At 39.2% G+C, this 230,686-nt stretch carries 210 protein-coding genes, 5 tRNA genes and 1 pseudogene (1 of these 216 cut by a window edge); 127 read left to right on the forward strand and 89 right to left on the reverse strand.

Translation table 11 applies throughout. From position 1 onward, the window contains the following. Window positions 1-440 precede the first annotated feature (440 nt). The 3 genes and pseudogenes from GQR54_RS01615 to uvrD all read right to left on the reverse strand — a co-directional run bounded on the left by GQR54_RS01615 (window position 441) and on the right by uvrD (window position 5,589). Window positions 441-1,273: pseudogene (locus tag GQR54_RS01615) on the reverse strand (chemotaxis protein). Between the two features lie 100 nt (window positions 1,274-1,373). Beyond that, window positions 1,374-3,446 carry a GNAT family N-acetyltransferase gene (locus tag GQR54_RS01620; protein WP_166376353.1) on the reverse strand — a complete coding sequence of 691 codons (2,073 nt, stop codon included), beginning with the start codon at window positions 3,444-3,446 and terminating at the stop codon, window positions 1,374-1,376. Further along, the gene (gene uvrD, locus GQR54_RS01625) at window positions 3,424-5,589 is read right to left on the reverse strand and encodes a DNA helicase II (RefSeq protein WP_007586555.1); all 2,166 of its coding nucleotides are present in this window, start codon (window positions 5,587-5,589) and stop codon (window positions 3,424-3,426) included. The genes GQR54_RS01620 and uvrD overlap by 23 nt, the downstream gene beginning before the upstream one ends. A gap of 303 nt (window positions 5,590-5,892) precedes the next feature. Here uvrD and GQR54_RS01630 point away from each other — a divergent pair, with 303 nt between their 5' ends. The 3 genes from GQR54_RS01630 (at window position 5,893) to GQR54_RS01640 (ending at window position 7,331) form a co-directional block, all read left to right on the forward strand. After that, entirely contained in the window at window positions 5,893-6,117 is a 225-nt protein-coding gene (locus GQR54_RS01630) for a hypothetical protein (RefSeq protein WP_002963009.1), read from the forward strand. Window positions 6,118-6,233: 116 nt separating this feature from the next. After that, window positions 6,234-6,602: a YacL family protein gene (locus GQR54_RS01635; protein ID WP_024592461.1), complete on the forward strand. Its 369-nt coding sequence runs from the start codon at window positions 6,234-6,236 to the stop codon at window positions 6,600-6,602. 105 nt (window positions 6,603-6,707) lie between these two features. Continuing rightward, window positions 6,708-7,331, forward strand: a complete 624-nt coding sequence (locus GQR54_RS01640) for a dUTP diphosphatase (protein WP_007586550.1) — start codon at window positions 6,708-6,710, stop codon at window positions 7,329-7,331. A gap of 15 nt (window positions 7,332-7,346) precedes the next feature. Here the strand turns inward: GQR54_RS01640 and yrfG are convergent, their stop codons facing one another. After that, the gene (gene yrfG, locus GQR54_RS01645; RefSeq protein WP_166376354.1) at window positions 7,347-7,994 is read right to left on the reverse strand and encodes a GMP/IMP nucleotidase; all 648 of its coding nucleotides are present in this window, start codon (window positions 7,992-7,994) and stop codon (window positions 7,347-7,349) included. Between the two features lie 61 nt (window positions 7,995-8,055). Between yrfG and nudE the strand changes: the two genes are divergently transcribed. From nudE to GQR54_RS01680, 7 genes are all read left to right on the forward strand, one after another. Continuing rightward, entirely contained in the window at window positions 8,056-8,628 is a 573-nt protein-coding gene (gene nudE / locus GQR54_RS01650; RefSeq protein WP_007586548.1) for an ADP compounds hydrolase NudE, read from the forward strand. After that, window positions 8,621-9,424 (forward strand): 3'(2'),5'-bisphosphate nucleotidase CysQ, encoded by an 804-nt coding sequence (cysQ, locus tag GQR54_RS01655; protein WP_166376355.1) that lies wholly within the window; start codon window positions 8,621-8,623, stop codon window positions 9,422-9,424. Before nudE ends, cysQ begins: the two co-directional genes overlap by 8 nt. Before the next feature lie 136 nt (window positions 9,425-9,560). Beyond that, a tRNA-Met gene (locus tag GQR54_RS01660) sits at window positions 9,561-9,637 on the forward strand. A gap of 77 nt (window positions 9,638-9,714) precedes the next feature. Further along, window positions 9,715-9,791: transfer RNA gene (locus GQR54_RS01665), tRNA-Met, on the forward strand. Between the two features lie 62 nt (window positions 9,792-9,853). Next, window positions 9,854-9,930, forward strand: a tRNA-Met gene (locus GQR54_RS01670). Window positions 9,931-10,310: 380 nt separating this feature from the next. Next, on the forward strand, window positions 10,311-10,925 hold the full coding sequence (locus tag GQR54_RS01675) for a trimeric intracellular cation channel family protein (RefSeq protein ID WP_166115073.1): 615 nt from the start codon (window positions 10,311-10,313) through the stop codon (window positions 10,923-10,925). Window positions 10,926-10,959: 34 nt separating this feature from the next. Continuing rightward, window positions 10,960-12,471 (forward strand): YifB family Mg chelatase-like AAA ATPase, encoded by a 1,512-nt coding sequence (locus tag GQR54_RS01680; protein WP_166376356.1) that lies wholly within the window; start codon window positions 10,960-10,962, stop codon window positions 12,469-12,471. Here the strand turns inward: GQR54_RS01680 and GQR54_RS01685 are convergent. Continuing rightward, window positions 12,468-13,172, reverse strand: a complete 705-nt coding sequence (locus tag GQR54_RS01685; RefSeq protein ID WP_166376357.1) for a response regulator transcription factor — start codon at window positions 13,170-13,172, stop codon at window positions 12,468-12,470. The two genes, GQR54_RS01680 and GQR54_RS01685, sit on opposite strands and share 4 nt — an antisense overlap. A gap of 216 nt (window positions 13,173-13,388) precedes the next feature. Then, window positions 13,389-15,884, reverse strand: coding sequence for a prolyl oligopeptidase family serine peptidase (locus GQR54_RS01690; protein ID WP_166376358.1), 2,496 nt, complete (start codon window positions 15,882-15,884; stop codon window positions 13,389-13,391). Window positions 15,885-15,968: 84 nt separating this feature from the next. Between GQR54_RS01690 and GQR54_RS01695 the strand changes: the two genes are divergently transcribed. Next, window positions 15,969-17,045 carry a hemolysin family protein gene (locus GQR54_RS01695; RefSeq protein WP_166376359.1) on the forward strand — a complete coding sequence of 359 codons (1,077 nt, stop codon included), beginning with the start codon at window positions 15,969-15,971 and terminating at the stop codon, window positions 17,043-17,045. Window positions 17,046-17,077: 32 nt separating this feature from the next. Here GQR54_RS01695 and GQR54_RS01700 read toward each other — a convergent pair whose 3' ends face one another. Beyond that, the gene (locus GQR54_RS01700; protein ID WP_166376360.1) at window positions 17,078-18,289 is read right to left on the reverse strand and encodes an EAL domain-containing response regulator; all 1,212 of its coding nucleotides are present in this window, start codon (window positions 18,287-18,289) and stop codon (window positions 17,078-17,080) included. Window positions 18,290-18,455: 166 nt separating this feature from the next. Between GQR54_RS01700 and GQR54_RS01705 the strand changes: the two genes are divergently transcribed. Next, complete coding sequence (locus tag GQR54_RS01705) at window positions 18,456-19,472, forward strand: site-2 protease family protein (RefSeq protein ID WP_166376361.1); 1,017 nt, start codon at window positions 18,456-18,458, stop codon at window positions 19,470-19,472. A gap of 55 nt (window positions 19,473-19,527) precedes the next feature. Here the strand turns inward: GQR54_RS01705 and GQR54_RS01710 are convergent, their stop codons facing one another. Beyond that, a complete protein-coding gene (locus GQR54_RS01710; RefSeq protein ID WP_166376362.1) occupies window positions 19,528-20,838 on the reverse strand; it encodes a TIGR00366 family protein in 1,311 nt (436 codons plus the stop codon). A gap of 169 nt (window positions 20,839-21,007) precedes the next feature. On the opposite strand from GQR54_RS01710, the gene GQR54_RS01715 reads away from it, so the two are divergent. Continuing rightward, window positions 21,008-22,075: a potassium channel family protein gene (locus GQR54_RS01715; RefSeq protein ID WP_166376363.1), complete on the forward strand. Its 1,068-nt coding sequence runs from the start codon at window positions 21,008-21,010 to the stop codon at window positions 22,073-22,075. Beyond that, window positions 22,075-22,272, forward strand: coding sequence for a PLDc N-terminal domain-containing protein (locus GQR54_RS01720; RefSeq protein ID WP_166376364.1), 198 nt, complete (start codon window positions 22,075-22,077; stop codon window positions 22,270-22,272). Before GQR54_RS01715 ends, GQR54_RS01720 begins: the two co-directional genes overlap by 1 nt. Window positions 22,273-22,308: 36 nt before the next feature. Here the strand turns inward: GQR54_RS01720 and GQR54_RS01725 are convergent, their stop codons facing one another. Together GQR54_RS01725 and GQR54_RS01730 are read right to left on the reverse strand one after the other, a co-directional pair. After that, window positions 22,309-23,343 carry a cytosolic protein gene (locus tag GQR54_RS01725; protein ID WP_165736102.1) on the reverse strand — a complete coding sequence of 345 codons (1,035 nt, stop codon included), beginning with the start codon at window positions 23,341-23,343 and terminating at the stop codon, window positions 22,309-22,311. Window positions 23,344-23,412: 69 nt separating this feature from the next. Beyond that, the gene (locus GQR54_RS01730; RefSeq protein ID WP_166376365.1) at window positions 23,413-23,871 is read right to left on the reverse strand and encodes an EVE domain-containing protein; all 459 of its coding nucleotides are present in this window, start codon (window positions 23,869-23,871) and stop codon (window positions 23,413-23,415) included. Window positions 23,872-23,948: 77 nt separating this feature from the next. Here GQR54_RS01730 and tesB point away from each other — a divergent pair, with 77 nt between their 5' ends. Continuing rightward, the gene (gene tesB / locus GQR54_RS01735; RefSeq protein ID WP_002957902.1) at window positions 23,949-24,806 is read left to right on the forward strand and encodes an acyl-CoA thioesterase II; all 858 of its coding nucleotides are present in this window, start codon (window positions 23,949-23,951) and stop codon (window positions 24,804-24,806) included. A gap of 21 nt (window positions 24,807-24,827) precedes the next feature. Here tesB and plsB read toward each other — a convergent pair whose 3' ends face one another. Next, window positions 24,828-27,266 (reverse strand): glycerol-3-phosphate 1-O-acyltransferase PlsB, encoded by a 2,439-nt coding sequence (plsB, locus tag GQR54_RS01740; protein ID WP_166376366.1) that lies wholly within the window; start codon window positions 27,264-27,266, stop codon window positions 24,828-24,830. Between the two features lie 422 nt (window positions 27,267-27,688). Here plsB and rpsJ point away from each other — a divergent pair, with 422 nt between their 5' ends. From rpsJ to GQR54_RS01845, 21 genes are all read left to right on the forward strand, one after another. Continuing rightward, window positions 27,689-28,000 (forward strand): 30S ribosomal protein S10, encoded by a 312-nt coding sequence (gene rpsJ / locus GQR54_RS01745; protein WP_002957900.1) that lies wholly within the window; start codon window positions 27,689-27,691, stop codon window positions 27,998-28,000. A 27-nt stretch (window positions 28,001-28,027) separates the two neighbouring features. After that, entirely contained in the window at window positions 28,028-28,663 is a 636-nt protein-coding gene (rplC, locus tag GQR54_RS01750) for a 50S ribosomal protein L3 (RefSeq protein ID WP_002957898.1), read from the forward strand. Window positions 28,664-28,680: 17 nt separating this feature from the next. Next, entirely contained in the window at window positions 28,681-29,286 is a 606-nt protein-coding gene (gene rplD / locus GQR54_RS01755) for a 50S ribosomal protein L4 (RefSeq protein WP_002957897.1), read from the forward strand. Continuing rightward, the gene (gene rplW / locus GQR54_RS01760) at window positions 29,283-29,585 is read left to right on the forward strand and encodes a 50S ribosomal protein L23 (RefSeq protein ID WP_002957896.1); all 303 of its coding nucleotides are present in this window, start codon (window positions 29,283-29,285) and stop codon (window positions 29,583-29,585) included. Before rplD ends, rplW begins: the two co-directional genes overlap by 4 nt. A 15-nt stretch (window positions 29,586-29,600) precedes the next feature. Next, on the forward strand, window positions 29,601-30,425 hold the full coding sequence (gene rplB, locus GQR54_RS01765) for a 50S ribosomal protein L2 (RefSeq protein WP_002957895.1): 825 nt from the start codon (window positions 29,601-29,603) through the stop codon (window positions 30,423-30,425). A 15-nt stretch (window positions 30,426-30,440) separates the two neighbouring features. Continuing rightward, entirely contained in the window at window positions 30,441-30,719 is a 279-nt protein-coding gene (gene rpsS / locus GQR54_RS01770; protein WP_004588689.1) for a 30S ribosomal protein S19, read from the forward strand. Between the two features lie 13 nt (window positions 30,720-30,732). Next, on the forward strand, window positions 30,733-31,065 hold the full coding sequence (gene rplV / locus GQR54_RS01775) for a 50S ribosomal protein L22 (protein WP_002957892.1): 333 nt from the start codon (window positions 30,733-30,735) through the stop codon (window positions 31,063-31,065). An 11-nt stretch (window positions 31,066-31,076) separates the two neighbouring features. Further along, window positions 31,077-31,778, forward strand: coding sequence for a 30S ribosomal protein S3 (rpsC, locus tag GQR54_RS01780; RefSeq protein ID WP_002957891.1), 702 nt, complete (start codon window positions 31,077-31,079; stop codon window positions 31,776-31,778). Window positions 31,779-31,790: 12 nt separating this feature from the next. Beyond that, window positions 31,791-32,204: a 50S ribosomal protein L16 gene (rplP, locus tag GQR54_RS01785; RefSeq protein ID WP_002957890.1), complete on the forward strand. Its 414-nt coding sequence runs from the start codon at window positions 31,791-31,793 to the stop codon at window positions 32,202-32,204. Then, window positions 32,204-32,395, forward strand: coding sequence for a 50S ribosomal protein L29 (rpmC, locus tag GQR54_RS01790; RefSeq protein ID WP_002957889.1), 192 nt, complete (start codon window positions 32,204-32,206; stop codon window positions 32,393-32,395). The genes rplP and rpmC overlap by 1 nt, the downstream gene beginning before the upstream one ends. Continuing rightward, window positions 32,395-32,652, forward strand: a complete 258-nt coding sequence (gene rpsQ, locus GQR54_RS01795; RefSeq protein WP_002957888.1) for a 30S ribosomal protein S17 — start codon at window positions 32,395-32,397, stop codon at window positions 32,650-32,652. The genes rpmC and rpsQ overlap by 1 nt, the downstream gene beginning before the upstream one ends. Before the next feature lie 512 nt (window positions 32,653-33,164). Further along, the gene (tsaE, locus tag GQR54_RS01800) at window positions 33,165-33,632 is read left to right on the forward strand and encodes a tRNA (adenosine(37)-N6)-threonylcarbamoyltransferase complex ATPase subunit type 1 TsaE (protein WP_007586392.1); all 468 of its coding nucleotides are present in this window, start codon (window positions 33,165-33,167) and stop codon (window positions 33,630-33,632) included. 27 nt (window positions 33,633-33,659) lie between these two features. Further along, window positions 33,660-35,003: an N-acetylmuramoyl-L-alanine amidase gene (locus tag GQR54_RS01805; protein ID WP_166376367.1), complete on the forward strand. Its 1,344-nt coding sequence runs from the start codon at window positions 33,660-33,662 to the stop codon at window positions 35,001-35,003. 36 nt (window positions 35,004-35,039) lie between these two features. Further along, a complete protein-coding gene (gene mutL / locus GQR54_RS01810) occupies window positions 35,040-36,887 on the forward strand; it encodes a DNA mismatch repair endonuclease MutL (RefSeq protein ID WP_166376368.1) in 1,848 nt (615 codons plus the stop codon). Window positions 36,888-36,897: 10 nt separating this feature from the next. Further along, entirely contained in the window at window positions 36,898-37,815 is a 918-nt protein-coding gene (gene miaA / locus GQR54_RS01815; protein ID WP_007586400.1) for a tRNA (adenosine(37)-N6)-dimethylallyltransferase MiaA, read from the forward strand. A 78-nt stretch (window positions 37,816-37,893) separates the two neighbouring features. After that, complete coding sequence (gene hfq, locus GQR54_RS01820) at window positions 37,894-38,157, forward strand: RNA chaperone Hfq (protein ID WP_007586402.1); 264 nt, start codon at window positions 37,894-37,896, stop codon at window positions 38,155-38,157. 15 nt (window positions 38,158-38,172) lie between these two features. Then, window positions 38,173-39,462 carry a ribosome rescue GTPase HflX gene (gene hflX, locus GQR54_RS01825; protein WP_007586404.1) on the forward strand — a complete coding sequence of 430 codons (1,290 nt, stop codon included), beginning with the start codon at window positions 38,173-38,175 and terminating at the stop codon, window positions 39,460-39,462. 100 nt (window positions 39,463-39,562) lie between these two features. Beyond that, entirely contained in the window at window positions 39,563-40,732 is a 1,170-nt protein-coding gene (gene hflK / locus GQR54_RS01830) for an FtsH protease activity modulator HflK (RefSeq protein ID WP_010554352.1), read from the forward strand. A gap of 5 nt (window positions 40,733-40,737) precedes the next feature. Further along, window positions 40,738-41,616 carry a protease modulator HflC gene (gene hflC, locus GQR54_RS01835; protein WP_010554353.1) on the forward strand — a complete coding sequence of 293 codons (879 nt, stop codon included), beginning with the start codon at window positions 40,738-40,740 and terminating at the stop codon, window positions 41,614-41,616. A gap of 214 nt (window positions 41,617-41,830) precedes the next feature. Beyond that, on the forward strand, window positions 41,831-43,144 hold the full coding sequence (locus GQR54_RS01840; protein WP_166376369.1) for an adenylosuccinate synthase: 1,314 nt from the start codon (window positions 41,831-41,833) through the stop codon (window positions 43,142-43,144). A 111-nt stretch (window positions 43,145-43,255) separates the two neighbouring features. Next, a complete protein-coding gene (locus GQR54_RS01845; RefSeq protein WP_007586412.1) occupies window positions 43,256-43,894 on the forward strand; it encodes an SEL1-like repeat protein in 639 nt (212 codons plus the stop codon). A 70-nt stretch (window positions 43,895-43,964) separates the two neighbouring features. Here GQR54_RS01845 and GQR54_RS01850 read toward each other — a convergent pair whose 3' ends face one another. Next, window positions 43,965-45,812, reverse strand: coding sequence for a sodium:proton antiporter (locus tag GQR54_RS01850; protein WP_007586413.1), 1,848 nt, complete (start codon window positions 45,810-45,812; stop codon window positions 43,965-43,967). An 871-nt stretch (window positions 45,813-46,683) separates the two neighbouring features. Here GQR54_RS01850 and proB point away from each other — a divergent pair. Together proB and GQR54_RS01860 are read left to right on the forward strand one after the other, a co-directional pair. After that, complete coding sequence (proB, locus tag GQR54_RS01855) at window positions 46,684-47,790, forward strand: glutamate 5-kinase (RefSeq protein ID WP_024610440.1); 1,107 nt, start codon at window positions 46,684-46,686, stop codon at window positions 47,788-47,790. Then, on the forward strand, window positions 47,787-49,034 hold the full coding sequence (locus GQR54_RS01860) for a glutamate-5-semialdehyde dehydrogenase (protein ID WP_166376370.1): 1,248 nt from the start codon (window positions 47,787-47,789) through the stop codon (window positions 49,032-49,034). The genes proB and GQR54_RS01860 overlap by 4 nt, the downstream gene beginning before the upstream one ends. Window positions 49,035-49,105: 71 nt before the next feature. Here the strand turns inward: GQR54_RS01860 and GQR54_RS01865 are convergent, their stop codons facing one another. The 4 genes from GQR54_RS01865 to GQR54_RS01880 all read right to left on the reverse strand — a co-directional run bounded on the left by GQR54_RS01865 (window position 49,106) and on the right by GQR54_RS01880 (window position 56,107). Beyond that, window positions 49,106-51,313, reverse strand: a complete 2,208-nt coding sequence (locus GQR54_RS01865) for an EAL domain-containing protein (protein ID WP_166376371.1) — start codon at window positions 51,311-51,313, stop codon at window positions 49,106-49,108. A 59-nt stretch (window positions 51,314-51,372) separates the two neighbouring features. Next, window positions 51,373-54,591 (reverse strand): ATP-binding protein, encoded by a 3,219-nt coding sequence (locus GQR54_RS01870; RefSeq protein WP_166376372.1) that lies wholly within the window; start codon window positions 54,589-54,591, stop codon window positions 51,373-51,375. Beyond that, the gene (locus tag GQR54_RS01875; RefSeq protein ID WP_166376373.1) at window positions 54,591-55,853 is read right to left on the reverse strand and encodes an extracellular solute-binding protein; all 1,263 of its coding nucleotides are present in this window, start codon (window positions 55,851-55,853) and stop codon (window positions 54,591-54,593) included. Before GQR54_RS01875 ends, GQR54_RS01870 begins: the two co-directional genes overlap by 1 nt. A gap of 178 nt (window positions 55,854-56,031) precedes the next feature. Continuing rightward, window positions 56,032-56,107, reverse strand: a tRNA-Ala gene (locus GQR54_RS01880). Window positions 56,108-56,273: 166 nt separating this feature from the next. Here GQR54_RS01880 and GQR54_RS01885 point away from each other — a divergent pair. Then, entirely contained in the window at window positions 56,274-56,669 is a 396-nt protein-coding gene (locus GQR54_RS01885) for a hypothetical protein (RefSeq protein WP_024592478.1), read from the forward strand. Between the two features lies 1 nt (window position 56,670). Beyond that, window positions 56,671-57,171 (forward strand): prolyl-tRNA synthetase associated domain-containing protein, encoded by a 501-nt coding sequence (locus tag GQR54_RS01890; protein ID WP_166376374.1) that lies wholly within the window; start codon window positions 56,671-56,673, stop codon window positions 57,169-57,171. Here the strand turns inward: GQR54_RS01890 and GQR54_RS01895 are convergent. After that, on the reverse strand, window positions 57,138-58,286 hold the full coding sequence (locus tag GQR54_RS01895; RefSeq protein WP_166376375.1) for an MFS transporter: 1,149 nt from the start codon (window positions 58,284-58,286) through the stop codon (window positions 57,138-57,140). The genes GQR54_RS01890 and GQR54_RS01895 overlap by 34 nt on opposite strands. Window positions 58,287-58,484: 198 nt before the next feature. Between GQR54_RS01895 and GQR54_RS01900 the strand changes: the two genes are divergently transcribed. The 4 genes from GQR54_RS01900 to GQR54_RS01915 all read left to right on the forward strand — a co-directional run bounded on the left by GQR54_RS01900 (window position 58,485) and on the right by GQR54_RS01915 (window position 61,666). After that, entirely contained in the window at window positions 58,485-59,024 is a 540-nt protein-coding gene (locus GQR54_RS01900; protein WP_002957867.1) for a DUF2058 domain-containing protein, read from the forward strand. Between the two features lie 183 nt (window positions 59,025-59,207). Then, window positions 59,208-59,531, forward strand: a complete 324-nt coding sequence (locus tag GQR54_RS01905; RefSeq protein ID WP_002957866.1) for a c-type cytochrome — start codon at window positions 59,208-59,210, stop codon at window positions 59,529-59,531. 165 nt (window positions 59,532-59,696) lie between these two features. Continuing rightward, window positions 59,697-60,464: a class II aldolase/adducin family protein gene (locus GQR54_RS01910; protein ID WP_166376376.1), complete on the forward strand. Its 768-nt coding sequence runs from the start codon at window positions 59,697-59,699 to the stop codon at window positions 60,462-60,464. 26 nt (window positions 60,465-60,490) lie between these two features. After that, window positions 60,491-61,666 (forward strand): mandelate racemase/muconate lactonizing enzyme family protein, encoded by a 1,176-nt coding sequence (locus GQR54_RS01915; RefSeq protein ID WP_166376377.1) that lies wholly within the window; start codon window positions 60,491-60,493, stop codon window positions 61,664-61,666. Between the two features lie 95 nt (window positions 61,667-61,761). Here the strand turns inward: GQR54_RS01915 and GQR54_RS01920 are convergent, their stop codons facing one another. From GQR54_RS01920 to zapB, 8 genes are all read right to left on the reverse strand, one after another. After that, complete coding sequence (locus GQR54_RS01920) at window positions 61,762-62,133, reverse strand: hypothetical protein (protein WP_166376378.1); 372 nt, start codon at window positions 62,131-62,133, stop codon at window positions 61,762-61,764. Window positions 62,134-62,182: 49 nt separating this feature from the next. Then, on the reverse strand, window positions 62,183-63,022 hold the full coding sequence (locus GQR54_RS01925) for an amidohydrolase family protein (protein ID WP_166376379.1): 840 nt from the start codon (window positions 63,020-63,022) through the stop codon (window positions 62,183-62,185). A 10-nt stretch (window positions 63,023-63,032) separates the two neighbouring features. Continuing rightward, the gene (locus tag GQR54_RS01930; RefSeq protein WP_166376380.1) at window positions 63,033-63,761 is read right to left on the reverse strand and encodes an SDR family oxidoreductase; all 729 of its coding nucleotides are present in this window, start codon (window positions 63,759-63,761) and stop codon (window positions 63,033-63,035) included. 21 nt (window positions 63,762-63,782) lie between these two features. Further along, window positions 63,783-64,271: a peptidylprolyl isomerase gene (locus GQR54_RS01935; RefSeq protein ID WP_166376381.1), complete on the reverse strand. Its 489-nt coding sequence runs from the start codon at window positions 64,269-64,271 to the stop codon at window positions 63,783-63,785. A 66-nt stretch (window positions 64,272-64,337) separates the two neighbouring features. Further along, window positions 64,338-65,807, reverse strand: a complete 1,470-nt coding sequence (locus GQR54_RS01940) for a LysM peptidoglycan-binding domain-containing protein (protein ID WP_166376382.1) — start codon at window positions 65,805-65,807, stop codon at window positions 64,338-64,340. Between the two features lie 55 nt (window positions 65,808-65,862). Then, on the reverse strand, window positions 65,863-66,885 hold the full coding sequence (locus GQR54_RS01945) for an MBL fold metallo-hydrolase (RefSeq protein WP_166376383.1): 1,023 nt from the start codon (window positions 66,883-66,885) through the stop codon (window positions 65,863-65,865). 63 nt (window positions 66,886-66,948) lie between these two features. After that, window positions 66,949-67,254, reverse strand: coding sequence for a cell division protein ZapA (locus GQR54_RS01950; protein ID WP_166376384.1), 306 nt, complete (start codon window positions 67,252-67,254; stop codon window positions 66,949-66,951). Continuing rightward, window positions 67,254-67,484, reverse strand: coding sequence for a cell division protein ZapB (gene zapB / locus GQR54_RS01955; protein ID WP_166376385.1), 231 nt, complete (start codon window positions 67,482-67,484; stop codon window positions 67,254-67,256). Before zapB ends, GQR54_RS01950 begins: the two co-directional genes overlap by 1 nt. Window positions 67,485-67,722: 238 nt before the next feature. Between zapB and rlmJ the strand changes: the two genes are divergently transcribed. Beyond that, window positions 67,723-68,562 (forward strand): 23S rRNA (adenine(2030)-N(6))-methyltransferase RlmJ, encoded by an 840-nt coding sequence (rlmJ, locus tag GQR54_RS01960; protein ID WP_166376386.1) that lies wholly within the window; start codon window positions 67,723-67,725, stop codon window positions 68,560-68,562. Between the two features lie 105 nt (window positions 68,563-68,667). Here rlmJ and GQR54_RS01965 read toward each other — a convergent pair whose 3' ends face one another. Together GQR54_RS01965 and GQR54_RS01970 are read right to left on the reverse strand one after the other, a co-directional pair. Further along, window positions 68,668-69,486: an META domain-containing protein gene (locus GQR54_RS01965; protein WP_101164326.1), complete on the reverse strand. Its 819-nt coding sequence runs from the start codon at window positions 69,484-69,486 to the stop codon at window positions 68,668-68,670. Window positions 69,487-69,607: 121 nt separating this feature from the next. Next, complete coding sequence (locus GQR54_RS01970) at window positions 69,608-70,174, reverse strand: alkylphosphonate utilization protein (RefSeq protein WP_166376387.1); 567 nt, start codon at window positions 70,172-70,174, stop codon at window positions 69,608-69,610. A 191-nt stretch (window positions 70,175-70,365) separates the two neighbouring features. Between GQR54_RS01970 and GQR54_RS01975 the strand changes: the two genes are divergently transcribed. The 7 genes from GQR54_RS01975 to GQR54_RS02005 all read left to right on the forward strand — a co-directional run bounded on the left by GQR54_RS01975 (window position 70,366) and on the right by GQR54_RS02005 (window position 79,502). After that, the gene (locus GQR54_RS01975; RefSeq protein ID WP_166376525.1) at window positions 70,366-71,631 is read left to right on the forward strand and encodes an HDOD domain-containing protein; all 1,266 of its coding nucleotides are present in this window, start codon (window positions 70,366-70,368) and stop codon (window positions 71,629-71,631) included. 2 nt (window positions 71,632-71,633) lie between these two features. Next, the gene (locus GQR54_RS01980; RefSeq protein ID WP_166376388.1) at window positions 71,634-72,248 is read left to right on the forward strand and encodes a paraquat-inducible protein A; all 615 of its coding nucleotides are present in this window, start codon (window positions 71,634-71,636) and stop codon (window positions 72,246-72,248) included. Window positions 72,249-72,342: 94 nt separating this feature from the next. Further along, entirely contained in the window at window positions 72,343-72,705 is a 363-nt protein-coding gene (locus GQR54_RS01985) for a hypothetical protein (protein WP_308304262.1), read from the forward strand. A gap of 114 nt (window positions 72,706-72,819) precedes the next feature. Beyond that, entirely contained in the window at window positions 72,820-74,187 is a 1,368-nt protein-coding gene (locus GQR54_RS01990; protein WP_166376389.1) for a TolC family protein, read from the forward strand. Further along, the gene (locus GQR54_RS01995; RefSeq protein WP_166376390.1) at window positions 74,177-75,718 is read left to right on the forward strand and encodes an efflux RND transporter periplasmic adaptor subunit; all 1,542 of its coding nucleotides are present in this window, start codon (window positions 74,177-74,179) and stop codon (window positions 75,716-75,718) included. The genes GQR54_RS01990 and GQR54_RS01995 overlap by 11 nt, the downstream gene beginning before the upstream one ends. 8 nt (window positions 75,719-75,726) lie before the next feature. Further along, window positions 75,727-78,846, forward strand: coding sequence for an efflux RND transporter permease subunit (locus GQR54_RS02000; RefSeq protein WP_166376391.1), 3,120 nt, complete (start codon window positions 75,727-75,729; stop codon window positions 78,844-78,846). A 200-nt stretch (window positions 78,847-79,046) separates the two neighbouring features. Beyond that, a complete protein-coding gene (locus GQR54_RS02005; RefSeq protein WP_166376392.1) occupies window positions 79,047-79,502 on the forward strand; it encodes a hypothetical protein in 456 nt (151 codons plus the stop codon). A 176-nt stretch (window positions 79,503-79,678) separates the two neighbouring features. On the opposite strand, the gene GQR54_RS02010 is transcribed toward GQR54_RS02005, so the two are convergent. After that, complete coding sequence (locus GQR54_RS02010) at window positions 79,679-80,185, reverse strand: ACT domain-containing protein (protein ID WP_007586460.1); 507 nt, start codon at window positions 80,183-80,185, stop codon at window positions 79,679-79,681. Between the two features lie 380 nt (window positions 80,186-80,565). Between GQR54_RS02010 and GQR54_RS02015 the strand changes: the two genes are divergently transcribed. The 7 genes from GQR54_RS02015 (at window position 80,566) to GQR54_RS02045 (ending at window position 89,207) form a co-directional block, all read left to right on the forward strand. Continuing rightward, window positions 80,566-82,800, forward strand: a complete 2,235-nt coding sequence (locus tag GQR54_RS02015; protein WP_166376393.1) for an ABC transporter permease subunit — start codon at window positions 80,566-80,568, stop codon at window positions 82,798-82,800. A gap of 15 nt (window positions 82,801-82,815) precedes the next feature. Beyond that, a complete protein-coding gene (gene pstA / locus GQR54_RS02020) occupies window positions 82,816-84,465 on the forward strand; it encodes a phosphate ABC transporter permease PstA (RefSeq protein ID WP_166376394.1) in 1,650 nt (549 codons plus the stop codon). Between the two features lie 27 nt (window positions 84,466-84,492). Continuing rightward, window positions 84,493-85,320 (forward strand): phosphate ABC transporter ATP-binding protein PstB, encoded by an 828-nt coding sequence (gene pstB, locus GQR54_RS02025; RefSeq protein WP_007586464.1) that lies wholly within the window; start codon window positions 84,493-84,495, stop codon window positions 85,318-85,320. 46 nt (window positions 85,321-85,366) lie between these two features. Further along, window positions 85,367-86,068 (forward strand): phosphate signaling complex protein PhoU, encoded by a 702-nt coding sequence (gene phoU, locus GQR54_RS02030; protein ID WP_007586465.1) that lies wholly within the window; start codon window positions 85,367-85,369, stop codon window positions 86,066-86,068. Between the two features lie 150 nt (window positions 86,069-86,218). After that, window positions 86,219-86,896 (forward strand): TIGR00153 family protein, encoded by a 678-nt coding sequence (locus GQR54_RS02035; protein WP_166376395.1) that lies wholly within the window; start codon window positions 86,219-86,221, stop codon window positions 86,894-86,896. Window positions 86,897-86,935: 39 nt separating this feature from the next. Continuing rightward, a complete protein-coding gene (locus GQR54_RS02040; RefSeq protein ID WP_166376396.1) occupies window positions 86,936-88,204 on the forward strand; it encodes an inorganic phosphate transporter in 1,269 nt (422 codons plus the stop codon). Between the two features lie 82 nt (window positions 88,205-88,286). Continuing rightward, a complete protein-coding gene (locus tag GQR54_RS02045) occupies window positions 88,287-89,207 on the forward strand; it encodes a hydrogen peroxide-inducible genes activator (protein ID WP_166376397.1) in 921 nt (306 codons plus the stop codon). Window positions 89,208-89,231: 24 nt separating this feature from the next. On the opposite strand, the gene GQR54_RS02050 is transcribed toward GQR54_RS02045, so the two are convergent. Both GQR54_RS02050 and GQR54_RS02055 read right to left on the reverse strand, forming a co-directional pair. Next, window positions 89,232-89,444 carry a hypothetical protein gene (locus GQR54_RS02050; RefSeq protein ID WP_002957835.1) on the reverse strand — a complete coding sequence of 71 codons (213 nt, stop codon included), beginning with the start codon at window positions 89,442-89,444 and terminating at the stop codon, window positions 89,232-89,234. Between the two features lie 181 nt (window positions 89,445-89,625). After that, entirely contained in the window at window positions 89,626-92,157 is a 2,532-nt protein-coding gene (locus tag GQR54_RS02055; RefSeq protein ID WP_166376398.1) for a GGDEF domain-containing protein, read from the reverse strand. Between the two features lie 187 nt (window positions 92,158-92,344). On the opposite strand from GQR54_RS02055, the gene queA reads away from it, so the two are divergent. The 6 genes from queA to GQR54_RS02085 all read left to right on the forward strand — a co-directional run bounded on the left by queA (window position 92,345) and on the right by GQR54_RS02085 (window position 99,015). Then, the gene (gene queA / locus GQR54_RS02060) at window positions 92,345-93,376 is read left to right on the forward strand and encodes a tRNA preQ1(34) S-adenosylmethionine ribosyltransferase-isomerase QueA (protein ID WP_166376399.1); all 1,032 of its coding nucleotides are present in this window, start codon (window positions 92,345-92,347) and stop codon (window positions 93,374-93,376) included. A 182-nt stretch (window positions 93,377-93,558) separates the two neighbouring features. Further along, on the forward strand, window positions 93,559-94,686 hold the full coding sequence (tgt, locus tag GQR54_RS02065; protein WP_007586471.1) for a tRNA guanosine(34) transglycosylase Tgt: 1,128 nt from the start codon (window positions 93,559-93,561) through the stop codon (window positions 94,684-94,686). A 25-nt stretch (window positions 94,687-94,711) separates the two neighbouring features. After that, entirely contained in the window at window positions 94,712-95,047 is a 336-nt protein-coding gene (gene yajC, locus GQR54_RS02070; protein WP_007586472.1) for a preprotein translocase subunit YajC, read from the forward strand. A gap of 19 nt (window positions 95,048-95,066) precedes the next feature. After that, window positions 95,067-96,926 carry a protein translocase subunit SecD gene (gene secD, locus GQR54_RS02075; protein ID WP_165739576.1) on the forward strand — a complete coding sequence of 620 codons (1,860 nt, stop codon included), beginning with the start codon at window positions 95,067-95,069 and terminating at the stop codon, window positions 96,924-96,926. A gap of 9 nt (window positions 96,927-96,935) precedes the next feature. Beyond that, a complete protein-coding gene (secF, locus tag GQR54_RS02080) occupies window positions 96,936-97,883 on the forward strand; it encodes a protein translocase subunit SecF (RefSeq protein WP_007586474.1) in 948 nt (315 codons plus the stop codon). A gap of 322 nt (window positions 97,884-98,205) precedes the next feature. Beyond that, window positions 98,206-99,015, forward strand: coding sequence for a transporter substrate-binding domain-containing protein (locus tag GQR54_RS02085; RefSeq protein WP_166376400.1), 810 nt, complete (start codon window positions 98,206-98,208; stop codon window positions 99,013-99,015). 53 nt (window positions 99,016-99,068) lie between these two features. On the opposite strand, the gene suhB is transcribed toward GQR54_RS02085, so the two are convergent. Then, window positions 99,069-99,872: an inositol-1-monophosphatase gene (suhB, locus tag GQR54_RS02090; protein ID WP_002957826.1), complete on the reverse strand. Its 804-nt coding sequence runs from the start codon at window positions 99,870-99,872 to the stop codon at window positions 99,069-99,071. Between the two features lie 256 nt (window positions 99,873-100,128). On the opposite strand from suhB, the gene GQR54_RS02095 reads away from it, so the two are divergent. After that, a complete protein-coding gene (locus tag GQR54_RS02095) occupies window positions 100,129-100,545 on the forward strand; it encodes a VOC family protein (protein WP_166376401.1) in 417 nt (138 codons plus the stop codon). A gap of 38 nt (window positions 100,546-100,583) precedes the next feature. Here GQR54_RS02095 and GQR54_RS02100 read toward each other — a convergent pair whose 3' ends face one another. Next, window positions 100,584-101,252: a LiaF domain-containing protein gene (locus tag GQR54_RS02100; protein ID WP_007586484.1), complete on the reverse strand. Its 669-nt coding sequence runs from the start codon at window positions 101,250-101,252 to the stop codon at window positions 100,584-100,586. Between the two features lie 328 nt (window positions 101,253-101,580). On the opposite strand from GQR54_RS02100, the gene GQR54_RS02105 reads away from it, so the two are divergent. The 4 genes from GQR54_RS02105 (at window position 101,581) to GQR54_RS02120 (ending at window position 103,583) form a co-directional block, all read left to right on the forward strand. Further along, on the forward strand, window positions 101,581-102,147 hold the full coding sequence (locus GQR54_RS02105; protein ID WP_007586486.1) for a BON domain-containing protein: 567 nt from the start codon (window positions 101,581-101,583) through the stop codon (window positions 102,145-102,147). A gap of 72 nt (window positions 102,148-102,219) precedes the next feature. Continuing rightward, window positions 102,220-102,378: a YqaE/Pmp3 family membrane protein gene (locus GQR54_RS02110; protein WP_002957822.1), complete on the forward strand. Its 159-nt coding sequence runs from the start codon at window positions 102,220-102,222 to the stop codon at window positions 102,376-102,378. A 376-nt stretch (window positions 102,379-102,754) separates the two neighbouring features. Next, on the forward strand, window positions 102,755-103,252 hold the full coding sequence (locus GQR54_RS02115) for a hypothetical protein (RefSeq protein WP_081473447.1): 498 nt from the start codon (window positions 102,755-102,757) through the stop codon (window positions 103,250-103,252). A gap of 254 nt (window positions 103,253-103,506) precedes the next feature. Continuing rightward, window positions 103,507-103,583: transfer RNA gene (locus GQR54_RS02120), tRNA-Ile, on the forward strand. A 310-nt stretch (window positions 103,584-103,893) separates the two neighbouring features. Here the strand turns inward: GQR54_RS02120 and GQR54_RS02125 are convergent. Continuing rightward, window positions 103,894-104,223, reverse strand: a complete 330-nt coding sequence (locus GQR54_RS02125; protein ID WP_002957818.1) for a 5-carboxymethyl-2-hydroxymuconate Delta-isomerase — start codon at window positions 104,221-104,223, stop codon at window positions 103,894-103,896. Window positions 104,224-104,430: 207 nt separating this feature from the next. Between GQR54_RS02125 and GQR54_RS02130 the strand changes: the two genes are divergently transcribed. The 6 genes from GQR54_RS02130 to GQR54_RS02155 all read left to right on the forward strand — a co-directional run bounded on the left by GQR54_RS02130 (window position 104,431) and on the right by GQR54_RS02155 (window position 109,475). Further along, window positions 104,431-104,916, forward strand: a complete 486-nt coding sequence (locus tag GQR54_RS02130) for a CreA family protein (RefSeq protein WP_165740633.1) — start codon at window positions 104,431-104,433, stop codon at window positions 104,914-104,916. Between the two features lie 29 nt (window positions 104,917-104,945). Further along, window positions 104,946-105,719, forward strand: coding sequence for a hypothetical protein (locus GQR54_RS02135; protein ID WP_007586497.1), 774 nt, complete (start codon window positions 104,946-104,948; stop codon window positions 105,717-105,719). An 11-nt stretch (window positions 105,720-105,730) separates the two neighbouring features. Then, window positions 105,731-106,369: a LysE family transporter gene (locus GQR54_RS02140; RefSeq protein WP_007586498.1), complete on the forward strand. Its 639-nt coding sequence runs from the start codon at window positions 105,731-105,733 to the stop codon at window positions 106,367-106,369. 26 nt (window positions 106,370-106,395) lie between these two features. Continuing rightward, window positions 106,396-106,878, forward strand: coding sequence for a gamma-glutamylcyclotransferase family protein (locus GQR54_RS02145; RefSeq protein ID WP_166376402.1), 483 nt, complete (start codon window positions 106,396-106,398; stop codon window positions 106,876-106,878). 15 nt (window positions 106,879-106,893) lie between these two features. After that, the gene (locus GQR54_RS02150; RefSeq protein WP_165740632.1) at window positions 106,894-108,435 is read left to right on the forward strand and encodes a serine hydrolase; all 1,542 of its coding nucleotides are present in this window, start codon (window positions 106,894-106,896) and stop codon (window positions 108,433-108,435) included. A 122-nt stretch (window positions 108,436-108,557) separates the two neighbouring features. Then, window positions 108,558-109,475 (forward strand): histone deacetylase family protein, encoded by a 918-nt coding sequence (locus GQR54_RS02155; protein WP_166376403.1) that lies wholly within the window; start codon window positions 108,558-108,560, stop codon window positions 109,473-109,475. A 13-nt stretch (window positions 109,476-109,488) separates the two neighbouring features. Here GQR54_RS02155 and GQR54_RS02160 read toward each other — a convergent pair whose 3' ends face one another. The 14 genes from GQR54_RS02160 to rsmD all read right to left on the reverse strand — a co-directional run bounded on the left by GQR54_RS02160 (window position 109,489) and on the right by rsmD (window position 125,191). Further along, window positions 109,489-109,782 (reverse strand): hypothetical protein, encoded by a 294-nt coding sequence (locus GQR54_RS02160; RefSeq protein ID WP_165727127.1) that lies wholly within the window; start codon window positions 109,780-109,782, stop codon window positions 109,489-109,491. A gap of 6 nt (window positions 109,783-109,788) precedes the next feature. Continuing rightward, window positions 109,789-110,598 (reverse strand): DUF2797 domain-containing protein, encoded by an 810-nt coding sequence (locus GQR54_RS02165; RefSeq protein WP_010553372.1) that lies wholly within the window; start codon window positions 110,596-110,598, stop codon window positions 109,789-109,791. A 22-nt stretch (window positions 110,599-110,620) separates the two neighbouring features. Continuing rightward, window positions 110,621-113,161 (reverse strand): EAL domain-containing protein, encoded by a 2,541-nt coding sequence (locus tag GQR54_RS02170; RefSeq protein WP_166376404.1) that lies wholly within the window; start codon window positions 113,159-113,161, stop codon window positions 110,621-110,623. 112 nt (window positions 113,162-113,273) lie between these two features. Further along, window positions 113,274-114,557 carry a phosphoribosylamine--glycine ligase gene (purD, locus tag GQR54_RS02175; protein ID WP_024590607.1) on the reverse strand — a complete coding sequence of 428 codons (1,284 nt, stop codon included), beginning with the start codon at window positions 114,555-114,557 and terminating at the stop codon, window positions 113,274-113,276. A gap of 15 nt (window positions 114,558-114,572) precedes the next feature. Beyond that, window positions 114,573-115,394 (reverse strand): class I SAM-dependent methyltransferase, encoded by an 822-nt coding sequence (locus tag GQR54_RS02180; RefSeq protein WP_166376405.1) that lies wholly within the window; start codon window positions 115,392-115,394, stop codon window positions 114,573-114,575. 106 nt (window positions 115,395-115,500) lie between these two features. Beyond that, a complete protein-coding gene (gene purH, locus GQR54_RS02185; protein WP_166376406.1) occupies window positions 115,501-117,087 on the reverse strand; it encodes a bifunctional phosphoribosylaminoimidazolecarboxamide formyltransferase/IMP cyclohydrolase in 1,587 nt (528 codons plus the stop codon). Between the two features lie 191 nt (window positions 117,088-117,278). Continuing rightward, window positions 117,279-117,569 carry a DNA-binding transcriptional regulator Fis gene (gene fis / locus GQR54_RS02190; protein WP_002957804.1) on the reverse strand — a complete coding sequence of 97 codons (291 nt, stop codon included), beginning with the start codon at window positions 117,567-117,569 and terminating at the stop codon, window positions 117,279-117,281. A 19-nt stretch (window positions 117,570-117,588) separates the two neighbouring features. Beyond that, on the reverse strand, window positions 117,589-118,560 hold the full coding sequence (gene dusB / locus GQR54_RS02195; protein WP_346766069.1) for a tRNA dihydrouridine synthase DusB: 972 nt from the start codon (window positions 118,558-118,560) through the stop codon (window positions 117,589-117,591). Between the two features lie 281 nt (window positions 118,561-118,841). Further along, window positions 118,842-119,723 (reverse strand): 50S ribosomal protein L11 methyltransferase, encoded by an 882-nt coding sequence (gene prmA / locus GQR54_RS02200; protein ID WP_010553367.1) that lies wholly within the window; start codon window positions 119,721-119,723, stop codon window positions 118,842-118,844. Window positions 119,724-119,790: 67 nt separating this feature from the next. Then, entirely contained in the window at window positions 119,791-121,638 is a 1,848-nt protein-coding gene (gene rpoD, locus GQR54_RS02205) for an RNA polymerase sigma factor RpoD (RefSeq protein ID WP_007586533.1), read from the reverse strand. 124 nt (window positions 121,639-121,762) lie between these two features. Continuing rightward, window positions 121,763-123,514 carry a DNA primase gene (gene dnaG, locus GQR54_RS02210; RefSeq protein WP_166376408.1) on the reverse strand — a complete coding sequence of 584 codons (1,752 nt, stop codon included), beginning with the start codon at window positions 123,512-123,514 and terminating at the stop codon, window positions 121,763-121,765. A 244-nt stretch (window positions 123,515-123,758) separates the two neighbouring features. After that, window positions 123,759-124,205 (reverse strand): GatB/YqeY domain-containing protein, encoded by a 447-nt coding sequence (locus GQR54_RS02215; RefSeq protein ID WP_024590610.1) that lies wholly within the window; start codon window positions 124,203-124,205, stop codon window positions 123,759-123,761. 19 nt (window positions 124,206-124,224) lie between these two features. Then, the gene (gene rpsU / locus GQR54_RS02220; RefSeq protein WP_002957797.1) at window positions 124,225-124,440 is read right to left on the reverse strand and encodes a 30S ribosomal protein S21; all 216 of its coding nucleotides are present in this window, start codon (window positions 124,438-124,440) and stop codon (window positions 124,225-124,227) included. A 145-nt stretch (window positions 124,441-124,585) separates the two neighbouring features. After that, entirely contained in the window at window positions 124,586-125,191 is a 606-nt protein-coding gene (gene rsmD, locus GQR54_RS02225) for a 16S rRNA (guanine(966)-N(2))-methyltransferase RsmD (protein WP_166376409.1), read from the reverse strand. A 228-nt stretch (window positions 125,192-125,419) separates the two neighbouring features. Here rsmD and ftsY point away from each other — a divergent pair, with 228 nt between their 5' ends. From ftsY to rpoH, 4 genes are all read left to right on the forward strand, one after another. Next, window positions 125,420-127,621, forward strand: a complete 2,202-nt coding sequence (gene ftsY, locus GQR54_RS02230) for a signal recognition particle-docking protein FtsY (RefSeq protein ID WP_346766067.1) — start codon at window positions 125,420-125,422, stop codon at window positions 127,619-127,621. Window positions 127,622-127,708: 87 nt separating this feature from the next. Then, window positions 127,709-128,386 (forward strand): cell division ATP-binding protein FtsE, encoded by a 678-nt coding sequence (gene ftsE, locus GQR54_RS02235; protein ID WP_007582842.1) that lies wholly within the window; start codon window positions 127,709-127,711, stop codon window positions 128,384-128,386. Further along, a complete protein-coding gene (ftsX, locus tag GQR54_RS02240) occupies window positions 128,383-129,369 on the forward strand; it encodes a permease-like cell division protein FtsX (protein ID WP_165727133.1) in 987 nt (328 codons plus the stop codon). The genes ftsE and ftsX overlap by 4 nt, the downstream gene beginning before the upstream one ends. 314 nt (window positions 129,370-129,683) lie before the next feature. Then, complete coding sequence (rpoH, locus tag GQR54_RS02245; RefSeq protein ID WP_166376410.1) at window positions 129,684-130,547, forward strand: RNA polymerase sigma factor RpoH; 864 nt, start codon at window positions 129,684-129,686, stop codon at window positions 130,545-130,547. Window positions 130,548-130,863: 316 nt separating this feature from the next. Here the strand turns inward: rpoH and GQR54_RS02250 are convergent, their stop codons facing one another. The 5 genes from GQR54_RS02250 to gpmM form a co-directional block, all read right to left on the reverse strand. Further along, window positions 130,864-131,910: a hypothetical protein gene (locus GQR54_RS02250; RefSeq protein ID WP_166376411.1), complete on the reverse strand. Its 1,047-nt coding sequence runs from the start codon at window positions 131,908-131,910 to the stop codon at window positions 130,864-130,866. Window positions 131,911-132,333: 423 nt separating this feature from the next. Beyond that, window positions 132,334-133,095, reverse strand: a complete 762-nt coding sequence (locus GQR54_RS02255; protein WP_166376412.1) for a divergent polysaccharide deacetylase family protein — start codon at window positions 133,093-133,095, stop codon at window positions 132,334-132,336. A gap of 49 nt (window positions 133,096-133,144) precedes the next feature. Further along, window positions 133,145-134,410, reverse strand: a complete 1,266-nt coding sequence (locus GQR54_RS02260) for a S41 family peptidase (protein WP_166376413.1) — start codon at window positions 134,408-134,410, stop codon at window positions 133,145-133,147. 34 nt (window positions 134,411-134,444) lie between these two features. Beyond that, window positions 134,445-135,584 (reverse strand): peptidoglycan DD-metalloendopeptidase family protein, encoded by a 1,140-nt coding sequence (locus tag GQR54_RS02265; RefSeq protein ID WP_024606965.1) that lies wholly within the window; start codon window positions 135,582-135,584, stop codon window positions 134,445-134,447. Between the two features lie 3 nt (window positions 135,585-135,587). Next, a complete protein-coding gene (gpmM, locus tag GQR54_RS02270; protein WP_166376414.1) occupies window positions 135,588-137,132 on the reverse strand; it encodes a 2,3-bisphosphoglycerate-independent phosphoglycerate mutase in 1,545 nt (514 codons plus the stop codon). Window positions 137,133-137,412: 280 nt separating this feature from the next. Between gpmM and GQR54_RS02275 the strand changes: the two genes are divergently transcribed. The 4 genes from GQR54_RS02275 to gpsA are packed head-to-tail and all read left to right on the forward strand — an operon-like array spanning window position 137,413 to window position 139,664. After that, entirely contained in the window at window positions 137,413-137,844 is a 432-nt protein-coding gene (locus tag GQR54_RS02275; protein WP_007376037.1) for a rhodanese-like domain-containing protein, read from the forward strand. A gap of 31 nt (window positions 137,845-137,875) precedes the next feature. Further along, a complete protein-coding gene (gene grxC / locus GQR54_RS02280; RefSeq protein WP_165740928.1) occupies window positions 137,876-138,133 on the forward strand; it encodes a glutaredoxin 3 in 258 nt (85 codons plus the stop codon). A gap of 34 nt (window positions 138,134-138,167) precedes the next feature. Then, window positions 138,168-138,653, forward strand: a complete 486-nt coding sequence (gene secB / locus GQR54_RS02285; protein ID WP_010553360.1) for a protein-export chaperone SecB — start codon at window positions 138,168-138,170, stop codon at window positions 138,651-138,653. Between the two features lie 3 nt (window positions 138,654-138,656). Further along, a complete protein-coding gene (gpsA, locus tag GQR54_RS02290) occupies window positions 138,657-139,664 on the forward strand; it encodes an NAD(P)H-dependent glycerol-3-phosphate dehydrogenase (protein WP_007582822.1) in 1,008 nt (335 codons plus the stop codon). Between the two features lie 69 nt (window positions 139,665-139,733). On the opposite strand, the gene trmL is transcribed toward gpsA, so the two are convergent. After that, the gene (gene trmL, locus GQR54_RS02295; protein ID WP_007582820.1) at window positions 139,734-140,198 is read right to left on the reverse strand and encodes a tRNA (uridine(34)/cytosine(34)/5-carboxymethylaminomethyluridine(34)-2'-O)-methyltransferase TrmL; all 465 of its coding nucleotides are present in this window, start codon (window positions 140,196-140,198) and stop codon (window positions 139,734-139,736) included. A 160-nt stretch (window positions 140,199-140,358) separates the two neighbouring features. Between trmL and GQR54_RS02300 the strand changes: the two genes are divergently transcribed. Beyond that, window positions 140,359-141,225, forward strand: a complete 867-nt coding sequence (locus GQR54_RS02300; protein ID WP_166376526.1) for a cation diffusion facilitator family transporter — start codon at window positions 140,359-140,361, stop codon at window positions 141,223-141,225. Here GQR54_RS02300 and GQR54_RS02305 read toward each other — a convergent pair. From GQR54_RS02305 to GQR54_RS02315, 3 genes are read right to left on the reverse strand one after another with little or no spacing between them, the layout of a single operon-like run. Next, window positions 141,185-142,132: an alpha/beta fold hydrolase gene (locus GQR54_RS02305; RefSeq protein WP_166376415.1), complete on the reverse strand. Its 948-nt coding sequence runs from the start codon at window positions 142,130-142,132 to the stop codon at window positions 141,185-141,187. The genes GQR54_RS02300 and GQR54_RS02305 overlap by 41 nt on opposite strands. Before the next feature lie 3 nt (window positions 142,133-142,135). Continuing rightward, window positions 142,136-143,551 carry an ATP-binding protein gene (locus GQR54_RS02310; RefSeq protein WP_024590618.1) on the reverse strand — a complete coding sequence of 472 codons (1,416 nt, stop codon included), beginning with the start codon at window positions 143,549-143,551 and terminating at the stop codon, window positions 142,136-142,138. Next, entirely contained in the window at window positions 143,529-144,218 is a 690-nt protein-coding gene (locus GQR54_RS02315; RefSeq protein ID WP_007586150.1) for a response regulator, read from the reverse strand. The genes GQR54_RS02310 and GQR54_RS02315 overlap by 23 nt, the downstream gene beginning before the upstream one ends. Before the next feature lie 165 nt (window positions 144,219-144,383). Between GQR54_RS02315 and GQR54_RS02320 the strand changes: the two genes are divergently transcribed. Further along, window positions 144,384-144,872 carry a Spy/CpxP family protein refolding chaperone gene (locus GQR54_RS02320; RefSeq protein ID WP_166376416.1) on the forward strand — a complete coding sequence of 163 codons (489 nt, stop codon included), beginning with the start codon at window positions 144,384-144,386 and terminating at the stop codon, window positions 144,870-144,872. A gap of 72 nt (window positions 144,873-144,944) precedes the next feature. Here GQR54_RS02320 and yacG read toward each other — a convergent pair whose 3' ends face one another. The 8 genes from yacG to nadC form a co-directional block, all read right to left on the reverse strand. Then, window positions 144,945-145,175 carry a DNA gyrase inhibitor YacG gene (gene yacG, locus GQR54_RS02325; protein WP_007586146.1) on the reverse strand — a complete coding sequence of 77 codons (231 nt, stop codon included), beginning with the start codon at window positions 145,173-145,175 and terminating at the stop codon, window positions 144,945-144,947. A gap of 59 nt (window positions 145,176-145,234) precedes the next feature. Further along, a complete protein-coding gene (gene pilB, locus GQR54_RS02330) occupies window positions 145,235-146,911 on the reverse strand; it encodes a type IV-A pilus assembly ATPase PilB (protein ID WP_166376417.1) in 1,677 nt (558 codons plus the stop codon). Window positions 146,912-147,037: 126 nt separating this feature from the next. Then, window positions 147,038-147,679, reverse strand: coding sequence for a dephospho-CoA kinase (gene coaE / locus GQR54_RS02335; protein WP_166376418.1), 642 nt, complete (start codon window positions 147,677-147,679; stop codon window positions 147,038-147,040). A 1-nt stretch (window position 147,680) separates the two neighbouring features. Continuing rightward, on the reverse strand, window positions 147,681-148,616 hold the full coding sequence (locus tag GQR54_RS02340) for an A24 family peptidase (protein ID WP_166376419.1): 936 nt from the start codon (window positions 148,614-148,616) through the stop codon (window positions 147,681-147,683). 137 nt (window positions 148,617-148,753) lie between these two features. After that, window positions 148,754-149,983, reverse strand: coding sequence for a type II secretion system F family protein (locus GQR54_RS02345; RefSeq protein ID WP_166376420.1), 1,230 nt, complete (start codon window positions 149,981-149,983; stop codon window positions 148,754-148,756). An 86-nt stretch (window positions 149,984-150,069) separates the two neighbouring features. Next, entirely contained in the window at window positions 150,070-151,266 is a 1,197-nt protein-coding gene (locus GQR54_RS02350) for an O-antigen ligase family protein (RefSeq protein ID WP_240918855.1), read from the reverse strand. Between the two features lie 201 nt (window positions 151,267-151,467). After that, complete coding sequence (locus tag GQR54_RS02355) at window positions 151,468-151,890, reverse strand: pilin (RefSeq protein WP_166376422.1); 423 nt, start codon at window positions 151,888-151,890, stop codon at window positions 151,468-151,470. Between the two features lie 493 nt (window positions 151,891-152,383). Beyond that, window positions 152,384-153,235 (reverse strand): carboxylating nicotinate-nucleotide diphosphorylase, encoded by an 852-nt coding sequence (nadC, locus tag GQR54_RS02360; RefSeq protein WP_166376423.1) that lies wholly within the window; start codon window positions 153,233-153,235, stop codon window positions 152,384-152,386. A 326-nt stretch (window positions 153,236-153,561) separates the two neighbouring features. Between nadC and ampD the strand changes: the two genes are divergently transcribed. Together ampD and ampE are read left to right on the forward strand one after the other, a co-directional pair. Then, on the forward strand, window positions 153,562-154,116 hold the full coding sequence (gene ampD / locus GQR54_RS02365; RefSeq protein WP_166376424.1) for a 1,6-anhydro-N-acetylmuramyl-L-alanine amidase AmpD: 555 nt from the start codon (window positions 153,562-153,564) through the stop codon (window positions 154,114-154,116). Window positions 154,117-154,129: 13 nt separating this feature from the next. Further along, a complete protein-coding gene (gene ampE / locus GQR54_RS02370; protein ID WP_166376425.1) occupies window positions 154,130-154,981 on the forward strand; it encodes a beta-lactamase regulator AmpE in 852 nt (283 codons plus the stop codon). A gap of 164 nt (window positions 154,982-155,145) precedes the next feature. Here ampE and GQR54_RS02375 read toward each other — a convergent pair whose 3' ends face one another. Further along, the gene (locus GQR54_RS02375; protein ID WP_166376426.1) at window positions 155,146-155,598 is read right to left on the reverse strand and encodes a transposase; all 453 of its coding nucleotides are present in this window, start codon (window positions 155,596-155,598) and stop codon (window positions 155,146-155,148) included. Between the two features lie 726 nt (window positions 155,599-156,324). Between GQR54_RS02375 and pdhR the strand changes: the two genes are divergently transcribed. The 5 genes from pdhR (at window position 156,325) to GQR54_RS02400 (ending at window position 164,374) form a co-directional block, all read left to right on the forward strand. Beyond that, complete coding sequence (gene pdhR, locus GQR54_RS02380; RefSeq protein WP_007586129.1) at window positions 156,325-157,074, forward strand: pyruvate dehydrogenase complex transcriptional repressor PdhR; 750 nt, start codon at window positions 156,325-156,327, stop codon at window positions 157,072-157,074. A gap of 90 nt (window positions 157,075-157,164) precedes the next feature. Next, on the forward strand, window positions 157,165-159,831 hold the full coding sequence (gene aceE, locus GQR54_RS02385) for a pyruvate dehydrogenase (acetyl-transferring), homodimeric type (protein WP_166376427.1): 2,667 nt from the start codon (window positions 157,165-157,167) through the stop codon (window positions 159,829-159,831). Window positions 159,832-159,841: 10 nt separating this feature from the next. Further along, window positions 159,842-161,761 (forward strand): pyruvate dehydrogenase complex dihydrolipoyllysine-residue acetyltransferase, encoded by a 1,920-nt coding sequence (gene aceF, locus GQR54_RS02390; protein WP_166376428.1) that lies wholly within the window; start codon window positions 159,842-159,844, stop codon window positions 161,759-161,761. Between the two features lie 184 nt (window positions 161,762-161,945). Further along, the gene (gene lpdA, locus GQR54_RS02395) at window positions 161,946-163,370 is read left to right on the forward strand and encodes a dihydrolipoyl dehydrogenase (protein ID WP_007586124.1); all 1,425 of its coding nucleotides are present in this window, start codon (window positions 161,946-161,948) and stop codon (window positions 163,368-163,370) included. Between the two features lie 323 nt (window positions 163,371-163,693). Beyond that, the gene (locus GQR54_RS02400) at window positions 163,694-164,374 is read left to right on the forward strand and encodes a tRNA-uridine aminocarboxypropyltransferase (protein WP_024590630.1); all 681 of its coding nucleotides are present in this window, start codon (window positions 163,694-163,696) and stop codon (window positions 164,372-164,374) included. A 10-nt stretch (window positions 164,375-164,384) separates the two neighbouring features. On the opposite strand, the gene GQR54_RS02405 is transcribed toward GQR54_RS02400, so the two are convergent. After that, window positions 164,385-164,900: a hypothetical protein gene (locus GQR54_RS02405; protein WP_166376429.1), complete on the reverse strand. Its 516-nt coding sequence runs from the start codon at window positions 164,898-164,900 to the stop codon at window positions 164,385-164,387. Window positions 164,901-165,837: 937 nt separating this feature from the next. Between GQR54_RS02405 and GQR54_RS02410 the strand changes: the two genes are divergently transcribed. Genes GQR54_RS02410 through GQR54_RS02425 form a run of 4 tightly spaced genes read left to right on the forward strand, consistent with a single transcriptional unit; the run spans window position 165,838 to window position 170,471 of the window. Then, window positions 165,838-166,842 (forward strand): Fe(3+) ABC transporter substrate-binding protein, encoded by a 1,005-nt coding sequence (locus GQR54_RS02410; protein WP_024608318.1) that lies wholly within the window; start codon window positions 165,838-165,840, stop codon window positions 166,840-166,842. Further along, a complete protein-coding gene (locus GQR54_RS02415; RefSeq protein ID WP_165727150.1) occupies window positions 166,842-168,473 on the forward strand; it encodes an iron ABC transporter permease in 1,632 nt (543 codons plus the stop codon). Before GQR54_RS02410 ends, GQR54_RS02415 begins: the two co-directional genes overlap by 1 nt. Then, on the forward strand, window positions 168,474-169,523 hold the full coding sequence (locus GQR54_RS02420) for an ABC transporter ATP-binding protein (protein ID WP_166376430.1): 1,050 nt from the start codon (window positions 168,474-168,476) through the stop codon (window positions 169,521-169,523). A gap of 48 nt (window positions 169,524-169,571) precedes the next feature. Beyond that, entirely contained in the window at window positions 169,572-170,471 is a 900-nt protein-coding gene (locus tag GQR54_RS02425) for a Dyp-type peroxidase (protein ID WP_166376431.1), read from the forward strand. Between the two features lie 16 nt (window positions 170,472-170,487). Here the strand turns inward: GQR54_RS02425 and argR are convergent, their stop codons facing one another. Beyond that, window positions 170,488-170,955, reverse strand: coding sequence for a transcriptional regulator ArgR (argR, locus tag GQR54_RS02430; protein ID WP_002957753.1), 468 nt, complete (start codon window positions 170,953-170,955; stop codon window positions 170,488-170,490). Between the two features lie 225 nt (window positions 170,956-171,180). Here argR and mdh point away from each other — a divergent pair, with 225 nt between their 5' ends. Next, complete coding sequence (gene mdh / locus GQR54_RS02435) at window positions 171,181-172,113, forward strand: malate dehydrogenase (RefSeq protein ID WP_007586102.1); 933 nt, start codon at window positions 171,181-171,183, stop codon at window positions 172,111-172,113. An 86-nt stretch (window positions 172,114-172,199) separates the two neighbouring features. Here mdh and ispB read toward each other — a convergent pair whose 3' ends face one another. Next, window positions 172,200-173,171: an octaprenyl diphosphate synthase gene (gene ispB / locus GQR54_RS02440; RefSeq protein WP_166376432.1), complete on the reverse strand. Its 972-nt coding sequence runs from the start codon at window positions 173,169-173,171 to the stop codon at window positions 172,200-172,202. A 422-nt stretch (window positions 173,172-173,593) separates the two neighbouring features. Between ispB and rplU the strand changes: the two genes are divergently transcribed. The 7 genes from rplU to GQR54_RS02475 all read left to right on the forward strand — a co-directional run bounded on the left by rplU (window position 173,594) and on the right by GQR54_RS02475 (window position 178,315). After that, on the forward strand, window positions 173,594-173,905 hold the full coding sequence (gene rplU, locus GQR54_RS02445) for a 50S ribosomal protein L21 (protein WP_002957748.1): 312 nt from the start codon (window positions 173,594-173,596) through the stop codon (window positions 173,903-173,905). A gap of 16 nt (window positions 173,906-173,921) precedes the next feature. Continuing rightward, window positions 173,922-174,179, forward strand: coding sequence for a 50S ribosomal protein L27 (gene rpmA / locus GQR54_RS02450; protein ID WP_002957747.1), 258 nt, complete (start codon window positions 173,922-173,924; stop codon window positions 174,177-174,179). A 140-nt stretch (window positions 174,180-174,319) separates the two neighbouring features. After that, window positions 174,320-175,477 (forward strand): Obg family GTPase CgtA, encoded by a 1,158-nt coding sequence (gene cgtA / locus GQR54_RS02455; protein ID WP_007586086.1) that lies wholly within the window; start codon window positions 174,320-174,322, stop codon window positions 175,475-175,477. 73 nt (window positions 175,478-175,550) lie between these two features. Continuing rightward, the gene (gene folA / locus GQR54_RS02460; RefSeq protein WP_166376433.1) at window positions 175,551-176,042 is read left to right on the forward strand and encodes a type 3 dihydrofolate reductase; all 492 of its coding nucleotides are present in this window, start codon (window positions 175,551-175,553) and stop codon (window positions 176,040-176,042) included. A 78-nt stretch (window positions 176,043-176,120) separates the two neighbouring features. Further along, the gene (locus tag GQR54_RS02465) at window positions 176,121-176,498 is read left to right on the forward strand and encodes a DUF3718 domain-containing protein (protein WP_166376434.1); all 378 of its coding nucleotides are present in this window, start codon (window positions 176,121-176,123) and stop codon (window positions 176,496-176,498) included. A gap of 308 nt (window positions 176,499-176,806) precedes the next feature. Continuing rightward, on the forward strand, window positions 176,807-177,691 hold the full coding sequence (gene galU / locus GQR54_RS02470) for a UTP--glucose-1-phosphate uridylyltransferase GalU (protein WP_166376435.1): 885 nt from the start codon (window positions 176,807-176,809) through the stop codon (window positions 177,689-177,691). Between the two features lie 150 nt (window positions 177,692-177,841). Continuing rightward, on the forward strand, window positions 177,842-178,315 hold the full coding sequence (locus GQR54_RS02475; protein ID WP_166376436.1) for a peroxiredoxin: 474 nt from the start codon (window positions 177,842-177,844) through the stop codon (window positions 178,313-178,315). Window positions 178,316-178,419: 104 nt separating this feature from the next. Here the strand turns inward: GQR54_RS02475 and GQR54_RS02480 are convergent, their stop codons facing one another. After that, a complete protein-coding gene (locus tag GQR54_RS02480; protein WP_166376437.1) occupies window positions 178,420-180,546 on the reverse strand; it encodes a S8 family peptidase in 2,127 nt (708 codons plus the stop codon). Between the two features lie 327 nt (window positions 180,547-180,873). Here GQR54_RS02480 and GQR54_RS02485 point away from each other — a divergent pair, with 327 nt between their 5' ends. Then, window positions 180,874-182,058 (forward strand): NAD(P)/FAD-dependent oxidoreductase, encoded by a 1,185-nt coding sequence (locus GQR54_RS02485; RefSeq protein WP_166376438.1) that lies wholly within the window; start codon window positions 180,874-180,876, stop codon window positions 182,056-182,058. A 290-nt stretch (window positions 182,059-182,348) separates the two neighbouring features. On the opposite strand, the gene GQR54_RS02490 is transcribed toward GQR54_RS02485, so the two are convergent. From GQR54_RS02490 to coaBC, 4 genes are all read right to left on the reverse strand, one after another. Beyond that, complete coding sequence (locus GQR54_RS02490) at window positions 182,349-183,365, reverse strand: Fic family protein (RefSeq protein ID WP_166376439.1); 1,017 nt, start codon at window positions 183,363-183,365, stop codon at window positions 182,349-182,351. Between the two features lie 187 nt (window positions 183,366-183,552). Next, window positions 183,553-186,321: a prolyl oligopeptidase family serine peptidase gene (locus GQR54_RS02495; RefSeq protein ID WP_166376440.1), complete on the reverse strand. Its 2,769-nt coding sequence runs from the start codon at window positions 186,319-186,321 to the stop codon at window positions 183,553-183,555. A gap of 140 nt (window positions 186,322-186,461) precedes the next feature. After that, the gene (gene slmA / locus GQR54_RS02500) at window positions 186,462-187,049 is read right to left on the reverse strand and encodes a nucleoid occlusion factor SlmA (protein ID WP_007581932.1); all 588 of its coding nucleotides are present in this window, start codon (window positions 187,047-187,049) and stop codon (window positions 186,462-186,464) included. Window positions 187,050-187,160: 111 nt separating this feature from the next. Then, entirely contained in the window at window positions 187,161-188,354 is a 1,194-nt protein-coding gene (gene coaBC, locus GQR54_RS02505) for a bifunctional phosphopantothenoylcysteine decarboxylase/phosphopantothenate--cysteine ligase CoaBC (RefSeq protein ID WP_165725159.1), read from the reverse strand. 144 nt (window positions 188,355-188,498) lie between these two features. On the opposite strand from coaBC, the gene radC reads away from it, so the two are divergent. The 3 genes from radC to rpmG all read left to right on the forward strand — a co-directional run bounded on the left by radC (window position 188,499) and on the right by rpmG (window position 189,851). Continuing rightward, a complete protein-coding gene (radC, locus tag GQR54_RS02510) occupies window positions 188,499-189,173 on the forward strand; it encodes a DNA repair protein RadC (protein WP_007581936.1) in 675 nt (224 codons plus the stop codon). Window positions 189,174-189,447: 274 nt separating this feature from the next. After that, entirely contained in the window at window positions 189,448-189,684 is a 237-nt protein-coding gene (rpmB, locus tag GQR54_RS02515; protein ID WP_004335549.1) for a 50S ribosomal protein L28, read from the forward strand. Between the two features lie 11 nt (window positions 189,685-189,695). Continuing rightward, complete coding sequence (gene rpmG, locus GQR54_RS02520) at window positions 189,696-189,851, forward strand: 50S ribosomal protein L33 (RefSeq protein ID WP_004335545.1); 156 nt, start codon at window positions 189,696-189,698, stop codon at window positions 189,849-189,851. Between the two features lie 201 nt (window positions 189,852-190,052). Here rpmG and GQR54_RS02525 read toward each other — a convergent pair whose 3' ends face one another. Then, the gene (locus tag GQR54_RS02525; RefSeq protein WP_166376441.1) at window positions 190,053-190,979 is read right to left on the reverse strand and encodes a manganese-dependent inorganic pyrophosphatase; all 927 of its coding nucleotides are present in this window, start codon (window positions 190,977-190,979) and stop codon (window positions 190,053-190,055) included. A 118-nt stretch (window positions 190,980-191,097) separates the two neighbouring features. On the opposite strand from GQR54_RS02525, the gene GQR54_RS02530 reads away from it, so the two are divergent. Continuing rightward, window positions 191,098-191,613 carry a hypothetical protein gene (locus GQR54_RS02530; RefSeq protein WP_166376442.1) on the forward strand — a complete coding sequence of 172 codons (516 nt, stop codon included), beginning with the start codon at window positions 191,098-191,100 and terminating at the stop codon, window positions 191,611-191,613. Beyond that, window positions 191,613-192,422 (forward strand): bifunctional DNA-formamidopyrimidine glycosylase/DNA-(apurinic or apyrimidinic site) lyase, encoded by an 810-nt coding sequence (gene mutM, locus GQR54_RS02535; RefSeq protein ID WP_007581941.1) that lies wholly within the window; start codon window positions 191,613-191,615, stop codon window positions 192,420-192,422. The genes GQR54_RS02530 and mutM overlap by 1 nt, the downstream gene beginning before the upstream one ends. Before the next feature lie 359 nt (window positions 192,423-192,781). Here mutM and GQR54_RS02540 read toward each other — a convergent pair whose 3' ends face one another. Genes GQR54_RS02540 through GQR54_RS02555 form a run of 4 tightly spaced genes read right to left on the reverse strand, consistent with a single transcriptional unit; the run spans window position 192,782 to window position 196,346 of the window. Further along, window positions 192,782-193,282, reverse strand: coding sequence for a DUF3299 domain-containing protein (locus GQR54_RS02540; protein WP_007581943.1), 501 nt, complete (start codon window positions 193,280-193,282; stop codon window positions 192,782-192,784). Between the two features lie 14 nt (window positions 193,283-193,296). Further along, window positions 193,297-194,568 carry an ABC transporter permease gene (locus tag GQR54_RS02545; RefSeq protein WP_166376443.1) on the reverse strand — a complete coding sequence of 424 codons (1,272 nt, stop codon included), beginning with the start codon at window positions 194,566-194,568 and terminating at the stop codon, window positions 193,297-193,299. Beyond that, window positions 194,565-195,263, reverse strand: coding sequence for an ABC transporter ATP-binding protein (locus GQR54_RS02550; protein ID WP_166376444.1), 699 nt, complete (start codon window positions 195,261-195,263; stop codon window positions 194,565-194,567). The genes GQR54_RS02545 and GQR54_RS02550 overlap by 4 nt, the downstream gene beginning before the upstream one ends. A gap of 9 nt (window positions 195,264-195,272) precedes the next feature. After that, a complete protein-coding gene (locus GQR54_RS02555; RefSeq protein WP_197192423.1) occupies window positions 195,273-196,346 on the reverse strand; it encodes a CDP-glycerol glycerophosphotransferase family protein in 1,074 nt (357 codons plus the stop codon). A gap of 178 nt (window positions 196,347-196,524) precedes the next feature. Between GQR54_RS02555 and GQR54_RS02560 the strand changes: the two genes are divergently transcribed. The 5 genes from GQR54_RS02560 to GQR54_RS02580 all read left to right on the forward strand — a co-directional run bounded on the left by GQR54_RS02560 (window position 196,525) and on the right by GQR54_RS02580 (window position 201,960). Continuing rightward, window positions 196,525-197,628 carry a phosphoribosylaminoimidazolesuccinocarboxamide synthase gene (locus GQR54_RS02560; RefSeq protein ID WP_166376445.1) on the forward strand — a complete coding sequence of 368 codons (1,104 nt, stop codon included), beginning with the start codon at window positions 196,525-196,527 and terminating at the stop codon, window positions 197,626-197,628. Between the two features lie 122 nt (window positions 197,629-197,750). Next, the gene (locus GQR54_RS02565; protein WP_166376446.1) at window positions 197,751-198,413 is read left to right on the forward strand and encodes a methylamine utilization protein; all 663 of its coding nucleotides are present in this window, start codon (window positions 197,751-197,753) and stop codon (window positions 198,411-198,413) included. Further along, the gene (locus tag GQR54_RS02570; RefSeq protein WP_166376447.1) at window positions 198,406-200,721 is read left to right on the forward strand and encodes an EAL domain-containing protein; all 2,316 of its coding nucleotides are present in this window, start codon (window positions 198,406-198,408) and stop codon (window positions 200,719-200,721) included. The genes GQR54_RS02565 and GQR54_RS02570 overlap by 8 nt, the downstream gene beginning before the upstream one ends. After that, window positions 200,708-201,541, forward strand: coding sequence for a DUF3034 family protein (locus GQR54_RS02575; RefSeq protein WP_166376448.1), 834 nt, complete (start codon window positions 200,708-200,710; stop codon window positions 201,539-201,541). The genes GQR54_RS02570 and GQR54_RS02575 overlap by 14 nt, the downstream gene beginning before the upstream one ends. Then, window positions 201,541-201,960 (forward strand): group 1 truncated hemoglobin, encoded by a 420-nt coding sequence (locus tag GQR54_RS02580; protein WP_166376449.1) that lies wholly within the window; start codon window positions 201,541-201,543, stop codon window positions 201,958-201,960. Before GQR54_RS02575 ends, GQR54_RS02580 begins: the two co-directional genes overlap by 1 nt. Here the strand turns inward: GQR54_RS02580 and GQR54_RS02585 are convergent. Together GQR54_RS02585 and GQR54_RS02595 are read right to left on the reverse strand one after the other, a co-directional pair. After that, window positions 201,947-202,384 carry a glycosyltransferase family 9 protein gene (locus tag GQR54_RS02585; protein WP_166376528.1) on the reverse strand — a complete coding sequence of 146 codons (438 nt, stop codon included), beginning with the start codon at window positions 202,382-202,384 and terminating at the stop codon, window positions 201,947-201,949. The two genes, GQR54_RS02580 and GQR54_RS02585, sit on opposite strands and share 14 nt — an antisense overlap. A 295-nt stretch (window positions 202,385-202,679) precedes the next feature. Continuing rightward, window positions 202,680-202,919, reverse strand: a complete 240-nt coding sequence (locus GQR54_RS02595) for a glycosyltransferase family 9 protein (RefSeq protein WP_166376451.1) — start codon at window positions 202,917-202,919, stop codon at window positions 202,680-202,682. 70 nt (window positions 202,920-202,989) lie between these two features. Here GQR54_RS02595 and GQR54_RS02600 point away from each other — a divergent pair, with 70 nt between their 5' ends. Next, window positions 202,990-203,823, forward strand: coding sequence for a sulfurtransferase (locus tag GQR54_RS02600; RefSeq protein ID WP_166376452.1), 834 nt, complete (start codon window positions 202,990-202,992; stop codon window positions 203,821-203,823). 161 nt (window positions 203,824-203,984) lie between these two features. On the opposite strand, the gene GQR54_RS02605 is transcribed toward GQR54_RS02600, so the two are convergent. After that, a complete protein-coding gene (locus GQR54_RS02605) occupies window positions 203,985-204,344 on the reverse strand; it encodes a DUF5522 domain-containing protein (RefSeq protein ID WP_166376453.1) in 360 nt (119 codons plus the stop codon). A gap of 43 nt (window positions 204,345-204,387) precedes the next feature. Here GQR54_RS02605 and GQR54_RS02610 point away from each other — a divergent pair, with 43 nt between their 5' ends. Next, complete coding sequence (locus GQR54_RS02610; RefSeq protein WP_007581969.1) at window positions 204,388-204,714, forward strand: hypothetical protein; 327 nt, start codon at window positions 204,388-204,390, stop codon at window positions 204,712-204,714. Between the two features lie 95 nt (window positions 204,715-204,809). On the opposite strand, the gene GQR54_RS02615 is transcribed toward GQR54_RS02610, so the two are convergent. Continuing rightward, on the reverse strand, window positions 204,810-205,778 hold the full coding sequence (locus GQR54_RS02615; protein WP_166376454.1) for a class 1 fructose-bisphosphatase: 969 nt from the start codon (window positions 205,776-205,778) through the stop codon (window positions 204,810-204,812). A gap of 154 nt (window positions 205,779-205,932) precedes the next feature. Here GQR54_RS02615 and GQR54_RS02620 point away from each other — a divergent pair, with 154 nt between their 5' ends. Further along, window positions 205,933-208,362, forward strand: coding sequence for a zinc-dependent metalloprotease (locus tag GQR54_RS02620; protein ID WP_166376455.1), 2,430 nt, complete (start codon window positions 205,933-205,935; stop codon window positions 208,360-208,362). Window positions 208,363-208,460: 98 nt separating this feature from the next. Here GQR54_RS02620 and GQR54_RS02625 read toward each other — a convergent pair whose 3' ends face one another. Both GQR54_RS02625 and rapA read right to left on the reverse strand, forming a co-directional pair. Beyond that, the gene (locus tag GQR54_RS02625; protein WP_166376456.1) at window positions 208,461-209,234 is read right to left on the reverse strand and encodes a YggN family protein; all 774 of its coding nucleotides are present in this window, start codon (window positions 209,232-209,234) and stop codon (window positions 208,461-208,463) included. A 302-nt stretch (window positions 209,235-209,536) separates the two neighbouring features. Continuing rightward, entirely contained in the window at window positions 209,537-212,431 is a 2,895-nt protein-coding gene (rapA, locus tag GQR54_RS02630; RefSeq protein WP_166376457.1) for an RNA polymerase-associated protein RapA, read from the reverse strand. 305 nt (window positions 212,432-212,736) lie between these two features. On the opposite strand from rapA, the gene GQR54_RS02635 reads away from it, so the two are divergent. From GQR54_RS02635 to GQR54_RS02645, 3 genes are read left to right on the forward strand one after another with little or no spacing between them, the layout of a single operon-like run. Beyond that, window positions 212,737-214,134, forward strand: coding sequence for a PhoH family protein (locus GQR54_RS02635; RefSeq protein ID WP_166376458.1), 1,398 nt, complete (start codon window positions 212,737-212,739; stop codon window positions 214,132-214,134). A 51-nt stretch (window positions 214,135-214,185) separates the two neighbouring features. Then, complete coding sequence (locus GQR54_RS02640; protein ID WP_197192421.1) at window positions 214,186-217,995, forward strand: ATP-binding protein; 3,810 nt, start codon at window positions 214,186-214,188, stop codon at window positions 217,993-217,995. Beyond that, a complete protein-coding gene (locus GQR54_RS02645) occupies window positions 217,979-218,878 on the forward strand; it encodes a diguanylate cyclase (protein WP_166376460.1) in 900 nt (299 codons plus the stop codon). The genes GQR54_RS02640 and GQR54_RS02645 overlap by 17 nt, the downstream gene beginning before the upstream one ends. Window positions 218,879-218,943: 65 nt before the next feature. Here GQR54_RS02645 and GQR54_RS02650 read toward each other — a convergent pair whose 3' ends face one another. Next, on the reverse strand, window positions 218,944-219,324 hold the full coding sequence (locus GQR54_RS02650; RefSeq protein WP_024596200.1) for a DUF3192 domain-containing protein: 381 nt from the start codon (window positions 219,322-219,324) through the stop codon (window positions 218,944-218,946). Between the two features lie 185 nt (window positions 219,325-219,509). Further along, the gene (locus tag GQR54_RS02655; protein ID WP_166376461.1) at window positions 219,510-220,454 is read right to left on the reverse strand and encodes a D-2-hydroxyacid dehydrogenase; all 945 of its coding nucleotides are present in this window, start codon (window positions 220,452-220,454) and stop codon (window positions 219,510-219,512) included. 386 nt (window positions 220,455-220,840) lie between these two features. Between GQR54_RS02655 and GQR54_RS02660 the strand changes: the two genes are divergently transcribed. After that, window positions 220,841-221,974, forward strand: coding sequence for a 1-acyl-sn-glycerol-3-phosphate acyltransferase (locus GQR54_RS02660; protein WP_024590668.1), 1,134 nt, complete (start codon window positions 220,841-220,843; stop codon window positions 221,972-221,974). A gap of 105 nt (window positions 221,975-222,079) precedes the next feature. Next, the gene (locus GQR54_RS02665) at window positions 222,080-222,325 is read left to right on the forward strand and encodes a DUF1289 domain-containing protein (RefSeq protein ID WP_166376462.1); all 246 of its coding nucleotides are present in this window, start codon (window positions 222,080-222,082) and stop codon (window positions 222,323-222,325) included. Here the strand turns inward: GQR54_RS02665 and GQR54_RS02670 are convergent. After that, window positions 222,322-223,020 (reverse strand): transporter substrate-binding domain-containing protein, encoded by a 699-nt coding sequence (locus tag GQR54_RS02670; protein WP_007586939.1) that lies wholly within the window; start codon window positions 223,018-223,020, stop codon window positions 222,322-222,324. The two genes, GQR54_RS02665 and GQR54_RS02670, sit on opposite strands and share 4 nt — an antisense overlap. Before the next feature lie 118 nt (window positions 223,021-223,138). Here GQR54_RS02670 and GQR54_RS02675 point away from each other — a divergent pair, with 118 nt between their 5' ends. Genes GQR54_RS02675 through GQR54_RS02685 form a run of 3 tightly spaced genes read left to right on the forward strand, consistent with a single transcriptional unit; the run spans window position 223,139 to window position 228,286 of the window. Then, window positions 223,139-223,342 carry a DUF3283 family protein gene (locus GQR54_RS02675; RefSeq protein ID WP_002962585.1) on the forward strand — a complete coding sequence of 68 codons (204 nt, stop codon included), beginning with the start codon at window positions 223,139-223,141 and terminating at the stop codon, window positions 223,340-223,342. 14 nt (window positions 223,343-223,356) lie between these two features. After that, window positions 223,357-223,758: a GNAT family N-acetyltransferase gene (locus GQR54_RS02680; RefSeq protein WP_010553303.1), complete on the forward strand. Its 402-nt coding sequence runs from the start codon at window positions 223,357-223,359 to the stop codon at window positions 223,756-223,758. 25 nt (window positions 223,759-223,783) lie between these two features. Further along, window positions 223,784-228,286 (forward strand): EAL domain-containing protein, encoded by a 4,503-nt coding sequence (locus tag GQR54_RS02685; RefSeq protein ID WP_166376463.1) that lies wholly within the window; start codon window positions 223,784-223,786, stop codon window positions 228,284-228,286. A gap of 16 nt (window positions 228,287-228,302) precedes the next feature. Here the strand turns inward: GQR54_RS02685 and GQR54_RS02690 are convergent, their stop codons facing one another. Both GQR54_RS02690 and GQR54_RS02695 read right to left on the reverse strand, forming a co-directional pair. Continuing rightward, a complete protein-coding gene (locus GQR54_RS02690) occupies window positions 228,303-229,256 on the reverse strand; it encodes an ion transporter (RefSeq protein ID WP_166376464.1) in 954 nt (317 codons plus the stop codon). Further along, window positions 229,256-230,686 carry the 3' portion of a bifunctional acetate--CoA ligase family protein/GNAT family N-acetyltransferase gene (locus GQR54_RS02695; protein WP_165725176.1) on the reverse strand. Its footprint extends 1,239 nt past the window's final position, so 1,431 of the gene's 2,670 nt are visible here — the last part of the coding sequence; its start codon lies off the right edge, out of view; its stop codon occupies window positions 229,256-229,258. Before GQR54_RS02695 ends, GQR54_RS02690 begins: the two co-directional genes overlap by 1 nt.

Consider the following 230,686-nt stretch of genomic DNA (forward strand, 5'->3'; position numbering starts at 1 on the left):
CCTGACTCCATGCCGAACTCAGTAGTGAAACGAAACAGCGCCGATGATAGTGTAGCATTTGCTATGTGAAAGTAGGACATTACCAGGCTCCAAATTAAAGAAACCCGTTACAGCAATGTGACGGGTTTTTTGCTGTTTAAAATTTAATAAATAGCCAAGAGCCCAAGCCGAACTCAGTAGTGAAACAAAACAGCTCGAAGGCGAGCCCCGGCCGATGATAGTATCCCATTTGCACTGTGGCTCTCCATCGCTGTGGGCACTACGACATTACACAGGCTTCAAATTGTAGAGAGTCCGAATCTAACGATTCGGGCTTTTTTACGTCTGCAGAAAAGTGAATTTGGACTCAGGACGCTAACTCTGTTCAATTACGATCTACCCAAAACGATCAATAGTTACCCTACTTTAGCATTTAAATTATAGAACTAAGTTTAAAGGTTTTAAAATAGCCCGTAGGCTTCAGTTTTTTCGCTTGCGTGCTTTTCTAATTGAGCAGGTTTAAATATTACGCTTGGATCAATTAATACACTGTGTTTTTCGGCGAGTTTGATTAGCCCACGCATCATATTTTTAGTTTGTGGATCTATATCAAAACCAATTTCAGTAAGCTTATCTAGTGGTTTTATGTCTTCTTTTTTATAGTCGATATTATCTTCGACCTTATCTACTAATAATCCAACATGCGGGTTTAAACCGTCCTTAGTGGTAAAAAGTCTAGGGTTATCTGTTCTTTGGCTGACTCAAACAAGCGCTCGAGCTGAATGAGGCTATTACGCTTAATTTTTTCGAGCAGAGCTGATACTTGTTTATAATCGCTTTGATTATGAGCTGATATAGCTTCTTTTACCGTTTCTAGCAATGATTGGAAAGGTTCGTTAAGTCGAGACATTGTTAGTTTTAAGTCTTCATTATCGGTGTTGAACTCTTTGTAAAACAGAACAAAATCTTGTAGTTCTGCATCATTGCTTGAAATAGAAGCCGAGCTATTTGATAAGTTACTTTGAAGGGTATTGAACCAGTTTAATAGTTTTTCTTGCCATGTTCTTAGTTGTTTTAGTACATGCGCATTACTTTGTTCGGTTGAGATATTATTTAAAATAATACCTAAATCAAACACAGGCGTTGGTATATCCATATAATCTTTAACACCAATAAAGCTTTTATTATTGTTGGGTAAAGTTGTTAGATTATTGTCAAAGCGCTCTGTTAATAAAATATCGAGTATTTTAAGTGAAATTGTTTTGCAGCCCACTTTAAAGTTTATTAATTCCATGCCTTTATCTTAATTTACCTGTTAATGCTTTAAGGATAGAACAAATTAAATAAATAGCTTAAAGATGGATAAGATTTAATAGAGATAAGGTGACTAGGGGTTATTTTAAGGCACTAGTGAAGTTTTTTACGACACGTTTAAATTGATTTTCAAGCTCCTTTTTTCCTAATAAATCTAACTGTTGAATCACTTTTTCATCGCTTTCGTTTTGAAGCACTAACTTTATTAGAAGTTGTTTATCAGGCCCTGTTAATAGAGATATACAAGAAGGAGACTGGTTTACTACCTGCCAAAGAGTCGCAGAGATACTAAATTGAGTGAAGTTACTGTTTACGAGCAAGGCTATTCGTTCGCGAGTCTCGGGGCTTACTAACTCATCGCTAAATCCTTCAATTAAAATACTTACAAGTTGCCAATCTAGTGTTTTAAAGTGTGTTAAAAGAGCATAAAAAAAGTCGTTTTTAAACTGCTTTTTCAAAGGTCTAATAATTGCACTTTTGTTGCTTAAGCATTTAACCACAAGCGCTGAATGTTCAGCTGTGCTTTTATCGCGTTGATAACCCAGTTTTACGGTATCAAACCCTTGTTTTTGCCAAAAGTTAAGTAGCTGCGCTGTTGCGCCAAAGCTTGCACCAAACCAACTACATTGGCTTTTTACTTGCGACTCGCAATAGCTAAGTAGCTTTTTACCAAAACCCATAGTGTGAGAACTCGGATCAATCGCTATTCGTACAACGCGAGCGCTCAACTGTGTTAAGTAGTCATTATTAAAACTAAGTTGTGAGAGGGTTTGAGCCATTAAATGACCCTGTGGGCGGCGCTCTCCGCTTATAACCTGTAGAGCAAGTTCTTCACTTAAACCACCTTCTATTGCGATTAAACATACACCAACTAATTGATTGTTAATTTTACTGATGAATATTCGTTGCGATGGTGCGTCTAGTAGTTGGCGTAAATCGTTTACACTACTTTGATAGTGAGCCAATGCAAGCAGGGCAATAACTTGTTGCAGTAAAGGCTCATTGTTTACAAGGGATTGCTGAGTTATTTCGCTATGAACTGGCTGCTCTAATTGCTCACTACTTAACTCTTTATATTGTGCACCGAGTGCAAGCAAGGTGCGAATGTGCTTCTCGAGGGGATCGTGTTTAGCAAAACGCAGTGGCTCATCAAGCGTTACAACTTTAGAGGCTTTATAGTGCGCTTTTATATAGTTACTAAAGCGAATGGTATAACCCCTACCATTGCCCTCATACCCAACCAGTGTACTTGCAAAGACTATACGAGGGTAATGAGCTAGCATTTTTAGCAGTAACGGTACAGGGATCGCGGCAGCTTCATCAATGAGTAATAAATCGCACTCAGGTAATGCATTTAATAACGCGTCAGGTGCAACGTAGTGCAAGTTGGCAAGCTGTTTATGTTCAGCGTTGTATTGAAGGCTCAGCTCGTTGGCTAAATGTTTAAAGCTACTATGGGTCGCTTTAAACTGAGTGCTGCAAATAATTACTTTTTTATCAGCTAATTTTGCGGCTGCTAAGCCAAGTGCTGCCGACTTGCCTCTACCTCTATCAGCATTAATGAGTAAAGGCCTGTTGGCGCGACCATTAGCTATTTTTACTATTTGTTCAACGCAGTTTTGCTGTGGTACATAATCAATTTTATTATGCGTAACAGAGCTGACGAGATTACTAATACAGCCATTTTTTTCACTAAAATGAAAAGCGGGTAATTGCTTAATAATAGCCGCGAAACGTTGATTAAATAAACTGTAGTCAATACTCTGACCGTGTGATTGCACTGTACTTAATGAGGGGTCTTGCCAAGAGGCTAAATCATTTAATTCGGGCAGTAATAAAAACAGTATACCGCCTGCTTTAACGGTGCCGGTAAGTGCTGCAAGTTTATCAGGGTGTAAACCACTAAAACCATCGTAAACAGCATGAGCAAATTCTTGCCCTAAAATTTGGTGAGTGCGAGTAGGCCAGTACGAATTTTTAATCGCGCACTGCTTTGATACAACAAGTGTATTGTTTTCATCTATTAATGAGTTAAGTAATTCATAACACCAAGCAGGGCTGCCCGTAATCAACACTAGCTGACGATGATACGCGCCAGCTAGTTGTTGTTCTAACTCATTTAGGTGAGCTTTATACAGCTTGTAATCGTGCATAGGCCGTTACTAACCATTTACTGCCAAGGTCGTCAAAGTTAACTTGTACGCGAGATTGCGCGCCACTGCCTTCGTAATTAAGTACGGTACCAACACCAAACTTAGCATGCAAAACTCGTTGCCCTAAGTTAAAGCCACTGTCTTCAAATGCGGCATGGCTAACTGATGCGCTAAAACGCCCGGCGGCAGGCGGGCGAGAAACCTGTGTTTTAATACGAATTTCTTCAACGCAGTCCTCAGGTATTTCGCGTAAAAAGCGTGATGGGCTATGGTATTTTTCTTGCCCGTATAAACGGCGACTCTCAGCATGGCTAATGTATAACTTATCCATTGCTCGTGTCATGCCTACATAACAAAGGCGGCGCTCTTCTTCCAAACGACCAGACTCTTCGTTACTTTGCTGAGAAGGGAACATGCCTTCTTCTACGCCCACCATAAACACTAACGGAAACTCTAAGCCTTTAGCTGAGTGAAGTGTCATCATTTGAACGGCATCTTCGTGCTCTTCTGCTTGTCCTTCACCTGACTCAAGTGATGTATGTGCTAAAAAGCCTTGTAAAGGCGAGCTGTATTCTTCGTCTTCAGGAAGTTCGTACTGGTCACATGCGCTAATTAGCTCTTCTAAGTTTTCTACGCGAGCACGGCCTTTTTCACCTTTTTCAGCTTGGTACATTGCCATCAAACCTGATGTTTGAATTGTGTACTTGGCTTGCTCATGCAAAGTTAGATCGCTAATTTTATCTTCTATTTGTTCAACAAGTTCTACAAACTTACTTACTGCACCAGAGGCACGACCAGATAAGTGCTGTTGTTCTACAATTGCTTTTGCGGCATACCAAAGCGGTAACGATTCTGCTCGTGCACAATCTCGTATATGGCTCAATGTTTTATCACCAATACCGCGTGCTGGCGTATTAATTACACGCTCAAACGCGGCATCGTCTTGACGATTACCTACTAGGCGTAAATACGAAAGCGCATCTTTAATTTCTTGTCGTTCGAAGAATCGCATACCACCATAAATACGGTATTTTAAGCCTTCTTGCAGCATGGCCTCCTCAAGTACACGAGATTGCGCGTTACTACGGTATAAAATTGCGGCATCTTGTAGGGCATTACCTGCATTTAACCAGCTTCGTAGTTTGCTACTTACAAAGCGTGCTTCGTCTAACTCATTAAATGCTGCATAAATAGAGATTGGCTCGCCGTCGTTACCGTCGGTCCACAAGCTTTTACCCATACGTTCTGAGTTATTTTGAATTAATGCGTTAGACGCTTTCAAAATAGTCGCTGTTGAGCGGTAGTTTTGTTCAAGGCGAATGGTTTCTGCACTGAAGTCAGTTAAAAAACGTTTAATGTTTTCGATTTTAGCACCACGCCAACCATAAATGCTTTGGTCATCGTCGCCTACAATCATAATGCTGTTAGTATCGCCAGCAAGTAACTTTAACCAAGCATATTGAATGGTATTTGTATCTTGGAACTCGTCTACGAGCATATGTGCAAAGCGTTGCTGATAATGACGTAGTAACGTAGGGTTATTTTTTAACACTTCGTAGCTGCGTAGTAATATTTCAGCAAAATCAACTAGGCCCGCTCTATCACAGGCCTCTTGATAGGCGGCATAAACACGCAGCATCATTTGCTCATTAATATCGTAGGCTTGAATATCTTTAGGGCGAAGTGCTTCATCTTTTTTGGCGCTTATGTACCAGCCAAATTGTTTAGCAGGCCATTTTTTATCATCAATATTCATCGATTTTAATAAGCGCTTGATCATCCGAAGCTGATCGTCAGAGTCTAAAATTTGAAAGGCTTCTGGTAAATTAGCTTCACGGTGATGAGCACGTAAAATACGATGCGATAAACCATGGAAAGTACCAATCCACATACCACCTACAGGCGCTTTTAGTGTTTCTTCAACGCGGCCACGCATTTCTTTAGCGGCTTTATTAGTAAAAGTAACTGCAAAAATACTGTAAGCGGAGGCTTGCTCAACTTGCATAAGCCACGCAATACGATGAACTAACACTCGTGTTTTACCAGACCCAGCACCTGCTAATACCAGCATGTTTTGTAGTGGGGCTGCAACGGCATCGCGTTGTTTGTCATTTAAGCCATCGAGTAATTGTGAAACGTCCATCGTTACGCCTTTTTAATCAATATTGTGGCCAGTATAACAGGTGTTTTTGTTAGGCTAAATAAAATACTGTTTTTATAAACAGCTATTTATAAAATAGTGTTCAAAACGAGTAACTTGCTAATTAATTGAGCGAATAGAAAAGTGCAAACACATAACAAAAATTGCTAATTTGACCTAAAGTTAGCAAAATTTACTAACTCTCTAAATCTAGACTAATTTAACTATTTGATTTGTAAGCTTTAATAAATTGGCATAGAGTGTGTAAGTAAATAATTATAAAATCAAATAAATACAGAGGTTAGTATGGCAGATCAAGGTTCTGGCGGTAACGTAATCGCAGCATTATGTAATATATTTTTTCCTGGTTTAGGGCAGTTAGTGCAAGGGCGTATTTTAGCGGCTATATTTTTTGCACTCGCTATTATAATAAGTTACGCACTAATTTATGTGCTTGTAGGCTTTGTACTTGTGCCTATTATTTACTTATGGTCGATTATTGACGCAGCGCGTTATAGATCGCGAAGTTAACGGTTTTCAAGTTGAGTAAAATAGCGCCCATGTGGCGCTATTTTACTTTATATGTCCTGTGGTTTACGGGCGTTTACGTATATAATTACCCAATTAAAGATTTACAGGCAAACCCTATGGAATATCAATTTATTCGCGACCCTATTAGTGGGCTACGTATTAAAATAAGCAGTGAACACGCTATTATTGGTCGCTGGCTAAACGAAGAAATAGGCAAAGACAAAGTAGCCATGGTGCAAGCGCTTATTGCATCGGTGAGTTCAAGCTATGAGCCGCTAACGCTAAAAGGCCAAGAAATAGATTTAATATTAACGAAAGACGAAGCATTATTTGAAGCCCATGCGCTTCATCAAGACAGCGAAGACCTAATAGCGTATCAAGATGACGATTTAGCGCTTGAAGAAAATGGTTTAAGTAGTGGTTGTGGCTTTGAAGATTTCATTGATTTAATTGATTCATGGCATGAGTTTACGACGTCACGATAAACATAACTAGCACACTAATAAAAATATACAGCAATGCACAATCAGCATTTTATCTGTATTATTACACCAACGAACATTACGCCAATCAAAACGACAGGAACTGATATGTCTGCCAATTTAAACAAGCTAGTAGTGATGCTAGAAATGCAAAACGCCATGAATACTAAAGTACATGAGCAATGGTTTACTCAAGGGTTTGAATGGTACCGCGCTATTTGGGTTGAGTGTGCTGAAATGTTGGATCATCATGGTTGGAAATGGTGGAAAAAACAAACACCAGATACTGAACAAGTTATTTTAGAGTTGGTTGATATTTTTCATTTTGGTCTATCGCTTAGAATTGACGGTGAAACTAGCTACGAAGACTTAGCAAAGCAACTTGAAACTGAGCTTAGCAATGCTCAACAAGCTGATGACTTTAAACAAACACTAGAGATATTGGCGGCGTCTGCTGTTGCTGATAAAACGTTTAATGCAGGTGCCTTTGCCGGCTGTATGGCGCAAATGGGTATGGATATTGATGATTTATATCGCGGCTACGTAGGTAAAAACACGTTAAACTTTTTCCGCCAAGATCACGGTTACAAAGATGGTAGCTATATTAAAGAATGGAATGGGCAAGAAGATAACGAGCATTTAGTTGAAGTAGTTAAAAGCCTTGATACAGAACATGCAGATTTTGCAAAGTTAGTATATCAAGGGCTAGAAGCGCGTTACCCAAAAATTTAAGTCACGTAAGTTGAGTTAGATAATCTTACGATAGTCGGTAACACTCAGGTAATCGGCTATTTCGTTATGCGGTTGTTGGCTATCAGGGTTAGCAACTGCAAGTAAGTGCTCAATGCCGTATTCTCGTGCGGCATTCAAAACCGGCACACTGTCATCTACAAACAAAGTGCGCTGCTTATTAAACCCTAAGTCTTTTTGTACTTGGTGCCACAAACTTTGTTGCTCTTTACTTACTCCATATTCATGAGTCGACACTACGCCATCTAGGTAGTTATCAATCGCTGTATGCTCAAATTTAAGCATGATACTCTCAGGGTGGGCGTTGGTAAGTAAAATTAACTCTTTGCCTGCTTTTTTAAGCTCAGTTAAAAAATGAGGTACGTCTTCGCGCATTTTAATTAAATGCTGAGATTCTCGTTTAAGCTCCATTATAGGCAAGCTTAATTGCTGCTCCCAATAATCTAAACAATACCACTGTATTTGACCGCTCACAGCTTGATAGCGTTTTAAAATATCTGCTTTAGCTGCATCTAGGCTAATGCCCCTTGCTAATGCGTGTTGTGCAGGAATAACGTTAAGCCAAAAATGACTGTCGTAATGTAAATCGAGTAATGTTCCATCCATGTCGAGCAAAACGGTATCGATTTTTGACCAATTTAACATAGGAATTTCAACTTATAAGGTTTATTATTGAACTAACTGCCATGATAGCAAATTAACGCCAATGACACAGAAAAAGCACCCAACACCACCACAAATCCTCAGTAACAATGTTGTCGCTAAAAGCCGCCTGTTTACTGTGGAGTCTTTAGAGCTAAAGTTTTCTAATAACGAAGAGCGCCAGTATGAGCGAATTCGCGGCGGTGGCCGGGGAGCAGTGATGATTGTTCCGTTAAGTGCAGACAACGAATTACTACTTGTACGTGAATACTGTGCGGGCACAAACGATTACCAGTTAGGTTTTCCTAAAGGATTAATCGATCCGGGCGAAACGCCAGAGCAAGCTGCTAACAGAGAGCTTAAAGAAGAAATTGGCTTTGGTGCTGAGTATTTTAAACCATTAAGAACAGTAACAATGGCGCCGAGTTACTTTAATGCCACTATGCATATTTTATTTGCTAAGCAATTATACCCACAAACCCTTATTGGCGACGAACCAGAGCCGCTTGTTGTTGTTAAGTGGCCATTAACTCAGTGGCAGTCATTATTAGACCAAGAAGATTTTACCGAAGCACGCAGTGTTGCAGCTTTGCTATTATTAGATAAGTATTTAGCATCTGGAGCTGCCGATGAATAAATTAATCGAACCGTGTATTGAATTAGCTGAGCGTGCTGGCGATGCAATTATGGCCATTTATAAAAAAGGCGATATTGGCCAACAAGAGAAATCAGATAACACGCCTGTTACCAAAGCTGATTTAGCAGCAAATGACGTACTGGTTGCTGGATTAAAAGTCTTAGCGCCCGATATCCCAATTATGTCGGAAGAAACACCTATACCTGCACTTGCCGACAGACAAGATTGGCAGCGTTATTGGTTGCTCGATCCGATGGATGGTACAGGCGAGTTTATTTTAGAAAGTGGCGACTTTGCAGTAAATATTGCATTGATTGAAAATAACCACCCAGTGCTTGGTGTTATTCATTGGCCTGCAAAAGGTGTGACCTATTTTGCTACAGCTAAAAATGGTGCCTTTAAACGTGAAAACTCAATTGATAAGCAAATATCTGTAGCGCCGCCAGAGAGCTTGACGCTTGCAGTGAGCCGCCGCCAAAAAATAGAAGCGGTGAGTCAGTATTTAAATAGTCAGTTTACAACGATTGCTATTGGTTCGTGTTCTTTAAAAGCTTGTACTGTTGCAGAAGGCAAAGCAGATTGTTTTTTAAGAATTGGTCCAACGGGAGAGTGGGATACAGGTGCTTCACAAGTTATTGTTGAAGAAGCAGGTGGTTGTATTACCGATGCAGAATTCAATCCGCTAACGTACAACCAACGCGAGAGTACTGAGAATCCTGACTTTATAGTAATGGGACATCCAGACTGGGAATGGCAAAAAATGATTAATCCGCATCAAAGATTGAGCGCAGAATAGTAATTTGATTGCTTTTTGTTCGGTTGAACAACTTTAATTAGTTTAGGCCTTGCATTAAATGTTTATTCCTATATAGTAGCGCTCTCTTCAAGGCAGGCTCGTAAATATTACGAAAATGTTTTAAAGAAATTACAGGCGCGGGATGGAGCAGTCTGGTAGCTCGTCGGGCTCATAACCCGAAGGTCGTCGGTTCAAATCCGGCTCCCGCAACCAATTTTCTAATGTTGGTTACTGTAATAACTCTAGCTTAAGAGATAAAAAAAGTAGTCGATAGACTTAAAATATACAGGCGCGGGATGGAGCAGTCTGGTAGCTCGTCGGGCTCATAACCCGAAGGTCGTCGGTTCAAATCCGGCTCCCGCAACCAATTCTTTAATTGGAAGCCAAGTTGTAATGTAAGCAACTTTAAACAAGTCTACAAATTTCAGGCGCGGGATGGAGCAGTCTGGTAGCTCGTCGGGCTCATAACCCGAAGGTCGTCGGTTCAAATCCGGCTCCCGCAACCACTGAAATTAAATATCTAAAAATTCAAAACAAAATCGCACTCTTTATTGAGTGATTTTTTGCGTCTGCAGTTTAATGAATTCCTATAATTATAAAACTCACCGTTACTACGCAAAACACTTTGCACAAGTAAGCGAAGGTCGTCGGTTCGCTTTTTACAAACTCAAGCTCCCGCAACCACTGAAATTAAATATCTAAAAATTCAAAACAAAATAGCACTCTTTATCGAGTGATTTTTTGCGTCTGGAATTTGGTAAAATACCTTATATTCTGCTTTATTTAATGACTTCCCTCTAATACCTATGACGTTTTACAAATAACTTATTTTTTAAAAAGAGTGTTTTATGTTAAAACGGTTAAAATATTTTAAGTAATAATACACATGACAGAACTTTATCACTGGTTTGATTTAATAGGCATTGCGGTGTTTGCTGTGTCGGGCACTTTGTTAGCGTACGAGAAAAAAATGGATGGCTTTGGTGTCGTCGTTTTAGCGACGGTAACTGCCATTGGTGGTGGTACAGTACGCGATCTTATTTTAGATGTTCCTGTTTTTTGGTTGCACGACCAAAGTTACTTTTTTGCAATACTTGCTTCTGTATTTGTCACCGTACGTCTTATAAATAAGCAAAAACCAATACCTCATTATATTTTACAAACAGCCGATGCATTTGGTTTGGCTTTTTTTGCCGTAATGGGTGCACAAAAAGCGCAACTTGCTGGTATGCCGGATATGACAGCTGTAATTATGGCTGTAATTACAGGCTGCTTTGGTGGATTAATTCGAGACGTACTTGCCCGCGAAATTCCTATGCTATTAAAAGGCGAGCTTTACGCTATTACCTGTATTGCTGGTGGTACTGTTTACACGCTAAGTATAGGCTTTTCGTTAGTAACTGAAATGGCAATGGTATTAGGCATGCTAATGACCTTGTTGCTTCGTTTAGCTGCGATAAAATGGCAGATCACATTACACATTTTTAAATATCCTGACTAGACTGGTGTAATCACACCATTTACTAGGATAAGGAATGTCGTTAGCTCGTATATTTTCTCGTGCTCAGGTGGGAATAAACGCCCCCGAAGTTATTGTAGAAGTTCACCTAGGAAATGGTTTACCTGCTTTTCATATTGTAGGCCTCCCTGAAGCGTCCGTTAAAGAATCAAAAGACAGAGTGCGTAGCGCACTTGAAAACTCTCAATTTGGCTTCCCTGATCAGCGAATAACAGTAAATTTAGCCCCTGCCGATTTACCAAAAGATGGTGGACGTTTTGATCTTGCTATTGCTGTAGGTATTTTAGTCGCTTCAGGACAAATTGTGTGCCCTGACATTCATAAGTATGAATTTTACGGAGAACTTGCTCTTAATGGTGAGGTGCGTGGTGTAAACGCTATTTTACCTTCGGTACTTGCTGCAAAAGAGCAAGATCGTTGCTGCTTTTTACCTCTTGCAAACGACAGCCTAGCAAGCCTAGTTAATGGCGTTAAACGCAAAGCCGTAAGCTCTATTCAAGAAGTGTGGGGAGACTTACTTAATCAACAACCCTTGCCATTAAATATAGAGTACCCCGACTGCACGCAAGCCCCTGACTTTTTGCTCGATTTAAGCGATGTTAAAGGTCAGCCCGGTGCAAAGCGAGTACTCGAAATTGCTGCAGCTGGCGGACATAATTTACTTTTTTTAGGCCCTCCAGGTACTGGTAAATCGATGCTGGCCCAGCGAATGGCAACTATAATGCCTACTATGTCGGACGATGAAGCTATTTCGACAGCTGCGCTTTACTCTATTATTGGACAATCCATAGATTTAACTAATTGGCGACAGCGGCCATTTCGTAATCCACATCATACGTGCTCAGCTGTTGCTTTGGTGGGGGGCTCTTCAAATCCCAAGCCTGGTGAAATTTCACTGGCACACAATGGCGTACTTTTTTTGGATGAATTGCCTGAGTTCGAACGCAAGGTACTTGATTCACTGCGTGAGCCAATGGAAACCGGCACGGTTACTATTTCACGTGCAGCTAGGCAAATGGAGTTTCCGGCGCAGTTTCAGCTTATTACAGCATTAAATCCAAGCCCAACAGGGAGTCATACAGATAAGCGGGCAACTCCCGATCAAGTTATGCGTTATTTATCGCGCGTGTCGGGGCCTTTTATTGACCGTATTGATTTGCAAATAGAACTACCTCGTTTAACGAGTGTTGAACTACAAAGTACTCAGCCGGAGGAAAGTAGTGCTGAGGTTAGAGCAAGAGTTGAAGCGGCTTATTACCTACAACTAAAACGCCAAGGTAAGGTTAATGCGAGGCTTAATAATAAAGAAATGAGTGTGCACTGTGTACTGGCGCCAGCAGAGTTACAGTTTTTAGCCAGAGCAAGCGAGAAGTTGTCTTTATCGCCACGTTCTTATCATAGAGTGATTAAAGTGGCGCGTACTATTAGTGATTTAAAAGGGACTGAAAATATTAGTTTAAATGAGCTTAAAGAGGCACTTAATTACCGCGCATTTGAGCGCCTTATTGCGCAATTAACTAAGTATTAAATAGAAAGCATATACCCTTTACCACGAACGGTAACAATGCGTTTTTGATCTTTTTCGTCATTTAATTTTTTACGTAAACGACCAATAAGTACATCAACAGTACGATCGTTTGGACTCCAATCGGGCTGGCCTATTTCTTCTGATATTTTTTCACGGCATGTGGCTTTACCTGCATTACTAATTAAGCAAATAAGCACTTTATGTTCGGCTTCAGTTAAGCGTGATTCAACGCCTGCAGCGGTGATTAGTGTGCGGTTATCGGGATGAAGTTTAAAGTCAGCATATTCTATAAACTCTTCACTTTCGTCGTCTTCTTGATTAACGGCAACACGCTTATATAGCGCGCGCATACGTAGTTCTAACTCAAGTAAATCGACGGGCTTACAAATATAGTCATCAGCACCTTGTGCAAGGCCTGCAATACGGTCGGCTTGGGAGTCACGGCTCGATAATACAATAACGCCAATATTGGTAAGTGTGTTTAATTCTTTTGCGAGCTGAAGTCCATCGCGCTTTGGTAAAACAATGTCGATTATGGCCAATGATATAACACCGCCCAAGTTTACTCGCTGTCTTACAATGCTAAGTGCATCCGCGCCAGTTGGGTCAACTTCTATTGTAAATTCGGTATTTGCAAAGTGATTATGGATGCGTTTAACGAGTAATTCATCGTCTTCAACCAATAAAACATTAATAGCCATAGTACTTTATTTTGAATGCTTATAGCTTTGTATGGTAGCACCATTAGGTAAATGCTGAGAAGGGTGTTTGTTAGTTTTAGGTAACTTAATATTTCAAAGACATAAAGGACCTTATAGAAGGATGAGGTTAGCACCTTTAAACTAATTAAAAGGTGCTAAGTAATTAATACTACAATTAATAAATCTGTATTAAGTTGTTATTTGGAAGGGGTAGACTTAGTCATTTTTATACATTGAGTCCCACCATTGAGGTTCATCTTTTAGCTTTTTATCAAAGTATGCGAGCATGGTGTTCCACCAATCAAATCGTTTATCGCGTGCAATAATTTGGTGGTCAGCGCCTTTGTATTCGATTAACTCTACGTCTTTATTAAGTAGTTTAAGCGCAGTGTACATGGTTAAGCTTTCGCCAACAGGTACATTGGTATCGCTATCACCATGAAGAAGTAGCATAGGTGTTGTTACTTTGTCGGCATGAAATACAGGACTATGTTGGCTGTACAGCTCAGGGTTATTCCACGGGAAACTATTTTTTGATGCTTCACCAGAATATAAGTAACCCCACCAACCTTCACCCCAATACGAAGTAATATTAGAAATACCCGCGTGAGATATTGAAGCACTAAACATATCGGTTTTAGTTGCCAATAACATGGTCATGAAGCCACCGTATGATGCCCCTAAATTTCCTACCTTTTTACTATCAACATAGTTGTATTTCTTTAAAAAGGCTTGCGTGCCTTCGATAATATCGTCTGCAGTGTAGTCGCCCCAGGCATTAACATGCTGCGCTGAAAACTCTTGTCCAAACCCTGTTGCGCCAGTAGGTTGTACTACATAAACAACGTAGCCATTTTCTGCCCATAAGTTAAACGGGTAACGACCTGTAAAACCACGCGTAACTGGTGAAGTGCCGCCGTAGTAATACACGAGCGCCGGGTGCTTTTTAGTTTTATCTAAATTGCTAGGAATATAAACGCGGCCAGTTATTTCAACCCCATGTTTATTTTTAAAATTAAACTCTTCTAATGTAGGGAGTCGTGTATTTGCATAGCTACTTGGTTTTGAATCCCATATTAAATCTATTTTATTTTTACTTACGTTAAGGCGCTTTAGTTGTTGTGGCGCTAAAGCGTTAGTGCCACTTAATAAAATTTCGGTATTACGGTCGTGTGAGTAACTAAATTGTTCAACAATATCCAATCCTGTATTTAACTTTTTAAAGCGCTGTTTACTTAAATCAAATAGGTAAAGTGGTTGAGTGTCTTGCTCTGTTACTTTAATGAGCGCATCGCCGTTTTCTAAAACGTGCAGTTGGCCAATAGCAGAATCGAATTGTTTACTAAGTGCTTTTACGTTTTTACCGCCTTCAGTAAGTAGGTAAAGTTGCCCGTCGTAGTTATTAGCAAGCATTGCTTTTGGTAGATCTCTACCTGCGCCATTTTTAAAGTCAGGGCCTGCAACTACATAAATATCTTTATTTGCGTATTTGGCTAAATTAAACGTTTTGAATTTACCAAGCGATGAAAGCTTGTTTGATTTTAAATCGAGTTCGGCTAACTCTGTTTCAGGGTGGGTTGATGCTTGCATTGCCATTACTGGGCGGCTCATTAATATTTTGCCACGGTTACTATTTGAATCTTCAAGGCTGTAAGAAAGAGGACCTTGGCTAAGTGCTTTTGTTAAACCACTTTTAGTATCAAGCATATAAATTTGGCTGGTGGTACGTGCATACGACCAGCGATCTTGTAGACCTTTATAGTGCTTGGTTAAGCTGTTAGTGCTCTCAGGTGATTTAGACCAGCTAAACAAAAGACTGGTGTCGTTATAAAAGGTAAAGCCATTGGCTCCTTCTAAATCGTTTGCTAATGTTTTTATTGAGAAGTTTTTACGGCTAAGTTGTTTAAGCTCACCATTTAACAAATACACTAAATATTGGTTATCTGGACTCCAAATAATGTTACTTGGTTGGCCTGCTTCGAAGCGATAAAGCGTTTGATTATCTGAATCTTTAAGTACAGTAACTGTATTTGCTTGGTTTTGTGTTTTATCGCTATAAGTGCGAGTAGTAGTAACGTACTGCTTAGCATTAGGTGCGAGTGATAATTGGCTGATTGTAGGGGCATCAAACAATTGCTTTGCAGATAAGCGTTTTGTTTGTGAGGCGCTAAGCGTAATTTTATCAACGTCGCTTTTAGGTGCAAAATCAAGCATTACGTCGTGCCAATTAGCTACTTGTTGGGCTACTATTAAAATAGAGTGAGTACTGTTATTTAAAGCTAACTTATAGCTATTTTTATCGCCTGTTTGTAGTTCGCCATTAATAAATAACTGACCTTGCTCAATCCCTTTTAAGGTAAGCGTACCTTGTGTAAAGCGGGTTGTTTCAATATTAAATTTTAGTGCCTGTAACCCACCTAAAGTGAGCGCATTGATTTTATTAAACGGCTGCCAGTTTTGTTTTTTCCCAAATACAGAAAAACTATCTGAGTCTGCTTGTAGTTGCGGCAATAGGTTATTAATAATGGCATTGCCATGAGGTGTTTGAAAAGGCTTTAACTGCATGTCTTCGGCAAGTGGGCCGATAAACTGAATTTTTGATTTATCCAATGGTGCAGCTATTGCAGCAAAGCTTAAGCTGCTAAGCGTTAAAAGAGTCGCTGCATGCTTAAATAGCTTATTTTGATGACACCATGGTGCGCTAAATTTCATTATTATGCCTATTATTATTGGAAGTTTGGCCAAATATAGCATGTATTGATACCATGCTCACATATCCAATATAGAGGAGAGAAAGTGACTTTACTGATAGTTTATATGGTAGTGGCGATTGTTATTTCGTTTTTATGTTCTGTGATGGAGGCTGTGTTATTAAGTATTTCGCCCAGCTATGTTGCATCACTTAGGAAAGAGCACCCTGAGCTGGCTAAACAGCTCGAAAAGCTTAAAAACAATATAGATCAGCCTTTAGCTGCTATTTTAACTTTAAATACGGTTGCCCATACTGCGGGTGCTGCTGGGGTAGGCGCACAGGCAGCTGTCGTGTTTTCCGATGCGGCTGTAGGTATTGCATCAGCCATTATGACATTCCTCGTATTAATCCTTTCTGAAATTATCCCTAAAACCTTGGGGGCTAATTACTGGCGAGCTCTAACGCCAAGTGTTACTTACGCTTTGCGGTTTTTAGTTATATCGCTAAAGCCTTTTGTATGGTTTGCACAAAAGCTAACAAATTTAATGGGTCCAACGCACGATGAGGCTTACTATATTCGTCAAGAGATAGAGGCAATGGCTGATATAGGTACGGAGTCGGGTGCATTACATCAGGATGAGTCCGAAATAATTCGTAATTTATTGCATTTTAGGCATGCAAAATTATGCGATTTAATGACGCCTCGAACTGTAATTTTTAAAATCCACAAAGACTTAACAGTGAATCAGTATTTAAACGATCACGGCTCGTCGTCATTTTCTCGTATATTGGTATTTGATAAAGACAGCGACGATATTGTTGGGTTTGTGCATAAAAACGATATTATGCTGGCATTTCATCGTTTAGGTACCGATTACAAAATTAGCAAATTGATTAAGCCTATTTATACGGTGCCGAGTTCTCAAAATGTATCGTCGTTACTGCAAACTCTTTTAACAAAGCGCACGCATATATGCCTAGTTGTAGATGAGTACGGTGACGTGCAAGGTATTGTAACGCTAGAGGATATGATTGAAGCTTTAATGGGGCTAGAGATTGTAGATGAGCGTGACCAATCTACTAATATGCGCGCAGTAGCAAGGCAGCGTTGGCACAAACGTTTAGCAAGTAGTGCGCATATAGTCAGTGAAGAAGATAAACACACTCGGGGTGATAATTAGTTAACCAGCCCCGATTAAATATTAATACCGCTTTAAGCGGGGCTGCCATCAGTTTTCAGCCAATCTTTAGCCCAAGATATAAATTCGTCTTGTGGTTTAGGACGACTAAATAAAAAACCTTGTATGGCTAAGTTTCTTCTATAATGCCTCAAATAAACGAGCTCTTCTGGTCGTTCAACACCTTCTGCCACTAAATCTAAATTATCTTTACTTGTAATATTAAATAACGAACTTACAACTACTTGAGAAAATAAATCTGTTTCTATATGGCTAATGAGTGAACGGTCTATTTTAATTTCAGTAAAAGGAAGGTTTCGAAGCTGATTCATATTAGTAAAACCAACACCAAAGTCGTCTAGCGATATACCAAAGCCATGCATTCTTAATCTGTTTAGTGTTTCTAATTGCATGAGACTTGAGAGTGCATGTTGTTCTGTTATTTCTATAATTATATTACTAGGCGTGAGTTGGTTTAGTTCTAAAATGAGTAGTAATTTATTAGGACAGTTTAGATCGTCGAGCTGAGTTGGCGATAAGTTAAATGCCATCTTAAAATCATGACCTAATTGTGATTTCATATTTTTGAATTCGCTGGTGGCCTTTTCAAAAAGAGAAAATGTAATTTGATTAATTAAGTTGTGTTTTTCGGCTGTGTTTATAAAACGGTTAGGTAAAATAATATTGCCGTCTTTACTTGATAAAATACGCGCTAAGACTTCAACACTTTCAATTTTATTGTTATCGGCGTTTATTTTTGGTTGATAAAAAGGCGTTATTTCATCGTTTTTTAATGCATTAATAAGCTCATCTTTTGAAATGGCTGACTCTTTTAATAAAGTGTGACTGTTTAATTGCGCCACTTTAGTAAGTAACCTACTTACCTGAGACAGTTGCACTGGCTTTGAAATATTACCAATGAGGTGAGCGTTATGTTGTTTCGCGAGATTGGCAGCTAAACTAATAACTTTATGATCCATTTCAGAAACAATAATTATCCCGCCTTGATAATGTAACTCTCCTAAATGACGGATTAATTCCATGCCGTCCATTTCGGGCATATTGAGATCAGTAAAAATAGCATCAAAATAGTTAATATCCTCTCTTACTTTTTCAAGAGCTTCTTTTGCACTCAAGCACGTAGTTATAGTGTTAGACATACCCAATTCGTTGAGTATGGCTTCCATAACGATCAAAATTGCTTTTGAGTCGTCAACAACTAAAATGTTAGGCACTATTTTGTTCACTGTTATCCCTTTCAATGTATAGTTTATGATTACTATAAAAGTAGTAGTGTTTTTTTACTTTGTCAGTATCAAACGCTTTTATTTTGAAAATAGTTACCGAGCACCTTTACTCGTGTTTTTAAGTTGATTAGGTATACTAGCGCCATTGTTTTAAACGGTCTTAATTATGATAAGAATAGATCTTACTTTAGCCGAGCAGCCATTTTCGCTTATGGTGTCTGGGCAAAAAATTGTGCAGGTATTTCATGCGCAACAAGCCATTACCTTTGATAATCCTCGTGAAAATTACTATCAGTTTACTTACGACAACAAAGTAATCGGTATTGATACAGCGGCAGTGGAAGATCAAAGTATTGCGCTATTTGTCGATGAGCAATTTGCGACACAACTGGCGCTACCAGCGCCGGTAAACGCGACACCTAAAAAAGGCTTTTTAGGTTTGGCTGCATTAGGTTTTAAGCTTTTTAAAAGTGCTAAGATAATTAAAGTAGTGCTTGCCGGGGCTTCTGTTGCAGGCTATGCGTGGTTATTTAGTATTGAATTTGCACTAATGCTGATTGGGTGTTTAGTTGTACATGAGTACGGCCATGTGCGAGCAATGAAATATTTTGGTATAAAAACCAAAGGTATTTATTTAATCCCGTTTGTTGGTGGGCTAGCTGTAAGTGACGATAAAATAACGACTCGCTGGCAAGATGTAGTTATATCGCTAATGGGGCCCGCGTTTGGTTTAATAACCTCGGTGTTGGGTGTGGTTTTGTATTACGCCACCGAGATGGAGATATTTGCAGGTGTTGCGGTTCTTAGTGCGTTATTAAATTTATTTAATTTATTACCTATTTTACCGCTTGATGGCGGGCATGTATTAAAAAGTATCAGTTTTTCAATGCGCTCATGGATTGGTTTAAGCGTATGTTTACTCGGTGTATTTTTTGGCTTATGGCTGAGCTACACATTTGGCTTAATGTTATTGGTATTCTTTTTGTTTGTAGGTGCGCTGGAAATTGTATTTGAATGGCGAGGCCGTCATTATTCACATTTAATGCCACTAGATAAATATGGCCAAGGCTTTTCAGCGGTTATGTATGCAGTTGTAGTAGCTGGACATGTAGCTGTAATGATGCACTTTGCCGATTCAGAAAATCCAATATTGAGTCTGCCGATGACTATTTTATCGAGCTAGTATTTATCATTCTAGGTAAAAGCGGGCTGTAATATTTGTTACAGCCCGTTTAAAATTAATAAAAGCTCAATACCAGCGATATAAAAACCCCAGTTACAAACAACTGCACAACACAAAACCCCATAATATCTTTTGCTTTTAAGCCTGCTATTGCCAATACGGGTAATGCCCAAAAAGGTTGAATTAAATTAGTCCACGCATCACCCCATGCAACGGCCATTGCAACGCGAGATATATCGGCACCTAGCTCTTGCGCTGCGGGTATTACAATGGGTGCTTGTACAGCCCATTGGCCACCGCCAGAGGGAACAAACATATTAACGAGCCCTGCACTTATAAAACTAAAAAATGGCAAGCTATCAGCATCTGCAACGGCAATAAAGCCACGTGATATCTGTTGTGCTAATCCGCTATCAACCATTACCGCCATGATGCCGGCATAAAAAGGAAATTGAATAACAATGCCAGCCCCGCTTGGAATTGCTTGTTGCAGACTGTTAAGTAAATTATGGGGTGTTTGATGCAGCGTAATAGCTAAAAACAAAAATACGGCAATAACGCTATTAAGGTTTAAGTTTCCGCCAGCAATAAAAAAGTAATAACCTAAATATGCCAAGCCTAATAAGCCAATTGCCATACCGAGTAGTTTACTTTGTTCCAAATGTTGGGCGGGTCTGGTTATTGTTGTGGGCTTAGGTGTTGTCTCTTGTAAAAGAGCTGGGTCGATATATACGCTTTCTTGCTCGCTTGGCAGCATATAGCGATTAACGAGCGGCATAATAATGAATAAACCAACTAATATGGTTATATTAAAGCCCGCAAATAAAGTGTGCTCTGTACTAATAATACCAATGCAGGCCTCTGAAAAGTGACCATCGGTTGCGATAGTTAAAGGAATCGAACCCGCTAATCCGCCATGCCATACAACAAAACCTGAGTAAGCGCTGGCTACTAATAATCGATAATCAACACGAGTATGTTTAGCAATTGCTTTGGCAAAAAGGGCACCAATAACTAAGCCAAATCCCCAATTTAACCAACTCGCTAAGAGCGAAATAAGCGTTACTAATATAATTGCTTTAGGTGCGGTGCTTGCAAATGTTGCTAGTTTTTCTAATAACTTACTTATAGGTGGCGTACTTGCCAACATGTAGCCTGTAACTAACACCAGTAGCATTTGCATAGCAAAGCTTAATAAGTTCCAAAACCCACCTCCCCACGCTTGTAATACTTCAATGTTGGTTGCGGTTGTAAATAAGCTCGCACTAATAAGGGTGATAACTGTCAGTAAAATTACAAATATAAAAGGGTCGGGAAGATAACGCTCTACAATTTTAGTAAAAGGGCGGGCTATTTTATTAAGCATAAGCACAACTGTTTTGGTTATTATTTTAACGCTAATTAATCATGAAAAATCACCATTGGCAAACAGCATTTAGTCTTATATTAGCGGTTAAAAGCTTAAACATTGCTTAAAAGTATCGCTTACAGTAACGTACTGTTTATAGATAATTTACTAACGAAGACTTTGTATTATGCCGGTGATATTTAAAAGGCTAGCGTTACTTTTTCGCGCTCATATAGATCAGTTGAGCTGGCAAGCAGTGGCATTAGCTATTTTGACTCATATGCTATTAACATGGAGTTTACTATTTATAGCGAATGAGAAAGCATTAACCTCGCTTACTACCTTTTTTTACTATTACACAGTAACAACATCAACAGTGGGATATGGTGACTTTAGTCCAACTACTGATCTTGGTCGTTGGGTGGTTGCATTAATACAAATTCCATTTGGTTTAGCTTTATTTGGTGTTTTGCTAGGAAAAGCAGGACAAACTGTTACTTACTTAATTAGGCGCGCTATGACTGGTGATAAAAACTTTGCCCACAGTAACCACCATATTATCATTTTTGGTTGGCACGACACTCGTACAAAAAAGATGATTGATTACATTTTGGCAGATACGAAGCGAACTGACCGTCGTATTTTACTCGCGGTAACAGAGCAAATGGATCATCCTTTTTTAGCTAACGAAAGCGTTGATTTTGCACGTTTAACGAGTTTTACAAATTTAGCTGAACTAGAGCGTGTAGCTATTCGTAGTGCTGATAAGGTGATTATTGATGGTCAAGATGACGACCAGACATTTACGACAGCCCTGCGCATAAGTCGCTTAGTAAAAGATGATTGTCATATAAGTGCTCACTTTTTAGATGAAACCAAAGTTGAGATGATGTTAGAGCATTGCCAAAATGTAGAATGTAGTAGTGCAAAATCAGCTGAGATATTAGTACGCTCAATGCAAGATCCAGGTTCGAGCCGTGTGCAAGAGGAGCTGCTATCTACTTTGCACGGCGATACACAATTTAGCTTGAAAGTATCAAGTGGCTGTAAAGATATGGAGTTTGGTACTTTGTTTCATCACTTTAAGCTTGAGCATGATGCAATACTGTTAGGTGTTGCTCATAATCTAAGTGCGCAAAATATGGATTTAAACCCACCATTAGATTACAAAGTAAATGAAGGCGATATTTTGCACTATATATCGGTAGAACGAGTATTAAGTAGTGAAGTAGACTGGTCGAGCCTAGAGAAATAATGAATGAAGTTGTATTTTTAATTGTTGTTTTAAGTGCTTACATGTTGCCTGTCGTTATTGTACTCAACAGTAAGCGTACACAGGGCCATGAAAAGAATGGCTGGCTAATGGGAATCATTGTATTTTCTTGGTTAGGTTTAATGATGTACTTTACCATTGTGCCCAAGCATAGGCACAAAAAGAAAAAGGCTAAATAGAGTAGTTAGCCTTTATAGCCAGCTTTTGCTGGAATACTACTCTTCTAGCTGTTTAAGTTTATGCTCAATTAGAGGGTCGTCAGGTAGAAGTTGCTGGGCGACTTCTAATAGCTGAATAGCATCATTAGGGTGCTGATCTTGGTGCTTAAGTGCCACATCTATTAATGGCTGAATATCAATTTTTGCTTGATGCTCTTGTACATACACTTCTTTTTCATCAGCTAAAATTTTATGCGCTGTACTCAATAATGCTAAACGATGGGGGGAGTCTGCATTAGCCGTATTGAGACTTTGATAATAATCTTCTTTTAAGCGTAAGGTTTTGGTTTGCAGGCGAAACTGTGCAATATCGATTTGCTGATGTTGAATGAAATCAACGGCTACTTGCTTATAAAACCCAAACTTATTCAAATATGTAGCGTGTGTGCCATGTCCCATACCAAATACTCGCAAGTGAGTTAACTGCTTATAGCGCTTGGCGTGCATTCGGTCTATACGATTAGTAGGATCGTAAATAATATAGCCTTGGGCATCTCCTAAATCTAGATCGTGATAATCTTGTTGCCAGTCAAACTGCTGAGCTATATCGGTACTAGAGCGGTCATCCCACGGTACTAATTCTTTATTTTTAGTACTTACCGGGTGAAAGAACAGTACTTGGTTTAGCTTTAATAGTTTAGCAAAAGCGCCAACAGCAAATCCGCCACGGCTTAAGCCATAGCCTAATCGACAATTAAACGGCGTAAGTAATGTTGATAATTGCTCGAGAAAAAAGATTAAATTACGATTACGAAACCAATTACTTTTACCTAAATGCTGAAAAGCGATTACGTTTACGTTTTGTTTTTGAGCTAAGTGATAACCCCATGGTGCAAAATCAGGGTGAAGATCTTGCTCTTGCACGTTAGTGCCTGCGGGTGAAAAGGTAAAAAGCAGGGGCTTATTAACGTCAACAAAATCATACTTAACAAATACATCGCCGAGTAAATCACTACCCGTCATGGGTAATCGAGTTTGTTGCTCATTGCGCGGGAGAGTTAACCATTCATCTAACCAATACAGTAATTTCATTAATCCTCCAGCTATAAGTCAGCGTAGATCATATCAAACTCAATGAAATTAGGTCAAACCGAGAGGGTGTTACTGCGCCATTTTGATTATTTCATCCCAGTCATTTTTAGTAACAGGCATTATCGATAGTCGTCCGCCCTTTTTAAGTGCGATATCAGTAATATTATTATTGGCTTTAATATCTTTAAGGCTAATTAATTTTTTTAAATGGCTTTGGTAAGTAACTTCAACAACAACCCAGCGTGGTTTGTCGCTGGTGGCTTTTGCATCGTAATAGTCGCTACTTAAATCAAATTGAGTGGGGTCTGGGTAGGCATCGTGTGTCACTTCGGCAATACCCGCTACACCTACGTGTTTACAGCTTGAATGGTAAATCATCACTGAATCACCGACCTTAACGCCATCACGCATGAAGTTTCGCGCTTGGTAATTACGCACGCCTTCCCAAAGAGTCGTTTGTTTTGGTGCGTTTTTTAAATCATCTAATGAAAACGCATCGGGTTCAGTTTTAAATAGCCAGTAAGCCATAACAGTATTCCTAACAAATATTTACTTCCCACTATTGTATAGTATCATTTGGATACTAGGGTAATGAGGAAGAAGTAATGAGCCAAGTATTAGATGATTTATTGTCGTTGTTAACACTTGAAGAAATTGAGCAAGGTTTATATCGAGGACAAAGCCAAGATTTAGGCTTTGGTGCTGTGTTTGGCGGTCAAGTTATGGGGCAGGCGCTTTCTGCCGCTAAAGAAACTCTACCTGAGGGGCGTATAGTCCATTCATTACATTCTTACTTTTTACGCCCAGGCGATCCGGCTAAACCGATTGTTTATGATGTAGAAACTATTCGAGATGGTAAAAGCTTTAGTACTCGTCGTGTAAAAGCAATTCAGTACGGTAAGCCTATTTTTTATATGACCGCATCATTTCAGGGTGAAGAAAATGGTTTGTCACATCAAGCTACAATGCCTGATGTACCCGCACCTGAAGAATTACGTTCATCACTTGAATTTTACCAAGATAACGCTTCGCATATCCCTGAAGTCATCCGTAATAAGTTTACGCGTGAAATGCCAATTGAAATGCGACCAGTTACTTTTCATAACCCGTTTAAACCAGAGGTTATGGAGCCGGTAAAGCATATTTGGTTTAAAGCTAATGGTGAAATGCCAGACGATCAGCGCATCCACAATTACTTATTAGCATACGCCTCTGACTTTGAGTTTTTACCAACAGCATTGCAGCCTCATGGTGTATCGTTTATGCAGCCAAATATGCAAGTAGCTACTATTGATCATGCAATGTGGTTTCATCGCCCATTTAGAATGGATGATTGGATTTTGTATTCAATTGATAGTCCAAGTGCGAGTAATGGGTGTGGTTTGGTACGCGGGCAGTTTTTTGATCGCCAAGGCAACTTAGTTGCCTCAACAATGCAAGAAGGGGTTATGCGTCAGCGCTAACCCCCTTTTATAGATATAGTACTAGTTACACTGATCTTGTACTATATCGCTGATTGACTGCCAGACGCGTGCTGGCAGTAATGTTTTAAGGTGTGCGTAGGTTTCGCAAAGTTGTGTACTGCCTACTAAGCCTTTATCACCCTCTGTTATTAACGACTCGCCACGTAAGTTTTCGATAAAACTAACAAGTACTTTTTTATCAAAAAACTCAGGTGTTTTAATGCCATGCAGTGTGCCTAAACGTTGCGCTAAAACTTGGCTTTCTCGCTCTAGCTCAGCTTTTTCAATGCCATCACTTGTTTGAATAAAACCAATCACAATAGCGTATCGTTGCAGAGTAAAGCTAAGTGCTCGCCCAAGCATTTCAAGCTTAGCTAAGCAGTCATTACCGTTTGTTATATGAATGTTATCGCCATCAAACTCAATTAAGTTTTGATCTGCAAAGTTCGCTAAAATACGTGTAATGTAGTTTTCATCAAGAGGCTGTAAATACCACTCTTTGGCAAACAACGGATAAAACGTTTTTACAAGTTGCTGGCATTGCTCAATAGTTGTGCTGTGTTGTTTAAATAGATGTAGTGCAATTAAGCTTGGTACTGCAAACAAGTGCAAAATATTGTTTCGGTAGTAATTAAACAGTACTTTTTCTTTATCGCTAATAGTAATAATTTCGCCAAATTCATCACTGATAACTTCAAACTTATTCAGCTTTAATGCATGCGTTAGTAATTGCTCTGGTGTTTCGTCTGGCGCGGTTACTTTATCGCTATAGCTGGCATCACGCTGTAAACGCAGATAAAAATCAAGTTGTGCTAATAGCTTTGGTTTACTCAATGCTTGTTTATCGTTAACCAGCAATATCATCGCTAGTAAGTTAACCGCATTAAGCGCCGCTGCATTATTAATTTTAACCATTACTTGGTCGGCAAGTTTAGTTACTTGTGGCGCTAACCATTGCGGCTTTTGCACATCGGTAGGGTGTATTGAATCACGCCAATCAGGTTGGTTATCGTTTAAGTATTGGTTAATCGAGATTGGATCACCAAAGTTTAAATTACCACGACCGTAGTTTTTGAGGTTTTTGATTGCCTTAAAAATACCAAATATAGATTCGCCTTTTTTATCTTTTCCATCCAGCTCTTTAAGATAGGTGTTAATTTCCATTACATGCTCGTAGCCAATGTACACAGGAACGATAGATATTGGTCTGTCTATTCCGCGTAGCATTGCTTGTAATGTCATAGATAGCATACCTGTTTTAGGTGGAAGTAAGCGCCCAGTTCGGCTTCGACCGCCTTCCGTGTAAAACTTAACAGAGTAACCTTTAATAAACAGTTGGCTTAAATACTCTTTGAATATGGCAGAATAAAGTTTATTGCCTGCAAACGAGCGACGAATAAAGAATGCCCCAGAGCGTCTAAATATGCCACCGGCAGGGAAAAAGTTAAGATTTATACCTGCAGCTATATGTGGTGGAACTAAGCCTAAGTGGTAAATAGAGTAGGTAAGCAGTAAGTAATCCATATGGCTGCGATGACAAGGCATATAAATAATTTCATGGCCTTTATCTGTTAGTTCATGAATTTGTTCTGCGTGTTTAATATCAATACCGTTATAGAGCTTATTCCATAACCAAGTTAAAAATCGTTCAGCCACACGTATCATTGCTTCAGAGTAATTAGCCGCTATCTCATCAAGTAGCTTAAGTGCATTTTGGCGGGCTTCGGTTTGGCTAATATTTTTAGCTTTAGCTTCATCTTGAATTGCTTTTTTTATTGTAGGTGACGCTAATAATGAATTAAATAATTGCTCACGGGATGGCATTTTAGGGCCTGTAGCTGCTAGTTTTTGGCGCTTAAAATGAACTAGCGCTACACGCAGTAATTTATGTGGTAACTCACTTACGTCGGCTTTTTCATTGACTAAAAGCGATAAGTCGAGTGGTTGGCTAAAGCGAATAAAATTGTCGCGTCCTGAAAACAACACCACAAAAAGCTTTCTAAACCAGCTAGGAGTTAGAGAGTGCGTAATTAAAGTGCGTAGTCCCGGCTTTTCTTTTCCGGGGTCGCGACCCCATAAAATAGTAACAGGAACCACTTGTACGTTTTGCTGACCGCTTTTTATTAAGTACTCAATAATTTGTTTACTCTGGGCTAAAGCATTTGTTGGCTTAGCTTCATCACCAAACAATGGTGGTGGATTTTTAATACCAATAAAACGGTCTAAATCTTGGGTACCTAATACTTGTTCTTCAGTTGGGCTAGGTAGGCCATTTTTTTTACACGCATGTGCGAGAGCCGCTAAATCAAATCGTGAATTTAAACGCACTATATAAAATGTAGGGTACTCAGGGTTTAGATCATACTGTTTAATCGGATTTTCTGGCAGCACCTTGCTTTTTACAAATAAGCGGCTAAATCCAGCAGACATAACATTTAAACAATAATTTAAAATACGCATCGACTCACCATATTGAGAGTATTAAGGGCAAAATTAGCGCAGTAGGATACCATAATATCTAAAAATCCCTTAGTTCGCGTAATTAAATTAAGGTGTTAACTTGTTTATTGACTAACAGTAGAGTTATTAGTTCAAGTACAGCTAGCAAGCATGTATGGGTGCTTATTTAATCAAATTTATAGACATTGTATTGTTTCTAAATAGTTGTTGCATTTATCACCAATACCTCTATAATACGCAGGCTTTCAAAATTCCTCTGGGAACTAGAAAGGATAAATTAAGCTTGGATTTCAAGCTAATAAACAGGAGTTCCGATTTGGAACTCAACGTAGATATAATCAAACAGCCGACATCTTAAGTTTTAAGATTGTTTCGGTCGTTTCTTTATGCTCTTTTATATGCTCTTTATATTGAGGTTAAGAATGTCAAATCAACGCATTCGTATTCGCCTAAAAGCTTTTGACCACCGTTTGATTGACCAATCAACGGCAGAAATCGTGGAAACTGCGAAACGCACTGGCGCACAAGTACGTGGTCCAATCCCACTACCTACACGCTTTGAACGTTTTACTGTACTAACTTCACCGCACGTTAATAAAGATGCGCGTGATCAGTACGAGATCCGCACCCATAAACGTCTGATAGACATCGTAGAACCAACTGACAAGACTGTAGACGCGCTTATGCGTTTAGATCTTGCTGCTGGTGTTGATGTTCAAATCAGCCTGGGTTAATCGAAAGATTAGAGAGGTTTTAGGAAAATGGCATTAGGTCTAGTCGGTCGTAAAGTGGGTATGACACGAATCTTCACTGAAGATGGTGTATCTATCCCTGTGACAGTTATTGAAGCGACACCTAACCGCATTGCTCAGATCAAATCTGACGCAACAGACGGTTATAACGCGCTTCAAGTAACCGCAGGCACTAAAAAAGCAAGTCGTGTAAACAAAGCTAAAGCGGGTCATTTCGCTAAAGCTGGTGTTGAAGCGGGTCGCGGTCTGTGGGAATTCCGCCTTAACGGTGGTGAAGGCGATTTTGAAGTAGGCGCTGAGCTTACTGTTGAATTATTCAACGAAATCAACAAGGTTGACGTAACCGGTACTTCTAAAGGTAAAGGTTTCCAAGGTGGTGTTAAGCGCTGGAATTTCAGCATGCAAGACGCTACACATGGTAACTCTCTATCTCACCGTGCTCCTGGTTCAATCGGTCAAAACCAATCACCTGGTAAGGTGTTTAAAGGTAAGAAAATGGCCGGTCATATGGGTGCTGAGCGTGTAACGACTCAAAACTTAGAACTAGTTCGCGTTGACGCTGAGCGTAATTTGCTTTTAGTTAAGGGTGCAGTACCTGGAGCTATTGGCGGTGACGTTATCGTTAAACCAGCTGTTAAAGCATAAGTCCTGGAGATTTAGTGATGGAATTAGCAATTAAAGACGCTTCTGGCGGTCTTGAAGTTTCTGAAGCTACTTTTGGACGTGAGTTTAACGAAGCATTAGTACATCAAGTAGTTGTTGCATACGCAGCAGGTGCTCGTCAAGGTACTCGTGCTCAGAAGACACGTTCTGAAGTAAGCGGTGGTGGTAAAAAACCATGGGCTCAAAAAGGTACTGGCCGTGCACGTGCCGGTACAATCCGTAGCCCAATTTGGCGTTCAGGTGGCGTTAGCTTTGCAGCTAAACCACAAGACCACAGCCAAAAAGTAAACCGTAAAATGTACCGTGGTGCGATTAAAAGCATCTTATCTGAATTAGTTCGTCAAGAGCGTTTAATCGTTGTTGAAAGTTTTGCTCTAGCAGCACCAAAAACTAAAGAACTAGTTGCTAAGCTTAAAGAACTTGAGCTTAAAGATGTTCTTATCGTGACTGAAGAAGTAGATGAAAATCTTTTCTTATCGGCACGTAACCTTTATAAGGTTGACACACGTGATGTAGCTGGTATCGATCCTGTAAGCTTAATTGCTTTCGATAAGGTACTTATTACAGCCGCTGCTGTTAAGCAACTTGAGGAGGCGCTAGCATGATTCGCGAAGAACGTCTTTTAAAAGTGATCCTTGCTCCACATATCTCTGAAAAAAGCACAATTGCTGCTGAAGAAAACAATACTATTGTTTTTAAAGTAGTAAATGACGCAACTAAAGCTGAAATTAAAGTAGCAGTTGAGAAGCTTTTTGAAGTAGAAGTAACTGGTGTTCGCACACTTAACGTTAAGGGTAAAACAAAACGTACTGGCGCACGTTTCGGTCGTCGTAGCGACTGGAAGAAAGCTTACGTTACTCTTAAAGAAGGCAGCGAGCTAGACTTTGTCGGCGGCGCCGAGTAATAAGGGGATAGAATTATGGCACTTCAAAAGTGTAAGCCTACTTCTGCGGGCCGTCGTCACCTAGTTAAAGTGGTTAACTCTGATCTACATAAGGGTAAGCCATACGCACCACTTTTAGAGAAAAACTCTAAATCAGGTGGTCGTAATAACAATGGTCGTATTACGGTTCGTCATATCGGTGGTGGTCATAAACAACACTACCGTTTAATCGATTTTAAACGTACTAAAGATGGCATTCCAGCTACTGTTGAACGTTTAGAATACGATCCAAATCGTAGCGCAAACATCGCTCTTGTATTATATGCAGACGGTGAGCGTCGTTACATTATCGCACCTAAAGGCTTAAAAGCTGGCGATGCAATCCAGTCTGGTGTTGATGCACCAATCAAGCCTGGTAATGCATTACCAATGCGTAATATGCCTGTAGGTTCGACTGTTCACAACGTAGAATTAAAACCAGGTAAAGGTGCTCAAATCGCACGTTCTGCTGGTGCATACGTTCAAATCCTTGCTCGTGATGGTCAGTATGTAACATTACGTCTTCGTTCAGGCGAAGTTCGTAAAGTTGAATCTGATTGTCGTGCGACTCTAGGTGAAGTAGGCAATGCTGAGCATATGCTTCGTTCACTTGGTAAAGCAGGTGCAAATCGCTGGCGTGGTATTCGTCCGACAGTTCGTGGTGTTGCCATGAACCCGGTAGATCACCCACACGGTGGTGGTGAAGGTCGTACATCTGGTGGTCGTCATCCTGTGTCTCCATGGGGTAAACCGACTAAAGGTGCGAAGACGCGTAAGAACAAGCGTACGGATAAATTTATAGTACGTCGTCGTACTAAGTAATATTGAGGAATAGCCATGCCACGCTCTCTCAAGAAGGGTCCTTTTATAGACCTACACTTGCTGAAGAAGGTAGAGAAAGCTTTGGAAAGCGGTGAGAAAAAGCCAATTAAAACTTGGAGCCGTCGTTCAATGATCATACCTAACATGATCGGATTGACCATTGCTGTCCATAATGGTCGCCAGCACGTACCAGTTTTCGTTTCTGACGAAATGATCGGTCACAAACTAGGTGAATTTGCACCAACTCGCACTTACCGTGGCCATGCTGCGGATAAGAAAGCGAAGAAACGATAAGAGGGGAAGATAAATGCAAGCATTAGCTAAACATAAATTCGCCTCTGGTTCGGCGCAAAAAGCACGTCTAGTTGCAGATCAGATCCGCGGGTTACCTGTAGATCGCGCACTAGAAATCCTGGCGTACAGCCCTAAGAAAGCGGCTGTATTAGTTAAGAAAGTACTTGAGTCTGCTATTGCTAACGCAGAGCATAACGAAGGTGCTGACATTGATGAGCTTCGTATAACAACGATCTTTGTGGACGATGGTCCTACAATGAAACGTATTATGCCTCGTGCTAAAGGACGCGCAGACCGCATCCTTAAGCGTACAAGCCATATCACTGTTATGGTTTCAGATAGCTAGGAGTATAAGTAATGGGACAAAAAGTTCATCCTACTGGTATTCGCCTAGGTATATCTAAACCTTGGGTTTCTACCTGGTACGCGAGTTCAAAAGATTTCTCTGCACAGCTTTTTGGCGATCACAAAGTTCGTACATTCCTTACTAAGGAATTGAAAACGGCTTCTGTGTCTAAAATCGTTATTGAGCGTCCAGCAAAATCAATCCGTGTAACAATTCATACGGCTCGTCCGGGTGTTGTTATCGGTAAAAAAGGCGAAGACGTAGAAAAATTACGTCAAGCGGTAACTAAAATCGCTGGTGTACCTGCTCAGATTAATATCTCTGAAGTACGTAAACCAGAACTAGATGCACAACTAGTAGCAGACGGCATTGCCTCTCAACTAGAACGTCGTGTTATGTTCCGTCGCGCTATGAAGCGTTCGGTACAAAATGCAATGCGCATCGGTTCTAAAGGGATTAAAGTTGAAGTTAGCGGTCGTCTTGGCGGCGCTGAAATCGCACGTTCAGAATGGTATCGTGAAGGTCGTGTACCTCTACATACTCTTCGTGCTGATATCGATTACGCAACTTCTGAAGCCTTAACCACTTATGGTATCATTGGTGTTAAAGTTTGGATCTTCAAAGGCGAAGTTATTGGTGGTTTACCACTAGTACAAGAGCAAGAGAAGCCAGCTAAACGCGCACCAAAGAAAGCCAAGAAAAGTGCTAAGTAGAGGTAGCGACTAATGTTACAGCCAAAACGTACAAAATTCCGTAAAATGCACAAAGGCCGCAACCGCGGTTTAGCGCAAAACGGTAACAAAGTAAGCTTCGGTACTTTCGGATTGAAAGCAACTGGCCGTGGCCGTATGACTGCTCGTCAAATCGAAGCAGCTCGTCGTGCTATGACGCGTCACGTGAAACGTCAAGGTAAAATCTGGATCCGTGTCTTCCCTGACAAACCGATTACAGAAAAACCTCTTGAAGTTCGTATGGGTAAAGGTAAAGGTTCTGTTGAATATTGGGTTGCTGAAATTCAGCCTGGTAAAGTACTTTACGAAATGGAAGGTGTTTCAGAAGAGCTTGCTCGTGAAGCGTTTGACCTTGCTGCTCGTAAATTGCCATTCAAAACAACTTTCGTAACTCGGACGGTAATGTGATGAAAGCTAGCGAACTAAAAGACAAAAGCGTAGAAGAGCTTAATGCTGAACTTCTAGGACTACTTCGTGAGCAATTTAATATGCGCATGCAAGCTAGCACTGGTCAGTTAGCTCAGACACACACGCTAAGAACAGTACGCCGCGATATCGCGCGTGTAAAAACAGTTATTAACCAGAAGGCAGGTCAATAATGAGCGATAAAATTCGTACTCTTCAAGGCCGTGTAATCAGCGACAAGATGGAAAAATCTTTCACTATCGCTATCGCACGTTATGTGAAGCACCCAATTTATGGGAAATTCATTAAACGTACGACTAAGTTACACGTACATGACGAAAATAACACAGCAAAAGCGGGTGACGTAGTTACTATCCGTGAATGCGCACCAATTTCTAAGAATAAATCTTGGACTTTAGTAGACGTTATTTCTAGTCCAAAACAAGCTTAATTTTTTAATTAAGTTAGTTTTGTAAAAAAAGCCCTGGCAATTAGCCGGGGCTTTTTGTTTTCTGGAACTGTCTTGTCCTGAAACGTGTTTACACATTTAGGGCTTATTTTATGAAAACTATTAAAACTAAAGACGTTAAGCGAGTTGGTATTATCTTTTTATCAGAAATACAAAAGCATGCAGAGTAGTTATTTGGGCTTGTGTCATCAACTACGTTGTTGCCATATACTTTTTAGTATCAGAGCTAGTGGCTGAATCATAAAAGCTAGATCATAAGCTTACATATCTCAGTAACTTTTATGCTTGCTATAGGCATCTAAGCCGTTGTGTTACTTTTCTCTTACTTTATTTCAATGTTACAGTTTTAAGGTATCGAAAATAGACATCCATACACAACTTTCATCATCAGCTTATCTGGTTTTTTTATGTCTAAAACCTCAATTTATCGCCTTAAACTAATATTCTGGTATGATTGGTAAATATGCGCTTTTGAATGAATTTTTGAGGTAGTAATGACGCGTAGTTTTGAATTTCATTTGACTGATGAAGTAGCCACGGTCGCAATGGGTAATTGCGTTGCTGATATTATAGAGCAAGGTGCGGTTATTTATTTACATGGTGACTTAGGCGCTGGTAAAACAACGTTTACTCGAGGTGTAGTGCAAGGCTTTGGACATACAGGCAAAGTTAAAAGCCCAACGTATACACTTGTTGAACCTTATGAACTCGAGCGCGCAAATGTTTATCATTTTGATTTATACCGCTTAGGTGACCCTGAAGAACTAGAATACATGGGAATACGCGATTATTTTTCACCAGATGCAATTTGCGTTGTTGAGTGGCCAGAAAAAGGTGGTGAATTTATTCCTGTGCCTGATTTAGATATTACTCTCAGCTATATGGGTAACGAACGTAAAATTGTTATTAATAGCGCCAGTGAGCGTGGTGTAGCAATTGTCGAAAAACTAAATAACAAATAATAATATAGTTAAGGCAGTAATTATCAAATGAGCCGAGGTGTAGTTAAACTCTTTATTTACCTTATGGTTATTACCATAAGCTTGCCGCTGTGGGCCAAAAATACAATTAATAGTGTACGCGTATGGCCGTCCCCTGATAGTACGCGTGTGGTATTTGATTTAAATGATAAGCCTGACTTTAGCTATTTCATGCTTAAAAACCCAAGCCGCTTAGTAATTGATTTAGAAAACACTAGCGAGTTAAAAATACTACCAGGTGTACCACCAAAACATCAAATAGTGAGCAAGCTACGCTACTCAAAACCTAAAAATAAGCACAGTGTTCGGTTAGTGTTTGAATTAAACGCACCAGTAAAGCCAGTTGTATTTGCTTTAGCGCCTACAGGCCCTTATAAAAATAGGCTCGTTGTTGATTTATACAATAAAAGCCAAGCTGCCACAGTTGTTTCTCCTGCTCAAACAGCAGCTAAAAACCGCCAGTTAAGCCAAGAGCGCGATATTGTGATTGCAATTGATCCGGGTCATGGCGGCGAAGATCCAGGTTCAATTGGTCCCTCTGGCACGTACGAAAAAACAGTAACACTGCAAATTGCAAAACGTTTAGAGCGTATGATTGATGGCGAACGTGGGATGATTTCGCGCATGGTACGAAGCGGTGACTACTTTGTAAAACTTAATACGCGTACCAATCGTGCTCGTGAAAAAAAGGCCGACTTTTTTGTCTCTATTCACGCTGATGCATTTACGAGCCCGGGACCAAATGGTGCCTCGGTTTGGGTGTTGTCGTTAAGGCGTGCTAATTCAGAGATAGGTAAATGGATAGAAGATAAAGAAAAGCACTCTGAGCTTTTAGGTGGCGCTGCGGATGTAATGAAAGATGCCGCTAACGAAAAATACTTAGCGCAAGCATTACTTGATATGTCGATGGATCACTCTATGAAAACCGGCTTAAACGTAGCTGACGAAGTGATTAAAGAGCTACGTAAAGTTGCTAAGCTGCATAAAAAAGATCCCCAACATGCGAGTCTTGCTGTACTTAAATCACCAGATATCCCATCAATTTTAGTAGAAACAGGGTTTATATCTAACCCACGAGAAGAAAAGCTGCTTAAAAGTGCTAACCATCAAGAGCGTTTGGCTAAAGCTATATTTACTTCAATTAAAAATTACTATTTAAAAAATCCACCTGATGACTCTTTATTTGCTAAATTAAAGTCGCAATATCCAACAAAGCACAAGGTACGCCCGGGTGAATCTTTAAGTATGTTGGCGAGTCGCTATGGCGTTACAGTCAACAAATTAAAACAAGTTAATAAGCTTAGCTCTAATACTTTGTTTATTGGGCAAGAGCTCGATATACCACAAAGTTAGTCATTATTATTAGCGCAATGCTTGCTAGGAAATCTCATGAATATTGAAATATTACCCGCGCGTTTAGCTAACCAAATTGCCGCAGGCGAAGTGGTTGAGCGCCCAGCGTCGGTAGTAAAAGAGCTAGTCGAAAACAGTTTAGATGCTGGCGCTACACGTATTCAGATAGATATAGAGCGTGGCGGTCATAAGCTTATTCGTATACGTGATAACGGTTCAGGGATAAGTAAAGATGAGCTAACGCTCGCGCTTTCTCGTCACGCTACGAGTAAATTAAAATCTCTAGATGACCTTGAAAATATTTGTTCACTTGGTTTTAGGGGGGAAGCGCTTGCGTCAATTAGCTCTGTATCGCGTTTAACGCTGAGCTCAAAACCAAAAGATCAAGAAGCTGCTTGGCAAGCATTTGCAGAAGGTCGCGATATGGCCGTGCAAGTAAAGCCAGTAGCGCACCCTGATGGCACAACCATTGAAGTAAAAGATTTATTTTTTAACACCCCAGCTCGTCGTAAATTCTTGCGTACCGAAAAAACTGAATTTAGCCATATTGATGAGTTGATAAAGCGCATTGCGCTTAGTCGCTTTGATGTCTCTATTACACTAACTCACAACGAAAAAGTAGTAAGGCAGTATCGTGCAAAGACAGATCCCTCTCAGGCTATTACACGTGTCGCCCAAGTTGCAGGTAAGGCTTTTGCTGAGCAAGGTTTGCATATTCAATCAGGAGAGGGTGGCTTACAGTTGCATGGTTGGGTGCTACCTGTAGGTTCAGCTAATACGACTCAGTATACTTATGTTAATAATCGTATGATGCGCGATAAACTTATTCTGCATGCTATACGCCAGGCATTTGAAGAAGTGAGTGGAACACAAGAATTACCCGGTTTTGTCATTTATATTGATATAGACCCTCGGCAGGTTGATGTAAATGTTCATCCAGCTAAGCATGAAGTGCGTTTTCATCAAGGGCGCTTAATTCATGACTTTATATTACAGGCTATTAAGCAAGTGGTAGTGCCGCTGCAAGGTGAGTTTACGAATGAACCGCTTAGCTCTGAGGTGGAATCTGCGCCTGTGTTTATGGGTTCAGCGCATAGTAGTTCTAATGATACAAAAGCGGATGGAGTATTTGATTACCCTAAATCGCAATTACAATCCTCTTACTCTGGAAGTGCTTGTAGTTCCTCATCAGGTACTAGAAGTGTTGGCGGTGGCGGGGCATACCGTGCTACACCAAGTACGAGCCATCATGATGTAAACGCGTTTTATCAAGGTGTGAGTGAGCAACACGCTGCGCATTTTGATAATGTAGCAAACATACCCGTAGCACAACACCAGTTAGAGTCTGCGCATAATGTTTTAAAGACAGTTTCAATCATCAGTGTTAATGAAGGTGCGTGTGTATTTAGTGTTGAGCAGCAATTGTATTGCTCACATTTCAAATATGCATTGGTAGATGATTGGCATAATCAAATTAAAGAGTCCGGAAGTTTAGAAGGGAAAGCTCTTTTGCTGCCCGTAAGAGTAAACTTATCAAAAGAAGATTGCTTACTTATAGAAGCTCAGCAATCGTGGTTTACTTTACTTGGTTTTGAACTCGTAATAGAAAAACAGTTTGTAATGGTTAAAAAATTGCCAGCGTGCTTATATTTACTTGATGTAAGTACAGCGATAGGTGAGCTACTTGATGGGTGTAAAGCAGGGCTTGAAAATATAGAGAATTGGTTAGAGTGGCAGATAAAATGTGTACCTCCCCGGTTTTATTTAAGCAATGTGTTTTTAGCGCAACAAATGCGCTTACAAAATAATCCGCAAACTATTGAACGCTTACGCGAAAAAGCAGTTAAAATAGAGCTAAATCACTATTTAATGCAATTAGATTAAGGTATCAGTGTTGAGTAATTTACCAGTCATATTTTTAATGGGTCCAACTGCTGCTGGTAAAACAGCATTGGCAATCTCACTGTGCGAGCATTTAAATACAGAAATAATCAGCGTTGATTCAGCGTTAGTGTATAAAGATATGAACATTGGTACTGCAAAACCCGATGCAGAAGAACTTGCTAAAGCTCCGCATCATCTGATCGACTTACTTGACCCGAGTGAAACATATTCAGTTGCTGATTTTAGGCGCGATGCAGTACAAAAAATTGACGAATTTCATAGACAAGGTAAAGTACCTGTATTGGTTGGAGGTACAATGTTGTACTTTAAATCTTTAATTGATGGTTTATCGCCTTTGCCTGAAGCAGATACAGTAATAAGATCAGAGCTAGAAGCACAAGCTAAAGAATTTGGCTGGCCTCATTTATATAAAGAATTAGTTAAAGTTGACCCAAAAGCAGCCGAAAAAATAAGTGAGAATGACTCACAAAGAATTAATCGAGCTTTAGAGGTTTACAGGTTAACTGGTAAGACCATGACTGAGTTGCAAAAGCAAAAACAGCCGGCTTTACCTTATACTTTTCATCAATTTGCGATTGCACCGCAAGAACGTAGCGAATTACATCGCCGAATTGAAGAAAGGTTTAAAATAATGATTGATCAGGGGTTTGAAAATGAAGTTTCGACCCTATATCTACGTAAGGATTTACACCCCAATATGCCTTCTATTCGTTGTGTTGGTTATAGACAAATGTGGGATTACCTTGCGGGTGAAACAAGCCATGATGAAATGGTTTTTCGTGGCATCGCAGCAACACGTCAATTGGCAAAACGTCAGTTAACGTGGCTTCGTAGCTGGCCTGATGTTACTTGGTTAACAACGGGTGACGAAGAAAACTTGCATCGTGTAGTAAGTTCGCTAAGCTAGTAGTAGTTGAATATTGTTTTTTATCAAATAAGTTCAGCCACTTAATTATAATAACACCTAGAACGAAGGAACAATAACATGGCAAAAGGCCAATCGTTACAAGACCCATTTTTGAATGCACTACGACGTGAGCGCATTCCAGTATCAATCTTTTTGGTAAATGGCATAAAATTACAAGGCAAAATTCAGTCATTTGACCAATTTGTTATTTTACTAGAGAACACCGTAAATCAAATGGTTTATAAGCATGCAATTTCAACAGTTGTCCCTGCTCGCGCAGTTAACTTCCAAGCAGTTCAAGGGAGTGAAGACACTGAAGAACCAGAAGCTGGTAACTTTTAATTAGGAGCATAATGTTTGTTTGACCGCTATGAATCCGGCGAACAGGCAATTTTAGTTCATATCGACTTACCTAAAGAAGGGGATCGTGAAGATCTTCATGAATTAGAAATGTTGGTATCTTCTGCTGGTGTTAGTAGTTTGGCGGTTGTGCAAGGCAGCCGTCAAGCACCACATCCGAAACTATTCGTCGGTACCGGTAAAGCAGAAGAAATAGCTGAGATTGTCAAAATCCACAATGCAGATGTCGTAATTTTCAATCATCAACTCAGGCCGTCACAAGAGCGTAATTTAGAGCGTGTTTGTCAGTGTCGTGTGCTTGATAGAACGACGCTAATTCTTGATATTTTTGCCCAACGTGCACGTACCCATGAGGGTAAGCTGCAGGTTGAATTGGCACAACTTCGCCATATGTCGACTCGATTAATTCGGGGCTGGACCCATCTTGAACGCCAAAAAGGCGGGATTGGTTTACGTGGACCTGGTGAAACCCAACTTGAAACAGATAGACGATTACTTCGTGCCCGAATTCAAAATATCCGTGCGCGTTTAGCTAAAGTAGCAGTGCAACGCGAACAAGGTAGGCGAGCTCGTACTCGTAACGAAATACCTACGGTATCGTTAGTTGGCTATACCAATGCGGGTAAATCTACATTATTTAATCGAATTACGAATTCAGATGTATATGCGGCCGATCAGTTGTTTGCAACGCTTGACCCGACTCTACGTAAGCTTGAATTAGGTGATGTTGGTCCTGTTATCTTAGCTGATACAGTGGGCTTTATTCGTCATTTACCGCACGACTTAGTTGCTGCTTTTAAAGCAACGCTAACTGAAACTCGTGAAGCTGATTTACAGTTACATGTAATTGACGCAGCAGACTCTCGTCTTCAAGAAAATATTGAACAAGTACAATCGGTGCTTAAAGAAATTGAAGCCGATGAAGTACCACAGCTATTAATTTATAATAAAATTGATGCGCTGGATAACGTAAGCCCACGTATTGATCGAGATGACGAAGGCCAACCTATAAGAGTATGGCTTAGCGCTCAGACTGGTGAAGGGTGTGAATTACTTAGTGAGGCTATTAGTGAACTGCTTGCTAAGAAGATGTTTAACGAAACATTATTTCTTACGCCATTGTATGGTCGCCTAAGGGCTGCATTGTTTAGTTTAAATGCAGTACATGAAGAACGCTTTGATGAGCAAGGTAATTGGCTGTTAGATGTTAGAATGCCAATGGTTGAGTGGAATCGTTTAATTAAAGAATTTGGTCCTGAAATTGCTGGTTTTATCAACCGTAATTAAAAATTGACGTTTTAATGTCGGTTTTTGTATGAGAAACGCGGTAGATTTGTTAGATTTAACACAATTTCCTAATTTATTTAGATAACAATGGAGTATAGCTATGGCCTGGAATGAACCGGGTAATAATGGCAATGACAAAGATCCGTGGAATAATAAAGGCGGACGTGATCAAGGCCCACCTGATTTAGACGAGGTGTTCCGCAAGTTTAGTAACAAGTTCGGCGGCTTATTTGGCGGGAAAAAATCCGGCAATGGTAGCGGCGGTGGACTTGGCGGAGCCGGTATTTCATTCATACTTATTATCGCCGTTATTGTATGGGCGTTAAGTGGTATTTATACGGTTAAAGAAGCCGAGCGTGGTGTGGTTCTTCAATTTGGTAAATATGACCGAATTGCTGATCCTGGTCTGCGTTGGAAAATGACGTTTATTGAAACGGTAATCCCAGTAGATATTGAAGCAGTTCGTTCATTATCGGCTTCTGGTTTTATGCTTACTGAAGACGAAAACGTAGTGAGCGTTGAGTTTCAGGTGCAATACCGTGTTATTGACCCATACCTTTATGAATTTAGCGTAACTAACGCTGATAGTAGCTTAGAAGAAGCACTAGATAGTGCACTACGTTACGTTGTGGGCCATGCAAAAATGGACCAAGTATTAACTAATGGCCGTGAGGTTGTTCGTCAAAATACATGGGATGAGCTTAATAAGATTATCGAACCATATAACTTAGGTTTAATTGTTACTGACGTGAACTTTAAAGACTCTCGTCCGCCAACTGAAGTTAAAGATGCATTTGATGATGCGATTGCTGCACAAGAAGATGAAGAACGTTTCATTCGTGAAGCAGAAGCATATGCTCGTGAAATTGAACCGCGTGCTCGTGGTCAAGTAACGCGTATGACTCAAGAAGCGGAAGGTTACCAAGAGCGTATTACATTAGAAGCACAAGGTGAAGTAGCTCGTTTTGAAAAGCTATTACCTGAATATCAAGCAGCTAAAGAAGTTACTCGTGAGCGCTTATACATTGATGCAATGGAAGAAGTGTTAGGGAGTAGTTCTAAAATATTGGTTGATGTTAAAGGCGGTAATAACATGCTTTATTTACCACTTGATAAGATCATGGATAAGCAAGGGACAGCAACACGTGTTGCACTTCCAAGCTCTAGTGATATTCAAGATTTACGTAATAAAGTAAATACGTCGCGCAATAGCTCTGTTAATAGTGGCAATGACCGCTTTAACAACGACCGCTTCAATGATGGGAGATAATCATAATGAAAAACTTTAGTTTAGTAATACTATTAGCTGCCATTGTTATGTCTTTCTCATCGGTATTTGTTGTACCTGAAGGGCAAAAAGCAATTGTAATGTTATTTAGTAAAGTACAAAAAGACAGCGACGATCAAGCGATTGTATATGGCCCAGGCCTACAATTTAAGGTGCCATTTTTTAGCCAAGTACGTCGCATTGATGCACGTATTCAAACGCTAGATGGTGCGCCGGATCGCTTTGTTACTAGTGAGAAAAAAGACTTAATTGTTGATTCGTTTGTAAAATGGCGTGTTAATGACTTTAGCGCTTTTTACTTACGTGCCCGTGGCGATAAGCAATATGCTGAAACGCTACTTAAACAAAAAGTAAATAATGGTCTTCGTACAAACTTTGGTACACGTACAATTCGCGAAATTGTATCGGGTGAGCGTAGCGAGTTGATGGAAGAAGCGTTAGTACAAGCTTCTGAAAGTGCACGTGAGCTTGGTATTGAGGTGCTAGACGTACGTGTTAAGCAAATTAACCTACCACAAGAAGTGAGTAGCTCTATTTACCAACGTATGCGCGCTGAGCGTACTGCTGTTGCAAAAGAGCATCGTTCTGAAGGTCAGGAAAAAGCCGAGACTATTCGTGCGGGTGTTGACCGTCGTGTAACAGTAATGCTTGCCGATGCAGAGCGTAATGCGCGTTCTGTACGTGGTCAAGGCGATGCTGATGCCGCAGGCATCTATGCAAGCGCGTATAACAAAGACCCTGAGTTCTTTAGTTTTGTGCGTTCGCTTGAGGCTTACAAAAAGACTTTTAAAAATAAGCAAGACGTTATGGTGCTTTCACCAGATAGCGACTTCTTCCAATATATGAAAGGCGCTAAAGCTCAATAGGCTTTACGTTAATTATTTAGAAGTTAAAAAGCCTCGCATTTGCGGGGCTTTTTGTTAAACACAGTCTAGTGCTTTAAATCACTGTTATTTATGTGGTTATTAGCTAATATTTGGATATAACAAATGCGCGCAGAAAAAATAAGCTGAACAGGGGTGATCTTTACTTTAGTTTTCTGGTAAAATCTCGTCCTAATTTTCTCTAAGTGAATTTACGATGGGTAAAAACGTTGTTGTATTAGGCACCCAATGGGGTGACGAAGGAAAGGGTAAGGTAGTTGATCTCCTTACAGACAAAGCATCTTTAGTAGTTCGTTATCAAGGTGGCCACAATGCGGGTCATACTTTAGTTATCGAAGGTGAAAAGACGGTTCTACACCTTATTCCATCGGGTGTATTACGTGACAATGTTAAATGTGTGATTGGTAATGGTGTAGTTTTATCACCAGAAGCGCTAATGAGAGAAATTGGCATGCTTGAAGAACGCGGCGTACCAGTACGTGAGCGTCTTTTAATAAGTGAAGCATGTCCGCTAATCTTGCCTTTCCATGTTGCATTAGATGTAGCCCGCGAAACTGCTCGTGGCGATAAGCCAATTGGTACAACTGGCCGTGGTATCGGTCCTGCGTACGAAGATAAAGTGGCTCGCCGTGGTTTACGCGTAGGCGATTTATTTAATCCTGAATTATTTGCAGCTAAATTAAAAGAAGTTCTTGAATACCATAACTTCACTTTAGTTAACTACTACAAAGTAGACGCTGTAGATTTCCAAAAAACGTTTGATGATGCAATGGCTGTTGCTGATATCTTAAAAGCAATGGTTGTAGATGTAACTGAGCTTTTAGATCAAACGCGTTTAGCAGGCGAAAACATTTTATTTGAAGGTGCACAAGGTACGTTACTTGATATCGATCACGGTACTTACCCTTATGTAACATCTTCAAATACTACAGCTGGTGGCGTTGCGACTGGTGCAGGTTTTGGTCCATTAAACCTTGATTACGTTTTAGGTATTATTAAAGCGTACACTACACGTGTTGGTTCAGGTCCTTTCCCTACAGAGCTTTACGACGGTCTTGGGAAACAAGATCCAGTTGGTAAGCACTTAGGTGATAAAGGCCATGAGTTTGGCGCTACAACAGGTCGACTTCGTCGTACTGGTTGGTTAGATGCAGTGGCTATGCGCCGTGCGGTTCAAATCAACAGTATTTCAGGTTTTTGTTTAACTAAGCTTGATGTTTTAGACGGCTTAGAAACGCTTAAAATCTGTATTGGTTACAAGCTTGAAGATGGCACAGTTACTAACGTAACACCATTAGCAGCTGAAGGTTACGATAAAGTAACGCCAGTATACGAAGAAATGCCAGGTTGGTCAGAAAACACTGTTGGTGTAACGAGTCTTGACGGTTTACCAAAAGCTGCGATTGACTACATCAAGCGTATTGAAGAAATTACGGGTGTTCCAATTGATATTATTTCTACAGGTCCAGACCGCGTAGAAACTATGGTACTTCGCAACCCGTTTGCGTAATTACCATTAGATTAAAAAAAGCTGCCTAGTGCAGCTTTTTTTGTATCTAAAATTCACCTTGGAACGATCTTTGTATATATTTTAATAAGTTTATTTTTATAAGTGGTGAGCATGCGTTTATTTTACCGTAATTGCGTATTAAGGCTTTCGTTAATTCCGCTGTCTTTATTTATAGCAACCAACAGCTTAGCTACAGAAAGCCCTGCTGCTGTACCGCTGTATACAGAATCTGAGCTAATTGCGTTAATAAATAAAAATACGCATTTAGCGCGGGTAAAGGCAGATGATTGCCAGTTAGTGCAAGATATAGAAGCACGAGCCAATAAAATGGCATTGCCGTCTTATCAATTTTTATACGGCGATATGCTGGCTTATAACGTGTGCGTGGATCGTAATGTAGAGTTAGGTGTGTATTACATGCGAAAAGCGGCTGAACAAGGCTTAGCGGCAGCGCTAGAGCAGTTAGGGCGTTACTACGACACCGGGCGTTTAGTTCAGCAAGATAAAGCAATGGCAATTACGTATTTGCGTGAAGCGTCGTCGCAAGGCAATTTAAAAGCACAACTACGTTTGGTTAAATTATTTAATGATGGCTATGGCAGCCCGCGTGATTTTGAAGATGCATACCGTTGGCTATTTAATTCTATGGTCGCAGATAAAGCGACTCATAAAAAAATTGAGCGAGCGCTGACTAAGTTAGCGCAAAAAATGCCAGATAGTGTGGTTGCGCGAGCTCGCCTTCCTATTTAATGGCTCTTAAAAAACAAAACCCTAACTTTTTAAGTTAGGGTTTTTCAGTTTTTACAGGTAATAAAAGTGTTTAACTTTCTTCTTTAGCCTTTGTTTGCGGGTCTTTTAAGACCGACATTTTAGGCGGCTGTAATGCAACAACACGCTCGCCTTCTTGCGGCGGTTTTTCCATGTTGATTGTAAACGGTCTTAGCTTAATTGGCGTATCGTCGTCGCTGTCTTTATCACCTTTAAGAATAAACAAAGGGATAGCCTCAGGGTTCATTTCTAGGTATTGCTCCCAGCTAAACTCATCCGAGATACGTGTTGAACTAACCTTACCGCCTTTAGCTATGATACTGCTCAAACGTGCGTATGAGCCTTCGTCGCCAAACAATATTTGTCTAGATAAAAACGTTGCACTGTCTTTATTTGCTTTAGCATGCGACGTTGATGAGCGAAGCGAAAATACATTTTTTTCATTAAGTAAATGCGAAAAGTATTGAACGCCTAGCGCATTATGATGACGGTTTGGCGATAGCGCTAAGACACTGCGAATAGTTGTTAGAGGTAAGTAGCGTTCAGCATGCTCTGATTGCGGGTTACCATAATAACAAGCTAAGCCATCCATACGTGCCATTCTGCAGTTTTCCCATGCAGGATCTGAAAGGTGAACCGGAATATTCTGCTCTTGTAAGCCACGTCCAATTGCACGCGATACATGGTTTGCACCAATAATTAATATTGTGTTTGGCGATGGTTGGCGTACACCTAATAGCTTGGCAACAGGGATGGCTGTTAAGCTTTGCAGCACAACCGTAATGATGATCACCGTAAATATAAGTGGCACCATCTTTTCAGCATCAGCAACGCCAGCTTCCATCATACTTAGTGCAAATACCGACCCAACGGCTGCGGCAACTATACCGCGTGGAGCAATCCAGGCAAGTACCAAGCGAGACTTCATTGGTAAGTCAGTACCAAAGGTCGAAATAGCAATACACAGTGGGCGTGCAACAAAAAGCACAATAGCTAAAAATATAAATACATCGCTGTCGAGCATCATCAAATCAGAAAGCTGTAAACGTGCTGCAAGTAAAATAAACAGCGTTGATATTAATATCATCGACAAGTCTTCTTTAAACTCAAGTACAGAATCTATTTCTAAATCGTCTTGGTTCGCAAGCCAAATACCAAATACAGTTACTGCTAATAAGCCTGATTCATGGCTTAAATAGTTTGATACAGAAAAACTAATAAGGACTAGTGCTAAAATTCCAAACTTATGTAATTCAAATGGCAGCCACTCGCGACGCATTAATAGGGTTGTTAGCCAACCTGCAGCAACACCAATACTTAAACCAACACCCAGGGTTTTAACTAAAGCAATAATAGTATGACTAAATACTTCGCCTTGGCCTACAAGCATTACAGCTTCAAATACCAATACAGCAAATAATGCGCCAATTGGGTCTATTACAATACCTTCCCAGCGAAGTATGCGGTCTATGTCTTGTGTTGGACGCATTGAGTTTAATAGCGGTGCTATAACGGTAGGGCCAGTAACAACGAGTACTGCGCCTAGTACCGCAGCAACACGCCAATTGAGCTCAAGCAACCAGTAGGCGCTTAAGCTAATAATAATGCAGGTAGTAAGCATACCGATTGAGCAGAGATTCCTTACAACTTTTCCTATCCCTTTTAATTCTCTGAAATGCAGAGTTAAGGAACCTTCAAATAAAATGATGGCAACGCTTAGTGATACTACCGGAAACAGTAAATCACCTAAAAGTGCATCAGGGTCTAAAACACCACTAAATGGTCCAAGTAAAAGACCAGTAAGCAATAAAAAAAGAATAGCGGGTACTCTAAAAGCCCACGCGACCCATTGGGCAAGCACAGAGCAAAGTGCGATACCGGCTATGTAAATTGCTGACATAGATTAAGAATTCCTTATTTATGACGATATGTTTAGAAAGTATAACTTTTGTTAATTATTAATACAGGGGTATACACCGGAAACTGAAATATTACTAATCAATTTTAGCTGCTTATAAAAGATTAGTAGGCTTAAATTATTTAGCGAGAACTTAGCCAGCTTATTTTAAAGTGTATTAATTGTTTAATTTATTGAATTTTAATAACAATATAAAGGGTATGAGTGTTTCGTATTAACTTAGTTCGAATTCTAACCTTGATTTTAAAGGGGTATTTGGTGTATTATACTTCGTGTTCTAATAATTAGTCATCTAACCAAGTTTATTGAAGATAAAACAGGCTTGTTAATCTTAACGTCATTTTTAATCTTTATAATCATGAGTTAGTAATGTTTCTAGTATTTGAGCATTACAAAATATCATTTGCCGAATTCTTGGTATGGTTTTGCCGAACAAGTTTATTTAATTATTTAAGTAAATAAAGGTTTGAGTTGAACTATTACTTTCAATATTTAGCCCCTCATCGTGGCGGTTAAATCTCGGTCCTTTGGTCTTCACCCTATCTGTTGGTGTATCAGACTTTAGAGGCTCTATGTATGTTGTTAATAAAAAAGCCACACACAGCTTTTTACAGCGATGCATAAACAACACTTTTAAATTTTTTGATTAGTGCTGCTCAATATTATTGGGTTGTTGCTACTTTATACTTAACCTCAAATCTAAACTTCTTGTTTTAGATATGGCTTTTGCGTGTGTGTAAAAAAGTGTTGCCTAAATGACAAGACAAATTCGAAGCTATGTTTTATACCTAGCTACCTAGTTTTAGCTTATCGAGTAAAGATGAGCGCAGATAAAATGGAAAGTTGAGCTCTTATGCAAAAGTTAAATTGGCGACGTATCGTACTTAAAGTAGGTAGTGCTTTAATTGCACCAGATCAAGATGGCTGTCGTTCACGCTACTTACTAACTATCGCACAGTTTATTGTTCGTTGTCGTGCCCGTGGTATTGAAGTTATTTTAGTTTCATCGGGTTCTGTAGCAGCAGGCGCACACTTATTCCCATCGGATAAGCCACGAACTGTTGTTATGAAAAAAGCAATGGCGGCAGCAGGTCAAACTGAAATGATGGCAATGTGGGATCGATTTTTTGATTTCCCTTCAGCGCAATTATTACTAACACATGGTGATTTACGTGACCATGACCGCTATCAGAGTATTCGCGAAACTGTATTTACCTTACTAGAGCACGGTGTATTACCTATTATTAATGAAAATGATGCTGTAACGACCGATGATCTAAAAGTAGGTGACAACGATAATTTATCAGCGATGGTAGCAGCTGCGGCAGATGCAGATGCATTATTAATATTTTCAGATGTTGATGGCTTATACGATAAAAATCCAAATTTACATGATGATGCAGTTCTATTGCCTGAAATAAAATCAATTGATGAATCTATTTATGCTATGGCAGGATGTGCTACAAGTTCAGTAGGCACGGGCGGTATGAAAACCAAAATAGAAGCGGCAGAAAAAGCGACTTCACATGGTATCGCAACGTATATTATAAATGGTTTTAAAGAAGAAACATTTACACAGCTATTAGCAGGTGAGAACCCTGGTAGCATATTTTTACCTTACGAAAAACCAATGCAAGATTCTGTTCATTGGATGACACACACAGCAAACGAGCAAGGCGAAGTTGTTGTTGATGGATCATTCGATGAATCATTAGAAGGTGAAACTGGCTGTATTCGCGGCGATGAAATAATGGAAGTGCACGGCGAGTTTGCCGTTGGTGATACTATTTTAGTTCGTAGTGAAGATGGCACTCGGTTAGCGAAAGCGACCGCAAATTATAGTAGTTGTTTGTTGAACTTTATTGCAGACAACGAACAAAGTGAATTCAGTGAGAAAATGCAGGATTCAATTGGACCTGTAATATCTGAGAAATATATCGCATTATTGGAGAAGTCATGAGCTTAATTACAGACATTTCACGTCAGGCAGCTAAAGCTGCATTAACACTTGCTTTACTCGATACCGAGACAAAAGATCAAGTATTAACAGAGATTGCAGCAGCACTTAGAGCTCAAAAAGCATTTATAATCAAAGAAAACGAAAGTGACCTAAGCGCAGCGCGCGATAATAATTTAGCAGCCTCAATGATCGACCGCTTAACGCTAAACGATGAACGTATTGAAGCTATGGCAGAAGGCATTGAAGTAATCGTAAGCCTAGATGATCCTGTTGGTCAGCTACGTGATATCACAGAGCGTCCAAATGGCATTAAAATTCGTAAAATGCGCGTACCTCTTGGCGTTGTATGTATGATTTACGAAGCACGCCCAAATGTAACAGCAGACGCTGGCGCATTATGTTTTAAATCAGGTAATGGCGTAATTTTACGTGGCGGTAAAGAAGCACTTAAAAGTTCGCAAGCTATCGCAAGTGTAATGCACAGCGTACTTGAAAAGCATAACTTACCAGTATCACTTATTTCAGTAATTCCAGATCCAGATCGTGCACTATTAATGGAATTAATGCAGCAACGTGAAAGCATTGACTTAATAATTCCACGTGGCGGTGAAGGCTTAATTAACTTTGTAACTGAAAACAGTACGATCCCAGTAATTCAGCATTACAAAGGTGTTTGTCATCTATATGTAGATAAAGATGCAGATCTAGAAATTGCGCTTAACTTACTACTTAACGGAAAAACACAACGTACGGGTGTTTGTAATGCACTAGAGGGCTTAGTAGTTCATCAAGATGTTGCAGATGAGTTTTTAAATCTGTGCGCAGTTGTATTACGCCAAGAAGGTGTAAAAATAAATGCCGACAGCCTTGCAGCTAAATACTTCGATAATGCAACTGTTTTAGCCGATAACGAATTTGGTGAAGAATATCTAGACCTAGAAATCGCTATTCGCGTTGTTCCAAGCTTTACAGCAGCGGTTGAACACATTGCGCAGTTTGGATCAAACCACACTGAAGTAATTTGCACTAAAAATGAAGCCGCTGCAGAGTTATTCCAGCGTAGTGTAGATGCTTCTGTAGTGATGGTTAATACATCATCTCGTTTCTCTGATGGCTCACAACTGGGTTTAGGTGCAGAAATTGGTATAGCAACCTCTAAGCTTCATGCGTACGGTCCAATGGGGCTTGAGTCACTGACTACTGAAAAGTATTTAGTTAATGGAGTAGGCCAAGTTCGCGAGTAACCGCAAACTTAGGTTCATAAAAAGCCGAGCATATTCATGCTCGGCTTTTTAGTTTATAAATTACGCTAGGGCTACGTCAGCTTTTTAAGCCAATCGCTTGCAGGTTCAGGTCTATGTAAATAATAGCCTTGAAGAATAACTTCTGGATATTCCTGCAATAAATCAAAGTGGGACTGGTTCTCTACGCCTTCAGCTACAACCTCTAATTCGAATAAGCGACCTAAGCTTACAATCATATCAATAATTAATTTATCGTTATTATCAGTCGGTGCTTCTAAAACAAAAGAACGGTCAATTTTTAGTTCTTGTATTGGTAATTGTTTTAGATAAGTTAAGCTCGAATATCCAGTACCGAAGTCATCAATTGATACTCTTACACCTAACTTTTTAAGAAGGTGAACAGCACTAATTGCTGCTTCCATATGATTAAGTAAAGTACCTTCAATAATCTCAATAGTCAGCTGTTGAGGATTAATGCTATGCAGTTCTATTTGTTGGCTGATGAAGTTTAAAAACCGAGGTTCATGAAAATGTCTGCCACTTATATTAATTGATAGGTTTAACTCAGGGTGAGTTTTACTAAGTTGCGTTAATATTTCAAGTGCATTTGAAGTTACCCAGCAATCTAAGTCATAAATAATATCAGACTCTTCTGCAATCGGTATAAACTCTCCAGGACTAATAAAGCCTTTTTGAGGATGTTCCCACCTTAATAAAACCTCTGCACCTTTAAGCGTTTGATTTCTGTCAAATTGAGATTGCAAATAAAGGGAAAGTTCATTTTGAGTAATTGCTTTACGCAAATCTTGCTCTATTTCAAAACGGCGTTTTGCTTGCTCGCCAAATGAAGTATCAAAAAAGGTAATTCTGTTACCGCCTTTCTCTTTTGCTTTATAGCAAGCAGCCTCACAGTTTCGGATGGTTTCTATAGCGCTTTCCCATTGATCTTCTCGAGGGAAAATATACGTACCAATACTTACAGTTAAACTTACTTCTTGTTCATCAACGAAGAAAGGCTGATTTACGGCAATCAATAACTCTTGAGCTTTTCGCTCTGCAATAGCTTGAGCCCTAACTCGGCCAATACCTTTATCAAGTGTGCACAACGCTGTAAATTCATCACTGCCTAGGCGTGCAATGACATCTTTTTTATCAAGATGAGAATGAATACGTTTGGTAAGCTTTTTAAGTATTTTATCTCCGGCAAGTAAACCCAATCCATCATTAATTGAGCGAAAGCTATCAATATCAATAATATAAATATAAGCGTAACTTTTTTCTGCCGTGCAGATCTGAAGCCGTTGCTCTAATTGTTTTAAAAATCCGTTACGATTAGGTAGGCCGGTAAGTTCATCATGCCATGTTAGGTAATCTATTCGCTCTTGAGTAACCTTTAAACTAGATATATCGCTAAATACACCAATGTAATGAACGTTTGTATCTTGTTCGCTTTTAACCATACTCAGTGTTAGTAACTCGGGATAAAGCTCGCCATTTTTACGTCTAGTGACTAGCTCTCCACTCCAGTAGCCTGCTTTATTTGCATGATTCCATACTTGATCAAAACTAATGCTTGGGTGGTTATTTTGCTTTATATCATGTAATTGCATCTGCAGAGAATCAGCCTCACAATAACCAGTAATACGGCAGAATGAGGGGTTTACAGCAATTATTTTACCATTACTGTCTGTAATAACCACGCCATCTGCTGTACCAGTTAAAGCTTGATAAAATAACTTTTGCTTTGATGAAAGCTGCTTTAACTCTTCTTCACGTTGACTTAATTCTAGTGCTAGAGATTCAATTTCGAGGAGCTTATCGTGCAGGTCAAAGTTTTTTTCTATTAATCTATCAAGCATTCCTTGCGCCGTTATGTGGGTGCGAATACGAGCTCTAACTAATGCCAATTTATAAGGCTTGTGTATGTAATCAATTGCGCCCATAGCAAAGCCTTTTTCTTCCGACTCTTCCTCGGTAAGCGCAGTAACAAATATGACGGGGATCCCTTTAGTATTTTGTTTCGCTTTAAGTATATTGCATACTTCGTAGCCGTCCATGCCGGGCATCATTATGTCTAATAAAATCAAGTCAGGCCGAGTTGACTCAATAAAGATCAAAGCCTGCTCACCACTAGTAGAAATACGTACATCGTAATCAGTTAAAAGTCCTTCTACTAATACGTGTAAATTACTAGGTTCGTCATCAACAATAAGAATTAAAGGTTTATGTTTTTGAGCTGTTATTAATCCTGTATTGTTAGCGAGATAATTTGAATGCACTATGTATCCTTTTTTGCGTTCTTTACAATATTAAATCTAGTTCAGGTTAGTGGTTATGCCTAATTTTTATTATCGTTTCTATACTTATCAATAAGCTCAATTACTAACGCGTAGTTAAAATGTTCAATTGCTTTTTTGAGCTTAAATAGAGAGTGGTCTCTATCATATTGATTCATTTCTAGCTGTCTAACCAAATTGCTAGGTACGGGGCGAGCCGTTAATGCTAATGAGTATATATTATCAATAACCGAGTCTTCGTTTTCTAGTTCATGTAGCTGTATATGTTCTTTTTTAAAGCTGTCAGCTATCAAAAATTGTTTTACAGCAAAAAGTGTAAGTATTAATTGTTCATTAAAATGAGATAAGTTAATACTCTGCTCATCTATTAAGCTTTTCTCAACACTTTGCGTGCTTTGTTGCAGTAGCTCCAAGCCTAATGTGCCGGCCAACCCTTTGAGTGTATGTACTAGTCGAATTAAGCTTTCTAACTCTCCATTTTTGATTAATATATCAGCTTCAATCGAAAAGTCATTGTAATCGTTGACAAACTGAGTAAATAATTTAGCTAGCAATTCGTCATTGTTTTCTAGGTTTTCTTTTGCTAAAGGCAGGTTTATAGTGCTCAGAGATTCGCGACTTTGCAGATACTTTTCTATACTTTCGTAAAGCGCATCAAAAATAATCGGTTTTCCTAAAAAGTCATCCATACCCGCTCTAAACGCTGCTTTTTTATCATTAGGATCTGCGGCTGCCGTAATTGCAATTATGGGAGTTTTGTAGCCTCGCTCTCTTAATATGCTTGTTGCTTCTAGTCCGTCCATAACTGGCATTTGAACGTCCATAAAAATAATATCGATGTCATGTTCATCTACTTTTTGTAATGCATCATGCCCATTGTTAGCAATGATCACGGTCATATCTAATCTTGCTAAAAGGGCGGAGGCTATTTCTTGGTTAATTTTATTATCGTCCACAACTAATGCATTAAAACCCGAGAATTTAGGATGAGGCTTTAATTGCTTTTCTTTAAAATTATTTGGTGAAAGTTTTCTTAAAATTTCTACTTCACTATTTTTATTACCAATAATTATAATGTCTATATTTTCATTTTTTTCAATTGGCTCAGGAGACTCTTCATCGGTAATTAATAAAATAAGTGTCAATTTTTCACTAGCGTTTTTATTTTGAGCGTACAGTTGTTGTAAAATAAAGTTATCGTTGAGCTCTTTTTGCTCTATCGACATTATTACAATACTAAATGGGCCACTAGGCTGAGACATTTTTGCAATGGCTCTTAATGGTTCTTGTGTTGTTTCTGTCGTTATATTTATATCACTTAGCAAGTCCATTAATCTTTTAATTTGCTCATTATCGGGGCTAATTAATAAGGCGTGTTTTTTAAGCTTTTGTTGCTCAGATAAAGTAAAGGGTAGAGTAAAGAAAAACTCGCTACCTTGATTAATCGTGCTCCTTACTTGTATATCTCCGCCCAGCAATTTAGTTAATTGTTTGCTTATAGTGAGTCCTAACCCGGTCCCACCATACTTTCTTGTTGTGCTTGAATCACCTTGCGAGAAAGACTGAAATATAATTTTTGATTGCTCTTCAGTCATCCCAATACCCGTGTCTTTTATACTAAAGCGAAGGTTTATTGTTTTTTCGTGTTGAGATGTCGCTTCTATAATTAATGATATTTCACCATGCTCAGTAAACTTAATTGCGTTACCTACACAGTTATTTATTATTTGGCTTAAGTGCATTGGGTCGCCAATAAGTTCAAGTCCTGCATCAACGTGTAAAGTAAAGTTTAATAACAAGCCTTTTTGCTTGGCGTTTGTTGAGAATAAATTTTGAACGTTAGAAACTATAGTATGTAAGGTAAAAGGGATTTGCTCTAACTGGACTTTTTCTGATTCTAGTTTAGAAAAATCCAGAATGTTATTTAAAATCTGTAATAAATTTTGAGCACTTGAAAGAGCTTTATCTGCGTAGTGTTTTTGCCTTGAGGGAAGCTCGCTGCTTTGTAAAAGTTGCAACATACCTAATATGCCATTCATTGGGGTGCGAAGTTCATGACTCATATTGGCTACAAAATCTATTTTTGTTTTATTGGCTTTATCAGTTTGCTCTATAGCACTTGTCAGGTCGGCATTCATTGCCTCCATTTGGGAATTTAATACGCGGGTTTCGTTGAGTAGCTCTTTGGTTTGCTTATTTTTTAAATATAAAGCATTAGCTGCTTTTATTACCGACGCTATTTCAGTTTGATTTTGGCTGTTATTTGAAATAGTTACTGGCTTTTCGCTATTCATATCTTTAAGTAATAAAGTGAGCTGAGTAATTGGTTTTATAACCGATCTAAAAATAAAATAGCTTAAAAATAAAATGATTAACATAATTAAAACGGCAAATATATTTGCCTGTTCTGTATTTTTTGTTAAGTGGTTACTTAGTAGTTTTTCTGTTTTGGTTAGTTTATTTTTTTCTATATTTTTAATTTCATTAGTTAAATACAGCAATTCGTTTTCTATGCCTGTAAGCACTACATTTACAGAAAAAGTGTAGCTACGGGTGAGTAATACAAGTTGGTTATAAGCCTGTTTTAAGCGTGTTGTTTTATTGGAGAGGGATTCATTTATTACAGAGGTGCTCGTTAGTTTTTTATGTAAGTGATTTAGGTTTAGTTTTACATTTTGTGCTTCATCAAAATTAGGTTTATAGAGGTAGCTTATAATTGCGTGTTTTAAATTACTTATTGTGAGTAAAGCATCGTTTAAAATAACTTTATTACTATCGCTTGAAGACCCTTCTAAATTACTAATTGTTACTTGTAAGTCATCTATAGGCTTTTTGAACTGAGTAGTGTAAAGGAGTTCGCGTTTTTGTCTGTTTACGACAACTTGGCCAAATGCAGCTTGGTAATTATTTAAATACTCGCCAAGACGTACTAATGAGTTATTGTACTGTGCTGTGTGGTTTAAATCGTTTTCTTTTAGTTGATTAAGGTTTAGATTTGCCTTATTTAAATAAAAATTAAATTTGGTAATGGTATTTTCATTTGCATGGTCAATAAATGAAATTGCATGCCATTGCAAAGAGATAATATCGTTTTCTAAGAGGTTCACAACTTCACTTTGAATAAGCGCGTTATGCTGCGACTTTTGTAAGTTAAGTAAGAACTTTTGCGAATAGTTAAACAAATAGCTTTGCAAAAGAAGTAATCCAATCAGCGGACACAAAGCTAAAATTATTTTTGATTTTATTGAACGTATTATCATTATCGGCTAATCAACTCATACCATTTTTGCAGACTGTAGTCATAGGTTGGCATAACTGTGTTCCATACTGCTACATTGCTAAAGCGTTTATGGTAACTACCGCCGTTACGTTGCTCACCTGCTTTTACTGCTACGTCACCATTTGTATTTAATAAATCTATGCTTGTTGCTTTTCCACCGTACCAGTAATCCCACTCAGCTGGAGATAGGAGGAGTTTAGATCGTTGTGGGTTACTAATGTAATAACCTTGGCGAGCAATAAATGCACCAGGCCAGCCTGAAAGCCACCAATTCATATAATCGTAAGCTGCATCTTTTACGCTACTTTGTGTTTGTGACGATAAACACATAACACCATGCCAGCCTCGGTAGCCTTCTTTTGGCGCAGCAAAACGAACATTAATATTTTGGCTGTTTAACGCAGAGACGGCAGGCGAAAACATACTTTCTATATGGGCTCGCTTACTTTTCATAAATTCAATCGACTCAGGAACCGAGTTCCAATAGCCACTAAAGTGACCTTGGCGTTTAAAGTCGAGTAATATACTAAACAATCTATCAAGTTCTGGGCGAGTCATCGCACCTATATTTTTAAATTTTATAAGCCCTTTACTTTGCGCTGCTAGGGCTAGGTCAAATAGTCCAATGGTAGGCGCATTTACGATAGCTACTTTACCTCTGTTCTCGTCATCAAGCAGCCAACTCCAGCTTTCGGTTTCGTATGCTATACCGGGCTTAATAAAATCGGTGTTGTAACCAAAAGAGTCAACATTATGCACATAAGGTAAAAAGCTAATATGATCGCTTTCTTGTGCGCTTAATGTGCCATCGGGTTGAACATTTAATAATTTATAGGGAGCATCACCTGCACCAATACTTGCAGTTTCGGTTAATTTTCCCGTTTTAGTAAGTGGATTTATCTCGTTAAAGTAGGTGAGTCGTTTTTTTTCTATTGGCTGTATAGAACCTGCATCCCAAAGCACATTAATGCTGTTTGACCATTGTTCGTATAAATCAAAGGAGCTAGGGTCCATTGATGCCTTTTGCAAAACGGCAGCGCTGCCTGCGGGAGTAAATTCTATATTAATACCCAAGTCACTCATCGCTTGTTTGCGGATAGCCTCTTGGAGTGTTACATGCGTACCAAGCACTCTTAATGTGACTTTTTTTCGGGCAAAAACATAAGGCGCATGTGTTATTGCACCAGCTGTTAAACCTATAGCAGCTAGCTTTTTTAGCGTTGAACGCTTAGGGTTGTCCATGTTAAGCCTAAAGTACTAATGTGTGACATTATGTATAGCTAAGAACTTGTAAAGACACAAGTTGAATGGATAAATTTAAAATTATATAGAATGAGAAATTAAAATAGTAGGGTATCAAAAAATAATAAAACAATGGAAAAATAGAAAAGTAGAGCGAATTTGAAAAGGAGTAGGAAAGTGGTGGAGCTAAGCAGGATCGAACTGCTGACCTCCTGCGTGCAAGGCAGGCGCTCTCCCAGCTGAGCTATAGCCCCACATTCCTAAGTTACATATAATGTAACTGCTTGACTGCTGAGTTCCAAGCGGGACGAACTTTAAGTTTTTTTATAAAATTGGTCAAGTATTTTTTCGTAAATTTTCACTGTTTACGTCAATTTTTGTTAGACTCGGCTTAATTCAAAACTAAAACGATAAAAAACAATGAAAAAATGTGTTCTAGCGCTTATGGTTTTACTCGCTGGCTGTGCCTCAAATGATGAGCCGCCTTTTGAAATAAATAATAAACAGTTTCACGAAAAGCAAGATGAGCAAGGCAATAAGCTTTTTGCTTATGTTGTTTCGGTAAAAGCTAAGCATCGTGAAAACTTTAACCTAGACCGTGGTCCTAACAATAGACCAAGCCGTGGTGAGGTTAAGCAGTATATAGAGAAAGAGCATTTTGAAGAGTCGAGCATTCTAAAGTTACAGCTAGAAGACCAAGCAGTTGAATTATTAAATCAAGAGCTAAAAGAGCGTAAATACTGCGATAACAAACATGAAGTTAATGATGTTTTATGGCGAGATTTGAGTGTACAGCTAAGAGGGCGTTGTTTGTAATATGTTGCCTGATAAAACTAAGTTAGCAGAGCTTTTAGCGGACCTAAATATTACTTACGATGCAATAGAACATCCGCCGCTACATACTAGCTTAGCGGCTGATGAGTTTATGATTGAGCGCCCAGGTACTCGTCTTAAAAACCTATTTTTACGCGATAACGAAGGCAAGCGACACTTTTTAGTTATTACAGCGCACAATAAGCAACTCGACTTAAAGGCACTATCAAAGCAACAAGGGCTTTCACGCTTAGGGTTTGCATCGAGTGAGCGGCTAGCTAAATATTTAAAAGTGGCTCCTGGGTGTGTATCTATGTTGGCTCTTTTAAATGATAAGCAAAACGAAGTGAGCTTATGGGTTGACCAAGATATTTGGCACGGTGATTTGTTTCATTGTCATCCGTTTGAAAACACCCAAACATGGTTGCTTAGTAAAGCTGATTTAGAAACATTTTTTAATTACACAAAGCATCAACCGCGCGTTGTATTTTTACCCTCAAAATAAGCCCACATAATTAACGATAAACCACATAAGCAAACTGCAAGCAGCGTAAACATAAACGCTGTTTGCCCATGATGTTGGTATACCACACCGGGTAATAACGACCCCAATGCACCGCCACTGTAATAAAACGATACATATCCGCCATTAGTTACACTTGGCGGGGCTTTACTTATTTTATTAACGAGCGGTGCGGCAGTTGAATGAATCACAAACATAGCACCACAAAACAAAGTAAATGCGATTAAAAATAAGCTAAGCTGGTGGCTCATTAATAAAATAATACTCACACTATAAAAACTAAATACCGCAGTTAATAAATGCCAAGGCGAAGGGACTTTTTTAAGCAACCAAGGTGCAGCAATAGAGGCGAGGGCACCAACTAAATAACCACTGTAAACTAAACCTATGTCACGAGTATTGGTAATTAAAAACGTGTTTTGTAATATAAACGGTAAGTAATTAAGTAATGCAGCAAAACAAAAAAACATACAAAAAACGGCACCGTACACTTTAAGGATAGCGCCTTCTTTAAGTTGTTTAATGTAATCCAGAGGGGAGAGCTGCGACGGTGTAGCTGGGTTTGTAAAGCGAGAATGCTTAATTGTCAAAGCTAAGCAAATAAGCATAAAAGCAATTACGTAATAAAAGCTCTGCCAATTCCATAAGTCGCTAAACAAAGCTGCGAGCACACGTCCAAAGTAACCACCAACTATACTGCTACCAATATATAGGGTCATATTTTTTTGAAGTGTATCAGCGCTATAGCTCATACCTATATAGCTAGTCATTGCTGTTAAAGCTGCAGGGAGCGTTAAACCTTGTAAAAATCTGACTAATAATAAAAGCTCAAAGCTAGGTACATAAATAAAAAGTAAGCAGCTAAGGCCTAAAAGCACCATTGCAATACGTAATATAAGTAGTGGATTTATTGTTGCTAAAAATAAACCATAAACGAGCGGAGCAATGGCTAAGGGCAGCATAGTTGCAGTCATTAAGCTGCCAGCTACCGCAGGTGCTACATTAAATTCGCTCGCAAAAAGGCTAAGTAGGGGTTGCGGTGCATAAAGCACAAAAAATATAAATACCGAGCAAACGAGTAGATGAGGTAAACGCATTATATGGCTTGTGCATTTGCTGATTGGTTGCGTGGTATTGTATTAAAAATTGCTTTTAATTCATAATTAAAACCATAGTCATTGCGCTATATCATGGTTTGTTTTAACTAGTTTGCTAGATTAATGTCGATAGCGCTGTTATTTGAACTCGTTGGTGATTAAAATAGCGATAATATTAGTTTTTAGTGGAACAAAGCCATGGGTTCATTACAAGACCAATTGCTTCAAGCAGGATTAACAACATCGCATAATGCTAAAGTTGCTAAATCAGAAAAGCGTAAGCAACAAAAAAAGCAAAAGAAAGGGGCTACTAGCAACCCAAGTGATCTGCAAAAGCATATTCAACAAACCAAGCTAGAACAGCAAAAAAAAGCTGAAGAGCTTAACCAAACACGCCAAGTGAGCTTAAAGCAGCGTGAACAAGAAGCGCGTGTTAAACAAATTTTAGAGCACCACAACCAAGACGCTATTCGTGGTGAGCGCACATTTAATTTTACTTATCAAAACAAAGTAAAAAATATCGACGTGAACGAGAAAACGCAAAAAGCGTTATCGGGCGGTCGTTTAGCTATTTGTGTACTAGAAGGGCAATTTTACGTATTAGACGACGAACCAGCACGCAAAGTGGCTGAAGTTGACGAAAAGTATATTGTTTTTCATGTAGAGCCAGAAAACAAACCAAAAGATGAAGATGACCCGTACGCAGACTTTGAAGTACCAGATGATATAGTGTGGTAATAGTCTATTAAGGGTAAGCTCATTTTTATTTGCTAAAGTATATAAAAGTGAGACAGAAACGAGTTAGCGGTTTTTGGTTAAGTTGATCGTCTAGCGTCGTTTCGTACGTATGCTTTTTATTTGATTGTTTACTACAATCAATAGAACAGTTTTTCTAACCGTCAAAAAAGAAGAGTAAATACAATGAGCAAGATGAAAACACTACTATTAGGCGCGGGTATTACTTTAGCCGCAAGCTTCTCGTTTAATGCAGCAGCTGCCGATGGCGCTGCACTTTATACCGCTAAAAATTGTCAAACTTGTCATGGCGCTGAAGGTAAAGCACCAATTATGGGTATGTACCCTAAACTAAACGGTCAAAACAAAGACTATTTAGTAGCGCAAATGAAAGATATTAAGTCAGGTGCACGTAATAACGGTATGACCATGGCTATGAAAGCAATGGTTGCAACGGTAACTGATGAAGAGTTTGAAGCAATTGCAGATTACCTAGCTAACGTAAAATAATTTACGCAGTTATACCATTTTAATGCAATTGGTATTTTAGTTTTATAAACAGCCACACAATAGTGTGGCTGTTTTGTTTGGTGTTTGCTATAAAATAGAGACTGCTTTAGACTTCTAAACATCTGTTCGTACAGGTTAATAATGTACGTTTTTAAAAGGCTTATTATGTTTGATTTACCCCAACTCGATTTAAAAAATAAAGTATCGGCACAAGAGTGGCAACTGCGTATTGATTTAGCCGCGTGTTATAGACTGGTAGAGCACTTTCGTTGGGGGGATTTAATCTATACGCATTTATCAGCACGTTTGCCTGGCACCGATCATTACTTAGTGAATGCCTTTGGTTTAACCTTTGATGAAGTAACTGCGTCTAATTTAGTAAAGGTCGACTTAGACGGTAACATTATTGACGATACGCCATTTAGTATTAATCCTGCTGGCTTTACTATTCACAGTGCGATTCATGAGGTACGCGAAGACGCTCATTGTGTTATTCACCTTCATACCAAAGAAACAATCGCTGTCGCTACACAAAAAAATGGTTTATTACCGCTTAGCCAGTATTCAATGTTTTCACTGCCATCGCTTTCTTATCATGGCTACGAAGGGCTTGCAGTAAACGACGACGAGCGAAAAGTGCTGCAAGATGATTTAGGCAACACTAACCATATGTTACTGGTAAACCATGGGGGCTTAACAGTAGGCCCAACGGTAGGTGATGCGTTTATGCGCTTTTATGATTTACAGCGAGCGTGTGAAATTCAATTAGCGCTACAATCAAGCTCGCAAGAGGTGATTGAAGTACCGCAACCTATAATCGACAATATTTATAATCAAGCAAACGTAGTACACAGTGGTAGCACTGGCGGGCAACTTGCGTGGCCTGCTATGTTACGTAAAGCGTATCGACTTGACCCTAGTTTTGCAAAATAACCCATAGCGGTTAATAAGGAATTTTAATGAAAGTAAATCGCGTTGAAGTATTTGATATTCACTGTCCTGATAGACCTTCGTGGACACCTGTGTTTGTACGTATTCATACTGACGAAGGTATTAGTGGTGTTGGTGAAGCGGGCCTTGCATACGATTTAGGTCACAGTGCTGCAGCGGCTATGATTAAGGAAATGGCCGACGCCTTTTTAATCGGCCACGACCCGTTTCAAACAGAAAAACTATGGTCTCGTATGTTACGTGAGAGCTTTTGGGGCTTAGGTGGCGGACCTGTTGTATATGCTGCAATGAGCGCAATTGATACCGCGCTTTGGGATATTAAAGGTAAAGCGCTTGGTTTACCTGTATATCAATTATTAGGTGGTAAAGTTAACGACAAACTACGTACATACGCATCGCAATTACAGTTTGATTGGGATAGCGAATTTAAAGCGCTGGTACAGCCGCAAGAATACGCAGAAGCTGCTTTAAAAGCGATAGCTGAAGGTTACGATGCAGTAAAAGTAGATCCAATTCAGTACGATAAAGACGGTAATACTTATTACGACCGTACAAAAATAATTTCACGCACTGAAATGAAGCTATACCGTGCACGCATGCAAGCTATTCGCGAAGCGGTAGGCGACGAAGTAGATATTATTTTTGAATGCCACAGCTTACCGGGTGTTACAACAGCCATTCAGCTAGGTGAAATTGCAAAAGAGTTTGACTGTATGTATTTTGAAGAGCCAGTTAACTATTTAAACCATTCATTACACGCAAAAGTAGCTGATAAAGTGTCAGTGCCTATTGCTGGTGGTGAACGTTTGTATAATCGCTGGGGTGTACGTCCGTATTTAGAAGATCAAAGTATTGATGTACTACAGCCAGATATTGGTTTGTGTGGTGGTTTTACCGAAACCAAAAAAGTATGTGATTACGCTGATATTTTTGATGTGCGTATTCAAGCTCACGTATGTGGCGGGCCTGTTGCAACAGCAGCATCACTGCACTTAGAAACGGCTATCCCTAACTTTTTGATTCATGAGCACCATACTTATGCGATTAAAAAGTGGAACCGCGAGTTATGTTTACAAGACCCACAACCTAAAAATGGTTTCTTTGAAGTGTCAGAAGAGCCTGGGTTGGGTATTGAATTAAACGATGAGATTGTTATGCGCTCTCAACGCGTAGAAATAAAATAATGGCCTTTTAACCTAACTTTAGGTCATACATTAAAAAGCCGGTAAGTGATTAGTCACTTACCGGCTTTTACTTGTTTTGGCGGAGGTAAAGCTTGTTATAACTCGTTGATTTTACATTCCACGTCTTTAAGTTCAATAGTTGCTTTACTATCAAGGTGGCGTATATAGCACTGATTACCTTTAATCATCAATTCAAATTGATCGGGTGTATTGCGACTTTGCGTGTCGATAATATTATTACCATCCACATTGCTAAGGGTTACTGTACTGCTGGTTGTAAATACATAATCAGCTAATTGAGTCTCTTGCATATGTACAAGTGTTTTAATCGCTTTGCTAACAGCTGCTTTATTTGGCTTTGCTAGTAGAGCATGTTGCAGCTTAGGTGTCGGGTCTGGATTTTGAGATATGCAGCCATTGAGAAGAAGCGCTGAAAATACAACGATTAGTAAAAGGTACATTTTCATAAATTGGCCGTATTATCATAAAAAGAGAGTTTAATATAACTAGTTTTACTTACACTTGGTAGTAGTGCTTAGCGTTTGCATAGCTAAGGTCATGCCATGTCTTATCGTTTGAGCATAACGCCTTATGGCAGTGCCATAAGTTGTTGTAGCTTGTATTTATTTGGCACACAGGGAAGTTGCTAGCAAACATAATACGTTGCTGGCCAAAGTGATTAAAAAGAAAATTAAAACACGCTGCTTGTTGCTCGCTGGTGAGTTGTAGTAATTCAAAACCAGAGAATTTAATTGCTATGTTGTTATGTTGAGCAAGTAACTCAACACCTTGTCGCCAATCATTTAAATTACTCGGCAACCCTGCATGATTAATTATAATTTGAAGTTGCGGTAGCTGCTTAGCGTAGTAAGCTATTTGTTTGGTTATTTCGCTATTTTCAATATCAAACTGAGCTTCAAAATGCAGTCGGGTATCTGATAACGTTGTTAGGTTTTTAAAGCTATTAGCATCTAATAAACGCTTTGCGTCAGTACCTTCGGTTATATCTCTAATGCCACACAAACTCAGATGAGCTAAAGCTTCTAACGAGTTTATAAACTCATCAGCCGATGAGTCAATTTGGTTGTAGCTAATGGCTTTAAATGGAATACCTTTTAAATGCGAGTCTAGCCAGTTTAGCTCGTTAATAGGGGAGGTGTTATCGAATCCGGCTTCTATATGAACAAGCCCTACTAGCTCAAAGTCAGTACTTTTAACAAGTTGCTGTGCACTTACTGGCTGTTTAATTTTTTCTAAATTTGGCCATGCTGGTGGATAAGCGCCTTGTAGCCATGAGTATTGACCCTCTACTAAATTAAAAAAGTGTACGTGTGGGTCAATAATTTTTAGGCTCATTGCAGATTACTCATTGGGCAGTGTAGCCACCGTCAATGCTTTGCAGGCTGCCAGTAATAAAGCTGGCATCGTCGCTTGCTAAAAAGCTCACAAGAGCCGCAACTTCGTCGGCTTGACCTAATCGGTTAAGCGGTTGCAGACTTGCTTCCTCGGCAACTATTTCAGCTTTGTTTGCGCCACTTTTTGCACAGTACGCATCTATTGCGTTATGAAAAAGCGGGGTTTCTATTGTGCCAGGGCATACCGCATTTGCTCTAATATTAAAACTCGCGTAATCAAGCGCTGTTGTTTTAGCCATTGAGGCAAGGGCATGTTTTGTTAGGTTATACGCAAAAGAGTTTTGCTTCCCTATAATTGCCTGATCGGAAGCGATTAATATAATAGCGCCGCCATTTTGCGCTTTCATGCTTGGCAATACGCTTTGTATTGCGGCATAAGCGCCTTTAACATTAAGCGCAAAAAGTGCATCGAGAGTTTGCTCGTCGGTGCTTTCTATATTTGCGCTTAAGTGTTTTCCAGCATTAGAAACAAGTACATCAATACGTTTGCTTTGTTCACAGATAGTGTTGATACAGCTTTGTACCGCCGATACATCACTTACATCACACTGATGAAATATACCTATTTCGCTCAGCTCTATATCAAGGTTATGTACTTCATAGCCATTGTTTAGCAAACGCTTTACTACGGCTAAGCCAATACCTTTTGTACCACCTGTAACAACTGCAACTTTAGACATACTTACTTCCTTTATTGCTAACTAGTGAGAGTGACCACAGCCGCCTTCAGCGTGCACGTGTCCGTGAGAAACTTCTTCACTTGTTGCTTCACGTACCGATATAACTTCAACGTCAAACGCTAGCGTTTTACCAGCAAATGGGTGGTTTAAATCACAATCTGCGTTAAAACGACCAACTTTAACAATAGTAACCTGATGACGACCTTGGTTAGAGCTAACCATTGCTGTCATACCAGGTTTCCATACTTTAACGTCGCCTTGTAGGTGCTTTAACGGAATACGCTGAATTAAGTCATCAACACGCTCGCCGTATGATTCACTTGGCTCTAGAGTTACACTAAATTTTTCGCCAGCTTCTTTGCCTTCAAGTGCTTTTTCTAAACCAGGAAGCATGCCTTCGCTGCCATGAATGTAAGTAAGTGGCGCTTCGTTTTTGCTACTTTCAATTTGCTCGCCCGCTTCGCTAAGGGTGTAATGAAATTCAACTGCTGAATTTTTGCTAATTTGCATGCTTGTCTCTTCAAATAATAACTATGTTAGGGCGCAATTTTACGCGAAATATACTTGTTTATAAACTTAACGTGGCTGATTTAGTGTTTTTTGTAAATTTAGCAGAAAATCTTTTTTTGTTGGGGCTGCTTTTTGCTTCTCAGCCTGTGGTATAAACAGCACTAATTGAGTGCCTGGCTTTAAAATACTTGATGCAGAGAGTTTGTTCCATTTTGCCAAGTCGCTATGAGGTACATCGTAAAGCTGACTTATACTCCAAAGGCTATCGCCCGACTTAACTTCGTAATCTATTTCAATGGTGGGAATCGCAATCTCTTGGTGTTCTAAATAAGGGCTAATTTTGTAATCAACTGTTAATGTGCTTGGCAGGGTTTTAGGTTGTCCAACTAATAACTTTTCTCCAACGCCTATTAAATTATTATTTTTGTTATTAAGTTGTTTTAAAGCTTTTACCGACATACTAAAACGTCTAGCAATACCGTAAAGCGTGTCGTTTTGTTTAACGATGTACTCTCCAGCAAAGTTTGATTTAAAAAACTGACTTTTTAATAAGGCCTCTTGCCCTATAGGCAGCAGTAAAGTATGCGGCCCGTTAGGTGAGCTTTGATTTTTTAAATATCCCTGATTAATCGCGTGTAACTGCTTTGAACCTATACCAGAGAGCTTAGCTATAACCGAAAAGTCGAACTGCTGGCCTATATTCATCTGTGTTGTAAATGGCTTATATGCAAGCTTTGGGCGTTTAATGCCCTTTTGTGGATGCTTAACTAAATAGCTTAAAGCGAGTAACTTGGGTACGTAGTCGGCGGTTTCTTTTGGCAGGCTAAGCGACCAGTAATCGGTGCTTTTACCGCGTTTTTTGTTTTTTTCGATTGCGCGTTTAACGCGGCCCTCACCGCTGTTATAAGCGGCCAAAGCATGTAGCCAATTACCATCAAAGCGTTTATGTAAGTAGCTTAAGTAATCAAGTGCTGCATCGGTTGAAGCAAGTACGTCTTGGCGACCGTCGTACCATTGGTCTGACTTAACTCCAAAGTGATGCGCTGTTGCGCCAACTAACTGCCAAACACCAACAGCTTGCTGTGATGAGGCTATCGTTGGTCTAAAATCGCTTTCTACAAATGGTAGTAATGCGAGCTCCATAGGTAATTGCTTTTGCTCAATTTTTTTTACGATGTGATACAGGTAAGGCGCTGCGCGCTTACTCACAGTTTGTAAGTAGTTAGGTTGCTTTGCATACCAGCTGATACGCTTTTTTAAAGCGCGATTTTGATAAACCGTAAAGTATAGATTGTTGGCTATATGCACCCACAGATCGGTGGTTTTTGGTGGGCGCTTTTTTACGATTGTTTTTTTGAATTGAAGTGGCGTAACGTGCTCATTAACTTGGGGCGTTTGAGCTACTTCATCATCAATATCATAAGTATAGTCAGGCTCAAAATGAGTAAATATTTGTGGAGCTTCTTGTGGTTCTTGCTCCGTTGATTGACAACCAAATAACAAAATACCCAAACAACATAAAACCAAACTGCGCATAGTGATCACTTTTGTAAATTCCTTTTATTATTTTAACACAATCCGTTGTGTTGAGTTATTCTGCGTTTTTTGCGCGATTTAGACCAGCTTGTAAAAAGAAGTTGCTCGATTTTATATTAAGCGCTTCCTGTTTATAAGGCTCAATAACTGATTCAGGAAACGCCAGCATTAACTGCTCAATACTTTGATTTTTATTGTTTTTAACGTGCTCTGTTATGGCTGTTAAAAATGATAGTGGCTGTTTCAGCTGCTCTTTTGTTAATGTGCCGCCGTGCCCAGGTAAAATAATAGTGAGCTTTTCGTCGTTAATATATTGCTTAAGCAACGTTTGCCAACTTTTAAGTTCACCGTGTCCAGGGTAAGGAAGCCAGTCAACGATATCGCCACCAATAAGCACACTGCCATTATTAGCGGTAATAGTTAAATCGCCGTTAGTGTGGGCTTGATGCGGCTCAATGGTTACCTCAAAACCACCAAGGTCGATGGTTTTATGATTATCGATTATTATTTCGGGTTTGCTAAGCTGATACTCCTGCCAGCGAAAAAGTCGTTTTTTTGCAAGCTCTAACTTATTTCGCCATTTAGCTTGCTCTTCTTTGGGCACATTCGCTAATCGTTGGTAGCTCAGCTCAATGCTCTTTTCATAGGTGTCTAGTTTGTCGGTATATGCTGTTTGATAAAGGTTAAAATTTTTATTTACCTGCTGGTGAACAATGAGCTTGGCATCAGGATAAAAATTTTGCATAACCGCCATACCTAGCAAGTGATCGTCATGGTGGTGGGTAGCCATTAAATAGCATAAAGGTGTTTTAAGGCGTTTCTTTAAATCTTCAGCAAGTTGTTCAACTGCGGCAAAATTGGCGCTCGTATCAACAAGTAGGGCACATTTTTCGCCTTCAATTAATACTTGGTTAGAGTCGTAAAAGCGAAGCTTGTCTTGTTGCTTCAAAAACTGAATATGAGGGTTTATTGTATTCCAAGTGACGGCAGCATAGGTGCTAGGTACTATTGATAATAAAGTGCATACTAATAGTAAGTACTTACATGAAGTGGCTATGTTTGAAAGTTTTAACTTCATTTATTATCTCTACGCTAATATTAAATTACTTTAATAATAAATAAAAAGCGCAGAATGCGCTTTTTATTTTTGGTGTTTGGGGTCATTTGTCAAATGCAGACTGAGTTTATCAATCATTTGGTCTTGATGCTGTTGTTCAACAGTAGCCTGTGTTTTTGCTTCTAGCAATTCATGGCTCAAGTTTAATGCTGCCATTAATAGGGCTTTCTGATCGCTTCTAACAGTTGAGCGCTGTTTCATTTTCTCAACTAAGTCATTTAGATTTTTAGCTGCTGCTATTAATGCATCTTCCTGCCCTTCGGGGCAAGCAAATTGCTGCTCTTTACCTAGCAACTCAACAGTGACCCGCTGGTTTTGCAGCTCAGACATTAGCTAGCCTGTTGTGCGCTTTGTAACTTATCAAGAAGACCAGATAAAGTAGTGCTGGTATCTTTCTGTTTTTCTTCATTTTCTAGTGCTTCAAGCTGAAGTAATTCGTTGTCGTCGCTTAGTTTGGTATTCTGTTCTTTTAAAGTAACAACATCTGTTTGTAATTGGTTATTACGTTCGATTAAAGAATCGATCAGTTGTTCGAGTTGTTGAAGAGTAGTGTTATTCATAAAGACGCTCATATAACTGTAATTAATGTCATGCAAATGTAAAGCAAAGTGTGTTGATTTGCCAGCATTTACGGTGGTTTTAGCTGATTTTTCTTTTGCGTTAAGGGATAATTCAGCAGATGTGCTTTTTTGTTCAGAAATGGTTCACTTAAACACTCTCTTATCTTGGTGTAAGTTGCCAAAGCCTAGTGCTTATGGTTCACTTACGATATTAAATTGCGTATGGCGAAAATAAATAATGCTTAGTTACAGACACTCATTTCATGCGGGTAATCCTGCCGATGTACTTAAACACTTAGTACTGGCACAAGTGCTAAATTATCAAACAATTAAAGATAAACCGCTTGATTATATAGACACACATTCAGGTGCTGGCTTTTTTGAACTTGCAGCTGCCGATGCGCAAAAAACGCAAGAGTATCAAGATGGTATTGAAAAACTTTGGCATCATAAAAGTGAGCATGCTGAGCTTAATGAATACATTGAATTAATTAAGTCATTTAACGACACTGACGAACTTGCGTTTTATCCAGGTTCACCAAAAATTGCAGAGCACTACTTACGCCGCCAAGATAAGGGTTGGTTTTTTGAACTGCACCCGCGCGATTTATTATTACTTGAAGAAAACATGCAAGGTAAGCGATCTATTCGTGTACGTGGAGAGGATGGTTTTGCAGGTTTAGTTGGTTTATTACCACCAGCATCTCGCAGAGCGTGTGTGTTAATTGATCCTCCATACGAAATTAAAGATGACTACGAAACGGTTGTAAAAACCTTAGTTAAAGCTCATCAGCGTTTTGCTACAGGTACTTACATGATTTGGTATCCGGTTGTAGATAGAGAACGCATTGATAATATGGAGCAGGGCTTAATTAATTCAGGAATGCGCAACATTCAGTTATTTGAATTAGGCACTGAAGCGGATACTGACGTACACGGTATGACAGCATCGGGCATGATTGTAATTAATCCTCCATGGAAGCTAAAGCAAACAATGGATGCGATAATGCCTGAACTTGTTAGTTTGTTAAGTGAGCCAAGTGGTTTTTACCGAAGTGAACAACTCGTTGATGAGTAACTTTAAATAGCGCTTATAACGAATAATAAAATGCCCAGCTTTGCTGGGCATTTTATTTAAAATTAATACGAATGTGTTAGGTAATATATATAAGGGAGCTAAATATTAATTAAAATAAACCGCACTAAAAGTAGCAAGCGTATTACCGCGACTGTTTTTAAGTTTTAGTGATTCACCTGTTATTTCCCACTTTGAAGTTTTGCTAAGTACGTCAGACATAGCCGCTTCTTGGCTCATATTATCCGAGCACATCTTTTTTGTACTTGCTAGCTGACTAAGTGTAATTGTTTGCTGCTCGGTACTATAGCTTCCGCTAAAATTATTACAGCCTAAAAAGCCATTAACGCGGTGGTCTTTATTGAACTGAATGAATGGTTCTTTAGTTGTAACATTCACAGTTTGAGCATTTATTGTTATTGCTTTCCAGTAAGTATTTGTGAGTGTTACATCGGGTTTTTGAGTCGACACTTTTGAAAGCTCAATTTTATAGGGGGTAGTTAACTGTGATTCTGCAAACGGGTCATGATTTGTTGTACTTGTGTAAAGCACTTTGTCTTTATTTATAATTCTGGCGCTTAGGCTATAGCGATGTTTATCGCTAATTTTGCTGGCATCATAAATTAGCTCAACGGTAAATGGCGGGGCTTGGGTTACATCAATCACTTCTTGTGTGATTATATCGGCTTTTACATCCATTTTAGATACATTGGAAAGCGTAACTATTAATTGCGAGCCAGGGCGAAGCATACTGCGATCTTTGTAGCTAGCTTGGATAGTTAGGCTGGTTATTGCTTCTGCAATTTCTGTGTTTTCAGTCGATTTAGTTTGCTCACCGCAGCCAGTTACTGCAAAAGCGCTAAGCGCCAATAAGCCAATCCCTGCAACTGCCTTTTTACGCGAAGATACTGCTTGATGCTTTTCCATGTTGGTTATCCTTACTCAATATTATGTCCTTAGTGTATTACCTAGTTACTTAATCATTCCTTAACTTATTTTAAACATAAAAAAAGGCGCATTAGCGCCTTTAATAATTAAAAACAAACGATTATTTTTTAACAAACTTAGTTAAAATAACAATGCGCTGGCCGTCAACTCGCCCTTCAATATGTTCAGGGTTGCTGGTTAGGCCAATATTACGAACAGCTGTTCCACGTTTAGCGGTAAGGCTACTGCCTTTAACGTCTAAGTCTTTAATTAGGGTAACAGTATCGCCTGCTTGAAGTACTACACCGTTGCTATCTACATGCTTTAAATCGTCATCTTCAGCAAGTGATTTTTTAGCCCAGGTTAGCGTGTCTTCTTCAAGGTAAATCATGTCTAGCGCATCTTGTGCCCAGCCATTATCAGGCGCTAAACGCGAAAGCATTCTGTAAGCTACAACTTGTACTGCAGGAGTTTGGCTCCACATGCTATCGTTTAAACAGTGCCAATGTGTAGGCGTTATTTCGCTGTTATTCTCGATTTGATCTTTACATGTTTGACACGTGTAAATACATTTATCTGAGTGGGTTTCAGTTACCGGTGGTACTTCATAAACAGATAAGTTCTCGGTGGCTGCACACAATTCACATTGATTATTACTACGTTCGATTAAGGCTTTTTCAATACTCATGGGGCTCTTTCTGGTTCTGGTCGAGTTAACATTTGCTGCTATTATACTCCAAAACACGAGCTCTGTGCCATTAGTCCCTTAATTTTGTGTGGGTATATGCATAATTTAAATATTTCAATTTTGTCTATACGTAGATCTACTACTATAGTTATCGACTAGGTTTGGTTAATGTATTTAAAGAGGTTGTATCATTGAAACCATCGAGTAAAGTTCACGAAGACAAGTTACTAAAGCATCATGTTGCCAGACAGCCTATTCTTAATATTAAAAAAGAGCTTTTTGCATATGAATTGCTTTACAGAGATTCTGAAGAAAATGTATATCCTATAAATATTTCAGATGAGCAGGCAACTAGTCGACTTTTTTTCAATACCTTAATGCTTGTGGATTTTGAGAAGCTAACTGCTAAGCAGCGCGCTTTTATTAATTTATCTACGGATGCTTTGCTAAATGACTTTCCTAAGTTACTCAACCCGGCCGATACGGTGATAGAAATAGTTGAAAGGGCAAGTAATATTAGTTTGATTGCCCAAAGAGTGAAAGACTTAAAAAAGGATGGCTATGTATTTGCTTTAGATGATTATGATGGCGACGTTAAATGGCTTCCTTTACTAAAGCTTGTTACTTATGTAAAACTTGAAATTGATGCTCCTATCGAAAAAACAAATGTACGTATTAAAGAGTTAAAGTGCGAGTTCCCAGACATAAAAATCATTGTTGAACGAATAGAAACTTATGAACAATTTAAGGTGCTTGAAGGTTCAGGATGTGATTACTTCCAAGGATATTTTTTTGCTCGACCAGAAATGGTCGTTTACAGTGGTATTGAACCATCTAAAGTTACTGTATTTGAGCTTTTACGTTGTACTGCGAAAGAGCACCTTTGCTTTGAAGAGGTACATCAGCGCGTAGCTAAGGATGTAGCAATTACTGCTAGAATTTTAAAGCTGGCTAATTTTCGTATTGGTAATGCTAATTTACATATTACTTCTATCCCTCAAGCTGTGGTTTATTTAGGTGAGGATACAATTAGGCAATTTGTTCGAGTATTAGCGCTCAGTGAGCTTGGGCTCGAGAAACCGTCGGAATTAACAAAGTTAGCTTTGATGCGCGCGCAATCAATGTTGCTAATATTAAAGAAAGTAGATAAGAATTTAAGTCAGCAAGGTTACTTAGTCGGACTATTTTCAGTACTAGACGCTATTTTAGATGCCGAGTTAAGTATAATAATTAAAGAGTTTACCTTCGATTCAATTATTACAGACGCTCTTCTTTTTTCAAAAGGCAGCTTAGGTGAGTGCCTAAAGTTAGTTAGGCTTATTGAGAAAAAAGAATATAGCCAATTAAAGCCCATAGTATTAAAAATGAACTCTGATTTAACAGTAGAAGATGTTTATAGTTTCACTTTAGATGCAATGCTTTATAGTGATGAAGTTTTAGAGGCTATTGCAGAATAAATATGCGTAATTGGTTGTCGGTTATAAGTGTAGTGGTTGCTCTTTGTTTATTGTTTCCTGGTATTACAAAACCAGTATTAACAATAGAGGGCAACATAGATAAATCAAAACTAGCGCAAGCGGGTATTGAAATGCTGGCTGAAGAGGGCGATGGTCGAACTCGCAGTATGCTAATGATGTTCTCGAACATGCTAGGGCTTGATAAGTTAGAAGGCGAGATTAGCGCCTATAACAAAACACAAAGTATTTTAGGCACAGTTAAAGAGCTTGCTAGCAATAATAATTTATTTGTAGCCGCTTTAGTGGGTTTGTTTTCTATTGTTATTCCAAGCTTGAAGCTGCTATTACAATTGCTTTATTGTTGCCTACCTTTGAATGGGTTTAAGCAAAAGCTCGGTCTGGTTATTTGTGCATTAAGTAAGTGGAGCATGGTTGATGTATTTGTTATTGCATTAATAGTGACTTACTTAGCAGGTAACGCCCATGGTAAAAGTGGTGAGCTACTTGTTATGAATGCACGATTTGGTGAAGGGTTTTGGTATTTTAGCGCATATTGTATATTTGCAATTATCGCGAGTAACTTAATTAAAACACCTGCTAAACCGCAGTCTACATAATTAAAGTATTTGTGGTTGCCGTTAGGTTACCTTACAATCATTTTAAAGTTTATTAAAAGGCATAATGTTGCAACGTTTTTACTCTAGTTTACTCATGATAACTTTACTGCTCACTTTTGTGGGTCAGGCAGTTGCGTCTGTAGCTATGGTATGCGAAATGCCACATATGCCAACTAAAACAGCAACGCATGCCCAAATGCCAATGATACAAAGTAGTGATGCAACAGCTGTCGTTAGCATGTCTGAAAATATGATGCAGATGGATTGTTGCGACGACGAAAGTACGCCACAAAATGACTGTAAATGCCCTATGAGTGGCTGCGCTGCTAACTCAATGCTTAATGTTGATACTTTATTTAGCGTTACTTTACTTGAATCTGAAAAAGTAAATGTACGTGTATTTACTACACAAATTAATATACCTCGTTCACTCTACCGCCCTCCTATGTCTGCTTAATAGCAGGATAGGTGTATGTAAAAATTGCGGTAACCCCGCTTATTGGTAACTCCTAAAACACCTTTTTTGCTTCCTAATTTAAGATTTTCTTTTATTTTTTAGATGGAGCCGGTGATGAACCACGCTGTAAGTATTAAAGTCGTATTATGTAGTGTTGTGTTATTTAGCACCGCTGTTAATGCGCAAAATAACCTAAATACCGAAATACTAAAGCAAACTAGTAATGAGCAAACGCTTAGCTTAACGCAAGCGCTTAATTATGCGCTAACGTATGAGCCATGGCTAAAAGCGAGTGGCTACCAAGAAGATGCAGCAATAGCGCAAAGCATTGCCGCTGGCACCTTACCCGATCCTGTTTTAACGGTTGGCTTACTCAACTTACCTACTAACGGTTATGCGTTTGATCAAGAAGGGATGACGCAGCTTAAAGTTGATTTGAGCCAAAAGTTTAGCCGAGGGAATAGTTTAGCGCTTAGACAAAAAGCATTAGCACAGTCTGCTCAACAATACCCTTGGCAGCGCGCCGATCGCTTAGCACAAGTAAAAGCAATTGTGATTGAGTCGTGGTTAAACGCGTATCGTGCTCAGCGAAGTATTGCTTTAATTGAGCAAGATAAAGGGCTATTTACTCAACTTATTGACATTACCGAAGCAAGCTACGCAAGCACCTTAGGTAAAACACGTCAGCAAGATATTATTCGTGCGCAATTAGAACTCACCCGTCTTGAAGATAAGCTGGTTATGCTTGAGCAGCAATTTGAAAGTGCTAAAAACCGTTTAGCACAGTGGTTACCTATAAATATGCTTATGCAGCCTTTAAATACTGAGTTTACTAAAACCGCAGGGCTGGTTGATTTTGCGAGCCTTGAATTTAATGAGCTAATACAGTTGCTTATGGCGCATCCCGCAATTATTGCGATAGATAAAACCGTAACGGCAAAGCAAACCGAAGTTGCACTCGCTAAGCAAAGCTACAAACCTCAGATGGGCGTTAATGTGGGTTATGGTTACCGAGATGATACCCCGATGGGTGAGTCGCGAGCTGATTTACTCTCTGTAGGATTTAGCATTGATTTGCCATTGTTTACTGATAACAGACAAGATCAACAAGTTAAATCGGCTATTGCGAGTGCAGAAGCTATTAAAACACAAAAGCTGGTGGCGCTTCAAAAACTCAAAGGCATGTACTTTAAGGAGTTTAGCCAACTCGCTCGTTTGCAAAAACGCGATGCGCTTTATCAAAATACGTTATTACCGCAAATGTCAGAGCAATCTCAGGCAACACTAAATGCTTATACACGCGACGACGGGGATTTTTCTGACGTGATGCGCGCGCGTATTAGTGAACTTAACGCCAAAATTGATGCACTGAATATTCAAGTAGATCAACATATTATTACCGCCCGCCTAAATTATTATGCAAGTAGCTTAGACCCCCAAGTAATGAGCGAGCAAACTGGAGAATTACACAATGAATACTAATTTAAAGTTACTTGTTGCCGCCTTAGTTGGCGCAGGCGCCTTTGGGTTAATAGGCGGCTTAGTAATGCAGTTTTCACCTAGCAACTCGGCAATGAATGAACAACAAAGCGCTGACAAACAGCCCTTATATTGGGTAGCCCCTATGGATAGTAATTACAGGCGTGACGCGCCAGGGCTTTCGCCAATGGGAATGGATTTAGTACCTGTGTATGAAAACGCTAGCAACGCTCAGGATGGACCAGGTGCTGTAACTATTTCGCCTGCAGTCGTTAATAACTTTGGTGTAAGAACTGCCAAAGTAGAGCTTAAAACACTTCACAGCGATATAAATACTGTGGGTTATGTGCAGTATAACCAAGACCAACTTATTCACATTCATCCGCGTGTAGAAGGCTGGATTGAAAGTTTATATGTTAAAGCACAAGGCGCAGAAGTTAAAGCCGGTGAGCCTTTATATACATTGTATTCACCACAATTGGTGAACGCACAGGAAGAGCTTTTATTGGCAGTTAATCGTAATAATACCGTGTTAATTCGCGCTGCAAAGGCGCGTTTAGAGTCGTTAAATGTGTCTGATGGATTTATCGAGCGCTTACAAAAAAATAAAAAGATAATGCAAAATATAACTTTTTACGCAAAGCAAAGTGGTGTGGTAGATGAGCTAACAGTACGAGAAGGCTTTTATGTTAAACCAGGTACATCAATGATGAGCATTGCCCAGCTAGATGAAATATGGGTAGAGGCGGAAGTGTTCGAGCGCCAATCAGAACAAGTGAGCGTTGGTTTACCTGTAACGATGACGCTTGATTACTTAAAAGGTCAAAAGTGGGAAGGTAAGGTTGATTACATTTACCCCGCGCTTGATGCTAAAAACCGGACTCTGCGTGTAAGGCTCAGGTTTGAAAATGCAGATCATCGGTTAAAACCAAATATGTTTGCACAAGTGAGCATTCACGTTAAAGCGAGTAAGGCGCAATTTACAGTCCCTAAAGAAGCGGTAATTCGCACGCAGCATCAAAATCGTGTGGTTATTGCATTAGGTGAGGGTCGTTTTAAATCGGTAGAAGTTGAAGTTGGGCAAATTAATAGTAATGAAGCGGTCATTTTGTCAGGCGTAATGACAGGTGACACGGTAGTGACCTCAGCACAATTTTTAATAGACTCTGAGTCGAGTAAAAGCTCTGACTTTAAACGAATGGAAATACCTAGTTCTGGTATCAGCTCGGATTCTGGTTCAGACTCAAATATGAACATGGATATGCAGCCACAAAGCGCCACGGTTAACGGCACTATTAACGCCATAGACATACAAAATCGCATTATTAATATTAGCCGAGAAGCCATTGAAAAATGGAATCGAGAACCCGCCACAATGGACTTTGTATTAGCGCCAGATATTGATATTAGTCAGTTTGAAAATGCCCAGTATATTAATTTTACTTTTAGCATTATTAACGATGAATTTGTAATTACTAAAGCGCAAAACGCAGAGCCGATTGATCATTCTACTATGCAACATAGTTCTCACTAGGAGCCATTATGATAACAGCCATTATTCGCTGGTCTGTTAGCAATCGCTTTTTTGTGTTGTTGCTTACATTAATTTTATTGGGTGGAGGATTGTTTGCGGTAAAAAATACTCCCGTGGATGCCTTGCCTGACTTATCTGATGTTCAGGTCATTATAAAAACCACTTACCCGGGGCAAGCGCCGCAAGTAGTGCAAGACCAAGTTACATTTCCGCTCACCACAGCAATGCTTTCTGTGCCGGGTGCACAAACTGTAAGGGGTTTTTCGTTTTTTGGAGACTCGTACGTTTACGTTATTTTTGACGAAAAAACCGATTTGTATTGGGCGCGTAGCCGAGTACAAGAATACCTAAGCCAAGTAGCAAGTAGATTACCCGATAGCGCTACGCCAGAGCTTGGCCCTGATGCAACAGGCGTAGGTTGGATTTACTTATACGCACTAATTGATAAAACAAATAAACACGATATTAGTCAGCTACGAAGCTTACAAGATTGGTTTTTAAAGTTTGAGCTACAAACTGTGCCCGGTGTATCTGAAGTGGCTGCTGTTGGTGGCATGGTTAAGCAATACCAAGTCAATGTAGAGCCCGATAAATTACGCGCATATGGTATTCCGCTTAGCCTCATTCAAACCGCTATTCAACAAGGCAACCAAGAGATGGGCGCCTCAGTAGTTGAAATGGCTGAAGCAGAATACATGGTAACAAGCACAGGCTACATTAAGAGTGTTGCCGACTTGGAAGCTATTCCGCTTGGTATAAACGCTAACGGTACTGCGCTGCAATTACGTGATGTAGCCGATATTAGAGTCGGACCGCAAATGCGCCGTGGTATTGCAGAACTGAATGGTGAAGGCGAGGTAACCGGCGGCATTGTTATTATGCGCTATGGCGAAAATGCACAAAAAACCATTGAGCTTGTAAAAGCAAAATTAGAATCGCTTAAAAAGGGATTGCCAGAAGGCGTTGAAATAGTCCCTGTGTACGATCGCTCCAACTTAATAAATAACGCGGTAGATAATTTAACAAGTAAGCTAATTGAAGAGCTTATTGTAGTTGCCTTAGTGTGTGTGGTGTTTTTGTTTCATGTGCGCTCATCGCTGGTGGCGATTATTACGTTACCGCTTGGAATTTTAACGGCATTTATAATTATGTATTGGCAGGGGATTAACGCCAACATTATGTCTTTAGGAGGAATTGCAATAGCGATAGGCGCAATGACCGATGGCGCTATCGTCATGATTGAAAATATGCATAAACATATGGAAAAAACGCCCCTTACCAACGAAAACCGCTGGGAAGTTGTGGCTAAATCGGCGAGTGAAGTGGGTCCTGCATTATTTTTTAGTTTATTAATTATTACCGTCAGTTTTATGCCGGTATTTATTTTAGAAGCGCAAGAAGGGCGTATGTTTGCGCCACTGGCTTACACTAAAACCTATGCTATGGCAGCGTCTGCTGGGCTTGCGATTACCTTAGTGCCGGTATTAATGGGTTACTTTATTAGAGGTAAAGTCATTTCGGAGCAAAAAAATCCAGTTAACCGATTACTCGTCGCAGCGTATCGTCCACTACTTAACTGGGTGCTTAAATTTCCAAAAATGACATTGGTACTCGCGGTGGTTGTTTCTGTTATTGGCTTTTACCCGGTAAACAAAATAGGCAGTGAATTTATTCCGCCACTCGATGAGGGCGATTTAATGTATATGCCCACAACGTATCCAGGTTTATCGGTAGGTAAAGCGCGCGAAATCCTACAGCAAACCGACAAGTTAATTGCCACAGTACCCGAGGTTAAAACGGTATTTGGTAAAGTTGGGCGAGCAGAAACTGCAACAGATCCTGCGCCGCTTACAATGATAGAGACGTTCATTCAGTTAAAACCAAAAGACGAATGGCGCGAGGGTATGACTCTTGAAAAACTTAAAAAAGAACTCGACGGTTTGGTTAAGTTTCCGGGGCTAACTAATGCGTGGGTAATGCCAATTAAAACACGTATTGATATGCTCGCAACCGGTATTAAAACTCCCGTGGGCATTAAAGTTGCGGGACCAAAGTTGAGTGAAATTCAAAAAATTGGTCAGCAAATAGAAGTGCTTTTAAAAGATGTGCAAGGCACCGCATCGGTTTACTCAGAGCGAGTAGCCGGTGGACGTTATATAAAAGTAGATATAAATCGTGAAAAAGCCGCGCGTTATAGCTTAAACATTAGCGACGTACAGCAAGTTGTATCTACTGCAATAGGTGGTACAAACGTAACACAAACGGTAGAAGGGCAAGAGCGTTACCCTGTTAATTTACGTTATCCGCAAGCATACAGAGACTCGCCAGAAGAGTTAATGTTGTTACCTATTGTAACGCCTACAGGGCAGCGTATAGCACTTGGTGATGTAGCCGATGTATTTATTGAAGATGGACCGCCTGGTATAAAAAGCGAAAATGCACGTTTAAACGGTTGGAGTTTTATTGATATAGATGGCGTTGATATTGGTACTTACGTTGATCACGCTCAGCAAGTACTCGATAAAGACCTAATACTACCTGCTGGCTACTCAATTACGTGGGCTGGGCAGTATGAATACATGCAGCGCGCTAAAGACAAACTGATTTATGTATTACCACTTACATTAGCGATTATTATTGTATTGCTTTACCTTAATTTTAGAAGCTTTGCTGAGGTCACTATTATTATGGCTACGTTGCCACTGGCAATGATTGGTGGCGTATGGCTAATGTATTTAGAGGGCTTTAACTTTTCAGTTGCAGTAGGTGTAGGCTTTATTGCCTTAGCTGGGGTAGCGGTAGAAATTGGGGTCATTATGTTGGTGTATTTAAACCAAGCCTATCAAGAAAAGTGCCTCGAAGCAGAGCAAGCCGGAAAACCGCTTAGCTTAGTGCAATTACAGCAAGCTATCATTGAAGGAGCAGGGCTTCGAGTACGCCCGGTTATGATGACTGTCGCGACCATTATTATAGGTTTATTACCTGTACTTTATGGCACGGGCACCGGAAGCGAAGTAATGAGCCGAATAGCAGCGCCTATGGTTGGCGGTATGGGCAGTGCAATTGTACTCACCTTACTTGTTATTCCTGCGGTTTACTTGCTGTGGCGCAAACAAGGACTTAAATAATATAAAACAACAAGACTATAGAGCAATGCCGTTACTACCCACGCATTGCTCTATAAAAATTACCTATAATTTGTAAGTTGTTCTGTTAAAGAGCTAGTTATTATTAATATTTAAATTAACTAACTGTTTTTAAATAGCTTTTTAATTGGCACGCTTTACGCAGTGTATTACCTATACAGTCAACTAAGTAAGGAATGCACATGCAAGTTAAAACAATTAAAGAGGTATACGATTGGACCGTTTTGTTTCATACGCAAATGGCGGCTAATTTTTATAGCGTAAAGGACTTACTCGATGAACATAATGCAATGCTGGTGGACTACTACCTAGATTACGAAAAAAAACTCGCCGAAGATTTAGTCGGGTTTAAAGCGATAACTGAAATAAATACGCTCGATACGTACAGTTATGAATACTTTGCTAAAAATCCTGAGCTAATTACTTTTGAAGACATTAGTAAAGATCAGCAATTCGATGAAGAAGTCATTCAAGGCTATTTAGCACAGCAACATCAAAAAGTGATTGAGTTATATGAATACTTACTTGAACGCGCCGAAACCGAAAGTGGGCAAGAAAAGCTTCAACAAATACTAGAGCTTGAAAAGCAAGGTATAAAGCAAATGATGCAAAGTACTAATCGTCATATGGATATGTAGCTTTATAAAAGAGCGGGATTACTGAGTTTATCTCGCTCTTATTAGCTTTAAGGTGATTATTTAAAATAGCTGATGCTTGCATCGGCTTATTTTATGTCTGTGTTAAATAATCTGCAGAGCATTTTGATGGACTAAAGTGGTATGCGTGTCAGTTGTATGGCACGCATAAATGGAGGTTAAACTTCTTCCGTATCTACAATTAAATCACTTGTAATTGATTCCAATGCTTCAATAACTTCGTCTTTATCCATACCATTTGGCAAAGTAACGGTAGCAACAGCGCTAAAAATAGGCACTCCCCAATTAGGTGCACTTTGTTGTCTTGAATTTAAGTGAGTAATATTAGCGCCTTTATGACGTATTACACTTGCCAGTTCTTGAACAATACCAGGACGGTCGTTACCTGTTATAACTAGATTAATTTGCTCTAGTGTTGATGGTTCAATCTCTGTGTTTCCAGTTTCAATACGTACGTCTAACTTAGGTAACTTATTTAAAGCACTTTGTAATGATTGAAAATGCTCCTCAGCAACTTCAAGTTGAATAATACCTGCAAAATGACCTAATAAATGGCTTAAGTTACTACTAAGCCAGTTGCCATGATTTTGTAATACGACTGATGAGATGCTCTCTACTAAACCAGGGCGATCTTTCCCTAAAATAGTTATAACCAACTGCTTCATAAATAATTCTCTTTTTAAGCCCAAAGAAAGTAAATGCATAGGCATTAAGTATGCTGTCTAATTTAAATTGTGTGTTGTTGCACTTTTTATAAATCTTTGATTATAAATTAAAAAAATGAATATAGTTGTGTTGACTATACGCAGTATTAATAGTCATTATTATTTACTAAGTACTCTTTTAGTATTGACCTCGATAAATACTTTGTCCAATTATTTTATAATTTAGTTCACTTATAAATCACCTATTTGAAGCTAATTTAGACTTTTCCCTCGTTAGTTTTATTTAAAGCTGTTTTAGAGTGCTTATTATTACTGCTGTAACATTACTGTCATCTTGATGAAATATAATTTATGCAACGTTAAGATTTAAGGGTGTTTTGATGACTTCAAATCCGAATAAGCCGACTTTTAATACGGATCGAAGCCGTCTATTTAAAGATCGGTTTGCTAAATTTGGGATAACCGCAGGTGGGATAATGGTATTGGTAGCGCTGCTATTAATATTCTTTTACCTTCTTTATGTAGTACAGCCAATTTTTGAATCAGCAAAAGTAGAAAAGCGCGATAGCTTTCATGTTGCTAATTCACAGCAAATAGTAGGTTTAGGCGTAGAAGAGCAAACTGAAGTAGCTTATTTACTAAGTCAGCAGGGTCAGGTTGATTTTTACAGTGTTGAGTCAGGTAGTTTTGGTAAAAAACTCAAAACACTTAATGCAGATTTACCAAGTGATGCAACAAGCTTTGCAACAAGCGCGCCTTTTCAAGGGCATTATGCGTTTGGTTTAGAAGATGGCACCGTAATGGTTGTTGCACCTAAATTTTTAGTTACCTTTCCAAATAACGAGCGTAAATTAACACCTCGCTTAGGTTTTCCTCTAGGGGAAATGGCTTTAGAAGTAGATGAACAAGGTGCAGCTATTAAACGCTTTGCATTTAGTCACTATGAAGACAAAACAGCGGTTGTAGCTCTTACAGAAGATAAGCGTGTATTATTTAGCAGCTTTATTGCTGAAGAGAATATGTTTACCGGTGAAGTAGAGTGGGTTGTTGAGCGTACAGAACTTGATGTTAATGGACGTGTAGACGAGTTATTAATGTCGCCAGATACAACACGTACTTTTGTACGTTCTGCTAATCAAGTGTATGTATACGATACACGTGACCCAAGTGATGTAGAGCAAATTCAGTTGCTTTCGGCTAACGAAGAAAATGCAAATATTGTATCTGCACAACTGCTAGCGGGCGCAAATTCACTCATGCTTGCTAATGATAACGGTGAGGTTTCGCAGTGGTTTGAAGTAAACACTGACACAGGCCGTGAATATCAAAAAATTCGCTCATTTGAAACAACTAAGCAAAGTAAATTAAATGTATTTACTGAGTTTTACCGTCGTACTTTTTTTACTACCGGCAATAATGGTGAGCTAGGCGTGTACTACACAACCAGCGAAGCAAAACTTTGGCAGGGGAAAGTAAGTGAAGGCGCAATAGAAAACTTTGCAATTGCACCACGTTCAAATGCTGCGTTAATTTTAGCGGATAATAAGCTAACAGTATTAGACATTCATAACGAGCACCCAGAAGTTACTTGGTCAGCACTTTGGCAAGAAGTGTGGTACGAAGGTTACCCAGAGCCAGGTTATATTTGGCAGTCAACATCAGCCAGTGATGACTTTGAATCTAAGTTTTCACTTGTGCCAATTTCGTTCGGTACATTAAAAGCAGCACTTTATGCGATGTTGTTTGCCGTACCAATCGCGCTTTCGGCGGCTATTTACACGGCATACTTTATGTCGAGCAAATTACGTAAAGTGGTTAAGCCTACCGTTGAAATAATGGAAGCATTACCAACCGTTATTTTAGGTTTTTTAGCGGGTCTTTGGTTAGCCCCATTAATAGAAGAGCACTTACCTGCCATTGTTGGGTTACTCATATTATTACCTTTAGGTATGTTAGCGACAGGTTTAGCCTGGACTAAATTACCAACAAAAATACGCCATAGAATTCCTGATGGTTCGCATTCAATCATCCTTATTCCGGTCGTTTTACTTATTGGTTGGTTTTCGTTTGCTATGAGCGAATTTGTTGAACTTTGGATGTTTGACGGCAATGTACGTCAGTACTTAACAAATGAGCTAGGTATGACATTCGATCAACGTAACTCGCTTGTTGTAGGTATTGCGATGGGCTTTGCGGTTATTCCTACTATATTCTCAATTGCAGAAGACGCGGTATTTAGTGTTCCAAAGCATTTATCAAATGGCTCATTAGCATTAGGTGCAACGCAGTGGCAAACACTAATACGTGTTGTATTACTAACAGCAAGCCCAGGTATTTTCTCTGCGGTAATGATGGGACTTGGCCGAGCAGTTGGTGAAACCATGATTGTACTTATGGCAACCGGTAATACACCGATTATGGATTGGAGCATTTTCCAAGGTATGCGTACGCTTGCAGCAAATATTGCAGTTGAAATGCCAGAGTCAGAAGTAGGTAGTTCGCACTATAGAATATTATTCTTAGCGGCCTTTGTATTATTCATATTCACATTCATTTTTAACACAGTCGCTGAGTTTGTTCGCCAGCAACTGCGTGAAAAATACAGCTCAATGTAAGCGGAGAGACACGACATGGTAAAGCAGTGGTTTAAGTCTGGTTCTCCTTGGATTTGGATGACCGGTGGTGCAGTGAGCATCAGTTTGATTTCAGTTTTAGGCTTATTAGCAATGATAGCCTGGAAAGGGTTAAGCTTTTTCTGGCCTTCAGAAGTTGTACAGTTTGAACTTGAAGGGTCGATTGCAAAGCAAACTGTTATTGGCGAAGTTTACGACCGTGAATTAGTACCAAAAACGCGTTTAGCCGCCACAGGTATTGATGTTAGCGGATTTGAAAAAGAAGAAATAGAGCGCTTACTTATTAAAACAGGTAACCGCGAATATGTAGATTTAGATTTTCGTTGGATATTAGAAACCGACATAACAAATAAAACAGCACCAGCGGCGCTTGCAGTATTTGAGCGTAGTAAAAACGGTAACTTTTATGGTTATGTGCAAAACGTTATTAAAGACGGTCAACCGGTTAATGGCGATAAAATAGAAGCGCTACATGAGCTTGTAGAGCGTGCGGTTGATTTAAATGACGAAGCACTTGATTTGCAAAATGGTGACATTGGGCATATTAACTACGCACTTGAACGCTTACGTTTAAAAGAAAAAGGCTACTTACTTGATAACGCTCTCACTGATGAGCGTGTTGCTGAGCTTGCTCAAGCACGTGCTGAATTACGTGCAGAGTATGGTGTACTTGAAAAAGATTTATTTTCACTACGCAAACAAGCTAAACGTGACCACGTAACTGTAAAAGATATGCGCGGTGAAGTTGTTACAATTCCTATGTATCAAGTACTTGATGTTTGGTTTCCAAACGATATGGGCTTTTTTGCAAAGCTAGGCCACTACTTTGTGCAACTAGGTAAGTTTGTATCCGATGATCCACGTGAAGCAAATACAGAAGGCGGTGTTTTCCCTGCTATATTTGGTACTGTATTTATGGTTATGCTGATGGCTGTAATTGTGACGCCGTTTGGCGTTGTTGCTGCAATTTACTTACACGAGTACGCCGCCAAAAATGCAATCACTAAAATGATTCGTATCGCAGTGATTAACTTGGCCGGTGTTCCTTCAATTGTATACGGTGTATTTGGCCTCGGCTTTTTTGTATACATGTTAGGTGGTAGCTTAGACCAATTATTTTATCCAGAATCGTCGCCAACGCCAGTATTTGGTACGCCAGGTGTAATGTGGTCGGCATTAACGCTCGCTATACTAACGCTGCCAGTTGTTATTGTATCGACTGAAGAAGGTTTATCTCGTATTCCAAGTACCGTACGTGATGGTTCACTAGCGCTTGGCGCAACAAAAGTTGAAACGTTATGGCGCATAATTATTCCAATGGCAAGCCCTGCAATTATGACAGGTTTAATACTGGCAGTTGCGCGTGCTGCAGGTGAAGTTGCACCGTTAATGCTAGTAGGCGTTGTAAAAATGGCCCCTACATTACCACTTGATGGCAACTTCCCGTATTTTCACTTAGATAGAAAGTTCATGCATTTAGGCTTTCATATATACGATGTTGGCTTCCAAAGCCCTAATGTTGAAGCGGCACGCCCGCTGGTATACGCAACGGCCTTTTTATTGGTGTCGGTGATTATTACCCTAAACATAACGGCCATTGGTATACGTAACCATTTACGTGAAAAGTACAGATCGCTTGAACACTAATTAGTAAAGATTTTATAGGTAACAAAAATGATTACAGTCGCTCCAAAAGTAAACCAAGCTAATATAGGCCAGAAGTTAGACTTAGAAAATTTAACGGATGACCAAAAAGCGCTAGAGATTAAAGATCTCGATCTTTACTACGGTGATAAGCAAGCGCTTAATAAAGTAAATATGAACATTCCAAAAGGCCAAGTAACTGCGTTTATTGGACCATCGGGCTGTGGTAAATCAACTCTATTACGTTGTATTAACCGCATGAACGATTTGGTTGATATTTGTCGTATTGAAGGTGAAATATTACTTCACGGTCAAAATATTTACGATAAGAGCGTAGATGTAGCAGCACTTCGTCGTAATGTAGGTATGGTGTTTCAGCGTCCTAACCCATTTCCTAAATCAATTTATGAAAATGTGGTTTATGGCCTACGCTTACAAGGCATTAAAGAGAAGCGTAAGTTAGATGAAGTGGTAGAGCAATCACTTCGTGGTGCTGCTTTATGGGATGAAGTAAAAGATAGATTACACGATAGCGCGTTTGGCTTATCGGGTGGTCAGCAACAGCGTTTAGTTATTGCTCGCTCAATTGCAATTGAGCCAGAAGTTCTTTTATTAGATGAACCTACATCAGCACTTGACCCTATTTCTACTTTGGTAATAGAAGAGCTAATAAACGATTTAAAAAACCAATTTACCGTTGTTATTGTTACACATAACATGCAACAAGCAGCACGTGTATCTGATCAAACAGCCTTTATGTATATGGGTGAATTGATTGAGTACTCAGACACAAATACCTTATTTACTACACCAACGAAGAAAAAGACCGAAGATTATATTACCGGTCGTTACGGTTAATTAGCCCGTTGTAGCGTGTTGTGCAAGATTAAGAGAGAAGGTAACTATGGAACATAATATTAATAAACATATTTCTGGGCGTTTTAACCAAGAACTAGAAAATGTACGTAATCATGTATTAAGTATGGGTGGCTTAGTTGAGCAGCAGTTAAATAGTGCGCTTGATGCGGTGAGTCGTAACGATGCAGAGCTTGCTCAAAAGGTACGTCAGAACGATTATAAAGTGAATGCAATGGAAGTAAGCATTGATGAAGAGTGTACGCGTATTATTGCTCGTCGTCAGCCTGCAGCAAGTGACCTGCGTTTAGTGATTGCAATTGCTAAAACAATTGCTGATTTAGAGCGTATTGGCGATGAAGCTGAGCGAATTGCTAAAGTTGCATTAGACTCATTTACCAAAGATCAGCAAGATTTATTAGTAAATATTGAAAATATGGGCCGCCAGGTTTTAAAAATGCTACACGACGTACTAGATGCATTTGCCCGTATGGATGTGCAACGTGCATTTCAAGTACATAAAGAAGATGCAAAGGTTGACCGCGAATATGAAGCCATCACACGTCAAATAATGACTTACATGATGGAAGATCCACGCTCAATACCTAAAATCATGGACTTAGTCTGGTCTGTTCGCTCATTAGAGCGTATTGGTGATCGCTGTCAGAACATTGCTGAATACATTATTTATTTTGTTAATGGCAAAGATATTCGCCATACATCTCAAGAAGATATAGAAAAGTCACTATGATTTTTTATCTATCATTCTTTTTCATTAAAGCGGCTTAGTGCCGCTTTGTGTATTGCAAGCTTGAGTGAAGTAATAAAAAGCGTTCACAATCTTGGTTAATACTGTAAAATTCATGCTGCAAAGCATATCAATTTGATTAAAGGGTCAGTTATGCCTACAAACGCGTTTTTAGGGGTATTTGCAAAATCTCCTATCAAACCAATGGAAGAACACATCAAGAAGGTTCATCAAGCAAGTAAATCTTTGATACCTTTTTTTAATCACGTATTTAAAGAAGAGTGGGTACAAGCAGAAGAGCTTCGCATCACGATTCGCAATTTAGAGCGTGAAGCTGATGACATGAAAAGAGATATACGTTTACAATTACCACGTGGTTTATTCATGCCGGTAGAGCGTACAGATCTTCTCGAATTAGTAACCCAACAAGATAAGATTGCTAATAAAGCGAAAGACATTGCAGGGCGAGTGATTGGTCGTGAAATGACCATACCAAAAGTTATGCAAACTGATTTCTTAGCTTACTTAACTCGTTGTGTAGATGCGACTAAACAAGCATCTAAAGCAATTAACGAATTAGAAGAATTGCTAGAAACGGGTTTTAAAGGTAGAGAAGTCACCTTAGTAGAAAAAATGTTAGTTGAATTGGATGCCATAGAACAAGACACGGATGAAATGCAGATAAAAGTACGCCGCCAGCTACGTGATGTAGAGGGTGAGTTAAATCCAATTGATGTGATGTTTTTATACAAAATCATTGAATGGGTTGGCGAGCTTGCAGATATTGCAGAGCGCGTAGGATCACGTCTTGAGCTGATGTTGGCTCGTTAATTTAAAATCAGTTCAAACACGAAAGATTAAGGTTTTACAATGGATATCATTGCATCTTACGGCACGGTATTAATTTTAATTGCCGCAGCAGTCGGCTTTTTTATGGCTTATGGTATTGGCGCGAACGACGTAGCGAACGCCATGGGTACATCTGTAGGTTCAAAAGCGCTAACAATCAAACAAGCTATTTTTATAGCGATGATTTTTGAATTTGCAGGCGCTTACTTAGCTGGTGGCGAGGTTACCTCAACAATTCGTAAAGGGATTATTGACGCAGCACCATTTGCTGATCTCCCTGACCTAATGGTTTTGGGTATGATTTCGTCTTTATTTGCAGCGGGTGCTTGGTTATTAATGGCCTCGTTCTTAGGTTGGCCAGTATCAACGACTCACTCAATCATTGGTGCAATCATTGGTTTTGCGTTAGTTGCTGTGGGTACCGAAGCGATTCAGTGGGATAAAGTAGGTGGTATTGTAGGTAGTTGGATTATAACGCCCGCCATATCAGGCTTTATTGCATACTTAATATTTATGAGTGCGCAAAAACTTATTTTCAATACAGATGCACCACTTAAAAATGCCAAACGTTATGTCCCCCTTTATATGGGCTTAGCTGGTTTTATTATGGCATTGGTTACAATTAAAAAGGGCTTAAAGCATGTTGGTATAGACCTCGGCGCAGCCGAAGGCTATGCACTTGCAGTAGGTGTTGCAATAATTGTTGCTGTAATTGGTAAAATTGCCATATCTCGCTTAAATATTGATCCAAAAGCAGATAAACAAATGCAGTTCAACAATGTTGAAAAAGTGTTTGCTGTATTAATGGTATTAACAGCATGTTGTATGGCTTTTGCACATGGCTCTAATGACGTTGCAAATGCAATTGGTCCACTAGCTGCCGTTGTAAACATTGTTGAAAACAATGGTGAAATTGCTAAAAAAGCGGCTATTGCTTGGTGGATTCTACCTTTAGGTGGTTTTGGTATTGTTGCGGGTCTTGCCATTTTGGGCAAAAAAGTAATTAAAACAATTGGTGAAGGTATTACGCATTTAACACCTAGCCGTGGTTTTGCTGCTGAACTAGCTGCTGCTTCTACCGTTGTTATTGCATCAGGTACTGGTATGCCAATCTCTACTACTCAAACCTTAGTGGGTGCGGTATTAGGTGTAGGTATGGCACGTGGAATCGGTGCACTTAACATGGGTGTTATCAGAAACATCGTAGTTTCTTGGGTAATTACATTGCCAGTTGGCGCTGCCCTTGCTATTGTTATTTTCTACGTACTAAGAACCGCATTTGGGGTTTAACAAAAAAGTACTCAAAGACTTTTAGCTTGAAAAGATCTCAATGCCCTAGGTGTTGGGGTCTTTTTATTTGTGGAAAGAAAAAATGACTAATCTTCCAAGTATCAAACAGCTACAGTATTTATTAGCTGTTCATCAACATCAGCACTTTGGCAGAGCTGCCAGTGCCTGTTTTATTGGACAATCTACTTTAAGCAGTGCTATTCAAAATCTTGAAGAAACTTTGGGTTGCCAGCTTATTGAACGCGAAAATCGCAGCCTTATGTTTACCAGTATTGGTGAAGAAGTTGTTGAGCGCTCTCGTAAAATAATTAACGATACAATTAGTTTAAAAGAGCTCACTAAAAGCTTTTTAACACCACTGAGTGGTAAATTAACAGTGGGTGTTATACCTACAATTGCTAGCTTTATAGCGGCTCCCCTGTATCACTTTTGTAAAGAAACCTTCTGTGATTTAGAGCTGGTTTTAATAGAAGATACGAGTGATAAGCTACTGGATAAGCTTGAGCATGGGCATATTGATTTAGCGCTACTTGCACTGCCATACGAAACCGATAAATTTCATACACAAGTATTAGCAAAAGATCAGTTTAGTTTAGTGCACCATAAGGATTACAGCGCTGCAAAGGGCGTAGTCGACTTTAATCTATTACCAGAGGCTAGCGTATTCTTACTCGAGCGTGAGCACTGTATGACAGGCCATGCGCTTAGTGCATGTCATTTAAACCGTGCTAGTTGTATTAACCCATTTGAAGCAGCAAGCTTGCATACATTATTGAGTATGGTTGAGCATCAGCTCGGGGTGACTTTTTTACCACAAATGGCGATTAACGCCGGAATTTTAGATAATAAAAATATGGTGGCAACACCATCACAAAGTGATGCATATAGAGATATTGGCATATTGTGGCGTAAAACTACGGGGCGGATCCGCGACTTTAAATTATTTAGTCAACAGCTTGAGGTATTTTTAAAGCGCCAATGCAGTTTAGATTTTTCTAAATAAGAATAGGAAATGAATGAAAGCAGCCTATAAAGGCTGCTTTTGATTTTGAAGATGGCTTTCAAAAGGCTCAAGTTCGGGTAAAAATAGTAAATAAATCCATACCACCAAGTTAAAGTAAGGCACGCAGCCTAATACAGTAAAAACCTTAACTGGGTAGCCTTTAATATTTGCGTAACGATAACACTGATACGCGATTGCAAAATGTATAATCAGTAATAACATAACTAGCTGTGTCATACCTTTCTCCTTAAAAGCTTAAATAGCTTTGAAACCCACTATAAATATCAGTACTACGCCGCCAAAAGGTAATGTCATGTTTTTAAAGTGAAATGCATTAAAACGCGCGACATTTTTTATTTGATACTGAAAGTATAGGCAAGAAAGGTAATATTGGTAGTAACAAATTGTTTAATTTTGTTTATTTTGGGCTAGCTTGTTGTTGGTAAAACGTTTTATTTTTTGAAATTTTTTCAAGTTCACTTTTTACTTTTTCAACAGGTACTGGGCGTGCAATAAAGTAGCCTTGTCCATAATCAACACCTATCTCTTTTAGTGCAAAAAATATCTTTTCGTTTTCAACGTACTCAGCTACAGAAAGCTTACCGAGAGACCGACTAATATCATTTATTGCTTTTACTAACGCTAAGTCTATAGGGTCATTAAGCATGTCGCTTACAAATGAGCCATCAATTTTTACATGCTGTGCCGGAAGCTGCTTTAAATAGTTAAATGTACTAAAGCCAGTTCCAAAATCATCAATAGAAAAATGACAGCCTAAGCTATTAAGCTTCTCAATCATTTTACGAGTGGCTTTTAAGTTATTAATACTCGCAGATTCAGTTATTTCAAAAATTATCCGCGAAGGGGGCACGTTATACTTTTCAAGGTTTGATTCAATTAATGGCAATAAGCGTTCATCTAAAAATGATTGTGCTGACAAATTAATAGCAACTTGGTTTAACTCAGGGTGCTTAGATACACAAGCAACGGCATTACGTATAACGCATTGATCCATCAAAAATGTGTCGTTAAGCATTTCTAAAGAGGGAATAAACTGATTTGGATATACGAGTTCACCTTTGAGTTTTAAGCGTAAGAGCGCTTCAAAGTAAGCAACTTTACACTCTTTAAAATCCCAAATAGGTTGGTAATGCAGCTCAATGTTATCTTGCTGCAATGCTTGTCGAATTTCGTGACCCCATTCAAGCCCTGTTTGAAGCGTATTGTTTTGAGCATCTTCTTTCGAGTAGCAGTGTACTAAATTACGCCCTAGGTTTTTAGCAATATACAAAGCAATATCGGCTTGTTTTAAGCACTCATTAGGGTCATTGTTTTGTGTTGTAATTTGAGTTAAACCAATAGAGCAGCTAATTGTGTATATTTGATCTTCTGATTTAAAAGCATGTTTTTCTATCGCACTACACACACCTTCAGCAATGAGGTGGGCATCCAATAAATTCATATCAGTAAGTATGACTGCAAACTCATCACCGCCTATTCTGCACACTAGGTGATCGTCGCCAATATTTGCTTTAAATAATTGCGCCACTTCTTTTAATACTATGTCACCTTGGTGGTGACCTTTGCTGTCGTTTATTATTTTAAAATGATCGAGGTCAATATAAATAACAGCATGCTCTATGCCATCATACGTGTATTTATCTTGGCATATTTTATTAAGCTGTTGATCAAAGTAATAACGGTTATGTAAACCAGTTAATGGGTCATGGTGTGCTAAATGACGTAGTTGGATCTCTGCTTGCTTTCGTTCGTGTATATTGTCGATAGTGGCGGTTATGGTCGCGTTATTACGACTATTTTTGATTAGCTGTAATCTGCATTCGACCCAAATTAAGTTGCCATTTTTATGGGTGAGCTTTACTTCTATTTGTTGCTGTTGCTCGCCACCATGTAAAATGTCATTAATAGTATAATTTAGTCTTCCTTTATCTTCGTTATTACAATAAGCGCTTAATGGGGTTTGTAGTGATGATTTAACACCAAAACCGCTTAATGTCTCCCATGCAGGGTTAATAAAACGAATATGCCCTTGTTGATCAAGCTCTAAAACAACCGTATTTAAATGCAATAAAATACGCTGATGAGCCGAAAATAACTCTTTGTAACGCACTTCGCTCACGCTTAGCTGCTCTACTTTGTAAGCAAACTCAGCATAACTCACCATAAAATCTTCACGTCGTGCGGCGTGGTCACACACTTTGTTTAAAAATGAAGGGTCATATGGGGCTCTAATAAAATCGGTAACACCAGACAGCAAAAGCTGCTCAGCGTAATCAGCATCATCACTTTCTATAATCGTAACAATAGCTTGTTTAGAATTGTGCTGTAGTATTTCTTCAACGAGTACACTCGAGCTCCCTGCACTTGATGTAGTGGCATCGAGTAGCACAATTGAAAACTGCTGTTGGTTGTAAGCGTTTAGTGCTGCTTTAGCTGAGGTAACGTGAGTAATAGCAAAGTTTAACTTTAACTGTTCACTAATTTTGTCGGCCGTATTTTGAAGTGGCTCTAATAGCAATAAATTTAGTCGGCTACTTTTTTCTAGGTGCGTAGATAAAACATTCGCAAGCACTTGAGGAAGCATATCTTTATGTTCAAACGGCAGTACAGCATCTATCCCGTAGCTTCTGGCTGTTGTTTCGGCAATACGCTCACAGTAAATTGGCGGAATAAGTAAAATTGGGGTGTTTTTTGGTGTTTTTAATAATCCTGAGCGGATCATCCTCGAAAAGCGCCAGCCGTCAATTTTTCCAACATTAATGCCCGTTATTATAATATCAACAGGGTGTTGTTTTAAAAGCTTTAAAGCTTGTTGGCTATCTTGCGCATCAATAAAGGTAAATACATTTAAGCTATCTAAAGTGCCTTTAATCGCGCGACGTTCAGCACTACTTGCGTTTAATATTAGCAATTTAAGCTGGTTTGGCACGTGTTGAACACCCCTAATGTAACTTATAATAATTCAGCCGAACAAGAATAGTGACATTTAACCATAAGAACAAGAAAATTAAATGACAAACACGCAAACAAGACATTATAAGTTTGGCTGATTTCTTGAGCTTAATATCCGATACATATACACTTGGCGCGATTTTAAATGATGTGGATTACTAATTATGCGCGTGGCTGACTTTAGCTTTGACTTACCTGATGAATTAATAGCTCGTTTTCCTAAAGCGGACAGAACTAGCAGCCGTTTACTTACTTTAGATGGCCCAAGCGGAACTCTAGAACATAAAGTGTTTAGCGACATACTTGATTTAGTAAACGAAGGCGATTTGTTAGTCTTTAACAATACACGCGTAATTCCAGCACGTATGTTTGGTCAAAAAGCCTCTGGTGGCAAAGTTGAAGTGCTTGTAGAGCGAGTGCTAGATGAACATAGAGTATTAGCACATGTTCGCGCGAGTAAATCACTCAAGGTTGGTAACGAAGTTATTCTTGAAGGCAAAGCCAAGGCAATAATGGTTGCGCGCCACGATACCCTATTTGAGCTTGAATTTGATCATAGCCAAAACGTGCTAGATATACTTAATGATATTGGCCATATGCCACTGCCTCCTTATATTGACCGACCTGATACCGAAGCTGATCGCGAACGTTACCAAACTGTTTATGGAGAAAAGCCAGGTGCAGTTGCTGCGCCAACAGCGGGCTTACATTTTGACGATAAGCTAATGAATGCACTGAAAGAGAAAGGTGTAAACATGGCTTTTGTTACGTTGCACGTAGGTGCAGGTACTTTTCAGCCAGTACGAGTAGATAGTGTTGATGAGCATGTAATGCATTCAGAGTACATTGAGGTGCCTGATGACGTAGTGCAAGCCGTTGCACAAACCAAAGCAAATGGCGGGCGAGTAATTGCGGTTGGTACAACTTCAGTACGTTCATTAGAGTCGGCAGCTAAAGTTCACGGCGGCAAATTAGATACGTATTTCGGTGATACTGATATATTTATTTTTCCGGGCTATCAGTTTAATGTTGTGGATGCCATGGTCACTAACTTTCACTTACCAGAATCAACTCTAATAATGTTAGTCAGCGCTTTTAGCGGACAAGACAATATTATGGGTGCATATAATACGGCAATTGAACAAAAGTACCGCTTTTTTAGTTACGGTGATGCGATGTTTTTAACACGCAAGTAACAGCTTATTATTTATTACTCAGTAAATAATACTGAAAATCCCAGCGACAAAGCTGGGATTTTTGTTTACGTAATAAGTAAAACTGAATTTATCGCAGCTAATAGTATTAATGAGGTAAAAAGGGTAGAATCGAGCGGTTAAATTATAGCTTGTTGGACTGTTTTTCTGACATTGAGGATGATATGAAATTTGAATTAGATTGTACTGACGGAAAAGCGCGCCGCGGCCGCTTAATTTTTGACCGTGGTGTAATAGAAACACCTGCATTTATGCCTGTTGGTACTTACGGTACTGTAAAAGGTATGACGCCAGATGAAGTAAAAGCCACTGGTGCGCAAATATGTTTAGGTAATACCTTTCATTTAATGCTTCGTCCAGGTACTGAAATCATTAAGCAACATGGTGATTTACACGACTTTATGAATTGGGATTTCCCAATTTTAACTGACTCAGGCGGTTTTCAAGTATTTAGCTTAGGCGCAATGCGTAAAATCACTGAAGAAGGCGTGTTATTTCAATCTCCAGTAAATGGTGATGAAATTATGATGTCGCCTGAAAAGTCGATGGAAGTACAGCGCGACTTAGGCTCAGACATCGTTATGATTTTTGACGAGTGTACGCCATATCCAGCAACTGAAAAAGAAGCTAAAGATTCTATGGAGTTATCTCTTCGTTGGGCTAAGCGCTCAAAAGAAGGGCATGGCGACAATCCATCTGCTTTGTTTGGTATTATTCAAGGTGGTATGTACCCAGAATTACGTGCACAATCGCAAGCAGGCTTAGAAGAAATTGGCTTTGATGGCTATGCATTAGGTGGTCTATCAGTAGGCGAGCCTAAAAACGAAATGATGAATATTCTTGATCATTGTGCGTTTAAAATGCCAGAAGACAAACCACGCTACCTTATGGGTGTAGGCAAGCCAGAGGATTTAGTTGAGTCTGTTCGCCGTGGTATTGATATGTTTGACTGTGTTATGCCAACACGTAATGCGCGTAACGGCCATTTATTCATTACCACGGGTGTAGTAAAAATACGTAACGCAGTACATAAAACAGACACAGGGCCACTTGACCCTGAGTGTGATTGTCATACGTGTGGAAACTATTCACGAGCTTATTTGCATCACCTTGATAAATGTAACGAAATTTTAGGTGCGCGACTAAACACAATTCATAACTTACGTTACTATCAACGTGTTATGGAAGGTTTACGTAATGCAATTAGCGAAGGTAAATTAGAAGAATTTGTACAAGATTTTTATGCTCGCCGAGGCCAAGACGTGCCAGAGCTAGTAGATATAAAAAATTAAACTTTAAAATTAAAGAGGAAGTATCATGAGTTTATTTATTTCAAATGCACACGCAGCAGCTGGTCAACCTGCGGCAAGCGGTGGTTGGGAAATGCTAATAATGTTAGCTATTTTCGGTTTGGTTTTTTACTTTTTAATCTACCGCCCGCAAGCTAAGCGCGTTAAAGAGCACAAAAGCTTAATGAGTATGATGGCTAAAGGCGATGAAGTACTTACCCAAGGCGGTTTAGTGGGTAAAATTGTGAAGATTTCTGAAGAGAAAGATTTCATCGTTATCTCTTTAAACGAGCAGGCAGAAGTAACAGTACAAAAATCTGCAGTATCTGCAGTATTGCCAAAAGGCACAATGAAGTCGCTATAAAAATAATAAGGACGACCCCGTGTTAAACAAGTTTCCAGTTTGGAAGTATTTACTTGTTTTAGCTGTGGTAGCCATTGGCCTTTTATATGCCTCTCCAAACTTGTATGGTCGCGATCCGGCTATACAAGTTTCAGGTGCTAAAGGCGCTGATGTCGATCTCAGTGTTGTAGACAAAGTAAACGCAATCCTTGAAAAAAATAATGTAACCGCTAAATCGACAATACTTGAAGATGGACAAATTTTAGTTCGTTTAAAAAATGTTGAAGAACAGCTTAAAGCGCATGACTTACTGCGTGATTCGCTTAACGACGATTATATTTCTGCCATTAATATGGCACCAGCTCAACCAGCTTGGTTAAAAGCGGTTGGTGGCAACCCTATGAAGCTAGGTCTTGATTTAAGTGGTGGCGTACATTTCACCATGGAAATCGACATGGCAACAGCGGTTGATAACCAGCTTGAGCAAATGGAACAAGATTTTCGTAGCGACCTGCGCGAAGAAAAACTACGTTACCGTAGTGTTCGCCGCGTAGCAGGCTCCGATCGTATGCGTGTAGAAATGCGTACTGAAGAAGACAAAAATGCAGCAGAGAGCTTCTTAGAAACTCGCTACCCGCTAAATGTCTACATTGATGACAGCAGTAACGATAAAGCATTTTTTGCGACAATGAGTGAACAAAAACTCAAAGAAATTCGTGACTACGCTATCAAGCAAAATGAAACGATTATTCGTAACCGTATCAACCAAATTGGTGTTGCAGAACCTAACGTACAACGCCAAGGCGCTGAGCGTATTATTGTTCAACTACCTGGTATTCAAGACACAGCACGCGCTAAAGAAATTTTAGGCGCAACAGCAACACTTGAATTTCGTGAAGTAGACGAAAACGCTGATATTAGCGCTGCTGCTCAAGGTCGTATCCCTGCGGGTACTGAAATGATCATGAGCCGCGACGGTTACCCTGTTGTACTTAAAAAGCGTATTATTCTAGAAGGCAGCCATATAACTGGCGCGCAATCTGGCGCTGATGAATACCAACGCCCGCAAGTGAGTATTACGCTAGATAGCAAAGGTGGGGCAAAAATGAATGCCTTTACCAAACGTGCTATTGGTAAGCGTATGGCAACGGTATTTATTGAGTACAAGCCATCAGGTAAAAAAGATGCAGACGGTAAAGCGCTTCCGCCTATTAAGGTTGAAGAAGTTATTAACGTAGCAACAATTCAAGCACGTCTTGATCGCTCGTTCCGTATTACAGGTATCGATAACCCAGCTGAAGCACATAACTTAAGTTTGCTACTTCGTGCAGGTGCGCTTGTAGCACCAATTCAAATTGTTGAAGAGCGCACTGTAGGTCCAAGCTTAGGCCAAGAAAATATTGAAGCGGGTATGACTGCGGTTGCACTTGGTTTTGCGTTTGTACTTGTGTTTATGCTTGTGTACTACAAAGGCTTTGGTATGGTTGCAAACCTTGCGCTTGCGGCTAACTTAGTACTGATTGTTGGTGTTATGTCTTTAATTCCAGGCGCGACACTTACGCTACCTGGTATTGCAGGTATTGTATTAACCGTAGGTATGGCAGTTGATGCTAACGTACTTATTTTTGAACGTATTCGTGAAGAGCTGGCCGATGGCCGCAGCCCTCAACAAGCGATTCATTTCGGTTACGATAGCGCATTTAGCACTATATTTGATGCTAACATCACCACGTTAATCGCTGCCATTATACTGTTTGCAGTAGGCACAGGTCCGATTGCGGGCTTTGCAGTGACACTTGCGATTGGTATTTTAACTTCAATGTTTACAGCCATTGTTGGTACCCGTGCGGTAATCAACTTATTTGTTGGTGGTAAACGTATTGATAAACTTTCGATTTAAGGAGCTGACATGCAAATTTTAAGTTTGGGTAGTAGAACCCTTCGTTTCATGTCTCTTCGTAAAGTGGCTATGGGTTTTTCGACGTTATTAATTTTAGCGTCGTTTGCATCAGTTTTTGTTAAAGGTCTAAATTTTGGTTTAGATTTTACCGGCGGTACTGCGGTAGAAGTTGGTTTTTCACAGCCAGCAGACCTTAAAAAAGTACGTGCTGCGCTAGCTGATAATGGTTTTGCTGATGCATCAGTACAACTATTTGGTTCAAGCCAAGAGATTTTAGTTCGTTTAGCACCGCGCGGTAGTGATGTTAAAGCTGAAGTAATTGGTAACCAAGTAATCGATGCGCTTAAAAAAGCTGATGACAGCGTAGTAATGCGCCGTATTGAGTTTGTGGGCCCAAGTGTAGGTGAAGACTTAAAAGAGCAGGGTGGCCTTGCCATGTTAACTGCACTTATTTGTATCTTAATCTACGTTGCATTTCGTTTTGAATGGCGCTTTGCTGTGGGTGCGGTAGGTGCACTACTACACGATGTTATTATTACTGTGGGTTTATTTTCGATATTAGGTTTAGAGTTTGATTTAACTATATTAGCGGCAATTCTTGCGGTAATAGGTTATTCACTTAACGATACGATTGTTGTATCTGACCGTATTCGTGAAAATTTCCGTAAAGTACGCATTGACGATACAGTAGAAATTATTGATATTTCACTTACGCAAACACTTAACCGTACACTTGTAACCTCAATCACGACTATTTTAGTATTGATTGCTTTGTTTGCATGGGGCGGACAAACCATTCATGGCTTTGCAACTGCATTGCTGTTTGGTGTGTTTATTGGTACTTATTCTTCGATTTATGTTGCGAGTTCTGTTGCTATAGCAATGGGCGTAAGCAAAGAAGACTTAATACCAGAAGTAATTGAAAAAGAAGGTGCAGACCTAGACGCAATGCCGTAGTAGAGTCTCATTAAATAAAAACCGCTCCTATGAGCGGTTTTTTTATACCTGCAATTTATTAATTGTTCAGGCGTCTAAGTTTTCATTAGCGGATGTAACAGTGCAAGCTTACGAAAACAGTGCTAACTTTGTAGTGTGAATCGGTAGGACCTTTTTGCAATAATATATAAATCGCCATAGGTTAAGTCACCGGCCACTGAGGCTAAAATAAGCCAAGTGTTATCGCTCTAGTTATCTATTTATTTATGTGCTCAAGGGATGCTTTAGAAGTGTTTAGCCTTTCAGCCAATAATAGGTAATTTAAACAAAGCAGGTAATTATTATGTTACCAATAAAAGTTTCTATCAGTGTATTTAGTTTGTTTGTAAGTTTTTCACTTATGGCGCAAGAGCAAATAATTAATGTTGCTCAAAAGCAAGATACCCAAAACGCACGAGAAGAATACCTCAATGAGTTATTAGTACGTGCACTTGAAAGTGTTAACTACTCCGGTGTTATCCGAATGACCCCCATATCAGAACTGCAAAAGCGTAAGTTAATAAACCTAGATGATAACGAATTAGATATGTATTGGAGTATGAGCAGTCCAGAGCGAGAGGCGCTTGCTTTGGCGATAAAAATACCACTATTTAAAGGCTATATAGGTAAGCGAGCTTTATTAACTAATAAGCAAAACTTGGCGCGCTTTAAAAAGGTAAAAAATATTGAGCAGCTAGCTACGTTTTCGGCTGTACAAGGGCACAACTGGCCAGATACAAGAATAATGTCCTATAACGGATTACATGTAAGACCGCTTACTAACTACCAAGCCATGTTCACTTTAACGAGCCGTGGACGAATAGATTACTTTCCTCGTTCGTTTATTGAGGTTAACTCTGAGCTTGTTGAAAACAAACAAAGTAATTTAGTAATCGTGCCTAATTTATACATAAGTTATCCAACCGGTATTTATTACTTTGTGACTAAGAGTAAACCTGAATTAGCAAAGGCTGTTGAAGAGGGATTAATAGTGATGCAGGAAAGCGGTGAATTTGACGCATTATTTAATGAATACTTCGCAAAGGATTTAAATACACTACCTTATACAAAAGGCAAAACGATAGAGATTAAGCTCGATAACCCTTATTTTTAGGCACAAAAAAAGGAGCCTGAGCTCCTTTTTAGCATGCTATTAATAGCATCAAATTAGCGAAGTAACGACTCAGTTAATACTGGACGAATTTCACGAATAATTGCTTGAGTCAATTTTGGTGAACCACAGATAATATTGCCGCTGTGGTTATAGTTATTACCACCAGCGAAATCTACAACCATACCGCCCGCTTCTTTAACCATAAGTTCGCCTGCAGCAGAGTTCCAAGGTTTTAAACCAATTTCAAAAAATCCATCAACACGGCCAGCTGCAACGTATGCCATATCTAAAGCAGAACAACCTGCACGGCGAATGTCTGCAGTGTGTACAAACAATGCTTTAAACGCTTCAGTGTATGCATCCATGTGGTTTTTGTTTTTGAAAGGGAAACCAGTAGCAAGTACAGTGCCTGCAAGAACCGTAGTTTTGCTAACACGTAGACGTTTGCTGTTTAACTGAGTGCCTTGACCGCGAGATGCAGTGAAAAGCTCACCACGAATTGGATCATAAATAACAGCTTGGTCTAAACGACCTTTAACTTTAAGTGCGATAGAAACCGCGTAATGAGGGATACCTTTGATGAAGTTAGTTGTTCCATCGATAGGATCTACAATCCATTGGTAATCATCATCCTTGCCTTTATGCTCACCTAATTCTTCACCAACAATAGAGTGAGTAGGGTAAGACTGTAAAATAGTGTCACGAATTACGGCTTCGGCTTCTTTATCAATGTTAGTTACTAAGTCGTTAGCGCCTTTTTGTTGCACTTCAACTTTTGATAAATCTTCACTTGCGCGAAGTAAAATTTTGCCTGCGTTGCGCGCAGCGCGAACCGCAATGTTTAACATTGGATGCATGGTATTACCTTTGGGTTGTAAAAGAACGTTTATATATTTCAGCCGGCGTATTTTAGCGACTTTTGACATAAAGTAAACAATAAACCCCAAATACTTATGTTTGTTTTTTATACAAGATTGAAAAGTGTCTATATTTTTTCAAGATAATAATTAAGTCAACAGGCCCTAATTAAATCGAATTAATTTTAAATAACTCTTTACCTAAAGTTAGCTTGAGGTTTTATCGTGCTCCTAACTTAATTGATAGGACAACATTATGTATTTAGAGCACGTAAACTTAGTCGCGAGTGATATAGATAGTATGCTTAAATTTTACCAAGCTGTATTTCCGCATTGGTCAGTCAGAAGTGAGGGCAGAGGCGATTGGCACGGAAAACCAAGACGCTGGGTACACTTTGGAGATGACACGCATTACATTGCGATAAGCGACCATGGTGAAGGTGAAAACAGAAACTTATCGGGCCATCAAATTGGTTTTGCACACTTTGCTTATGTGACTAATCACTTAAATGAGGTAGTGATACGCTTAAATAAAGCGGGTTTTGGGATAAGTAAGCAAGGTAGTGAGAACCCGTTTAGAAAAAATGTTTACTTTATTGATCCCGCCGGGTTTGAGGTGGAATTTGTAGAGTATTTAAGTGATATACCAAGCGAGCGAAATAACGATTTATAATAAAATACTAAGCAGCACGCTAAAGTGCTGCTACTCAATTATAGTGAGCGGTTATTATTACCCGTGCCAAACTGGGTTTTTAGCTCATTTGCAAAGCTCATAAATTTTTCTTTAATTGTGCGCTTTATTTTTACTTCAACCGATCCCATAACTGCCTTTCCTTCAATATGAATAGTAGGACCTTGGCGTTTGTTAAGTGATACCGATTTATTTTCAAGGCTACTTAAAATACAAAACATTTTAGACACTACATTTACATGCTCTGGTACGTAAATCTCATCGCTACCAAAAATACAGTTAACGTGAATAGTTACATTTTGATGCGCAAAAATGGCATCAGTAAAATCAAGTACCACCGATCCCATAAAGTTACTTAAATATATATTTTTTGGGACAACCCACTGACCGCTTCGTTCGTTAGAGCCTAAAATACTGCGTAATGTAAAATCATCATCACTGTTTTGCTGTGCACTATAATGTGGTTTAAATTGCGATTGTTTTTCTGCTTTATATTGCTGATCGGTATTAAGTGTTAAGTCTTCTACTAAGGCTAAAAGAGCGTCGTTATTAGGTGCATCCATCGCGCTATCGAGTCGTCTCTCAAATGCATCAACAGAAATAACCCCATGACTGTAATTATAAATTAATTGGTCAATTACTTGTTCGCGTACTTGCTCTATTGGGCGGTCTTCAACTTTTACAGACATGGGGCATTCCTTATTGTATTTACTATTGATACTGCTCTTGATGTTTGTATGCAAAGCACGCACCAAATATAATCACCCTAATTATCAGTAGGTTAATTTATAATGATGTTTTTTATTTTGTTATATTAACGATAGATTAACCAAAAATGCAATTATCTAGCTATTTTCACTATTTGAGAAATTTTTACCGAGTAGCCTGTAAATAGTTACACAACTATAGATAATGCCTCACTCCAAAGTAAACTCAACCTATTGAAATTTAAGTATAAATAAAGTTGGCCCAAAGCTCGCATTAGTTAAAGTGTCTTTAATCAAAAGGAGAAAGATTATGAAAACATTTAACAAGTCTATTATCGCAGCTCTAGTTCTTGGTACTACGGCTATGGGTGCCCAAGCAAACAGCTGGGAAAACGAAAGTAAAGATGCTTGGATTGATGGTAAGGCAGAAACAGTTCTACTTATGAACACTAATCTAAACAACTTTGACATTAACACTGATGTAAAAAATGGCAAAGTAGTACTTACAGGTAAAGTTAATAGCGAGCTTGATAAAGAGCTAGCAGAAGAACTTGTACTTAGCCTAGATGGTGTATCTGATGTTGATAACAGCCTTACTGTTGTTAAAAGCATGGATACCAAAGATAAAAGCAATGACATGATGGACGATGATGATAACGACCTAACGGACGCTAAAATCACCACTGTAATCACAACTCGCTTCCTGTTTGACTCAGAAGTAGGTGGTACAGACATTGATGTTGATACCGACAACGGTATTGTAACTCTGAACGGTTCAGTAGAGTCTGAAGCTGAAAAACAACTAGCAGTTAAAATTGCTAAAAATGCTGAAGATGTTCGTGACGTAGTTGATAAACTAGCTATTGTTGCTGAATAGTACAGTATAGTTAAGGCCCACTAACACTGGGCTTTACGCCTTTTTAATGCTTAATTTAAATGGAGTTTAGTCATGGATATTATTCGTATAATACTTTCAGTTTTATTACCGCCATTAGGTGTATTTTTGCAAGTTGGCTTAGGTATGCACTTTTGGTTAAATATTTTATTAACACTGCTAGGTTATTTCCCAGGGTTAATACATGCAATCTACATTATTGCGAAAAAATAATGACAGATTATATATTGTGTAAGCCGACTACTGAGGCCTAATGATAAAAGTGCCCCAGTACTGTTCGGCTCACAATATTAATTTTTAAAGTAAATATTTTTTATCAAAATCTAATTTTTAATTTACTCAAACTAAGTGATTTATTTCTTGTAACTCACTCCCAACATTCCCTCAGCCAAACCATTGTTTACTTCAATTAAGCTTTCTAACTAACAGTAGTGTTCTGATTCTGTATTGATGCCATTTAGGAAATCTTTAATATTAGTTTGTTTATATCTACAATACGCGGTTAATTACTCTATTATTTAGTGACAATATTACCATCACTTCTAGTGTTATCATTACACCAAGCTTTTACGCATATTGAGGTAGCTAATTGAATATTCGACTTATACTGTCAGGCGTTGTGTCATTCGTTTTTTATTTTAGCTGGGCCTACTGGGCAAACAGTTCGGCAGATATTGCTAAATCGGTCACGCTTCAAGCTGCATTAGTACAAGGTTTGTATAGTGGATTTGTAACGCTGTTTTTTACTTTTATTTTAGAAAAGGTCGTCAACAAGTATAAGTCTAGTTATGTAACGCTTGCGTTTGTAACTCCAATTATTTGTATGTTTCATTCTAAAACACCACAAAACGTAGCAATACGACAAAGCTTCAATAATGCAATTAACTCTAGCGCATCGTATTTAGGTAACAAAAAAATAGCAGGTGTACTTTTTGCGCCTATTATTCCGATTACTGTTCAATCGAGCTTAGTGATTATGGTGAATGTAATTAATCAGACACCTAATTTGGCACTTACAGTAGCCCCAAGCATATTTTTTACAGCCTTGTATGCCTACACATATATGTTAGCTTTACTTAAAAAGTAGAGCGTTAAATATAAAAGACTACATGTGGGAGGGGGGGGTTATAATTTAATGCAGAGAATATCATGGGAAATATCTTGTATTTTATGCTTATACCCACCTAAAAGATTACTATTTAAGCAGTTAGCTTACTGATTGTTAAAATAAAGGTGTTTGGTAGTGACAAGCACCTAAAAAGTTTTTATACTGCAACCCGCTTTAGTCGCTCTGTGACTGAACGCTTCAAAAATTAACTGCCTAGCAGTTATATAAAAGTTGGCCCCTTAGCTCAGTTGGTTAGAGCACACGACTCATAATCGTTAGGTCCCCAGTTCGAGTCTGGGAGGGGCCACCACTTTCCAAAAAATACCTATTCAAATTATTTAATGCTATATGAATTTAATATCGTGTAATTTATTATTCTTTATCTACCCCTAATAATAAGTATAATTTAAATAAAGTTAATCCATAGATTAAGCTAAGCTTTCTTAAATTTGAAAGAGTGCGAATGCACTATTAAATTCCAGCGTTAGATCGGACGCTATTCATGCTCTGTCTTGTAAATAATAATGAGCTGCATCTGATTTCAGAATACAAAAAAAGCCCCTATTGGGGCTTTTTACTTGCTAGTGTTTACTTCTATTGCTCAAAACTACAAGAGTTAACTAATTTTTACGGTATATCTCATGCTCAATATCGTAAATATTTACGCTTAAACTGTCTGATGCTCTGCAGTATGTTTTTAAGCATGAAAGTAATAGTTCGCTTAACATTTGTTTTTGCTCAATTGAGCGTCCCGCTAAAATATGTACCGCGATATGTATAAACCCTGATTTTCCTGCGCCAAGTTGATATTGCTGATAAGCAATAGCGCGTGTTTTGATGGTTTCTAATTCAAATAAGTTACTTTCGAAAGCGGTAGTGTGAATTTTTTCTACCAGTACTTGTGGTAAAACAGGGAGGTCTTCTGAGTGTTCAATAATAATGTGCGGCATTTAGGCGTTTCCTATTATGAGTTACTGCATGAGCGAGAGTTAATTGTATCAAATACAACAGGGTTCGCTAAACCCTGAGCTATCTAAAATCTTTACTTTAAACTAATTTAGTCGTATTTATTTTTGATGTTAGTATAAAAACAAACAGGTGAACCTTCGCTTAGTAACGTAGGTGCCAAGTTACTTATATATTAATTAAGGATAAGTATGAAATTACCACAAAAATTTAAACGTTTAGCTTTACTTACAGGTGCAGTTATTACATTAAGTGCTTGCTCTGACGATGTTGCATCGGTAAGTTTGGGGTTATTTACAACTAAAGATGTTGTGGTTAATTCGCAGCAAGATCCAATCCTTGAAGGCGTTACTTGTCATATTAGTCATATAGAGGCTAATTTGGACTTTTCTGATCCGTCTGATATGTCTATAGCATGTCGTCAAACGGGTCCTATTACAGCGCAGCAGCTACAAAAAATAGACCGCAGCAAGTCGGGCGAGGTGATATTCAAATCATCTAAAAGTATATTATTTAAATCACTAAAAGTGCGCCGTATTTACGATGCTGAGAATCGTACTTTATTATATTTATCGTATTCAACTAAAGAATCCAGTGGTAGCCACCACCATGCACTATCAACAGTGCCGCTATACAATACTCAAGCGTGGGATTGGGCGCTTACACAAAAAAACTAAACTAGTACTAAAACTTATAAGAGCACCTTATGTTAGCTTTATTTAAATCGGCACCTTTATTGGAAGATCAAGAGCAGCAATGGCTTATTGATACATTTATTTGGGCTGTAGAAAATTTTGATGCTGAGTTTTTTACAAAGCACACTCAAATAATACTGCCAACGGCCACTTTTTTCCCTGATTCGGTATCGAGCATTGAGGAAATGGCGAGTAATGTTTTTACCCGCGTTACTAATTACGCGGGTATGAATGCATGGCCTATTCAATTAGTCGCACCTCAGCAGTTACAACCGCAAGTTTTTCCGCACTTTGAATTTAGTGATGAAATACGTGGCGAAGGCAGCCATCTAATTGTGCCGCCAAGCCATAAGGTCAGTATCTCTTTTAATCCTAATCAGATTAATCAGCCACAAGATTTAGTGGCTAGTTATGCGGGTACTCTGGCCACCATACTTATCCATCACGTTGGGGTGCTACCGCCAGGCGGTAGGGAGTATTTACCACAAGCTGCCGATGCACTTGCCTGTTTTTTAGGATTTGGTGTGATGATGAGCAACACGGTGTATCAGTTTAAAGGCGGTTGTGGCTCTTGTTATAATCCATACGCTAACCGTGAAGCTAAGTTAAGTGAAACACATACGGTATTTATGCATGCCCTGATTAGTTACTTTAAAAACGATAAAGTGTCTAAAAAACATTTAAAGCCGCATTTACGTGGTCAGTTCAAAAAAGCACAAAAAGAAATTAAAGCATTGGTAAATAACTCGGCTAACCCGCTGTTATTAGCTTATTCGCCAAACTAGCAAGGATCTGCGTGGAATACTTAGATGAATTTTTACTGATTGTTATTGCTCATTTTTTTGCAGTAGCAAGCCCAGGGCCTGACTTTGCCGTAGTACTTAAGCAAAGTGTGCAACAAGGAAGGCGCAATGCATTGTGGACAAGCGCCGGTGTTGGCGCTGCTATTTTACTGCACGTTGCCTATTGCGTTTTAGGTGTTGCGCTTATTTTAACGCAATCGCCTAGTTTATTTATGGCGCTTAAGTATCTTGCCGGTGCATATTTAGCTTATTTAGGCGTACAAGCACTCAGAGCTGCAAAACCTCCAGCAAGTAATGAAGGCGAGGCTGCAAAAGATGTTGAAAACAAAACCGTCCAAGAAGAATCCGTTTGGCTTGCTTTTAGGCGCGGCTTTTTCACAAATGCATTAAACCCAAAAGCCACGTTATTTTTTATGTCGTTATTTACACTCGTGATTAGCCCAACAACACCGACTAGCGTACAGGTCGGTTACGGTGTGTACATGGCATTGGCTACTTGGGCGTGGTTTTCAATGCTTTCAATAATACTTTCTAGAAATAATGTAAGGGGTTTTTTCCAACAACGCGGTTATTGGTTTGACCGTGGAATTGGCGTTATTTTAATTGCTCTTGCAGTACGTGTTGTTATTTAACTTATTTAAAAAGTACAGGAGATAAAATGCCGTTATATAATTTTTCGTTTGGCTCTAATCGTTTGTTAGCGCGCTTACCTAATGTAAAGCGTGTAGGAACAGCGGTACTTAAAGGTTACGAGCTAACTTTTGATATGCTATTTAAAGATGGCTCTGGCAAATGCAGTATTTGCCCAAGCGATAAAGAAGGCGCGCTGGTTTACGGCGTTATTTATGAGCTTAATGAAGATGAAAAAGTTATTTTAGATGGTATTGAGGGCGTAGGTTACGACTGCGTAGATATAGCCCCAACGCTTCTAACGGGTGAGACTGTAACTGCACATTGTTATATAGCTAATACCCACGGCAGCGATGTACTCCCATACGATTGGTACATAAAACACGTTCATCGCGGATCACTTGAAGCGGGCGTACCAAAAGAATACAGTGATGCGATATTAAATCGCGCACAAAAAAGCGATACCAATCAAGAGCGCGCAGCAATTGAATTTGCAGTTCATCAAAAATAATAAAATAGGATTGATATGAAATTAACCAAACTTGCCGCAATTGCACTACTAGCAGGCACTTCGTTTAGTAGCTGGGCACAAGTTGATACCAACAAAATTGACGACGTTATTAAAGCGTCAATGGCGCGTTTTGACGTACCCGGTATGGCAGTCGCCATTGTTGAAAACGATAAAGTAATATTTGCTAAAGGCTTTGGTGTAACTAATCTCGATACCAACAAAAAAGTAAACAAAGACACCTTGTTTGGTATTGCTTCAAACACGAAAGCGTTTACAACAGCAGCGCTTGCCAAGTTGGTTGATGAGGGGAAGTTAAGCTGGGATGACCGCGTAATTGATCATTTACCAGAGTTTAGATTATACGACTCATACGTAACACGCGAAATGCGTATTCGTGATTTATTAAGTCACCGCAGTGGGCTAGGGCTTGGGCAGGGCGATTTAATGATTTGGCCAAGTACTGACAAGTCAGTTGATGAAATTTTAGCGGGATTACAGTATTTAAAACCAGCGAGCAGTTTTCGTAGTAAATACGCTTATAACAACTTGATGTTTGTTACCGCTGGTGAGGTGGTTGCACGTGTATCGGGTATCAGCTGGAACGATTACATCGAAAAAAATATATTACAGCCGCTGCACATGGATAACTCACGCGCGGGATTTTCACGTATTCCAAAAAGTAATAAAAACTGGGCGACAGGTCATATTCCTATGGATGGCACGCTTCATCCATTTTTTGTGAATTACTTAGAAGATTTTAGAGGCGCAGGTGCCATTGCTTCAAGTGTAAGCGACATGAGCCAATGGCTTCGTACGCAATTAGCGGGCGGTAAAATGCCAAGTGGCGAGCAGCTGTTTAGCGAAAAGCAACAAGCGCAAATGTGGCACCCACATATTACGTCTATGGCGTCTAAAAGTGCGTTTGAATCGTATCATCAGCAGTTTAGGGGTTATGGGTTAGGTTGGAGTATTGAAGACTACCACGGCTTTAAAAAGCTAGGTCATGGCGGTGGTATTTTAGGGATGGTATCGCAAGTTACTTTATTGCCTGAGAAAAAACTCGGTATTGTTATTTTATCTAATCAACAAGCTTTCGGTGCACTTTCGGCAGTAACCCATGAAGTACTTGAAGATGCACTTGAGCTCGAAGATAAAGACTGGGTAGAGGATTTAGCTAAAAGTCATTTTGAAGGTAAACAACAGGCGTACGCTAATGCAAAACCAGAAGCCCCCGCTGACTACCAACCACAATTACCAAACATTAATTACACCGGTACATTACACGATGATTGGTATGGCGATGTAATTATTGAACAACTTGATAGTAAATTGCATATTGATTTTACGCATACTAAGCGCTTAAAGGGCACACTTGAGCATTACACTGGAAATACATTTATAGTTAAGTGGGATGAAAAGCTACTTGAGGCGGATGCGTTTATTCGTTTTGAAATGAGCTCACAAAACCGTGTAAACAGCGCTAAAATGCGTGCAGTATCAACACAAATTACCGACTTTAGCTTTGATTTTAGAAACCTACATTTAAAAGCAAAATAGCTAATAACATTGATATTCAAGGTATCGATATTTAAAGTATCGATATACACCAAAGTCGCAAAGCCACCCGTCGGTGGCTTTGTTATATTAAGCATTCAATTTACTTTGGCTAGGAGCATTTTATGCGTACTGCAGTTATTTCACACCCTCATTGCCGTAAACATAAAATGATAGACGACCATCCTGAGTGCCCAGAGCGCTTAGATGCAATTACCGACAGGTTATTAGCCAGCGGTGTAGATGTTGGCTTAACACACCTGCAGGCACCTAAGGCCGAGCGTGAGCATTATTTACTTGCTCACGATGAGGCTTTAGTTAAACACGTAGAAACTACACTACCAACCGAAGGACTCGCTAATTTAGATGGCGATACGTGGTTGTGCCCCGATTCGTTTAAAGCGATTGAGCGGGCAGTAGGTGCCGGATTGTTAGCTGTTGACGAAATACTTGCTGATAAACTCGATGCTGCTTTTTGTTCTGTGCGCCCGCCAGGGCATCATGCTAATAAAGATTCATCATCTGGGTTTTGTGTGTTTAATAACTTAGCTATTGCCGTTAAGTACGCTCAAAGCAAAGGGGTTAAGCGCATTGCGATTGCTGACTTTGATGTACACCATGGGAATGGCACACAAGACATTTTTATTGATGACGAAAACGTACTGCTTTGTTCGTTATTTCAGTATCCGTTTTACCCAAATACAGCGGTTAAAAATAATAGTCATATAGTTAATTCACCTCTGCCAATTGCTAGTAATGGCGACGACCTAAAAGAGGTGTTTACTGGGCAATGGTTACCAAAATTAAAAGCGTTTAAGCCTGAATTACTTTTTATAAGCGCAGGGTTTGATGCACACCTAGAAGATGATATGGCGAGCTTAAAGTTTGTAGAGGATGACTACATTTGGCTTACCGAGCAACTATGTGGTGTTGCTAAAGAGGGCGGCTGCAAAGGTGTTATTTCGTACTTAGAAGGTGGCTATGCGCTATCAGCTTTAGGTCGCAGTGCTGTAGCGCATATAAAAGTGCTTACTGAGGTTTAAATAAAGAGAGTGTTTATAGCCCTAATAAATCAAACGCCTGCGCTGTGCTTAGGGTTTTGATTTTACCAAGGCAGCATTGTCCTTCATTTAATAAGTAAGCTGTAACAAACTGTGCTAGTTGCTCGCCATTCAATTCAGGGCAAGCAGTGCCTTGTAAATTAAGGTAGTCACCTTGCTTATTAAGTACTCGCACATCGCTTAGTTCACTTTGCATAACGCTGTGTAAGCACTCTTGTTGCTCTTGTTGGTTATGGGCTATCTCAAGCTCATTATAAATAACCAATAACTGTGGATAGCTGTTTAACATAGCCCGTTAGCCTACGGTTACTTCATAAGACGTAAATTTACGAATATTAATAACGCCTTTTTCAAAAATTAAGTACTGGCCTTTAATACCTTGTAAAACACCACTTACAACAGGGTCTTTATCAAAGTTAAATGAGCTGATTTTTGTTGGGTATTCGGTTACTGGAAAGTTTAAATCAACTACATCTTCATCAAGTTGTTCTATTGCTGTTGCGCCAAATAATTCACTGAGCTCGTTTAGCTTTTCACTAATTTGTGGGATCAGCTCGGCTGCAGCTGCTTTTAAGTCAATTGCTTCGTTTTGACCTTTTAGCATATTGCGCCAATTCGTTTTATCGGCAATAAATTCAGCCAATGCAACTTCCACTAAACCTGATTGCAGGCGAGTTTGCACTTTAAAAATAGGTAATGCCTGAGTCGCGCCTTGATCAACCCAACGAGTCGGTATTTGTGTGTGGCGGGTAATACCTACTTTTAACCCAGAGGTGTTAGCGAGATATACATAGTGTGGGATCATGCAGTTTTCTTCGCCCCACTGTGGCTCTCGGCAAGTGCCTTGATCGTAGTGGCAGGTTTCTGGTTTCATAATACACATATCGCAACTAGCGAGCTTGCGCATGCATACAAAACAGTGACCTTGAGAATAGCTTTTTTTGGTTTTTTTACCGCAGTTAGAACATAAAATAGTGCCACTAAAGGTAAGCGTAAGCTCCTTACCTATAAATGCATTTAAGTCTACTAGGTGTTCACCTACAGGTAAGTGATATTGTACTGGTTCGGTTAAGCTCGATTTTAATTTACGCAGTGTGCCTTGCATCTTTACTTGGCCCCTAAAGATGTTAAAAAGAGGAGTCTAACATTTTTAAGCTATATTGGCTTTTTAAGAAGTGTAAATAGTCGGTGTAAGGCAGTGCTTTTGCGTATAAGTAACCTTGGGCGCAATCAGCGTTCATATCCTTGAGTAAGTGATGGATTTCTTGGGTTTCTACCCCCTCAATTGTTATTGATAAATTGAGATTATGCGCCATATCAATGGCTGTTTGTACAATAACTTGATGAGTTGGATTATTAGGTAAATCAAAAACAAATGACTTATCTATTTTAAGTTCACTAAAGTGGTAAGTAACTAAGTAGCTAAGTGATGCGTAGCCGGTCCCAAAGTCATCCAATACCACTTTAATACCCAACGCTGTTAACTCATCAACTAATTTTATAAGTGCATCTTGGCTATCTACGAAGGCTGACTCTGTTAGCTCAAATTTAAGTAAGTAAGCCGGTACTTGATATTTAATTAAAATGTTTTCTACTTTTTCTGCCAAGTTATTTATAGTTAGATTTTTAGCACTTAAATTTACGCTAATTGTATGCTCGTTATAACCATCTTTTATAAGCTCAACAATGTCTTTACAAGCTTGTTCTATTATCCACAGTGTTAGCTCGTTAATAATACCGGTATGCTCAGCAAGTATTATTAGCTCTTCAATTGATAAGTTACTGTAAGTTGGGTCGGGCCAACGCAATAAAGCTTCAGCGCCACTTACTTGGTTACTCAATAAGTTTATTTGCGGTTGGTAGTAAAGAGCTAGTTGATTTGTTTTGATGGCTAGTTGCAACTTAGCGGCTAAAGCAACGTCCATCATTAGATTATTACCGTTTGACGATGACCCAACTTGATTAATGCTACCTTTTGCTCTTTTAAGCGCTAAATAACCTCGCTTTAACCAATATTCAAAATCGTTACTCTTACCAGCATTACTAATACCTATGCTGTAGCTAAGCTGCAGGTTCAACCCTTTAATTTCATATTTTTTTGGTAGGCTACTAATAATTTTAGTTAGTAGTGTTTCTAGCATTTCTTGGTTTTGTGTTTTTGTAGAAATACAGGCAAATACACCACTGCTTAAATCGGCTAAGCGAGGACTGGTGTTTAAATCTGTTTCGAGGTTTGTAAATTCACGTTCATGGCTGAGTTCTAATTCAAGCTCTTTGGCTACATGCTTTATAAGTGTGTAGCCCTGAGAAGAGGTAATAATCGTATTGAGCGAATTAAAGTGACGTATTTTTATTAAGCATAAAGTTGTTGAGCGATTTTGGCTTTGTAGTGCCATAAATGCCTGCTTTAGCTTGGAGCTATTAAGTAACCTTGTTTGTTGTGTGTGCGTTGCATGGTAAAGCGCACGTTCTCGCTGATACCTTACCCGATCTGCTAATGCCATTGCCATCAAAATAACTTCACACAAAATAGCAACTAAAAAGGCATGGCGAGTTGTAAAGGTATACGGTAAAACGCCAGTGAGTTCCATGGGTTGAATTGCCGCACCAAAAATTAGCGGTATCCATGATAAAACATAAAACTTAGCCCATCTAAAACCACTGCGTAACTTGTTATATATTAAAATAATACAGGTAATGTAAAGCAGTACCATTACACCAAAAAATATAGGAGCCGCTATATTTTCAGGAATAAACAAGCTACATACAGCAAGAACAAACATAAGCCAAAGTAGAGCTATGCTCATTTTGTAACGCCAACATTTATCTTTATGATAGCGTAAAAACATGGTGCAAAAAGCAAGGGTGAAAAAGGCGACCCCATAATTACTAAACACAACTTGTTCGTGAATAAAGAGCTGCCATTGCTTAGGCCATAAATAAAAACCAAAGCCCAGCACTGCACCCATTAGTGTAATAGCACTAATGATATATCCAATATAAATTAAATAAACACGGTCTTTTATGCCAAAATAAAGCACCAAGTTATAAAGCGCAGCCATCAATAGCACGCCTACAAAAATACCCCAGATCCCAGTTTGAGAGCGCACTAAGTCAATAAACTCTTTATCACGATATAAGTTTACAGGTGTTTTACTTATGCCGACTGTGTCTATTTTCATTACTAGGCGCTGTGACGATTTTCTTTCTACTAAAAAACGAATATGCGGTACGCTGTATTCAAATAAAGATAGGGCTTCTTCTTTATCGCCGAGTTTGTATGTTTCAATTAGTTTGTTGTTTTTATCGAGGCGATAAACCGTAAGGTGATCGACCATAGGGTTGTCAAAATGTGCCACAACATTTTGCTTGTTAAGGCTTTTATTTTCTAAATCAAGAAACAACCAATAGTTTTGCTGGCTAAAACTCCATGGAACATCTGAAAATGGTTGATGAGTAAGTAATTCAGGCTGGTTGATGATGGTATCGAATGTTTTAGTTTTAGTTTCGTCAATATAGTAGGCGTAATCGAGGTACATTGGAGCCGTTTTATCAATTGTATATCGTGTAGGCACGACTAAGTTTGATGCCAATGTACTGATTATAAAAAATATAAATATCAGTATGGCAACAGCAATTGCATGATAACGTAAAGTTCTTAGTTCCAACGTTTATGTACTTTTTAAAAATATTTTAATTAGTGTAGCACTAAAAAAGCGCAGGGAAACTGCGCTTTTTCAGTTAAATTAGCTGGTTATACCAATGAATAGGTATTATAGGCTACTGCTCGCGTGCAATAGCACGGTAAGCGATATCAGTACGATATTCCATACCATCCCAGCTAATTTGTTTAACAAGCTCATAGGCGCGCTGCTGCGCTTGCGTAACTGTATTACCAAGTGCTGTTGCGCATAATACGCGACCGCCTGCGGTTACAACGTCATTGCCACTTTGCTTAGTACCCGCATGAAACACTTTCTCACCCGCAGGGTAATCAACTTTTAGCCCCGAAATAGCATCACCTTTAGGGTAATCACCAGGGTAGCCTTTAGCTGCAAGTACAACACCAACGGCTGCGCGTGGGTCAAACTTAATTGTTGTTTTATCAAGTTCTACACGGTTAGCAGCTTCAATCAATTCAACTAGGTCTGATTGTAAACGTAGCATCATTGGTTGGGTTTCAGGGTCGCCAAAGCGACAGTTGTACTCAATTACTTTAGGGGTACCTGTTTCGTCAATCATCAAACCTGCGTATAAAAAGCCGGTGTACGGATGGCCTTCGCTTGCCATGCCTTCTACCGTAGGGTAGATCACTTCGTTCATAATACGCTGGTGGATTTCATCCGTAACAACTGGCGCAGGTGAGTATGCACCCATGCCACCCGTGTTAGGACCGGCATCGCCATTGTAAGCGCGTTTATGGTCCTGGCTGGTAGCAAATGGTAATACATTTTTGCCATCAACCATTACAATGAAAGACGCTTCTTCACCATCTAAAAATTCTTCAATAACAACACGACTTCCCGCATCGCCAAAAGCATTACCCGCAAGCATATCGCGAATAGCATCTTCGGCATCGGCTTCCGTCATGGCTACAATTACGCCTTTACCCGCAGCTAAACCATCTGCTTTTACAACAATTGGCGCGCCTTTTTCTTTTAAATAAGCAAGGGCTGGGTCAATCTGTTCAAACGTTTGATAATCGCCCGATGGAATATTGTGGCGTGCTAAAAAATCTTTAGTAAACGATTTAGAGCCTTCAAGCTGGGCTGCGCCCGCTGTAGGGCCAAAAATAGCCATGTTATGTTCACGAAACTTATCAACAACACCCAGTACTAACGGTATTTCTGGACCTACAATAGTAAGCTCTACATTGTTTTGCTGTGCAAAACTAAGTAAACCCTCTAAGTCGTCAACGTTTATTGCTACGTTTTCAAGTTTTGGTTCAAGTGCAGTACCTGCATTACCAGGGGCTACAAATACAGTATTTACTTTGGTGTTTTGAGCGGCTTTAAACGCAAGTGCGTGTTCGCGGCCGCCGCTGCCAATGACTAAAACATTCATGGCGAAAATTCCTATTTAAAGCGGTTTCTTAAATTTCAGCGTCATGCGGTCGCTTTCACCAATGGCTTTATATTTGTCAGCATCTTGTTCGCCGAGTCTTAAGCTTGGTGGTAGCGTCCATACACCTTTAGGGTGATCGGCTGTATCTTTTGGATTTGCATTTATTTCACTGCTTGCTACTAATTCAAACCCAGCTTGTTTAGCAAGGTCTACTACGTAGCTCTGCTTCATATAACCTGATGTTTTTTGATCTTCGTCAGCACGTTCTTCAGCTAAACGGTGTTCAACTAAACCTAATGTACCACCTGGTTTAAGGGCTTTATAAAAAGCTTGAAAAGCACTTAATGCACCGCTTTTATCTTTGCCCATATACCAGTTATGCACATTACGGAAAGTTAAAACCATATCGGCACTGCCAGCTGGCGCAATATCTAAATGTGTTACAGGTGCAAACTCAGTAATTTTAACGCTACTAAAGCGCTCATCTTCAGCTACTTTTTGTTTAAAGCCCGCAAGAGAGCGTTGGTAGTAGCCAACTGATGAATCAGCAGGAAAGTGCGCGGCATAATAAGTGCCTTGCTCTTTTAGTGCTGGCGCTAAAATTTCACTATACCAACCACCGCCTGGCGCAATTTCAACAACTGTCATGTCTGGTTTAAAGCCAAAAAATGCCAGTGTTTGAGCCGGGTGACGATATTCGTCACGAACGCTGTTTTTAGCGCTACGTTCGCTTGATTGAAGTGCATGCTCAAGGCTCGATTCGTGGTTATGGCTAAGCGCCATAGTCGATGTCATCGTTAGTGTGGCTACAAGTAGCGATTTTAGCGCAAATTTCATTGTTTGTTCCTTCACATTATAATTTTAAATAGGTTATTGAATAATCAGAATACGTGAATTTATAGCAAACAAAAAGGGTTAAACCAACGTTTAACCCTTTGTGTGATTAGTGGCGGAAATGGCGCATACCAGTAAGTACCATTGCCATGCCAGCTTCATCAGCAGCTGCAATCACTTCTTCATCACGCATTGATCCACCTGGCTGAATTACCGCAGTAATACCAGCGGCTGCGGCTGCGTCAATGCCATCACGGAATGGGAAGAACGCATCAGACGCCATAACTGAACCTTTAACTTCAAGGTTTTCGTCTGCAGCTTTTATGCCTGCAATTTTAGCTGAGTATACGCGGCTCATTTGGCCTGCGCCTACACCAATGGTCATACCGTCACGGGCATAAACAATTGCGTTTGATTTAACAAACTTAGCTACTTTCCAGCAAAATAGTAAATCTTTAAGTTCTTGCTCTGTAGGTTGACGTTTAGAAACAACTTTTAAGTCGCCTTGCGTTACCATGCCTAAATCGCGGTCTTGAACTAAAATACCGCCGTTAACGCGTTTAATATCTTGGCCAGCTGCTTTACCTGTCCACTGTCCACATTCTAATAAACGAACGTTCTTTTTAGCTTCAACAATTTTTGCAGCGTCGCTCGAAATACTAGGTGCGATAATTACTTCAACAAACTGACGATCAACAATTGCTTGTGCAGTTGCTGCATCTAGCTCTCGGTTAAAGGCAATAATGCCACCAAATGCTGATGTAGGGTCTGTTTTAAAAGCGCGCTCGTATGCTTGTAGAATATTGTCCCCAATTGAAACACCACACGGGTTAGCATGTTTTACAATCACGCACGCAGGTACGTTAAATTCTTTAACACATTCAAGTGCTGCATCGGTATCTGCAATGTTGTTAAACGAAAGGGCCTTACCTTGCAATTGAGTTGCTGTTGCAACTGATGCTTCAGCAATGTCACTTTCAACATAAAAAGCAGCATCTTGATGTGAGTTTTCACCGTAACGCATATCTTGCTTTTTAGTGAACTGCATATTGATAGTACGTGGGAATTTAGTCTCTACAGCAGCTTCCTCGGTGTAATCAGGAACCATTTTACCGAAGTAGTTAGCAATCATGCCATCGTATTGTGCAGTATGCTCGTAAGCAGCAATCGCTAAGTCAAAACGTGTTTTATACGTAGTAGAGCCATTGTTGTTTTGCATTTCGCTAATAACACGGTCGTAGTCGCTCGCGTTTACCACGATTGTTACGTCTTTGTGGTTTTTAGCGGCTGCACGAACCATTGTAGGGCCGCCAATATCAATATTTTCAATAGCATCTTCAAGGCTGCAGTTTTCTTGAGCGACTGTATTCGCAAAGGGGTATAAGTTAACTACAACTATGTCGATAGCAGAAATGTTGTTATCTGCCATTACGCTTTCATCTTGTCCGCGACGGGCTAATATGCCGCCGTGAATTTTTGGGTGAAGAGTTTTTACGCGACCATCCATGATTTCAGGGTGGCCTGTGTGATCTGATACTTCAGTCACTTTTATGCCGTTATCAGCAAGTAGTTTACATGTGCCGCCAGTTGATAATATATCAACGCCTTGCGCTTCTAGTGCGCGGGCAAATTCAACAATACCGGTTTTATCAGACACACTTAATAGTGCGCGACGAATGGGACGATGAGTATCCATTGTAGTTTGATTTCCTCAGTTAATGAGCTAGCTTAGAAGCGGGCATTTTAACTGATTACAACTCAAAAAACGACTTATAAAGCGCCGATGAGGGTGAGCATTTTGCAACACGGCTATTAAACTACGGGCATAAAAAAAGCACCCTAGGGTGCTTTTTTAATAATTAGCTGTGATAAATCACAGCCAGCATATTAGTTCATGCCGTATTTTTTAAGCTTTTTACGTAAAGTACCACGGTTGATACCTAGTAAAATTGCTGCACGAGTTTGGTTACCACGTGTATATGTCATCACTTCTTCAAGTAATGGCGCTTCTAGCTCTGAAAGAACAAGGTCGTAAACGTCTTGCACATCTTGACCGTTAAGCTGCTTTAAATAGTGGTGAACAGCTTTTTTTACTGCATCACGCAATGGCTGCGGTTTCTCGTGTGACTGAACATGAGGGTTAGTGATAAATGGAGAAGTCACGTTTTGTTCGAACATTATTAAGTCTCTTTCTTTCTTAGTTAGCTGCTAGTGTTTTAAAGTATTGCTCTAATGCGACGACCTGTGCCTGTGGGTTGTCGAGCGCATTAAATACTCGCCTAAACTGACCATCACTGTCATGGGTTTGCAAATACCAAGATACATGTTTGCGAGCAATTCGCGCTCCCATTGGCTCACCGTAAAACATATGGAGGTTTGTTAAATGCTCCATTAATATACTGCGCACCTCTGCAATAGCAGGTGGCTGTAAATGTTCCCCAGTTCGCAAATAGTGGTCTATCTCCCTAAATATCCAAGGGCGACCTTGGGCGGCTCGGCCAATCATAATGGCATCTGCACCCGTATAGTCTAAAACCTGTTTTGCTTTTTCTGGTGATGTAATATCACCATTGGCAACAACAGGAATCGACACTGAACGTTTTATATCCCTAATCGTGGCGTACTCAGCATCACCTTTGTACATACATGCGCGCGTACGCCCATGTACAGCAAGTGATGCAATGCCATAACGTTCAGCTATTCTCGCAATCTCTACACCATTACGGTTATCCGGATCCCATCCTGTACGGATTTTAAGTGTCACAGGTATATCAACAGCATTAACGACTGCATCAATAATCTCTTCCACAAGTTCAGGAAACTGTAATAAGGCAGAGCCTGCGAGTTTCTTGTTCACTTTTTTTGCTGGGCACCCCATATTGATATCTATGATCTGTGCACCGTTAGCAAGATTGAATTGTGCGGCCTGCGCCATAAGCTCAGGATCTGCTCCTGCAATTTGCACAGCGCGTATACCCGACTCACCGCTGTGATCCATACGGTTCATCGACTTTTCCGTTTTCCAAACCTTAGGATTAGACGATAGCATTTCAGAAACAGCTAGCCCTGCGCCTAAACGACGGCAAAGTTGTCTAAATGGTCTGTCTGTAATGCCAGCCATTGGCGCGACAATTACATTATTCTCAAGTTGGTATTTACCGATACGCACTATATTCAATAGGCCTCTTTTCAAGGGGCGCTAAGTTTACGGTTTTTTTCACAAAAATCAAAGGCTATAAATTGAACAAAAGTAACTTTTTTTTGCCCTTTTCGTATTGACATTTGATAACCACATGACAAGTAGGTTGATTTGTTTGAAATTTATACAAGTTTTATTTTTTACAGAATAATCAGAAAACTTTTAATATGTAAAAAAATAGTAAAGCCTGTTAAATACAGGCTTTACATGCAGGTTTTGAGTTAATGCTCTAAATTTGGTTGTGCAGTTTATTACGCTTTTTTAGTGCCACTTACTCGAGTCCAATCACCTTCAACGGCAATGTCATCTAGTTCAATAAACGGTGCATAAATATCAGCAACTGATTGTGCTTGTTCTTCTAAAATACCCGACATTGCAATCTTGCCGCCAGGCTTTAATAAACCTAAAATTACACTGTGCAATTCGCGAAGTGGCTGGGCTAATATATTTGCCACTACTATGTCGGCGGTAAACTCAGGTTGGTTTTCTGGAAGGTATACTTCAAGTTTGTCTGCAACGCCATTACGGTTAGCATTATCGAGGCTTGCCTCAAGCGCTTGAGGATCAATATCAATCCCAATCATGCGCTCTGCGCCTAGTTTTATAGCTGCAATACCTAAAATGCCTGAGCCACAACCAAAATCAACAACCGTTTTACCTGTTAGATCTTGGCTTTCTAACCACTTAAGACATAAGGCCGTTGTTGCATGTGTGCCCGTACCAAAGGCAAGGCCAGGGTCAAGCAGTACATTTACTGCATCAGGATCTGGAATGTCGCGCCAGCTTGGACAAATCCATAGCCTTTCACCAAATTGAATAGGGTGGAAGTTATCCATCCATTCACGTTCCCAGTCTTTATCCTCAAGCTGCTCTATTTTGTATACTAAATTGTCTTTTAGTTCATCATGGCGTTTCAATAACGCAACGACTTCATTCATATCGTGATTAGCTTCAAACAAGCCAATTACTGTTGTATCAGCCCAAAATACAACGGTGCCAATTTTGGGTTCGTAAATAGGGGTGTCTTTTGCGTCAATAAAGGTTACTGAAGCACTACCCGCTTCCATTAATAGGTCACTTACTGCATCTGCTGTTGCAGCATTGGCGTTAATACGAATTTGGATCCAAGCCATGATTATTTCCTTCAAATAGAAAAAAGGCCGCTATAGCGGCCTTTTTAGTTTATATAGTAGCGCTAAATTATTTAGCGTCTAAAAAGCTTTTCAGTAAATCTGAGCGAGAAGGGTGGCGTAATTTACGCAGCGCTTTCGCTTCTATTTGACGAATACGTTCACGTGTTACGTCAAACTGTTTACCTACTTCTTCTAAGGTGTGGTCGGTATTCATATCAATACCAAAACGCATACGTAGTACTTTAGCTTCACGGGCTGTTAGGCCTGCAAGTACATCGTTAGTTGCGCCACGAAGAGACTCCATTGTTGCCGAATCGATTGGCGAATCAATAGTTGTATCTTCGATAAAGTCACCTAAGTGAGAATCTTCATCATCACCGATTGGTGTTTCCATTGAAATTGGCTCTTTAGCAATCTTAAGTACCTTACGGATTTTATCCTCAGGCATCATCATGCGTTCTGCTAATTCTTCTGGATTTGGCTCACGACCCATTTCCTGTAACATTTGACGAGAAATACGGTTAAGTTTATTAATCGTTTCAATCATATGTACTGGAATACGGATTGTTCTTGCTTGGTCAGCAATAGAGCGAGTGATTGCTTGACGTATCCACCACGTAGCATAAGTAGAGAACTTATAACCACGGCGATATTCAAACTTATCAACTGCTTTCATCAGACCAATGTTACCTTCTTGAATTAAATCCAAGAATTGTAAGCCACGGTTTGTATATTTTTTAGCAATTGAGATTACAAGACGTAAGTTAGCTTCAACCATTTCTTTTTTCGCACGGCGTGCTTTCGCTTCACCAATGCTCATTCGACGGTTAATGTCTTTAATACGCTCAATGCTTAAACCTGTTGTTTGTTCAATAACAGATAATTTATTAATGCTACGAATGATTTCTGGCTTAACTTCTTCAAGTTTAGCTGAATACTTTTCGTTACCCGAAATTTCTAAATCAACCCATGAAGCGTCAGTTTCGTTATTAGCAAAATGCTTAACGAATGTTTTCTTCGGTAATTTAGCAATTTGTACAGCTTGTTTCATGATTAGACGTTCTTGAACGCGAACACGATCCATCATTTCACGCATGTTATTTACCATGCGGTCAAACTGTTTAGGTATTAATTTAAAGGTTCTGAAAAGCTCACCAATTTCAAAAATGGCGGCTTGTGATTCAGGATGCGAACGACCTTTAGCTTCAAACGTATCACGTGCTTTATTGTATAAATCACGTAAATTTTCAAAATGAATGCGCGCTTCTTCAGGATCTGGCCCTGTGTCTACTTCTTCTTCATCTTCGTCATCGCTATCAGCATCATCTTTGTCATCTTTATCGTCATCAAGTTGCTTAGCACTTAATTCTGAACCGATATTAGTTGCTGAAATTGGCGCTGTATCTTCATTAGGATCGATAAATCCAACGATGATATCGCTTAAACGCATTTCTTCAGCTTCAAACTTATCCCACTGCTCTAGCAGGTAAGTGATTGCTTCAGGGTACTCTGCAACAGAAATCTGTACTTGGTTAATGCCTTCTTCGATACGTTTAGCGATTACAATTTCGCCTTCACGTGTAAGAAGTTCAACAGTACCCATTTCACGCATGTACATGCGAACCGGATCCGTTGTACGGCCGATTTCTTTTTCTACAGTCGCAAGGGCTGCAGCGGCAGCTTCAGCTGCGTCTTCGTCTGTCGTTGTTTCTTGCATCATTAATTCATCAGCATCAGGCGCGTTTTCGCTAACCTTGATACCCATATCATTAATCATGCTTATGATATCTTCTACTTGATCTGAGTCTATAATGTCTTGTGGAAGGTGATCATTTACTTCTGCAAAAGTTAAGTAGCCTTGCTCTTTACCTTTTTGAATCAGAAGTTTTAATTGTGACTGAGGAGTTGGATCCATAGAGATTGTTTCTTCCACTCTGATAAGTTGATACAACAGGCGCCATCATGTAGTTTGCATTAAAGCCAACTAGAATAATGTGACGCAGTGAATAGCACAGTATAACAGTTTAAATCAATTTTGACTAGCTGTTAGTGGCTTTTAACGCTGTCATTAACAAATGACACTCAAGTCTTTCGTCGCTACTAAGGCCTTGAGTCTTGTCCTTTATTAATAGGGTCTCGAGTCGATAATTTAAACACTGATCTTCAATAAACTTGAAAGTATTTTTAAAAACCGTCTCTAAACGCTCTTCATTTATGTCGTGTTGCCACGTTGCAAGCTTGATTAAGGGCTCGTAATCTTCAGTTCCTCTAAAAAATTCGAGTAGTTGCGCTGTGGTAATGCTTTCTTTTTCTAAAGCTTGCTCTTGTAAGCGTAATAATAGCCCTATACCAGCAATATTCATTTGTGCGAGTTCAGGTAAATATGGCACATTTTTAGCTAAGTTAGGGTGTTGAATTAAAATACCAATCGCTTGACGCATTGGTGTTATTTTAAACTTACGTTCAATCGAATGCTGTTGCTTTGGTGTTTTCAAACGGTTATTTAATTGCTCACGTGTTCTTCCGATTAAACGCCCTAATTGTTCAAGAATGTTTTCTTGATAAAATTCACTTGGGATTTTTTCAATTAATGGAAGTGCTGCACTGAGTAATTTAGCTTTTCCTGAGTCGAGTGTTAAATCAACTTCTTGGCTTAATTTATTAAACAATACCTTGGTAAAGTCATCTGCTTGGCTTAGGCGCAATTCGAATTGCTCCTTACCTTCTTTTTGTACAAGAGAGTCTGGGTCTTCGCCATCGGGTAAAAAAGTAAATTGCAGTGCTTTACCATCATTTAAATAAGGAAGTGCGTTTTCAAGCGCTCTCCAAGCTGCATCACGGCCAGCTCTGTCGCCATCGTAACAACAGATTACTTTATCTGTTGTTCTAAACAGCGTATGCATGTGCTCGCTTGTTGTTGCGGTACCTAGTGATGCAACGGCATATTCAATCCCTTGCTCGGCTAGGGCAACAACATCCATGTAACCTTCCACAACCATTACATGCTCAAGTTTTTTATGGGCTTGCTTTGCTTCATAAAGTCCGTATAGCTCAAAGCCTTTATGAAAAATTCGGGTCTCTGGCGAATTTAAATATTTTGGCCCTTGGTCGGCTTGCATTACACGCCCACCAAATGCAATAACGCGTCCGCGTTTATCGCGAATAGGAAACATTAATCGGTCGCGGAAAAAATCAAATTGTCTGCCTGGTGTTTTTTCTGAAGCTAGCTTTAATTCAACTAATTGCTCTTTTTGTTCTTTATTACGGCCAAGCTGAAGACATAATCCATCCCATTCGCTGGGAGCGTAGCCAATCATAAACTTTTTAACTGTTTCACCACTTAAACCACGGCCTTTTACATATTCAATAACGGCGGCAGAATTACTGTGGTGTTTTAATTGGTGCTGATAAAAGCGCGCAGTATGAAGCATTAAATCGTAATCAGAGCGCTTTTGCGCAGCAGTACGTTCTGGTGCTGAGTTTGTGCCCTGTTCTCGAGGTACTTCTAAGTTAAGCATGCTTGCTATTTCTTCAATAGCATCTACAAACTCAAGCTTTTCATACTCCATTACAAACGAAATAGCATTACCATTAGCACCACAACCAAAGCAATGATAAAACTGTTTGTCTTGCGATACGGTAAATGAGGGCGATTTTTCGTTATGAAATGGGCAGCAAGCTTGATAATCCTTACCTGCTTTTTTTAGACCTACTTTTGAGTCTATCAGGTCGACAATATCGGTTCTGGCAAGTAAATCGTCTATAAAGTTACGTGGGATATTTCCAGCCATTAGTAAAATACAGTCCTGAAATAATAAGAAGAATAACGAATATGAAATTTACTTTTTTATACTTGCTTGATGCAAAGTATAGCGTGCTTTAACTTACCAAAATGATAGCAAAATAAATAGGGAAGCTATAAAAAATTTCATTTTAAAGTAACCTAGTAGGTGTACTTTTTATCAAAGTTAAAAACAAAGAAACCGAGCGCAAGGCTCGGTTCACTTCAATCATACTTTAATGTATGTGGGAGTATTAGGCAGTTAATCGTTGCTTAATTAAACCAGAGATTTTGCCCATATCGGCACGACCTTCGGCTTTACTTTTGATTATACCCATTACTTTACCCATGTCTTGCATACCTGCTGCGTTAGTATCAGCAATAGCCGCATCAATGAGAGCAATGATTTCTTCTTCACTCAATTTTTGAGGTAAGAAAGTTTCAAGTGCCACTATTTCATTGGCTTCAATATCAGCTAAATCATCACGCCCAGCATCTTTGTACTGAGTGTAAGAGTCACGACGTTGTTTAACAAGCTTCACTATAACGGAGGTAATACCTGCGTCGTCTAGTTCTATACGCTCGTCAATTTCACGTTGCTTGATTGCAGCAAGTACCATACGAATAGGGTTAAGACGTAATTTGTCTTTAGCTCTCATCGCATCTTTTTGCGCATCTTTTAGCGTTATTAAAAGGCTCATTTATACAAGACCTAATATATTAGTATAATTTAACGCGACGTGCGTTATCACGAGAAAGTTTTTTCATGTGACGTTTTACTGCAGCAGCTTTTTTACGCTTACGCTCAGCTGTTGGTTTTTCATAGTGCTCGCGACGACGAACTTCTGAAAGGATTCCTGCTTTTTCACATGAACGCTTGAAGCGACGAAGTGCTACGTCAAACGGTTCGTTCTCTCTTACTTTAATTACTGGCATTAAAAATTCACCTACCTAAATTATGAGCGTTGCTCAAGTTGATCAAACATTGATCAAGTGGTTCAAAAATGGTGCGGTATTGTAATCCGAAGCAACACCACATGTAAAGGACAATATTAACAGAAACGCATCATGTAAAACAGTATTAATTTGATTGGCGCTGGTAGAGTTTGCAAAACACTTGGCCTGCCTTTTTTTCTTTAATTAACAACCAGTTGCTCGGGTTCTTGAAGGTGGTTAACTCTGTTTCTACTTCAACATAAATTAATGCATCATCGCTTAACCATTGGTTTTTTTCTAATAAATCGCAGGTTGTTTGCGCTAAATCTTTACGAAATGGTGGGTCAACAAATACAAGATTAAACGCTTCGTTTGTGTTTTTTTGCTCTAAAAAGGAGAGTGAATTAGTATGTTTAACGTATGCGTTGTCGAGCTTTAAAGTGCTAATGTTTTGTTCTAATTGCTTGGCAGCTGACGAGTCGAGCTCGATAAATGTGGCGTTTTTAGCAAATCGAGATAGCGCTTCAAATCCTAACCCACCAGAACCTGCAAAACAATCAAGTACATTTGTGTCACGCGTATCTTGCATTAGCCAATTAAATACAGTTTCTTTAATTCGATCGGTAGTAGGTCTTAAGCCCTCTACATTTTTAACAGGGAGTTTTCGGCCTCGAAATTGGCCACTAATCACTCTAATAAAGCCATCACTGGGCTTGTTAGTAGCTTTATTTTGCGTTGTTTTTTTTCTCATTTAGCTCACTAAAAAATGGTATATGGTATCTAGCTCAGATAATATTATGGGTGATTACGTGTAGCTTCATTTTTCAACCGTATTAAAAGTGTTACTATTGAACACTTACGTTTTGAATGGTTGTATTTATTAGCAACTATTGCTGGGCATTGCCAAGCTATTTCAAATTTTAGTTTATCAGATTTTTATAAGTGGTTATTAGCAAGTATGACAAAAAAAAGTAAATTCATGTCGTGGCTCGGTTTTGGCAAGTCAGATAAAAAAGAAGCAGAGCAAAAAGCAGCCGCTGATAAACAACAAGCATTAGCGCAAGAAGAAGCGCAGAAGCTAGAGCAAGAAAAGCTTGCGCAGCAGGCTGAAACTGAACGCTTACAAGCAGAAGCCGAAGCAGAGCGCTTAGAGCAGGAGCGTATTGCTGCTGAACAAATTGAAGCTAAACGTTTAGAGCAAGAAAAGCTAGCACAGGAGCAAGCTGAAGCTGAACGTTTAAAAGCAGAGGCCGAAACAGAGCGCTTAGAGCAGGAGCGTATTGCTGCTGAAAAAATTGAAGCTAAACGTTCAGAGCAAGAAAAGCTAGCACAGGAGCAAGCTGAAGCTGAACGTTTAAAAGCAGAAGCCGAAACAGAGCGCTTAGAGCTGGAGCGTATTGCTTCTGAACAAATTGAAGCAAAACGTTTAGAGCAAGAGCGTGCTGAAAACGCAGAAAAGATTGCCATTGAGCAGGCCAATGCTGAATTACTTGCAAAACAACAAGCTGATGCAGAAGCGCAAAGACAAGAACACGCACAACGTTTAGCCGATCAAGAAACGCAGATGCTGTTAGAGCAAGAGCGATTGGCTGCAGAAAAAATAGAGGCTGAGCGACTAGAGCAAATACGCCTTGAAAAAAAGGATGAAGCTGTAAAGGCTGAAAAGCTTGCAATAGAGCAAGCGAATGCTGAGTTATTAGCAAAAGAACAAGCAGATGCTGAAGCACAAAGACAAGATCAAGCAAAACGTTTAGCAGAACAAGAAGCGCAAATGCGTTTAGAGCAAGAACGCATTGCTGCTGATAAAGCAGAAAGCGAGCGCTTAGAACAAGAACGTATTACTGCTGAGAAAGCTCAGAACGAGCGTTTAGAACAAGAACGTATTGCGGCTGAAAAAACTCAGAGTGAGCGTTTAGAGCAAGAACGCATTACTGCTGAAAAAGTAGAAAATGAGCGTTTAGAGCAAGAACGTATTGCTGCTGAAAAAGCTCAGAATGAGCGCTTAGAGCAAGAACGCATTGCAGCTGAAAAAGTAGAAAATGAACGTTTAGAGCAAGAGCGCATTGCGGCTGAAAAAGTAGAAAACGAACGTTTAGAGCAAGAGCGCATTGCAGCGGAAAAAGCAGAAAACGAGCGTTTAGAGCAAGAGCGCATTACTGCTGAAAAAGTAGAAAATGAGCGTTTAGAGCAAGAACGCATTGCAGAAGAACTTGCAATAGAAGAAGCTAAAAAAGCAGAAAAGCCGAAAAAAGAAGGGTTTTTCTCTCGTCTTAAAAAGGGCTTGTTAAAAACTCGCGTTAATATAGGTTCTGGTTTTGCATCTATTTTTAGTGGTAAAAAAATAGATGACGAATTATTTGAAGATCTTGAAACACAGCTGCTCACCGCCGATTTAGGCGTTGATACCACCATGAAGTTGATTGATAGCTTAACTGATGCTGCAAACCGTAAGCAGTTAAAAGATGGTGATGCGCTTTATGAGTTAATGAAACAAGAAATGGCGGCGATGCTAAAAACGGCTGAACAGCCTTTAGTAATTACCAAAGATAAAAAGCCATTTGTTATTTTAATGGTGGGCGTAAATGGCGTTGGTAAAACAACGACTATTGGTAAGATGGCTAAGCAATTTCAAAGCGAAGGTAAGTCGGTTATGCTGGCTGCTGGCGATACGTTTAGAGCGGCTGCTGTTGAGCAACTTCAGGTTTGGGGTGAACGTAACAGCATTCCTGTTATTGCACAGCATACGGGTGCAGATAGTGCATCGGTTGTTTTTGATGCATTCCAAGCTGCAAAAGCACGTAATATAGATGTGTTAATTGCAGATACAGCGGGTCGCTTGCAAAATAAAGATAACTTAATGCAGGAGCTTGAAAAAATAGCTCGTGTTATGAAAAAAATTGATCCTGATGCGCCGCACGAAGTGATGCTAACCATTGATGCTGGCACAGGTCAAAATGCAATTAGCCAAGTGAACTTATTTAATCAATGCGTTGGCTTAACTGGTATTACGCTTTCAAAACTTGATGGAACTGCAAAGGGTGGTGTTATTTTTGCGGTTGCAGATAAGTTTAATATTCCAATTCGTTACATTGGTGTTGGTGAAGGTATTGATGATTTACGCGCTTTTAAAAGCGATGACTTTATTGATGCGTTATTTAGCCAAGATGAGGACGACGTTTAATTTACCAAAAGAGGGAGCTTGCTCCCTTTTTAATTGCGAGGAATACCAATTTTATTAGTAAACTAATTGAATTGGCATAATAAAAAAATGATAAATTTTCAGCAAGTAAGTAAGACTTATCCTGGAGGGCACCGCGCCCTCGAAAAAGTTAATTTTCATGTTAAACCGGGTGAACTTGCCTTTTTAACCGGCCACAGTGGTGCGGGTAAAAGTACGTTGCTTAAGTTAATTAGCTTAATGGAACGTCCATCGGCAGGCAGTGTATTTATCAACGGTGTTGATTTAAATAAAGTAAACTCGCGTCAAATTCCTTATGCTCGCCGTGATATAGGTATTATTTTTCAAAACCACCGTTTACTAGAGCGCTATACTATTTTTGATAACGTGGCACTGCCTCTTATTATTGAGGGTACTCACCATAAGCAAATAGCTAAACGTGTTCATGGTGCGCTTGATAAAGTAGGCCTGATAGACAAAATAAAATGTCATCCGTCTATGCTCTCTGGAGGCGAGCAGCAACGTGTTGGTATTGCCAGAGCAATCGTAAATTCCCCGCCAATTCTGTTAGCCGATGAGCCTACAGGTAACCTAGACCCTGAGCTTTCAATGGAAATCCTAAAGCTGTTTGAGGACTTTAATAAACACGGCACCACTGTTCTTATAGCGACGCATGACTTAGGTTTGGTTGCACGTATGAAGTACCGCAGTCTAACCTTAAAAGATGGCCGCATGCTTCAAGATCCGCTCGCTGAGGGAGCACTATGAGTTTACTTTTTAAAAGTCGTCAAAATAGTAACGACAAGCAAAAAAAATCAGTATTAGCTGGCAGCTATTTTTTCATTATTAATATTTTTCGCCAAGGTGTTCATAGCTTAGGTGAAATGTGGCGTACGCCGCTTGCATCTATGATGACTATTGCTGTACTTGGTTTGAGCCTAACGTTACCTGCAACACTTTATCTCGTTGTTAAAAACGTACAGCAAGTAAGTAGTGGTTTTGAAGAAGCGAGTGAAATATCGTTGTTTGTAAAAGAAAGTATGAACGAGCAAGAAACGCAAACATTAGTAAAGCGTTTAGCACTTTATCCAGAAGTGGAAAGCGTTGAATTTATATCAAAGCAAAAAGCACTAACAGAATTTAAAGACGTATCTGGCTTTGGGCAAGCTTTAGAGTACTTAGATAAAAACCCATTACCTGATGTGGTACTTGTTACTCCTACAAAACGTCACAGACACCCAAATGCCGCTAAAGTACTGCTAACTAAATTAGAAAGTGAACGTGAAGTTGATTTTGGTAAGCTCGATATAGCGTGGCTAGAGCGTTTAAATGCATTACTAGATTTACTGAAAGAAAGTGTAATAACCATCGCATTATTACTGCTTACCTCAGTGACGCTTATTATTGGTAACACCATCCGTTTGTCGATCATGGATAAAAAAGAAGAAATACAAGTAATGAAGCTAGTCGGCGCAACTAACACCTTTATACATGCCCCATTTTTGTGGACCGGTATTTGGTATGGTGTAATAGGTGGTTTATTCGCCTTTATATGCGTAGGATTAATGATGTGGTGGCTTTCAAGCGCTGTGAGTAGTGTAGCGGGGGTGTATCAAACAAGCTTCTCGTTAATTGGATTATCGCTTAATGAGCTCGGCTTTTTAGTGTTACTTGCAACAAGCTTAGGATTTGTAGGCTCGTACCTTTCTGTAAATCGATATATTAAAGAAATAGAACCCGATAAAGTATAAACAATCCTGCAAACTATAAGTGAACCAACCCAGCTTGATATGCGTATCGTACCGAACTGGGTTGTACCTCCTGTTATTAAAACTGTCATATTTATGTACTATCCTCCCATGAAGTAATGAGTTGTAAATAAGGTGATGCAGCGAGGTTAACCTGCTGCAGCCCCTCAATTCATCACTTATTCAGTCGCTTGTAGTAGACTAAACACATACTAAAAACTGCTTGATTTATACTTTAAAAAAGTTTTAAATTGGGGTTAGCACTCTTAAAGAAAGAGTGCTAAGATAGTTTCAAATGTTTATCACCGAGGTGAAAAATGAGTAAAGATTTATACGCAATGGCACTTACAGTCGGACAACAAAGCGCAAGCATGGACGGTTACCTTCAAGCGGTAAGCACTATCCCTATGCTTAAGGTTGAACAAGAGCAAGAACTTGCTAAAAAGCTTCAGGAAGAAGGCGATCTTAGTGCTGCCAAGCAACTCATTATGTCGCATTTACGCTTTGTAGCACATATTGCTAAAGGCTACTCGGGATACGGCTTACCACAAGCTGACCTTATTCAAGAAGGTAATATAGGCCTGATGAAAGCGGTTAAACGTTTTGACCCTTCAGTGGGTGTACGTTTGGTATCGTTTGCAGTGCATTGGATTAAAGCCGAAATTCACGAGTTTGTGCTTAAAAACTGGCGCATAGTTAAAGTTGCAACCACTAAAGCGCAACGTAAATTGTTTTTTAATCTTCGTAAAAACAAAAAGCGTTTAGGTTGGTTTAATCAAGCTGAGGTTAGCACTGTTGCTAGTGAGCTAGGTGTGAGTGAGAAAGAAGTTCGTGAAATGGAATCGCGCATGAGTGGCCAAGACATGGGCTTTGACCTAACGGGCGACGATAACGACGACGCACCAACAAGTACGTACTCTCCAGTGCAATATTTAACAGATGGCGCAGCTGATTTAGCTGACGACGTCGAACAAGAACAATGGAAAGAGCAAGCGCATACTCGTTTATTTAGCGCACTTAAAACACTAGACGAACGTTCACAAGATATTGTTAGCGCACGTTGGTTGTCGGATGATAAAGCGACTCTTCAAGAGCTTGCACACAAGTACAGTGTATCTGCTGAACGTGTTCGCCAGCTTGAAAAAACAGCAATGAAAAAATTACAAAGCGCTATGAGCTAAACACAGTTCAAGCAGCAAAATTTAAAAGCCCTGCATGAAAATGTGGGGCTTTTTGCTTTAGATAGGCGCTTTAAGTGAATTATTCACAAAGAGATTTAGAGGCGCTGCGCTTTAGAGCTATTAATGTAGGTTGGTTTGAGCGCAGCGAAACCCAACGGGGTCCAACGAAAAAATACCCGACCAATTAGCGTCAGTATTTTCTATTATCGGTTGTCTGAAAACAAGCTTTAACCCTCTGGATTTATTTGCCTCTACTCAATATTAGAGGCGACAGCTATCATGATTTGGAGGAAGCTGTATTGAGAAATTTATTTTATTAGTGGTGCAATGAAACACCAAACCTAGCATTAATATCATCCCAATCAACATTATTACGCTTAAATATAGCTTTAACTTCTTCGGTTTCTTCGTCCAACCCAAAAGTTATATAGGTATTCGGGTAAGCTACTTCAAAATATTTACTGTAATCAGCAAGAATCATACTAATCCTAATAACGCCAATTTCAGAGATATATTCTCCGTCAATCATTAAAAAATATAGCTCTTTAACATCTTCTGTGAAAATGCGGGAGAAATTGTCTAACATACTTATTCCAAAAAGCTCTAATTCATTAATACCTTCGGCTTCATGATCGGCATTAAATGTATAGCCTTCCGATAGTTTTTCAGAAAATACATTTTGTAAAAACTGTGACATTGAAACCGATGTGATTGGAATATCTAAATTTCCAGAGTTTGTAGCCTCTTTTGTATTTTCTGAAATAATATCTATTTCTTGGGAGATATTGTTAAATTCTCGGTCCGCCATTTCTAGAACGCCGGCTACGATTTTAAAGCGTCTACTAATATCGTCAGGGAGTTTCCCTGAAAACTTATAATTTCGATCATGCTCAATTTCAGCCCAAGCATGTTGTAAGATAGTTCGTATTTGTATTTCAAATACTTTGTCTTGAAATTGTTTATATTCAGGTAGTTTCATTCGGTCTGTTTTTAAACTAGCTACGTAATGAACTGATTTGTAGCCAACTTTATCGATTCCTAATGCATCACTTTTATTTGAGCTATTGGCAGGGTCAATAGCAAAATTTTCTTCTATTAATTGACATATAACTGATATTTCGTCTTCAACATATGTGATAATTCTCACACCAGAAAAGTCTTGAATTTCTTTTATTGGATCTGTGTATTTATCATTTTTCCCTTTATGCCTAACACTATCGATCGTTTTAGTTCTAGAGCTAACTAAATGGTAAGGGGTATTGTTTATCTCAAAGACTTCTGACAATAACGACTCAACTTTTTTTGATAATCTTTTGTAGATAGGTTCATTTTTTATATACCAATCAACTAACTTATTTTCCATTGATTTCCAATGTTCAGTGCAAAGCTCGTAGCTTATTCAGTCCGCTTTACTTGTGGTGTATAACATCTCAAAACGGTTGATTTTACAGGTTGTAATAATTTCACCAACAGGTACATTTGTAAACAAGTAATTAAAATAACAAAAACTCAAAGCTTCTTATTTTGTATCAAAACGGCGGGTAGTAATGTATCGAACAAAATTGTAAACTCTATACTTATAGAGCTAAGTTTTAAGCTATGTGAATGTCGGGTAATCGATGCAAACTGTCACTCAATTTTACTCTTATATCGTTGGTTTTTATTGCTTTAACCCACAACCTACGGTAGTTAATATAACGACGGCCTATGCTGTTCTCCTAGTACCTGTTCTCTTGCAACTTGTCGCTTTTAACTTACAATTTGACAGCTGACTGATCTGACCGTTTTACCGCGCACTTATACCTTTATGCTCGGCCTGTGCGAGCTGTATATATTTTCTTTCTACTAATTGCGAAACCGGCACGAGCTCAAAACCTTGCTTAGTTAGCTCGGGTAAGGCATGACGTAAAAATTCGATTGTTTCTGGATAGGGATGAGCAATTGCAATAGCGGAATTATGAGTGATGGCTAGTTGTTTTAATTCTTCAAGCCTTAGCTGCAGTTGTTCTGGTGTAGTTATATTGTCTAAGAACACTTGGCGACTAATATTGGCAACACCTAAAAAGTTAGCAGCATTTTGTGCTTGGCTTAAATCTGTTGTACGGCTATCTAAAAAATATAAATGGCGCTTTTTAAGCACTTCCATTGTCCACTTCATAGCTTGGCTTTGCTGCGTAAGCGCTGAGCCCATGTGGTTATTAACGCCTTTAACTTGCGGTAAACTAGCGAGAGCGGTTCCTAGAGTTTGCTGAAGCTGCTCTTTATTCATATTTAAAGTAAGCGCGCCAGGTCCGAGTTCTTTACCGTTAAGTGCCTGCATAGGTACATGAAGTAATAGTTCTTTATTTGATTGACTAGCAAGCGTTGCAAAAATTTGCGAATAAGGAGTATGGGGCAAAATTGAATACGACAATTGCCCTGGTAAGGAAAGGAACTCTAAGTCCCGTTGATGATAGCCTATATCGTCTATCACTATTGCTATTTGTTTAGCGCTAATTGTTGCTGAGCTAAAACAAATAGCTAATATTAGCCATTTTGTTATTTTCACGTTTATAGTTTTTATTATCTTTTTAGCTTTGTTTAACAGCTTATACAAGCTACTGCATGCTGAGTAATTGTTTGGCTTTAACTAACTGTAAGTCGGCTAAGTTACCAGTAAGTAATTGCGCGTTACTGTTAGTGTGTTCATTTTTTATTATAACGGCTTTATTACTTTGTGAAAGGTTTGTTTGATTAACCGCCACATCTGGGGTTATTCCTATTCCATCAATCGATTTACCTAGCGGCGTAAAGTATTTAGCTGTGGTGAGCTTTAATGCAGTGTTGCCGTCACCTAGCGGAATGAGCGATTGTACAGAACCCTTCCCAAAAGACTGACTGCCAACAACGGTTGCTCGTTTATTATCTTTAAGTGCTGCTGCAAGTATTTCGGCTGCAGAGGCTGAGTTTTCATTTATAAGTACAACAATGGGGGCATTTTTTAGAATGTCTCCACGCTTTGCATAAAATGCTTGGTTGGCATCGTAAAAACGTCCTTTAGTAGTCACTATAGTGCCACTTTGTAAAAATAGGTCTGATACCGCTACTGCGCTTTGTAATGTACCCCCTGGGTTATCACGTAAATCAATTACTAAGCCTTTAAGTGGGTAACCAAAGTGGCTTTGCAGGGCAGCAACTTGCAGAGCAACCTCATGTAATGTGTGGTTAGAGAAGTTATTGATAGCTATATAACCAGTACCAAAATCTAGAAGTTCGCTTGTTACGCTTTCGAGGTTTATTTGGCGGCGTGCTACATGAAACGTGAGTGGGTTTTTATTGTTATCACGACTTATAATTAGGTCTATATTTGAAAATTTACTGTCTCTTATTAGTGTTGCTACTTCATCGATTGTAAGGTTTTGGGCTGCTTGGTTGTTTACACTTACAATAATATCGCCTGGCAAAATACCCGCTGCTTTTGCGGGGGAGTTATTAACCACATTAACAATAGTCATATTCTCGTCGATATTTTTAACCTCAATACCGATACCGGTGTAACGTCCATTTGTGTTATCAAATAATGAGGTTAGTTCGTGCTCATTTAAGTACTTAGAGTAAGAGTCGAGCTTTGAATATAAACGCTCAAACTGTTGGCTATTATATTTAATGTGGTGGCTATTTTGTAAGGTGAGATCTTCAACATAGTAGGCATGAATGTTAAAGAGTATTTCGTCTATTTGTTGTCTTTTAAGATCTTTAATCGAGCTTGCTAGTGCGTTACTAGAAAAAGCGATTAAGGTTAGTAATACAAGCAAATACAGACTTATATAAAAGCCTGTATTTTTTTGATCAATGGTAGTTACTACAGTTTTTTTAGTTGTCATCAGCTGCTCCAGAGCGGTGCAGCGATTTATTTAATTAAATGCGTTTGCACCATTTTACAGGATTTACTGCGCGTCCTTTGTGGCGTATTTCAAAGTATAGACCAGAACTAGCTTGTCCGCCGCTTTGGCCAACTAAAGCAAGGGTTTCGCCTTCGCGTACCATGTCGCCTACATCTCTTAGCAGTGTTTGGGCATGACCATATAGGCTCATAAAACCTTCACCATGGTCTACAACAATTACCCAACCATAGCCCTTTAGCCAATCGGCAAATACAACTTGGCCGTTATGTACGCTATTAATATTAGTGCCTTCTTTTGCACCAATTAATACGCCTTTCCAATCAATACCACCATGTTTACGTTGGCCGAATGTGTGCTCTAACTTGCCTTTGCTGGGCCAGTCTAATTTGCCTTTGTTTTTATTTAGGCCCAGTAATTCAATTTTCTGTGTTTTTTCTTTTTCGAGTTCTTCAATTGTTGCTACTAAAGTTTGTTGGTTTTCTTTTAAATAGTTTATTGAACTTTTGGTGCTGTTGAGCTGAGCTTGTAAATTTTTAAGATTAGCTTGGCGTTCACTTTGTGCATTAAGCAATGCAGTTTGACGTCTTTTTTGCTCATCAAATAAAAGCGCTAGTTTTTCTTGTGTTTTAACAAGCTCTTCTTGGTTTTGTACTATTTGCTGTTGAAGGTCTTTTAGATCTTCAATTTGTTCAATACGGGCTTTATTTAAGTAGTTGTAATAACTAAGTGTGCGCTCAAATTTTGCAGTGTCTTCTTGATTTAACAGCATTTTAGAGTAGTCGTCGCCACCGGCCATATAGGCGCTTTTAAGTTGCGCGGCTAAAATTTTCTGAAATTGAGTGTGCTTTTTATCGAGCTCATCGGCTTTATTTTGTAGCTCTTTTTGCTGTGTTTTAGTTTCTTTTACTGATTGTTCTGCCATGTTAAGTGCTTTAGCATTTTTAGCTATATCGAGTTCATGGCTTTTTAGGTTTTTTTGTAGCGACGCTATTTTTTTTCTTTGGGCGTTATACTCAGCTTGGCTTTGCTCAAGTGCATTTTGAACTTCTGATAAGTCTTTTTTAGTACGATCCTCATTAGCAACTGCAGATGCAGTCACTAATGAAGTGAGTATTAAACCGCACTTAATTAACCGGTTAATACGTCTATTCATGTGTTATTTCAACATCATGATAGGCGTACCAGTCATTTCGCTTGGTTGCTCCATGCCCATTAAGTGAAGCATTGTAGGGGCTACATCGCTTAATGCTTTACCTTGCATAGGCTCTGCATCGCGACCAACATATATAAAATGTACCGGTTCACTAGTGTGGGCAGTATGCGCTTGGCCTGTTTTAAGATCAGCCATCTGCTCAGCATTACCATGATCGGCTGTTATTAGTGCTTCACCACCAAACTCTTCAAGTGCATCAACAACACGTCCGATACAGCTATCTACAGCTTCACAAGCTTTAACAGCAGCTTCAAATACACCTGAGTGACCAACCATATCGCCGTTAGGGTAGTTACAAATAATAGCATCGTATTTTCCGCTTTTAATTGCTTCTACGAGTTTATCGGTTAACATTTCTGAGTTCATTTCAGGTTGTAAGTCGTAAGTTGCAACTTGCGGCGAAGGAATTAGTTCGCGTGTTTCACCTTCAAATTCGCTTTCGCGACCGCCACTAAAGAAAAACGTAACGTGTGCGTATTTTTCGGTTTCTGAAATACGAAGCTGTGTTTTGTTATTTTTTTCAAACCATTCACCAAGTACATTTACTAACGGTGTTGAACCAAAGGCAACAGGGGCATCTATATCAGCTGCGTACTCTGTCATCATTACAAATGCGCTAAGCTTTGGTGTTCTTTTTCTTGCGAATCCATCAAAATCAGGCTCAACAAAAGCGCGAGTAATTTCGCGGGCTCTGTCTGCTCTAAAGTTGGCAAAAATTAGAGTGTCGCCATCGTTAATTTCGGCTGGCTCTGCACCTGTTGGTGTAATAGTTGTAGCAGCTACAAACTCATCGTTTTCGTCGCGCTCGTATGCTGCATTAAGTGCCTCTACGCCGTTATCAAAATTAAAGTCGCCTTCGGCTAATGCAATTACATTGTAAGCTTTTTCTACTCGGTTCCAGCGGTTGTCTCTGTCCATTGCGTAGTAGCGACCAACAAGTGACGCTAAACGACCGCATTTAAGTTCGCTAAACAATGCTTCAATACGTTCGATTGATGCTTTAGCGCTACGTGGAGGTGTGTCGCGGCCATCTAAAAAGCCATGAAAGTAAACTTCTTTAGCGCCACGTTTTGCAGCCAGTTTTATACTAGCAACAATGTGATCTTCGTGACTATGTACGCCACCTGGGCTTAAAAGACCCATTATGTGAACTGCTTTTCCTGCACTTACCGCTTTATCTATGTTTTCAACTAGGGCTGGTGTTGAGTCAAATTCGCCATCGTTAATTGCTTTGGTGATACGAGTAAAATCTTGATAAACAATGCGCCCAGCACCTAAGTTTACATGGCCAACTTCAGAGTTACCCATTTGGCCATCAGGAAGACCCACATCTAAACCCGAAGCTGATATTAATGTGTGAGGGCGTGTTGCCCATAAATTGTCTAATACCGGTGTGTTAGCTGCAAGAATGGCATTGCTCTGCGTATCTTCGCGGTATCCCCAACCGTCTAAAATCATTAATACCAGTGGTTTTTTATGCTCTGTCATAATAGCTCCTGAAAATTAGTATCTGTTGATGGATACTGTGCACCTAAAAAGGTTTATTAGCGTGGTTTTAGCATACCGTGTTTTTAAGCTAGGATCAGCATTGAAAACAAGATATTAATTTTTTTCACTTACTTTATATATGGGGGGCTTTATCGTTTTTTAAACGCTTCTAAGTACTCCTAAACTCGCATTTTAGGTTGGTTTGGGTATACTTGCGTGGCTAAAGTACAAAATCCTTAAAACATCACGTTTTAAAACATAATTTCATAGTGGAAGTAGAATGGATCAATATATTGAATTTATTACAAATCATCCCATTTTAAGCCTTGCTTGGGTTGGTATTGTTTTCCTTATTGTTAGTGGCTGGATAAAAAGTAAGTTTTCAGCTGTTCGTCAAATAAATCCTCAGCAGCTTACGTTACTTATAAACCGTGATGACGGCCAAGTAATCGATATACGTGCACAAAAAGAGTTTAATGCAGGACGTATTTCTGGCGCTGAGCACTTAAGCCCAGAGAATGCGAAAAAATCTGACTTTTCAAGCCTTGAAAAGTACAAGACTAAACCCATTATAGTTGTATGTACTACAGGTATGACTGCCCAAGGTACTGCAGCCGCTATGAGTAAAGCTGGTTTTGAACGAGTTTACTTATTAGCAGGTGGCATGGGTGCGTGGCAATCTGCCAGCTTACCAACTACAACAGGTCGCTAATCAGTTTAGCTAGGCCGATAGAGGATTTATTATGAGTAATGTTGTTTTATACACTAAGGCGTATTGTCCATTTTGTCAGCGTGCTCTTTCGCTTTTAAATAGCAAAGGCGTTGAATACACTAATTATGATATTGGTGTACAACCAGAGCTACGTGCCGAAATGATTACTAAAGCTGGTGGTGCAAGCACAGTACCGCAAATTTTTATTAATGATGAACATATCGGTGGCTGCGACGACATGATGGCTATTGAAGCGCAAGGTAAACTTGACGCTAAGCTAAACGCTTAATTTAATTATAATAACGAACAAGTTAGGAATAACAATGAACGAAGAAAATCAAAACGTAGCAGCTGCAGAAGCCGGCGCACAATTTACTATTCAACGTATTTACACTAAAGATGTATCGTTTGAAACGCCAAACTCTCCGGCTATTTTTCAAAAAGAATGGACGCCAGAAGTTAAGCTAGACCTAGATACACGCTCTAATAAACTAGACGAAGGTGTATTTGAAGTTGTTTTAGCGCTAACTGTAACCGCTTCTCTTGGTGAAGAAACTGCGTTCTTATGTGAAATTCAACAAGCAGGTATTTTTACTATTGCTGAAGTTGAAGAAGTGCAACTTGCGCACATGCTAGGTGCATTTTGTCCTAACGTGTTGTTCCCATATGCACGTGAAGCTGTTTCAAACCTTGTTAACCGTGGTACTTTCCCACAGCTTAACCTTGCGCCAGTTAATTTTGATGCGTTATTTGCACAATACATGCAACAACGTACTGCGCAAGCTGACCAGGCTTCAGCAGACGCATAACTTATGAGTACAGCAACTACAGCTGTTACTGTATTAGGGGCGGGGTCTTACGGCACCGCCCTTGCTATTTGTTTAGCCCGAAATGGTCACCACGTGACACTTTGGGGAAGAAATAGCGACGACGTTGCCACGCTTGCAGCTGAGCGGAAAAATCAACGTTACTTACCTGATGCTCCTTTTCCAGATACTCTTACTCTTGAAGCTAACTTACAACATGCCGTTGCTAGCAGCGCTATTGTACTTGTTGTTGTGCCAAGCCATGCTTTTGGCGACACACTTGCGCAGATCAAACCTGCATTGCAAGACGGTGCTAAAGTAGCGTGGGCAACTAAAGGGCTTGAGCCTAATACTGGACGTTTGTTACAAGAAGTGGCTTTGCAAGAATTGGGTGATGATATTCCGCTTGCGGTACTGTCGGGTCCTACATTTGCAAAAGAAATGGCAATGGGTTCACCTACAGCTATTTCAGTGTCTTCTACGTCACCAGAGTTTGCTCAGCAGCTCGCTGATTTACTTCATTGTGGTCGCTCATTCCGTGTTTATAACAATGATGATTTTATTGGTATACAGCTTGGTGGCGCGGTTAAGAATGTAATTGCCATTGGTGCCGGTATTTCGGACGGTGTTGGTTTTGGTGCTAATGCGCGTACTGCGTTGATCACTCGTGGTCTTGCTGAATTAACGCGATTAGGCTGTGCTTTGGGCGCAAAACCAGAAACTTTTATGGGAATGGCGGGTCTTGGTGATTTAATACTCACCTGTACCGACAACCAATCTCGTAATCGTCGATTTGGTTTAGCACTAGGTAAAGGCGAAAGCGTCGATGCTGCTATTGAGTCTATTGGCCAAGTAGTTGAAGGCTTTAGAAATACCAAAGAAGTGTATTTATTAGCGCAACGTAGCGGTGTAGAAATGCCGATTACCGAGCAAATTTATAAAGTGCTTTATGAAAATAAAGATATGAAAGAAGCTGCAATGGCGCTATTAGGCCGAGAGCAACGTTCTGAATAATTTTATAAGCGTTTATAAAACTAAAAAACCGACGTTATGTCGGTTTTTTGTTGTTTAGCTCAAAGCTATTTACTGCGCGTTAGGAAAACCCAACTGGCGCCACGATTCGTAGACAAACACAGCTACTGCGTTTGACAAGTTCATGCTGCGGCTATTGGCTTGCATAGGAATACGCACACGCTGCTCTTTTGGCAGTGCTTGGATCATATCATCCGGCAGGCCGCGAGTTTCAGGCCCAAAAACTAGGCAATCGCCAGCTTCGTAACTAGCTTCATGGTGAAATTGACTGCCTTTGGTTGTACATGCATATATTTTTTTAGGTTTGCACTTCTCAAGGTAATCTTCAAAAGAAGCATGGCGTTGAACATGGCTAAATTCGTGGTAATCAAGGCCAGCACGCTTTACTCGTTTGTCGTCCCATTCAAAACCTAACGGCTCAATTAAATGCAGTGCATAGCCCGTATTTGCGCACAGACGAATAATATTACCTGTATTAGGTGGGATTTCAGGTTGGTATAAAACAATATCCAGCATAGTGAGCCTTTTAAATAATCTGTAGTTTAACGATTTTCAGTATACACGAAACCCTTCAAAAAAATGATATACTCACACTATTGAGTACTCCTAATTATCGGATTAAAGCGTGCATAACCGTAGCTACGAATTTTGGGTTAAAACTTCCAGCATTGTTACCATGGTAATGGTTAGTTTAATGATTGGCGCAAAAACATGGGCGTGGCTTGCTTCGGGCTCGGCCTCAATGCTTGGCTCGTTAACGGATTCGTTAATGGATATAACAGCTACCGCTATGAGCTTTTTAGTTTTAGGTTACGCACTGCGCCCAGCCGATGACGATCACCGGTTTGGACACGGTAAAGCCGAAGCACTTGCCGGATTAGGGCAAGCTGCGTTTATTGCAGGCTCAGGTTGCCTACTTGCTTTTCATGGTATTGAGCGTTTATTTAATCCTATACAGTTAAGCCATTCTTTATTAGGTGTATGGGTAAGTATTTTTGCTATTGCGTGTACGCTGGTGATTGTATTTGTACAAAACAAGGTGGTTAAGTATACCGATTCAATTGCTATAAAAGCCGACTCAGTACATTACAAAGGTGATTTAATATTAAATGCCGCTGTGCTATTAGCTATTTTGTTAGCTTATTATGGTGTTTTGTATGCAGATCCTGTTTTTGCGATAGGTGTAGCAGGTTATTTGCTTTATAACAGTTGGGATATTGCTCGCGATAGCGCCGATCATTTAATGGATAAAGAGCTGCCAGATGATGAAAAGCAAAGCATATTTGATATAGCCAGAGCCCATGCAGATGTACACGGCGTACATGACATTCGTACTCGTCAAGGCGGAAAAGTTAAGTTTATCCAAATGCACTTAGAGCTTGATGATCATTTAAGTTTAATACGTGCTCATAACGTAGCTGATGAAGTGGAGTCAATGCTTAAAGAACGTTTTGAGTCTGAGGTAGATATACTGATCCACCTCGACCCTTTGTCGGTACTTGCTAAGCCGTCACCGACTCACAAAACTGATACAAACTTTTAAGCAATGGCTGGCGTATTTCATCACGTTCAAAAAACAGTTCGTGTTTAGCGCCTTCAAAGCTTTTAAGTACTGTATTTGCGTGTCTGTTTGCTAATTTATATTGGGCATTGTTATCGACTACTTCGTCGTTTTGCGCACTGGCAATATAAAGTGGGATAGTCACGCTTAAGCTATCCATCGAAGTTATAAATGCAAATGTCGCATTTAGCCAGCCGTAAGTAACACCGCCGAGCTGTAGTAATGGCTCTTCTTTATATGTTTGCCTAAATAGCTCGTAACGCACTGGACTGCTGGTTAATACATTTGTAGCAAACTCATCGGGTATATAATCGGTTTGCCCTAGCGCGTAGTTGTCTTTTTGACCCAAAAGGGTAGCGGTACTGGCTATTAATTTAGCTAAAGGTTTTGGTGTGTTTTTTGTGTAAATATCAAGCATCGGGGCTGATAAAAACGCGCCACTAAAATTGTGTTCAAAATGCGCAAGGTAATCAAAAGCAATAGCGCCGCCCATTGAATGACTCACTAACACTTTTTTGCCCTGCCAATAAGTATCCACAACGTGTTTATTAAATAAGTTTAGATCGGCACTGTAATCGTTAAATTGATTAACGTGGCCTTTATGCTTATTTATTAAGTGGCGATAAGAGCGGCCTTGTCCTTGGTGGTCGACTATGAACACGGCAAAATTATTATTACAAAGCTCCCACAACAATTCTTTATATTTATCTAACCCCTCAAGGCGCCCCGAACTGATAACAATGGCAATTTGAGCTTTTTCAGGTATGGCATAAGCATAAAATAATTGCCCGTTAGGCGTATCTAAATAAGCTTTAATTAGCGTGTTTTTATAAAAGTTATTAATTGTTATTTGATTACTTTTAAGCTCACGCTCACTACTATAAAACATGGTTTACTCTTTTATTAATGGCAAGGTTATATTAGCACACAAGCCACCTAGTTCTTTATTTGATAATACTAAACTGCCGCCATGCGCAGTAATAGCATTTTTAGCAATCGCAAGACCTAAACCCGTGCCACCACTTACGCGATCCCGCGCATCTGACTGTCTAAAAAAGGGCTCGCAAAGCTTGCTCAGTTGATCATCTGGCACACCAGAGCCATCGTCACATATTTCTATATAAATGGCATCAGCATGCTTTAGAGTAATGCTAATTGTATTATTTGCGTATTTAATAGCGTTGCGTAATAGGTTTTCAAGCGCACTGGCAATAAGGCCTTCGTCGCAATTAATGTTTACGTCTACAGCGCCCACTATATTTAGCTGCTTATTATTTTGTTTTGCTTCAAACTGCGCATCGTTAATAACGTGATCTACAATTATTTGTAATGATTGTTTTTGCAGTGAAAGCGCTTGGCTTTTTGCTTCTAAGCGAGAAACTTGCAGCACGTCGGCAATCATTTTATCGAGTTGGTTAGCTTCTTTTTCTATGCGTAATAAATACGATTGGCTAGCGTCGTTAGCTTGCATTTGTGCAAGTCCGGTAGCCATTTTTAAACGTGTAAGAGGCGATCGTAATTCATGTGATATGTCGGCTAATAAGCGTTTTTGTGAACTAATTAAAAGCTCTAACTGATTAGCCATGCTGTTAAAATCTCGCCCTAGTATTCCTAGCTCATCTTTTCGGTTTACAGAAATGTCGGCTCTTGCGCTTAGGTTACCCGCTGATAGTTTAATTGCCGCTTTTTTAAGGCTATTTATAGGGGCTATTAAGTTCCGGCTAAATACAAAGCTTAAAATAAGAGAGGCAACAATTGCGATGACTATTTTCATCCAATTAGGCATAAGCTTAAAGCGCATTATTAGCGGTGGTTGATGGTTAATATCTATTTCGTAAAGATAAAAACTCCCTTCAGGCACGTTTATATTAACAGGGCCGAAGGCTTGATATTTTTCAGTGAAAATAATTTGCGGTGACATATTTTGAGTGAAGTTTAATAAACTTAAATCGATGCTCTCTGGCACCTCTTTACTACTAAGAGAGTCCTCGCTTTGAGCTGCGCTTAAGTATAAAAGTTTACGCTTTGATAGGCGAGGGTGTACTAATACTTCGCTTAGGCTGCGCTTATGTTTAATAGCAGTGCGCTCAATACTTTTGGCGGTGTATATTAGGTTTTTTTTCATCGGGCCATAAAGTGGCTCGTTAGATACCGCATTAATAGCGGTTATATTACTTAAAAATATAAGCGCTGCTACGGTGCCGATTATAGTTAACCAAAACCAAATAAATACTTTAAAAAACAGGTAGTGCCCAGGATGTTTTAACCAAGCAAAGTAAGTGCTTTTATTCGCCTTGGATAAAGACATAACCCGTACCTCGCATTGTTTTAATTCGCTCACCTGGAATATGCTCAGCTATTTTTTTACGGATATTACTTACATGCATATCGATAGAGCGATCAAAAGAAGCTAAGCGCCTGCCTAGCACTTCTTCGCTAATTTGCTCTTTACTAACAACTTCGCCTGCATTTTTACACAATAGCGTGAGTATTTCGTACTCTGTACCGGTAAGGGTTAGTGTAGAGCCGTCGATTGAGGCCTCTCGCGCTGCAAGGTTAACAGTAATACCATTAACGAGTAACTTACTCGTTGTAGCTGCATTTAAGCTATTAATGTGCTCTATACGGCGTGTTATTGCTTTTACGCGGGCTAGTAATTCACGATGATTAAAAGGCTTTGGAATATAATCATCAGCGCCTAGCTCTAGGCCAAAAATACGGTCAAAGTCTTCACCTTTTGCAGTAAGCATTATGACCGGTGTGAGTTTTGTTTGCCTAAGTTGTTTAAGTACTTCAAAACCATCAAGCGTTGGTAACATTACATCTAGCAATATAAGGGCGTAGTCATTTGCTTGTGCTAGTTTAAGGCCCTGCTCACCGTCGTGTACGCTTTGTATTTCAAACCCTTGGGCAGTTAAATACTCACTTAATAGCTCGCAAAGACCAGTATCGTCATCAATCATTAATAGTTTCATTTACAAACCCTTAGAGTTGTTTATAGCGTTATTTTACCCGCTAAATAGTGCAAAGGTGAATCTTTACACAACCTTTACACTGCTTTGCGTTACTTTGCATTGAGTTAGGTATAGTTAACTCACTGGCTTAGCAGCCACAACCAACCCAATATTAAGGTAATGATTATGACTAAATTAAACACACTTTCAAAATTAGTACTTATCTGTGGCTTAGCAACAGCAACGCTTGGTGCTGGTAGCGTATTAGCTAAAGGCGACGGACATAAACAAGGCCATTCTCAAGCTCGTTTTTTACTTTCTGATCGCGGCGTTGAAAAATTAAGCTTAACAGATGAGCAGCAAACTAAGCTAAAGGCTATTTTTGAAGCGCAAAAAACACAAATGAAAGCATTACGTGGTGACGATAAAGAAGCCCGTAAAGCGATGCGTGAAGCGCACAAAGCTAAAATGGATGCGTTACTTTCGGCTGCAACATTTGACGAAAATGCAGCAAAAGAGCTATTAAATGAACGTCATGAAAAAGGTGAGCAATTTGGTTTAATTAAACTAAAAACGCAACACCAAGTAATGCAAGTACTTAACGCTGAGCAAAAAGAGAAATTTGCTAAAATGCAAAAGCGTATGAATAAAAAGCACCGTAAACAAAAAAGTTAATTATACTTTTTTGTAAATACTAAAAAACCAGCTTAATGCTGGTTTTCGTATTTAGGGCATAATGAAGATAAATTACTTAAAAAAGTCATCTTCATTTTTAGCCAGCATAGCTTCAATATCTTCAATCATGTCTTGGCTAAACTCTTCTGCGGACGTGATTGGTGCAGAAATTCTGTTATTTTCAAACGACCATTCACCTAAATCAATTAGCTGACAGCGTTTTGAGCAAAACGGGCGAAATGGGCTTTGCTCTGACCACTCAACTTTAGTTTTACAGGTTGGGCAGTTTACAATAGTTGGCATACTTTACTCTCTACAATTTTGCTTTATAGCTCTAAGAACAATAACTCAGAGCCATATATTTACATATTAGTGACGCGGTTTATTTCAGCGAGCGACGTTAAACCATCAGCGGCTTTACGCAAACCCGATAATCGTAAATTATTAAACCCAGCTTTAAGGGAAACATCAGCTATTTCAAGTGAGTTACCACCGCGCATAATAATTTGGGCAATTTCAGGGGTAATTTGCATTACTTCGTAAATACCAACACGACCTTTATAACCATCGGTACAGCTATCACACCCTTTGGGCGTATATAACGTCATTTCTTCAATTTGCTTGGCGCTAAATCCTTGGCGAACTAGTTCTTCACTCGGAAGTTGTTCTGGCGTTTTACATTTAGGGCATAAACGACGTGCTAAACGCTGCGCTATAATTAAGCTAATTGAACTTGCTACGTTATAAGCCGGCACACCCATATTTAATAAACGGGTGATTGTTTCCGGTGCTGAGTTTGTATGCAATGTTGATAAAACCAAGTGACCTGTTTGCGCCGCTTTTATTGATATTTCTGCGGTTTCTAGGTCACGTATTTCACCTACCATAACTACATCAGGATCTTGACGTAAAAATGCACGCAGTGCATTGGCAAAAGTCATATCGGCTTTAATGTTAATTTGTACTTGGTTTACACCTTCAAGGTTAATCTCAACCGGATCTTCCGCAGTACTAATATTGCGCTCTGGCTGGTTTAATATATTTAAACCTGTGTATAGCGATACTGTTTTACCAGAACCCGTTGGCCCTGTTACCAATATCATCCCTTGAGGCTGGGCAAGTGCATCCATATAGAGCTTTTTCTGCTCAGGCTCATAGCCTAATACATCAATGCCTAACATAGCGCTTGATGAATCAAGGATACGCATTACTATTTTTTCGCCCCACAAGGTAGGCATGGTACTTACACGAAAGTCGATACTTTTGCGTTCAGTAATTTTTAGTTTTATACGGCCATCTTGCGGTTTGCGTTTTTCGGCAATATCGAGTCGCGACATTACTTTAATACGCGCAGAAAGCTTGGTTGCTAATGTATTAGGTGGGCTTGCCACTTCATGCAAAATGCCATCAATACGAAAGCGAATACGGTACTTGTGCTCATACGGTTCAAAGTGTAAATCAGACGCCCCTTTTTTAATGGCATCCATTAAAATTTTGTTGATGTAAACGATGATAGGCGCATCATCTTTATCATCATCTTGTGGTGCTGTATCTCTTTGGCTTTCTGAGTCTAAGTCAGCAAATTCTTGAAACTCGTCATCAGTTAAATTTAAGCTGCCAGCAGCATCTAGTAACTGCTCAATTTTGGCATCGAGTTGAATATAATCAACAGCAACAACTTCGCATGATAGACCGGTACTAAACTCAAAGTTTTCAAATGCGCCATAATCTGTTGGGTCGGATGCTGCTATATAAACTTTTCGATCTTTTTGAACAAGCGGCAAAATGTGATGTTTACGTATAAGTTTTTCTTTTACGAGATCGGCTGGAATTTTTGTAGGGTCAAAATCTTTTAAATCAAAATAAGGTACGCGAAACAAATCAATACATTGTTCAGCTAAATCTTTACTATCGATTTTTCCACATTTAGAAATAAGCTCAGCTGTTGAGGCAAATTCATTTTGTTTGTTTTTAACCGTGTCGGCATCAATGCGGCCAAGGGTTATAAATTTTCTCAATAACGGTGAGTTAATATTCATTGCGCACCTGTTTTATTCCTTCAATAGTAAGCAATTTATCAGAAAAAAGAAGGTGATTACATCACCTTTCATTCTTTGTTGTGATTTTACTAACTAAAATACGAGTTCGTGTGAGTTAAGACAGTATTAAAGTGAGTTAGTTTTGTTGCGTAATGCATATTGTAGGTACTTTTTATGTAGATCAACAAGCTCTATATGCACTAGGTTTAAACTACGGTCATTATTTAAAATATCATCCGCTTTTTGCTGTTTATCGACGCGTGACATTTGCGAGGCAATAATACTTTTAACTTGCTCAATACTTGTGCTGTCGCGTTTTGCTGTACGCGCTATTTGTACAGAGGTTGGTACGTCAATAAGTAAGGTATGGTCGCAATATTTATCAAGGTTGTTTTCAAACAATAAAGGCGCTACTAAAACAACATAAGGGCTTGCTGCGCTATTTAAATCGTTTAGTATTTTTATCCGTATAAGAGGGTGCAGTAACGCATTAAGCCATTCTTTGTCATTGTTGTTAGTAAATATTTTTGCGCGTAGTTCTGCTCTATTTAATGTGCCATCAGGCAATAAAATATCCTCACCAAAGTGTTGGGTAATCGCTCTTAGCCCTTTGCTATTTGGGAGTACTACTTCACGCGCAATTATATCGGCATCAACTATTGTAATATCAAGCTCTTCAAACATGTTACTGATGGCCGTTTTACCACAGCCAATACCACCTGTTAAACCTAATACCCAGCTGTTAACTTTAGTAATTTGCTCACTCATTTTAATAACCAATTAAATTAAAATAAGCGCCTTGAATTTGGTTGCCCCAAAGCATTGCAATCCAGCCAGCAATCGCTAAATAAGGCCCAAAAGGGATAGGGGTCGCTTTGTCTTTACCTTGTATGCTCAGCAGTGCAATACCTATAATGGCACCCACTACGCTCGAAAGCAGAATAATAGTAAGTAATGACTGCCAGCCAAGCAAAGCACCAAATACAGCAAGCAATTTAAAATCGCCATAACCCATGCCTTCTTTTCCGGTTAGTAACTTAAATAACCAAAACACGCTCCACAAGCTTAAATAGCCACAAGCCGCACCAATAATGGCATCGGTTGGTGTAATTGTGTAACCCATTACTGAGGCAATAAGTGCAAGCCATACAAGCGGAAGTGTAAGTTGATCTGGCAGCAGCATGTGGTCAATATCAATAAAGGTTAGTGCTACTAAAATCCACGTTACAAAAATATATAAAAGGGCTTGCTCGGTCGCACCAAAACTATAGGCAACAATTAAACTTAATAGGGCAGTAATTAGCTCTACAGCAGGGTATCGAGCCGAAATAGGGTTACTGCAGCTTGCACATTTACCTTTAAGTGCTAACCAACTAATAATAGGAATATTCTGCCAAGGCTTAATGGCAGTTTTGCATTTAGGGCAGGTAGAATTGGGTTTTACTAAGTTAAAAGGCTCGTTGATGTTTGGGTTAGAACTATCAGGCTTCGAATTACCTGGTTTAGAGCTATCCGAGTTCGAGTTGTTTTTTTTAAGCTCGTCATCTAGCAATATACGGCATTCACTTTGCCACTCGCGCTGCATCATTAATGGTAAACGATAGATAACCACATTTAAAAAGCTACCAATACATAAACTAATTAAGCCAATCGAGGTTAAATAAAACCATAATTGGCTTTGCATTACTTCTATAATACTTTGCATTTGTTTACCTAAAACTAAAATTCTTTAATAACACACTTAGGACGACGCGATATAAAATTAGGAGAACGCGATATAAAATCGCTGCTACATGTGCGTCCCTTTAAAATCGCAAGGTTTCTTATATTTTTCCAAAGGAATTAAATTACAGAACCTAATTGGAAAATAGGTAAGTACATCGCGATAATTAAACCACCAACAAGTACACCAAGTACAGCCATAATAAGTGGCTCAAGCAAGCTTGAAAGGCCATCTACTGCATCATCGACTTCTTGCTCGTAAATAGTAGCCACTTTCGCGAGCATGCCATCTAGTGAGCCAGACTCCTCACCAATCGCGACCATTTGTATTACCATATCAGGGAATATTTTTGAGTTGCGCATTGCCCAGTTCATCTGATTACCTGAGCTAACCTCTGCCTTAATATCTAAAATGGCATATCGGTAAACAGCATTACCAGAGGCTCCTGCTGCAGAATCAAGCGCATCAACCAACGGCACACCAGCAGCAAACGTAGTCGAAAGAGTTCGTGCATAGCGAGCAACTGCTGCTTTATTTAAAATCATACCGATCACAGGGAGTTTTAGTATTGCTCTGTCAGTAGCGTCTCTAAGTTTTAAACTCCTCAGTTTAGCTTCTTTAAAAGTATAACCGAAAGCAATTATAGCTATTAGTATTACCCACCAATACGCTTGCATAAATTCTGATATACCAATAACAAACAAAGTAAATGCAGGAAGCTCCGCGCCAAACCCTGCAAAAATATCTTGAAACTGAGGTACTACAAATATTAATAATATTGAGGTTACAATACCTGCAATAACTAATACTGACATAGGGTAAAACATTGCTTTTTTAATTTTTGATTTTAGTGCTTCAGATTTTTCTTTATAAATAGCGACACGATCAAATATTCTATCAAGCGCACCTGATTGCTCGCCCGATGCGACTAAGTCACAGTATAAATCATCAAAATAGCGGGGATGTTTTCTTAGTGCGGTTGATAGTGGTTGGCCTGCTTTAACTTCATCCGCAATAGTTTCCATTAATTTGGCGACACTTTTATTGGTCGAGCCAGTGCCAATCATTTCAATAGACTGTATTAACGGTACTCCTGCCATTAGCATGGTCGCAATTTGGCGAGTAACTAGTGCGATATCTTTTGGCGTTATTTTTTGGACACTTTGGATGCCAAATAATGGCTTTGCCTTTCGCTTTACTTTTGATGGCGTGATGCCTTGTTTGCGAAGCTGAGCTTTTACTAATGCAATACTATTCCCGGTAAGCTCGCCTTCAAGTTTCTTCCCTCGCGCACTCACACCTACCCACTGAAAAGTATCGAGGCCTTTATCTTTTTGTTTTATTGCCATTGAGAGTACCCAGCTGAATTTGGTTTACATGTTATTATTACAAGCATAACTTAAACTAATGATTCTTGGTAGAAAAGTTGAGCGTTTTAAAATCGTTGCCCTACAGACCAAAACCTAGGCCCGTAAATATATCCTTTATCAGGATCAATATTATTATAAATATTTATCGCTTTTTGTAAGTAAAGGCACCATGCAAAAATAAATAAAATGGCTATTAAAGCTTTTAAGTATTTATTTATGGTAAGGCTTTGGTTGTTTTTTTTATTAATTCTTCCAAGTAGCAACCCCCACATGATAAATAAGAGTGTTTGCGAAACCGGCATTACATGCACACCAGAAAATAGTGAGTATGTAATTCCTATAGCAAAAGAATAAAAGAGACTTTCAGTAATGATATCTTTTTTATGACATTTCAAATGTGTTATAGCTTTTTTAAAGGTTGTACAAACAACTGCTAAAATAGATATAAGAGCGATAAGACCCCATTCATTTAAAATTTCAATTAACGAATTATGAGGATGGCTAAAAGGAGCTGAGCTGCCAAGTGACATTTCAAACACTCCAGGACCATTGCCTATAAATAAATGCTTTAAAGATAGGCTTGAAATAGTATTAAACCATAAATCAATACGGCCCGAGGTGGACGTGCGTAGTATTTCGGCCCCTCCTTTATTTAACGAATCTAGAGCATAAAAAGTAATACAACTTAAAACAAAGCAAGCTAATCCGATAAGTACTTGTTTTTTTAATGTAGTTTTTAAAGCAAGAGCAAAAATGGAGAAAGCTAAAAATGAGAGTAAAGCCCCACGAGCTTGCCCAATAAATATAAGTAATAAGTTTAAAAACAAAATAGTAAATACAACACGCTGAATGCTTTTAAACTTTAGGAGTAGCACCAAAAATGGAAGAACAAACACCTGTACTTGATTAAAAAAGCGAATGTTAATAAATCCAGAGTAAATTATGTATGGATTTAAAGGTTGTTGCTCAGAAAGTGTAAACATAATATTGAGTAGGCATATTAGGATTAAGCTTGTATGAGTTATCAATAATGCATAAATAATAAATAAAACAGATTTTTTATTATCTATAGTACTTACGTAATACATAGTTAAAATAAGTAAGCTTATATGAAACGTGTACAGCAGACTAAAGCCTTGTTCCATACTCACCAATGCAGATAAGCAACCACAAAAGATAAAAATTGAATATGAAGCTGTATTTTTCTTGTCTAGTGTCAGCTTAAAAGTAGGCTCTTTATTACTTAAAAAAGCTGTAAGCATTAGAAGGCTTGTGAAAAGTAACAACGCTATTTGAATTATGCGTTGGTGATTATGGTAATCGTAGGAAAATATGGGCATTAAAGGTATTAGCGTACACAAAAAAAACAAGCTGATGAGTGATGGTTTTATTATATTCATGAATGCTAATTCTTACGCACTAAAAAAGCGCCAAACTAGGCGCTTTTAGTAATCAAAAAATGATTAAGATTGTGGGCAGCTTTTAGGTGCTAGATCTTTATTTGTTGCAGCAATACCACTGGTTGCACATGTCCAAGTACCTTCAGTGCTTCTAGTCCAAGTCAAAACAGCAGTTGAGATTTGTGTTGGTGCATTTGCTATAGTACAAACAATCGTCGTAGCTGTTGTAGTAATAGCACAGTTTTTAGTTGATGCACTTAAACCTATATCAGTAACATTAGGTGCAGTTGCAAGTCCATTGTTTTTTGCTATTTCAAAACCTGTTCTGCCTGCTGATATTTCAGCTAAGCCAGCAGTTAATTTAGACGTTGCTTGGTAGTTTGAGTAAGCAGGCAATGCGATTGCAGCAAGAATACCGATGATTGCTACTACAATCATTAATTCAATTAGGGTGAAACCCTGTTGTTTTTGAGTCATTGTTTTCATGTTTCCTCTCCTAAAGGATAGATTTTTGTAACTTAAATCACTTAAGCGGCAAATGCCTCACTTAATTTAATCGATTTACTTTACATTTTTACTTAAGATTAATTTTATTGCACTCTAGCTTTAGGGCATGAAACACAAAAGCCGTATGTGAATTCATTGTGTTTAGTACTAACTATAAAAGTTTACTAAGATCACTACACGTTGTAGCAACAAATAGTATAGGCATAAAGTAAGTAGTTTAGCTTCTTTAGTTTTTAATTCTGTATTTAAAAATTAAAGAGTGACTAAAGGCTCTAGTTATTTATGACTAACGTTTAAAATAAAATAGTACAACATAACGATTATACCATTTTATTTTAGTACTTAGCACGTATCTTCTTTTAAAAAAGCGACATTGTTTAACAAAATGTTACAGGGTAAGCCTTTTGGGTTATTTAATGCTTTTCCACTTCATTTGTCAACTAATCAGCGGTATTAATCGGCGTTTTTTGTTTTAAAATTGTTCAAAACGCATCGATAAATCGATTGATTGTAAGTTTTTTGTTAACGCCCCGCTTGATATAAAATCGACGCCCGCTTGTGAATAAGTTTTGAGCGTTTCTAGGGTCATGTTGCCCGAAACTTCTAATTTTGCACGTTTGTTGGTTAAAATTACAGCTTGCTTAATTTGCTCTATGCTAAAGTTGTCTAGCATAATTATGTCGGCGCCAGCCTCAATAGCTTGTTTAAGTTCTGGGAGTGATTCTACTTCTACTTCGACAGGTTTGTTTGGGTGATTTTGTTTAGCTTGAGCAACGGCTTTGTTTATTGTGCCACAAGCCGCTATGTGATTTTCTTTAATTAAAAAAGCATCAAATAAACCAATACGATGATTTCCCCCCCCGCCACATTTTACTGCGTATTTTTGAAGAGCGCGCAGACCTGGAATTGTTTTACGTGTGTCGAGTAGTTGCGTAGTTGTACCACTTAACTCTTTTACGTAATGCGCTGTAGTAGTTGCAGTGCCTGATAAAGTTTGTACAAAGTTAAGTGCAGTTCGTTCGGCAGTTAATATTGAACGAGCTGAGCCAATAGCGGTAAATAATGTGCTGTTTGCTTTAACTGCGTCGCCGTCGTTTATTAGTACATTAACCTTAACGCTTGGGTCTACTTGTTTGAATACTTCAATGATGATGTCTTTCCCGCAAAAAATGCAGTCTTCGCGAGTGATTACTTTTGCATTGGCTTGCTCGCTCTGAGGGATAAGCTGCGCGGTAATATCGCCTTCTTGCGCGGTTTGGTAATTTAAATCTTCGTCAAGTGCAAGAGTAACAAGTTGAGTAATGAGGGAGTGCGAAATAGACATAGGATGCTCATAAGCGTTAATAAATTAAGCAAATTTTACTATGTTTACAAAAGAAAGAGAAGCGATGCCTTTTCGCCAATGTAAAGGTAAGCGCGTGAAGTAAATTCGTACCTACGTATGGGTTTGAATTATCCATAGGTGAGGTTTTATACCTCGTTTTTAATTTCAAAAGTTACGTTACATGAGCGGATGTAAATTCGCACCTACGTGTGGGTTTGAATTATTTGTAGGTGAGGTTTTATACCTCGCTTGTTACTATCATTTTTTTTACAAATCCTTTAGCATCAACGATATGTATATCTTGATATTTGTATAATAAACGTATCATGAAAATAGATTTAAACGGTGTTTTAAGTACGGTAGCGCAGCGGCCTTGTTCGCATTTTGATGAACGCCCTGATGAGGCTGATATTTCTTTGTTGGTTATTCACAATATATCTTTGCCAGCCGGGCAGTTTGGTACACCTTTCGTTGATGAGTTATTTATGGGTAGCATCGACTGCAATGCTCATCCGAGTTTTAGTGACTTAAAGAATTTACGTGTATCGGCCCATTGCTTTGTAAAGCGCACCGGTGAGGTTATACAATATGTGCCTTTTGAAAAGCGTGCTTGGCATGCAGGCCAATCTGAGTTTGAGGGGGTACCTGCTTGTAATAACTTTAGCATTGGCATTGAGCTTGAAGGTACCGACAGCACGCCATATTCTTTAGCACAGTACAAAACATTAACTATTATTAGTAAATCTATAATGCAACGCTACCCAAAAATAACCTCTTCGCGTATTGTGGGGCATTGCGATATTGCCCCTGGGCGTAAAACAGATCCTGGCAGTAGCTTTAATTGGCCATTGTTTTTTAATATGCTTGAACAACTAAGTTAAGAGAATTATTCCCATGATTTTAGTTTCTATAATAATTGCATTAATACTAGAGCGATTAGGCGCCCGGTCTAATTACTGGCAGATAAGTTATTACGCAAATGGTTATTTAAATCGCTCTAATAAATTACTTGGTGATAAGGGCTTATTTAGCTCAGCACCGGGCTTTTTAATTTGGCTTTTGCTTCCGGTGATTGCGATGGCACTAATTTATTGTTTATCTGATTTTGTTTTGTGGCAGTTGGGCATTAATATCGCGGTGCTTTTAGTGTGCTTTGGTTGTGCTAAGCAGCGTGCTTTATATAAGTCGTACTTAAATGCCCTAACGCGAGATGACGGTACTGCTGCATCTTTATATGCGTTGCAAATAGGTCAAAAGCGTACTGATGATCAAGATGGTGGCGAAACCTTTGGGCAAACATTGGCATGGGTAAACTTTAGATTTTACTGCGGGGTTATTTTTTGGTTTGTTGTTTTAGGCGCGCCAGGCGCGGTTTTATATGCACTGGTACGTACTTTAGCTGACTTAGTACGAGAAGATCATAAAGTAATATTTGCTAAGCGTTTTAAACTTATACATAAACTATTGTTTTGGCTCGACTGGTTACCTGCACGTATTACCAGCTTTGGTTATTTAGTAATAGGTAACTTTAATAAAGGCACGAGCTGTTGGCTACGTTACGTACTTAACTTTAAATCTCCAAACCGAGAAGTAGTAACATGTACTGCACTTGCTGCAGAGCAAGTTGAAAAGCGTTATTACGGCTGTACCTACGAAGCCACTTGTATGATTAAGCTTGTTAAGCGCAATGTATTATTTTACTTAGTACTTATAGCACTACTTACATTATTTGGTGGACTATCGTAGTCGCGATTTTACATCGCGCATTGTGTTTTTCGGTTGGGAGATTAGTTGCCAAATGTCGCGGGGTAAACCCGTTGCTACGATATTGCGTAGTCGCGATTTTATATCGCGTATTGTGTTTTTCGGTTGGGAGATTAGTTGCCAAATATCGCGGGGTAAACCCGTTGCTACGAGTTTAGATAAATACTATCCCAATATGGGTAGTCTGCAATATTTTCTATTAAATTTGCACGCAAAGGGTTTGCGACTATGTATCTAGCACAGCTATTTAAGTCTTCGGTATTTCTTATTAAGTGATCATAAAACCCTTTTTGCCAAAGCTTTTGTCTGCCAAATTGTCTATACACCGTGGCTGAGCGTCCTTTGAAGCTTCTAATTACCTCACTTAATGTTGCGCTATCGGATAATTGTAATAACCAATGAATATGGTTTGGCATTATCACGAAAGTATTTGATTTAATCAGTTGCTCTCTTTCTAATTCCCTCATTTCATTGATAATAGCTCTATTAATTATTAAGGTTGTGAATAGGTTGTTTCGCTCATGACAAACCAGTGTAATAGCGTAATAGTGATTTGCTTTTGATACTCTTCCCTTTCGTAATAAATATGAACGATGCATAACATACCCGTATTTTAGCAATCACAGACCCACGAATTTAAAGCATATGCAATTTTTATAAATTTGCGTAGTCGCGATTTTACATCGCGCATTGTGTTTTACGTTTAGGTAATTACTTGCACAATAGTCGCGGGTAAATCCGCTGCTACGATATTGCGTAGTCGCGATTTTACATCGCGCATTGCGTTTTACGTTTAGGTAATTGCTTGCACAATAGTCGCGGGATAAACCCGCTGCTACGATATTGCGTAGTCGCGATTTTATATCCCACATATGTTTTTCGGTTGGAAGATTTTTTGCATAATAGTCGCGGGGTAAACTCGCTGCTACGATATTGCGTGGTCGCGATTTTATATCGCGCATTGTGTTTTATGTTTAGTTGATTGATCGTGTGTAAATTGCAGCTATTTCTTTGGTACTTTTATCCTGTTATTAATTTCTTTAATAAATTCAACTAGAGTTAACACTCTATTTTTCTGGTCAGACCAATTGTTTTCATCCTATTAACGTTATAACAATTTTTGTAAATTGCGCATTGTTTAATCTTCGTTCAAAATGCGTTACGCTACTTTAATTGCTCAAGTTACCTGTAAATTGACAGCTAATAAGGTTTTTGATACCGTATTGAAAATTTTTGGTATGACCAATTTACCTTTTGGGTAAATCATACTACTCAAAGCCCCGCTTTATGGGCTCTTGGTATTTATACAACGCGGACGTTGATTCATGTCTTTAAAGATCAAAGCAGCAAAGTTATCTGATGTTATTTTACAGCAACTCGAGAACATGATTCTTGAAGGCTCGTTAGCACCAGGTGAAAAGTTGCCACCAGAGCGTGAACTAGCAAAGCAATTTGAAGTGTCTCGCCCGTCACTGCGTGAGGCAATTCAAAAATTAGAAGCGAAAGGTTTAGTTACGCGTCGCCAGGGTGGCGGCACGTTTGTAAAAAATCAGCTCGAAGAAGGGCTTACTGATCCACTTTTTGATTTGATTAGTAAACACCCTGAGTCGCAGTTTGATTTACTTGAATTTCGTCATGCATTAGAAGGGATTGCTGCTTACTACGCAGCACTGCGCGGGACCAGCAACGATTTTAGCAAAGTGAAAGAAAGCTTTGATAAAATTGCCCTAGTTAATGATGATTTACAGCAAAAAGCAAAAGCAATTAATGCATTTCACTTTAGCGTGGCAGAAGCTTCGCATAATGTGGTGTTACTGCATTTAGTAAGAGGCATGAAAGCGCTGCTTGAGCAAAATGTATTGCAAAATTTAACTGTTTTATTAAAAAAGTCAGATATTAGCAGTCAATTAGCCCAACACAGGCGTTTATTAATGGATGCCGTTATTGACGGTAATCCAGAACAAGCCCGTTTAGCAAGTAATGCGCACTTAGCATTTATCGAAGAAGCACTACTTGAAGCAGGCAAAGAACATTCGCGAATTGAACGTAGTTTAAGACGCACTAAACAAAATTAAGTTAGTACATAACTACTTTGAACACACAAATTAAGTAGCTGTGATATTAAATTAACAATATTCGTATTTTAAACATAAGGAAACCTCCATATGTCTGAAGTCAATAAAATTGACGTAGACGCGCTAGAAACACAAGAGTGGTTACAAGCTCTTGAATCAGTTGTGCGCGAAGAAGGTGTTGAACGAGCTCAGTTTTTACTTGAGCAAGTATTAGAGCAAGCCCGTTTAGACGGCGTTGATATGCCAACGGGTATTACCACGAACTACGTTAATACTATTCCTGTAGATCAAGAACCTGCTTACCCGGGTGATGTAAATCTTGAGCGTCGTATTCGTTCAATTATACGTTGGAACGCGATTATGATCGTTCTACGTGCATCTAAAAAAGATCTCGACTTAGGCGGCCATATGGCGTCTTACCAATCATCTGCTGCATTTTATGAAGTGTGTTTTAACCACTTTTTTAAAGCGCCAAATGATGTAGACGGTGGTGACTTAGTTTATTACCAAGGTCATATTTCTCCTGGTATTTATGCACGTGCATTTGTTGAAGGTCGTTTATCGGCTGCACAACTAGATAACTTCCGCCAAGAAGTTGATGGCGAAGGCTTACCATCGTACCCACACCCTAAGTTAATGCCTGAATTTTGGCAGTTCCCTACGGTATCAATGGGCTTAGGTCCTATTTCGTCTATTTACCAAGCGCGCTTCTTAAAATACTTAGATGGTCGTGGCTTAAAAGATACTAAAAACCAACGTGTATACGCGTTTTTAGGTGACGGTGAAATGGATGAGCCAGAATCACGTGGCGCTATTTCTTTTGCTGCACGTGAAAAACTAGATAACCTTTGTTACTTAGTTAACTGTAACTTACAGCGTTTAGACGGCCCAGTTATGGGTAACGGTAAAATTATTCAAGAGCTAGAAGGCTTGTTTAAAGGCGCTGGCTGGAACGTAATTAAACTAGTGTGGGGCAGCGGTTGGGATATTCTTCTAGCTAAAGACACAACGGGTAAATTACTACAGTTAATGAACGAAACTGTTGATGGCGATTACCAAACATATAAAGCTAAAGATGGCGCGTACGTACGTGAAAATTTCTTTGGTCGTTACCCAGAAACAGCAGCACTTGTTGCTGACATGACAGATGACGAAATTTTCGCGCTTAAGCGTGGTGGTCATGAGTCATCAAAATTATTTGCTGCATTTAAAAAAGCAGAAGACACTAAAGGCCGTCCAACTGTAATTCTTGCTAAAACTGTAAAAGGTTACGGCATGGGTGAAGCAGCTGAAGGTAAAAACATTGCGCACCAAGTGAAAAAAATGGACATGTCGCATGTTGCACATTTACGTTCACGCCTTGGTCTTGATGATTTAGTATCTGAAGAGCAACTTGCAGAACTACCTTATTTAGAGCTTGAAGAAGGTTCACCTGAGTATAAATACCTACATGCTCGTCGTGATTCACTTAAAGGTTATACACCTAAGCGTATACCACGTTTTAGTGAAAAACTTACGTTGCCAGAAGTAGACGCGTTTAAGCCGCTACTTGAAGAACAAAAACGTGATATTTCTACGACTATGGGTTTTGTTCGTGCACTTAATATCTTATTAAAAGACAAAGGCATTGGTAAAAACATCGTACCAATTATTGCCGATGAAGCGCGTACATTTGGTATGGAAGGTTTATTCCGTCAAATCGGTATTTATAACCCGCATGGCCAAAACTATACGCCACAGGATCGTGATATTGTTTCTTACTATAAAGAAACTGTATCAGGGCAAGTGCTTCAAGAAGGTATTAATGAGTTAGGTGCAATGTCGTCATGGGTTGCTGCTGCAACTTCATACAGCACTAACGATTTACCAATGATCCCATTCTACATTTACTACTCTATGTTTGGTTTCCAACGCGTTGGCGACATGGCATGGATGGCGGGCGATCAACAAGCACGTGGTTTCTTATTAGGTGCTACTGCGGGTCGTACAACGCTAAATGGTGAAGGCTTGCAACACGAAGATGGTCACAGTCATATTCTTGCTAATACGGTTCCTAACTGTATTTCATATGACCCAACTTACGCGTTTGAAGTAGCTGTTATTGTACAAGACGGTATTCGTCGTATGTACGGTGATGACCAAGAAAATATTTACTACTACCTAACGCTTATGAACGAAAACTACCATCAGCCAGCTATGCCAGAAGGCGCTGAAGAAGGTATTCGTAAAGGTATTTACAAGCTTGAAAGTTACGAAGGTAAAAAAGCCAACGTACAGCTATTAAGCTCAGGTACTATTATGACTGAAGTACGTAAAGCCGCTACGATTCTAAGCGAAGAGTATGGCATTGCGTCTGACGTGTTCTCTGTAACGTCTTTCAACGAATTAACGCGTGAAGGTCAAGATGTTGAACGTTTCAACATGCTTAATCCTGAAGGCGAGCAAAAAACAGCATTCATCACAAGCGTATTAAACGACTCTGTGACTGTTGCAGCAACGGATTACATGAAAAACTACGCAGAACAAGCGCGTTCATTTATTCCAAGCAGCAACTACAAAGTGTTAGGTACAGATGGTTACGGTCGTTCTGATAGCCGTGAAAACCTACGTCGTCACTTTGAAGTTAACGCGGGCTACGTTGTTGTTGCTACGTTATCTGAACTTGCTAAACGCGGTGAAGTTGAGAAGTCAGTAGTTGTTGAAGCACTTAAAAAGTTCAACATCGACACTAACAAACTTAACCCACTGTACGCATAAGAGGTTTGCAATGAGTATTGAAATTAAAGTACCAGATATTGGTGACGATGAAGTAGAAGTAACCGAAATATTAGTAAGCGTTGGCGACAAAGTAGATGTGGACCAATCATTATTAAATGTTGAAGGCGACAAAGCATCAATGGAAATACCTGCTTCGCAAGCGGGTACAGTGAAAGAGATTAAAGTAAACGTTGGCGACACCGTTACAACTGGCTCTTTAGTATTTTTGTTTGAAGGCGAGAGTGAAAGCACTGGTGAAGAAAAAGCATCAGCCGCTGCTCCAGCTAAATCTGAAGAGGCAGGACCTGCTGCTTCTACAGGTTCTTCAACTAAAGAAGTAACCGTACCAGATATTGGCGATGATGAAGTTGAAGTAACTGAAATCATGGTTGCTGTTGGCGACACCGTTTCAGAAGAGCAATCTATCTTAAACGTTGAAGGCGACAAAGCAGCAATGGAAGTACCCGCTCCATTTGCCGGTATAGTTAAAGAGATTAAAGTCGCCGCTGGCGATACAGTTAAAACAGGCTCATTAGTGTTTGTTTTTGAAGTAGCAGGAAGTGAATCTGCAGCACCGGCTAAAGAGTCGGCTCCTGTAGAAGCGCCAGCAGCTAGCTCAACAGCAAACGCAGCACCAAGTACTAAAGAAGTTAATGTACCTGATATTGGTGGCGATGAAGTTGAAGTAACTGAAATTATGGTTGCAGTTGGCGATACGGTTGAAGAAGATCAATCAATCTTAAACGTAGAAGGCGACAAAGCTGCAATGGAAGTACCAGCTCCATTTGCAGGTACAGTTAAAGAAATTAAAGTAGCCGCTGGCGATAAAGTATCGACAGGCTCATTAATTTTTGTATTTGAAGTTGCAGGCAGCGCGCCAGTAGCAGCACCTGCACCCGCTGAAAAATCAGCACCTGCAGCAGCTGCTAAAACTGAGTCGGCACCGGCTCAAGCGGCACCAGCAAAAGCAAGTAATGAAAGCTTCACAGAAAACAGCGCGTATGCTCATGCATCACCTGTTGTTCGCCGTTTAGCGCGTGAGTTTGGTATTAACCTAGCTAACGTTAAAGGCACTGGTCGCAAAGCCCGTATAGTTAAAGAAGACGTGCAAAACTACGTTAAAAACCTAGTTAAGCAAGTTGAGTCGGGTCAATTATCTGCAGGTAGTAGCGCTGGTGGTAGCGAGCTTGGTCTTATTCCATGGCCTAAAGTTGATTTTGCTAAATTTGGCGAAATTGAAGAGCAAAAGCTGTCTCGTATTCAAAAGCTATCAGGCAAAAATTTACACCGTAACTGGGTGCAAATCCCACATGTTACACAGTTTGACGAAGCTGATATCACAAGCCTTGAAGTATTCCGTAAAGAGCAAAATGTGCTTAGCGAGAAGAAAAAGCTGGGTGTTAAAATTACGCCACTTGTGTTTGTAATGAAAGCAGCTGCAAAAGCACTTGCTGAATTTCCAAAATTCAACTCATCGCTTTCTGCAGACGGCGAAAGCTTAATTCTTAAAAAGTACATTAACATTGGTGTTGCAGTTGATACGCCAAACGGTTTAGTTGTACCAGTGTTTAAAGATGTTGATAAAAAAGGCATTATTGAACTATCACGCGAATTAATGGAAGTATCTGTTAAAGCACGTGACGGGAAGCTTACATCGTCTGATATGCAAGGTGGTTGTTTTACTATTTCTAGCCTTGGCGGTATTGGCGGTACGGCATTTACGCCGATTGTTAATGCACCAGAAGTGGCTATTTTAGGTGTGTCTAAATCTGAAATGAAACCTAAATGGAATGGCAAAGAGTTTGAACCAAAACTAATGGTTCCGCTGTCTATGTCATACGACCATAGGGTTATTGACGGAGCCTTAGCTGCACGCTTTACGGTGACTCTTGCAAGTTACATGAGCGATATTCGCCAATTGGTGATGTAATCGTTAGATAATAAATAGAATCAAATCCCAGCCAGTTGTTTTTAGCTGGGATTTTTACCATTTGCAATGATACAATCTTTGTACGAATTGCATCACTTTGTGCGCTGCTCACTCTTTCTGCCTTGCAGAAACATGGCAGTTAAATTTTAGGGCAGTGTCCCGTTCAAACAATTAAGGTAAAAGCATGAGCAACGAATTAAAAACTCAAGTTGTTGTACTAGGCGGTGGTCCTGGTGGTTATTCTGCGGCTTTCCGTGCTGCTGACTTGGGCTTAGAAGTTACATTGGTAGAATCTCGCGAAACATTAGGCGGCGTATGTCTTAATGTTGGTTGTATTCCTTCTAAAGCACTTTTACACGTAGCTAAAGTGATTGATGATGCAGCTGAAATGTCATCTCATGGTGTTACTTTTGGCGCACCAAAGATCGATCTTGACCAAGTTCGTACTTGGAAAGATTCTGTAGTTGGCCAGTTAACTGGTGGACTAGAGGGCATGGCTAAAATGCGTAAAGTGAAAGTTGTATCTGGTTACGGCAAATTCACTGGCAGCAATACTTTAGTAGTTGAAGGCGAAAAAGACTCTACAACTATCACGTTTGATAACGCGATTATTGCAGCAGGTTCTAAACCAGTTAACTTACCTTTCATCCCACAAGATGACCGTGTAATTGATTCAACTGGTGCGCTAGAGCTTAAAGACGTACCAGAAAAACTACTTGTACTTGGTGGTGGTATTATCGGTCTTGAAATGGGTACGGTTTACCGTGCACTAGGTTCTGCAATTGATGTTGTAGAATTTGCTGACCAATTAGTTCCTGCAGCTGATAAAGACATTATCAAAATTTACCAAAAATACGTAAGCAAAAAATTCAACGTAATGCTTTCAACTAAAGTTGTTGGCGTTGAAGCTAAAAAAGATGGCTTATACGTAACGTTTGAAGGTAAAAACGCACCAGCAGAACCTGTACGTTACGACAAAGTGCTTGTTGCAGTTGGCCGTACTCCAAACGGTAACTTACTTGATGCTGAAAAAGCGGGCGTAAACGTTGATGAGCGTGGCTTTATTAATGTTGATAAGCAATTACGTACTAACGTAAGCCATATTTTTGCAATTGGTGACTTAGTTGGCCAGCCTATGCTTGCGCATAAAGCGGTTCATGAAGGTCATGTTGCTGCAGAAGTTATTTCTGGTCAGAAGCATTTCTTCGACCCTAAATGTATTCCTTCGATTGCGTATACTGACCCAGAAATCGCTTGGGTAGGTGTTACTGAGAAAGAAGCAAAAGAGCAAGGCCTAAAAATTGAAACTGCGGTATTCCCGTGGGCAGCTTCTGGTCGTGCTATTGCATCATCTCGTACTGAAGGTTCTACTAAACTTATCTTTGATAAAGAAAGTGGCCGTATAATCGGTGGTGCTATGATCGGTATTAACGCGGGCGAAATGCTTGGCGAAATCGGTTTAGGTATTGAAATGGGTGCTGATGGTGAAGACTTAGCGCTTACTATTCATGCTCACCCTACATTGAATGAATCAATCGGCCTTGCAGCTGAAATTTTTGAAGGTTCGATCACTGACTTGCCAAACAAAAAAGCAGTTAAAAAGAAGTAATTTAACTTTTTAGCATTTGTTTGAAAAACCCAACTTCGGTTGGGTTTTTTATGTCTGGTTTTTAATTTAAGAGATGTTGAATTAATTCAATGATACCAATCTGCTTATATATGGGGTCTATTTAACGTTAAGAAAATTACGCTAGAACTAGGCAAAAGTTTTTGTATCTAGTTGTTTTAAATAAAAAATTTTTAACGACGTTATAGTGCAATTTAATTCGTTAAATTGATCAAAGATTTATGCAGGTTGGTATGACTATAAATATAAGATTAAATAGCGATAAGTCGTTACAATGCGCGCTTAATTAATTGAAGGTAAATACAGTGAAAAACTCAGTTTTAGCATTACGCGCTCAACAAATAAGTGAATCCCGTCGAGAGTTTAATGCTCGAGGCGGTAAATTAGATCGCTGTGAGCAATGCTTAATAGCTAAGCACTACTGTATTTGTAAAGGTGTTGAGCATGCAGATTGTAAAGCAGCTGTGTGCTTATTAATGTATCACAATGAAAGTTTTAAACCTTCTAATACTGGGCGCTTAATTGCTGAAATAGTGCCAGATAACCACGCATTTAGATGGGATAGAACAGACCCTAACCCCGCTCTTTTAGCTTTGATAAGCGATTCACAATATCAGCCAATGGTAGTATTCCCTGCTGAAGATGTAGAAGAGGGCAGGGCCATTACCGAAATAAGTATTGAAGAGGGTAAAAAACCGCTATTTATATTTTTAGATGGTACCTGGCGTGAAGCTAAAAAAATGATTCGCAAAAGCCCATACTTAGATAACTTGCCTGTACTTTCTGTTACTGCTGATAAACTATCTGATTACCGATTACGTGTTGCCCCTCATGCGCATCAACTAGGCACTGCTGAAGTGGCTATTATGGTGCTAGCGCTTGCGGGAGAAATGGATGCATCTTCTAAATTAGAACAGCATTTTATTAAGTTTCGTGATGCGTATTTGCTTGGTAAGCGCAATAAAGGCCGACCGCTAGAAGAGTAGTTTTACGCAGTTAAGCGAAAGCTTGCTGCTCTTTTAAGTGAGCAAGTGCTTTATTTTGAATTGCTCTGAAGCCTTCTTCAGATGTTAATTGTAAAACCGTATTATATAATTGGCTTACGCTATTGTGAGCCTGAATAAACGAGGTGCAGTCCTCACCAATCATATCCTTAGCCTCTTCGACTCGCTTTAAAAAGTAACAGCTAATATCGGTTTTTCCCTTAAAGTGAGTAGTCGCAATAGCGTTTGCTATTCTATTAAGCTGATAACTAAATTCATCAGGTCGAGAACCCTCACCCCATTTACTAATAAAAATATCGCTTTCTAACTGGATAATTACGTTAAGTATGTTTTTAAACTCACTCATTGGCATATTTAAAAAGTTATAACCTTTGGGGCTAAATAAAGCTTTATACGGATTTTTGTTGGGAGTTTGGGCACCAAAAACACCAATTGGTTTTGCTGTACTTGCGTCTGATACTTTACATAAAAAGGTATTGCTTTGCGGCGTTTTAAAATTCATATCCATTGAGTATTTATGATCCTTGCGTTACTTAGTTATCGGCGCAATTAATGAAAAACTTAGCGAAATTTAAAATATTAATAAAGTATTTGAAGGTGTTGATATTGATTAGCTGGGATGCAGTATTACCCTGCAAAAGTTAGTGGTAGTTGCTTAGAGCTTTACTAAACCCAAATTTTAGGTAAAGAAAAGCGCGCTCTATCTCTAGGCGCGCTTGCGGAATCTTCTAATTTTCTGCATCCTGCAATTGAACTTAATCAACTCCAATTTTTACTAATCCATGTTTATTACTATATTACTTTTTAGTTCTATGTAATGTAGACCATCCGGGCCTGTATCCTTAAATTCCTAAACATCCTGTAGGGTAAATACTATTACCAAATCCTTAATTACACTTCCTAGTGTATCCCTATTTTAACCAATCCATTGTGTTGCCTTAAAGGCCTGTCCATTTATTCCTTAAACATCCTGTTAAACAACTTAGCCGTGTTGTTATCCTTTTCGCATCTTCCTGACGCTGTCCTTTTTACAACATTGCGTTGTGATACTCATCCTGAGCCTGTCCTAAAATCCGTGTTGTCCTGGTAACCTAATCATTGGTTGGTTGAGTAAGCAGTCCATTTCCTTTTACTCAATAAGCGTCATTGCTTGGTTGATGCGTAAATTATAGTGCAATAGAGCAACTAAAATAGGGATAAAACTACATTCAATTAGTATTTACGCAATAGTAATAATGTAAAAGTTAAATTAATACAGGTGCTTAGGTTGTTTTTGTGTGTTTTTTATCTTGATTTTTACTCATTAGCTGTCACATCCGTGAGACATCTCTTACACTGCATTTCCTTTTTGGGCGTTATTTACATATTTACATTTATTTAAAGTGTGCACTTTTTGAATGAGCGCGGTAGAATTCGATGATAATAACAATTATTTAGGTGAAATAATGAAGACAGTATTTACACTTGTTTTAGGGTTAGCAGCATCGGCACCAGCCTTTGCAAGTGACGTTGTTAATATATATTCTTTTCGTCAGCCGTTTTTGATTCAGCCAATTTTAGACGATTTTACAAAACAAACGGGAATAAAAACCAATGTTGTTTTTGCTAAAAAAGGGTTAATTGAGCGTGTTAAACGTGAAGGTAAACATAGTAAAGCCGATTTAGTATTAACCTCTAATTTTAGTGCGCTTATTCAATTAGAAGATTTAAAATTAACACAAACTATAAAAAGTGACAGTGTAAATAATAACGTGCCTGCAGCTTTTCGTGACGGTGATGGCCAATGGGTCGCGCTTACTAAGCGAGTGCGTAATGTGTATTCATCAAAAGAGCGAGTTGGTGAGTTACCTAAGCTCACTTATGAAGATTTAGCAGATCCTAAATACAAAGGACAAATTTGTACGCGCTCTGGCAAACATCCATATAACTTAGGTTTAGTGGCTTCTATGATTGCACACCATGGTGAAGCGCAAACCAAAGAGTGGCTTGAAGGTGTTAAGGCTAATTTAGCACGTAAACCTCAAGGTAACGATCGTGCTCAAGTTAAAGCCGTTAAAGAAGGTTTATGTAACTTGGCATTAGGTAATAGCTACTACCTTGGTAAAATGCTAGAAGATAAAGAACAAAAAGGTTGGGCAGAGGCCGTAAATATTAACTTTCCGAATCAAACTAATCGTGGCTCACACATAAATGTATCGGGTGCGGTTATTACCAAATATGCTAAAAACCCTGAAAATGCATTAAAGCTCATAGAATATATGACCGACAGCAAAGCACAAAACATGTATGCCTCATTAAATATGGAGTATCCAGTTAAGTCGGGTGTTGAACTATCAAGTTTGGTTGCCTCTTGGGGGAGTTTTAAAGAAGACAGCTTGCCACTTGATGAGATTAGTAAATATCGTCCGTTAGCACTTAAGCTAATTGATGAGGTGAAGTTCGATCTTTAATGACTAATAAATTTAAGCTGTCTAAATGGCAGCTCTTTGCGTGGTCGACTGGCTTAATTCTATCGGCCCCGTTGTTTTTTCTTCTTTTTGAATCTCTACAAGGTAGCTCTGAGGTGTTTTCTCACCTGTGGGATACCGTGCTTTGGGATTACATAACCAATACCGTATTGCTTGTTTTAGGTGTTTGCGTCCTTAGCTGCGCCATAGCTTTGCCACTTGGGTGGCTAACGGCTTACTGTAGTTTCCCGGGTAAAAAACAGTTTGAATGGGCACTTATGCTGCCCCTTGCTATGCCCACCTATATTATTGCCTATGTATACACTGATTTATTAGATTATGCGGGCCCGGTGCAAATAGCGCTGAGAGAATGGTTTGGCTGGCAATCGCCTAATGACTATTGGTTTTTTGATATACGTACATTACCCGGGGCCATCGTTATGATTGCCTTGGTGCTTTATCCGTATTTATTTTTGATTTTTAAAACGGCTCTTCGCGAGCAGTCATTCAAATTAGTACAAGCTAGCCAGTTAATGGGATTATCTCCTTGGCAAAGTTTCTTTAAAGTAAGCTTAGTACTCTCTCGTGGGGCTATTGTGGCGGCTCTTGCGCTTATAAGTATGGAAACCATGGCTGACTTTGCAACAGTGAGTTATTTTGCCGTAAGTACATTAACGACTGCCGTATACGATACGTGGTTTGGTTATTACTCACTTACAGCGGCAGCTAAAATATCGGGTGTGATGTTATTACTGTTATTTTTAGCATTAATGGCAGAGCGCTTTAGTCGTCGTAACCAAGCGGTATTTGAGCGCCAATCAAGTGTAAATAGTGAATCTCTCTATGTATTAAAAGGAAAGTCAGCTTGGCTCGCAACGGCATTTTGCAGCTTTATTTTATTTATCGCGTTTGTAATCCCTATTGCAGTACTTATAAATTACGCCATTACCTACTTTGATAAAGCATGGAATGTAGAGTTTTTTAGTTACGCTTGGCAAAGTTTAAAAGTGGCTGGGGTTGTGAGCCTAATAACGATTACGTTGAGTATTTTTGTCGTTTTTTATCAGCGTGTGGCAAAGCAAACGTATCCGCTTATTCCTGGGCGTTTAGCAAGCACAGGATATGCGTTGCCTGGCACAGTACTCGCTATTGCGGTTTTGTTACCACTTACATTATTAGAGAACACCATTAACACAGCGCTCGAGCCGTATAATTTAGATATTGGCTTACTGCTTACAGGTAGCATTCTTACTATTATTATTGCTTATATTGTTAGGTTTTACGCCATTGCACACGGAGCAATTGAGTCGAGTTTTTTACGTATTAGCCCATCACTTGATATGGCAAGCCAATCAATGGGTAAAAGCCAAGGACAAACACTGCGTTTAGTGCACCTACCTTTACTGCGAAGAGGATTGCTTACTGCTGCGTTATTGGTATTTATTGAGTGCATGAAAGAACTGCCGGCTGCGCTATTGCTCAGACCGTTTAATTTTGAAAGCTTAGCTACTCATGTATTTCAGTATGTGAGTGACGAGCAGTTAGAGCTTGCTTCAATATCGGCATTATTTATTGTTATTGTTGGGTTTATTCCTTTGTATTTTATTAATCGTTCTATGGAGCAGCGTAGTTAAATGAGTAGTTTAATTTTACAAGGCGTGAGCTATCACTATAACGGTACAAAGGTTATCCACAATTTAGATTTAACGGTGGGTAAAGATGAAATTGTTTGCCTACTCGGAGCGAGTGGGTGCGGCAAAACGACCACGTTAAAAGCGATTGCAGGTTTAATTGAAGCTAAGCAAGGGTCTATTTTTATAGACGGTAAATTAGTGAGTGATGAGCAATCGTTTGTCTCGCCTGAGCACCGTAACATCGGCATGATGTTTCAAGATTATGCGTTGTTTCCGCATTTAACGGTGGCAAATAATATTGCATTTGGGCTTAGTAAAATGAGTAAAGCTCAAAAGCAGCAACGCGTTGATGAAATGCTTAAGCTGGTACATTTAATTGGCTGTGCCGACAGGTTCCCGCATCAGTTATCGGGTGGTCAACAACAACGCGTAGCTATTGCTCGTGCATTAGCTTATAAGCCTAGTTTATTGCTACTTGATGAACCTTTTTCAAATATCGACACACAAGTACGCTTTGAATTAATTGCCGATATACGTCGAATTATTAAGGCAACTCAAGTATCTGCTGTATTTGTTACACACTCAAAAGAAGAGGCGTTTGCCTTTTCAGATACACTTGCCATTATGCATCGCGGTAAAATTGAGCAACAAGGCACGCCTGAGCAGCTTTTTGCAGCGCCATGTTCAAAGGAGGTTGCAGAATTTCTGGGTCAAGGCATATACTTGAACGCAGAAGTGTTAACAGCAACTGAATACAGAACACCATTTGGTTTAGTCGAGTCCTATGTTGAAAATAAGCATAGCGTAAGCGTAGGGCTTATATATGTGCGCCCTCATCAAATAGAATTAGTGGTAGATAACCAGAGTGACAAGTTCAGCAAGCGAGCTACAATCATAAGTCGTCGCTTTATTGGTTCTGCGTATGTTTATTCGGTTGTTATTGATGAACAAGAAATTGAAGTTGCTGCACAATATGGCCAGTCATTTGAAAATGATGAGCAGGTTATAATAAAAATAAAACCTCACACGGTGAATTTTTTCGAATCGTAATTAATTTGTTATTCGCTGTGTTTTTATCTGTAAAATTAAGGAATAACAATGGCGCAAGCGCAATCAGGGATTTGTGCTGAAGCAAACTTACACGGTTTGCACTTATTTTTTAATGTGTTTGATGGTCAAGATGAATCACTTCGCGCAAAGTTAAAACAAGTAAGCGCTATTGAAGAAGAGTTTAGCGATCAATTTTCAGAATCAATGCTCTCTTGTATGGTTGCTATTGGCGCCCAGTATTGGCCGCATATTCTCCCAGAGTTCATTCCTAGTGAATTACAGAGCTTTCCTAATATAAACCACAGCGATCACCAAATGAGCGTACAACCGTGCGATTTATTTGTGCAAATTCGCTCTGACCGTGAAGACGTTAACCATTTATTTGCGCTGCAAATTTTAAAACTATTTGCCCCCGATGTTGAGCTGGTAGAGCAAATTCGTAACTTTCGCTTTTTAGATGGTCGTGATTTTAATGGTTTTATTTATGGTGGCGACACCGCGCATGGAAGAAAAAAACGCGCTACGGCTTTAATTAGTAACCCTGGTAATTTTGAAGATCAGGGGAGTTATATTCATGTACAACGTTATAAGCATGACTTAACTATGTGGCAGCACTTATCATTGAGTGAGCAAGAACAAATAATGGGGCGTACGCGCCTTGATAACACACTAATTACCCCCGCGATCGAAACCAGCCATGCTTCGCGAAGTGAGCTAAAAGACGAAGACGGGCAACCGCTACTATTAAATCAGAGCATGCCTTATGGCGATGTGTATGAGCAGGGAATGTTATCAATTACATGCGCTTGTACGGGCACCGCATTTGAAAAAGTACTTAATAGTCGTTTAGGGGAAGGAGATTGTTACGACCACTGGCTTGATTTTACTCAAGCCGATATGGGTTCTGCTTTTTTTGCACCTTCAGTCGGGTTTTTAAAACAGATTTAGTTTACTAATTTAGTTATTAAACCGTATCAAATAAAATGCGAACACGTTCAAGTGTTACGTCTATTTCAGATATTTTAGCTGGGGCGATAAAAATAGTATCGTCGCCTGCAATTGTGCCTAGTACGCCATCTGCTTTACCTAATGAATCTAATAATCGTGCTATTAATTGTGCTGCACCAGGACTGGTACGAATAATGATCATCATTTCGTTGTGCATAATGTCGATTACTAATTGGCGTAATGGGCTTTTAGCCGTAGGTACACCCATTTCAGCTGGTAAGCAGTAAACCATTTCTTGTTTGGCGTTACGTGTGCGTACAGCACCAAATTTACTTAGCATGCGCGATACTTTACTTTGGCTTATATTGTCAAAGCCTTGATCTTTTAATGCATCAACTATTTCGCCTTGAGAGCCAAAATTTTCTTCTTTTAATAGTGATTTAAATGCTTTTACCAGTGCTTCTTGTTTATCTTGTGGTTGCATAGTCTTTATTCGTTTTTGTTATTTATGCCGCAAATTCTACACAAAAATGAATAATTATGCAGCAGTTGTTTAGTTAACTTGCCAGTTTGATGCGTTAAATCACAAAAGTTTACGACTATGGTCGAAAATATACTTGAAATAGACAGGATAAATTTGTTTTTAGTCGCTAATTTCATTATCTTAAGAGCCACAAATGTTTCCTACCTCAAATTACGGAGAATTCCAATGAAAGTTGCTGTATTAGGTGCTGCAGGCGGTATCGGCCAAGCGTTGTCTTTATTATTAAAAACAGGCTTACCAGCTGGCTCTGAATTATCACTTTATGATGTTGCACCAGTAGTACCAGGTGTTGCGGTTGACCTTTCTCACATCCCAACAGATGTTAAAGTAGCAGGCTTTGGCGCAGACGAATTAAACAAAGCGCTTGAAGGCTCTGACATCGTTCTTATCCCAGCGGGTATGCCACGTAAACCAGGTATGGATCGTGCTGATTTATTTAATGTAAATGCTGGCATCATCAAAACTTTAGCAGAAGGCATTGTTGCTAGCTGTCCTAAAGCGTTAGTAGGTATTATTACTAACCCAGTAAATGGCACAGTTCCAATCGTTGCTGAAGTATTCAAAAAAGCAGGTACTTACGACGCTAAACGCGTATTCGGTATTACTACGCTTGACGTTATTCGTTCAGAAGCATTTGTTGCTGAACTTAAAGGCGTAGACGTAGCAACTGTGAAAGTACCAGTAATTGGTGGTCACTCAGGCACAACTATTCTTCCTCTACTTTCTCAAGTTGAAGGTGTTTCTTTCACTGATGAAGAAGTTGCTGCACTTACTCCACGTATCCAAAATGCGGGTACTGAAGTTGTAAATGCTAAAGCAGGCGGTGGTTCAGCTACGTTATCTATGGGTGCTGCTGCAGCTCGTTTTTGTATGTCTTTAGTTAAAGGCCTACAGGGTGAAGAAGTTGTAGATTACGCTTACGTTGCTGTTGAAAATGGCGATGCAGAGTACTTTGCACATCCAGTACGTTTAGGTAAAAACGGCGTAGAAGAGATTCTTTCTTACGGCGAACTAAGCGCATTTGAAACAAAAGCAAAAAATGACATGCTTGAAACACTGAAAAAAGACATCAAAGAAGGTGTTGATTTCATGGCGTAATAGCCAAAGTAGAATAACAAAAAAGCCTGCATTTGCAGGCTTTTTTATTGCTCAGAATTAATTTCACACTGTGTAACTAGTTAAAACTAGTGGTCGCGGTCAACCGCAATACGAGCAAGGCTTACGAGTGCTTGCTTATAGTCAGACTCAGCTAAAAAGTCTAAACACGCAATAGCTTTGTCAGCTTCAAGCTCTGCTTTTTGCATTGTAAATTCAAGCGCATTAGTTTGCTTTAGTGCCGATAGAATTTCTTCTAAATGCTCCATACCATTACTGTGCTCTATTGCATCACGAATAAGCTGCGTTTGCTGCTCGCTACCATGTTGCATAGCATAAATAAGTGGAAGCGTTGGTTTGCCTTCAGCTAAATCATCACCAATGTTTTTACCCAACTGCTCAGCATCTGCATTGTAATCGAGTACATCATCTACTAGCTGAAACGCAGTACCTAAATGCATACCATATAGGTTTAGTGCATCGAGAGTAGTTTGGTCTTGCTCAGTAATAATGGCAGCAAGGCCTGTCGCTGCTTCAAACAACTTAGCTGTTTTAGAGTAAATAACCTGCATATAACTGGCTTCGGTTGTATCTGGGTCGTTGCAGTTCATTAACTGCAATACTTCACCTTCAGCAATAATGTTTGTTGCATCGGCAAGTACTTGCATAACCTGCATTTTTCCAAGGCCAACCATAAGCTGAAATGAACGAGTGTAAATAAAGTCACCAACCAATACGCTAGCAGCATTACCAAATTCAGCATTTGCTGTAGGTGTGCCACGTCGTAAGTTTGATTCATCTACAACATCATCATGCAATAGCGTTGCTGTATGAATAAACTCAACAATTGTTGCAAGTGTTATGTGATCTTTACCCTGATAACCGAGCGCTTTGGCTGCTAAAATCGCGAGCATTGGACGAACGCGTTTGCCGCCACTGCTAACTATATATAAACCAAGCTGATTAACTAACGCCACATCTGAGCGCATTTGCGCATGTATAAGTTGATTGACGTCATTCATATCGCTTTCGATTAACGCCTGGATAGCTTTTATATCCATTGATCTCCGAGCCAATTTTTATGTGTGAACGGCGCAGATTGTACAACAAAAAATGCACTAGCTCGATATTTTGTGACGATTGATTGAAAAAACACTATTAAAGTACTTAATTTAGACTGAATTAGCCAAGATAACTGATTAATTGATAATCAATATACAGTTTATGGTGTGCTTAGATATTAAGCTGTGAGGGTCATATTTGAGTACATTAATTTATTTCGACTAAGAGTTAAAAAGCGCTTGGCAAAAGGGCTAATTAATATAAAATGGGGTAAATATTGAATTGCTCTCAAAGCAGCTACTTTTTATTCATTTTAATTACAAAATAGGCTTGCTAGTTATTTCGCGTTAGCGTAAACTTCGCGCCCTATCGAAGAATATTTTAGTTGCGCCGATTTGAGGGTGCACAGACGGAGTTAATTATGTACGCGGTTTTCCAAAGTGGTGGTAAACAGCATCGTGTGACTGAAGGTCAAACGATTCGTCTTGAAAAATTAGACGTTGAAACTGGTGCGGCAGTAGAATTTGATTCAGTACTTTTAGTTGCTGATGGTGAGAAAATCGAGATCGGTGTACCGTTCGTAAACGGTGGCAAGATAACAGCTGAGGTTGTTTCACATGGTCGCGGTGAGAAGATTAAGGTTGTTAAATTTAGACGCCGTAAGCATTCTCGTAAGCAAATGGGCCATCGTCAATGGTTCACTGAAGTTAAAATCACTAGCATTAGCGCTTAATTAGAGGTACTTAGAAATGGCACATAAAAAAGCAGCTGGTAGTACTCGTAACGGTCGCGATTCAGAAAGCAAACGCCTAGGTGTTAAGCGTTTTGGTGGCGAATCAGTTCTAGCGGGTAGCATCATTGTTCGTCAGCGTGGAACTCGTTTCCACCCTGGTACTAACGTAGGTATCGGTAAAGACCACACTATCTTCGCAAAAGCAGATGGTAAAGTTCAGTTTGAACAAAAAGGTCCTTTAAACCGTAAATACGTAACTATCGTAACTGAGTAATCAGTAAGGTAGTTAAAAACCCCGCCTTTGCGGGGTTTTTTGTTTTGTAGTCAGTCAAAATATATACCCAAGCCTGCATTTGTGTTGGCTTGGGTATATAATAGAGTTATTAAACAAGCCAATCCCTAAAGTGAGTAATCATGAAGTTTGTAGATGAAGTAGAAATTCGCGCAGAAGCTGGAGACGGTGGCAGCGGTATCGTGTCTTTCCGTCGTGAAAAATATGTTCCAGATGGTGGACCAGACGGCGGTGACGGTGGAGACGGTGGTAGTGTTTATCTACAAGCTGATGAAAACTTAAATACCCTAATTGATTATCAGTTTGAGCGCTTTCATAGAGCTGAACGTGGTACTAACGGTCGTAGCCGTAACTGTACAGGCCGAAAAGCCGATGACTTATTTGTTATGGTGCCTGTAGGCACGCGCATCATGGATGTTGATACCCAAGAGGGACTTGGCGACTTAACTCAAGATGGTCAACGAATTTTGGTTGCAAAAGGTGGTTTCCACGGCTTGGGGAATGCACGTTTTAAATCAAGTACTAACCGAGCACCTCGTCAAAAAACATTGGGCACACCCGGTGAAGTACGTAACTTAAAGTTAGAGTTACTATTATTAGCTGATGTAGGCTTACTAGGATTACCAAATGCAGGTAAATCTACGTTTATCCGCAGTGTATCTGCAGCAAGACCAAAAGTAGCTGATTACCCATTCACGACGCTTATTCCTAATTTAGGTGTGGTACGTCCTGAAGCAAATAAATCATTTGTTATAGCCGATATTCCGGGTCTAATTGAAGGTGCATCTGATGGTGCAGGCCTAGGTATTCGCTTCTTGAAGCATTTAGAGCGTTGTCGTGTGTTATTGCACATTATTGATGTAATGCCGGTAGATGGTTCAAACCCTGTTGATAATGCATTCTCGATTATTAACGAGCTACACCAATACAGTCCTAAATTAGCTGAAAAACCACGCTGGTTAGTGTTTAATAAAATAGATTTATTACCAGAAGATGAAGCAAAAGCGCTATGCGAAGCGATTGCAGAAGAGCTGGGCGAAACTGAAAATATTTATCACATTTCAGCAATTAATAAACTTAATACTCAACCTTTAATCCACAACATAATGACACTACTTGATAGCATGCCTAAAGAGAAGTTTGTACAAGTTGAAGATGAAGAAGTTGAATTTAAGTGGGATACCTATCATGAAAAAGCCACTAAAGGTAAAGGCAATGATGATGATTGGGACGACTGGGATGAAGATGATTACGACGTAGAAGTTGTCTACGAGCGTTAATTAAATAGAATTTATTAAAAAGGAGCTTATGCTCCTTTTTCTTTTTTTAAGAATAAAGTACTAGGTGTTTATTATGATAATTTCAATGATTGCAGCCATGGCAAATAACCGTGTAATTGGCCTAGATAATAAAATGCCATGGCATTTACCAGCAGATCTTCAGCATTTTAAAAAAGTAACTACGGGTAAACCTGTGATCATGGGTCGTAAAACTTTTGAGTCAATAGGCCGTCCTTTACCTGGGCGTCGTAATATTATTATTACTCGAAACAGCGAATATACTGCAGAGGGTATTGAAGTAGTAACTACGCCAGAGGCCGCACTAGAACTAGTTTGTGCAGTTGAAGAAGTGATGATTATTGGTGGTGGTAATATTTATGAGCAATTTTTACCAAAAGCAGAACGCCTGTATTTAACCTTTATTGATTTAGATGTTAAAGGCGATACACAGTTTCCTGATTACAATAAAGTAGCTAATTGGGGCATAAAAGAAGAGCAAGAAAATCTCCCAGACGAAAAGAATAAATCTAGTTATAAATTCGTAACCTTATATAAAGAACATTAACATTATTGCGTAATTTTTAGTAGGTTGGTATAATATTAAACAGTCTATATAAGAATAAAGTACCATAAAGGGTTTGATATGTTTAAATTACCAAAGCTAGTTGTAGTTACTGTTGTTGTAGCAGTAAGTTCGTTTTCGTACACAGCACCTGCAAATGCTGAAGATCAGTTAGCAGTATCTATTTGTGAATATATTGCGGCAGACGATAAAAACCGATTACGTAGTAAGCTTAAAAGCTCTCGCGTGAAAATTCGTAATATTTATGATGCAGTGCAATGTAACGGTAATAACTTGCTACGTCATGCCGTTGCTAGTAATGCAGTGGATACTGGTGAGTATATAGTTAAAAACTTATCAAAAAGTGCGTTAGCTGATGGTGCTGACATTAGTTGGGTAGAAGGCAATTTTGCTAGCTCACCGCTTATTGCAGTGATTAAAGAGCGTGCTGGTCTTTAGTTATAATAATATTTATAGCTTTACCATTGATAAGAATACGTTCAAAGATTTATAAGCCTAGGGTTGTTACAAATAATAATACTAGGCTTTTCTCCTTTCCTCCCAACATATACATTGCTTAATTATACTTCCAAAAAATCATTAATAAGTTTCACAACTTACTAACTAGCTTTAAACTGCTAAAAATATGAAGTCTTTCTTTAAAAAAATAGCTTAAAATTTACTTCTTCAAAAGATGTGGCTTTATTCAGCTGGTATCTATTTTGTATCTGTTATTTTATTTACAAACTTAATCACTAAGGATAGATATGAAAGCTGTTATTCCAGTAGCTGGCTTAGGGACGAGAATGCTTCCTATGACAAAAGCTATTCCAAAAGAAATGCTCCCAATAGTCGATAAACCTTTAATTCAATATATTGTCAGCGAATGTGTATCTGCCGGTATTAAAGATATTGTATTGGTTACACACAGCTCTAAAAATGCAATCGAAAACCATTTTGATACAAGCTATGAACTAGAAGCCACTCTTGAAAAACGTGTTAAACGTGCTTTATTAGATGAAATTCGATCTATTTGTCCGCCTGATGTAACTATTATGAGTGTACGCCAAGGTGAAGCTAAAGGGCTAGGGCATGCTATTTTGTGCGCTAAGCCAATAATAGGAGACGATAGCTTTGTAGTACTCCTTCCAGACGTGATACTTGATGCTTATACTGCCGATCAAGAAACTGAAAACTTAGCTGCGATGATTAAACGTTTTAAAGAAACTCAAGCAAGCCAAATAATGCTTGAGCCGGTAGCTAAAGAAGACGTTAGTAAATATGGTATTGCTGATATAAACGGTGTTGAGTTAATGCCAGGTAAAAGTGCTGCAATTAAAGCGATGGTTGAAAAGCCTGATGCAGACTTAGCACCTTCAAATCTTGCTGTTGTAGGGCGATATGTACTGAGTAAAAATATTTGGCCTCTACTAGCAAAAACCTCTGTAGGTGCTGGCGGTGAAATACAGCTTACTGATTCTATTGACGCATTAATGGCACAAGAAACCGTTGAAGCATTTTATATGAGTGGCCGCTCTCACGATTGTGGAGATAAGCTCGGTTATTTAAAAGCAATTGTAGAGTACAGTATGCGGGATAAAAAGTTAGGTAATGACTTTTCTCGCTTTATAAACGATTTAAATTTACCTTAACTGCAGAGCAATAAATTTCATGAAAACTATAGAAGCTAAAATAGCTTTCATGAAATGTAGTGAGCTCGGTCTATAGACCTTTACTATACAGCTCTGGGTTACGTAGTATGTTTGTTACTTATTCTGTATTAATCTTTTCAAGGAACTACCATGATTGAGCAAGGCCAAGAATTACCAGCAGTTACACTAACGCAATTAACTGACGATGGTATGCAGTCTCTTACAAATAAAGAGTTGTTTGAAGGTAAAAAAGTCGTGTTATTTGCAGTGCCAGGTGCATTTACACCAACGTGTTCAAATGCACATCTACCTGAATTTATTACTCTTGCTGATAAAATTAAAGCGAAAGGTATTGATGCTATTTACTGTGTATCTGTTAATGACGCATTTGTTATGAAAGCATGGGGCGACTCGCAAAACGCGCAAGAAATTACAATGCTTGCTGATGGCGATGGAAGTTTCACTAAATCGTTAGGGCTTGATAAAGATACCGCTAGTTTTGGTGGTGTACGCTCAACGCGTTACGCTATGATTGTTGAAAATGCAGTAGTAACTGGTTTATTTGTAGAGCAAGACAAAGAGTTTGTTGTAAGCCGCGCAGAATCAGTATTAGAGAAGCTATAACAGTAATAAGGTGTAGGTTTTAGCTCTAATTAATCAGCAACTTACTATTTAAAAACCGATGTTGGAAACAACATCGGTTTTTTATTTACGGCTCAAACTTTAAATTACGGTTGGTATTGCCCGCTAATTGTTAAACCAGAGAAAGTGCTATAAGCGTTAACGCTTAAATGCCAAGTACCTGCTTGTGGAGCGGTAAATGTACATGTTTCTGCATTGCCATTTTTATAAGGGCGACAATCGTACGTAGTTGTTGTTGGTTGGCTTCCATATTTTACAAATAAGTCTGCATCGCCACTTCCACCCGACGTTGTTACTGTGAACGTACTCATTCCTGCAGGTACATCTAACGTGTAATGCTTCCACTGACCAGTATTGCCTGTCACATCGTTTATAGTGCCGCCGCCAGCTTGTGGAGCGCCTGTACCGCCGCCAGACGATGAACCACCAGTAATATTACCCACCAAGCTCACAGCTGAATATGCAGAGTAGCCATTAAGCATTACGTGATAAGTGCCCGCTGTTGGATTATCAATAGAACACTCTTCGCTATTACCACCTTTATAAGGGCGACAATCATAGGTAGTTGTCGTTGGTTTTCTGCCTGCACGTACGTATAAATCAGCATCACCAGTGCCACCACTCATAGTGAACGTGACGTTAGTTGTACCGCTTGGCACTGTCATAGTGTAAAATGCTTGTGCATTTGCTACGCCACTTAAACCTGTTTTAGCTTCACCACTAACAAGTTCATTATTGCCACCTGTTGGTGGAGTTGTACTGCCACTTGCTGCTGCAACAGCTGCGGCTGCATCAACAATACCCGTACCACAGTTAGTACATGTAGCAGGGAACGCACGGGTTGTTGATTTTAAAATACTTTCTATTTCATCAGGCGTTGCATCTGGTTTTGCTTGCTTAATAAGTGCCGCAACACCTGCTACGTGAGGTGCAGCCATTGATGTACCTTGCGAAAAACCGTAACTGTCGCTTGAAGGTGTAGACGAACCAGAGTTATAAGTTGATAGAACGCCTTCAGAGTCGTTTGCAAAACTTTGCGCGCCACCCGGTGCTGCAACATCAATATTGCTACCGTAGTTTGAGTAATAAGCTCTGCCGCCATTACGGCCCACTGATGCTACGTTTACTACACCATTACAGTTACCTGGGTTGTAGTTTGCTGAGTTATCGTTATCGTTACCTGCAGCAATAACTACCACAGTGCCGTTACTACGCGCGGTGTTAATTGCATTTTGAGTTGTAGAGCTACATGAACCGCTGCCGCCTAAACTCATGTTTATTACATCTGCAGGGTTTGAGTTAGCAGGAATACCTGAAACACTTCCACCAGATGCCCAAATAATACCGTCTGCAATATCTGAGGTTAAACCACCACACTTACCAAGTACACGAACAGGCACTACTTTTGCGTTATAAGCTACGCCTGCAACGCCTTCGCCGTTATTGGTTACCGCAGCAACTGTCCCGGCCACATGCGTACCATGCCAGCTAGAGTTTTGTGCACCGTTAGTGCCACATTCATTCGCAGCAACTGCATCACCAGGATCACGTGCATCGCTATCGCGACCACCGCCATCATTTGCTACCGATAGGTTAGATATCATATCGTAACCCGGTAAAATATTAGCGTTTAAATCAGCATGAGGGCGGTAGCCCGTATCTAGTACAGCAACAACTACACCGCTACCCGTTGCGGTATCCCATGCGGTAGGTAAGTTTAAACCACCGGCTTGCTCGTAGTAGTGCCATTGGTCATCAAAGCGTGGATCGTTAGGAGTTGAAAACGGCTTTAACATTTGATCCACTTCAATGTATTCAACATTACCTGAATCAATCATTTCTTGCATAAACTCTTGGGCTTCTGCTGTACTTAATTTTTTATCAGCACGCATTACGTGATGGTTGTTAAGTGCCATTGCACGAATGTATTTTGCTTTTACTTGGCCTTTTTTAGAAGCGAAGCTTTTAACAAAGCTTTGTGCGCGCTTTTTCATGCTAGACGGGCTTGCGTCTGCAGTTGAGAGGCTCGCCATTTCGCTATTATTTTTATATTTAATAATGAACTGAGTTTCAAAGCCGCCTTGGCTTTGTAGTTTAGCCGATGTTTCAGCCACTGAACTTGAAACTGATTGAGCCATGCCAGATGTTGCTGCAAAAAGCGTACTAACTGTAATTGCAATTGCGCATCTTTTAAAAGTTTTACTTGTTGTCATAATTATCCCTAGATTTTATTTATTATTTCGTGATGTAAGATCACGATGCGGGAACAAAAGTAAACGATCTGTTAACTAGGTTAAAATATCAAATTATTATGTACCTCTTTCATTTAGTTATAACTCAGGTTTTTAGCGGTTTACTCGTCGTTTAGTATTTGTCGTATAAATTAAAAACAGGTATAAAGGATTGATTTGTTGTGCAGGTAATTAGTCATCACTTATTACTGATGCGATTTTGTTGTGTTATTACTAATAATTTAAATGCTGCGTTGTTAGCTATTAAACTTTGCTATAATCGAGCAAATTTTTTAATGAGATAAATAAATGACCCAAGTAGATGTAATTGTAATAGGTGCGGGAGCAGCAGGGTTAATGTGTGCAGCGCAAGCTGGATACCGTGGCCGAAGCGTTACAGTACTTGATATGGGGAAAAAACCAGGTCGTAAAATTTTAATAAGTGGTGGTGGGCGTTGTAATTTCACTAACGAAAACGCAACGCCAGATAACTATTTATGTGGAAACTCTCATTTTGTTAAATCATGTTTAAGTCGCTATACGCAGCATGACTTTATTGAGCTGGTGGACAGACATGGCTTGGCGTATCACCATAAAACATTAGGCCAGCTTTTTTGCGATAACAATGCACAAGACATTGTGGATATTTTACTGACCGAATGTGAGTGGGCGGGAGTAAATATAAAGCTACGCAATGAAGTGATCAGCGTATCAAAGACCGAAACAGGCTATAGCGTTACCACAGAGCAAGAAACATTAAGCTGTGAATCGTTAGTCATTGCATCGGGTGGCTTAACCATGCCAAAACTGGGTGCAACGCCAATAGGCTATAAAGTAGCACAGCAGTTTGGATTAAGTGTATTACCAACCATGGCCGCCCTTGTGCCATTTACTTTGCATCAACACGATAAAGAGCGCTTTGAAGGGCTGTCGGGAATTAGTATCCCTTGTGAGGTTTCAAGCGAAGATGGCACCGTATTTAAAGAAAATATCCTCTTTACTCACCGAGGGTTATCAGGCCCTGCAATATTGCAAATAAGCTCATTTTGGCGAGCAGGGCAGGCTGTCACTATAAACCTGCTACCTGGAATTGATTTAAGGCAGCAACTTGCTGATTGGCGAGAAACGCAGGCCCAAAAGTCTTTAAAAAACAGCCTTGCGACTATTTTACCTAAACGCTTTATAGAAATACTGCACGAAAGCAAAGCGATACCAGATTGTAATATTAATCAGCTTACACATGCTCAAATAGATGAGTTAGTAAATTACATTCGCGCTTGGCAAATTAAACCCAATGGCACTGAAGGCTATAGAACAGCAGAAGTAACACTCGGTGGTGTAGATACCGACGAGTTGAGCTCAAAAACCTTTGAAGCCAAAAAAGCCAAAGACCTATACTTTATAGGTGAAGTAACCGATGTAACGGGTTGGTTGGGAGGCTACAATTTTCAGTATGCTTGGAGCTGTGGATTTGCCGCCGGACAGTATTGTTAAGTGTTTATAAAGCGTAAATAGTTTAACTTTGTCTAAGTATATTAAAAATTATAGTTCAGTAGGCTTAAATAAAATTAGATTTACTGAAAGCACATAGAACCTAGTATCTTATCGTATTTTTGTTATTATTTACCCACTCGGTGACGCTAATTTTATTAAGCTATCGCTCACCTAGAGGGTTAAATAATTTACGCATTCACGTACGCTATACACACTTCTTATTTGTTCACGTTTTATCACCTAAAACACGCCGCTGTTAAAATTTATAACCGCAATACTTGAATGCTCTTTTACTCAACCAGCCTGTATTTTTGCAATTTACTATTTGGCTTCTCAGGTATTGTCATTTCAATTAGCGCTGCATCTATAGCTGGTTTAAGATAGCGCTCTCTAAAATGCTTTCTATCTTTTAAATTCAATTTTGCCTGTAATTGTTTTCGATTTAAAGAACCTTCCACTTGGTATAGTACATTTAACAAGGCTTTAACTTGTGGGGTTTCTTGGGGTTTGTGTGTGAGGTGTTTTTCTTGGGGGGTTGCCTCTTTGTCTGATAATGAATCACTAAATGCTAAAAGCATACGTAAAATATTTTCGAGCATGTATTCTATGAATGCGCAGGAGTCACCTGTTTCTGTACTGTTACCTATTGCTGTATGGTACTGCTCTTCACTTATCGCGACAACGCTTTCTATAGGTATTAGAGCAAATAATGGATTCCATTGTTTTAATATTTGAGTGTGCCAAATGCACCCAATACGGCTATTACCATCAACAAAAGGATGTATAAATTTAAGTTCATAATGAAACACTGAACTTTTTATAAGTGGGTGTTGGTCTGAACTAGCAAGCCAATTAAATAGCTCTTCCATCATTTGTGGAATATGCAACGCTTGTGGAGCCATTTGCAATTTTTTGCCGTTATCGTCGACATTGCTAGAACGGTAATTACCTGCACCACGCCCTCGCGATAGCATGAGAGTTTTATGTCCACTCAAAAGGTCATTACAGAGATTTGTATCCCAATTATCTAATTGGTTATACGTGTTAATAATATCGTTTTTCTCTCGATCAATTTCAGCCGATAAGAAGTTATCATTATGGTGTAGTGTATCTATTTTTCGGCTTGTTAAATCACTGTTTTCAACAGCGAGAATGCTTTGAATCTGGTTTTTAATAATGTTCTCGCGATCTTGATTTATGTTGTGTTTACTATAAAAAGCAGACAACTTACCAAGGGCTTCGGCAATATCAGAAATATAATGAATAGTTTTTGTTGTGATCGTGAAGGGAGGTTGAAATTGACTCATGAAATAATACATTTTAAGCTTTAATTCTGTCTATAAGATACGCTGATCTCATTCAAAAGTCAGCGTTATTGTTACAATTTAAATTATTAGCAAAAGATAAAGCCCTCTTTATAAAAAGGGCTTGAATAAGCAGTACTTAAAGGCGGCAAATGATAACCAATTAATTTGTTAGGGTGAAAATCTGTTTTCACTCTTCTATAAATGCTTCGCCTTGTGTCATCCACTTAGCAGCAGGTTTCCCTTTTAAGTAATGATCAAAGTACTGCATCATACGCACTGAAAAATCGACCTGATTAGGAAACTTTTTCAAGTGGTGTGGTTCACCTTCATATTGTAAAAATATAGCGTCTTTTCCTGCACGGCGTAGGGCTAAGTAGTACTGCACGCTCTCATGCCAAGGCACTGCATCATCTTTGTCGCCAGACATTATTAAGATAGGCGTATTAACTTTGTCTGCAAAAAATACTGGTGAGTTTTCTATGTAAAGCTCTGGTGCTTCAAATAAGTTTTTGCCAATACGGCTTTGCCCTGTTTCGTATTGAAATTGACGAGTAAGGCCCGATTTTAAACGTATGCCACTGTAAGCACTTGTCATGTTTGATACTGGAGCGCCAGATACAACCGCTTTAAACATATCTGTTTGGGTTACCATAAATGCACTTTGATAACCCGCCCAAGAGTGACCTTGTAAGCCTATTTTATCTGGGTCGGCTATGCCTAAATCTATTAATTTTTGGGTGGCGTTTATCATGGTTTGCGTTGACGATTTACCCGGGTGACCTATTTCAAAACGAATATCAGGTAAAAACACCGCATAACCGTTTGAGGTAAACATAGGGAAGTTAGGGCGATGGTTTAATTCCATTTTAGGAAAATCAAACATGCGCTGACTCATGTAACGATAAAAATACACAACCATAGGCACTTTATCGCCTTTTTTATAACCCGCAGGCTTTATTAATACGCCTTGTAAGTCTTCGCCATCAAAGCCTTTATAACTTATTAGTTCTGGCTTTTCGCCCCAGGCAAAATTACTAATTTGTGGGTTTAGCGTGGTTACTTGTTTTGGTGCGCTAAAGCTAAAATCTGTTTGGTAGTAATCAGGAAATTGGCTATAAGTTTGCGAGGTAAATAAATACTTGTCAGCCTTTTTGGCTTTTTTAACCATATCAAAGCGTTTATTACCGCTAAGCACGTTAGTTAGTGTGTTAGTGGTTAAGTCGAGCTTTGCAACTTCGCTTTGTTTAGTTTGTAAGTTAATAGCAGAGACAAGTAATGTATCGCCTTTTTTAAAGCCCACTTGGGTTTTATCAAGCTTAATAACACGGTACTGCGTATTGCTTTGCTTACCATTAGTTAGGCGTTTAGCTTGCTGCGTTTTTACGTCAAATGCCCAAATATCGTATTTACTATAAGCAAGCACTTGGCTGCTATCGGCCATCCAACCAGCAAAACCATAACCAGGTTGAGTAGATGGGTAGTCGTGTTTATCATCAGCAAAGGTTGCCTGAATCGCTTTTGTAAGCGGTGTTACTTTATTATTTTTTAAATCTTTTAACTGTATTTGGCTATCGCTAAAGTAAGCCGCAAACTCTCCATTAGGTGCAAGGTTCGGTTTAAACGGGTAGTTACTAATAATGGGAGTTTGTTTACCGGTGTTTATATTTACTGCAAAGTAATCAGCAAAAAAACCGCCGTACATTATTTTTTCTAGGTAGGGAATGTTAGATGAGCCAAGTAAAGACACATCTCGCTCAGGGTTTAGTGCAACCTCAGGCATGTTTGGTGTACTAAGTTGCGCAACTTTTTGCGAGTTAACGTGATATACCGCGCTGTAATGGCGGTTTTTATTAACTTCGTTCCATTGCTGTTCTTCACGCGGTTTTATTTGCGCATCGTTGTTGTGCCATACATCTAAACCTTTATGTTCACGTATGGTATCAAAGTCGTACAATGAGGCTTCGTCGGTATATTCTTTGGCTTTTACTTTAGCTGCTAATTTTGGATGGTTTTCAAAATATAAGCGCTCGCCATTTTCTGACCATTTAAGGGATGCTGTTTTACCTAAAACCCAGGTTTTATCAGGTGAGGCTATTGTTGAAAGTTTATCGTTTTTATATAGCTGTAAAGTGTAGCTTCGACGGCGCGTGTCATCATTTACATAATTACCTAATGTAAATGCTGCAATATTGTCAGTTGGGTGCCACGCTATTTTATTTGCGATTACGCCTGGTTCATCAATTAATACGCTGCTATTAAAGTCACTTAGCTCAATTAACGCTATTTGGTTGTTATTACCATCGCTGTAACTTTGACTCACTAATAGCTGGCTGTTGGCTGAGTTAATAGCATAGCTAAATACGTTTTCTATTGTATGGGTGCGTTTATCAGATAAATTTACGATAACAAGCGCATAGCTCTTATCTTTTTTATCGGGCGTGATAGCGTTGTCTTCTTCGTTTTTAGTGCTATCGGTTTTATCTTCTACTTTTGCGTCATCGTCTTTTTTATTCAAACGATAAACAAGCCACATACCGTCATCAGATAACGTGTAATCTTTTACATCAGCAAAGCTTTGTTGGGCACCTGATTGTGTGTTTAAGAGTACCAGATTGTTTTTAAGTGTGTCTTTTTTTTTGGTTGTTTCTTTTTCAAGTAAGGTAGGTACTTGTGTAAAAGCGACCCAGTTAGCGGCTTTATTAATATGAGGCTTAGTGCCGCGCTCTACTTCTGCGATGAGAGTATTGCTTTGTAGTGAGTAAACTTGGCCAGTTGCATTTCCACGATACGGCGTTGCACTAAAAGTGAGTACTTGACCATTGTCAGATAGTTGCGTGCTTTTAGCTGATTTAAAACTAAAAACGTCTTTAAATTGTAGCGATTCTTTGGCGTGTATGCCGGTGCTAGTTAAGCTGGCAACGAGTGCAGTGCTTAATAAGGTGAGTTTTGTTTTCATTATTGATTCTCGTATTATGACATTGTTTCATTGTAACGAGTTTGGTTCATAATTCGAGCGGATCAGTTAAATGGCAGCTACATACGACAAAACGACCCGCAGGTCGTTTTTTGGTATTTAATTTATTAATTGAGCAGTAATTACAGCCAAATTTTTTGTAGCTCAAGCCATTGTTTTTCAAATTGAACACTTGGCTTTGCTTTAAAGTCACTACGTACAAACTGATTCATTTTGCCTTCAACGTAGGCAAGTAAAAAGTTTGCAAGTGTAAGCTCATCACTTTGGAAGTTTTTACCTTCACGTAATTTACGCTCACGAAGTACTTGTTTAAACTGAGTTTCTAGTTTTTCAAACAGACTTTGTACCCGCTCGCGTAAACGTTCCTGCTCACCTTGTAATGCGTCGCCAGTTAAAATACGAGTAATGCCTGGGTTTTTTTCAGCAAAGGTTAGAAGTAATAATAGAATGTTATAAATGCGCGTTTGGCTTTCTTTTTCGTTTTCAATAATAATATTTATACGAGATAAAAGGGTATCTTCAATAAACTCAATTAGGCCCTCAAACATACGCGCTTTGCTCGGAAAATGACGGTATAGCGCGGCTTCAGACACACCCACCTCAGCAGCTAGTTTTGCTGTGGTGATACGTTGTCCTAAATTAGTTTCTAACATTTGTGCGAGTGCTTGCAGTATTTGCTCTTTGCGATTACTTCTTTTTGTCGCAGGCATGAACATTCCTTTTTATTAGTTATTCTTAGTGGCGCAGTTAAGAACCCTAGTCATTTTTTGTTCAAATGATTGGCGTATGTTAATGTTTTATTCAGTTTGTTTCCAGCCTTTTTATAGATGTTTAGCCAGCTGTTCGATCACCTTGCGAGCTATTTCTATTTTACTTGTAGTTGGTAATTCTAGTTGTTCGTTATGCCAGTACAGTGTTAAAGCATTATGATCGGAATTAAACCCTAAGCCACTTTTTGATACGTCATTAGCGCAAATCATATCTAGATTTTTATTCTTTAGTTTACCTTTAGCATAGCTTTCTACATTTTGAGTTTCGGCGGCAAACCCCACAGTATAAGGACGATTTTGTTTAAGATTGGCAATAGCTGCAATTACGTCAGGGTTTTTAGTTAAAGTAAGAGTGAGTTCGTCGCCTTGCTTTTTCATTTTTTGAGTCGCAATGTTTGCAGCTCGATAATCCGCAACAGCAGCGCAACCTATAAAAGCATCTGATTGTGGTGCATAGGTAAGTGACTCAGTTAATAGCTCCTCAGCGCTTTCTATATTGATAAGGTTTACGCCAGTAGGGGCTTTTATAGTGACCGGACCCGAAATTAAATTAACCTTAGCACCGAGTTGCAACGCGGCTTCTGCCAGTGCATAGCCCATTTTTCCAGAGCTGTGATTTGATATAAAACGTACCGGGTCGAGAGGCTCACGCGTTGGGCCTGCTGTTATTGTAATTGTTTTTCCTGCAAGTAATTGCGGTTGCTCTTTTGCTATACATAGCGCAACTAGCTCATGAGGCTCTAACATGCGTCCAGCGCCTATATCACCACACGCTTGCTCACCTTTACCCGGGCCCCAAATAAGTACGTTACGTGCTTTTAATGTGGCTAAATTAGCTTGTGTTGCTGCGTGTGCATACATTTGCTGGTTCATGGCTGGTGCAACTGCGACTTTTGCAGGCGTTGCTAGCAGTAACGTCGTTAGTAGGTCGTCAGCAATGCCGGCTGCCATTTTAGCAATAATATTACACGTCGCTGGAGCAACTAAAATTAAGTCAGCCCATTTTGCAAATTCAATATGCCCCATTGAAGCTTCAGCGGAAGGGTCTAGTAATGAGTCAGAGACTGTTTCCCCACTAACGGCTTGCATGGTCAGTGGTGTAATAAAGTGTTTAGCTGATTCAGTCATAACTACTTTTACTTCACAACCAGAGTCTTTTAATCGCCTAACGAGTTCTGCACATTTATAAGCTGCAATACCGCCGGTAATACCTAGTACAATTTTTTTGTTTGTTAAGTTAGTCATGGATGTTCATCAGCTTTTATTAAATATTGGGCTTAAAATAACAAATCTTTACCCATACAGCGAAGTTTTTTAATTCGAAATAACAGGCTAAATTTCAAATTTGCATTACATTTATAAGACACTTTCGCCTCTCAAGGATGAATAATGCAACTTACTTCACTACCAAACTCACTTCGACCTCGTGAAAAGCTCATAGCAAAGGGAGCTAAGGCGCTGACTGACGCAGAGCTTCTTGCCATATTTTTACGAACAGGGTTACCGGGAATGAATGTAATTGAGTTGGCTCAGCATTTATTAAACGAGAATAAAACACTTCATAATTTGTTTAATGCCAGCATTGAGGAGTTTTGCTCTCAAAAGGGGTTAGGGACCGCTAAGTATGTTCAGCTACAAGCTGTGTTAGAGCTAAGCCAACGTTATATGCAGGAGCGTTGCCAACGAGACGCCGTGTTTAATTCGCCAAACTCAGTTTACGATTACCTAACAATTCAAATGCGAGGTTTGCAACAAGAAGTATTTATGGTGTTATATCTGGATAGCCAAAATAGATTAGTAAAAGATGAAATACTTTTTTATGGCACAATTAATTCTGCCAGCGTTTATCCGCGTGAAGTGGTAAAGGCTGCCCTTAAAAATAATGCAGCCGCTGTTATTTTTGCGCATAATCATCCAAGTGGTATTGCAGAACCGAGCCAAGCAGACAAACTTATTACTAATAAATTGCAGCAAGCACTGCAATTGGTCGACATAAGTGTGCTCGATCACATCATTGTTGGTGGAGAAACGTGTGTTTCGTTTGCCGAGCGAGGCCTGATTTAGCTTTGTTAGATACAGAAGTGTGTTAAAAATGAGCTGTTTAACGTGTTTTGGCAAATTAGTTTAATTTAAATGCAGTTTTTACTTTCCCTAAGGGCATTCGATCTTTATAATTAGCCGCTATCAAATTTACATATATGAGCTGATTGGATAGATCAGTGTTTGATCTTTGCCTGTAAAAGCTGTATAAAGAGCGCCCTTCGATTTATCTCTAGGGCGGAAATACACGGCCTTAGATTAAATTAAGCTCGAGCGAAGTTATTGGAGATATATAGACATGTCTAAAGTATGTCAAGTTACAGGTAAGCGTCCTGCGGTTGGTAATCACCGTTCACACGCGAGAAACGCGACTAGACGTCGTTTCCTACCTAACCTACAAACACACCGTTTTTGGGTTGAAAGTGAAAAACGTTTTGTAACATTACGCACTACTACTAAAGGTATGCGTATTATCGATAAAAAAGGCATCGACACGGTTCTTACAGAAATCCGTGCTCGCGGCGTTAAAGTTTAAGGATCTGAATCATGCGCGATAAAATCCGTTTAGTTTCAACTGCCGGTACTGGTTTTTTCTACACTACTGACAAAAACAAACGTAACATGCCTGAGAAGATGGAAATCAAAAAGTTTGATCCAAAGATTCGTAAACATGTTCTTTTTAAAGAAGCTAAAATTAAGTAATTTTAGTTCTTTTAGAATTTAAAAACCCAGCTTAGGCTGGGTTTTTTGTTTTTTAAAATATGATTAGTGAATTGATATAAAAAAAACCTCGTTGGCATAACCAACAAGGCTTTTAAATAAAAAAACGTTATACCAATAGCATTAAATTAGTGAGCTATTTAATGCGATAAAATAATCATGTTTTTAATAAAATTGGTATCATTAGATTTTTGTGAATGCATCTTGTAGTGGTGGTACTACTTGCTTTTTACGGCTCAGTACACCATCTAACCATACTTTATCATTCTCTGGTTTTACACCGTAAGCCTGTTCAACTAAGTTTGCATCGTCAGATACAATTAGCATTTCTGAGCCTTCTTTCATTATATCGGTAAGCAGTAAAAATACAGAGTGGCGATTACCCTCAACTTTTAGCTTAGCAATATCGGCTGCAAGGTCTGCTTTAATATCGTCAAAAACAGCAAGGTCGATTACTTCTAGTTGGCCAATGCCTACTAGGTTACCGTTCATGTTGAAATCTTTAAAGTCACGCATTACTAAATCACGTGCTGGTGTGTTTTCTACCGCAGATTTAACGCGGAACATATCCATACCAAGTTCTTTAAAGTCTTCTACGCCTGCAATTTCAGCTAGCGCTTCAACACATTTAATATCGGCAGTGGTACATGTTGGTGATTTAAATATGACTGTGTCGCTTAAAATTGCACACATCATAATGCCCGCGATGTCTTTAGGGATTTCTACGCTGTAGAAGTCGTACATCATTTTAATAATGGTGTTTGAACAACCAACAGGACGAATCCAACATTCAAGCGGAGTAGATGATGTTAAGTCACCTAATTTGTGGTGATCTACCACGCCAACAACGCGAGCTTGGTCGATATCATCGGGTGCTTGTGTTTTTTCTGTGTGATCTACAATATACACATCTTCACCCGCGTAGCTTAATTTAAGCTCTGGTGCTTCGAAGCCAAATTTATCAAGGATAAATTGAGTTTCAGGTGAAATTTCACCAAGACGAGTTGGAATTGCAGGCTCATCGATTTGGTTTTTTAAATAAGCCAGTGCAATTGCACCACAAATAGAATCTGAATCTGGGATTTTATGGCCCACTACATACATAGACATTGACGGAACTCCTTTAAATTTGCCGATATTCTAACAAAGTCTGCGGCCTTTAACATATAGACAGCGCAATTAAGTTTTAGTTACACTTTAAAATCTTGAATTTACTAGGTGTATTAATATGCGACTGGGCCGTAAAGGTTGGAACAACGTTATAATATTTTCGATGTTGATTATGATCTTCTTCTTAAATGGCTGGCATAAGCAACTTTTGGGAGGGGAGGATAAACCAACATTACAAGCCGTACTCCCCCAGCAAAGTTTTGTACTGACACTGCAATTTGTTGATCAAAAAATTGAGCGAATAGGAACAAGCTGGCGTACAACCCCACTACAAAAAGACATACCGCTTGTGTGGCAAGCATCTGAGCAGCAACTTAGTGATTTAATTAACCAATGGCAAAGCGCACAGTTAATGGGCGTTAACGAATCTGTTGTTTTTAATCATAATGCGCCTTTATATGTTGCTACATTTGAGTTGGCTGGTGAGAGTTTACCTTGGGTTTATTTGCTTTATAAAGGCGATGGGCAATATTACTTACTCGAAAAGAGTAGCCAACGAATACTCGCACTCGATTTAAAAACTGCACAGCAGTTATTTCCTAGTTTTGATTTTTCACAAAGTGAGTCTAATTAATGCCTGAATTACCAGAGGTAGAAGTGAGCCGAATGGGCATCACTCCCCACGTACAAAACCAAGTTGTCACAAAGGTAAATATTTACAATGCCAGTATGCGCTGGCCTGTGCCAGATGACGTGTATCAACTTGAAGGGCTAATTGTTACTAGTATTGAACGACGAGCTAAATACTTACTTTTACACTGTGAGCTTGGGAGCACTATTTTACATTTGGGTATGTCAGGTAATTTACGTGTTGTAGATAAAAGTGAGCCGCTTAAAAAGCATGACCATGTAGAGTTTATTTTTGGCAACGGTAAAGCACTGCGCTTAAACGATCCTCGTCGCTTTGGTTGCTGCTTATGGCAAGAGCCAGGTGAAGTGCATAAGCTACTCTCTAAGCTTGGTCCTGAGCCGCTTACCGATGACTTTTTTGCTAAACGCGTGTACGAACAGTCGCGCAATAAAAAAGTACCCGTAAAGCAATTTATTATGGATAACGCAGTGGTGGTTGGTGTTGGTAATATTTACGCGAATGAATCGTTATTTAAAGCGGGTATACATCCAAAGCGAGAAGCGGGAAAAGTATCGCTCAAACGTTATCAAGCACTTATCCCTATTATAAAAGACACGCTTGCTGCAGCTATTATGCAAGGTGGTACAACGCTTAAAGACTTTGCACAAAGTGATGGTAAGCCTGGGTATTTTGCTCAAGAGTTATTGGTATATGGGCGCAAAGGCAAGCCATGTATGACGTGCGAAAACGAATTGGAAGAAATTAGATTGGGGCAGCGTAGTACTATTTTTTGCTCAAATTGCCAAAAGTAGTTATCCAGGGCGTGTTGACCTTTCGTGATTGATTTTGCAGCAGACTGTTTGGTATTTAGGCAAGGCAGAGCCTATGTAATGTGGTTATTCCCCATAAATTGGCGATAACACAGCATAAATGCCAAACATGCGCTGCCCTTTGGGTTCTTTCTAGGGGCGATTAACTCTTTGTTGCTCGATTTTTACTTAGCCCGCTAGGTTACAAACCTCGCGCCGCGATTAAATCGCCCCTAGATTGAACAAATTTCAATCCACAAAGATCAACACGCCCTAGTTATTTGAATATTCAGTTATTTAAATTTTATCGATTCTAAATTTAATGATATTTAAGGGCCAGCTTTAAAAGCTGGTCCTTTATTTTAAAGCTCGAACGGTGCTACACCGACCGCTTTCATTTTATATCCTACCTGCGCTATTTCGCCCGACCATGTTTCAGTACTTATTATTCCAGTTACAACAATTGCGTCGTATAGGCTATCTATTGGCACGCCACCTTTAATCGTTACATGGACTATTTGATTTGGTGGAGGCGGCGGTACATGTATACAGGCGCCAAAATAAGGAACGAGTAAAAACTCGGTAATTACTTCGCTATCGCCCTCAAGCGGCACAACGAAACCAGGCAAACTCACCGATTGACCATCAAGCGCTTTTACTACTGGAGCATCCAAATCGGGTTGTACCCAGTTTTGATCGCTACCTTCGTGGTTAGCTTGTGCTTGCGTGTCTATTTGCACATGGTTTTTAGGGATTAAGTCTTCCCAAAAAATTTCTTTTGGTGGATTAGCATAACTCGCTACGCTTATAAATAATAAGCCAATAGCAGCAATGTACTGAAAAGCTGTTTTAAAAAATGTCATAAAATCCCTAAAAATTATGCTTTTATACTCATACCATCGCTGAGTGAATAAAAATAAGCGCGAGTAGCGGGTATTAAGCCAATAATAAAACCGGCTGCCATAATAACGCCGATTAAGCCCAGTTCATAGTAAGAGAGTATTGTGATATTTACGCTTATACCGGCATGGCTTTGTAAGTAACCGCAGGCTGAAAAAATAGCTAAATAGTAAAGCATACTTCCTGCTAGGCAACCAAGTAAAGTGGTCAGTAGTGACTCAATACTTATAAGTGTAAATAAATGCCAAGGGCGAGCGCCTACCGAACGTAATATAGCAAGTTCGCGACGACGCTGACTCAGGTTTGCGAGCAATGTCGTTAGCATGCCAAGTAGGCTAATTAACACGACAACAGCTGAGAATAGCAAAAGTATTTTTTCTACTATGGCGAGCATTTCCCATAACTCTTTAAGTGTTACGGTTGGCATAATCCCAAGCAAGGCTTCTGGCTTATATTGATTTATATTACGCCTAATTTGTAGTGTGTATAAAGGCGAATTAAATCCCATTAAAAATGCCGTAATTTGTTTTGGATGCCCAACTAGGTTGTTATGTTCTTCATGCTCATGCTCATGCTCATGCTCATGCTCATGCTCATGCTCAAGGCTAGCTTTACCGCCGTGAATTAAATCGATTGCAGCCAAAGGAATATGCAGCGTTTTATCAACAGGCGTGCCAGTAGGGTTTAAAATACCAACGACTTTAAATGGGTTATCGTCATGATGATGAAAACTGGTATTACCCATACCGTGCGATATAACAATAGAGTCGTTAAGTTTATAACCTAATTTATTTGCAACTTCACTACCTAGCACCACTTCGTTAATTGCAGCAAAAGGGTGGCCTTTGTTAAAGGTTAAATTTTGTTTTTTTGCAAAGCGATAATGGCTAAAGTAATCAAGTGTTGTGCCTAGTACCGCTTGGCCTTTATGGCTGTCGCCTAGGCTTATAGGTATGCTCCATTTTACGCCTCGCTGACTTGTTATGTATTCATAACTTTTCCAGCTTACGCCGTTATTAGTATGGCCAATTCTAAATACTGACGAAAGCAGCAACTGTATGTCGCCGGTACGCGCACCAACAATTAAATCAGTGCCCGAAATAGTATTACTAAAACTACTTTTAGCATCAATTCGTACACGTTCAATACTTAAAAGTAGCATTACACTAATTGCGATAGTAAATAATGTAAGCAGTACACTTGCGCGGCGGTTTAATAAGCTTTTGTAAGCAAGTTTAGCGAGAATCATACTTGTTCCTGCAAGCTTATAAGGTCAATGGAGCGGTCAAATAAAGGCTTTAGTGTTTCATCGTGGCTCACAAATACCAGCGTACTATTAGATAGCTTTGCCTGCTCAAACAGTAGGTTTATAAAGCTTTCACGGTTATTTGTATCGAGTGCAGATGTGGGCTCATCAGCAATTATTAATTCAGGGCTGCCTATAAATGCGCGAGCTGCAGCAACGCGCTGTTGCTGTCCAATACTCAATGTCGCTACATCTTTATGGTGATACTGCGCAGTAAGGCCTAAAGCATTTAATAACCGTATCGCTTCTTTTTGTAGGGCAGAGTTTTTATTTAACGATTGCTTTAATATTTTTTGTTTTCGGCTTTTTGAAAACTCACACCCAAGCGTTATATTTTCAATAGGAGTTAAATAAGGAAGCAGGTTAAAGTTTTGAAAAATGTAGCCAATGTGATCCGCTCTAAAAACATCACGGGTAATATTGCTTAATGTAGTTAGGTTTTGGTCTAAAATTGATACCTCACCGCTGGTGGCTGTATTAATACCAGCAAGAATCGCTAACAATGTCGATTTACCTGAGCCACTAGGACCGTGTAAAAAAATATGCTCACCTTTTTCGATAACTAACTCTTTTATGTTGAGCGTGAGTGAGCTATCGCTTTTATGCCACTTAAAAGTTACGTTTTTTAGGTTGATCATTACTTTATTTTACCATTTCCAATAATTAAGCTTTTTACGCATTTTAAAGTTTCTTATTACATTAAGTGGCTTAGGTTTTAGTTTATCTTCACTTAATAAAAACTCATTTGTTGCAGCAACTACGCGTTCACTCGACTGCCGATCAGTATATGGATGAAGCTCTTGGCAATAGTTTTCAATGTTTTTCATAAGTGTTTTAGGGTACGTGAAAGCCTGCTCTAAGGCTTCTTCAACTTTATTAGGGTCTGTTACATTAAGTAGGTGTTCCTCAGGAGCATTATTACAAAAGGTGACCACAGGTTTTCGTTGGACTAAAAACATTAAAAGTACTGATGATGTATCGCATAACATAACATCGGCTGATTTTAATAAAGGGACTACGTCGTCGGTCTCAATAAACGTTAAATTTTGATTGCTTAATGCCTTATATTTGCTCACCAATTCAGTTGGCATTTTTGGATGAAATTGCATTAAAATTCGCCATTTCCCGGTTTCACTAAAATGTTTTATTTGCTCATATAGCTTTGGTGCAAGCGATAGTCGCTTTGAAAATGTAGAGCAGATTAATAAGGTTGGTCGGGTGTCTGATTTATTTGTATAAGGCGTTTCGGTGATGCCATCAAATAATCGGTCAAGAGGAGGCCAGCCAGTTTCTGTTACCTTGAAATAGCCTAGTTTTCTTTGTAAGGCTTTAAATGGGATTGTTGTATTTGGGCCTTGTGTACAATACAGGTCGAAACAACCCCTAGCTTTAAGGTGATCGTTATTCCCTTTTTTATCTAGCTTACCTGCATCAAAGCCATGAAACACACCTACTTTGATACCAGGGAAAAAAGTGGGTATTAAATTAGCCGGTGCAAACGTTGCATCGGGTTTCCATTCGTGAATCTCTTCAATCGAATTAAGCTGTTTCTCGTGGCTTTGTAAAAAGCTTGGGTTTACGTCTGTGCCTTGTAAAAACCAGCGCACTTCGCCACCATTAGCTAGTACTGCAGCCTGAATAGGCCTCAAGATAGCGTACGAATAATTTTGAGAGATATACATCAAGTATTTTTTATTTTTAGTGGCAGTTAAGTAGTTCAAGCTATCTCCTCAGGCTGGTTGGCACATTAAGTTTACCCCATTGCGACTCGCTTATAAATATATGCCTTTATTTGTTTTAAGCATCCGATTGAGCTTTGAGGTTGGCTAGATTATTATACAGCCCATATAACCCCATACCATACTTTGCTCAAAGAGCATCCCTAACCCCGGAGATAGCATGACTAGCTATAAAGTTTTAGACGTAAACGATGATTTACCCATTCGTACCAAAGGTGAAGTACACAGCGGTAAAGTTCGTTCAGTTTATTGGTTAACTGATGAAGACAGCGCTCGACTAATTAAAGACAAAGGCTACCAAGTACCGACAGGTACTGAGCTTGCGATTATGGTTATTTCAGACCGAATTTCTGCATTTGATTGCATTTGGCAAGGCGAAAATGGTTTAAATGGCGTACCAGGTAAAGGTATAGCATTAAACTCAGTGGCAGCCCATTGGTTTAAGTTATTTGATAAAGCAGGCCTTGCGGGTAATCATATTGTTGATATTCCGCATCCGTATGTGTGGATTGTACGCAAAGCCAGTACAGTAAAAGTAGAGGCAATTGCTCGCCAATATATTACGGGTAGCATGTGGCGCGATTACGCTAAAGGCATACGTAACTTTTGTGGTATAGATTTACCAGAGGGTTTAAAAGCGAACCAAAAGCTTGATAACGTTTTAATTACGCCATCAACAAAAGGTATTATTGAAGGCGTTGCTGATATTCCGCCAGTTGATGATGTAAATATTACTCGCGCTAACATTACTAATAACTTAAACGTATTTAACTTTAAATCGGCAGATGACGTAACCAAATACGAAAAACTGTTAGTTGAAGGTTTTAAATTAATTAGTGATGAATTAGCGAAGCTTAACCAAATTTTTGTAGATACAAAATTTGAGTTTGGTTATGTAGAGGATTTAAATGGCGCGCAACAGCTTATATATATTGATGAAGTAGGCACGCCTGATTCGTCACGTATTTGGGATGAAGCTGCATACAAAAACGGTAAAATTGTTGAAAATTCTAAAGAAGGTTTTCGCCAATTACTTATTAATAATGTGCCAGAGAGCGACGTATTATTAAATAAAGATCGCATGAGTGAGCGTGAGCAATTAGCAAAAGATTATATTTTACCAGAATCAGTAATGCTTGAAGTGTCAAATACCTATGTTGGTATAGCGAGTAAAATTGTGGGTAAAGATATTGTAATCCCAGAAGATCCTCGTCAAGACGTCATTAATATTTTAGATAACGATTACGGATTAATTATTAAATAACAGCACTTAAGTGCTAATAAAACCAGTAACTAAATCTTTATTTTTAGTTACTGGGCTATAATTCTTGCAATTAGTGCTCGTCTCTAATTAACTTAACCTAACATTAATATTTAGGTGTTGTTATGTTTGAACGGGCATTTCAAAAGTTTGCTAAAAGTCATTGCTTTTTAGCTATAGGTTTGTTTTTTAGTCAGTTTGCTTTAAGTGCGAATATTGAATTAGTAATAGAAGATCAACACGGCCAAAAGTTATCAGGTGCAGTGGTTGAGCTTAATATTGCTGACAAACAAGCCACACCATCAAATTTGCCCATTGCTATAATGGATCAAGTCCATAAGCAGTTTTTACCCGAATTATTAGTTGTACAACAGGGTCAAAAAGTTAACTTTCCTAACAGCGATAATATTCGCCATCATGTTTATTCTTTTTCACAAGCTAAGCCTTTTCAACTAAGATTATATTCAGGGCAACCAAAAGAGCCCATTACGTTTGAGCAACAAGGGGTTGTTGTTTTAGGGTGTAATATTCATGACTCTATGGTTGGCTATATCTATGTAGCGAGTAGTGAATCCGTGTATAAAACAGATAAAAAAGGCTATGTAAGTTTGCCTATTAATATACTGCCTGCACAAGTGAGTGTGTGGCACCCTTTACAAACAGCGCCATTGGAGAATAAAAAAATGATAACAATTAATTCTCAAAAACAGTTACAGATAACAGTAAATACATCGACCCCTGCACCTAGAAATACCTTTGGTAGTAAGTTTAAGGCTGGTAATGACTAATAGTTTACGAAATCGCATAACCATTTTATGTGTTGGCTTAGTGTTATTAACCACTATGGTCAGCTTGTTTAGTTTTTGGTGGTCTACGAGTAAGTTTCAAGAAGAAAAAGTAAATCAAGACATTACCGTAGCGCAAAATGTTTATAAGCAATATTTGAAATCAAAAGAAAGCCTACTACTAACCGCAGCAAAAGTACTCACCTCCGATTTTGGTTTTAAGCAAGCTGTAGCAACCCGAGATGCCGGGACAATAAGCAGTGTGTTGTTTAATCATAGTCAGCGTATTGATGCCGAATTAATGCTGCTACTTGATTTATCGGGTAAGCTAATTTCCGCCAATACTGACGAAGACGCTTTTGCACATAACTTAAAGCCGTTAATGGAAGAGCTTTTAAGTGCGCCAGAAGAGTCTAGTTTTGTGGTGCTTAATAACGAGCTTTACCAAATTATTTTATTACCTGTGAGAGCACCACGTACAGTGGCCTATAGTTTGGTGGGTTTTAAAATTGATGACAATGTAGCCCATGAACTAAAAAGCTTAACAGGTATGGATGTGAGCTTTATAGGTAGCGCTGACGATATTGTTATTAGCTCATTAGCTAATCGCCCTGAGCAATTTGAACCTGTTAGCTATTTTAGTACCGTAACCATATCGCGGTTTTTTGGGGAGTATTTGGTGTATCGTAACCGAGATATAGATTTACCATCGTTGTTGACCCATCCTATAATTATTTTACTGAGTGCCGATTTAACACAAAGTTATAGTGACTTCGAAAAACTTCTTTTTACACTTATTATTTTAGCTATTTTAACTATGTTTGTAGGTGTTATTACGAGCAGCATATTTGCAAATAATTTAACTACACCACTTACTCAATTAGCTGTAATAGCAAGGCAGTTTGCACAAGGTAATTATGCATTTGAATTTAAAGGGCGAAGGCAAAGTACCGAAATAGACACGCTAGTCGCAGCGTTTGATAGCATGGGTAATGATATTAATCAGCGCGAGCAACAAATTAGCTTTCAGGCTCAGCACGACTCCCTCACAGGCTTTTATAACCGCTCAGCAATGCTTGAGGTGCTTGATGATGAGTTAGATTCATCATCCGAGTACACACTCGTTGCAATAGACATAAAGGGTCTTCGCCATATAAACGATAAGCTCGGTCCACGCATTGGTGATGATTGCCTAAAGGCGGTTGCTTGCAGAATAAGTGAGTTTTCGGATGAGTTAGGAGGCTTTCATGCTCGTATTGGTGGCGATGAGTTTTTAACTGTGTTTCCGACGGCGGCAGCGCGTGAGCAAAAAAGCGGTATTGTTGGATTAATGGCGCAATTACAAGCGTGCTACACCATTCAAAAACTAAAAATTAACTTACGCTTTAGTGCAGGCATTGTACAGTATCCTACGCAAGGTATTGCAAGTGATGATTTAATGCGCCGTGTACTAATTGCTATAGAAAGTGCAGCTACTGCTCAAGAAAGTATGCATTACTATCAAAATGGCGAAGACGAAGCGCACTTAGAGCGCTTAATAATGCTTGATGAGCTAAAGCAGGCTATTAGTGATGATGATGGTCAGTTGTTTATGACTTATCAACCAAAATTACATTTAAAAACGAAAAAAATAGATAAAGTTGAGTCGCTTATTCGTTGGCAACGAAAAGATGGTAGCTGGGTTAACCCAGAGTTGTTTATTGATTTAGCTGAGCAGTCTGGGCTTATTGTTGAATTAACTGCGTGGGTAGTTAGAACCGTAGTTTCGCAAGTAGCCGACTGGCAATCTAAAAATATAAACTTGCAGGCTGCAATAAATGTTTCAGCGCAAGATATCGCATTTCTGGGTTTTCATGCTGCATTAGTTCGTACGCTTAAAAAGTACAAAGTAGACCCTAAGCTGATCACTATTGAGCTTACTGAGCGCGATATGATCGAAAACGAAGAAAAAGGTATTAAAGCGCTCGAAAACCTAAAGGCAATTGGCGTTAAAATATCATTAGATGATTATGGTGTAGGGCAAACATCACTGGGTCGATTAAAAATGTTACCTATTGATGAGCTTAAGCTAGATAAGTGCTTTATCCTAAAACTTGATGAATCGCAAAAAGATCAATTTATAGTGCAATCATCAATTACGTTGGGGCATCAGCTAGGTTTCTCGGTTGTAGCTGAGGGGGTTGAAACACTTGGCTCATTAAATTTACTTAGAGGTATGCAGTGCGACCATGCACAAGGCTATTACTTAAGTAGGCCTTTAAAAGCAGAACTATTAGAAGAATGGCTGGAGGAATACTATGAAAAAAATTAAATACTTATTAGCAAGTTTGTTTTTAATAATTAGTGTACCGAGCATTGCAAGCAATGGAAAACTGCTAGCTACGCCGGGAGTTTCTCAAATTGAAGGCAGTGGCGGCGGTGGTATTGTACCGTGGGCACAACTTGCTGGGTACGCAAGTGATGATGAATTTTCGGTAAATGGCTTTTGTAGCCGCGCAGATGTAACCGACTACACACTTGACGTATGTGGTGCACAACTTAATTTATTTAATCGTGTTGAACTTAGTTATGCCCAACAGCGCTTTGATGTACCAGCACTTGATGCTGAAATAGAGCAATCAATTACAGGTGCTAAAATACGTTTATACGGCGATATTGTTTACAGTGATTGGCCACAACTTAGCTTAGGTATTCAGCATAAATCACTGGATGATGGCAGTATTGCAACATTTGTAGGCGCAGAAGATACTAGCGGCACTGACTACTACCTCGCTGCTAGTAAATTACATTTAGGGGCTATTGCTGGCTATAACTGGTTTTGGAACGTAACTACACGATACAGCGAAGCTAATCAACTTGGTTTGCTTGGCTACGGTGGAGAAAATGGTCGTAGTAAAGCGCTATTTGAAGGCAGCACAGCTATATTTTTTAGTCGTGAAGTAGCCGTAGGTGTTGAGTATCGTCAAAAGTCAAATAACTTAAACTTAGGCGAACAAGATTGGAAAGACTTATTTGTAGCATGGATGCCTAATAAGTACGTAAGTGTGACAGCGGCTTACCTTGATTTAGGAAGCATTGCAGGGGCTGACGATCAAACAGGTTGGTATTTATCGGTAACAGGGTATTGGTAATGAAAAGCGTTGGTATTTTTATAGTATGCGTGGGGTTGCTTTGCAGTTGTGCTAGCTCAACGCAATTATCGCTTTATCAAAAGCTGGATGGTAAAGCGGGGATAGGCAGAATTGTTGATAGCTTTATCTATCAAATAGGTAATGACGAGCAGATAATTCATTACTTTGAACATAGCAATATAGCGTACTTTCGCCAAGGGTTTATTACTCATATGTGCATGCTAGTAGAAGGCCCATGTACATACGATGGCGACTCTATGGTGGCAATTCATACCGGTATGCATATTACAGAGAGAGATTTTAATCATGTTGTTGATTTGCTTATAAATGCAATGAATGAGCAAAACATTAGTCATAGCTTACAAAACGATATTCTTTCTAGAATGGCGCCACTTCGTGGTGAAATTATAAAAATGTAATTTTATTTTTTAGTAAAGAAAATACAGTTTCAACTTTTTTTTCTGGTGAAATTTCTTTAATTATTTCAGCATCATTTAAACTATTGCCATTGGCAACTAGAAATATTTTGTTCTCGCACTTAGGTTCTACAATACTCCAAGGTGAAGTTCCTAAACCAACTACGGCAACGAATGCTGTTTTTGTTGCCGCTGCTATATGCATTGCACCAGAATCAATGGTAATCAATAAATCTACGCTGGAAATTATGTCGACCAGTTCGGTTAAATTTGTTTTGCCTGTTAGATCTTGAAAATCAATATTCTTATCGCTTAAGTCTTGTGATATTTTAGCGTTTTCTGATGTCTCTTGATTGTCTCCTACAAGTATAAAGTGAGATGGCGATATTTGATTTATAAGAGCTAAATGCTTGAGGGTATGGATAATGCCTACATTTTTACCAAGCCACCATAATAAACAGCAATTACAGGTTTGCTGTGATTAGCTTTAATTAACTCACTCTTTTTACTAAAAATATATGGTTGGCCGTGGGGTTCATTTACTAGCCGGCAATACCTATTTATGTAGTGATGACTATTATTTAGCTTATATTTATGACTTAGTAGCCAAGAGCGTCCATTCTTTTTGTAGCCAATTTTGTATTTGATATTTGCTAAAGTGCATAGCAAGGCCTCAGAAAATGCACTTCTCATAATTACTGCGAGTTGAACGTTGTGCTCTTTTATTTTTTATCATAACGTTCATCTACCATCACCGTTAAATTTAAACGATCATCACGTTCGAATATAGGTGCTAAAAGGGTCTTAACTAGTACAATTATTTTATTGTTAGGATAAAGCTCTCTTAATAGTGATGTAGCAGTCATATTATTGATGGCATCACCGATAAACTTTGGCTGAATGACTAAAATGGCGCCAGTTATTTTTTTATTAGCCGTGTCATAATTAATATGTTTTCTCAATTAAATTATTAATAATATTAACTCAATTCTTTGGAGTTTTTAAATATTATGTATTTCTTGGATATAATTAATGAAAAACCTAATTAGCTGTCAGCAATTACACGAGCAACTTAATAATCCTGCATTAGTGATATTTGATGCAGGTATGTTGCGCCCAGGTGTTTTGGGTACTTATTCGCCGCAAGCAATGCTGCCTAACGCTAAACGTTTTGACATAAAAAACGAATTGGCCGATAGATCAAATCCCTTACCAAGTACGGTATGCAGCGAGCAGCAGTTTACCCACGTGATGCAAAATGCAGGTGTAAATAACGACTCGTTTATAGTTGTATACGAAGATGGCGGTTTATTTAGCGCAGCAAGAGCGTGGTGGATGTTTAAAGCTATGGGGCATCACAATGTTAAAGTACTCAGTGGTGGCCTTAAGACGTGGTTAGAGAGCGGTTACGCCATACAACAAGGTTATAGCAAAGCGTCAGGTAAAGGTGATTTTACGGCAAACTATAATTCTGAGTATTTTATTAATAGCCAACAAGTGGTTGACGCAATCGATGAGTCTAACATTGTGTTGCTAGATGCACGTGCTTATAAGCGTTTTACAGGCGAAGAAAGTGAACCCCGAAAAGGTATGCGTAGCGGGCATATCCCAAATAGTCGCTCGTCACCTTTTATGGATTTACTTAATAAAGGTGAAGCAAAACCACTTACTGAAATTAAAGCGATATTTAATGACGTGGTCGGTGATGCGCAGCAGCTACAATTTAGCTGTGGCTCAGGTATTACAGCCTGTGTTTTAGCGTTATTTGCTACCGAGTGTGGTTACAGTAATTTAAGTGTTTTTGATGGCTCGTGGAGTGAGTGGGGCGCAAGTGATTCATTGCCCATCGCCACGGGAGAAAAGTAGACGTGTTGGATATGTAAAGCTTGCTCACGTTAAAAGCGCAGCGCTTCTAAACCTCTTTGTGAATAATTGCATATTAAAAATATTACTCACAAGGAGAAATAAAAGAGAAGAAAATGAGAAGGTAAAAACCAATGTTTGCTCGTATTTGTATTAAATAGTTTTTACTTTCTAAAACCATAAGGGCAATTTTTACAACCATTTTTGCAGCACGAACCACGCTTTAAAAAAAACCACTTACTAAATATCATGTAACCACTTTGCATGGTGTAGTCGAGCCCTTCAATTAAATTGTCGTTACCTCTAAATTGTTTTGCAAAGTCTATTTGAGTTTTAATAGGTTGTGTATAAACCCCCTTTAAAAAAGTATTTATTTTATTAAGCGTGCACTTGCGGCATAAACAACTTGTTGCTGTGATATCAAGCGGTAAAATGGCCGGCAGCTCATTGCACCAACACACTGATATATCGTCTACATTACACGTTAGAGTACTGTGGCATTGAGTGCAGTTAAGTTCAGTCATTATAATTCTTTTTAGTAACAGTGAGCCAAGAATAACAAATATTATGAATACACAAAAAGCATTAGCTGAATTTATTACATTTGGTGAGCAAAGGGACGAAGCTATATCGGTTATCGTTTCAAGCCCTGCTGATAGCAATAAAACTCATTATACTCTCTCAACCGAGGTTTTAATTGATGTTCTTAAGCGCTGTTTAAGTAACGAAATAGACTTAGATGATTTAGAGCTTTGGGCAAACGTAATTGAATCGCGAGATGACATTGATTGTGCAGAGCATGAAGGTTTTATTTATGCGCTCAGTAATAGCGAGCAAATGGGAGAGCTTAATCATCAAAAGCTTGCTCAAATAGTTGCGTTAGTAAAAATTTGATTTGTTTAAAAAGCGAGGTGTAAAACCTCACCTACAAAAAAACCGCACTTCAATTGAATGCGGTTTTTTAAATTGAAGACAATCGTTTTAAGCGATTATTTATGATATCCCAAGCACGTTTCGACTTCGTTTTTAGAACCTAAAATAACGGCTACTCGCTGGTGGATTGCATCAGGCTGAATATCCATAATACGCTCGGTACCTGTTGAAGCAATACCGCCAGCTTGCTCTACTAGCATAGCCATTGGGTTTGCTTCGTAAAGTAGGCGTAATTTATTTGGCTTTTTAGGATCTTTAGTGTCAGTAGGGTAAGTAAATAAACCACCACGGCTAAGTACACGATGCACATCGCCCACCATTGCTGCAATCCAGCGCATATTAAAGTTTTTAGCGCGCGGGCCTGTATCGCCTGCTAGCAAATCATTGATATAGTTTTGCATCGCTGGTTGCCAATGGCGTTGGTTAGACGTATTAATGGCAAATTCGTTTGTATCAGCAGGGATTTCGGCAAAATCTTGTGTAAGTAAAAAGCTGCCTTGTGTTTTATCAAGGGTAAACATGCGCGTGCCTTTACCTGTAGTAAGCGCCAGCATAGTTGACGGGCCGTAAAGTACATAACCTGCTGCAACTTGCTTGTGACCTGGTTGCATAAAAATGCTTTCATCAGCAGCGTCAGAGCCCTCAGGCGCTTCCATAATAGAAAATATAGTACCGACAAGCGAGTTAATATCGGTATTTGACGAGCCATCCAATGGGTCAAATGCCACTATAAATTTTGCGTCTGGGTTACCTGCTACCGTGTAGTCTTCTTCCTCGGAGGCGATTGCTTTAACCGTGCCAGACTCCAGTAAAATATCTTTTAACAGCTGATTAGATAATACATCGAGCTTTTTTTGAGTTTCACCTTGAATGTTTTCATCAAGGGTTGAGCCTAATACGCCAGAAAGCGCGCCTTGACCAACGCGAAACGAAATTTCTTTACATGCCGCTAAAATTGTTCGAATTAATGATAAAAGTTCTCTTGAACAACCATCTTCAAGTAATACTGGAGGGAGTCTACGCATTCTATTTTCCTGATAACGTGTTAAAACCAATCATAATGTGAGAGAGATTAGCTTAGAGCGCTGAAATTCGTCTTAAATAACTGTATTGTTTAAATAGCCCCCTATAATGGGACCACCTAATCGTACTTAAAACACAAATAACAAAGATAAGATTATGAAAAAAATACCACTACTAAGTTACATATTCTTTACTGTGCTGTGCTCTATCATAACTCAAGCGCACGCAGCAATTAAGTCAATTGATGAATTTACTACGCAAATGAATCATTTTCCGGGCTATTATTCGTTTTTTTACGATACCCAAAACGGAAAAGTATATTTAAAAGTTGATAAGTTTGAACAGCAATTTTTACTGCAGCAAAGCTTGCCTTACGGTATTGGCTCTAACGACATAGGTCTTGATAGAGGTCAGCTTGGTAATACTCACCTTGTGCAGTTTGAGCGTTTTGGTGACAAAGTAATGCTACGTGCTGTAAATACTTACTATCGTGCTAATACAAGTAATAAGGCTGAACAGCAAAGTATTAAAGAGGCGTTTGCATCAAGTATACTTGCTGGTTTTAAAGTGGTCGCAGAAGATAAAGCCACAGCACTTATTGATTACACGCCTTATTTATTAAGTGATGTACACGGCGTAAGCCGAACGCTTGCGGCGCGTAAGCAAGGTAACTTTAGCCTTGATGAGTCACGTAGCGCCGTTTATATGAATCGCTCAAAAGCATTTGTAAAAAACACCGAGCTTGAAGCCGTACTTACATTTAAAGGCACAAAACCAGGTGAATTTGTTCGCCAAGTAAGTGCCGACCCTTATGCGCTTACTGTTCATATGCATCATTCACTTATTCAATTACCAGATGATAACTACACGCCCCGTAAGTTTAATCCGCAATCAGGTTTTTGGAGTATAGAACATAAAGATTACGCAGCGCCGCTTGGTGACTCTATGTACGTGCGTTATATACCGCGCCATCGTTTAACTAAAAAGGATTCAAGCTTACCTATTAGTGAGCCTGTTAAACCAATTGTTTATTACCTTGATCCTGGCGTTCCAGAGCCCGTTAAAAGCGCTTTGCTTGAAGGTGGAAAGTGGTGGAACGATGCATTTACTGCTGCAGGATATAAAAATGCATTTATAGTAAAAGTGCTGCCAAGTAGCGCCGACCCTATGGATATTCGTTACAACGTCATTCAATGGGTACACCGTGCAACGCGTGGTTGGTCATACGGTAGTTCGGTAATCGACCCACGTACAGGTGAAATACTTAAAGGGCACGTAACACTTGGCTCATTGCGTGTTCGCCAAGATATTTTAATAGCCGAAGCACTCGCTGCTCCTTATTTAAAAGGCAATGAAGTTGCTAAAAACTTGCAAGCAATGGCGCTTGATCGTATTCGCCAATTAAGCGCACATGAAATTGGCCACACGTTAGGTATTTCTCATAACTTTGCAGCATCGGTAGGGGATAGAGCCTCAGTAATGGATTACCCACATCCGCTACTTAGTTTTAATGAACAAGGTAAGCTTGATGTAACGCTCGGCTATGCAACAGGCATGGGCGTGTGGGATACCCAAGTAATTAAATATGGCTATAGCGATTTTACTAACCAAGATGAAAGCGCAGAACTTGCTGCTATTTTAAAAGAGAACAAAGCCAAAGGCCTTGAGTTTATATCAGATAGTGATGCTCGTGCTAAAGGTGGCGCGCATCCAACAGCTCATTTATGGGATAACGGCACTAATCCTTCGCAGGAGCTTTTAAGAGTACTCGACGTACGTAAAAAAGCGCTTTCGCAGTTTGGTATTAATAATATTAAAACGGGCGACTCATTATCGCAATTAGAAGAAAAACTAGTTCCGCTTTATCTGTTTCACCGTTTTCAGGTTGAGGCTGCAGTGAAACTTATAGCCGGTGTTGATTACGAATACGAAACACGCGGTGACTCACCCGTAAAAGGCGCACAAGTCGTTAATAAAAAAACACAGCAAGAAGCAGTAAACGCTATTTTTGCAACGCTTAAGCCAAGTAACTTATTACTTCCTGAATCTGTGTTATCGCTAATTCCGCCAAAAGCATATGGCGAGTCTAAATCGCGCGAGAGCATAGTTGGACGCACAGGGTTAACGCTCGATGCAATGGCATTACCCGAGGTTGCAGTGCAGCACAGCTTGTCGCTTTTATTAAATGCACAGCGTTTAAATCGCTTAGCGCAGCAACAAGCGCGTAGTAATGACTTTTATAGTTTAGATGAGTTACTTGAGGAGCTATATAGCCAAGTGTTTAACGTGTCATCACCTAATACAATGATAGGTAAAATCACTCAGCGCGTGCAATTTTTAACAGCAAAAGCTATGGCTGATTTAGTAGCAAGCGATAGTGCAAGCCCTGAAGTGCAAGCGCAGTTACGTTACTACCTAGTTAAGTTGAGTGAAGACTTTAACCAAAACTCAATGCTGAGCCATACAAGTACTGGCGAGAGTGCGTTTAAACAATATTTAGCTGAGCAAGTAAATCAGTTTTTAATTAAAGGGCAATGGCCAAATAACTTTAAAGTGCTGCCAATCCCACCGGGCTCACCAATTTAGAATAAAAAGTAGAAGCGCTTATTTTTAATCAATCATAAAGCAAAACACCGAGTATATTTATACTCGGTGTTATTTGATTATAAAAACGAATACGTACTCTAAGACTTTATTTGCACTAAATCGTAATCGGCCATACCAGGGACTATTGCTTGTAAGCGAGACTCGGTTACATCGAGTGCATTTAAACATTCGCAATATTCAGAAGCTTTAAGCTCTAATTGATGCGCCTTTTTTTGTAGCGACTTATCAATTTCTCTTGAGATGATATCCATGCGTTGCCCCATGTCGTTAATACGATCTTCTATATTCCCTTCGCGCGATTTAAACGCATCTCCGAGTGACACCAAAATAGCACCTAACGATCCATGCACTGCAGAGTGAATTTGCTGGCTTATTTCTTTAGTAAAAAAATCATCTATTTGCGAAAGTGATTGAGGAGCTATAAAAAAGAAGTCATCGCCGCGCTTAAACTTATCCATTAGCGCGCGCTCTACATACTTTAGTTGTGTTTTAAGTACTTCAGGTTCTTTGTCTGACATACCCTCAACTACGTGCTCAATAGCGCTTAAACCTAAGTTAACGCCATCTGTAGCCAGGTTTACTAATTCGGGGACTGTGTGGCGAATACCATTACTAAACTGTTCGAGTACTTTGCTTTCGTCATCGCTTAAATCAACCCAATAACCGCGAATAAACAGTTGGTTATTGTTATTAATTTGTACACGAGTTTGGCCTTTATCTAATATGCGAATCACATCGTCAGTAATAATTAAACCATGACGTAATTCAACATCGCACTGGGCTTGAGCAAAGGCACTGCAGCTTGAGAGCGCTATGGACAACGCCAATATCGAACGAGATAGAAACGCCATAAACACCTCAAAAAGACTAAAATGGAAGGCGAGTAGGTTAACAAAAAAACAACTTTATGCAAGTTAAAATAAGCCTGTGGGTTATCTCAATGAATAAGTGTATAAAGTGCAGCTTGCGTTTTTAGATGCGGTTATGTTGAACAAAATCAGCAGTACAACAAAGGACTTGGTATAAAGCTAAATAGGTAGTGTTAGCTCACATCTAAATAAGAACACGTGGTTTTAAAAATAAAGTTTAAAAAGATGACTCCAAATTTACTCTGGAGTCAGCTTAAAAAGCTAGCGGTTAAAAGCCAAAATCTCTAGTGTGAAACCACTATTAATCGAATTGCATCAAGTTGTAGCTGCGTTTTTTCAATATATGTAGCTAGGTCGCTGCGTTGCTTATCGTAGAAGGTAATTTCTTCTTGGCGAATATTCGGGTTAATCTGCTTAAGGGCTACCAGTCGCTCTTGCTCTTCACTGAGTGACGTTTGCATTTTAACAAGCGACGCTGCACGAATAACTTCAAGTTTTTCTTGTGCCATATCTTTAGCGGTAGTAATCATTGGGTGAACAGCGCTTTGTAGTGCACCTGCAAGTTTACTTGCTGTTTGGCGGCCAACGGCTGATAACTGCTGATTGAAGCCTTCAAATGCCACATTCTCACCTAAGTTATTACCTGCTTTATCAAGCAATATACGAATTGGTGTAGGCGGTAAAAAGCGACCAACCTGTAATACTTTTGGTGCCATTGCTTCTGCAACAAAAATAAGCTCAACAAAAAAGGTACCAGGCGGTAACTTTTTGTTTTTAAGCAATGCAACCGATGCGCTACCAAAGTCGTCGTCACAAATCATATCCATGGTGCCTTGCACCATTGGATGATCCCAACTAACAAAGTGTACGTCTTCTTGCGAAAGTGCCGTATCGCGATCAAAGGTAACGGTCATGCCATCTTCTTTAAGCGATGGGAATGAAGGGTTTAACATATGCTCAGTTGGCTTTAAGATAATGGTATTTTCGCCTTTATCTTCTTGGCTTACGCCAAATGTGTCGAACACGTTGATCATGTAGCTTGGTAGTTCAAACTGATTGTCGAGTTTTTCGATTTCAGCTACAAGCGAATCTGCAGCACCTTGACCCGATGAATGTAGTTCTAGTAAACGATCTCGTCCGCTTTCCATTTTTTTACGCAGTACGGCATTTTGCTGTGCTACTTGCTCAAGTAATGGATCGAGTTCGTCTTCATCGCAGTTATGCGCAGAAATATATTCAAGTAGATCATCACGGAACTCTTTATAAAGCATTTGACCCGTTGACGAGGTAGATTCGAATGCATCTAGACCTTCGTTATACCAACGTAGTAATACTTCTTGAGCGGTGTTTTCAAAATATGGCACATGAATGTTCACATCTTGTGTTTGACCTATACGGTCTAATCGACCAATACGCTGCTCTAGTAAATCTGGGTTCAATGGTAAATCAAACAACACTAAGTGATGCGAGAACTGGAAGTTACGACCTTCTGAGCCAATTTCTGAACACAGTAATATTTGTGCATTATCGTACTCATCTGCAAAAAATGCAGCAGCCCGGTCACGCTCAATAATAGACATACCTTCGTGGAATACCGACGCTTTAATTGCTTCGCGCTCACGCAGTATTTGCTCAAGACTGATAGCTGTTTCAGCTTTAGCACATATAAGTAGTACTTTTTCACGCTTAAGCGTTTTAAGTGTTTCGATTAACCAATCTACACGTGGGTCAAATAAACCCCAGCTTGCGCTTTCGCCTTCAAACTCTTGAAATATTTTTTCAGGAAAAAGAGCACGGTGTGCACTTAGTTCAGGGTTTTGAATGCCGCCCATGTTACCAAGAACCGACATAGCCGTTTTATACTGCTTTGGCAATGCCATTGGGTAGGCGTGTAATTTACGACTTGGGTAGCCATCAATGCCGCTGCGGCTATTTCTGAATAATATACGACCTGTGCCGTGGCGATCGAGCAGCATGTTAAGTATTTCTTTACGTGCTGGTAAATCACCTTGCTGTGCTTTTTCAAGAATATCAGTAATATCGGTTTCTTTTAATAGCTCAATTAGCGTGGCTTTGGCTGTGTCGTCTAGCCCTTGCTCTTGCAGTAATTGATTTGCAGCTTCAGCAACGTCTTTATAATTTGCTTCTTCTTCTTTAAACACGTCGTAGTCGTAAAAACGGTCAGGATCGAGTAACTGTAAACGTGCAAAGTGGCTGCTGTGACCAAGTTGATCAGGCGTTGCGGTAAGTAAAATAAGGCCAGGAATATCTTGGCTAAGCTCTGCCATACGTTGGTACTCTGAGCTTGGCTTGCCGTTATTTATACTTAGGTGATGGGCTTCATCTATAACTAGTAAGTCCCAATCAGCAAGTGTTGCTTGTTCAAACCAGCGTTTTTTCTTGGTTAAAAACTCAAGGCTGGTAAGTACTAGTTGCTCTGTATCAAACACGTTTGGCGAATCTGCAAACGCTTCGTCGCAGCGTTCTTCATCAAAAATAGAAAAATGTAAGTTAAAGCGGCGTAGCATTTCTACTAACCATTGGTGCTGTAGATTTTCTGGTACAACAATAAGTACGCGGCTCGCACGACCACTAATAATTTGTTGGTGTAAAATCATGCCCGCTTCAATTGTTTTACCAAGGCCTACTTCATCTGATAAAAGTACGCGTGGTGCAAAACGTTTACCCACTTCTTGGGCAATATAAAGCTGGTGCGGAATAAGATTAGCACGTTGACCAATTAAGCCTTTAATAGGCGATTGTTCACGTTCAAATTTATGTAACCACGTTTGGTAGCGAAGTGTATAGCGATCAAAACGATCGACTTGGCCCGCAAATAAACGATCTTGTGGTTTATTAAACTTAATAAAATGATCTAAAAAGGTTTCTTTAAGTTTGGCAGTTTCGCCGTTATCAACACGGGTGCCGTGATAACACAGTAACTCACCTTGTACTTCAATAGACTCTACTTCTAATTCCCATTCTTCAACGCTTTTGATCACATCGCCAGGATTAAATGCCACACGGGTAACAGGTGCTTCTGCCGAAGAATAAACACGGCTCTCACCACTGGCAGGAAATAATATGCTGACCTGACGGCCTTCAATGGCAACAACGGTGCCTAATCCTAAATCTGACTCTGTATCACTGATCCAACGCTGACCTAAGGAAAAATTCATGTATGTCTCGTCTATGATGAAAAAGGCGGCTATGTTACCTGTAAGCTAACACCACTGCAAGGCGCTATTTGGCTCACTTTTAATTAATTTTGTAAGTGTTAATTATTACTATTAAAACAACTTGTTTATGACTCTTTTTTAGGTAAATCAAAACTAATTACAGTTTGTAATAAAACGGACTTTTATGACAAATAGACTAAACTTACATTATGCCTTGGCAATTAAGTATTGCAGGTTTAAGTTTTGCCCGTTTTACTTAGTTATTTTGGTATAGCATAAAAATCATAAAACGTAAGGAAAGTGCTATGGAAAAAGCTTCGAACCTTGAAAGTAAAATGTATGTGCTAGATACCAACGTACTACTTCACGAACCCCTCGCTTATTTGTCTTTTCAAGAACATGACGTTGTAATTCCGATGACGGTGCTTGAAGAACTCGACCACATAAAAAACAGAAAACACGACGTAAGCCGCGATGCGCGCGTTGCTATTCGTGGATTAGATGAGGTACTTAAAAATGCAACGCCTGAGCAAATGCTACAAGGCGTGGCGCTGCCGAGTAACAAAAAGGCAAAAGCGAGCTCTGCAGGTACCCTCATTATTGTAAACGACCATTTATTTGCCGACTCGATTTCTGGTTTGCCGGGTAACGAAAACGACCATCGTATTATTAATTGCGCCGTGTATTTACAAAAGCAGCACAGTGATTCAAAAGTTATATTAGTAACAAAAGACATAAACATGCGTTTAAAGGCCAAAGGCGCAGGGCTTAAATATGTTGAGGATTACCGTACCGATCAACTTATTGACGATATCAGCTTACTCACTAGTGGTTATAAAAAAATTGAAGGTGATTTTTGGGACCATGTAGGGGAATGTAATACGCAGCAACACGGACGAGATACGCTTCATCATGTGCCTAAAAACTTAATACCTGATGTATTTTGTAATGAATATTTACTTGATGGAGGGGATCAGTTTGCGGCGCGTGTTAAATCGTACGATGACGAGCACATAACGCTCAAAGATATTGGTATTGAGCGTTTAATGCATCAACAAGCATGGGGCGTTAAGCCCAAAAATATTTATCAGGGAATGGCGCTTGATGCGCTGCTAGATACAAGTATTGAACTTGTTATTTTAACAGGACCAGCAGGGTGCGGTAAAACCTTGTTAGCACTTGCCAGCGCTCTTGAAATGGTCATCGAAAAAGGTATTTACGATAAAGTAATAGTCACTCGTAATACGCCAGAAATAGCAGAGTCCATTGGCTTTTTACCAGGCACCGAAGAGGAAAAAATGGCGCCATGGCTTGCAGCCATTACCGATACGCTGGAGGTATTGCACAAAGGCGACGAAAATCCGATATCAAGCCGAAACTACATTATGGAGAAGGCTAATGTTCAGTTTAAATCGGTTAACTTTATGCGCGGCCGTAGTATTCAAAATGCGGTGGTCATTTTAGATGAGAGCCAAAATTTAACGGCATCTCAACTTAAAACGATTATTACCCGCTGCGGCGAAGGTACTAAATTAATTTGTACGGGTAACTTGGCGCAAATTGATAGTAACTATTTAACGCCAGTAACATCGGGCTTAACGTACATAGTAGAGCGCTTTAAAAACTTTGAAGGCAGCGCAACTATAAACCTCAACGGTGTTGTACGTAGTCGCTTAGCGTCATTTGCAGAAGAAAATTTATAACTTGCGCTTAACAAATTGGCTCGATAGTCTATCGATTGATTTTCGAGCCAAATGGCAGGCAGTACATTGAATTTTTTACCTCTGAAGCATTATTATCGTTCATTATTTATTGCGCTTTTAGTGCCATTGATTGTCGCTTTTTTACTGTGCTTGCACTTATATAATATAAAGCTTGAGCGGGCGGTTGAAAAACGCGAAGCCGATTTTACGAATGTTTCAGCACAGGTTACTCATGGGATGGAGTCGGTGAGCAATCTACTTACCACCATGTTTAGCTTATACGAACAAACGACCTATCCAAAAATAAACCAAAGCTTACTCGAGGGCATAAATCAATATGATGGTTACTATTACCGTCACTTTAGTGAGCAAGGCACTGAAATTGTAGGTAAGGGGGAGTTTGCGTTATCTGCTAAGGCATTAATGCAGTGGCAGCAGGCTATTACATTAGGGCCTTCGTTTAATACAACGCTTGCATTAATGCAGTCGTTGTCTGCTGTAGCGTATGTTGATAATAATGGTTTTGCTTATGTAAGCAGGCGCAACAAAAGCCAAAGTTTAATGCTTACTGAAATTCTAAATGGAAAATTCAAGCCAAAATTTTCACCAAACAAACTTACTTCAAGTCCCATTGTTAAAGTGAATGATAAATCGTATTTTGCTATTGGCCGACAGCGAAGCACTGGCTCAGCCGATTACATTATTTTGATTTATGATGTTCAGGCAATTTCTGGGTGGTTAAAAAAGGTTTCACCGAACAGTGGTGAATACGTTTTTATGAACCAATCACATCAAGTTATCGCCAGCTCTAAACAGTTAATAGAGCAAGCAACAGCATTAAAAAATTATTGGCCTGATTTGGCCCAGCACCATAGTAAAAAAACAGTATTAACTAGTGATAGTAATTACTTTATGCAGCCTATGGATGAGTTACCTATTCACGCAGCATTTTACGAGCACAAACCCCAATTAATAAGCCCAATTAAGTATGAAATACTATTAGAGTTCGCATTTTTAACGCTATTTTTAAGTATTATGTTTGGCGTGTTTTTTTGGTTAAGTCAGCGCATTTTTATTAAGCCAATGACTCACTTAATGTCGTACCTAGAGAGTAACGGTACACAGCAAGAAGTGCAGCTCGATTATAAAGTACCGCTGAGCTGGCAGCCTTGGTTTTCTAAAGTGAAGCGTGTATTTACTAAAAACAAACAGTTAGTTGATTCATTACAAAGTACAAATAAAGCTCTGGACGACCAGGTTCAGTTGCAATCAGAAAAACTAAGCCGCAGTTACGAAGCAAAAGAGCGCCACTTGGCTTTGCTCAACACTATGCTAAACAGTGTGCCAGATCTTATTTATTTTAAAAATATTGATGGATCATTCTTAGGATGCAATAAAGCATTTGAGGCGTACATCGGTAAAGATCAAACTGCATTAGTCGGTAAATATGTAGATGATTTAGGTGATAACGATCAACAAATAAATGCGCTTGAAAAACAAGTATTACAAAATAGAAACAGTGTTGAACAGCGAATAGAAACCGATAAAAAAACGTATCAACTTACTATTGCACCTTTTTATAACGAGCACCAACATCTGTTGGGGACTATGGGTATTGGTCGCGATATTACCGAACAGCAACAAGCATTATTGGCCTTAAAAGCATCAGAATCTAAATTTAGAAGTGCGATTGAATTTGCGGCTAACTGCGTGGTTTTACTCTCGCTTGAGCACACAATATTACAAGTAAATAAAGCGGCAAGAAAGCAGTTTTCTGAACAGCCAGTACTGGTTGGTGAGCAGTTAAAAGCATTGTTTGACGATACTCAATGGCAGCAAATAAAAAGCACTTTAGCGCAATTGCTAGATGACAAAAAACGCGTATACCACTTAACGCTTGCTCAAGGGCGCTTAACAAGTTGGTTGCAACTGAGTGTATCGCTTGTATGGGATGAAAACCGCGACCCAGCTTATTACGTTATTCACATTCAGGATGTGAGCGCATTAACTAAATCGAAACTAGATGCCGAACGAGCAACCCTTGCTAAAAGTCGCTTTATAGCCAATTTAAGTCATGAAATACGCACTCCTCTTAATGCTGTTTTAGGGCTGCTTGATATGCTTATTGAGCAAGGATTAACGCAAAAGCAATTACAACAAACGGATCAAGCTAAGCATGCAGCACAAAGCTTGTTGCTAATGCTCAATAGAATGCTTGATTTTGCACGCATAGAAAGTTCGCAAACCGATTTAAAACAAGCATCTTTTAGTATGGTTGAGCTGGTGGATATTTGTGAAAGTTTAACGGCTCCATTGTGCGAAGGAAAAGGTATTGAATTTGTTATTGATATTGACCCGTTAATAGCGCCTGATTTGATATGCGACAGCATTCGCTTACAGCAAATATTAGGTAATTTATTAACAAATGCTGTTAAGTTTACAAAAACAGGTTCTATCACTTTAAAAATGGAACTTATTGAAAGCGATAGCCTAGAGCAACAGCATATTTGCTTTAAAGTAATTGATACCGGTATGGGCATAGATGAAGCCGATCAAAGGCGTTTATTTGACGCCTTTACGCAAGGTGATGAATCTTCAACACGCATACATCAAGGTGTTGGACTCGGTTTAGCGATTGTTAAACATGCCGTGTCGTTAATGGGGGGTGAAATTGCTTTAAAGAGTAAAAAAGGCCAAGGTTGTGAGTTTTATTTCAGCATTAGCTTTTTAGTTGATACCACTAAAAACACGATGTTACCGACTAACACTTTGGCTATTTTATCTGAGCAAAGTAAAGAGCTTAAAGAAGTAACAAATGCGTATAAAGAATTTGCTAATATTAATTTAGATGAAGTACTAAAATACCCAATTAAACTCTCCAATGTTCAGCAGATAATAATAGATGCTGCAGACCTACCAGCACTGTTAAATATTGAAGCGATTAATGATTCGTTGTCAGCTAAAGAAACATCGGTGATTATTATTAATCATCAGCACACGCTTAATTTACCAACGAGTGAGCATCTAGCAGCGCATCACGTTAAAGCATCGGCGTTAGGGCAAAGGTTATTTAGTTTGAACACGGTGCAAAAGCCAAAAGTCGATACCTATACTCCAATACATAATATAACTGAAATTAAAGCTGATATATCGGGTCTACTTGTATTAGCAATTGATGATAATCAGCTTAATTTAGAAATAATTAGTAGTGTATTACGCCAAGCAAATGTAAGTGTTGTTACGGCTTTAAGCGCATCGATTGGCATGGAATTACTACATGTTTTAAAGCCAGATTTAATATTGATGGATGTGCAAATGCCTCAAATAGATGGCTGCCAAGCAACGGCTTTAATTCGTCAACAGTTTGACGCAAAACAACTGCCTATTTTTGCATTAACGGCCCATTGTGAACCTGCGGATATTGAGCGTTCTTTAAAGTGCGGTATGAATAAGCATTTAACTAAACCGGTTGTTGCTAAGGTACTTATTGATGCAATTGCCGATTTAAACTTAGTTAAACCAAGCTTTTTTGAAAAATCATTCGCATTAACGCAGTTTAGTATGGATGAAAAGCTCCTCAATACAATGATTGATAAGTTTGCTAGCTTGTGTGAAACACAATTATCTCAAATTGAAGAAACAACCAATAAAGATGATTTGGTACGCTTAGTGCATAGTATAAAAGGTGTTGCAGGTAATTTAGGTTTTAGACGACTATCACACTGTGCTTTATTATGTGAAAGAGAGATTAAAACAACTAACAAGCCTATTGAAATAACACTCAAAGAGCTTATTATGCAGTTAGAACAGGTAATTGTTTTTATTAAAGGGTTAGGGGTTAGGGATGTCGAAAAGAGCTAAAGTACTTATTGTAGATGATGATCCAATCAACAGATTAGTACTTGAAAAAACACTTAAAGGAGAACACGACGTGTTCTTGGTTGAAAGTGGTGAAAAAGCACTTACCTTTGTAAAAACAGCGCAAGTTGATTTAATAATCCTTGATGTGATTATGCCCGGAATTGACGGCTATCAAGTACTCGTAGAGCTTAAAGAAAGCCCGATAACTCAGTCTATTCCTATCATATTTATATCAGCCAATCGCAGCCATGATGATGAAGCAAAGGGTCTAGAGCTCGGTGCAATGGACTATATAACTAAGCCATTTAGTCCTTCTATCGTTCGCGTTAGGGTACGTAACCAATTACTTATAAAACAAAAAAATGATTTGCTAGAAATGCTAGCTTCAATAGATGGCTTAACCGAAATTCCAAATAGACGCTATCTCGATGAGAATTTATCACGAGAATGGCGCCGCAGTAAACGCAATGGAACGCCGCTGTCGGTTTTACTTATGGATATAGACCATTTTAAGCGTTATAACGATTGTTACGGACACCGTGCAGGTGACGAATGTTTAAAGAATGTTGCGCAAGCACTCGCAGCACAATGTGAACGCGGTAGTGACTTTATTGCTCGTTATGGCGGCGAAGAATTTGCAGCTGTGCTACCTGGAATGGATAAGCATGAAGCTATGGAGTTTGCTAACAAATTACGCAATGCGGTAAACGCTTTGAATATAGAACATAAAGCCTCATTAAATGCAGACCACATCACTATAAGTATAGGTATTGCTACAACTCAAACAGGTAGAGTGTATGCTGAACAAGCATTACTCGAAGAGGCCGATTTAGGCTTATATGCTGCCAAAGATGCAGGGCGGGATAGAATAGTCGCACGGTAAAAATTTAATATACAAAAAACGCCAATATTTATATTGGCGTTTTTGTATCAACTACTTTTTGTCGGTTATTGCGTGATCATACCTAAAGCGGTGTCACCAATGCCCACTAACTTATCATTTTTAAATACAAGTGGCGTACATTCATCTTTTGTTGTTTTCGAATCAGAGTGCTTACTGTGAGTTACATAAAAAAGTACTTGGTATACATCGTCATCTTTTTTTAATAGCTCTGTGAAATTAGGCGTTTTTAATTGCGTTAAAACAGATTGATAGCTGCTATCCATTTTTAGCTCTGATATAACTTCACGATTATTTTTATGTTGTGCTTGCCAGCTAGATGAATTCTTACCAGCCCAATGAGTCTCAGCTTCACCATCTGATACGGCAATAACACAGCCTGTTAAAAATGGAGCGATTAAAGCGGCTGCTAAAAGTGATTTTTTCATTTTTATTTACCTTAATAAGATTTTTAATTGGTTATTAGCTGTATTAAAGCAAAGAGTAGACCATATTTATAAGTTGTTATTAATCAGTTTGTTAAATTGGTTAAGCTGTTTTTATCTAATAAAATATTAAATGTATTAGTAAAAACAGCCATTTTTTAGCTTATTTGATTACTACAATAAAATCACTACACCAAGCGGTTGCGTGATTCGCCTTTATTAAATGCAGCAATATTTAAACTTACTTCATTAATTAAACGCACAATAGATTCGGTGCTTGCCCATGCTATATGTGGAGTAAGTAAAAGGTTATTACCTTTGTAATTAGCAAGTGGGTTTGAAAGCTCAGCAGGTTCTTTAGTTAGTACATCAACACCGGCTCCAGCAATTAGATTTTGCTCAAGCGCTGTTGCTAAGTCGGATTCGTTAATAATTCCACCACGTGCTGTATTAATAATTATAGCGCTTGGCTTCATCATTTTAAGCTCATTAAGTGCAATTAAATCACGTGTTTCATCTGTTAGCGGGCAGTGTACGCTGATTATATCGGCTGTTTTAATGACGTCTTCAAAAGGCGTACGACCGTCGCGACATTTAACACCTTTGCGCTCTGCAACAATAACATTTGCGCCAAATGCCTCAGCCACTTTAGCAACGCCTTTACCTAGCGTACCACCGCCTATAATGGCAAATGTTTTACCTTGTAAGTCGTTAAAGCTGTAATCGAGTATGCAAAACATTTCACTTTTTTGCCACGCGCCTTGCTGGCAATCCGCCTGATAGCGGTGTGTGTTACCCAGTAAGTTAGTAATTAAAGAAAACGTATGTTGAACAACAGAAGGTGTTGAATAGCCAGCTACATTAGTTACGGCAATATCAAATTCTTTAGCGGCTTCTAGATCAACATTATTAGTACCAGTTGCACTTACACAAATTAATTTAAGCTGTGTAAGTTTGCTAATAGTGTCGCGATTTAAAACGGCTTTATTAGTGATTAATACATCAGCGCCTTGGCAATGTTCAATAACTTGCTCTGGGCTAGTAAGTTCATAAGTCGTTAATTTACCAAGTTGTTCAATACAAGTAAGAGACGTTTTAGCTAACGTTGCGTTATCAAGAATAGTAATGTTCATTATGAGCCCTAAAATAAGTGGATCTGAAAGAGTTAAAATCGTAAAAAGATGCCTACGATCCATCAAAAATCTAAAATACGAGCTTAAGGTACTACGAAAGAAAGGCTTTGTTAATGGTATTACTACCAAATGATTAGAGGGCTTTGTATTAGTGGTCTGCCCACTAGCAGATTGAGAACATGGTATTTTGCTAGACTGATCAGATTTTTGCACTTTTGAGCAAGCTCATGGTCATAGAAGGTAATTAAACTCGGCTTTAAAGCAAGTTGCTAAAAATAAAATCGCTTTTTTGGTTATTTCGCATTTTAGATTGGCTGAGTTATAATCGGATATAGACATAAACGGTGCGCTTTGGCGTACCGTTTTTTAACATTGTAGATGTAGTAATGAGTGAATTAGAAGATAAATACGCAGATATACGCCCATACAACGACGACGAAGTTGCGGCGTCGCTTACACGTTTAATTAACGATGATGCGTTTATTGATGTAATAGCAAAGTATAATTTACCGCGCTTTTTATCGGCAGTGCCTTTTATTGCGCGTCCAATGGTAAGAAGTCAGTTACGCAAAAAATGGGGCAAAGTAAGCACCGTTGAAGATGTGCAAAATGAAGTGGCACAATACTTAGATAAACTAGTGAAACGCACCACATCAAAGGTTACCTTTTCTGGGTTAGAACAGTTAGATGCTAACCAGGCCTATTTATTTATTTCAAACCACAGAGACATAGTGCTTGATCCTGCATTAGTTAACTGGGGTTTATACCAACATAAAATGAAAACAGTGCGTATTGCTATTGGCGATAATTTATTGCAAATACCTTACATTACTGAGCTTATGCGTCTAAATAAAAGCTTTATAGTTAAGCGCTCTGCTAAAGCACCAAAAGAGATGTTAAAAGCACTGACTCAATTATCGTCATACATTTACGATTCTGTGGTCGGTGGAAATTCTATTTGGATTGCGCAAAAAGAAGGGCGTGCAAAAGACGGTTTTGATCAAACTGATCCTGCGCTTTTAAAGATGCTGCAATTAAATGGGCGTAAACAAAAGAAAGAGTTTGGCGATTATATTAAAGAGTTAAAAATAGTGCCTGTTTCTATTTCTTATCAATATGAGCCGTGTGCAATTGCTAAAGCCAAAGAGCTTTACCACAAGCAACATCATGGTGAGTACGTTAAATCGGCTGGTGAAGATATTGCGAGCATTGTTGAAGGCTTTAGTACTGCTAAAGGGCACGTGCATTTAGCATTTGGGCAACCAATTGAATCTAAATGTGATAGTGCTGAAGAGCTTGCTAAAACAATTGATAGGCAAATTGTTGATTCGTTTTATTTACACCCAGGCAATTACATCGCTGGTGGTTGTAAAGATGCGGTAATAGACTCTCCTGATACAGCGACATTTGAACAACGTTTAGCTTGTGTACCTGAAGAGTTAAAACCATTAGTGCTAGCTATGTACGCTAAGCCATTTCACCGTAAAACAGAGATAAATACTAATAGCTGTGAACATTAATACTCACAGCTCAATGAAATTAAGCAGCAATTAAATTGCTGCTTTTTTTTTGCTCAAAAATAACGCTATACTAATACCTCCTCTTCAACTGGGCGGTACTTATGCATGCAACAAATTGAAATATTTGATATTCCAAGTCCTTGCAAGAGTATTTGCTTAGTTAATAACAGAGGGTATTGCAAAGGGTGTTATCGTAGTCGGGATGAACGCTTTTCGTGGAATACCTTAACGAACGACCAAAAAAAGAAGGTGCTTAGTTTGTGCCAGCAGCGCTACAAACGTTATCTTCAAAAAAAGCAGCAAAATGCAGTGCTAAGCACACAGGCGCAGCAGCAAGGGTTCGACTTTTAAAAGCTTAATCCATACTTGGCTCTTAGTGCGTACACAGTGCCATTGTTAGTTAAGTTAATTAATGACATTTTAAGCTTTTCTACCAAGTTTTCATTACGCTTATTTAAATAATGATAAAGCGGATAAGTATTCAGCACTTCTTTTACAAAGCAACCTTGAGGTGAAGGTAGCTCATTGTTTTGCATTATAAAATTAATCATTAAAGCTCCCTGTACTTTTTTCTGAGCAAGCAAATTAAGTTGGGTATTCATGCTTTTAACTTTAATAATATTCCCTGCAAACTGTGTGCTTGCTAAATAATGTTCTTGGACAGGGTAGCCATCAACAATTGCGACGCTATCGAGCTGTTCTAAACTGCTAGGTAAACAGTTTTTATATAATACTAAGTCAAACTTAAAGAGCTCATAATCGACCCTAATCAAGTTTTCGTAATTTTCTTCAACGCTTGCATCTCTTCCTAACTGCCCATCAAGTACGCCATTATTTGCAGCTAGCAAAGCATTTTGGTGACTAAAATCGATTATATGTATTTTAAAACCGATATCTGCGTATGCTAACTTTAATAACTCTAAGGCATAATCAGCTTGTGGTGTACTTTGCGGACGATTAAAAGTGAGGTTGTATTGATGACTAAAACAAGAGGCACTAAAAAATAAATTTACCAATAATAACAAGATACTAAAATGTCTATTCATTATCAGTTCCAATTACTACAGAAATAAATAAAATAAGACGCGTATAATAACAAGGAGATTACCTCTTGCCCAGTTTCGGGGTTAATCAAATAATTTTAAAAGCGAATGAGGAAGTATTGTGAGTTTTAATTTATGCCTATTGCCACGTGAAGAAAAATACCAAATTCAGTTAGATTATGAAGCGTCTTTTTGGGCGTATCAAATTAAGCGAAATAAAAAAACGAGAGAGCAAGTTTATAATACAATCCATAGCCGTCCAATGGCTGAACAAATGGTTTTGAAGCAAAAATTTGAGCAATATTTAGCGCTAATGCTTAGCTAAGTGTTGATATAAAAATGTATATAGTTGAATTGCTGGATGGGCTAAAAGTTCCACTCGTTAATAAATTTTATAAAAAACATAATGTAAGAGGACGGGCTAATAAACAAGATAAGGTATGGGTTACTTACTATAATAATGAAATAGTTGCAGCATGTAGGCTGCAAGATAAAACAGAGTTTTTATTTTTATCTACCGTGTTTGTTGCGCTGGAACATCGCGGTAAAGGTGTTGCTAAACAGCTATTATCAACACTCTTAAAGTCGCAAGATAAGATGATTAATACCTTCGCATATAAAAACGTAGTTGATTTATATTGTGCTATTGGTTTTAACCAGGTGTTAACATATACTCTTGCTTTACAAGTACTTTTTGATACTTACAAACATCGAAATATAGTCGCTCTAGAGTACCCATAATAATAAATAATAATATGGAATAAGCATGAGTAAATGCGTTAATGGGATCATTAGTTGCTTTGTAGTTTTAATAACTATCCTAAGTTGCCAAGTAGGCGCACAAGTAAAACGTTTATCTCCAAGCGAAGGCTTATCGCAAAGCTACGTTAATACAATGCTTATCGACACTAATGGTTACCTTTGGCTTTCTACTGAGGCTGGGCTTAATCGTTATGATGGCTATCAAGTTATTCCAATAAACGGCCCTAATGGTGAATTAGAAGAAGCGATCATTGATCGTATTTACCAAGACCCTCAAGGGCACATTTGGATAGCCTCTTTACTTGCAGGCCTATTTAGATACGACCCCGTAACAGATTCATATCAGCAATTTCTAGAAAAACCTACCAGTGAAGAAGAAATTATCAATCAGTCTGTTTTTAGTATGGTGGCAGTTGATAAAAAAACACTTTGGATTGGGCGAGGCCGCGATTTTGCAAAGCTTGATATCGCAACCGGAAAAATCACAACTATTTTTGAGCTGCCTGCTAAATATAAAAATACCCTTGTGAGAAAGCTGTTTGCTTACAATGGTTATATATTTATAGGTACAAGCCATGGCGCATACGTATTTGATATTGCCACAGAGCAAGTTAGACCCCTGCAGCATTTAAAAGGTGAAGCTGAACATATTTACCAAAATAATGTTAAGTCTTTCGCATTAGGTGAAAATAAACAGTTGTTAGTAGGGGCGGTACAAGGCTTATACGAAGTTGATATTAGTAACTTATCAAAAATGTTTGAACGCCCAGATTTACCTTTTAAAAGTAAAGTATTACTAAGCGATTTAAATGTTTGGAGCATAGTAAACGAACACGGAACAATAGATTTAGCTACCGACAAAGGCTTGTTTAAATTTGATTTAAACACCGGGGAGATGATTAAAAACACTCGAATAGCCCAAAGTAAGTACACACTTGCCGATACCAGTATTATTGATATGGCAAAAGATAAATCGGGTGGTACGTGGGTTGCGACTAAAACCGACGGTGCGTTTTACTTATCTCATGACAGCTACCATTTTAATAATGTCGATGGCACTTTGCTCGGGGGGGATGGTTTATCGCATCACTCTATCTGGGGGATTACCGAATATAAAGACAAACTTTGGCTTGCAACGCATAACGGTATTACCGAGGTTGATTTAAAAACAAATATTGGTAAAGCTTATTTAAAAGATTACAAAGTCGACTTACTCACCACTGAGTTTACCGTATATGAAATAACGCCTTATAAAAATAATTTATGGCTTTATACAAATCGTGGTTTGTTTATTTTTGACCCTGTAACGCATCAAGTTAGCGAACCTAAAGTACATAACCCTGCTAATCAGGAGTTAATTACCGGTAGGGTACATGGCGTTACATTAATGCCAAATGGCGATCTATACTTTGTGCACTCAGATCATGGGGTATTTATATACAATATAGATTCTCAAGTAATAACGCGTTTGGGTGGCCAGTTTGATCAATTTGAACCCTTTTTAGCCCATGGTTTTTTACCTGCGCTGAGCAATAAACCAGATTCACCATTATTTTTTAATGCCGGTATTTTATACCAAGTGAACCCAAGTGATTTAGCACTTAAAATGATTTATAAAGTGCCAAAACAGCATGAAAACGTAGCCATTAGTGTGCTTTCTTACTTAATTGATAACAACAATATATTGTGGATATCACTTTCTAATTTCGGCTTAATAGGCCTTGACGCATCTACCTATCAATTAGTCCATACAATCGATTTAGAGAGGAATAAATTAGGCACTCTGCTATACGATATGGTGCTAGATGATGATGGCATGATCTGGATGAGTAGCCATAAAGGCATTTGGCGATTAAACCCAGAAACACTTCATTTTCAGCAATTTTCTACATCAGAAGGGCTACTCTCTGCTGAGTTTAATAGCAACGCCATGGCACAGCTTAAAGATGGCCATATTGCGTATGGTAGCTTAAAAGGTTTTACTTATTTTCATCCAATGGAAAACCAAAACTATCAGTCGCTTATTGATCACGTAAATATTACGCGAGTTGATTTAATGTCACGAGATTTATCGCTTGATCTAAAACAACCGCTCAACGAGGTTGTTTTAAACCATGATGATATAGGGCTTGAAGTTGCATTTTCGGCCATGGCATTTAGTAATCAAGAACGCATCATTTATGAGTATCAACTTGATAACGGACAAAAAAGTTATACCCGAAATAACAACCGTGTATTGTTTCCAAAATTGAATCCAGGTAATTATCAATTAAAAGTTTGGGCTAAAGACCCCCTGACTGGCGAATATACCTCGCCTGCTATTTTAAAAATAAAAGTAAAGTATCCGCTTTGGCGTGCACCTTATTTTATGGTGCTTTACGGCATGCTGTTTATTGGCTTTGTTGCCATGTGGGTTATGCGCCGTAATAAAATTCAGCGTATTTTATTGGCAGCAAATAAAGAAAGTAAAGAAAGCGAAGCGCGTTTAAAGCTAGCGCTTGAAGGCAGCGAATCGGGTGTTTGGGATTGGGAATCAAGTAATCCAAGTATTTACCAACCTCGCTTAGCGAGTGAGTTAGGCTACGAAAATGAAACCGTGAGCCTTGATGAATATTTATCTAAAATTCATCCGCAAGACAAACAGCTATTTCGCTTAGAGTGGCTTGAGTTTTTATCTACCGATAAAGGTTACTTTAATTGCACCTACCGCCTGCGCCATGCAAAAGGCTATTGGCGCTGGTATAAAGATTTTGGAAAAGTAGTTGAGTGGGATGATAAAACGCCACAAAAAGTAGCGGGTACCTACACAAATATGACCCGTGAGATGGTGTTTGAAGAACACGCTTTATTATTTACGGCAGCATTTGAGCAAACACGTGATTGGGTGTTTATCCTCGATAAAAATTTAAATATTCGGGCTTCTAATAAATCACTGCAAACCGCCTTTAACTTCTCTGCTGAGTCGTTATCTAGTCGAGCATTAAATTTAGGTATATCGCGCAGCAATCGTTTTGATTATTTACGCATAATGCAAAAGCTATCTATTGGAGAACACTTTTCGTGTGAAGACAGTGTAGTTTTAGCAAGTGGTGAGTCGCGTCATGTACTTGTGAAAATAAGTGCAGTGGCCGATAACGAACAGCGCCTTAATAGTTATGTCATTATTTTAACCGATATAAACGCACAAAAATCAGCCGAAAACGAGCTGCACTTATTGGCCAACTACGATGCATTAACAGGGTTGCCAAATCGTACGTTATTTAATGACCGCGTTGAACACGCCCTTGAGCAAGCAAAATTGCACGAATGTAAAGTTGCTTTATTACATATAAATATTAAGCGTTTTAAATACTTTAATGACTCTTTGGGGCATGCAGTTGCTGATGAGCTAATTAAAGAAGTCGCTGAGCGTTTAAAATGCTCCTTGCGTCCATCTGATAGTGTTGCTCGATTTGGTGGCGATGAATTTGTAGTGCTGGTGGAAGATATTCAGCAAATCGAACAAGTACTCATTATATGCACTAAGTTGATGGATTGTGTGAATCAAAATATTACGATTAATGGCCAAGTTGTAAACGTTAATTTAAGTATTGGTGTGTCTATATCACCAGATGATGCTCAGCAAGGCTCTGCGCTTTTAAAAGCTGCGAGCATAGCGTTATATCATGCAAAAGACTCTTTAGAGGGGCGTTATCAGTTTTATAAGCAAGAGATGAATCAGCATGTTCAAAGAGCGCTGCATCTTGAGTCTCAGCTAACTAAAGCGTATCAAGAAGAAGAATTTTGTAATTACTACCAGCCTATCATTAACGCTGAAAGTCAAAAAACAGAAGGCTTTGAAGTACTGCTGCGTTGGCCTGAAAATAAGCTTGTGCAAACTCAAGAATTTTCGGTGGCAGCAGAAGGTATAGGCCTAATTACAAAAATTATGCTGCAGACTTTTGCGCGCGCTTTATTAGAGCTAAAAGAGTGGCGAAAAGCCTCACCTAGCCTGTATTTATCTATTAATTTATCGGCTCTTGATTTTGAGTTTAAAGACCTTGTTCCTGAAATTAAAAAAGCGTTAAGTAATTCAGGAGTGTCGTCTGAGGCAATTGTTTTTGAAATAACCGAATCAATATTAATGCGTGATTCAAAAGAAGCGCTACACAGCATGGAACAACTTAAAAAGTTGGGCTGTAGATTGTATATGGATGATTTTGGTACGGGTTACGCATCGCTTACTTATTTAAAGCGTTTTCCTATTGATGTATTAAAAATAGATAGAAGCTTTGTACAAGACATAGGCATAGATTCTGACGATGAAGCTATTATTCAATCAATACTCGCGCTTGCAGATAGTTTAGGTAAAGAATGTGTAGCTGAAGGCGTAGAAAGCTCGCACCAACTCGCCTTTTTAAAGGCGCGAGGATGCATGCATTTTCAAGGGTACTTATTTAGTAAACCGGTACCTAATACCGAAGTACTACCGCTTATTAATCGCAATTGGAGTGATATATTTAATTAATAATAGCAGTACTTATTTAAGGCCTTTTACCGCAGTGCCTGCAAAACAAATGGCTATTATGCTCATTCAACTGCGTTTTAATGGCCTTATTAGCTTCTAGTTTACTCAAGCCTAATTTATAGCGTAGTTCTTCTAGGTGTTCTTGTTGAGTATTATTAAGGGTGCCATCTTGAATTTGTTCATGTACGGCATCTTCAAAAAATTGGCGGCGTTTACGTATTTGTTCTGAAAAACTAGACGCCAGTAAACCGGTAGGTATCGCAACCATTCCCATGCTCAGTAGTGTAATAACCCCGCCGAAAAACTTACCCAATGGTGTTATAGGTACTACATCGCCATAACCAACGGTTGTTAATGTTGCCATTGCCCACCACATAGCTGCGGGAATCGAGCCAAATTTATCGGGTTGTATGTCGTGCTCAATTAAGTAAATTCCGCATGAAGCTAAAATAAGCACGACGGCCATAATAAAAAAAGCTGCCATTAATGAACTACCTTCATCGTTAAAGGCTTTTAAAAGTAGCTGCATGGCGCGTGAGTAGCGAGTGAGTTTAAATACCCTTAATAGTCGGAGCACGCGTAAAAAACGTAAATCGAGAGGAAATAAAAACATCATTAAGCTTGGTAAAATCGCAATTAAATCAACAATTGCCAAAGGGGAGAAAAAATAGCGAAGCCGACGTTTGGTATGAGACCCTTCCATTGCTGCATATCGTGTTTTATCTACGCAAGCCCAAAGCCTGGCTAAGTACTCAATAGCAAAAATAGCGACCGAGACAATTTCTAAAACTAAGAATTCGTTGTAATACTGCTCTGCCACACTTGGGATTGATTCAATAACAATGGCTACAACGTTGATCATTATTAAGCTAATGAGTGCAATATCAAGAATATGTCCTGCTCGATGGTACTGGCCTGTGCCTTCAAACAGGCAAGCCATTTTTTGTCTTAAAGTGTGTGGTTCATTCATTATTTAAGTTTAAGTACCATATTAATACTGCCTTCTTCAAAGTCGCGACTAATTTTAAAACCTAACTTACGGGCAAGCTCAATCATCCCAGTGTTCTCTGGTAAGGTTATGCCTTCAATCGATTCCACACCTTGGCGTTTACAGTGGTTAATTGCTGCACTCATTAGTATGCGACCAAGCCCTAAACCTTGGCAATCTGAGCGTACTACAATGGCAAACTCAGCATGCAGGTTATCGGGGTCCATAATGACGCGAGACACACCTAATGTGCGAGTTTTACCTTCAAAGCGTTGGCAAACAATAAACGCCATTTCACGGTCGTAATCAATTTGCGTCATTTTAGCGAGTTGATCGTGGTTAAATTGTGGTAGTTCGCCAAAAAAGCGTTTATATCTGTCTTCTTTATTAAGTGACTCGTCAAATGCTTTATGAGCTTGTTCATCTTCTGGCTTTATTGGTCTGAGCGTAGCTTGGGTGTTGTTTTTAAGTGTTACCACTTCAACAAGTTCAATAGGGTAGGGACGAATAGATAAGCGCTTACGATTGCTCTGAGCTTGATAACGGCTAAGTGTCATAGTGGCATCGAGCACTAAAAACTGTCCATTACTGGCAAGTATAGGATTAAGTTCCATTGAGCTTATGTCAGGTTGATCAATAACTAACTGAGAAATACGCGTTAGCAGTGCACACAAACGATACTTATCAACTTTTTCGGGTAATATGCGCTCCTTTAATACGCCTTTATCGTGCGCTGCGGCAATTAAATACTTTGCTAAGTTCATATTTAGTGGAGGCAGAGCAACGGCGGCTTGCGCATATTCAAGGCCGGTGCCTGCTTCACCTAATAATATAACAGGACCAAAATTAGGCTCGGTTTTAATCGCAATTCGCAGCTCATTTGCGCCTGCTCGCGGCGCCATTTTTTGTAATGAAAACCCTTCAATAACAGCATCCGGATAAGTGTTTTTAATACGGATAAGCATTGCAAAAGCAGTTTGTTCAACCTCGTTCGCGTCGTTTAAGTTAAGCACCACACCACCTACTTCAGACTTTGAAGCAATACTTGGGCTAATAAGTTTTAACGCGACCGGAAAACCAAGTTCTATGGCTTGCTCTCTGGCTTCTGTTGGGGTGTAAGCCACCTCAGTTTGAATGCATGTAATACCATAGTGATTTAATACTTGGCTTGCCTGATGGGTAGGTAAGTAGCTTTGTCCGTCATCTAAAAACTCATTAATAAGCGCTTTAGCTGCTACTTTATTTATTTTTGCGTCATCTGTATTCGACTCAGGTGTTTGCGTTAAATGCTTTTGGTTACGGCGATACGTTACCAAGTGCATAAACGCGCCAACAGCACCCTCTGGTGTTCTATAAGTTGGTATTGCGTTGTTTGAGCACACTTTTCTGGCGGCGTAAGATGCGTCTTCACC

Origin of the sequence: Pseudoalteromonas sp. Z9A4 (genome assembly GCF_011378845.1) — a bacterium.
In the GTDB taxonomy this organism is placed as follows: Bacteria; Pseudomonadota; Gammaproteobacteria; order Enterobacterales; family Alteromonadaceae; genus Pseudoalteromonas; species Pseudoalteromonas arctica.

Bases quoted from the DNA above. Each gene is read 5' to 3' on its own strand.
- secF (WP_007586474.1), top strand. From the start codon at position 96,936: ATGCAAATTTTAAGTTTGGGTAGTAGAACCCTTCGTTTCATGTCTCTT.
- GQR54_RS01895 (WP_166376375.1), bottom strand. From the start codon at position 58,286: ATGCGTTTACCTCATCTACTCGTTTGCTCGGTATTTATATTTTTTGTG.
- phoU (WP_007586465.1), top strand. From the start codon at position 85,367: ATGGAACATAATATTAATAAACATATTTCTGGGCGTTTTAACCAAGAA.
- argR (WP_002957753.1), bottom strand. From the start codon at position 170,955: ATGCAACCACAAGATAAACAAGAAGCACTGGTAAAAGCATTTAAATCA.
- GQR54_RS02180 (WP_166376405.1), bottom strand. From the start codon at position 115,394: ATGAAATTTGCGCTAAAATCGCTACTTGTAGCCACACTAACGATGACA.
- GQR54_RS02095 (WP_166376401.1), top strand. From the start codon at position 100,129: ATGTATTTAGAGCACGTAAACTTAGTCGCGAGTGATATAGATAGTATG.
- GQR54_RS02125 (WP_002957818.1), bottom strand. From the start codon at position 104,223: ATGCCGCACATTATTATTGAACACTCAGAAGACCTCCCTGTTTTACCA.
- rpsS (WP_004588689.1), top strand. From the start codon at position 30,441: ATGCCACGCTCTCTCAAGAAGGGTCCTTTTATAGACCTACACTTGCTG.
- mutL (WP_166376368.1), top strand. From the start codon at position 35,040: ATGAATATTGAAATATTACCCGCGCGTTTAGCTAACCAAATTGCCGCA.
- rpmA (WP_002957747.1), top strand. From the start codon at position 173,922: ATGGCACATAAAAAAGCAGCTGGTAGTACTCGTAACGGTCGCGATTCA.
- GQR54_RS02625 (WP_166376456.1), bottom strand. From the start codon at position 209,234: ATGGCGTTTCTATCTCGTTCGATATTGGCGTTGTCCATAGCGCTCTCA.
- GQR54_RS02530 (WP_166376442.1), top strand. From the start codon at position 191,098: ATGCGACTGGGCCGTAAAGGTTGGAACAACGTTATAATATTTTCGATG.
- GQR54_RS02260 (WP_166376413.1), bottom strand. From the start codon at position 134,410: ATGACAACTAAAAAAACTGTAGTAACTACCATTGATCAAAAAAATACA.
- GQR54_RS01640 (WP_007586550.1), top strand. From the start codon at position 6,708: ATGTCTGCCAATTTAAACAAGCTAGTAGTGATGCTAGAAATGCAAAAC.
- GQR54_RS02310 (WP_024590618.1), bottom strand. From the start codon at position 143,551: ATGTCTTTATCCAAGGCGAATAAAAGCACTTACTTTGCTTGGTTAAAA.
- GQR54_RS01930 (WP_166376380.1), bottom strand. From the start codon at position 63,761: ATGTCTAAAGTTGCAGTTGTTACAGGTGGTACAAAAGGTATTGGCTTA.
- coaE (WP_166376418.1), bottom strand. From the start codon at position 147,679: ATGAGTGAGCAAATTACTAAAGTTAACAGCTGGGTATTAGGTTTAACA.
- tesB (WP_002957902.1), top strand. From the start codon at position 23,949: ATGAGCCAAGTATTAGATGATTTATTGTCGTTGTTAACACTTGAAGAA.
- GQR54_RS02035 (WP_166376395.1), top strand. From the start codon at position 86,219: ATGCCTACAAACGCGTTTTTAGGGGTATTTGCAAAATCTCCTATCAAA.
- gpsA (WP_007582822.1), top strand. From the start codon at position 138,657: ATGAGTACAGCAACTACAGCTGTTACTGTATTAGGGGCGGGGTCTTAC.
- GQR54_RS02550 (WP_166376444.1), bottom strand. From the start codon at position 195,263: ATGATCAACCTAAAAAACGTAACTTTTAAGTGGCATAAAAGCGATAGC.
- rplV (WP_002957892.1), top strand. From the start codon at position 30,733: ATGCAAGCATTAGCTAAACATAAATTCGCCTCTGGTTCGGCGCAAAAA.
- hflC (WP_010554353.1), top strand. From the start codon at position 40,738: ATGAAAAACTTTAGTTTAGTAATACTATTAGCTGCCATTGTTATGTCT.
- GQR54_RS02045 (WP_166376397.1), top strand. From the start codon at position 88,287: ATGACTAATCTTCCAAGTATCAAACAGCTACAGTATTTATTAGCTGTT.
- GQR54_RS02320 (WP_166376416.1), top strand. From the start codon at position 144,384: ATGACTAAATTAAACACACTTTCAAAATTAGTACTTATCTGTGGCTTA.
- GQR54_RS02165 (WP_010553372.1), bottom strand. From the start codon at position 110,598: ATGCAAGGCACACTGCGTAAATTAAAATCGAGCTTAACCGAACCAGTA.
- rapA (WP_166376457.1), bottom strand. From the start codon at position 212,431: ATGAATTTTTCCTTAGGTCAGCGTTGGATCAGTGATACAGAGTCAGAT.
- GQR54_RS01995 (WP_166376390.1), top strand. From the start codon at position 74,177: ATGAATACTAATTTAAAGTTACTTGTTGCCGCCTTAGTTGGCGCAGGC.
- GQR54_RS02265 (WP_024606965.1), bottom strand. From the start codon at position 135,584: ATGAATAGACGTATTAACCGGTTAATTAAGTGCGGTTTAATACTCACT.
- aceE (WP_166376427.1), top strand. From the start codon at position 157,165: ATGTCTGAAGTCAATAAAATTGACGTAGACGCGCTAGAAACACAAGAG.
- GQR54_RS02560 (WP_166376445.1), top strand. From the start codon at position 196,525: ATGACTAGCTATAAAGTTTTAGACGTAAACGATGATTTACCCATTCGT.
- rplW (WP_002957896.1), top strand. From the start codon at position 29,283: ATGATTCGCGAAGAACGTCTTTTAAAAGTGATCCTTGCTCCACATATC.
- rpsC (WP_002957891.1), top strand. From the start codon at position 31,077: ATGGGACAAAAAGTTCATCCTACTGGTATTCGCCTAGGTATATCTAAA.
- GQR54_RS01690 (WP_166376358.1), bottom strand. From the start codon at position 15,884: ATGAAATTTAGCGCACCATGGTGTCATCAAAATAAGCTATTTAAGCAT.
- GQR54_RS02010 (WP_007586460.1), bottom strand. From the start codon at position 80,185: ATGAAGCAGTTGGTTATAACTATTTTAGGGAAAGATCGCCCTGGTTTA.
- mdh (WP_007586102.1), top strand. From the start codon at position 171,181: ATGAAAGTTGCTGTATTAGGTGCTGCAGGCGGTATCGGCCAAGCGTTG.
- ampD (WP_166376424.1), top strand. From the start codon at position 153,562: ATGAAAATAGATTTAAACGGTGTTTTAAGTACGGTAGCGCAGCGGCCT.
- proB (WP_024610440.1), top strand. From the start codon at position 46,684: ATGCAAAAGTTAAATTGGCGACGTATCGTACTTAAAGTAGGTAGTGCT.
- GQR54_RS02615 (WP_166376454.1), bottom strand. From the start codon at position 205,778: ATGCGTAGACTCCCTCCAGTATTACTTGAAGATGGTTGTTCAAGAGAA.
- GQR54_RS02340 (WP_166376419.1), bottom strand. From the start codon at position 148,616: ATGCAAAGTATTATAGAAGTAATGCAAAGCCAATTATGGTTTTATTTA.
- GQR54_RS01845 (WP_007586412.1), top strand. From the start codon at position 43,256: ATGCGTTTATTTTACCGTAATTGCGTATTAAGGCTTTCGTTAATTCCG.
- secB (WP_010553360.1), top strand. From the start codon at position 138,168: ATGAACGAAGAAAATCAAAACGTAGCAGCTGCAGAAGCCGGCGCACAA.
- GQR54_RS02350 (WP_240918855.1), bottom strand. From the start codon at position 151,266: ATGCTTACAGCTTTTTTAAGTAATAAAGAGCCTACTTTTAAGCTGACA.
- GQR54_RS01715 (WP_166376363.1), top strand. From the start codon at position 21,008: ATGCCGGTGATATTTAAAAGGCTAGCGTTACTTTTTCGCGCTCATATA.
- nudE (WP_007586548.1), top strand. From the start codon at position 8,056: ATGACACAGAAAAAGCACCCAACACCACCACAAATCCTCAGTAACAAT.
- GQR54_RS02640 (WP_197192421.1), top strand. From the start codon at position 214,186: ATGGCAGGCAGTACATTGAATTTTTTACCTCTGAAGCATTATTATCGT.
- GQR54_RS02110 (WP_002957822.1), top strand. From the start codon at position 102,220: ATGGATATTATTCGTATAATACTTTCAGTTTTATTACCGCCATTAGGT.
- GQR54_RS01950 (WP_166376384.1), bottom strand. From the start codon at position 67,254: ATGTCTGAGCTGCAAAACCAGCGGGTCACTGTTGAGTTGCTAGGTAAA.
- plsB (WP_166376366.1), bottom strand. From the start codon at position 27,266: ATGCGTATTTTAAATTATTGTTTAAATGTTATGTCTGCTGGATTTAGC.
- GQR54_RS02480 (WP_166376437.1), bottom strand. From the start codon at position 180,546: ATGACAACAAGTAAAACTTTTAAAAGATGCGCAATTGCAATTACAGTT.
- rplB (WP_002957895.1), top strand. From the start codon at position 29,601: ATGGCACTTCAAAAGTGTAAGCCTACTTCTGCGGGCCGTCGTCACCTA.
- grxC (WP_165740928.1), top strand. From the start codon at position 137,876: ATGAGTAATGTTGTTTTATACACTAAGGCGTATTGTCCATTTTGTCAG.
- GQR54_RS01860 (WP_166376370.1), top strand. From the start codon at position 47,787: ATGAGCTTAATTACAGACATTTCACGTCAGGCAGCTAAAGCTGCATTA.
- GQR54_RS01945 (WP_166376383.1), bottom strand. From the start codon at position 66,885: ATGAAGTTAAAACTTTCAAACATAGCCACTTCATGTAAGTACTTACTA.
- GQR54_RS02635 (WP_166376458.1), top strand. From the start codon at position 212,737: ATGGAAAAAGCTTCGAACCTTGAAAGTAAAATGTATGTGCTAGATACC.
- rpsJ (WP_002957900.1), top strand. From the start codon at position 27,689: ATGTCAAATCAACGCATTCGTATTCGCCTAAAAGCTTTTGACCACCGT.
- GQR54_RS02345 (WP_166376420.1), bottom strand. From the start codon at position 149,983: ATGGCAATAAAACAAAAAGATAAAGGCCTCGATACTTTTCAGTGGGTA.
- GQR54_RS02680 (WP_010553303.1), top strand. From the start codon at position 223,357: ATGTATATAGTTGAATTGCTGGATGGGCTAAAAGTTCCACTCGTTAAT.
- GQR54_RS02650 (WP_024596200.1), bottom strand. From the start codon at position 219,324: ATGAAAAAATCACTTTTAGCAGCCGCTTTAATCGCTCCATTTTTAACA.
- GQR54_RS02665 (WP_166376462.1), top strand. From the start codon at position 222,080: ATGCAACAAATTGAAATATTTGATATTCCAAGTCCTTGCAAGAGTATT.
- GQR54_RS01850 (WP_007586413.1), bottom strand. From the start codon at position 45,812: ATGTCAGCAATTTACATAGCCGGTATCGCACTTTGCTCTGTGCTTGCC.
- GQR54_RS01905 (WP_002957866.1), top strand. From the start codon at position 59,208: ATGAGCAAGATGAAAACACTACTATTAGGCGCGGGTATTACTTTAGCC.
- GQR54_RS02215 (WP_024590610.1), bottom strand. From the start codon at position 124,205: ATGAGCCTTTTAATAACGCTAAAAGATGCGCAAAAAGATGCGATGAGA.
- GQR54_RS01710 (WP_166376362.1), bottom strand. From the start codon at position 20,838: ATGCTTAATAAAATAGCCCGCCCTTTTACTAAAATTGTAGAGCGTTAT.
- GQR54_RS02015 (WP_166376393.1), top strand. From the start codon at position 80,566: ATGACTTCAAATCCGAATAAGCCGACTTTTAATACGGATCGAAGCCGT.
- pstB (WP_007586464.1), top strand. From the start codon at position 84,493: ATGATTACAGTCGCTCCAAAAGTAAACCAAGCTAATATAGGCCAGAAG.
- folA (WP_166376433.1), top strand. From the start codon at position 175,551: ATGATAATTTCAATGATTGCAGCCATGGCAAATAACCGTGTAATTGGC.
- GQR54_RS02610 (WP_007581969.1), top strand. From the start codon at position 204,388: ATGAATACACAAAAAGCATTAGCTGAATTTATTACATTTGGTGAGCAA.
- rsmD (WP_166376409.1), bottom strand. From the start codon at position 125,191: ATGAGAAAAAAAACAACGCAAAATAAAGCTACTAACAAGCCCAGTGAT.
- GQR54_RS02105 (WP_007586486.1), top strand. From the start codon at position 101,581: ATGAAAACATTTAACAAGTCTATTATCGCAGCTCTAGTTCTTGGTACT.
- ampE (WP_166376425.1), top strand. From the start codon at position 154,130: ATGATTTTAGTTTCTATAATAATTGCATTAATACTAGAGCGATTAGGC.
- GQR54_RS01980 (WP_166376388.1), top strand. From the start codon at position 71,634: ATGCGTAATTGGTTGTCGGTTATAAGTGTAGTGGTTGCTCTTTGTTTA.
- pilB (WP_166376417.1), bottom strand. From the start codon at position 146,911: ATGAATATTAACTCACCGTTATTGAGAAAATTTATAACCCTTGGCCGC.
- rlmJ (WP_166376386.1), top strand. From the start codon at position 67,723: ATGCTTAGTTACAGACACTCATTTCATGCGGGTAATCCTGCCGATGTA.
- tgt (WP_007586471.1), top strand. From the start codon at position 93,559: ATGAAATTTGAATTAGATTGTACTGACGGAAAAGCGCGCCGCGGCCGC.
- GQR54_RS02540 (WP_007581943.1), bottom strand. From the start codon at position 193,282: ATGACATTTTTTAAAACAGCTTTTCAGTACATTGCTGCTATTGGCTTA.
- ftsY (WP_346766067.1), top strand. From the start codon at position 125,420: ATGTCGTGGCTCGGTTTTGGCAAGTCAGATAAAAAAGAAGCAGAGCAA.
- trmL (WP_007582820.1), bottom strand. From the start codon at position 140,198: ATGCTGGATATTGTTTTATACCAACCTGAAATCCCACCTAATACAGGT.
- pstA (WP_166376394.1), top strand. From the start codon at position 82,816: ATGGTAAAGCAGTGGTTTAAGTCTGGTTCTCCTTGGATTTGGATGACC.
- GQR54_RS02685 (WP_166376463.1), top strand. From the start codon at position 223,784: ATGAGTAAATGCGTTAATGGGATCATTAGTTGCTTTGTAGTTTTAATA.
- GQR54_RS02545 (WP_166376443.1), bottom strand. From the start codon at position 194,568: ATGATTCTCGCTAAACTTGCTTACAAAAGCTTATTAAACCGCCGCGCA.
- GQR54_RS02000 (WP_166376391.1), top strand. From the start codon at position 75,727: ATGATAACAGCCATTATTCGCTGGTCTGTTAGCAATCGCTTTTTTGTG.
- GQR54_RS02475 (WP_166376436.1), top strand. From the start codon at position 177,842: ATGATTGAGCAAGGCCAAGAATTACCAGCAGTTACACTAACGCAATTA.
- GQR54_RS02465 (WP_166376434.1), top strand. From the start codon at position 176,121: ATGTTTAAATTACCAAAGCTAGTTGTAGTTACTGTTGTTGTAGCAGTA.
- GQR54_RS02160 (WP_165727127.1), bottom strand. From the start codon at position 109,782: ATGTTAAACAGCTATCCACAGTTATTGGTTATTTATAATGAGCTTGAG.
- rplU (WP_002957748.1), top strand. From the start codon at position 173,594: ATGTACGCGGTTTTCCAAAGTGGTGGTAAACAGCATCGTGTGACTGAA.
- purH (WP_166376406.1), bottom strand. From the start codon at position 117,087: ATGGATACTCATCGTCCCATTCGTCGCGCACTATTAAGTGTGTCTGAT.
- GQR54_RS01990 (WP_166376389.1), top strand. From the start codon at position 72,820: ATGAACCACGCTGTAAGTATTAAAGTCGTATTATGTAGTGTTGTGTTA.
- GQR54_RS01730 (WP_166376365.1), bottom strand. From the start codon at position 23,871: ATGGCTTACTGGCTATTTAAAACTGAACCCGATGCGTTTTCATTAGAT.
- mutM (WP_007581941.1), top strand. From the start codon at position 191,613: ATGCCTGAATTACCAGAGGTAGAAGTGAGCCGAATGGGCATCACTCCC.
- GQR54_RS01720 (WP_166376364.1), top strand. From the start codon at position 22,075: ATGAATGAAGTTGTATTTTTAATTGTTGTTTTAAGTGCTTACATGTTG.
- GQR54_RS02660 (WP_024590668.1), top strand. From the start codon at position 220,841: ATGAGTGAATTAGAAGATAAATACGCAGATATACGCCCATACAACGAC.
- GQR54_RS02135 (WP_007586497.1), top strand. From the start codon at position 104,946: ATGTTAGCTTTATTTAAATCGGCACCTTTATTGGAAGATCAAGAGCAG.
- GQR54_RS01875 (WP_166376373.1), bottom strand. From the start codon at position 55,853: ATGGACAACCCTAAGCGTTCAACGCTAAAAAAGCTAGCTGCTATAGGT.
- GQR54_RS01870 (WP_166376372.1), bottom strand. From the start codon at position 54,591: ATGATAATACGTTCAATAAAATCAAAAATAATTTTAGCTTTGTGTCCG.
- ftsE (WP_007582842.1), top strand. From the start codon at position 127,709: ATGATAAATTTTCAGCAAGTAAGTAAGACTTATCCTGGAGGGCACCGC.
- fis (WP_002957804.1), bottom strand. From the start codon at position 117,569: ATGTTCGAACAAAACGTGACTTCTCCATTTATCACTAACCCTCATGTT.
- GQR54_RS01885 (WP_024592478.1), top strand. From the start codon at position 56,274: ATGAAAAAATGTGTTCTAGCGCTTATGGTTTTACTCGCTGGCTGTGCC.
- nadC (WP_166376423.1), bottom strand. From the start codon at position 153,235: ATGTCTATTTCGCACTCCCTCATTACTCAACTTGTTACTCTTGCACTT.
- radC (WP_007581936.1), top strand. From the start codon at position 188,499: ATGCAACTTACTTCACTACCAAACTCACTTCGACCTCGTGAAAAGCTC.
- yacG (WP_007586146.1), bottom strand. From the start codon at position 145,175: ATGCCAACTATTGTAAACTGCCCAACCTGTAAAACTAAAGTTGAGTGG.
- GQR54_RS02005 (WP_166376392.1), top strand. From the start codon at position 79,047: ATGCAAGTTAAAACAATTAAAGAGGTATACGATTGGACCGTTTTGTTT.
- rpoH (WP_166376410.1), top strand. From the start codon at position 129,684: ATGAGTAAAGATTTATACGCAATGGCACTTACAGTCGGACAACAAAGC.
- GQR54_RS01915 (WP_166376377.1), top strand. From the start codon at position 60,491: ATGAAAGTAAATCGCGTTGAAGTATTTGATATTCACTGTCCTGATAGA.
- GQR54_RS02415 (WP_165727150.1), top strand. From the start codon at position 166,842: ATGACTAATAAATTTAAGCTGTCTAAATGGCAGCTCTTTGCGTGGTCG.
- rpmB (WP_004335549.1), top strand. From the start codon at position 189,448: ATGTCTAAAGTATGTCAAGTTACAGGTAAGCGTCCTGCGGTTGGTAAT.
- GQR54_RS02485 (WP_166376438.1), top strand. From the start codon at position 180,874: ATGACCCAAGTAGATGTAATTGTAATAGGTGCGGGAGCAGCAGGGTTA.
- GQR54_RS01910 (WP_166376376.1), top strand. From the start codon at position 59,697: ATGTTTGATTTACCCCAACTCGATTTAAAAAATAAAGTATCGGCACAA.
- GQR54_RS02570 (WP_166376447.1), top strand. From the start codon at position 198,406: ATGACTAATAGTTTACGAAATCGCATAACCATTTTATGTGTTGGCTTA.
- GQR54_RS01725 (WP_165736102.1), bottom strand. From the start codon at position 23,343: ATGAAATTACTGTATTGGTTAGATGAATGGTTAACTCTCCCGCGCAAT.
- GQR54_RS02575 (WP_166376448.1), top strand. From the start codon at position 200,708: ATGAAAAAAATTAAATACTTATTAGCAAGTTTGTTTTTAATAATTAGT.
- GQR54_RS01970 (WP_166376387.1), bottom strand. From the start codon at position 70,174: ATGAGTATTGAAAAAGCCTTAATCGAACGTAGTAATAATCAATGTGAA.
- GQR54_RS02130 (WP_165740633.1), top strand. From the start codon at position 104,431: ATGAAATTACCACAAAAATTTAAACGTTTAGCTTTACTTACAGGTGCA.
- GQR54_RS02250 (WP_166376411.1), bottom strand. From the start codon at position 131,910: ATGGAAAATAAGTTAGTTGATTGGTATATAAAAAATGAACCTATCTAC.
- GQR54_RS01935 (WP_166376381.1), bottom strand. From the start codon at position 64,271: ATGCAAATTAGCAAAAATTCAGCAGTTGAATTTCATTACACCCTTAGC.
- GQR54_RS02490 (WP_166376439.1), bottom strand. From the start codon at position 183,365: ATGAGTCAATTTCAACCTCCCTTCACGATCACAACAAAAACTATTCAT.
- GQR54_RS01900 (WP_002957867.1), top strand. From the start codon at position 58,485: ATGGGTTCATTACAAGACCAATTGCTTCAAGCAGGATTAACAACATCG.
- slmA (WP_007581932.1), bottom strand. From the start codon at position 187,049: ATGCCTGCGACAAAAAGAAGTAATCGCAAAGAGCAAATACTGCAAGCA.
- rpsU (WP_002957797.1), bottom strand. From the start codon at position 124,440: ATGCCAGTAATTAAAGTAAGAGAGAACGAACCGTTTGACGTAGCACTT.
- GQR54_RS02275 (WP_007376037.1), top strand. From the start codon at position 137,413: ATGGATCAATATATTGAATTTATTACAAATCATCCCATTTTAAGCCTT.
- GQR54_RS02425 (WP_166376431.1), top strand. From the start codon at position 169,572: ATGGCGCAAGCGCAATCAGGGATTTGTGCTGAAGCAAACTTACACGGT.
- rpsQ (WP_002957888.1), top strand. From the start codon at position 32,395: ATGAGCGATAAAATTCGTACTCTTCAAGGCCGTGTAATCAGCGACAAG.
- yajC (WP_007586472.1), top strand. From the start codon at position 94,712: ATGAGTTTATTTATTTCAAATGCACACGCAGCAGCTGGTCAACCTGCG.
- GQR54_RS01620 (WP_166376353.1), bottom strand. From the start codon at position 3,446: ATGCACGATTACAAGCTGTATAAAGCTCACCTAAATGAGTTAGAACAA.
- GQR54_RS02405 (WP_166376429.1), bottom strand. From the start codon at position 164,900: ATGGATATGAATTTTAAAACGCCGCAAAGCAATACCTTTTTATGTAAA.
- GQR54_RS01925 (WP_166376379.1), bottom strand. From the start codon at position 63,022: ATGAGCCTAAAAATTATTGACCCACACGTACACTTTTTTAATTTAGTA.
- yrfG (WP_166376354.1), bottom strand. From the start codon at position 7,994: ATGTTAAATTGGTCAAAAATCGATACCGTTTTGCTCGACATGGATGGA.
- galU (WP_166376435.1), top strand. From the start codon at position 176,807: ATGAAAGCTGTTATTCCAGTAGCTGGCTTAGGGACGAGAATGCTTCCT.
- rpmG (WP_004335545.1), top strand. From the start codon at position 189,696: ATGCGCGATAAAATCCGTTTAGTTTCAACTGCCGGTACTGGTTTTTTC.
- GQR54_RS02300 (WP_166376526.1), top strand. From the start codon at position 140,359: ATGGTAATGGTTAGTTTAATGATTGGCGCAAAAACATGGGCGTGGCTT.
- GQR54_RS02355 (WP_166376422.1), bottom strand. From the start codon at position 151,890: ATGAAAACAATGACTCAAAAACAACAGGGTTTCACCCTAATTGAATTA.
- GQR54_RS01920 (WP_166376378.1), bottom strand. From the start codon at position 62,133: ATGAAAATGTACCTTTTACTAATCGTTGTATTTTCAGCGCTTCTTCTC.
- rpmC (WP_002957889.1), top strand. From the start codon at position 32,204: ATGAAAGCTAGCGAACTAAAAGACAAAAGCGTAGAAGAGCTTAATGCT.
- GQR54_RS02050 (WP_002957835.1), bottom strand. From the start codon at position 89,444: ATGACACAGCTAGTTATGTTATTACTGATTATACATTTTGCAATCGCG.
- GQR54_RS01985 (WP_308304262.1), top strand. From the start codon at position 72,343: ATGATAACTTTACTGCTCACTTTTGTGGGTCAGGCAGTTGCGTCTGTA.
- GQR54_RS02305 (WP_166376415.1), bottom strand. From the start codon at position 142,132: ATGTTTTATAGTAGTGAGCGTGAGCTTAAAAGTAATCAAATAACAATT.
- GQR54_RS02410 (WP_024608318.1), top strand. From the start codon at position 165,838: ATGAAGACAGTATTTACACTTGTTTTAGGGTTAGCAGCATCGGCACCA.
- GQR54_RS02670 (WP_007586939.1), bottom strand. From the start codon at position 223,020: ATGAATAGACATTTTAGTATCTTGTTATTATTGGTAAATTTATTTTTT.
- GQR54_RS02525 (WP_166376441.1), bottom strand. From the start codon at position 190,979: ATGTCTATGTATGTAGTGGGCCATAAAATCCCAGATTCAGATTCTATT.
- rplP (WP_002957890.1), top strand. From the start codon at position 31,791: ATGTTACAGCCAAAACGTACAAAATTCCGTAAAATGCACAAAGGCCGC.
- GQR54_RS02495 (WP_166376440.1), bottom strand. From the start codon at position 186,321: ATGAAAACAAAACTCACCTTATTAAGCACTGCACTCGTTGCCAGCTTA.
- GQR54_RS02040 (WP_166376396.1), top strand. From the start codon at position 86,936: ATGGATATCATTGCATCTTACGGCACGGTATTAATTTTAATTGCCGCA.
- GQR54_RS02645 (WP_166376460.1), top strand. From the start codon at position 217,979: ATGTCGAAAAGAGCTAAAGTACTTATTGTAGATGATGATCCAATCAAC.
- GQR54_RS02150 (WP_165740632.1), top strand. From the start codon at position 106,894: ATGAAATTAACCAAACTTGCCGCAATTGCACTACTAGCAGGCACTTCG.
- GQR54_RS02580 (WP_166376449.1), top strand. From the start codon at position 201,541: ATGAAAAGCGTTGGTATTTTTATAGTATGCGTGGGGTTGCTTTGCAGT.
- GQR54_RS01630 (WP_002963009.1), top strand. From the start codon at position 5,893: ATGGCAGATCAAGGTTCTGGCGGTAACGTAATCGCAGCATTATGTAAT.
- GQR54_RS02600 (WP_166376452.1), top strand. From the start codon at position 202,990: ATGAAAAACCTAATTAGCTGTCAGCAATTACACGAGCAACTTAATAAT.
- suhB (WP_002957826.1), bottom strand. From the start codon at position 99,872: ATGCATCCAATGTTAAACATTGCGGTTCGCGCTGCGCGCAACGCAGGC.
- GQR54_RS02620 (WP_166376455.1), top strand. From the start codon at position 205,933: ATGAAAAAAATACCACTACTAAGTTACATATTCTTTACTGTGCTGTGC.
- hflK (WP_010554352.1), top strand. From the start codon at position 39,563: ATGGCCTGGAATGAACCGGGTAATAATGGCAATGACAAAGATCCGTGG.
- GQR54_RS02085 (WP_166376400.1), top strand. From the start codon at position 98,206: ATGTTACCAATAAAAGTTTCTATCAGTGTATTTAGTTTGTTTGTAAGT.
- gpmM (WP_166376414.1), bottom strand. From the start codon at position 137,132: ATGACAGAGCATAAAAAACCACTGGTATTAATGATTTTAGACGGTTGG.
- GQR54_RS02690 (WP_166376464.1), bottom strand. From the start codon at position 229,256: ATGAATGAACCACACACTTTAAGACAAAAAATGGCTTGCCTGTTTGAA.
- GQR54_RS01705 (WP_166376361.1), top strand. From the start codon at position 18,456: ATGATAAGAATAGATCTTACTTTAGCCGAGCAGCCATTTTCGCTTATG.
- cgtA (WP_007586086.1), top strand. From the start codon at position 174,320: ATGAAGTTTGTAGATGAAGTAGAAATTCGCGCAGAAGCTGGAGACGGT.
- GQR54_RS02565 (WP_166376446.1), top strand. From the start codon at position 197,751: ATGTTTGAACGGGCATTTCAAAAGTTTGCTAAAAGTCATTGCTTTTTA.
- uvrD (WP_007586555.1), bottom strand. From the start codon at position 5,589: ATGGACGTTTCACAATTACTCGATGGCTTAAATGACAAACAACGCGAT.
- GQR54_RS02375 (WP_166376426.1), bottom strand. From the start codon at position 155,598: ATGCATCGTTCATATTTATTACGAAAGGGAAGAGTATCAAAAGCAAAT.
- GQR54_RS02605 (WP_166376453.1), bottom strand. From the start codon at position 204,344: ATGACTGAACTTAACTGCACTCAATGCCACAGTACTCTAACGTGTAAT.
- GQR54_RS02145 (WP_166376402.1), top strand. From the start codon at position 106,396: ATGCCGTTATATAATTTTTCGTTTGGCTCTAATCGTTTGTTAGCGCGC.
- GQR54_RS02315 (WP_007586150.1), bottom strand. From the start codon at position 144,218: ATGAAACTATTAATGATTGATGACGATACTGGTCTTTGCGAGCTATTA.
- zapB (WP_166376385.1), bottom strand. From the start codon at position 67,484: ATGAATAACACTACTCTTCAACAACTCGAACAACTGATCGATTCTTTA.
- cysQ (WP_166376355.1), top strand. From the start codon at position 8,621: ATGAATAAATTAATCGAACCGTGTATTGAATTAGCTGAGCGTGCTGGC.
- GQR54_RS02100 (WP_007586484.1), bottom strand. From the start codon at position 101,252: ATGTCTGTAAAAGTTGAAGACCGCCCAATAGAGCAAGTACGCGAACAA.
- GQR54_RS01940 (WP_166376382.1), bottom strand. From the start codon at position 65,807: ATGCGCAGTTTGGTTTTATGTTGTTTGGGTATTTTGTTATTTGGTTGT.
- purD (WP_024590607.1), bottom strand. From the start codon at position 114,557: ATGAATGTTTTAGTCATTGGCAGCGGCGGCCGCGAACACGCACTTGCG.
- rplD (WP_002957897.1), top strand. From the start codon at position 28,681: ATGGAATTAGCAATTAAAGACGCTTCTGGCGGTCTTGAAGTTTCTGAA.
- queA (WP_166376399.1), top strand. From the start codon at position 92,345: ATGCGCGTGGCTGACTTTAGCTTTGACTTACCTGATGAATTAATAGCT.
- ispB (WP_166376432.1), bottom strand. From the start codon at position 173,171: ATGGATATAAAAGCTATCCAGGCGTTAATCGAAAGCGATATGAATGAC.
- GQR54_RS02655 (WP_166376461.1), bottom strand. From the start codon at position 220,454: ATGAACATTACTATTCTTGATAACGCAACGTTAGCTAAAACGTCTCTT.
- GQR54_RS01680 (WP_166376356.1), top strand. From the start codon at position 10,960: ATGTCGTTAGCTCGTATATTTTCTCGTGCTCAGGTGGGAATAAACGCC.
- GQR54_RS01965 (WP_101164326.1), bottom strand. From the start codon at position 69,486: ATGGAAAAGCATCAAGCAGTATCTTCGCGTAAAAAGGCAGTTGCAGGG.
- GQR54_RS01805 (WP_166376367.1), top strand. From the start codon at position 33,660: ATGAGCCGAGGTGTAGTTAAACTCTTTATTTACCTTATGGTTATTACC.
- GQR54_RS01675 (WP_166115073.1), top strand. From the start codon at position 10,311: ATGACAGAACTTTATCACTGGTTTGATTTAATAGGCATTGCGGTGTTT.
- coaBC (WP_165725159.1), bottom strand. From the start codon at position 188,354: ATGACTAACTTAACAAACAAAAAAATTGTACTAGGTATTACCGGCGGT.
- rpoD (WP_007586533.1), bottom strand. From the start codon at position 121,638: ATGGATCCAACTCCTCAGTCACAATTAAAACTTCTGATTCAAAAAGGT.
- pdhR (WP_007586129.1), top strand. From the start codon at position 156,325: ATGTCTTTAAAGATCAAAGCAGCAAAGTTATCTGATGTTATTTTACAG.
- GQR54_RS01890 (WP_166376374.1), top strand. From the start codon at position 56,671: ATGTTGCCTGATAAAACTAAGTTAGCAGAGCTTTTAGCGGACCTAAAT.
- GQR54_RS02420 (WP_166376430.1), top strand. From the start codon at position 168,474: ATGAGTAGTTTAATTTTACAAGGCGTGAGCTATCACTATAACGGTACA.
- hfq (WP_007586402.1), top strand. From the start codon at position 37,894: ATGGCAAAAGGCCAATCGTTACAAGACCCATTTTTGAATGCACTACGA.
- dnaG (WP_166376408.1), bottom strand. From the start codon at position 123,514: ATGGCTGGAAATATCCCACGTAACTTTATAGACGATTTACTTGCCAGA.
- rplC (WP_002957898.1), top strand. From the start codon at position 28,028: ATGGCATTAGGTCTAGTCGGTCGTAAAGTGGGTATGACACGAATCTTC.
- tsaE (WP_007586392.1), top strand. From the start codon at position 33,165: ATGACGCGTAGTTTTGAATTTCATTTGACTGATGAAGTAGCCACGGTC.
- lpdA (WP_007586124.1), top strand. From the start codon at position 161,946: ATGAGCAACGAATTAAAAACTCAAGTTGTTGTACTAGGCGGTGGTCCT.
- GQR54_RS01635 (WP_024592461.1), top strand. From the start codon at position 6,234: ATGGAATATCAATTTATTCGCGACCCTATTAGTGGGCTACGTATTAAA.
- prmA (WP_010553367.1), bottom strand. From the start codon at position 119,723: ATGGCTTGGATCCAAATTCGTATTAACGCCAATGCTGCAACAGCAGAT.
- GQR54_RS01840 (WP_166376369.1), top strand. From the start codon at position 41,831: ATGGGTAAAAACGTTGTTGTATTAGGCACCCAATGGGGTGACGAAGGA.
- ftsX (WP_165727133.1), top strand. From the start codon at position 128,383: ATGAGTTTACTTTTTAAAAGTCGTCAAAATAGTAACGACAAGCAAAAA.
- GQR54_RS01685 (WP_166376357.1), bottom strand. From the start codon at position 13,172: ATGGCTATTAATGTTTTATTGGTTGAAGACGATGAATTACTCGTTAAA.
- GQR54_RS02155 (WP_166376403.1), top strand. From the start codon at position 108,558: ATGCGTACTGCAGTTATTTCACACCCTCATTGCCGTAAACATAAAATG.
- aceF (WP_166376428.1), top strand. From the start codon at position 159,842: ATGAGTATTGAAATTAAAGTACCAGATATTGGTGACGATGAAGTAGAA.